191 protein-coding genes, 12 pseudogenes and 2 riboswitches (1 of these 205 running past the window's edge) are annotated in these 230,030 nt (G+C 64.6%); of the genes and pseudogenes, 92 read left to right on the forward strand and 111 right to left on the reverse strand.

All coding sequences use genetic code 11. The features are described from left to right. Positions 1-60, forward strand: partial view of a GlxA family transcriptional regulator gene (locus tag ACZ899_RS05045; protein WP_485627404.1) — the final stretch only. Its footprint begins 942 nt before the window's first position; only the last 60 of its 1,002 coding nucleotides appear in the window; its start codon lies beyond the left edge, outside the window; the stop codon is at positions 58-60. A 38-nt stretch (positions 61-98) separates the two neighbouring features. Here ACZ899_RS05045 and ACZ899_RS05050 read toward each other — a convergent pair. Beyond that, positions 99-957, reverse strand: a pseudogene (locus ACZ899_RS05050) (CAP domain-containing protein). Between the two features lie 262 nt (positions 958-1,219). On the opposite strand from ACZ899_RS05050, the gene ACZ899_RS05055 reads away from it, so the two are divergent. Beyond that, positions 1,220-3,388, forward strand: coding sequence for a TonB-dependent receptor (locus ACZ899_RS05055; protein ID WP_234563048.1), 2,169 nt, complete (start codon positions 1,220-1,222; stop codon positions 3,386-3,388). A 21-nt stretch (positions 3,389-3,409) separates the two neighbouring features. On the opposite strand, the gene ACZ899_RS05060 is transcribed toward ACZ899_RS05055, so the two are convergent. From ACZ899_RS05060 to metH, 4 genes and pseudogenes are all read right to left on the reverse strand, one after another. Beyond that, positions 3,410-4,564 (reverse strand): cysteine desulfurase family protein, encoded by a 1,155-nt coding sequence (locus ACZ899_RS05060; protein ID WP_234563047.1) that lies wholly within the window; start codon positions 4,562-4,564, stop codon positions 3,410-3,412. 164 nt (positions 4,565-4,728) lie between these two features. Next, positions 4,729-5,208 (reverse strand): DUF2269 family protein, encoded by a 480-nt coding sequence (locus ACZ899_RS05065; RefSeq protein ID WP_234563046.1) that lies wholly within the window; start codon positions 5,206-5,208, stop codon positions 4,729-4,731. Between the two features lies 1 nt (position 5,209). After that, positions 5,210-6,322: a saccharopine dehydrogenase family protein gene (locus ACZ899_RS05070; protein WP_234563045.1), complete on the reverse strand. Its 1,113-nt coding sequence runs from the start codon at positions 6,320-6,322 to the stop codon at positions 5,210-5,212. A 235-nt stretch (positions 6,323-6,557) separates the two neighbouring features. Further along, a pseudogene (gene metH, locus ACZ899_RS05075) lies at positions 6,558-10,266 on the reverse strand (methionine synthase). Between the two features lie 173 nt (positions 10,267-10,439). On the opposite strand from metH, the gene ACZ899_RS05080 reads away from it, so the two are divergent. The 5 genes from ACZ899_RS05080 to ACZ899_RS05100 all read left to right on the forward strand — a co-directional run bounded on the left by ACZ899_RS05080 (position 10,440) and on the right by ACZ899_RS05100 (position 15,994). Then, positions 10,440-12,740, forward strand: coding sequence for a fatty acid cis/trans isomerase (locus tag ACZ899_RS05080; RefSeq protein WP_234563043.1), 2,301 nt, complete (start codon positions 10,440-10,442; stop codon positions 12,738-12,740). Between the two features lie 190 nt (positions 12,741-12,930). Continuing rightward, on the forward strand, positions 12,931-13,965 hold the full coding sequence (locus tag ACZ899_RS05085) for an acyltransferase family protein (RefSeq protein ID WP_186712338.1): 1,035 nt from the start codon (positions 12,931-12,933) through the stop codon (positions 13,963-13,965). Between the two features lie 57 nt (positions 13,966-14,022). Further along, the gene (gene nfuA, locus ACZ899_RS05090; RefSeq protein ID WP_023630602.1) at positions 14,023-14,607 is read left to right on the forward strand and encodes a Fe-S biogenesis protein NfuA; all 585 of its coding nucleotides are present in this window, start codon (positions 14,023-14,025) and stop codon (positions 14,605-14,607) included. 295 nt (positions 14,608-14,902) lie between these two features. Next, the gene (locus ACZ899_RS05095; protein ID WP_203646248.1) at positions 14,903-15,511 is read left to right on the forward strand and encodes an SCO family protein; all 609 of its coding nucleotides are present in this window, start codon (positions 14,903-14,905) and stop codon (positions 15,509-15,511) included. Further along, positions 15,512-15,994: a copper chaperone PCu(A)C gene (locus tag ACZ899_RS05100; protein WP_234563032.1), complete on the forward strand. Its 483-nt coding sequence runs from the start codon at positions 15,512-15,514 to the stop codon at positions 15,992-15,994. A gap of 123 nt (positions 15,995-16,117) precedes the next feature. Here ACZ899_RS05100 and ACZ899_RS05105 read toward each other — a convergent pair whose 3' ends face one another. Then, positions 16,118-16,345, reverse strand: a complete 228-nt coding sequence (locus tag ACZ899_RS05105; RefSeq protein ID WP_023630605.1) for a hypothetical protein — start codon at positions 16,343-16,345, stop codon at positions 16,118-16,120. 15 nt (positions 16,346-16,360) lie between these two features. Continuing rightward, a complete protein-coding gene (locus tag ACZ899_RS05110) occupies positions 16,361-17,512 on the reverse strand; it encodes an MFS transporter (protein ID WP_203646250.1) in 1,152 nt (383 codons plus the stop codon). A gap of 108 nt (positions 17,513-17,620) precedes the next feature. Between ACZ899_RS05110 and ACZ899_RS05115 the strand changes: the two genes are divergently transcribed. Then, a complete protein-coding gene (locus tag ACZ899_RS05115; RefSeq protein WP_203646251.1) occupies positions 17,621-18,430 on the forward strand; it encodes an AraC family transcriptional regulator in 810 nt (269 codons plus the stop codon). Here ACZ899_RS05115 and ACZ899_RS05120 read toward each other — a convergent pair. From ACZ899_RS05120 to ACZ899_RS05140, 5 genes are all read right to left on the reverse strand, one after another. Further along, on the reverse strand, positions 18,390-19,223 hold the full coding sequence (locus ACZ899_RS05120; RefSeq protein WP_203646252.1) for an AraC family transcriptional regulator: 834 nt from the start codon (positions 19,221-19,223) through the stop codon (positions 18,390-18,392). The two genes, ACZ899_RS05115 and ACZ899_RS05120, sit on opposite strands and share 41 nt — an antisense overlap. Next, positions 19,220-19,534: an AzlD domain-containing protein gene (locus ACZ899_RS05125; RefSeq protein ID WP_234563033.1), complete on the reverse strand. Its 315-nt coding sequence runs from the start codon at positions 19,532-19,534 to the stop codon at positions 19,220-19,222. Before ACZ899_RS05125 ends, ACZ899_RS05120 begins: the two co-directional genes overlap by 4 nt. Continuing rightward, positions 19,531-20,229 (reverse strand): AzlC family ABC transporter permease, encoded by a 699-nt coding sequence (locus ACZ899_RS05130; RefSeq protein WP_234563034.1) that lies wholly within the window; start codon positions 20,227-20,229, stop codon positions 19,531-19,533. Before ACZ899_RS05130 ends, ACZ899_RS05125 begins: the two co-directional genes overlap by 4 nt. Positions 20,230-20,333: 104 nt before the next feature. After that, a complete protein-coding gene (locus ACZ899_RS05135) occupies positions 20,334-21,155 on the reverse strand; it encodes an aldo/keto reductase (protein WP_234563035.1) in 822 nt (273 codons plus the stop codon). Further along, complete coding sequence (locus ACZ899_RS05140; RefSeq protein ID WP_050705129.1) at positions 21,143-22,048, reverse strand: LysR family transcriptional regulator; 906 nt, start codon at positions 22,046-22,048, stop codon at positions 21,143-21,145. The genes ACZ899_RS05135 and ACZ899_RS05140 overlap by 13 nt, the downstream gene beginning before the upstream one ends. A 118-nt stretch (positions 22,049-22,166) precedes the next feature. Between ACZ899_RS05140 and ACZ899_RS05145 the strand changes: the two genes are divergently transcribed. The 12 genes from ACZ899_RS05145 (at position 22,167) to ACZ899_RS05200 (ending at position 46,025) form a co-directional block, all read left to right on the forward strand. Continuing rightward, entirely contained in the window at positions 22,167-22,865 is a 699-nt protein-coding gene (locus tag ACZ899_RS05145; RefSeq protein WP_050705130.1) for a CoA transferase subunit A, read from the forward strand. Positions 22,866-22,900: 35 nt separating this feature from the next. Continuing rightward, a complete protein-coding gene (locus ACZ899_RS05150; RefSeq protein ID WP_234563036.1) occupies positions 22,901-23,557 on the forward strand; it encodes a CoA transferase subunit B in 657 nt (218 codons plus the stop codon). A 137-nt stretch (positions 23,558-23,694) separates the two neighbouring features. Beyond that, the gene (locus tag ACZ899_RS05155) at positions 23,695-25,113 is read left to right on the forward strand and encodes a short-chain fatty acid transporter (protein ID WP_062360297.1); all 1,419 of its coding nucleotides are present in this window, start codon (positions 23,695-23,697) and stop codon (positions 25,111-25,113) included. Between the two features lie 206 nt (positions 25,114-25,319). Beyond that, positions 25,320-27,029: a ShlB/FhaC/HecB family hemolysin secretion/activation protein gene (locus tag ACZ899_RS05160; protein ID WP_485627414.1), complete on the forward strand. Its 1,710-nt coding sequence runs from the start codon at positions 25,320-25,322 to the stop codon at positions 27,027-27,029. 23 nt (positions 27,030-27,052) lie between these two features. Further along, entirely contained in the window at positions 27,053-41,305 is a 14,253-nt protein-coding gene (locus tag ACZ899_RS05165; protein ID WP_234562920.1) for a two-partner secretion domain-containing protein, read from the forward strand. Further along, positions 41,305-41,583, forward strand: a complete 279-nt coding sequence (locus ACZ899_RS05170; RefSeq protein WP_234562921.1) for a YrhB domain-containing protein — start codon at positions 41,305-41,307, stop codon at positions 41,581-41,583. The genes ACZ899_RS05165 and ACZ899_RS05170 overlap by 1 nt, the downstream gene beginning before the upstream one ends. A gap of 143 nt (positions 41,584-41,726) precedes the next feature. Beyond that, complete coding sequence (locus ACZ899_RS05175; protein WP_234562922.1) at positions 41,727-42,107, forward strand: class I SAM-dependent methyltransferase; 381 nt, start codon at positions 41,727-41,729, stop codon at positions 42,105-42,107. Next, positions 42,104-42,694 (forward strand): hypothetical protein, encoded by a 591-nt coding sequence (locus ACZ899_RS05180; protein WP_186716260.1) that lies wholly within the window; start codon positions 42,104-42,106, stop codon positions 42,692-42,694. The genes ACZ899_RS05175 and ACZ899_RS05180 overlap by 4 nt, the downstream gene beginning before the upstream one ends. A 1,057-nt stretch (positions 42,695-43,751) precedes the next feature. Continuing rightward, positions 43,752-44,072, forward strand: a complete 321-nt coding sequence (locus tag ACZ899_RS05185) for a hypothetical protein (protein WP_234562923.1) — start codon at positions 43,752-43,754, stop codon at positions 44,070-44,072. Positions 44,073-44,721: 649 nt separating this feature from the next. Next, the gene (locus tag ACZ899_RS05190; protein WP_186716257.1) at positions 44,722-45,054 is read left to right on the forward strand and encodes a hypothetical protein; all 333 of its coding nucleotides are present in this window, start codon (positions 44,722-44,724) and stop codon (positions 45,052-45,054) included. Positions 45,055-45,461: 407 nt separating this feature from the next. Further along, complete coding sequence (locus ACZ899_RS05195) at positions 45,462-45,725, forward strand: hypothetical protein (protein ID WP_234562924.1); 264 nt, start codon at positions 45,462-45,464, stop codon at positions 45,723-45,725. 27 nt (positions 45,726-45,752) lie between these two features. Continuing rightward, on the forward strand, positions 45,753-46,025 hold the full coding sequence (locus tag ACZ899_RS05200; protein WP_028691523.1) for a DUF3077 domain-containing protein: 273 nt from the start codon (positions 45,753-45,755) through the stop codon (positions 46,023-46,025). Between the two features lie 163 nt (positions 46,026-46,188). Here the strand turns inward: ACZ899_RS05200 and ACZ899_RS05205 are convergent, their stop codons facing one another. The 4 genes from ACZ899_RS05205 to ACZ899_RS05220 all read right to left on the reverse strand — a co-directional run bounded on the left by ACZ899_RS05205 (position 46,189) and on the right by ACZ899_RS05220 (position 48,412). After that, positions 46,189-47,034, reverse strand: a complete 846-nt coding sequence (locus ACZ899_RS05205) for an IS3 family transposase (RefSeq protein ID WP_324256565.1) — start codon at positions 47,032-47,034, stop codon at positions 46,189-46,191. Next, positions 47,031-47,390: a transposase gene (locus tag ACZ899_RS05210; RefSeq protein WP_075043813.1), complete on the reverse strand. Its 360-nt coding sequence runs from the start codon at positions 47,388-47,390 to the stop codon at positions 47,031-47,033. Before ACZ899_RS05210 ends, ACZ899_RS05205 begins: the two co-directional genes overlap by 4 nt. Positions 47,391-47,432: 42 nt before the next feature. After that, positions 47,433-47,990: an RNA 2'-phosphotransferase gene (locus ACZ899_RS05215; RefSeq protein ID WP_110739565.1), complete on the reverse strand. Its 558-nt coding sequence runs from the start codon at positions 47,988-47,990 to the stop codon at positions 47,433-47,435. 284 nt (positions 47,991-48,274) lie between these two features. Next, positions 48,275-48,412 carry a hypothetical protein gene (locus ACZ899_RS05220; RefSeq protein WP_234561461.1) on the reverse strand — a complete coding sequence of 46 codons (138 nt, stop codon included), beginning with the start codon at positions 48,410-48,412 and terminating at the stop codon, positions 48,275-48,277. A 238-nt stretch (positions 48,413-48,650) separates the two neighbouring features. Between ACZ899_RS05220 and ilvA the strand changes: the two genes are divergently transcribed. Next, positions 48,651-50,213 (forward strand): threonine ammonia-lyase, biosynthetic, encoded by a 1,563-nt coding sequence (gene ilvA / locus ACZ899_RS05225; protein WP_234561462.1) that lies wholly within the window; start codon positions 48,651-48,653, stop codon positions 50,211-50,213. A gap of 345 nt (positions 50,214-50,558) precedes the next feature. Here ilvA and ACZ899_RS05230 read toward each other — a convergent pair whose 3' ends face one another. The 3 genes and pseudogenes from ACZ899_RS05230 to ACZ899_RS05240 all read right to left on the reverse strand — a co-directional run. Continuing rightward, entirely contained in the window at positions 50,559-50,816 is a 258-nt protein-coding gene (locus ACZ899_RS05230; protein WP_050705508.1) for a PAAR domain-containing protein, read from the reverse strand. Further along, positions 50,813-51,208, reverse strand: coding sequence for a hypothetical protein (locus tag ACZ899_RS05235; RefSeq protein WP_234561463.1), 396 nt, complete (start codon positions 51,206-51,208; stop codon positions 50,813-50,815). The genes ACZ899_RS05230 and ACZ899_RS05235 overlap by 4 nt, the downstream gene beginning before the upstream one ends. Continuing rightward, positions 51,205-51,891, reverse strand: a pseudogene (locus tag ACZ899_RS05240) (bacteriophage T4 gp5 trimerisation domain-containing protein); the annotation flags it as partial. The gene ACZ899_RS05235 and the pseudogene ACZ899_RS05240, both read right to left, overlap by 4 nt. Before the next feature lie 447 nt (positions 51,892-52,338). Between ACZ899_RS05240 and yiaY the strand changes: the two are divergent. After that, positions 52,339-53,487 carry an L-threonine dehydrogenase gene (yiaY, locus tag ACZ899_RS05245; protein ID WP_186715001.1) on the forward strand — a complete coding sequence of 383 codons (1,149 nt, stop codon included), beginning with the start codon at positions 52,339-52,341 and terminating at the stop codon, positions 53,485-53,487. Between the two features lie 86 nt (positions 53,488-53,573). Here the strand turns inward: yiaY and ACZ899_RS05250 are convergent, their stop codons facing one another. From ACZ899_RS05250 to ACZ899_RS05265, 4 genes are all read right to left on the reverse strand, one after another. Further along, entirely contained in the window at positions 53,574-54,767 is a 1,194-nt protein-coding gene (locus ACZ899_RS05250) for a DUF1173 domain-containing protein (protein ID WP_234561465.1), read from the reverse strand. An 87-nt stretch (positions 54,768-54,854) separates the two neighbouring features. Next, a complete protein-coding gene (locus ACZ899_RS05255; RefSeq protein ID WP_234561466.1) occupies positions 54,855-55,322 on the reverse strand; it encodes a VOC family protein in 468 nt (155 codons plus the stop codon). A gap of 268 nt (positions 55,323-55,590) precedes the next feature. Further along, the gene (locus ACZ899_RS05260; protein ID WP_234561467.1) at positions 55,591-57,210 is read right to left on the reverse strand and encodes an NADP-dependent glyceraldehyde-3-phosphate dehydrogenase; all 1,620 of its coding nucleotides are present in this window, start codon (positions 57,208-57,210) and stop codon (positions 55,591-55,593) included. Between the two features lie 97 nt (positions 57,211-57,307). Next, positions 57,308-60,430, reverse strand: a complete 3,123-nt coding sequence (locus ACZ899_RS05265) for a dermonecrotic toxin domain-containing protein (protein WP_234561468.1) — start codon at positions 60,428-60,430, stop codon at positions 57,308-57,310. Positions 60,431-60,566: 136 nt separating this feature from the next. Here ACZ899_RS05265 and ACZ899_RS05270 point away from each other — a divergent pair, with 136 nt between their 5' ends. Continuing rightward, positions 60,567-62,810 carry a putative bifunctional diguanylate cyclase/phosphodiesterase gene (locus tag ACZ899_RS05270; RefSeq protein ID WP_442799971.1) on the forward strand — a complete coding sequence of 748 codons (2,244 nt, stop codon included), beginning with the start codon at positions 60,567-60,569 and terminating at the stop codon, positions 62,808-62,810. 115 nt (positions 62,811-62,925) lie between these two features. On the opposite strand, the gene ACZ899_RS05275 is transcribed toward ACZ899_RS05270, so the two are convergent. The 16 genes from ACZ899_RS05275 to ACZ899_RS05350 are packed head-to-tail and all read right to left on the reverse strand — an operon-like array spanning position 62,926 to position 80,887. Next, the gene (locus ACZ899_RS05275) at positions 62,926-63,705 is read right to left on the reverse strand and encodes a ChbG/HpnK family deacetylase (RefSeq protein WP_234561469.1); all 780 of its coding nucleotides are present in this window, start codon (positions 63,703-63,705) and stop codon (positions 62,926-62,928) included. Beyond that, positions 63,677-64,849 carry a GNAT family N-acetyltransferase gene (locus ACZ899_RS05280; protein WP_234561470.1) on the reverse strand — a complete coding sequence of 391 codons (1,173 nt, stop codon included), beginning with the start codon at positions 64,847-64,849 and terminating at the stop codon, positions 63,677-63,679. The genes ACZ899_RS05275 and ACZ899_RS05280 overlap by 29 nt, the downstream gene beginning before the upstream one ends. A 4-nt stretch (positions 64,850-64,853) precedes the next feature. After that, positions 64,854-65,543 (reverse strand): GNAT family N-acetyltransferase, encoded by a 690-nt coding sequence (locus ACZ899_RS05285; protein WP_234561471.1) that lies wholly within the window; start codon positions 65,541-65,543, stop codon positions 64,854-64,856. A gap of 34 nt (positions 65,544-65,577) precedes the next feature. After that, positions 65,578-67,488 (reverse strand): hypothetical protein, encoded by a 1,911-nt coding sequence (locus tag ACZ899_RS05290; RefSeq protein WP_234561472.1) that lies wholly within the window; start codon positions 67,486-67,488, stop codon positions 65,578-65,580. Continuing rightward, positions 67,485-68,789, reverse strand: a complete 1,305-nt coding sequence (locus ACZ899_RS05295; protein ID WP_234561473.1) for a lipopolysaccharide biosynthesis protein — start codon at positions 68,787-68,789, stop codon at positions 67,485-67,487. The genes ACZ899_RS05290 and ACZ899_RS05295 overlap by 4 nt, the downstream gene beginning before the upstream one ends. Then, on the reverse strand, positions 68,789-69,796 hold the full coding sequence (locus ACZ899_RS05300) for a polysaccharide deacetylase family protein (protein ID WP_232856944.1): 1,008 nt from the start codon (positions 69,794-69,796) through the stop codon (positions 68,789-68,791). The genes ACZ899_RS05295 and ACZ899_RS05300 overlap by 1 nt, the downstream gene beginning before the upstream one ends. A gap of 9 nt (positions 69,797-69,805) precedes the next feature. Beyond that, a complete protein-coding gene (locus tag ACZ899_RS05305) occupies positions 69,806-70,942 on the reverse strand; it encodes a glycosyltransferase family 2 protein (RefSeq protein ID WP_234561474.1) in 1,137 nt (378 codons plus the stop codon). Continuing rightward, positions 70,935-71,900, reverse strand: coding sequence for a glycosyltransferase family 2 protein (locus ACZ899_RS05310; protein WP_203646314.1), 966 nt, complete (start codon positions 71,898-71,900; stop codon positions 70,935-70,937). The genes ACZ899_RS05305 and ACZ899_RS05310 overlap by 8 nt, the downstream gene beginning before the upstream one ends. Continuing rightward, positions 71,897-73,267 (reverse strand): O-antigen ligase family protein, encoded by a 1,371-nt coding sequence (locus ACZ899_RS05315; RefSeq protein ID WP_234561475.1) that lies wholly within the window; start codon positions 73,265-73,267, stop codon positions 71,897-71,899. Before ACZ899_RS05315 ends, ACZ899_RS05310 begins: the two co-directional genes overlap by 4 nt. After that, the gene (locus ACZ899_RS05320; RefSeq protein ID WP_234561476.1) at positions 73,264-74,457 is read right to left on the reverse strand and encodes a glycosyltransferase family 4 protein; all 1,194 of its coding nucleotides are present in this window, start codon (positions 74,455-74,457) and stop codon (positions 73,264-73,266) included. The genes ACZ899_RS05315 and ACZ899_RS05320 overlap by 4 nt, the downstream gene beginning before the upstream one ends. Continuing rightward, complete coding sequence (locus ACZ899_RS05325) at positions 74,454-76,028, reverse strand: GumC family protein (RefSeq protein WP_203646318.1); 1,575 nt, start codon at positions 76,026-76,028, stop codon at positions 74,454-74,456. Before ACZ899_RS05325 ends, ACZ899_RS05320 begins: the two co-directional genes overlap by 4 nt. 14 nt (positions 76,029-76,042) lie before the next feature. Then, positions 76,043-77,062 (reverse strand): polysaccharide biosynthesis/export family protein, encoded by a 1,020-nt coding sequence (locus tag ACZ899_RS05330; RefSeq protein ID WP_203646320.1) that lies wholly within the window; start codon positions 77,060-77,062, stop codon positions 76,043-76,045. A gap of 22 nt (positions 77,063-77,084) precedes the next feature. Continuing rightward, positions 77,085-77,732, reverse strand: coding sequence for a CpsD/CapB family tyrosine-protein kinase (locus tag ACZ899_RS05335; protein ID WP_050705462.1), 648 nt, complete (start codon positions 77,730-77,732; stop codon positions 77,085-77,087). 1 nt (position 77,733) lies between these two features. Beyond that, positions 77,734-78,480: a sugar transferase gene (locus tag ACZ899_RS05340; protein ID WP_050705463.1), complete on the reverse strand. Its 747-nt coding sequence runs from the start codon at positions 78,478-78,480 to the stop codon at positions 77,734-77,736. Next, positions 78,477-79,541, reverse strand: a complete 1,065-nt coding sequence (locus ACZ899_RS05345) for an NAD-dependent epimerase (RefSeq protein WP_234561477.1) — start codon at positions 79,539-79,541, stop codon at positions 78,477-78,479. Before ACZ899_RS05345 ends, ACZ899_RS05340 begins: the two co-directional genes overlap by 4 nt. Next, positions 79,538-80,887 (reverse strand): UDP-glucose dehydrogenase family protein, encoded by a 1,350-nt coding sequence (locus tag ACZ899_RS05350; protein ID WP_234561478.1) that lies wholly within the window; start codon positions 80,885-80,887, stop codon positions 79,538-79,540. Before ACZ899_RS05350 ends, ACZ899_RS05345 begins: the two co-directional genes overlap by 4 nt. Before the next feature lie 384 nt (positions 80,888-81,271). Between ACZ899_RS05350 and ACZ899_RS05355 the strand changes: the two genes are divergently transcribed. Continuing rightward, the gene (locus tag ACZ899_RS05355) at positions 81,272-82,981 is read left to right on the forward strand and encodes a sulfatase-like hydrolase/transferase (protein ID WP_234561479.1); all 1,710 of its coding nucleotides are present in this window, start codon (positions 81,272-81,274) and stop codon (positions 82,979-82,981) included. A 2-nt stretch (positions 82,982-82,983) separates the two neighbouring features. Here ACZ899_RS05355 and ACZ899_RS05360 read toward each other — a convergent pair whose 3' ends face one another. Both ACZ899_RS05360 and ACZ899_RS05365 read right to left on the reverse strand, forming a co-directional pair. Next, on the reverse strand, positions 82,984-85,230 hold the full coding sequence (locus tag ACZ899_RS05360; protein ID WP_234561480.1) for a TonB-dependent receptor: 2,247 nt from the start codon (positions 85,228-85,230) through the stop codon (positions 82,984-82,986). 123 nt (positions 85,231-85,353) lie between these two features. Continuing rightward, positions 85,354-87,081: a M24 family metallopeptidase gene (locus ACZ899_RS05365; protein WP_234561481.1), complete on the reverse strand. Its 1,728-nt coding sequence runs from the start codon at positions 87,079-87,081 to the stop codon at positions 85,354-85,356. On the opposite strand from ACZ899_RS05365, the gene pdxR reads away from it, so the two are divergent. After that, on the forward strand, positions 87,082-88,572 hold the full coding sequence (gene pdxR, locus ACZ899_RS05370; RefSeq protein ID WP_234561482.1) for a MocR-like pyridoxine biosynthesis transcription factor PdxR: 1,491 nt from the start codon (positions 87,082-87,084) through the stop codon (positions 88,570-88,572). A 6-nt stretch (positions 88,573-88,578) separates the two neighbouring features. Here the strand turns inward: pdxR and ACZ899_RS05375 are convergent, their stop codons facing one another. Beyond that, positions 88,579-89,367: a formate/nitrite transporter family protein gene (locus tag ACZ899_RS05375; protein ID WP_234561483.1), complete on the reverse strand. Its 789-nt coding sequence runs from the start codon at positions 89,365-89,367 to the stop codon at positions 88,579-88,581. A 297-nt stretch (positions 89,368-89,664) separates the two neighbouring features. On the opposite strand from ACZ899_RS05375, the gene ACZ899_RS05380 reads away from it, so the two are divergent. Together ACZ899_RS05380 and ACZ899_RS05385 are read left to right on the forward strand one after the other, a co-directional pair. Continuing rightward, positions 89,665-90,468, forward strand: coding sequence for a DNA-binding protein (locus ACZ899_RS05380; RefSeq protein ID WP_234561484.1), 804 nt, complete (start codon positions 89,665-89,667; stop codon positions 90,466-90,468). A 256-nt stretch (positions 90,469-90,724) separates the two neighbouring features. Next, positions 90,725-91,618, forward strand: coding sequence for a sterol desaturase family protein (locus ACZ899_RS05385; protein WP_234561485.1), 894 nt, complete (start codon positions 90,725-90,727; stop codon positions 91,616-91,618). On the opposite strand, the gene ACZ899_RS05390 is transcribed toward ACZ899_RS05385, so the two are convergent. Further along, complete coding sequence (locus ACZ899_RS05390; RefSeq protein ID WP_234561486.1) at positions 91,601-92,287, reverse strand: helix-turn-helix domain-containing protein; 687 nt, start codon at positions 92,285-92,287, stop codon at positions 91,601-91,603. The two genes, ACZ899_RS05385 and ACZ899_RS05390, sit on opposite strands and share 18 nt — an antisense overlap. A gap of 203 nt (positions 92,288-92,490) precedes the next feature. Here ACZ899_RS05390 and ACZ899_RS05395 point away from each other — a divergent pair, with 203 nt between their 5' ends. Beyond that, on the forward strand, positions 92,491-94,170 hold the full coding sequence (locus ACZ899_RS05395; protein ID WP_234561487.1) for an MFS transporter: 1,680 nt from the start codon (positions 92,491-92,493) through the stop codon (positions 94,168-94,170). Positions 94,171-94,230: 60 nt separating this feature from the next. Here ACZ899_RS05395 and ACZ899_RS05400 read toward each other — a convergent pair whose 3' ends face one another. Then, complete coding sequence (locus ACZ899_RS05400) at positions 94,231-94,800, reverse strand: hypothetical protein (RefSeq protein WP_234561488.1); 570 nt, start codon at positions 94,798-94,800, stop codon at positions 94,231-94,233. Positions 94,801-94,891: 91 nt separating this feature from the next. Next, a complete protein-coding gene (locus ACZ899_RS05405; protein WP_234561489.1) occupies positions 94,892-95,278 on the reverse strand; it encodes a VOC family protein in 387 nt (128 codons plus the stop codon). A gap of 264 nt (positions 95,279-95,542) precedes the next feature. Here ACZ899_RS05405 and ACZ899_RS05410 point away from each other — a divergent pair. Together ACZ899_RS05410 and ACZ899_RS05415 are read left to right on the forward strand one after the other, a co-directional pair. Then, positions 95,543-96,259 (forward strand): annotated as a pseudogene (locus ACZ899_RS05410) (PAS domain-containing protein); the annotation flags it as partial. A gap of 114 nt (positions 96,260-96,373) precedes the next feature. After that, a pseudogene (locus tag ACZ899_RS05415) lies at positions 96,374-96,796 on the forward strand (methyl-accepting chemotaxis protein); the annotation flags it as partial. On the opposite strand, the gene ACZ899_RS05420 reads toward ACZ899_RS05415, so the two are convergent. From ACZ899_RS05420 to ACZ899_RS05450, 7 genes are all read right to left on the reverse strand, one after another. Continuing rightward, positions 96,771-100,052: a transporter substrate-binding domain-containing protein gene (locus ACZ899_RS05420; RefSeq protein WP_234561490.1), complete on the reverse strand. Its 3,282-nt coding sequence runs from the start codon at positions 100,050-100,052 to the stop codon at positions 96,771-96,773. The pseudogene ACZ899_RS05415 and the gene ACZ899_RS05420 overlap by 26 nt on opposite strands. 3 nt (positions 100,053-100,055) lie before the next feature. Then, a complete protein-coding gene (locus ACZ899_RS05425) occupies positions 100,056-100,670 on the reverse strand; it encodes a response regulator transcription factor (protein ID WP_203646370.1) in 615 nt (204 codons plus the stop codon). Between the two features lie 173 nt (positions 100,671-100,843). Then, the gene (locus tag ACZ899_RS05430) at positions 100,844-101,086 is read right to left on the reverse strand and encodes a DUF1272 domain-containing protein (RefSeq protein ID WP_234561491.1); all 243 of its coding nucleotides are present in this window, start codon (positions 101,084-101,086) and stop codon (positions 100,844-100,846) included. Between the two features lie 65 nt (positions 101,087-101,151). Beyond that, on the reverse strand, positions 101,152-101,904 hold the full coding sequence (gene cobM / locus ACZ899_RS05435) for a precorrin-4 C(11)-methyltransferase (RefSeq protein ID WP_234561492.1): 753 nt from the start codon (positions 101,902-101,904) through the stop codon (positions 101,152-101,154). A gap of 29 nt (positions 101,905-101,933) precedes the next feature. Beyond that, entirely contained in the window at positions 101,934-102,335 is a 402-nt protein-coding gene (locus ACZ899_RS05440) for a cobalamin biosynthesis protein (RefSeq protein WP_232856971.1), read from the reverse strand. Then, a complete protein-coding gene (locus tag ACZ899_RS05445) occupies positions 102,335-103,030 on the reverse strand; it encodes a CbtA family protein (protein WP_203646375.1) in 696 nt (231 codons plus the stop codon). Before ACZ899_RS05445 ends, ACZ899_RS05440 begins: the two co-directional genes overlap by 1 nt. 10 nt (positions 103,031-103,040) lie before the next feature. Beyond that, complete coding sequence (locus tag ACZ899_RS05450) at positions 103,041-103,226, reverse strand: CbtB domain-containing protein (RefSeq protein ID WP_028690797.1); 186 nt, start codon at positions 103,224-103,226, stop codon at positions 103,041-103,043. Between the two features lie 100 nt (positions 103,227-103,326). Further along, positions 103,327-103,549: riboswitch (cobalamin riboswitch) on the reverse strand. A 59-nt stretch (positions 103,550-103,608) separates the two neighbouring features. After that, positions 103,609-103,808: riboswitch (cobalamin riboswitch) on the forward strand. Positions 103,809-103,908: 100 nt separating this feature from the next. Here ACZ899_RS05450 and cobW point away from each other — a divergent pair. Genes cobW through ACZ899_RS05470 form a run of 4 tightly spaced genes read left to right on the forward strand, consistent with a single transcriptional unit; the run spans position 103,909 to position 110,410 of the window. After that, positions 103,909-104,976, forward strand: coding sequence for a cobalamin biosynthesis protein CobW (gene cobW / locus ACZ899_RS05455; protein ID WP_203646376.1), 1,068 nt, complete (start codon positions 103,909-103,911; stop codon positions 104,974-104,976). A 3-nt stretch (positions 104,977-104,979) separates the two neighbouring features. Continuing rightward, positions 104,980-108,741, forward strand: a complete 3,762-nt coding sequence (cobN, locus tag ACZ899_RS05460) for a cobaltochelatase subunit CobN (protein WP_234561493.1) — start codon at positions 104,980-104,982, stop codon at positions 108,739-108,741. A 2-nt stretch (positions 108,742-108,743) separates the two neighbouring features. Beyond that, entirely contained in the window at positions 108,744-109,742 is a 999-nt protein-coding gene (locus tag ACZ899_RS05465; RefSeq protein ID WP_234561494.1) for a magnesium chelatase ATPase subunit I, read from the forward strand. A 53-nt stretch (positions 109,743-109,795) separates the two neighbouring features. Beyond that, positions 109,796-110,410, forward strand: a complete 615-nt coding sequence (locus tag ACZ899_RS05470; protein WP_232856974.1) for a vWA domain-containing protein — start codon at positions 109,796-109,798, stop codon at positions 110,408-110,410. 103 nt (positions 110,411-110,513) lie between these two features. Here ACZ899_RS05470 and ACZ899_RS05475 read toward each other — a convergent pair whose 3' ends face one another. After that, positions 110,514-110,780: a hypothetical protein gene (locus ACZ899_RS05475; RefSeq protein WP_028690802.1), complete on the reverse strand. Its 267-nt coding sequence runs from the start codon at positions 110,778-110,780 to the stop codon at positions 110,514-110,516. A 333-nt stretch (positions 110,781-111,113) separates the two neighbouring features. On the opposite strand from ACZ899_RS05475, the gene ACZ899_RS05480 reads away from it, so the two are divergent. Further along, positions 111,114-112,439, forward strand: a complete 1,326-nt coding sequence (locus tag ACZ899_RS05480; protein WP_110739696.1) for a sigma-54 dependent transcriptional regulator — start codon at positions 111,114-111,116, stop codon at positions 112,437-112,439. 405 nt (positions 112,440-112,844) lie between these two features. Here the strand turns inward: ACZ899_RS05480 and ACZ899_RS05485 are convergent, their stop codons facing one another. The 11 genes and pseudogenes from ACZ899_RS05485 to ACZ899_RS05535 form a co-directional block, all read right to left on the reverse strand. Continuing rightward, entirely contained in the window at positions 112,845-115,040 is a 2,196-nt protein-coding gene (locus tag ACZ899_RS05485; protein WP_234561495.1) for an LTA synthase family protein, read from the reverse strand. Between the two features lie 129 nt (positions 115,041-115,169). Next, complete coding sequence (locus tag ACZ899_RS05490; RefSeq protein ID WP_234561496.1) at positions 115,170-116,450, reverse strand: coiled-coil domain-containing protein; 1,281 nt, start codon at positions 116,448-116,450, stop codon at positions 115,170-115,172. A 46-nt stretch (positions 116,451-116,496) separates the two neighbouring features. Then, complete coding sequence (locus ACZ899_RS05495) at positions 116,497-117,234, reverse strand: hypothetical protein (RefSeq protein ID WP_234561497.1); 738 nt, start codon at positions 117,232-117,234, stop codon at positions 116,497-116,499. A gap of 33 nt (positions 117,235-117,267) precedes the next feature. After that, a complete protein-coding gene (locus ACZ899_RS05500) occupies positions 117,268-117,948 on the reverse strand; it encodes a C39 family peptidase (RefSeq protein ID WP_203646390.1) in 681 nt (226 codons plus the stop codon). A gap of 65 nt (positions 117,949-118,013) precedes the next feature. Further along, positions 118,014-119,324, reverse strand: coding sequence for a heme utilization protein (locus ACZ899_RS05505; protein WP_234561498.1), 1,311 nt, complete (start codon positions 119,322-119,324; stop codon positions 118,014-118,016). A gap of 52 nt (positions 119,325-119,376) precedes the next feature. Beyond that, positions 119,377-119,949 carry an adhesin gene (locus tag ACZ899_RS05510; protein WP_232856977.1) on the reverse strand — a complete coding sequence of 191 codons (573 nt, stop codon included), beginning with the start codon at positions 119,947-119,949 and terminating at the stop codon, positions 119,377-119,379. A gap of 1 nt (position 119,950) precedes the next feature. Then, positions 119,951-120,394 carry a hypothetical protein gene (locus ACZ899_RS05515; RefSeq protein ID WP_234561499.1) on the reverse strand — a complete coding sequence of 148 codons (444 nt, stop codon included), beginning with the start codon at positions 120,392-120,394 and terminating at the stop codon, positions 119,951-119,953. A gap of 298 nt (positions 120,395-120,692) precedes the next feature. Then, positions 120,693-121,244 carry an AAA family ATPase gene (locus ACZ899_RS05520; protein WP_234561500.1) on the reverse strand — a complete coding sequence of 184 codons (552 nt, stop codon included), beginning with the start codon at positions 121,242-121,244 and terminating at the stop codon, positions 120,693-120,695. Next, entirely contained in the window at positions 121,241-121,807 is a 567-nt protein-coding gene (gene pnuC / locus ACZ899_RS05525; protein WP_234561501.1) for a nicotinamide riboside transporter PnuC, read from the reverse strand. The genes ACZ899_RS05520 and pnuC overlap by 4 nt, the downstream gene beginning before the upstream one ends. Before the next feature lie 125 nt (positions 121,808-121,932). After that, positions 121,933-122,667, reverse strand: a complete 735-nt coding sequence (locus tag ACZ899_RS05530) for a methyl-accepting chemotaxis protein (protein WP_442799973.1) — start codon at positions 122,665-122,667, stop codon at positions 121,933-121,935. A 138-nt stretch (positions 122,668-122,805) separates the two neighbouring features. Next, positions 122,806-123,567: pseudogene (locus ACZ899_RS05535) on the reverse strand (cache domain-containing protein); the annotation flags it as partial. Between the two features lie 300 nt (positions 123,568-123,867). Between ACZ899_RS05535 and ACZ899_RS05540 the strand changes: the two are divergent. Both ACZ899_RS05540 and ACZ899_RS05545 read left to right on the forward strand, forming a co-directional pair. After that, the gene (locus ACZ899_RS05540) at positions 123,868-124,698 is read left to right on the forward strand and encodes an undecaprenyl-diphosphate phosphatase (RefSeq protein ID WP_203646402.1); all 831 of its coding nucleotides are present in this window, start codon (positions 123,868-123,870) and stop codon (positions 124,696-124,698) included. A gap of 10 nt (positions 124,699-124,708) precedes the next feature. Continuing rightward, a complete protein-coding gene (locus ACZ899_RS05545) occupies positions 124,709-125,116 on the forward strand; it encodes a DUF1294 domain-containing protein (protein WP_234561504.1) in 408 nt (135 codons plus the stop codon). An 862-nt stretch (positions 125,117-125,978) separates the two neighbouring features. Here the strand turns inward: ACZ899_RS05545 and ACZ899_RS05550 are convergent. Next, on the reverse strand, positions 125,979-126,617 hold the full coding sequence (locus ACZ899_RS05550; RefSeq protein WP_234561136.1) for a helix-turn-helix transcriptional regulator: 639 nt from the start codon (positions 126,615-126,617) through the stop codon (positions 125,979-125,981). A 229-nt stretch (positions 126,618-126,846) separates the two neighbouring features. Between ACZ899_RS05550 and hisN the strand changes: the two genes are divergently transcribed. From hisN to ACZ899_RS05565, 3 genes are all read left to right on the forward strand, one after another. Beyond that, the gene (hisN, locus tag ACZ899_RS05555) at positions 126,847-127,638 is read left to right on the forward strand and encodes a histidinol-phosphatase (RefSeq protein ID WP_234561137.1); all 792 of its coding nucleotides are present in this window, start codon (positions 126,847-126,849) and stop codon (positions 127,636-127,638) included. Between the two features lie 111 nt (positions 127,639-127,749). Then, positions 127,750-128,484, forward strand: a complete 735-nt coding sequence (locus ACZ899_RS05560) for a hypothetical protein (RefSeq protein ID WP_203646410.1) — start codon at positions 127,750-127,752, stop codon at positions 128,482-128,484. Between the two features lie 239 nt (positions 128,485-128,723). Beyond that, a complete protein-coding gene (locus ACZ899_RS05565) occupies positions 128,724-129,680 on the forward strand; it encodes an AraC family transcriptional regulator (RefSeq protein ID WP_203646413.1) in 957 nt (318 codons plus the stop codon). A 49-nt stretch (positions 129,681-129,729) separates the two neighbouring features. Here ACZ899_RS05565 and ACZ899_RS05570 read toward each other — a convergent pair whose 3' ends face one another. Next, a complete protein-coding gene (locus ACZ899_RS05570) occupies positions 129,730-130,428 on the reverse strand; it encodes a pirin family protein (protein ID WP_203646415.1) in 699 nt (232 codons plus the stop codon). 187 nt (positions 130,429-130,615) lie between these two features. On the opposite strand from ACZ899_RS05570, the gene ACZ899_RS05575 reads away from it, so the two are divergent. Continuing rightward, positions 130,616-133,120 (forward strand): UvrD-helicase domain-containing protein, encoded by a 2,505-nt coding sequence (locus ACZ899_RS05575; RefSeq protein WP_232856981.1) that lies wholly within the window; start codon positions 130,616-130,618, stop codon positions 133,118-133,120. 2 nt (positions 133,121-133,122) lie between these two features. Here ACZ899_RS05575 and ACZ899_RS05580 read toward each other — a convergent pair whose 3' ends face one another. Then, the gene (locus ACZ899_RS05580; RefSeq protein ID WP_234561138.1) at positions 133,123-138,123 is read right to left on the reverse strand and encodes a dermonecrotic toxin domain-containing protein; all 5,001 of its coding nucleotides are present in this window, start codon (positions 138,121-138,123) and stop codon (positions 133,123-133,125) included. A gap of 222 nt (positions 138,124-138,345) precedes the next feature. Here ACZ899_RS05580 and ACZ899_RS05585 point away from each other — a divergent pair, with 222 nt between their 5' ends. Beyond that, positions 138,346-138,768: a VOC family protein gene (locus tag ACZ899_RS05585; RefSeq protein WP_234561139.1), complete on the forward strand. Its 423-nt coding sequence runs from the start codon at positions 138,346-138,348 to the stop codon at positions 138,766-138,768. Between the two features lie 372 nt (positions 138,769-139,140). On the opposite strand, the gene ACZ899_RS05590 is transcribed toward ACZ899_RS05585, so the two are convergent. Continuing rightward, complete coding sequence (locus ACZ899_RS05590; RefSeq protein ID WP_232857676.1) at positions 139,141-139,518, reverse strand: MmcQ/YjbR family DNA-binding protein; 378 nt, start codon at positions 139,516-139,518, stop codon at positions 139,141-139,143. Next, entirely contained in the window at positions 139,511-140,413 is a 903-nt protein-coding gene (locus ACZ899_RS05595) for a LysR substrate-binding domain-containing protein (protein WP_198743936.1), read from the reverse strand. The genes ACZ899_RS05590 and ACZ899_RS05595 overlap by 8 nt, the downstream gene beginning before the upstream one ends. A gap of 133 nt (positions 140,414-140,546) precedes the next feature. Here ACZ899_RS05595 and ACZ899_RS05600 point away from each other — a divergent pair, with 133 nt between their 5' ends. Together ACZ899_RS05600 and ACZ899_RS05605 are read left to right on the forward strand one after the other, a co-directional pair. Further along, complete coding sequence (locus ACZ899_RS05600; RefSeq protein WP_234561140.1) at positions 140,547-141,158, forward strand: FMN-dependent NADH-azoreductase; 612 nt, start codon at positions 140,547-140,549, stop codon at positions 141,156-141,158. Positions 141,159-141,306: 148 nt separating this feature from the next. Then, positions 141,307-142,356: an alpha/beta hydrolase family protein gene (locus ACZ899_RS05605; protein WP_234561141.1), complete on the forward strand. Its 1,050-nt coding sequence runs from the start codon at positions 141,307-141,309 to the stop codon at positions 142,354-142,356. Here the strand turns inward: ACZ899_RS05605 and ACZ899_RS05610 are convergent. From ACZ899_RS05610 to ACZ899_RS05620, 3 genes and pseudogenes are all read right to left on the reverse strand, one after another. Next, positions 142,315-143,481 carry an MFS transporter gene (locus ACZ899_RS05610; RefSeq protein WP_203646628.1) on the reverse strand — a complete coding sequence of 389 codons (1,167 nt, stop codon included), beginning with the start codon at positions 143,479-143,481 and terminating at the stop codon, positions 142,315-142,317. The genes ACZ899_RS05605 and ACZ899_RS05610 overlap by 42 nt on opposite strands. Positions 143,482-143,654: 173 nt before the next feature. Next, positions 143,655-145,241: an ABC-F family ATPase gene (locus ACZ899_RS05615; protein ID WP_110738874.1), complete on the reverse strand. Its 1,587-nt coding sequence runs from the start codon at positions 145,239-145,241 to the stop codon at positions 143,655-143,657. Between the two features lie 20 nt (positions 145,242-145,261). Beyond that, positions 145,262-145,469 (reverse strand): annotated as a pseudogene (locus tag ACZ899_RS05620) (site-specific integrase); the annotation flags it as partial. A 111-nt stretch (positions 145,470-145,580) separates the two neighbouring features. Between ACZ899_RS05620 and ACZ899_RS05625 the strand changes: the two are divergent. Together ACZ899_RS05625 and ACZ899_RS05630 are read left to right on the forward strand one after the other, a co-directional pair. Continuing rightward, on the forward strand, positions 145,581-145,820 hold the full coding sequence (locus ACZ899_RS05625; RefSeq protein WP_234561142.1) for a YceK/YidQ family lipoprotein: 240 nt from the start codon (positions 145,581-145,583) through the stop codon (positions 145,818-145,820). Between the two features lie 184 nt (positions 145,821-146,004). Further along, complete coding sequence (locus tag ACZ899_RS05630; protein ID WP_234561143.1) at positions 146,005-146,361, forward strand: VOC family protein; 357 nt, start codon at positions 146,005-146,007, stop codon at positions 146,359-146,361. A gap of 24 nt (positions 146,362-146,385) precedes the next feature. On the opposite strand, the gene ACZ899_RS05635 is transcribed toward ACZ899_RS05630, so the two are convergent. After that, on the reverse strand, positions 146,386-147,051 hold the full coding sequence (locus ACZ899_RS05635) for an SOS response-associated peptidase (protein ID WP_234561144.1): 666 nt from the start codon (positions 147,049-147,051) through the stop codon (positions 146,386-146,388). A 713-nt stretch (positions 147,052-147,764) separates the two neighbouring features. Here ACZ899_RS05635 and ACZ899_RS05640 point away from each other — a divergent pair. From ACZ899_RS05640 to fos, 5 genes are all read left to right on the forward strand, one after another. Beyond that, a complete protein-coding gene (locus ACZ899_RS05640) occupies positions 147,765-147,962 on the forward strand; it encodes a hypothetical protein (RefSeq protein WP_234561145.1) in 198 nt (65 codons plus the stop codon). Between the two features lie 274 nt (positions 147,963-148,236). Beyond that, on the forward strand, positions 148,237-148,617 hold the full coding sequence (locus tag ACZ899_RS05645) for a hypothetical protein (RefSeq protein WP_234561146.1): 381 nt from the start codon (positions 148,237-148,239) through the stop codon (positions 148,615-148,617). 166 nt (positions 148,618-148,783) lie between these two features. Next, positions 148,784-149,323, forward strand: coding sequence for a GNAT family N-acetyltransferase (locus ACZ899_RS05650; RefSeq protein ID WP_234561147.1), 540 nt, complete (start codon positions 148,784-148,786; stop codon positions 149,321-149,323). A 137-nt stretch (positions 149,324-149,460) separates the two neighbouring features. After that, the gene (locus ACZ899_RS05655) at positions 149,461-149,808 is read left to right on the forward strand and encodes a hypothetical protein (RefSeq protein WP_234561148.1); all 348 of its coding nucleotides are present in this window, start codon (positions 149,461-149,463) and stop codon (positions 149,806-149,808) included. 78 nt (positions 149,809-149,886) lie between these two features. Beyond that, complete coding sequence (gene fos, locus ACZ899_RS05660; RefSeq protein WP_234561149.1) at positions 149,887-150,297, forward strand: fosfomycin resistance glutathione transferase; 411 nt, start codon at positions 149,887-149,889, stop codon at positions 150,295-150,297. Here the strand turns inward: fos and ACZ899_RS05665 are convergent. After that, positions 150,288-150,797, reverse strand: coding sequence for a GNAT family N-acetyltransferase (locus tag ACZ899_RS05665; RefSeq protein ID WP_234561150.1), 510 nt, complete (start codon positions 150,795-150,797; stop codon positions 150,288-150,290). The two genes, fos and ACZ899_RS05665, sit on opposite strands and share 10 nt — an antisense overlap. A gap of 150 nt (positions 150,798-150,947) precedes the next feature. Between ACZ899_RS05665 and ACZ899_RS05670 the strand changes: the two genes are divergently transcribed. Next, positions 150,948-151,448, forward strand: coding sequence for a methylated-DNA--[protein]-cysteine S-methyltransferase (locus tag ACZ899_RS05670; protein ID WP_203646608.1), 501 nt, complete (start codon positions 150,948-150,950; stop codon positions 151,446-151,448). Positions 151,449-151,451: 3 nt separating this feature from the next. Here ACZ899_RS05670 and ACZ899_RS05675 read toward each other — a convergent pair whose 3' ends face one another. After that, positions 151,452-151,694, reverse strand: a complete 243-nt coding sequence (locus tag ACZ899_RS05675; protein WP_232857649.1) for a hypothetical protein — start codon at positions 151,692-151,694, stop codon at positions 151,452-151,454. Between the two features lie 141 nt (positions 151,695-151,835). Between ACZ899_RS05675 and ACZ899_RS05680 the strand changes: the two genes are divergently transcribed. Continuing rightward, positions 151,836-152,360 (forward strand): DUF2867 domain-containing protein, encoded by a 525-nt coding sequence (locus ACZ899_RS05680; protein WP_234561151.1) that lies wholly within the window; start codon positions 151,836-151,838, stop codon positions 152,358-152,360. Between the two features lie 3 nt (positions 152,361-152,363). Here the strand turns inward: ACZ899_RS05680 and ACZ899_RS05685 are convergent, their stop codons facing one another. Then, a complete protein-coding gene (locus ACZ899_RS05685) occupies positions 152,364-152,870 on the reverse strand; it encodes a DUF3016 domain-containing protein (RefSeq protein WP_234561152.1) in 507 nt (168 codons plus the stop codon). A gap of 74 nt (positions 152,871-152,944) precedes the next feature. Between ACZ899_RS05685 and ACZ899_RS05690 the strand changes: the two genes are divergently transcribed. After that, positions 152,945-153,640, forward strand: coding sequence for a metallophosphoesterase (locus ACZ899_RS05690; protein WP_234561153.1), 696 nt, complete (start codon positions 152,945-152,947; stop codon positions 153,638-153,640). Here the strand turns inward: ACZ899_RS05690 and ACZ899_RS05695 are convergent. Both ACZ899_RS05695 and ACZ899_RS05700 read right to left on the reverse strand, forming a co-directional pair. Further along, a complete protein-coding gene (locus tag ACZ899_RS05695) occupies positions 153,618-154,238 on the reverse strand; it encodes a LysE family translocator (protein ID WP_234561154.1) in 621 nt (206 codons plus the stop codon). The genes ACZ899_RS05690 and ACZ899_RS05695 overlap by 23 nt on opposite strands. A gap of 63 nt (positions 154,239-154,301) precedes the next feature. Further along, the gene (locus ACZ899_RS05700) at positions 154,302-155,117 is read right to left on the reverse strand and encodes an AraC family transcriptional regulator (RefSeq protein WP_234561155.1); all 816 of its coding nucleotides are present in this window, start codon (positions 155,115-155,117) and stop codon (positions 154,302-154,304) included. A gap of 136 nt (positions 155,118-155,253) precedes the next feature. Here ACZ899_RS05700 and ACZ899_RS05705 point away from each other — a divergent pair, with 136 nt between their 5' ends. Further along, the gene (locus tag ACZ899_RS05705; RefSeq protein WP_234561156.1) at positions 155,254-155,877 is read left to right on the forward strand and encodes a LysE family translocator; all 624 of its coding nucleotides are present in this window, start codon (positions 155,254-155,256) and stop codon (positions 155,875-155,877) included. Here ACZ899_RS05705 and ACZ899_RS05710 read toward each other — a convergent pair. From ACZ899_RS05710 to ACZ899_RS05765, 12 genes and pseudogenes are all read right to left on the reverse strand, one after another. Beyond that, complete coding sequence (locus ACZ899_RS05710; RefSeq protein WP_234561157.1) at positions 155,874-158,303, reverse strand: autotransporter family protein; 2,430 nt, start codon at positions 158,301-158,303, stop codon at positions 155,874-155,876. The two genes, ACZ899_RS05705 and ACZ899_RS05710, sit on opposite strands and share 4 nt — an antisense overlap. A gap of 120 nt (positions 158,304-158,423) precedes the next feature. Then, positions 158,424-158,699: a peptidylprolyl isomerase gene (locus tag ACZ899_RS05715; RefSeq protein ID WP_008095636.1), complete on the reverse strand. Its 276-nt coding sequence runs from the start codon at positions 158,697-158,699 to the stop codon at positions 158,424-158,426. A gap of 163 nt (positions 158,700-158,862) precedes the next feature. Further along, positions 158,863-160,813: pseudogene (locus ACZ899_RS05720) on the reverse strand (acetoacetate--CoA ligase). 237 nt (positions 160,814-161,050) lie between these two features. After that, positions 161,051-161,821, reverse strand: coding sequence for a 3-hydroxybutyrate dehydrogenase (gene hbdH, locus ACZ899_RS05725; RefSeq protein WP_234561159.1), 771 nt, complete (start codon positions 161,819-161,821; stop codon positions 161,051-161,053). An 11-nt stretch (positions 161,822-161,832) separates the two neighbouring features. Continuing rightward, positions 161,833-163,224 carry a GntP family permease gene (locus ACZ899_RS05730; protein WP_203646518.1) on the reverse strand — a complete coding sequence of 464 codons (1,392 nt, stop codon included), beginning with the start codon at positions 163,222-163,224 and terminating at the stop codon, positions 161,833-161,835. Positions 163,225-163,476: 252 nt separating this feature from the next. Then, positions 163,477-164,862, reverse strand: coding sequence for a sigma-54 interaction domain-containing protein (locus tag ACZ899_RS05735; RefSeq protein WP_234561160.1), 1,386 nt, complete (start codon positions 164,860-164,862; stop codon positions 163,477-163,479). Between the two features lie 169 nt (positions 164,863-165,031). Continuing rightward, positions 165,032-166,048 carry an ABC transporter permease gene (locus ACZ899_RS05740; protein ID WP_234561161.1) on the reverse strand — a complete coding sequence of 339 codons (1,017 nt, stop codon included), beginning with the start codon at positions 166,046-166,048 and terminating at the stop codon, positions 165,032-165,034. Beyond that, positions 166,048-167,106, reverse strand: coding sequence for a microcin C ABC transporter permease YejB (locus ACZ899_RS05745; RefSeq protein WP_234561162.1), 1,059 nt, complete (start codon positions 167,104-167,106; stop codon positions 166,048-166,050). The genes ACZ899_RS05740 and ACZ899_RS05745 overlap by 1 nt, the downstream gene beginning before the upstream one ends. Then, positions 167,103-169,025 (reverse strand): extracellular solute-binding protein, encoded by a 1,923-nt coding sequence (locus ACZ899_RS05750; RefSeq protein WP_442799944.1) that lies wholly within the window; start codon positions 169,023-169,025, stop codon positions 167,103-167,105. Before ACZ899_RS05750 ends, ACZ899_RS05745 begins: the two co-directional genes overlap by 4 nt. Before the next feature lie 16 nt (positions 169,026-169,041). Next, the gene (locus ACZ899_RS05755; protein WP_232857613.1) at positions 169,042-169,323 is read right to left on the reverse strand and encodes a peptidylprolyl isomerase; all 282 of its coding nucleotides are present in this window, start codon (positions 169,321-169,323) and stop codon (positions 169,042-169,044) included. A 79-nt stretch (positions 169,324-169,402) separates the two neighbouring features. Beyond that, positions 169,403-170,464 (reverse strand): 3-deoxy-7-phosphoheptulonate synthase, encoded by a 1,062-nt coding sequence (locus ACZ899_RS05760; RefSeq protein ID WP_234561164.1) that lies wholly within the window; start codon positions 170,462-170,464, stop codon positions 169,403-169,405. 49 nt (positions 170,465-170,513) lie between these two features. Continuing rightward, positions 170,514-170,657 carry a hypothetical protein gene (locus tag ACZ899_RS05765; protein WP_181427902.1) on the reverse strand — a complete coding sequence of 48 codons (144 nt, stop codon included), beginning with the start codon at positions 170,655-170,657 and terminating at the stop codon, positions 170,514-170,516. Positions 170,658-171,347: 690 nt separating this feature from the next. On the opposite strand from ACZ899_RS05765, the gene mnxG reads away from it, so the two are divergent. Next, positions 171,348-177,197 (forward strand): manganese-oxidizing multicopper oxidase MnxG, encoded by a 5,850-nt coding sequence (gene mnxG / locus ACZ899_RS05770; RefSeq protein ID WP_234561165.1) that lies wholly within the window; start codon positions 171,348-171,350, stop codon positions 177,195-177,197. A 115-nt stretch (positions 177,198-177,312) separates the two neighbouring features. Here the strand turns inward: mnxG and ACZ899_RS05775 are convergent, their stop codons facing one another. The 3 genes and pseudogenes from ACZ899_RS05775 to ACZ899_RS05785 form a co-directional block, all read right to left on the reverse strand. Next, a complete protein-coding gene (locus ACZ899_RS05775) occupies positions 177,313-177,558 on the reverse strand; it encodes a hypothetical protein (RefSeq protein ID WP_203646509.1) in 246 nt (81 codons plus the stop codon). A gap of 97 nt (positions 177,559-177,655) precedes the next feature. Beyond that, positions 177,656-178,184: pseudogene (gene gloA / locus ACZ899_RS05780) on the reverse strand (lactoylglutathione lyase). Positions 178,185-178,390: 206 nt separating this feature from the next. Then, positions 178,391-178,747 (reverse strand): histone-like nucleoid-structuring protein, MvaT/MvaU family, encoded by a 357-nt coding sequence (locus tag ACZ899_RS05785; protein WP_186713382.1) that lies wholly within the window; start codon positions 178,745-178,747, stop codon positions 178,391-178,393. Positions 178,748-179,093: 346 nt separating this feature from the next. Here ACZ899_RS05785 and ACZ899_RS05790 point away from each other — a divergent pair, with 346 nt between their 5' ends. Next, on the forward strand, positions 179,094-180,383 hold the full coding sequence (locus ACZ899_RS05790; RefSeq protein ID WP_084942878.1) for an OprD family porin: 1,290 nt from the start codon (positions 179,094-179,096) through the stop codon (positions 180,381-180,383). 64 nt (positions 180,384-180,447) lie between these two features. Beyond that, complete coding sequence (cobF, locus tag ACZ899_RS05795) at positions 180,448-181,200, forward strand: precorrin-6A synthase (deacetylating) (RefSeq protein WP_234561202.1); 753 nt, start codon at positions 180,448-180,450, stop codon at positions 181,198-181,200. 345 nt (positions 181,201-181,545) lie between these two features. Here cobF and ACZ899_RS05800 read toward each other — a convergent pair whose 3' ends face one another. After that, on the reverse strand, positions 181,546-181,860 hold the full coding sequence (locus ACZ899_RS05800; protein WP_232856256.1) for a hypothetical protein: 315 nt from the start codon (positions 181,858-181,860) through the stop codon (positions 181,546-181,548). A gap of 160 nt (positions 181,861-182,020) precedes the next feature. Here ACZ899_RS05800 and ACZ899_RS05805 point away from each other — a divergent pair, with 160 nt between their 5' ends. The 3 genes from ACZ899_RS05805 to ACZ899_RS05815 are packed head-to-tail and all read left to right on the forward strand — an operon-like array spanning position 182,021 to position 184,136. Next, positions 182,021-182,665 (forward strand): STN domain-containing protein, encoded by a 645-nt coding sequence (locus ACZ899_RS05805; RefSeq protein WP_234561166.1) that lies wholly within the window; start codon positions 182,021-182,023, stop codon positions 182,663-182,665. Further along, a complete protein-coding gene (locus ACZ899_RS05810) occupies positions 182,662-183,204 on the forward strand; it encodes an RNA polymerase sigma factor (RefSeq protein ID WP_028692228.1) in 543 nt (180 codons plus the stop codon). Before ACZ899_RS05805 ends, ACZ899_RS05810 begins: the two co-directional genes overlap by 4 nt. Before the next feature lie 29 nt (positions 183,205-183,233). Then, entirely contained in the window at positions 183,234-184,136 is a 903-nt protein-coding gene (locus ACZ899_RS05815) for a FecR family protein (protein ID WP_234561167.1), read from the forward strand. Here the strand turns inward: ACZ899_RS05815 and ACZ899_RS05820 are convergent. Further along, positions 184,129-184,722, reverse strand: coding sequence for a type II secretion system protein GspJ (locus ACZ899_RS05820; protein WP_234561168.1), 594 nt, complete (start codon positions 184,720-184,722; stop codon positions 184,129-184,131). The two genes, ACZ899_RS05815 and ACZ899_RS05820, sit on opposite strands and share 8 nt — an antisense overlap. Beyond that, positions 184,719-185,153, reverse strand: a complete 435-nt coding sequence (gene gspH / locus ACZ899_RS05825) for a type II secretion system minor pseudopilin GspH (protein WP_234561169.1) — start codon at positions 185,151-185,153, stop codon at positions 184,719-184,721. The genes ACZ899_RS05820 and gspH overlap by 4 nt, the downstream gene beginning before the upstream one ends. Positions 185,154-185,268: 115 nt before the next feature. Here gspH and ACZ899_RS05830 point away from each other — a divergent pair, with 115 nt between their 5' ends. From ACZ899_RS05830 to ACZ899_RS05850, 5 genes are all read left to right on the forward strand, one after another. Further along, a complete protein-coding gene (locus tag ACZ899_RS05830) occupies positions 185,269-185,703 on the forward strand; it encodes a general secretion pathway protein GspC (RefSeq protein WP_234561170.1) in 435 nt (144 codons plus the stop codon). A gap of 445 nt (positions 185,704-186,148) precedes the next feature. Further along, the gene (locus ACZ899_RS05835; protein WP_186732858.1) at positions 186,149-186,769 is read left to right on the forward strand and encodes a LysE family translocator; all 621 of its coding nucleotides are present in this window, start codon (positions 186,149-186,151) and stop codon (positions 186,767-186,769) included. An 18-nt stretch (positions 186,770-186,787) separates the two neighbouring features. Beyond that, complete coding sequence (locus tag ACZ899_RS05840) at positions 186,788-187,660, forward strand: alpha/beta fold hydrolase (protein ID WP_234561171.1); 873 nt, start codon at positions 186,788-186,790, stop codon at positions 187,658-187,660. Positions 187,661-187,932: 272 nt separating this feature from the next. Beyond that, positions 187,933-189,069: an HlyD family secretion protein gene (locus tag ACZ899_RS05845; protein WP_234561172.1), complete on the forward strand. Its 1,137-nt coding sequence runs from the start codon at positions 187,933-187,935 to the stop codon at positions 189,067-189,069. Beyond that, the gene (locus ACZ899_RS05850) at positions 189,059-190,567 is read left to right on the forward strand and encodes an MDR family MFS transporter (RefSeq protein ID WP_234561173.1); all 1,509 of its coding nucleotides are present in this window, start codon (positions 189,059-189,061) and stop codon (positions 190,565-190,567) included. Before ACZ899_RS05845 ends, ACZ899_RS05850 begins: the two co-directional genes overlap by 11 nt. A gap of 3 nt (positions 190,568-190,570) precedes the next feature. On the opposite strand, the gene ACZ899_RS05855 is transcribed toward ACZ899_RS05850, so the two are convergent. Beyond that, complete coding sequence (locus tag ACZ899_RS05855) at positions 190,571-191,176, reverse strand: START domain-containing protein (RefSeq protein ID WP_234561174.1); 606 nt, start codon at positions 191,174-191,176, stop codon at positions 190,571-190,573. 169 nt (positions 191,177-191,345) lie between these two features. Next, complete coding sequence (locus ACZ899_RS05860) at positions 191,346-192,182, reverse strand: bifunctional allantoicase/(S)-ureidoglycine aminohydrolase (protein ID WP_232856247.1); 837 nt, start codon at positions 192,180-192,182, stop codon at positions 191,346-191,348. Positions 192,183-192,437: 255 nt separating this feature from the next. On the opposite strand from ACZ899_RS05860, the gene ACZ899_RS05865 reads away from it, so the two are divergent. From ACZ899_RS05865 to ACZ899_RS05875, 3 genes are all read left to right on the forward strand, one after another. Continuing rightward, on the forward strand, positions 192,438-193,346 hold the full coding sequence (locus ACZ899_RS05865; RefSeq protein ID WP_234561175.1) for an NHL repeat-containing protein: 909 nt from the start codon (positions 192,438-192,440) through the stop codon (positions 193,344-193,346). A 64-nt stretch (positions 193,347-193,410) separates the two neighbouring features. Next, a complete protein-coding gene (locus ACZ899_RS05870; protein WP_203646489.1) occupies positions 193,411-193,833 on the forward strand; it encodes a PA0061/PA0062 family lipoprotein in 423 nt (140 codons plus the stop codon). Positions 193,834-193,875: 42 nt separating this feature from the next. Continuing rightward, positions 193,876-194,493, forward strand: a complete 618-nt coding sequence (locus ACZ899_RS05875) for a dTMP kinase (RefSeq protein ID WP_234561176.1) — start codon at positions 193,876-193,878, stop codon at positions 194,491-194,493. Here ACZ899_RS05875 and ACZ899_RS05880 read toward each other — a convergent pair. Continuing rightward, positions 194,494-195,385 (reverse strand): annotated as a pseudogene (locus ACZ899_RS05880) (LysR family transcriptional regulator). It lies immediately after the preceding gene. Positions 195,386-195,491: 106 nt separating this feature from the next. Between ACZ899_RS05880 and ACZ899_RS05885 the strand changes: the two are divergent. From ACZ899_RS05885 to ACZ899_RS05900, 4 genes are all read left to right on the forward strand, one after another. After that, complete coding sequence (locus ACZ899_RS05885; protein ID WP_234561177.1) at positions 195,492-196,499, forward strand: zinc-binding alcohol dehydrogenase family protein; 1,008 nt, start codon at positions 195,492-195,494, stop codon at positions 196,497-196,499. A gap of 408 nt (positions 196,500-196,907) precedes the next feature. Beyond that, positions 196,908-197,234: a putative quinol monooxygenase gene (locus ACZ899_RS05890; RefSeq protein ID WP_234561178.1), complete on the forward strand. Its 327-nt coding sequence runs from the start codon at positions 196,908-196,910 to the stop codon at positions 197,232-197,234. Positions 197,235-197,349: 115 nt separating this feature from the next. Then, on the forward strand, positions 197,350-197,892 hold the full coding sequence (locus tag ACZ899_RS05895) for a chalcone isomerase family protein (RefSeq protein ID WP_234561179.1): 543 nt from the start codon (positions 197,350-197,352) through the stop codon (positions 197,890-197,892). A gap of 2 nt (positions 197,893-197,894) precedes the next feature. Next, entirely contained in the window at positions 197,895-198,431 is a 537-nt protein-coding gene (locus ACZ899_RS05900) for a DUF3833 domain-containing protein (RefSeq protein ID WP_234561180.1), read from the forward strand. Between the two features lie 21 nt (positions 198,432-198,452). On the opposite strand, the gene ACZ899_RS05905 is transcribed toward ACZ899_RS05900, so the two are convergent. Beyond that, entirely contained in the window at positions 198,453-198,671 is a 219-nt protein-coding gene (locus tag ACZ899_RS05905; RefSeq protein ID WP_050705559.1) for a hypothetical protein, read from the reverse strand. A 297-nt stretch (positions 198,672-198,968) separates the two neighbouring features. Here ACZ899_RS05905 and ACZ899_RS05910 point away from each other — a divergent pair, with 297 nt between their 5' ends. The 3 genes from ACZ899_RS05910 to ACZ899_RS05920 all read left to right on the forward strand — a co-directional run bounded on the left by ACZ899_RS05910 (position 198,969) and on the right by ACZ899_RS05920 (position 201,854). Next, entirely contained in the window at positions 198,969-199,829 is an 861-nt protein-coding gene (locus ACZ899_RS05910; protein WP_234561181.1) for an RNA ligase family protein, read from the forward strand. 14 nt (positions 199,830-199,843) lie between these two features. Then, a complete protein-coding gene (locus ACZ899_RS05915) occupies positions 199,844-200,989 on the forward strand; it encodes an AAA family ATPase (protein WP_234561182.1) in 1,146 nt (381 codons plus the stop codon). 115 nt (positions 200,990-201,104) lie between these two features. Continuing rightward, positions 201,105-201,854: a hypothetical protein gene (locus tag ACZ899_RS05920; protein WP_234561183.1), complete on the forward strand. Its 750-nt coding sequence runs from the start codon at positions 201,105-201,107 to the stop codon at positions 201,852-201,854. A 155-nt stretch (positions 201,855-202,009) separates the two neighbouring features. On the opposite strand, the gene ACZ899_RS05925 is transcribed toward ACZ899_RS05920, so the two are convergent. Beyond that, the gene (locus ACZ899_RS05925) at positions 202,010-202,945 is read right to left on the reverse strand and encodes a cyclase family protein (protein ID WP_234561184.1); all 936 of its coding nucleotides are present in this window, start codon (positions 202,943-202,945) and stop codon (positions 202,010-202,012) included. A gap of 277 nt (positions 202,946-203,222) precedes the next feature. Here ACZ899_RS05925 and ACZ899_RS05930 point away from each other — a divergent pair, with 277 nt between their 5' ends. Both ACZ899_RS05930 and ACZ899_RS05935 read left to right on the forward strand, forming a co-directional pair. Beyond that, a complete protein-coding gene (locus ACZ899_RS05930; RefSeq protein ID WP_234561203.1) occupies positions 203,223-204,356 on the forward strand; it encodes a pyridoxal-phosphate-dependent aminotransferase family protein in 1,134 nt (377 codons plus the stop codon). A gap of 22 nt (positions 204,357-204,378) precedes the next feature. Next, positions 204,379-204,930, forward strand: coding sequence for a YdeI/OmpD-associated family protein (locus ACZ899_RS05935; RefSeq protein ID WP_234561185.1), 552 nt, complete (start codon positions 204,379-204,381; stop codon positions 204,928-204,930). A 250-nt stretch (positions 204,931-205,180) separates the two neighbouring features. Here the strand turns inward: ACZ899_RS05935 and tnpC are convergent, their stop codons facing one another. From tnpC to ACZ899_RS05950, 3 genes are all read right to left on the reverse strand, one after another. Further along, the gene (gene tnpC, locus ACZ899_RS05940) at positions 205,181-206,713 is read right to left on the reverse strand and encodes an IS66 family transposase (RefSeq protein ID WP_234561186.1); all 1,533 of its coding nucleotides are present in this window, start codon (positions 206,711-206,713) and stop codon (positions 205,181-205,183) included. Between the two features lie 18 nt (positions 206,714-206,731). Further along, entirely contained in the window at positions 206,732-207,091 is a 360-nt protein-coding gene (gene tnpB / locus ACZ899_RS05945; protein ID WP_234561187.1) for an IS66 family insertion sequence element accessory protein TnpB, read from the reverse strand. 81 nt (positions 207,092-207,172) lie between these two features. Next, complete coding sequence (locus ACZ899_RS05950) at positions 207,173-208,168, reverse strand: hypothetical protein (protein WP_234561188.1); 996 nt, start codon at positions 208,166-208,168, stop codon at positions 207,173-207,175. Between the two features lie 533 nt (positions 208,169-208,701). Here ACZ899_RS05950 and ACZ899_RS05955 point away from each other — a divergent pair. Beyond that, a complete protein-coding gene (locus ACZ899_RS05955; RefSeq protein ID WP_234561189.1) occupies positions 208,702-209,394 on the forward strand; it encodes a hypothetical protein in 693 nt (230 codons plus the stop codon). Positions 209,395-209,463: 69 nt separating this feature from the next. Continuing rightward, a complete protein-coding gene (locus tag ACZ899_RS05960) occupies positions 209,464-210,336 on the forward strand; it encodes a DUF6602 domain-containing protein (RefSeq protein WP_234561190.1) in 873 nt (290 codons plus the stop codon). Between the two features lie 109 nt (positions 210,337-210,445). Here the strand turns inward: ACZ899_RS05960 and ACZ899_RS05965 are convergent. The 4 genes and pseudogenes from ACZ899_RS05965 to ACZ899_RS05980 all read right to left on the reverse strand — a co-directional run. Then, positions 210,446-210,952: pseudogene (locus ACZ899_RS05965) on the reverse strand (tyrosine-type recombinase/integrase); the annotation flags it as partial. Positions 210,953-211,116: 164 nt separating this feature from the next. After that, on the reverse strand, positions 211,117-212,553 hold the full coding sequence (locus tag ACZ899_RS05970) for an alanine/glycine:cation symporter family protein (protein ID WP_234561191.1): 1,437 nt from the start codon (positions 212,551-212,553) through the stop codon (positions 211,117-211,119). An 83-nt stretch (positions 212,554-212,636) separates the two neighbouring features. Next, complete coding sequence (locus ACZ899_RS05975; RefSeq protein WP_234561192.1) at positions 212,637-213,446, reverse strand: alpha/beta fold hydrolase; 810 nt, start codon at positions 213,444-213,446, stop codon at positions 212,637-212,639. 90 nt (positions 213,447-213,536) lie between these two features. Continuing rightward, entirely contained in the window at positions 213,537-214,436 is a 900-nt protein-coding gene (locus ACZ899_RS05980) for a LysR family transcriptional regulator (protein ID WP_234561193.1), read from the reverse strand. A 107-nt stretch (positions 214,437-214,543) separates the two neighbouring features. Between ACZ899_RS05980 and ACZ899_RS05985 the strand changes: the two genes are divergently transcribed. The 6 genes and pseudogenes from ACZ899_RS05985 to ACZ899_RS06010 all read left to right on the forward strand — a co-directional run bounded on the left by ACZ899_RS05985 (position 214,544) and on the right by ACZ899_RS06010 (position 220,024). Beyond that, positions 214,544-215,206 carry an RraA family protein gene (locus ACZ899_RS05985; RefSeq protein ID WP_234561194.1) on the forward strand — a complete coding sequence of 221 codons (663 nt, stop codon included), beginning with the start codon at positions 214,544-214,546 and terminating at the stop codon, positions 215,204-215,206. Position 215,207: 1 nt separating this feature from the next. Further along, complete coding sequence (locus ACZ899_RS05990; protein ID WP_234561195.1) at positions 215,208-215,873, forward strand: RraA family protein; 666 nt, start codon at positions 215,208-215,210, stop codon at positions 215,871-215,873. Continuing rightward, positions 215,870-216,499, forward strand: coding sequence for an RraA family protein (locus tag ACZ899_RS05995; protein ID WP_234561196.1), 630 nt, complete (start codon positions 215,870-215,872; stop codon positions 216,497-216,499). Before ACZ899_RS05990 ends, ACZ899_RS05995 begins: the two co-directional genes overlap by 4 nt. After that, positions 216,496-217,704: a pyridoxal phosphate-dependent aminotransferase gene (locus ACZ899_RS06000; RefSeq protein WP_234561197.1), complete on the forward strand. Its 1,209-nt coding sequence runs from the start codon at positions 216,496-216,498 to the stop codon at positions 217,702-217,704. The genes ACZ899_RS05995 and ACZ899_RS06000 overlap by 4 nt, the downstream gene beginning before the upstream one ends. A 93-nt stretch (positions 217,705-217,797) precedes the next feature. Next, positions 217,798-219,704, forward strand: a pseudogene (locus ACZ899_RS06005) (efflux RND transporter permease subunit); the annotation flags it as partial. Between the two features lie 155 nt (positions 219,705-219,859). After that, positions 219,860-220,024 (forward strand): DUF2790 domain-containing protein, encoded by a 165-nt coding sequence (locus ACZ899_RS06010; RefSeq protein ID WP_442799947.1) that lies wholly within the window; start codon positions 219,860-219,862, stop codon positions 220,022-220,024. A 245-nt stretch (positions 220,025-220,269) separates the two neighbouring features. Here ACZ899_RS06010 and ACZ899_RS06015 read toward each other — a convergent pair whose 3' ends face one another. Both ACZ899_RS06015 and ACZ899_RS06020 read right to left on the reverse strand, forming a co-directional pair. Then, on the reverse strand, positions 220,270-220,935 hold the full coding sequence (locus ACZ899_RS06015) for an RraA family protein (RefSeq protein ID WP_234561198.1): 666 nt from the start codon (positions 220,933-220,935) through the stop codon (positions 220,270-220,272). 102 nt (positions 220,936-221,037) lie between these two features. Beyond that, entirely contained in the window at positions 221,038-221,937 is a 900-nt protein-coding gene (locus ACZ899_RS06020) for a LysR family transcriptional regulator (protein WP_234561199.1), read from the reverse strand. A 150-nt stretch (positions 221,938-222,087) separates the two neighbouring features. Here ACZ899_RS06020 and ACZ899_RS06025 point away from each other — a divergent pair, with 150 nt between their 5' ends. The 6 genes from ACZ899_RS06025 (at position 222,088) to ACZ899_RS06050 (ending at position 229,036) form a co-directional block, all read left to right on the forward strand. Then, positions 222,088-223,440 (forward strand): MFS transporter, encoded by a 1,353-nt coding sequence (locus tag ACZ899_RS06025; RefSeq protein ID WP_234561200.1) that lies wholly within the window; start codon positions 222,088-222,090, stop codon positions 223,438-223,440. A 50-nt stretch (positions 223,441-223,490) separates the two neighbouring features. Then, positions 223,491-224,153: an RraA family protein gene (locus ACZ899_RS06030; protein ID WP_234561201.1), complete on the forward strand. Its 663-nt coding sequence runs from the start codon at positions 223,491-223,493 to the stop codon at positions 224,151-224,153. A 327-nt stretch (positions 224,154-224,480) separates the two neighbouring features. Further along, positions 224,481-225,815: an MFS transporter gene (locus ACZ899_RS06035; protein WP_485628010.1), complete on the forward strand. Its 1,335-nt coding sequence runs from the start codon at positions 224,481-224,483 to the stop codon at positions 225,813-225,815. Between the two features lie 26 nt (positions 225,816-225,841). After that, positions 225,842-226,498, forward strand: a complete 657-nt coding sequence (locus tag ACZ899_RS06040) for an alpha/beta hydrolase (protein ID WP_234561680.1) — start codon at positions 225,842-225,844, stop codon at positions 226,496-226,498. Between the two features lie 126 nt (positions 226,499-226,624). Further along, a complete protein-coding gene (locus ACZ899_RS06045) occupies positions 226,625-227,980 on the forward strand; it encodes an MFS family transporter (RefSeq protein WP_234561679.1) in 1,356 nt (451 codons plus the stop codon). Positions 227,981-228,016: 36 nt separating this feature from the next. Beyond that, entirely contained in the window at positions 228,017-229,036 is a 1,020-nt protein-coding gene (locus ACZ899_RS06050) for a hydroxyacid dehydrogenase (protein ID WP_326491852.1), read from the forward strand. Positions 229,037-229,290: 254 nt separating this feature from the next. On the opposite strand, the gene ACZ899_RS06055 is transcribed toward ACZ899_RS06050, so the two are convergent. Next, positions 229,291-229,869: a TetR/AcrR family transcriptional regulator gene (locus ACZ899_RS06055; protein ID WP_234561677.1), complete on the reverse strand. Its 579-nt coding sequence runs from the start codon at positions 229,867-229,869 to the stop codon at positions 229,291-229,293. Positions 229,870-230,030: the final 161 nt, after the last annotated feature.

The raw sequence follows: 230,030 nt of genomic DNA on the forward strand, positions 1-230,030 counted from the left end.
CTGGCGTTGCGCAAGTCCGAGCTGGACTCATCGCGGGGCAAGCCCGCTCCCACGCCTTGACCCGCGGCGTGGGAGCGGGCTTGCCCCGCGATGCGGGTTTACTGCGGTGTACCGAACAACCCCGTCCAGTAGATTCCCGGCATCGCTCTTCGGGTCCACCGCATACGCCGCCCCCAGCTCGCGGAAGTCCGGGTTCATCAGCGTGGCGCAGTGCCCTGGGCTGGCCAGCCAGCCGTCGACAACCTTGCGCGCGGTGTCGCGCCCGGCGGCGATGTTCTCGCCGATCTGCCGGTACAGGTAGCCGGCCAGCTCCGCCCGGTCGCCCGGGGTGCGGCCATCGCGGTCGATGTGGTCGAAGAAGTTCTGGTTGGCCATGGCCCGGGTGTGGTTGGCGGCGACTCCCGCCAGGGTCGTGCTCCAGGCCAGCGCCGGGGCGGCGGCGAAGGGCTGGCCGCCGCACTGGCGGGGCAGCTTGCGCGCGGCGTTGATCTCCTGTAGCAGCTTCTGCCCTTCGGCCTGCCAGTCGCCCAGGCGGGCGCTGAGCAGCGGCCGGGCCAGGACGATGCGCCAGTCGCGGCCCTCCTGGCTGACGCCGATGTCGACGAACTGCGGGTCGAGCACCACCTGGCAGAAGCTCTCCTCGATGGCCTTCATCGCTGCCTGGGCGTCCCGTGGGCCGGACAGGCTGATGGCCTGGACGTTGACCATCGGGTAGGCGGCGCGGGTCATGGCCTGCTGCAGGTCGCGGGTGCCTTCGGGCGACAGCGCCAGGCGGGTGTCGCTGTTGAGCGGCGGCAATTCCAGCGAGGCTTCGCCACCACAGCGCTGGGCCTGGCTGCGGTAGACGTTGATCGTATCGATCAGTTGCGCCTCTTCACCGGTAAAGGCCTGGGCGCTGGTCGCGGCGAGCAGGCCCAGCGTCAGGCCGAGGAGGCAGGCAACGGATGGGACGCGCATGTGGATCTCCCTGTAACTGGCAGCGTCTGGATCTGCGCTGCCCATCCTACACAAGCGCAAGGCTTTTGGCCCGGCCATGTGCAGTGTGAAAAAAACCAGCCTTGGCAATCGATTGCGGTTGGCAAAAGAGGGGGTAGACCGCTGGTCGGCGAAAAAGTGCGACGGCTTGGTAATAATTCGCACTATCGGCTAGAAACACTACTCAGTGACCTTTTGTTTCTCATCCGCCAGGAAGGCCTTTACCCTTGTCCGGGAGCCCTCCATGGCACGTACCTGTCCGTATCAATCGACCCTGCTGGCCCTGTGCTGTTCCGTCGCCGTCGGCACCCATGCCGCCGACGGCGCCATCGAGCTGGATGCCACCGCCATCAACGCCGAGGCGCTCAAGGCCCCCGCCGGCGAACTGCCCGAGCCCTACGCCGGGGGCCAGGTGGCCCGGGGCGGGCAGATGGGCGTGCTGGGCAACCAGGACATGATGGACGTGCCGTTCACCATGACCAGCTACACCGCGCAGCTGATCGAGGAGCAGCAGGCCGAGGATGTCGGCGACGTGCTGCTCAACGATCCGTCGGTGCGCCAGTCGTTCGGCTTCGGCAACCAGTCCCAGGTCTTCGTCATCCGTGGCCTGCCGCTCAACGGCGACGATGTGGCGTTCAATGGCCTGTACGGCGTGCTGCCACGGCAGATGATCTCCACCGATGCGGTGGAGCGGGTCGAGGTGTTCAAGGGTCCCAATGCCTTTCTCAATGGCGCCAGCCCCACCGGCACGGGCCTGGGTGGCAACGTCAACCTGCAGCCCAAGCGTGCCGGCGACACCCCGACCCGCCGCTACACCCAGGACATCAGCAGCGACGGGCGTATCGGCGAGCACCTGGACCTCGGCCAGCGTTTCGGCACGGACAATCGCTTCGGCGTGCGCCTGAACCTCTCTCAGCGCGAGGGCGAGACCGCGGTCGACGACCAGGACCAGCGCAGCAAGCTGTTCGTCGCCGGCCTCGACTATCGCGGTGACAATTTGCGCCTGTCCGGCGACTTCGGCTACCAGAAGCAACGAGTCAACCATATGCGCAACTCGGTGCGCCTGGGCGCGGGACTGACCGACATCCCCCGCGCGCCGGACGCCGACCACAACTACGGCCAGGACTGGGCCTGGACCGAGACCGAGGACACCTTCGGCATGGTGCGCGGCGACTACGACTTCAACGACAACTGGAGCGGCTACCTGGCCGGTGGCGTCAAGCACACCCACGAGAACGGCTTCTACGGCACGCCGATCCTTACCGACGCAGCCACCGGCGGTGCCACCATCGGCGGTTCGAAGATCCCCCACAACGAGGACAACACTACCTTCATGGGCGGTATCAATGGCCGCTTCCAGACCGGACCGGTCAGCCACCAGCTGAATATCGGCGCGGCGAGCATCTGGACCCAGCAGGAGAACGCCTTCGTCTTCTACAACTCCCAGGCCACCAATATCTACCGCACCGACCCGTTGCCCAAGCCGACCACACCGACCTTCGTCGGCGGCAAGCTGGACGATCCCGGCGTGACCGGCAAGACCCGCAACCGCAGCATCGCGGTGTCCGATACCGTGGGCCTGTTCGACGACACGCTGCTGCTGACGGTGGGCGTTCGCCGCCAGCAACTGCGGGTCGAAGGCTACGCCTACGACGGCCCCGGCCCGGACCTGGGACGCAACGCCTTCTATGACGAGGCGGTCACCACGCCGGTATACGGCATCGTCTACAAGCTCAACCCAGCGGTCTCGCTGTACGCCAACCGCATCGAGGGCCTGGCCCAGGGGGCCACGGCGTCCGGGCAGGTGGTCAACGTCGGCGAGGTGTTCCCGCCGGCCAAGACCAAGCAGGTGGAGGCGGGGGTGAAGCTCGACTACCAGCGCTTCGGCGCCAACCTGGCGGTGTTCCGCATCGAGCGGCCCACCGATGGCTTCGTCGACGGCAACGTGTTCGTCCAGGATGGCGAGCAGGTCAACAAGGGGCTCGAACTCAGCGTGTTCGGCGAGCCACTGCCGGGGCTGCGGTTGATGGCCGGTGGCACGCGCATGGACACCGAGCTGAAGAACACCCAGGGCGGCACGGCCGATGGCAACCATGCCGTCGGCGTGCCGACCTTCCAGCTCAACGCCAGTGTCGACTGGGACGTGCCGGGCCTGGAGGGGGTGGCGCTCAATGCGCGCATGCTGCGCACCGGCGGGCAGTACGCCAACCCGGCCAACACCCTGAGCCTGCCGACCTGGAACCGCTTCGACGTCGGCGCGCGCTACCGCTTCAAGGTGCAGGAGAAGGCCGTGACCCTGCGGGTCAACGTGGAGAACCTGACCGACAAGAACTACTGGGCCTCGGCCAATGGCGGGTACCTGACCCAGGGCGACCCGAGGCTGGTGAAGTTCTCGGGGACCCTGGATTTCTGACGTCTGTGTTGGCGGCGTGACCTACCAGAGCGCCACCGCCGCCGCCCCGAGCACCCGGCCGAATACCGCCAGCGCCGTGTCCACGTCCGCTTCGCTGGTGTAGCGCCCGAGGCTCAGTCGCACGCTGTTGCGCGCCTGGCGCTCGTCGAGGCCGAGGGCCAGCAGCACGTGGGACGCGGCGTTGCTCGCAGAATTGCAGGCCGAGGTGGTGGACAGCGCCAGCTCGCCGGCAAGCGCCAGGCTGTTGAACCCCTTGGCGTCGATGCACAGATTGAGGGTGTGGGGAATGCGCTGTACCGGGCAGCCGTTGAGGGTGACCCCGGGCAGGGCCAGCAGGCCGTCGCGCAGGCGCCGGGCGAGCTGTTCCAGGCGCTGGTACTCCGTCTCGCCGGGCTGGCCGGCCAGGTCGAAGGCGCGGCCCATGCCGACGATCTGGTGGGTGGCCAGGGTGCCGGAACGCAGGCCGCGTTCATGGCCGCCACCGTGCATCTGCGCACGCATGACCGGGCGAGCGCGAGGGCCGACGTAGAGGGCGCCGATGCCCTTGGGGCCGTAGACCTTGTGCGCCGAGAACGACATCAGGTCGACGGCCTGGTGCGCCAGGTCGATGCGGACCTTGCCCACGGCCTGGGCCGCGTCCACATGCAGCAGCGCGCCATGCTCGCGGACCAGCTGGCCGATACGGGCGAAGTCAGTCACCGTGCCCAGTTCATTGTTCACCGCCATCAGCGACACCAGGCGCGTGTCCGGGCGCAAGGCGGCCTGCACGGCTTCGGCCTGGATCAGGCCATGGGCGTCCGGCGCCAGGCGGGTCACCGTCCAGCCCTGGCGCTCCAGTTCGGCGGCGGTGTCGAGGATGGCCTTGTGTTCGAGCTGGCTGGTCAGCAGGTGGCCTGGCTGGGCGAAGCCCTGGGCGATGCCCTTGAGCGCCAGGTTGTTGGATTCGGTGGCGCCGGAGGTCCAGACCAGATCGTCCGGCTGGGCGCCGACCTGCTCGGCCACCTGGCGGCGGGCCTGCTCGACGGCCTCGCGGGCGGCCTGGCCATGGAAGTGGCCGCTGGAAGCGGGGTTGCCGAAGTTGGTTTCGCGGCCCAGGCAGGTGAGCATGGCGGCAATGACCCGGTCATCGACCGGAGTGGTGGCGGCGTAATCGAAGTAGAGCGGGGAGCTGGGCATGATCGCGAGCGGGTCCGTGCGTGGACGCCGCCTGTCGGCATCCATGGACATCATCCTAGGCAATTGCCGATATGAATGTTTTTCCTTTTCCCCGTTCTAGGGCGATTTTCGGAAAAAATTCTATTCTTTTTTGCTATGTATTTAGAATTTTTTTCTTGCCTAGATCAGAGCCATTGCCACGGTGCCTGCTTGGTGATCATCACCAGCACGATCAGGAACATACCGGCAAACCCCGCGACCCCCATCCACAGCCAGGGACGGTACAGCCGCTGATAGTCCTCACCCAACGCGGTGCCATGCTTGACGGCCTGGGCGGCGAGGCGCTGCATGCGTGTCTGCAACAGCAGCACCGGCAGCCACAGGGCGCCCACCATGAAGAAGATCAGCAGCGCGCCCTGCAGCCAGTCCGTGGACCACGGCATGCCGGTCATGCTGACCATGGCGTAGCCGGTCAGCAACTGCAGGACCCCAGCGGGCGTGGTGATCCAGGCATCGAAGCGCACCACCATCCTGGCCACGGCGGCGATCACCCGTGGGTCGCGGCTGCGGTTCGCGGCGATCAGGTACAGGTACGAGCCCATGCCGAAACCGAACAGGAACACGGCGGCGATCACATGCAGGTACTTGAGCAGCAGATAGCTCATCTCAGCCTCGCCCGTGCTGGAAGCTGACGCTGTAGCGCACCTTGTCCGGCTCGCCGATGGCCGCCAGGTACTGCTCGACACTGATCTCGCCGACGCAGGGACGGGCACCCGGGGCCGGGGTGTAGCCTTCGATCACCCTGGTCATCAGCGCCACCGCCGCGCAGCTGGGGATCTCCGGGCCCTTGTCGTCACTGGCGCTGACCTGGGCCTGCAGACGCAGTGGCTGGCCCTGCATGTCCAGGCCGCGGACATCCAGGTACATCGCACTCATGCCATCGCCAAAGCGCTCGAAATGGCCGCCCAGGCGATGCAGGCGCCGCGCCCAGGGCAGCGGGTCGCGCACCAGGCCGCACTTGACCAGCAACGCCAGCGCGGCATTGGCCAGGCCGCCGGCCATGAGCCCGGAGCCGGCCTTGAACGCCAGGTCCCGGGCGCCGTAGCGCTCGGCGAAAATGTCCATGTCCGGCACATCGACGTTGTTCAGCAGGCGCCAGCCCAGGCCAGGCAGGTGGCGCAGCTGCAGGCCGAGCCAGCCGTCGACGGTGTGCGGGCGTCCGTCGCGCCACTGGCGGATCGGCCGGCCGGCGTAGGCCAGCACGCCCTCGATGGTGGACAGGCCGGGCATCTTCGCCGAGGAGGAAATGCCGTGCTCGATACGGTCTATGCGGCTGAAGTGATGGCGCTGCTCATCGAGGATCGCCGACGACAGGCTGGGCACCGAGCTGCAGCCGCTGAGCAGCGCGACATTGGCCTGGCGGGCGCGGGCGTCCAGGCGCTCGATGCCGTTGACGAACACCCGGCAGTCGGAGAGGTCGCAATAGCTGGCGCCGGCCTCGATGCAGGCTTCGGCCACGCTGTAGGGCTGGCCCTGGAAGGGGCCGCCGGTATGGATCACCCAGTCGATGCGCAGCGTGCGCAGTGCGTCGGCGAAGCCGGGGGCCATGGCGTCGCCGCACCAGCTTTCGCTGCCGCTCAGCTGGGTGGCCAGTTGGGCGAGGCTGTTGGCGTTACGGCCGGCGATCACCAGTTGCACGGCGGGCATCTGCTGCAGGTGGCGGCAGATGATCCGGCCGAAGTTGCCGTAGGCGCCGATCACCAGGATTCTCGGGGACATGCGGGGGTCCTTGTGCATGTGTCGGGAGGTTTACGCGTTTCCTGTATGAAATCGCCAGCCCTTCGGGCTGCGCTGCCGCGCAGGGCTTGAAGTTGCGAGCATCATCAGCGTGGGAGCGGGCTTGCCCCGCGATCACCGGCGAAGCCGGTGGCAAACACCGCATCGCGGGGCAAGCCCGCTCCCACGCTGTACCAGTTAAATCAGTTACATACGTATTTTTCCATGAGGGCTGGATTCAGCCCTCGTAGCCCAGGTTCGGCGCCAACCAGCGTTCGCTGACGCTGACATCCTGGCCTTTGCGCGCGCTGTATCGCTCGATCTGGTCCTTGTCCACCTTGCCCACGGCGAAGTACTGCGCCTGCGGGTGGGCGAAGTACCAGCCGCTGACTGCCGCCGCCGGGAACATGGCGAAGTGTTCGGTGAGGAACACGCCGCTCGGGCCGGTCTCGCCGATGGCGGTGCCATCGAGCAGGCGGAACAGGGTTTCCTTCTCGGTGTGGTCCGGGCAGGCCGGGTAGCCGGGGGCCGGGCGGATACCGCTGTACTGCTCCTTGATCAGCGCCTCGTTGTCCAGGTGCTCGTCCTTGGCGTAACCCCAGTGCTCCTTGCGCACCTGCTCGTGCAGCCACTCGGCGCAGGCCTCGGCCAGGCGGTCGGCCAGGGCCTTGACCATGATCGAGCTGTAGTCGTCGCCCTTGTCCTGGTAGGCCTTGGCCACTTCCTCGGCGCCGATGCCGGCGGTGGTGATGAAACCGCCGACATAGTCGGTCACGCCGCTGTCCTTCGGCGCGACGAAGTCGGCCAGCGACCAGTTTCGGCTTGCCGTCGGGCTTGATGGTCTGCTGGCGCAGGTGATGCAGGGTGGCCAGGGTTTCACCGTTGTCGCCGTACACTTCGATGTCGTCGTGTTCGACCTGGTTGGCCGGCCAGAAGCCGAACACCGCACGGGCGCTGATCAGCTTTTCGTCGATCAGCTTGTCGAGCATCTCGCGGGCATCCTGGTACAGCGCCGTGGCGGCCTCGCCGACCACTTCGTCGGTGAGGATGCGCGGGAACTTGCCGGCCAGGTCCCAGGAGATGAAGAACGGCGTCCAGTCGATGTACTCGGCCAGGGTGCGCAGGTCGATGTCCTCCAGCACCTTGACGCCGGTGAAGGCGGGCACCGCGGCCTGGTAGGCGGCCCAGTCGTACTGTGGCTTGGCGGCGATGGCCTGGGCGTAACTCAGGCGCTCGGTGCGGGCGCTGCGGTTGGCGGTGCGCTCGCGCACCTCGACGTATTCCTGGCGGGTCTTCTCGACAAAGCCGCTCTTGAGTTCCTTGGACAGCAGCTGGGTGGCCACGCCCACCGCGCGCGAGGCGTCGGTGACATAAACCACGGCGTCGTTGGAGTACTTCGGCTCGATCTTCACCGCCGTGTGCGCCTTGGAGGTGGTGGCGCCACCGATCATCAGCGGCAGGTGGAAGTCCTGGCGCTGCATCTCGCGGGCGACGTGGACCATTTCGTCCAGCGACGGGGTGATCAGGCCGGACAGGCCGATGATGTCGCACTTCTGCTCGCGGGCGGTCTGCAGGATCTTCTCGGCCGGGACCATCACGCCCATGTCGACGATGTCATAGCCGTTGCAACCGAGCACCACGCCGACGATGTTCTTGCCGATGTCGTGCACGTCGCCCTTGACCGTGGCCATGAGGATCTTGCCCTTGGCCTCGGGCTTGTCGCCTTTCTCTTCCTCGATGAACGGAATGAGGTGAGCCACGGCCTGTTTCATCACGCGGGCGGATTTCACCACCTGGGGCAGGAACATCTTGCCGGCGCCGAACAGGTCGCCGACCACGTTCATGCCGCTCATCAGCGGGCCTTCGATGACTTCGATCGGGCGCGCCGACTGTTGGCGGCACTCTTCGGTGTCTTCGACGATGTAGGCGGTGATGCCCTTGACCAGCGCATGCTCGAGGCGCTTGTCCACCGGCATCGAGCGCCATTCTTCGTTCTCGACTTCCTTGGTGGCGCCGCCGCCCTTGTAGTCTTCGGCAATCGCCAGCAGGGCGTCGGTGCCGTGCGGGGTGCGGTTGAGCACCACGTCCTCGACCTTCTCGCGCAGGGCAGCGGGGATCTCGTCATAGATCTCCAGCTGGCCGGCGTTGACGATACCCATGGTCAGGCCGTTCTGGATCGCGTGGTAGAGGAATACCGAGTGGATCGCCTCGCGCACCGGGTTGTTGCCGCGGAACGAGAACGACACGTTGGACACGCCGCCCGAGCTCAGGGCGTAGGGCAGGTGGTCACGGATGTAGGCGCAGGCTTCGATGAAGTCGACGGCGTAGTTGTTGTGCTCCTCGATGCCGGTGGCGACGGCGAAGATGTTCGGGTCGAAAATGATGTCTTCCGGCGGGAAGCCCACCTCGTTGACCAGGATGTCGTAGCTGCGCTGGCAGATCTCGCGCTTGCGCGCGGCGGTGTCGGCCTGGCCGACCTCGTCGAAGGCCATCACCACCACGGCGGCGCCGTAGCGCTTGCACAGGCGGGCGTGGTGCTTGAACTGCTCGACGCCTTCCTTCATCGAGATCGAGTTGACGATGCCCTTGCCCTGGATGCACTTGAGGCCGGCCTCGATCACCTCCCACTTGGAGGAGTCGATCATGATCGGCACCCGGGAGATGTCCGGCTCGCCGGCGATCAGATTGAGGAAGCGGACCATGGCGGCCTGGGAGTCGAGCATCCCTTCGTCCATGTTGATGTCGATCACCTGGGCGCCGGCCTCGACCTGCTGCAGGGCCACCTCGAGCGCCTCGGTGTAGTTCTCTTCGCGAATCAGCCGGGCGAACTTGGCGGAACCGGTGATGTTGGTGCGCTCGCCGACGTTGACGAACAGCGACTGGCGATCGATGGTGAACGGCTCCAGGCCCGACAGGCGGCAGGCCTTGGGGATGTCCGGAATCGCCCGCGGCTTGTACTTGGCGACCGCCTCGGCGATGGCCTGGATGTGCGGCGGGGTGGTGCCGCAGCAACCGCCGATGATGTTGAGGAAGCCGCTGGCGGCGAACTCCTCGACCACCGCGGCCATTTCCGCCGGGGTCTCGTCGTACTCGCCGAAGGCGTTGGGCAGGCCGGCGTTGGGGTGGGCGGACACATGGGTGTCGGCCTTGGTCGCCAGCTCTTCCAGATACGGACGCAGGTCCTTGGCGCCCAGGGCGCAGTTCAGGCCGACGGAGATCGGCTTGGCGTGGCGCACCGAGTTCCAGAAGGCTTCGGTGGTCTGGCCCGACAGGGTGCGGCCGGAGGCGTCGGTGATGGTGCCGGAGATCATGATCGGCAGTTCGACGTCGTCCTCCTCGAACACCTGCTGCACGGCGAAAATCGCCGCCTTGGCATTGAGGGTGTCAAAGATGGTCTCGATCAGGATCAGGTCGGCGCCGCCCTCGATCAGGCCACGGGTGGCCTCGATGTAGTTCTCCACCAGTTCATCGAAGGTGACGTTGCGATAGCCTGGGTCGTTGACGTCGGGGGAGATCGAGCAGGTGCGGCTGGTCGGGCCGAGCACGCCGGCGACGAAGCGCGGCTTGTCCGGGGTCTCGAGGGTCTTGGCGTCGGCCACCTGACGGGCAACGCGCGCGCCCTCGACGTTGAGCTCGTACACCAGCGCTTCCATGCCGTAGTCGGCCTGGGAAATCTGCGTGGCGTTGAAGGTGTTGGTCTCGAGGATATCGGCGCCGGCGTCCAGGTAGGCTTTCTCGATCGCGGCGATGACATCCGGGCGGCTGAGCAGCAGCAGATCATTGTTGCCTTTGACATCGCTTGGCCAATCGGCGAAGCGCGTGCCACGATAGTCGTGTTCCTCGAGGCGGTAACTCTGGATCATAGTACCCATGCCGCCGTCGAGGATCAGGATGCGCTCTTTGAGTGCTTTCTGGAGTGCTTGGTAACGAGCGCTGCGGTCGGACATAGGAACTACCTGGTCGGGCGAATATCAGAAGGTGCCGAATAATAACAAAGCTGCACGGATTTTAGGCGTACCGCCGATTTGCATGAATTTACTTCATGTTGGTGCGGCGCCCCAACACCTCAGGACCCGCCAGGCACATCGTGATGGCTTCAAGTAACCAGGACTTTCGGCACATGCTGCATCGCATATTTGCCAGCGCCTTCGCCTTGCTCATCAGTGGCGCGGCGTTCGGGCAGGCCCCCCAAGCGAGCCCGACGATTTCATACACCCGGGATATCCAACCGATCTTCACCGAGAAGTGCGTGGCCTGCCACGCCTGCAACGACGCTGCCTGCCAGCTCAACCTGGGCAGCGCCGAGGGCGCCGAGCGGGGTGCTTCCAAGGTGCCGGTCTACCAGGGCGAGCGCAGCCAGGCGGTGCCCACCACGCGGTTGTTCTACGATGCCCGTGACGAAGCCGGCTGGCGCAAGCAGGGCTTCTACTCGGTGCTGGACAAGCAGGGCAGCCAGGCCGCGCTGATGGCGCGCATGCTCGAGCTGGGCCACAAGACCCCGCTCACGCCCAATGCCAAGCTGCCCGAGGAGATCGTCCTGGGGCTCAACCGCAACAACATGTGCCCGTTGCCCCACGAGTTCGACGCCTACGCCGGCGCCCACCCCAAGGAGGGCATGCCGCTGGCGGTCACCGGCCTGACCGACCAGGAGTACCAGACCCTGCAGCGCTGGCTGGCGGCTGGCGCTCCGGTCGAGAAGACGCCGATCCAGCCCAGCGCGGTCGAGGCAAAGCAGATCGCCGACTGGGAAGAGCTGCTCAACCGCCCCGGTTCGACCGAGGCACTGGTCGGCCGCTGGCTGTACGAGCACCTGTTCCTCGCCCACATCCACTTCGTCGGCGGCGAGCCGGGCCACTTCTTCCAGTGGGTGCGTTCGCGCACGCCGAGCGGCCAGCCGGCAGACCTGATCGCCACCCGTCGCCCCAACGACCCGCCAGGCACCGATTTCTACTACCGGCTGATCCCGGTGCAGGGGGTGATCGTCCACAAGACCCACATCACCTACCCGATGGGGCCGCAGAAGCTCAAGCGGGTCAAGCAGCTGTTCTACAGCGGCGACTGGCATGCCTCGTCGCTGCCCGGCTACGGCCCGCGCCACCGCGCCAACCCGTTCGAGACCTTCGAGGCGATCCCGGCGGTGGCCCGCTACCAGTTCATGCTGGACAACGCCGAGTACTTCGTCCGCACCTTCATTCGCGGCCCGGTATGCCGTGGCCAGATCGCCACCGACGTGATCCGCGACAACTTCTGGGCGCTGTTCCAGGAGCCGGCCCACGACCTGTACATCACCGATGCCGAGTACCGGGGCGAGGCCACGCCGCTGCTGGCCATGCCCGGGCAGATCGACGACGTCGGCAGCGTGCTGAGCCTGTGGCACGCCTACCGCGACAAGCGCAACGAGTACGAGGCATTGCGCCGCGAGGCCTATGCCGAGCAGCCAGCGCCGAGCTGGTCGACCCTGTGGGCCGGCAACGACAACGCGCTGCTGAGCATCTTCCGCCACTTCGACAGCGCCTCGGTGACCAAGGGCCTGATCGGTGACGTGCCGCTGACGATGTGGCTGTTCGACTACCCGCTGTTCGAGCGCACCTACTACCAGCTGGCGGTGAACTTCGACGTGTTCGGCAACGTCTCGCACCAGCTGCAGACGCGCCTGTACTTCGACCTGATCCGCAATGGCGCCGAGGTCAACTTCCTGCGCCTGATGCCGGCCGGCAAGCGTAGCGAGATCCTTGGCAACTGGTACCAGAACAGTGGCAAGGTGAAGATGTGGATGGACTACGAGGACATCGACACCAGCACCCCGAGCGCGCTGAAGCTGGACAAGCACGATCCCAAGCGTGACTTCGGCCTGCAGTTGCTGCAGCGCACCGGCAGCTTGAACGTGGCGCCCGACCCGATCAACCGCTGCCAGGGCGCCTATTGCTCGCGACCCGGCCTGTCCCAGGAGTTCCGCGACGTCGAGCAGTCGCTGAGCCGCCTGGTGTCGCGCCCGGCCGCAGGGCTGAAGGTGATCGGCCAACTGCCTGAGGCGACCATGCTGCGCATCGAGGGGCAGGGCGGCCAGCGCCAGGTCTACAGCCTGCTGCGCAACCGCGCCCACAGCAACGTGGCGTTCCTGCTCGGCGAGGCCTACCGCTATCAGCCGGGGCTGGACACCCTGACCCTGGTCCCGGGCGTGCTCAGCAGCTACCCCAACTTCATCTTCAACATCCCGGCGGCCGATGTGCCGGAGTTCGTCGAGGACATGGAGGCGGCGCGGGACGACACGGCGAAGTTCGAGCGCATCGTCATGCGCTGGGGCGTGCGTCGCAGCCATCCCGAGTTCTGGCGCTACTTCCATGACCTGAACAGCTACATCAAGCAGACCGAGCCGGTGGAGGCGGGGGTGCTGGACATGAACCGCTACGAGAACCTCTGATCGGTTGGCCTGACCTTTCCGGCGCTATTGCGGTCGGAATCGATGGGTAGGCCCTGGGGCTGCTTTGCAGCCCATCGCCGGCAAGCCGGCTCCCACAGACGTACGCGAACCCTGTGGGAGCCGGCTTGCCGGCGAAACGAGCGCAAAGCGCTCGCCGGGCCTCAATGCATCGACGATCGCAGGGTTTTTCATGCTGTATTCGCTTCAGGCTCTCCGGGCATTCGCCGCCTGGGTGGTGGTCTGCCACCATTTCATGCAGATCTTCTTCGACTTCAATGCCACCGGCCCTATCGGCCAACTGCTCGCCGACCGTGGTGCGGTAGGGGTGGACATCTTCTTCGTCATCAGTGGCCTGGTGATCTACCTCTCGACCCGCGACAAGGACATCGCGCCCGCTCAGTTCCTGCTCAACCGCGCCCTGCGCATCGTGCCCGCCTACTGGTTCTACACCCTGCTGATGGCCGCGCTGATGCTGGTCGCCAGCCGTTGGATGCCGCACCAGGTGTTCGAATGGCAGCACCTGCTGCTGTCGCTGTTGTTCATACCAGCGGAAAACCCGGGCGGCTACGGCCTGTACCCGACCCTCAACGTCGGCTGGACGCTGAACTTCGAGATGTTCTTCTACCTGCTGTTCGGCCTGGCGTTCCTGGTGCGCCAGCGCCATCACCTGCTGCTGGTGACGGCGGCGTTGCTGCTGGTCAGCGAGGTGCTGGGCCGCCTCGGCGTGCTCAGCCGCTTCTACAGCAACGACATCGTCTATGAGTTCCTGCTGGGCATCGGCCTGGGCGTGCTGTATCGCCGCGGGCTGATTCGCCAGGGCCTGTGGCTGCCGCTGGGGCTGCTTGGCGTGGCAGGGTATGCGCTGTATCACCTGGACGCTTCGCAGCGTCTGCTGCACTGGGGCCTGCCCAGCGCCCTGGTGGTGCTGGCGTTCATCGCCCTGGAGCCTTGCTTCAAGGGCAATCGGGTGCTCAAGGCGCTGGGCGATTGTTCCTATTCGGTCTACCTGGTGCATGTCCTGGTACTGTACGGCGGCCTGTTCGCCAGCGAACGCCTGCGGCTGAACCCGTACCTGGTATTCGCCTTGTGCGTGCCGTCAATCGGACTAATGTCGTGGCTCAGCTACCACTGGCTGGAGCGTGGCCTGTACGGGCGGCTCAAGGCCGGACTCACGGGGCGTGGCGCCCAGGAGCCCGCGCTGGCGCTATCCCGAGTCAAATGCTAGGACTTTGTTCGAGGGCCGGGTTGGCGTACACTGCCGGCAAGTCTGTGAGGAACTTCCATGAGCGCTATAACCATTACCGACGCCGCCCATGATTACCTGGCCGATCTGCTCTCCAAGCAGAACACGCCTGGCATCGGCATCCGTATCTTCATCACCCAGCCGGGTACCACCTACGCCGAGACCTGCATCGCCTACTGCAAGCCTGGCGAGGAGAAACCCGACGACCAGCCGGTGGGCCTGAAGAGCTTCACCGCCTACCTCGACGCAGTCAGCGTGCCGTTCCTCGAGGACGCGCTGGTCGACTACGCCACCGACCGCATGGGCGGCCAGCTGACCATCAAGGCGCCGAACGCCAAGGTACCGATGGTCAACGAAGACAGCCCAATCAACGAGCGTATCAACTACTACCTGCAGACCGAGATCAACCCGGGCCTGGCCAGCCACGGCGGCGCCGTGAGCCTGGTGGACGTGGTCGACGACGGCATCGCCGTGCTGCAGTTCGGCGGCGGCTGCCAGGGCTGCGGCCAGGCCGACGTGACGCTGAAGGAAGGCATCGAGCGCACCCTGCTCGAACGCATTCCGGAGCTCAAGGGCGTGCGTGACGTGACCGACCACAGCCAGAAGGAAAACGCGTACTACTGATCGCCAGTGGTGACGCCATCGCGGGGCAAGCCCGCTCCCACGCCTGGGCCATGCCTGGATCAATGCGTGGGAGCGGGCTTGCCCCGCGATGTTTTCAGGTGTTGTGCATTGATCCCTAGCAACAAAGTGTTACGGATTCAACCCCTGCGACAACCGGTCGCGCCCCGTAAACAAAGGGCTGCAGCCTGGTCGGCCGGATATCGGGTGGATGGTGCAGGGGTGGCGTGACAGAATGCCCCGGTTTTCTGGCCGGCCCATCCCAGGGGTCGGCACCTTCCCTGTAAAGGATGGTTCCATGAATGATCTGTTGACCCGGCGCGCGGTTGTCGCCGGGATGGGCGTACTGGGGCTTGGCCTGCTGGCGGGTTGCAACCCGGCCCGGGGCCTGGACTTCAAGTACGGCAAGAACATGAGCAACGAGATCCTCGGGCGCAAGTTCAAGCTCAAGGACACTCAAGGCAACGAGCGCACCCTGTCGAGCTTCTACGGCTCGATGCCGATGATCTTCTTCGGCTTCACCCAGTGCCCGGCCGTCTGCCCGACCGCCATGGCGCGCGTGGCGCAGATCCGCAAGATCCTGCGCGGCCGTGACCGTGACCTGTTCCAGCCGGTGTTCATCACCCTGGATCCGGAGCGTGACAGCCCCGAGATACTCGATGCCTACGTCAAGGCCTTCGACCCGTCGATCGTCGCCCTGACCGGTACCCCCGAGGAAATCGCCGAGGTGGCCCGGGAATTCAAGGTGTTCTACGAAAAGGTCCCGGCCGGCGACACCTACACTGTCTCTCACTCGTCCACCAGCTACGTCTACGACACACGTGGCACCCTGCGCCTGAGCCTGGGCCATTCCCTGAACGCCAAGGAATGTGCCGAGGACCTGGTCACCCTGATGGAGATCTGCTGAATGTCGATGCAACCGATCAAACGCGGTCTGGCCGCCCTGGCCCTGCTGGGCATGACCCTGCCGGCGTTCGCCCAGACCACCGTGAGCGACGCCTGGGTGCGCGCCAGCGTACCGCACCAGCAATCGACCGGCGCCTTCATGACCCTGACTGCCAGCAGCGACAGCAAGCTGGTGAGCGTCGCCTCACCCGTGGCCAAGGACGTGCAGGTGCATGAGATGGTCATGAACGGCGATGTGATGAAGATGGGGCCGGTCGATGCCATCGCGCTGCCGGCGGGCAAGCCCGTCAAGCTGGACCCCAATGGCTACCACGTGATGTTGATGGGCCTGAACCAGCAGGTGAAGGAAGGCGAGCAGGTACCGCTGACCCTGACCATCATCGATGCCAAGGGCGCGAAGGAAACCTTGCAGGTGCAGGCGCCGGTGCGCGCGCTCAACGCCGAGGCCGGCGGTGGGCATGACCATATGCATATGAACCACTGATCGTGGATCGGGGGCGCTTTGCGCCCGTTCGCGGCACAAGGCCGCTCCTACAGAGAAAATCGCAGTCCCCTGTAGGAGCGGCCTTGTGCCGCGAACGGGCTGCAAAGCAGCCCCAGCGGCCCGTCAGCTACGAAAACGTGGCAACGGCCGTTCGATGTTCAGCGAGGTCAGGGTCTTGCGCACCTGCGCATCCTCGGCCTCCAGCGCCTTGAGGCTGGCGCGGATCTTCCCGGCGGCGGGCACGTCGCCCTGGCGGTCGATCCAGTCGGCGATCTCCTTGCAGGCGCTGCTCAGGCAGGCCTGGCGCTGGCTCATCAGCGACAGGAGCGTGGTGATTTCTCGTTCGGACATGACGCGATCCTCCATTCAGCCCCTTGAGTGTAGCAGCGCCCGGCCAGGCTGCTCGTAGCCGATGGCCAGTGCCCAGCCCGCCAGCGCACAGACAAACAGCGTCGCCCCCATAGCCTGGCAGGCACCCGCCAGCAGCAGTCCCGCGCCAATCTGCAGGTAGTAGAACAAGCCGAACAACGCGCCCGCCGTGCCACGGCAGTCGGCGTAGTCGACCAGCGCCGAGCCCAGCACCAGCGGAATCGCCATGGCGAAGGCGAACATCACCAGGGCCATGGCCAGCACCGTCCACAGGCTGTCGCCCAGCCCCAGCAGTGCCAGCGCCGCCAGCAGGTCGAGCAGGCACGCCAGGCGCAGCAGGCGCGCCGTGGCCACCCCGCGCTGCAACAGTCGTGCATTGAGTCGCGCGCCCAGCAGCGAGCCGAGCGCCAGCGCCGCGCCGGAGTAGCCCATCCACGGGCTGGCGCCGAGGCGCTCGAAAACAAACGGCGCCAGGCTGTACCAGCTGAACACGCTGATGTTGAACACTGCCACCAGGGCGCTGGCCAGCAGCACGCGACGGTCGCGCAGCAGGCGTCGCAGCACCTGGCCGAGCGCGGGCGTCGCCTGCGCGGCGGGGCGCGTCTCGGGCAGGCCGCGCCAGGTCCAGGCGAGCAGCAGCGCGGCCATCAGCAACTGGCCGGCGAGTACACCGTGATAGCCGAACAGCCGGTCCAGCCAGGCGCCGCTGATCAGCCCGAGCGCCGGGCTGAGCGCCAGGCATACGCCGATCAACGAGAACACCCGGGCCAGTTCAGGGCCGGCGTGGCGATCGCGCAGGATGGTCTGGGTGACCACGGAGCCCACCGCCGCCGCGAAGGCCGCCACGATCCGCGCCAGCAGCAGTTGGCTGAAGTCGACCGCCAGCAGCGCCGCCAGTGCTGCGGTGGTATAGAGCGACAGGCCGGCAAGCATGGCCGGGCGCCGCCCCCACAGGTCGCAGGCACGCCCCCAGGCCAGCACGCCGACGGCAAACGCGACGAAGTACAGCGACAGGGTCAGCGAAGCCTGGGCAGCGCTGACGGCGAATGCTTCGGCCAAGGAGACCAGGGCAGGGCTGTAGAGGGTTTCGGCGACTTGCGGAAACATCAGCAGGGCGGTGGCCAGGGCCAGCCAGGAACGGGAAAGCATGGGAGTGAACGCCTTGCAGCACAAACGGGCGCTCATGGTAGGGACGTTGTGCCGTGAGCTATTATCGCGATTCCGTTGCTCTATCGTTGAAATCGGACAATTGCAGCCATGGCCTGGTTAGCCCCCGACACCCACTTCGACCCCGATGCTTTCGACGCGCCGGTACTGGGCATCTGCTCGGCTCTGGGCGACCACGACTCGGGGCGCCACCGCCATGGCCGCGGCCAGGTGCTGTTCACCCGCCAGGGCTGCGTGCGCATCCAGACGCCCGGACGCCTGTGCCTGCTGCCACCGACCCAGGCTGCGTGGATTCCGGCGGGGCTGGAGCATCGGGCGCGCATGCGCGAAACGGTAGACTACCGCTCGCTGTATTTCAGCGCCGTGCTCAACGTGGAGCTGCCCGACGACGTGACGATCATCAGCGTCAACCCGTTGCTGCGCGAACTGCTCGAACGCATTGCCCAGGCGCCGTTCGACACGGCCTGGGACCGAGGTGACCAGGTGCACCTGCTGGCGCTGTGTCTGGGCGAATTGCGCCTGGCGCCGCGCCAGCCGATGTTCCTGCCACTGCCAGGCGATCGCCGCCTGGTTGGGCTGGTCGAGCGGCTCGAGCGCCTGCCGCCAGCGCTGGGTGAACTGGCGCGGCAGGTTGGCGCCAGCGAGAAGACCATCAGCCGCCTGCTGCGCCGGGATACCGGCATGTCCTATCAGCAATGGCGCCAGCAGTGGCGGTTGTTGCGGGCAATGGAACAGCTGGCGTTGCAGCGGCCGCTGGGCGCCATCGCCGACGACCTGGGCTTCGCCAGCGACAGTGCCTTCATTGCGTTCTTTCGCGGCATGACCGGCATCACGCCAGGCGCCTGGAACCGGGGCGCAGCTACAGGCCCAGACAGGCCTGGCGATAGGCCCCCGGCGTAACCCCATAGGCCTGCTTGAACTGGCGGCTGAGGTGGCTCTGGTCGGCGAAGCCCAGGGTGACGGCGACCTCCAGTGCCGGCAGGCCGCTGCGTAACAGCTCGCGGGCGCGGGCCAGGCGGCGCTGCTTGAGCCAGGCGTGGGGCGGCAGGCCGGTGGCCTGGCGGAACACCCGGGCGAAGTGGAACGGCGACAGGTTCACCGCCGCCGCCAGGGTTTCCAGCGAGGGCGGCTCGACCAGCCGGCTCTCCAGCAGCTCGCGGGCACGGGCCACGGCCAGCGGCTCGTTGCCGGGGGCGGCGGGCTCGGCGCAGTGGCCGTGGCGCTGCACCAGCGCCAGCACCGCCTGGCGCCAGGCGGTCTGTTGCTCCAGGGCGCTGGCGCAGGACTCGGACAACTGGTGCAGATGGCTGAAAGCGGCGGCCAGGGCCGGGTCCTGGATCACGCTGTCCTTGAACCGGGGCAGGCCGTGGCGGCCCAGCTCCAGTTCGTCGAGCACGCCGGTGACCCGCTCGTGTTCGGGGTAGAAGCCACGGTAGCGCCAGCCGGCCTCGTGGGCGGTGGCACCGGTGTGCAGCTCGTCGGGATTGATCAGCACCATGCTGCCCACCGGCGCCAGGTGCTCGCTGCCGCGGTGCCAGAAGCGCTGGGCGCCGGATTCGATCACGGTGAACACATAGCCTTCGTGCACATGCGGGGCGAAGCGCTGCTGGATGTAGCGGGCGTGCAGCATCTCGACGTCGCCGAGGGCGGGCGCCTGCCACAGGTGGGCCTGTTCGCGCAGGGGCGTGGTCATGCCAGCCAGCTGCGCAGGAGGAAGAAGATCAGCATGCTCGCCAGCATGCTCAGCAACACGCTGCGGGTCAACAGCACCAGGGCGATCGCCACCAGCGAGCCGAGCAGGTAAGGGTTCAGCAGGCTCAGCTCGAGCTGGTGGCCGGGCAGGAAGATGATCGGCCCGCAGATCGCGGTGAGCATGCCGGGCACGGCGAAGCCGAGGAACTGCCGCGCATTGGAGCTCAGGCGCAGCGGCAGGCGCGGTTCAAGGAAGGCGTAGCGGTTGAGGAACACCACCGCGCCCATGGCGACGATCAGCAGCCAGATCATGAGCGGCCTCCGGAGAATTTCTGGCAGATAAAGCCAGCGGCCATGCCCAGCAAGCCTGCCACCACCAGGGCAGTTTCCCAGTGCCAGTAGCTGAACAGCACCGAGCAGAACAGCGACACCGCCACGCACACCACGGTCGGCAGGTTGCGCACCAGCGGCGCGATCAGCGCGACGAAGGTGGCGACGATGGAGAAGTCCAGGCCCAGCTGGTCCAGGTGCGGGATGTTCTGGCCGAGGACGATGCCGGCCAGGGTGAACAGGTTCCAGGCCACATAGAAAGTCAGGCCGACGCCCAGGGCGTACCAGCGGTTGAACTGCTGCTGGTCGTGGTGGCTGGTCAGGGCGAAGAACTCGTCGGTGAGCAGAAAGCCCAGGCCCAGGCGCCAGCGGGTCGGCAAGCCGGACATCACCTGGCGCATGGACAACCCGTAGAGCAGGTGCTGCGAGGTCAGCAGCAGGGTGGTGAGCAGGATCGACAGCAGGTTGGCGCCGCCCTTGAGCATGCCGATGGCCACCAGCTGCGCGGCGCCGGCGAAGACGATGGCCGACAGGCCCTGGCCTTGCCAGGCGCTGAGGTTGGCCTCGATGGCCATGGAGCCTGCCAGCAGGCCCCAGGGCGCGACGGCCAGGGACAGCGGCAGGATGGCGATGGCACCGTGAAGGAAGGCATTGCGGGCGAGCGGTGGGCTGGACATGGGAACGACAACGAATCGACAGGGCAGGCCAGCATGACAGAGCGGCGCGGGGGCGGCTTGAACGATCTTGCTTTGTTGTCGATCATGCCGGCCCCTGTAGGGGTTCAGACCATTGCCAGGCGTTGCTTGCAGGTCGGCGCGGGGAAGGCCTGGTCGATGGCCCGCAGGTCTGCTTCGCTCAATATCAGCCCTGCCGCCGCCGCGTTCAGGCGCACATGCTCCGGGTCGGTGGCCTTGGGAATGGCGATCACGCCCTCCTGGCGCGTGACCCAGGCCAGGCTCACCTGGGCCGGCGTGGCGCCATGGCGTGCGGCGATATCGCCCAGCACGGGATGTCGCAGCAGGCGCCCGGCCTGGGCCAGCGGGCAGTAGGCCATGGTCGGCAGGCCCTGCTGCTGGCTCCAGGGCAGCAGGTCGAACTCGATGCCGCGCTCGGCCGGGTTGTACAGCACCTGGTTGGTGGCGCAGGCGGGGTTGTCGAGCTCGCGCAGGTCGTCGAGGTCGAAGTTGGACACGCCCCAGCGGCGGATCTTGCCCTGCTCGATGAGGCGCTCGAAGGCCTCGACGGTCTCCTCCAGCGGATACTGGCCGCGCCAGTGCAGCAGGAACAGGTCGATGCAGTCGGTGCCCAGGCGCTCGAGGCTGCGTTCGCAGGCGGCCGGCACACCGCGCCGGCTGGCATTGTGCGGATAGACCTTGCTGACCAAAAACACCTGGTCGCGGCGCCCGGCGATGGCCTGGCCGACCACGCGCTCGGCACCGCCCTCGGCGTACATCTCGGCGGTGTCGATCAGACCCAGGCCCAGTTCGATACCCTGTTGCAGCGCCGCCACCTCGGCGGCCCTGCGGCCTGGGTCCTCGCCCATGTACCAGGTGCCCTGGCCGATGGCCGGAACGCGGGAACCCGCCAGATTCACGTAACGCATGTCACCTCCTGTGGATGGGTATGGGTCAGCAATACATCGAGCAGCGCCTCGGCGGCCTTGGACAGCTTGTGATCGCTCAGGGCGATCACGCCGATGCGCCGCTCCACGGTCGGTTCGACCAACGGCACGCAGCGGGCGCCGAGCTCCTGCATCTGGCCGATGCACAGCGCCGGCACCGCGCTGACCCCCAGGCCGCTGGCGACCATGCGGCCGATGGTCGACAGCTGGTGGCTCTCGAAGGCCACCGCCAGCTTGCCATGGTTGGCGGCCAGGTGCTGCTCCAGCAGCAGGCGCACCGCGGAAGGCCGTTGCAGGGCGATGAAGTCCTCGGCCAGCAGCTGCGGCCAGCGCACCTGGGGCTGGCGGGCGAGGGGCGAGTCGGCGGGCACCACCGCGACGAAGCGGTCCAGGTACAGCGGGTGGAAGCGCAGCGCCTCGCTGCTCTCGGGCTCGAAGCCGATGCCCAGTTCGACGCGACGGTGGCGTACCAGTTCCAGCACCTGCTCGTTGATCACATCGTGCACGGTGACGTTGACCTTGGGGTAGCGCTGGCGAAACACCTTGAGCGACTGCGGCAGCAGGTTGCCGGCGAAGGCCGGCATGGCCGCCACCGAGACCCGCCCCAGTTGCAGGGTAAAACGCTGGCGCAGCATCTCCTCGGTGTCGTCCCAGTCGGCCAGCAGGCGTCGGGCAAGCGGCAACAGCACCTCGCCCTCGGGGGTCAGGCTGACGCTGCGGGTAGTGCGGGTGAGCAGGGCGCCGCCGAGGTTGTCCTCCAGCGCCTTGATGGTCAGGCTCAGGGCCGGTTGCGATACATGCAGGTGCTCGCCGGCCTGGGCGAAGCTCTGGTACTTGGCCACGGTGACGAAGGCGCGCAGCTGCTTGACGTTCATGGGACGGGCCCTTTGTTTTGTAAAAGTTATCAATCGATGACGAAAACAAAATTAACAAATCAGTCGACTACAGTGAAGATGACCGTACGGTTCCAACAACTACAAAAGGCGACTGAGCATGGCCGGACTGGACAAGCGTGTAGCAACTTATGAAGAGGCCCTGGCGGGCCTGACCGACGACATGACCGTGCTGGCCGGCGGCTTTGGCCTGTGCGGCATCCCCGAGAACCTCATCGCCGAGATCAAGCGTCGCGGCGTCAAGGGCCTGACCGTGGTGTCCAACAACTGCGGCGTCGACGGCTTCGGCCTGGGCGTGCTGCTCGAGGACCGGCAGATCCGCAAGATGGTCGCCTCGTATGTGGGCGAGAACGCCGAGTTTGAACGCCAGCTGCTCAGCGGCGAACTGGAAGTGGAACTCACCCCGCAAGGCACCCTGGCCGAGAAGATGCGTGCCGGCGGCGCCGGCATCCCGGCCTTCTTCACCGCCACCGGCTACGGCACCCCGGTCGCCGAAGGCAAGGAAGTGCGCGAGTTCAACGGTCGCAAGTACATCCTCGAAGCGTCCATCACCGGCGATTTCGCCATCGTCAAGGGCTGGAAGGCCGACCACTATGGCAACGTGGTGTACCGCAACACCGCGCAGAACTTCAACCCGCTGGCCGCCACCGCCGGCAAGATCACCGTGGTCGAGGTCGAGGAGATCGTCGAGCCCGGCGTGCTGCTGCCCAGCGAGATCCACACCCCGGGCATCTATGTCGACCGGGTCATCGTCGGCACCTTCGAGAAGCGCATCGAGAAGCGCACCGTCAAGGCCTGAGCGCCGTCCTCAAGAACAACAAAGAGATCCTGACCATGGCATTGACCCGCGAACAAATGGCGCAACGCGTCGCCCGTGAACTGAAGGACGGCTACTACGTCAACCTCGGCATCGGCATCCCCACCCTGGTGGCCAACTACGTACCCGAAGGCATGGAAGTGATGCTGCAGTCGGAGAACGGCCTGCTGGGCATGGGCGAGTTCCCCACCGAGGCCACCATCGACGCCGACATGATCAACGCCGGCAAGCAGACCGTCACTGCCCGCCGTGGCGCGTCGATCTTCGATTCGGCGCAATCCTTCGCCATGATCCGTGGCGGCCATGTCGACCTTACCGTGCTCGGCGCCTTCGAGGTGGACGTGCAAGGCAACATCGCCTCGTGGATGATCCCCGGCAAGCTGGTCAAGGGCATGGGCGGCGCCATGGACCTGGTGGCCGGTGCCGACAACATCATCGTCACCATGACCCACGCCTCCAAGGACGGCGAGTCCAAGCTGCTGCCCAAGTGCAGCCTGCCGCTGACCGGCGCCGGCTGCATCCGCAAGGTGCTCACCGACCTGGCCTACCTTGAGATCGAAAACGGTGCCTTCATCCTGCGCGAGACCGCCCCGGGCGTGAGCGTCGAGGAAGTCATCGAGAAGACCGCCGGCAAGCTGATCGTGGCGGACGATGTGAAGGAAATGACCTTCTAAGCAATACCGTTGCAAGCGCCCCATCGCGGGGCAAGCCCGCTCCCACGAAGGACCACACATCCCTCGTGGGAGCGGGCTTGCCCCGCGATGGGGCGACGCCGTTTCAGTCCTATAAAAATCAGAAAAAGGAAAACATCGTGGCCGCTGATATCCAAGACAGCCGCTCCGCCCGCTTTGCCCTGCGCTGCTCCAACTGGGCCGAACGCTGGTTCCCCGACTCCTGGGTGTTCGCCGCCCTGGCGGTGATGCTGGTGTCCCTCGGCGCCCTGGCCATGGGCGGCAAGCCCACCGACACCGCCAAGGCCTTCGGTGACGGCTTCTGGAGCCTTATCCCGTTCACCATGCAGATGGCCTTCGTGGTCATCGGCGGCTATGTGGTGGCCAGCTCGCCGCCCGCCGCCCGGCTGATCGACCGCCTGGCGCGGCTGCCGAAGAACGGCCGCTCGGCGGTGTGCTGGGTGGCGCTGATCTCGATGCTTGCCTCGTTGCTCAACTGGGGCCTGTCGCTGGTGTTCGGCGGCCTGCTGGTGCGCGCCCTGGCCCGGCGCAGCGACCTGAAGATGGACTACCGCGCCGCCGGCGCCGCCGCCTACCTGGGCCTGGGCGCGGTGTGGGCGCTGGGGCTGTCGTCGTCGGCCGCGCAGCTGCAGGCCAACCCGGCCAGCCTGCCGCCGTCGATCCTGTCGATCACCGGGGTGATCCCGTTCACCGAGACCATCTTCCTCTGGCAGTCCGGGGTGATGCTTGCCGCGCTGGTGGTCGTCTCGCTGGTCGTGGCCTATGCCACCGCCCCGGGGCCGAACAGCGCCCGCAGCGCGCAGGACTGCGGCGTCGACCCGAGCTTCAGCGCGCCGCCGTCGCCACAGCGCACCCGCCCGGGCGAGTGGTTGGAATACAGCCCGATCCTGATCCTGCTGCTGGTCGCCCTGGCCGCCGGCTGGCTGTACCAGGAGTTCGCCACCAAGCCTGCGATCACCGCGATCTCTGGCCTGAACACCTACAACCTGCTGTTCATCATGCTCGGTGCCTTGCTGCACTGGCGCCCGCGCAGCTTCCTCGACGCGGTGACCCGTGCCGTGCCGACCACCACCGGGGTGCTGATCCAGTTCCCGCTGTACGGCTCGATCGCCGCCATCCTCACCCAGGTCAAGGGCGCGGACGCCCAGACCCTGGCCCACCATATCTCGGTGTTCTTCACCCAGATCGCCACCCATGACACCTACGCGCTGCTGATGGGCGTGTACTCGGCGGTGCTCGGTTTCTTCATTCCGTCCGGCGGCGGCAAATGGATCATCGAGGCGCCCTACGTGATGCTGGTGGCCAACGACCTGCAGTATCACCTGGGCTGGGCGGTGCAGATCTACAACGCCGCCGAGGCGCTGCCGAACCTGATCAACCCGTTCTACATGCTGCCGCTGCTGGGGGTGCTGGGGCTCAAGGCGCGCGACCTGATCGGCTTCTCGTTCGTGCAGTTGCTGGTGCATGTGCCGCTGGTGCTGGTGCTGCTGTGGGCGCTGGGCACGACCTTGCAGTATGTGCCACCAGTGATGCCGTAAGGCCCAAGTCGTGGAGCTGCACGGCAGCTCCACGTGGTTCACGGCGACAGGGCGAAATTTTTTCTCTGTAGCGCAACAGCTCTATCTCAATGCTTTCATTCAATACGCAGAGCTGTGTTACAAAAAACTCAATGATGGCAAATTGACGCTAATATGATGTCAAAATAGTATGCCCGCCACTTTGCACTGTTCACCAGGGATTGGTCATGGCGGGACGTCTAGTTTCAGGGCGCAAAACGGCCCTCTGTGCGCTTGTCGGCCTGCTGTGCTGCCCTGCGGCCTGGGCCGTTTCACCCGGCGACCAGGACCTGATCCGCGACCGCCAGGACCGTCTGCTCGAAGAGCAGCAGCGCCGCCTCGAAGAGCTGCGCAACCTGCCCGGCAAGGCCGCCGAACCCGGTGAGTCGCAACCGGCGTCCGACAGCCGCTGCTTCACCATCCACACCATCGAGCTCAAGGGCGCCGACAGCCTGTCCGCCGCCGACCGCGACCGCCTGCTCAAGCCCTTTATCGACCAGTGCCTGGGTGTCACCCAGCTCAATGCCTTGCTCAAGGCCATCACCGACCATTACCTGGGTCGCGGCCTGGTCACCAGCCGCGCCTACCTGCCGCAGCAGGACCTGTCCTCGGGCCATCTGCAGGTACTGGTGGTGGAAGGGCGCCTGGAAGGGTTGCGCCCGGACCCGGCCAGCGGCCTGAGCGACCGTGAGCTGGCCATGGCCTTCCCCGGCGATATCGACCAGCGCCTGAACCTGCACGAGATCGAGCAGATGGTCGACCAGCTCAACCGCCTGCCGTCGAACAAGGCGCAGATGGAGCTGACCCCGGGCAAGGCCGTCGGCGGCAGCGAAGTGCTGGTGCGCAACACCCAGCAGAAACCCTGGCGCGCCTCGCTGTCGCGCAACAACGAAGGCCAGCGCAGCACCGGCGAGCAGATGCTCAACCTCGGTCTGGAATGGGACAGCCCGCTGGGCCTGGCCGACCAGCTGATGCTGCGCGGCGGCCACGACGTGGTCAGCGACCACACCCAGGGCTCGAAGAATGGCGTGCTGTTCTACAACCTGCCGTGGGGCTGGTGGAACTTCACCTACAGCTACAGCGAGAGCGAATACCGCTCCCTGGCCCAGGCCAACGGCTTTGCCTTCAAGCAGACCGGCGACAGCCAGAACCACCAGCTGCGCGCCGAGCGCGTGGTGCACCGCGACGCCACCAGCAAGACCTCGCTCAATGCCGGCATGGCCCACCTGCGCACCAACAACTACATCGAGGACAGCCGCCTGGCCGGCAGCAGCAACCGCCTGAGCGAGGCGCAGTTCGGCATCAACCATGGCCGGCGCCTGGGCAATGCCTTCGTCAACCTCGACCTGGGCACCCAGGAGGGCATCGGCGCCTTCGATGCCCAGGACAATGGCCATCCACGCCCGGGCCAGCCGGTGGCGCGCTACCGCAAGTACAGCGCCACGCTCAGCTACGTGCAGGGTTTCCAGCTCTTCGGCGAGCGCCTGAGCTTCAGCAGCCTGGCCACCGGCCAGCGCAGCGAGGACGTGCTGTTCAGCCCGCAGCGCATCAGCCTTGGCGGGCTGTCGTCGGTGCGCGGGCTGAAGGACCAGTCGTTGTCCGGCGACAGCGGTGGCTACTGGCGCAACGACCTGCGCTGGACCCGCCCGGTGAACTGGCCGCTGCTGCAGCCGCTGGTGGCCGAGTACGGTCTGGGCCTGGGCTACGACCTCGGTGTGATCCGCAACGATCGCTACAACGGCGAGTACCACGGCCGTGCCAGCAGCCATTCGCTGGAGTTGTTCGCCCGTGGCCAGCACATGGCCGCCAGCGTGACCTTCGCCCACAGCCTGGAACGCCCCGACGTGCTGACCGACAAGGAACGCCCGGTGTATTTCCGCCTGGATTTCTTCATCTGACCGCCTGATTCACGAGACCTGACATGGACGTTCGCCTGTTTGCCTTCCTGGCCCGCCAACGCTCGGCCGAAATTCAGCCCCGTGAGCGCTTTTGCGGGCTGCCCAAGCGTGGCCTGGCCTTCCTGCTGGCCAACGCCATGTTCTGGCAGCCGCTGTGGGCGCAGGCAGCCGAAGGCGTGGTGGTCAGCGGACCAGGCACCAGCCTCGGCCAGGCGGGCAACGGCGTGCCGATCATCAACATCGCCGCGCCCAACGGCAGCGGGCTGTCGCACAACCAGTTCAGTGACTACAACGTCGGCCAGCAGGGGCTGATCCTCAACAACGCCACCGAGCGCACCCAGGCCACCCAGCTGGGCGGGATCATCGTCGGCAACCCGAACCTGCAAGGGGCGGCGGCCAATGTCATCCTCAACGAAGTCAACGGCGCCAACGCCAGCCAGCTGCGCGGCTATACCGAAGTGGCCGGGCATGCGGCCAAGGTCATCGTCGCCAACCCCCACGGCATCACCTGCGATGGCTGCGGCTTCATCAACACGCCGCAAGTGACCCTGAGCACCGGCAAGCCGGTGCTCGATGGCCGTGGCGCGCTCAGCGGCTACCAAGTCGATGGCGGCAGCGTGGCCCTGGAGGGCGCGGGGCTCAATGCCGACAACGTCGAACGCTTCGACATCATCACCCGCTCGGCACGCCTGAACGCGCAGTTGCGCGCCCGTGAACTGAACGTCATCACCGGGCGCAACGATGTCGACGCCCAGACCCTGGCCACGACACCGCGCGCTGGCAACGCGGCCGATGCGCCGGCCCTGGCCATCGACTCCAGCGCCCTGGGTGGCATGTACGCCGGCGCCATTCGCCTGGTAGGTACCGAGGCGGGCGTCGGTGTGCGCCTGGCCGGGGACGTGGCGGCCAGTGGCGGCGATATCCGCCTGGACGCCAATGGTCAGCTGAGCCTGGCCCAGGCCAGCGCCAGTGGCGCTGTCAGGCTGCAGGCCGCCGGCGTCGACCTGCAAGGGCCGGTGCATGGCGCCAGCCAGGTCGAGGTGCGCAGCAGTGCCGACCTGACCTCTCGCCAGGCGATCACTGCCGGCAACCGAATCAGCGTCCAGGCCACAGGTACACTGGCCAACCAGGGCGTGATCGAGGCCGGCGTAAATGCCGATGGCAGCCGCAACGCCCAGGGTGACGTGAGCATCGCCAGCGGGCAGTTGCTCAACAGTGGCAAGAGCATTGTCGCCAGCCGCGACCTGGACCTAGCGGTACAAGGGCAGCTGGACAACCGCAGCGGTACCCTCAGTTCCGGGCAGGACAGCCGGATCACCAGCGCCGCCCTGGACAACAGCGCCCAGGGCAGGGTGCTGGCCGGACGCGACCAGACCGTGCAGGCGACACAGACCCTGGGCAACCAGAACGGCCTGATCAGCGCCGGCCAGGCCCAACGCATCACTGCGCAGACCCTGGACAACCGCGGCGGCGAGCTGTCGGCGCAGCAGCGCAACACGCTGGGCGCCAACCAGCTGGACAACCAAGGCGGCCGGCTGAGCGCCGGGCGGGCGCTGGACATCACCGTCGCCGGGCGCCTGGACAACCGCGCCGGCGCCCTGGCTGCCGGGCAGGACCTGCAACTGCAGGCCGCCAGCGTCGACAACCGCAATGCCGGGCGCATCGCCAGCGATGGCCAGGCCACGGCGCGCCTGGGCCAGCTCGACCAGCGCGGCGGGGGCCAGTTGCACGGCGCCAAGGCGCTGACCCTGGACATGGCGGACGGCCATCTGGACAACAGCGAGGGCGGCCTGCTCACCACCCCAGGCCAACTGACCCTGCAACGCCTGGGGACCGTCGACAACCGCGGCGGCGAGATCTCCGCCGGCCAGGCCTATGCGCTGGTGGCGCGGCAACTGGACAATACCTCCGGCAAGCTGCTCGGCGGCAATGACCTGCGGGTGCAGATTGCCGGGCAACTGGCCAACACCGCCGGCCTGATCGCCGGCCACCAGCTGACCCTGAGCGCCGCGACCCTGCTCAGCCAGGACGGCACCGTGCAGGCGCGCGGCGGCCTGCAAATGACAGTCGCCGGCCAGCTGGACAACAGCCGTGGCCGATTGCTGGCCGAGCAGGCCTTCGTGCTGCAGGCTGGCAGCCTGGTCAACCTGGAGGAGCAGATCGCCGGCAACGGCAGCCTGCTGCTGACCAGCACCGGGCTGGACAATCGCCAGGGGCGCATCAGTGCCGCCCAGGGCCTGACCCTGGATCTCTCTCGTGGCCACTGGAACAACGAGGGCGGCACGCTGCAGAGTCCGGGTGCCTTGCTGCTGCGCAACCTGGCCACCGTCGGCAACCGCCGGGGTGAGATCTCCAGCCAGCAGGGCTTCAGCCTGACTGCAGACAGCCTCGACAACCAGGACGGCAAGCTGCTTTCCGAGCAGGCGCTGACCTTGCGTGTCGTCCAGCTGCTGGACAACACCCGTGGCTTGGTCTCGGCCCAGGGCCTGGACCTGCAGGCGGGCAATCTGCTCAATACCGACGGCAAGCTGAAGGCGCGCGAGGCGTCCCGGCTGCGCCTGGACGGCGCGCTGGACAACCAGCGTGGCGAGATCAGCGCCGCCGACCTGACGTTGAGCGCGGGCAGCGTCGACAACCGTGCCGGGCGCCTGCAGGGTGACCGCCAGCTGACGGTTGCCAGCGTAGGGGCCATGGACAACCGCAGTGGTACCGTGGTGGCCGCCGAGCAGTTGCAACTGGACAGCGGTTCGCTGGCCAACGACCAAGGCCAGATCAGCAGCCAGGGCCAGGCAAAGGTCGGCACCGCGGGCCTGGTCAACGCCGGCGGGCAGATATACGCGGCACAGGGGCTCGAGTTGAGCGCCGGCCAGGTGGACAACACCGACGCCGGGCGTATCCACGCCGGCCAGTCGCTGGTCGCCCGTATCAAAGGCCTGCGCCAGGCCAACGGCGGTCAGCTGTTCAGCGGCGCGGACCTGCTCCTTGACCTGAACCACGGTCTGCTTGACAACCAGGGCGGCCTGATCAATGCGCCGGGCCAGCTCTTGTTGCAGCAATTGGTACGGGTCGATAACCGCGCCGGCGAGATATCCAGCGATCTGACCTACACGTTTGCCGCCGAGGCACTCGACAACCAGGATGGCAAGCTGCTCTCGAAGCAGTCGCTGACCCTGCGCATCGCCCAGGCGCTGGACAACGCCAAGGGGCGCATCTCCGGGCAGGTACTCGACTTCCAGGCGGCGAGCCTGGGTAACCAAGGCGGTGTCATCGAGGCCCGTGAGAGCTTGGCGCTGACGCTCGGCGGCAATCTGGACAATCGCCTGGGCCGTCTGGCCGCCCAGGGCGACATCGCCCTGCAAGCCCGTCAGCTGGACAATCGCGCCGGCGTGGTCAACGGCGGCCAGGCCGTCACCTTCACCGGCCAGCGCCTGGACAACAGCGACAAGGGCCTGCTCACCAGCAAGGGCCCGATACGCCTGACGGCCGACACCTTGGTCAACCGCCAGAAGGGCGTCGTGACCAGTGGCGACACGCTGACCCTCAAGGCCGGCGAGCTGGACAACAGCGAGCATGGCCGCATCGGCGCCCACGGCGCCTCGCTGGTCGACGTCGGGCGTCTCGACCAGCAGGGCGGCGGTAAGCTGACCAGCGACGGCGACCTGACCCTGGACCTTGCCGGCGGCCACCTGGACAGCCAGGGCGGACTGATCCGCAGCACCGGGCAGTTGCTGCTCAAACGCTTGAGCAGCGTTGACAACCGGGGTGGCGAAATCTCCAGTAGCCAGGCCTTCGAGCTGGCGGCGACCAGCCTGGACAACGGTGATGGCAGCGTGCGCAGTGACCAGGCACTGGTGGTGCGGGTCGCCGAGGTGCTGCGCAACGTCAATGGCCTGGTCAGCGGTAGTCGGGTCGAAGTCAGTGCGGCCAGCCTGGATAACCATGACGCCACGGTCAGTGGCGAGCATGGCCTGAGCGTAAAAGTGAGCGGCGCGCTGGCCACCGTCGGCGGTGAGCTGTCCAGTGGCGCGGTCACCCGTATCGAGGCCGGCAGCCTGGACAACCGTGACGGCGGCATCATCGGCGACCAGGCGGCCCTGCTCACCGTGCAGGGAGCGCTGGACAACCGCAACGGCACGCTGCTGTCACAGAAGGACCTGCAGGTGACCGCCGCCAGCCTGGACAACCGCGGCGGTGGCAGCCTGGCCAGCGATGGCCGGATCAAGGCGCAGGTCGGCGGCCTGCTCGACAACCAGGGCGGTGAACTGCGCGCCCTGGGCCTGATCGAACTGCTGCTCGGTCGCCTGGACAACCGCAGCGGGGTGGTGTCCGGCAAGGACTTGCTGACCCTGCGTAGCGCCAGCACCGACAACCACAAAGGCGTGTTGCACGCCGATCGCCAACTGCAACTGTTCGTCGATGCCCTGGACAACCGCAACGGTGTGCTGCGCAGCAGCGCCACCCTGGTGTTCAAAGGCCGGCACCTGGACAACCGCGAAGGCCTGCTCAGCGCCACTGCGGCGGTGGACCTGAAGGCCGACGAAGTGGACAACGGCAAGGGGCGCATCGCCAGCCGCGCCAACCTTGACGCTCGCATCGGCACCCTGCGCCAGCAGGGCGGCGAACTGGTCGCCGAGGGCAGCCTGAGCCTGCGCGGCACCGCCCTCGACAACCGCGTCGGTGGCGTGGTGGTTGGCAATGCCGGTGTCGACCTGCAGGTGGGCGACATCGATAACAAAGGCGGCCGGGTGGCCAGCCAGGCGCAGGTGCTGGTGCAGGCCGAGCAACTGGACAACAGCGAAGGCGGCCGGCTGATCGCCGACAACCGCCTGGCCCTGACCGTGGCGCGGCTGGTCAACCAGAACAAGGGCCTGGTCTCCGGTCGCGACGTCGAGCTGCGTGGCGCGCGCCTGGACAACCAAGGTGGCAGCCTGGGCGCCGGGCGCTCGCTGCTGGTTGTCCTGGAGGACCGTGGCCAGCCGCTGCGCGATGCCGTGATCGACAACCACAAAGGCCTGATCGACAGCAGTGGCAGCCTGACCTTCGAGGGCGTCACGCTGCTCAACCAGGGCGGCAAGGTCAGCAGCAAGGGCGACCTGAGCGTGACCAGCGCCACGGCGCTGGACAATCAGGGCGGTACCCTGGAGACCGACGGCCAACTGCAACTGAGCGCCGCCAGCCTGGACAACCGCAACAAGGGCCGTATCACCGCCGAAGGCAACAGCACGGTGCGCACCGGCGCCCTGGAGAACGGCCAGGGTGGCCTGCTCAGCAGCGGCCAGCGCCTGGACCTCGTCGCGACCACGGTGGGCAACCAGGCCGCCGGCAGCATCGCCGGGCGCCAGGTGCTGGCCAGCGTTTCCCGCCTCGACCAACAGGGCGGCGAACTGTTCAGCCTCGAGGATCTGAGCCTCGACCTCAACCATGGCCGGCTGGACAACAGCAATGGCCTGATCCGTGGCCCAGGCCAGTTGCTGCTGCGTAACCTCGGCGAAGTCATCAACCGTGGCGGCCAGATCAACAGCAACCAGGGCTACGAACTGGTTGCCGACAGCCTCGACAACAGCAGCGCCGGCAAGCTGCTTGGCAGCCAGGGCCTGACCCTGCGCATCGCCAGACAGCTGGACAACGTCGCCGGCATGATCAGCGCGCGCCACCTGCTGGTGCGCGCCAATGCCCTGAACAATGCCGAGGGCACGCTCAACAGCCTGAGCGATATCGACCTGAAAGTGCAGGGTCGCCTCGATAACCAGGCGGGCATTGTCTCGGCCGAGGCCCGCTTGCTGCTCGAGGCGGCCAATGTGCTCAACGGCAAGGGCAAGCTGTCGGCCAGGACCGACCTGCGCGCGCAACTGGGTGAACTGGACAACCAGGCCGGCACAGTTGAGGCCAGCGGCGTGCTGGACCTGACCGCCGATAAAGTCGACAACCGCGCCAAGGGCCTGCTGGCCGCCACCGGCCTGCTCGACGTCAAGGCCGCCAGCCTGGACAACCGCAACGGCGAAATCTCCGGCCAGGGCGCCGTTCATCTCGCAGGCCAGACCCTGGACAACGGCGACGGTGGCCTGGTCAAGTCCAAGGGGGCACTGACGGTCGAGCACCAGACGCTGCTCAACCGCCTTGGCCTGATTGCCAGCGAAGACCGGCTCGCCCTGCGTGGGGTGCGCCTGGACAACGCCCAGGGCGAGATACGCGCCGAGAAAGGTATCGATGCTCAACTGAGCGCCGCGCTGAACAACGACAAGGGCACGATTGCCAGCGAGGGCGCGCTGTCGATGGCGGCTGCCAGCATCAGCAATGCCGGTGGCGAAGTGTCCAGCGCCGGCGATCTCGTCGTGTCCAGCCAGGGCGCGTTGAGCAACTTGGGCGGCAAGCTGCTGGGCGATGGCAAGATCACCTTGAGCGGCACGCACCTGGACAACGGCCAGGCGGGCCTGGTCAGTGCCAAGGGCGACCTGCGCATCACCAGTGACAGCCTCGACAGCAAGGACGGCGCGCGGCTGACCAGCGCCGGTTTGCTGCGAATCGACACCGGCCTGCTGGACAACAGCGGCGGACGCATCACCGCCCGGCAGGCGCTGGTCGCCAACGTCAACGGCCTGCGCCAGCACGGCGGTACCCTGTACTCCGACGCGGGTGTGGAGCTGGACCTGAACCATGGTCAGCTCGACAACCAGGGCGGCCTGATCAATACCCCCGGCCAGTTGCTGCTCAAGCGCCTTGCCGAGGTCGACAACCGCGGCGGCGAGATCTCCAGCGCCAAGGCCTTCGCCCTGGCCGCCACGACCCTGGACAACAGCAACGGCAAGCTGCTCGGCCAGCAAGGCCTGACCCTGGTGGTCGAACGCGCCCTGACCAGCGTCAAGGGCCAGATCGCCGCCGCCAGCCTGTCGGTCCAGGCGCAGCGCCTGGACAACAGCGGCGGGGCAGTGACCAGCCGTGGCGACCTGACCCTGGATATCGACGGTCAGTTGATCAACCGCGAGGGCGGGCAGATCAGCGCCAGCCGGCAGTTGAACGTTACCAGCAAAGGCCTGGACAACCAGGGCGGCAAGCTGCTCGCCGCCTCGCACCTGGCGCTGACCAGCGCCGGGACGCTGGACAATGGCGGCAACGGGCTGATCAACAGCCTCGACAGCCTGACCTTGGGCGCGGCTGCCTTGCGCAATGCCGGCGGTGAAATCTCCGCCAAGGGCGCCGCGCTGGTGAGCGCGGACAGCTTGAGCCAACAGGGCGGTCGTCTGCTCGGTGAGCGCAGCCTGGCGCTGCTGCTGGGCATCGCCGGCGGCGACGTGGACAACCGCGCTGGCCTGATCCACACCAAGGGCCAGCTGACCCTGAGCAACCTACGCGACCTCGACAACCGTCAGGGCGAGATCTCCAGTCCGTTGGGCTTCAGCCTCGCCGCGCGCACGCTGGACAACAGCAATGGCCGGCTGATCAGCAGCCAACAGTTGACCCTGGGCGCCACTTCCTTGATCAACCAGGGCGGCCTGGTCTCCGGCTGGCAGGGCCTGGCCGTCAATGCCGCGAGCCTGGACAACCGCAACAACGGCACGTTGTCCAGCCGCGACGGCGACCTGGGTATCACCCTGGCCGGAGCGCTGGACAACAGTGCCGGGGGGGCACTGGTCAGCCTGGGCCAGCTACGCATCAAGGCTGCTGGCCTGGACAACCGTGGCGGTTACCTCGCCAGCACCGGCGCCCAGCAGCTCGACCTGCGCGGCGGCAGCCTGGACAACAGCCAGGGCGGGCGCGTGGACGCCGGTGCCGCGTTCAGCCTGCAAGCCAATGCGCTGAACAACCGCGGCGGCACCCTGGTCGGCTTGAACACGCTGACCCTCGACCTTGCCAGCCAGCTCGACAATGCCCAGGGCACGCTGCTGGCCAGCAGCGGCCTGCAGATTCGCGGCAGCGCGGCCATCACCAACCAGGGCGGCAGCCTGGTCAGCCGGACCTACCTCGACCTCAACGGCGCCAGCCTCGACAACAGCGACAAAGGTACCCTGGCCGCCAACCAGGCGCTGGGCCTGAACCTGACCGGCGCACTGCACAACGACCGCGACGGCCTGCTCTACAGCCAGGCCGGCGCCATCAACCTGAAAGCCGCCAGCCTGAGCAACCAGGCGGGCATCGTGCAGGCCAAGGGCGCCATCGACGTCACCAGCGGCGCTGTCGACAACCAGGGCGGCAAGCTGATCGCCCAGGACGGCAACCTGCTGCTCAAGGCGGCCAGCGTCGACAACCGTGGCGGCATCATCGCCAGCCTGCAGGGGCTGCTCGATGCCCAGGTCGGTGGGCTGCTGCGCAACGGCCAGGGCGGCACGCTGCAGGCGCGCCAGCTCAAGCTGATCGCCTTGGGCGGCCTGGACAACAGCGGCGGCCGCCTGGCCGCGCAAGCCGGCACGCTGCAAATCCATACCGGCAACCTGAACAACCGCGGTGGCGGCCTGTACGCCCTGGGCCAGGTCAACATCGACGCCGCCGACCTGGACAACGGCGCCGGTGGTCAACTGGCCGGCCAGGCGCTGGACTTCATCCTGCGTGGCGCCTTCGACAACGTCGGCGGCATCGTCGAGAGCGATACCCGCATTGGCCTCAGCGCCGTCAGCCTGAACAACCAGGGCGGCCAGTTGCGCAGCCTGGGCAGCGCCGGCACCACCACGCTGCAACTGGCTGGCGTGCTGGACAACCGCAATGGCGTGCTGGAAGTCGCCAGCCAGGACTTCACCCTTCAGGCCGCCAGTTTCCTCAACGGTAGCGGCCGCCTGCTGCATGGCGGGGCAGGGGAGTTGCAGATCGGCATGGCCAACCTGGGCAATGCCGGCGGCGACATCGTCACCCTGGGCGGCCTGACCCTGAACGCCGCCAGCTGGACCAACAGCAGCGCGGTCCAGGCCGGGCGCCTGACCGTCAACGTGGGTGAACTGAACTTGACCGGCAGCGGCCAGTTGCTGGCCAGCACCAGCCTGGTGGGCCGCGGCGGCAACTGGACCAACAACGGCCTGATTGCCAGCAACGGCACGCTCGACCTGGCCCTGAGCGGCCAGTACGCCGGCAGCGGGCAGGCCACCAGCTTGGGCAACCTCAACCTCAGCGCCGCCGGCGTGCAGGTACTGGGCGGCGGGCGCATTGCCGGTGCCGGCGATGTACAGGTCAGCAGTGGCGGCGCCTTCATCAACCAGGGGCGGATCACCTCGGGTCGCGACATGACCCTGAATGCCGGCAGTTTCGGCAACAGCGGCACCGTGGGCAGCGCCGGCAAGCTCGACCTGGTCAGCCAGGTACTGCGCAACGAAGGCAGCGCCGCTGGCCAGAGCCTGATTTCCAGCGGCGGCGACATGCGTCTGCTGACCGGCAGCTTCACCAACCGCTTCGCCACCGTATACAGCCTCGGCGGCCTGATGGTGGCTGCCAATGCCGCGCAGGGGCGGGCCAGCCTGATCGAGAACGTTTCCGCCACGCTGCAGAGTGACGGGGCGATGGGATTGTATGCCGATACCTTCAGCAACAAGCGTGACAACTTCGCGGTCAACGAGCGGCTGATCTCCGGGACCATCAAGTACCAGTGTCTGAACTGCAAGGGTCGATACTACGACCTCTACTATTACGTGAGCGAGGAGATCGAGCGCATTACCACAGGCGATTCGCCTGCGGCATCGATCAGTACCGGCGGCGCGCTGAGCGTGCAGGCCGGGGCATTCGAGAACAAGCACAGTTCGATCAGCGCGGCAACGTCGATCAACATCGCTGCGGATACGTTCAACAACGAGGGCGCCTCGACCGAGAGTCTGATCCGTACACGCCAGTTCCGTAACCCGAACGACAGTGAGCGAAGCGGGGTCTGGAGGGGGTTGGTTGGTACCGGTGGAGCGGTCGCCGAATACGCCAAGTACAACTCCAAGACCAAGTTCGAATACATCTACAAGCGTCGTGGCCGGGAGGATGTCGCTAAAGAGACCCTCGGCATGGGGGAGCAGGATACAGGCCAGGCCAACCCCTACTACCGGCCCAATTCCGGTTACGCCTTGCCTGCGCAGCTGCTGGCCTATGAAGAGGTATCGAAGACTGAAACCCAGATCAACACCGGCGTTGCCGCCGGTGCGGTGATCCAGGCGGGAGGTCTGGTGTCGATTACGGCCACCAAGACCCTGAACAATGGCGTGACTCGCAGCAACACCGGTTATTCCAGCCTGGCACTCAATGGCGTCGACACCCAGGCCGCCAGCCAGGTCAGGAACAATGTCGTCAAGATCAACGCACAGTTGCCGCCTGATCTTGCCCAGCGCCAGGTCAACCCGCTGACCTTGCCCGGCTTCACTCTGCCCACCGGTGGTACCGGCCTGTTCCGCCTGAGCGCCGATGCCGCCAGCCAGGCCGGTGCCAGCACCGCCGCGCCGGCGCCGAGCAACTGGACCCTGGGCGGCGCCAGCATCGACCTGGCCCAGCGCCAGCAACTGTTGCCGGTGGTCCAGGGGCGCACGGTGGACATCGCCGCGATCACCGCCATCCAGGGCACCGAGCGCCAGCTCGCGGCCAACCAGCGCCAGGGCCTTGGCCTGGACAACCGGGCCGATGTGGCCAGTGTCGCGGCGGTGGGCCAGGCCCAGGGCCCGGACAACCTGCCGAGCCGCACCCAGATCGGCGCCGGCACCCCGCTGGAGCAGACCCAGGTCAGCGGCCCCGGCCTGGCCGCGCTGGACATCAGCCGCCCCAGCGGCGGCAGCTCCGCCGTTCCGCTCGAACGCAACACCGCCACCCCGATCGTCCAGCCAGGCACCGCGCCGGCGCCGCAGGACGTGCGCATGGCTGCGGCGCAGACGGTGTCCAGCGCCGCCACGGCGGTCAGTCCGCAGACCATCGCCCGGGTCCAGGGCCTGCCAGCCAACAGCCGCGCGCCGCAGCCGCACAAGTACCTGGTCGAGACTGACCCGGTGCTCACCGATCTCAAGCAGTTCATGAGTTCGGACTACCTGCTCGGCAACCTCGGCTACGACCCGGACCAGAGCTGGAAACGCCTGGGCGATGGGTATTACGAGCAGCAACTGATCCAGCAGGCGGTGACCGCCCGCACCGGCAAGCGTTTCATCGATGGCCAGACCTCCGACGAGGCACTGTATCGCCACCTGATGGACAACGCCGTGGCCAGCCGCGAGCAGTTGGGTCTGTCGCTGGGCGTCACCCTGACCTCCGCCCAGGTGGCGGCGCTCACCAAGGACATCGTCTGGCTCGAAAAGCATGAAGTGAAGGGCGAGCAGGTACTGGTGCCGGTGCTCTACCTGGCCCATGCCAATGATCGACTGGCGCCGACCGGGGCGCTGATCGAAGGCAAGGACATCAACCTAGTCGCCGGCGAAAGCCTGAGGAACAGCGGTACCCTGCGCGCCAGCAACAACCTGTCGGCGATCGCCGGCAAGGATCTGGTCAATACCGGCTTGATCCAGGCCGGTGGCCGGGTCGACTTGCTGGCAGGCGACACCTTGTTCAACGGTGCTGGCGGCATCATCAGCGGGCGCGATGTTGCCCTCAACACGATGTTTGGCGACCTGATCAACGAGCGCACCCAGACGATGTTGGGTGGCATGTTCGTTACCGAAGGGCGTCTCGACAACGCCGCGCGGATCGAGGCCGGCAATGACCTGTCACTGGGCATCGGCCGCGATTTCCTGAACGTGGGTGGAGTGCTCCAGGCCGGCCGCGACGTGGACGTGCGCACCGGTCGCGACCTGCTGATCGGCTCGGCCGAGCAGACCTACAGCTACCAGAACGGCCATAACAACCGCAGCAGCTCGGTGCAGCAGTTCGGCTCGCAGATCAGTGCCGGGCGCGATATCGGCATGAAGGCCGGGAATGACTTCGCTGCCATCGGCAGCGAGCTGGATGCCAAGCGCAACATCGCCATCAGCGCCGTCAACGACATGACCCTGTCCTCGGCGGCCAATGAGGAACACTTCTACTCCAAGACCAAGAAAGTCACCCGCCAGGAGGACCATGTCCGCCAGGTCGGCACCCGCGTCAATGCCGCAGGCGACATTTCGCTGAGCGCTGGCGAGGACCTCAAGCTGATCTCCAGTCGCGTCAGCGCCGGCGACGAGGCCTACCTCTATGCCGGCGACCAGCTGGAACTGCTGGCCGAGACCGACAGCGACTACTCGCTGTACGACAAGAAGAGCAAGGGCAGCTGGGGCAAGAAGAAGACCCGCCGCGATGAAGTCACCGACGTGCGCCATGTCGGCAGCGAGATCAGCACCGGTGGTGACCTCACCCTGGAAAGTGGCGGCGACCAGCGTTACCAGGTGGCCAAGCTCACCAGCGGCGACGACCTGACCCTGGACAGCGGGGGTGACATCACCTTCGAAGGGGTCAAGGACCTGCACGACGAGAGCCACGAGAAGAGCAAGTCCAACGCCGGCTGGTTCAGTATGAAGGGCAAGGGACGTACCGACGAAACCTTGCGTCAGAGCGAACTGGTGGCCACAGGCGATGTGATGATCAAGGCCGTGGGCAATATCCGCGCCGATGTTCGCCAGGTCAATCAACAGACGGTGCACGAGTCCATCGATGCAATGGTCAAGGCCGATCCCAAGCTGGCCTGGCTAAAGGACCTGGAAGCGCAAGGCGGCGTTGACTGGCGTCAGGTCCAGGAGGTGCACACCAGCTTCAAGTACGCCAACTCCGGATTGGGTCCAGCGGCGCAATTGGCAATTGCGATCCTGATGGCTGCGGTCATGGGGCCGGTCGGATTCGGTCTGACGGGCGCCCCCTTGGCAGGAGCCACCAGCCTGGCCACGACCGGCGCGGTCAGCACCATCAACAACAAAGGTGATCTGGGCGCGGCGCTCAAGGAAACCTTGAGCAAGGAGAGCCTGAAGAGCGCGGCGACGGCCATGGCGGTCGCAGGGGCGCTGCAGTACGCCGATCAAAACTGGTTCAAGGCCAGTGATGCAGCCAACAAAGGTGCTGTCAGCATCGAGGGTGGCAAGGCGTTGCCAGCGACTTCCACAACCGACAATGTCCTGACGTGGAGCAATGCATCCGATGTCGCGCTCCGCGCCGGTGGCCGGGCGGTAATCAGTAGCAGCATTTCCACGGCCATCAATGGCGGCAGCCTCAAGGACAACCTGCTCGCTTCACTTGCCGGCGAGGCCAGCACGGTGGCCATGGCCACTGGCTTCAAGTGGGTGGGCGACCAGACGCTCAGCTTCGAGAGCGGTAGTTTGCCTAAGGTCATCTCCCACGCCATCGTGGGCGGTCTGATTGCCGAAGCAACTGGCGGCGACTTCAAGACCGGAGCGGCCGCCGCGGGGCTCAACGAGGCGATGGTCAATGCGCTGTCGTCGGCTGCGCAGGGCAATGAACCCTTGCATTTGATGTTGTCGCAACTGACCGGCCTGGTGGCGGCGGCGGCGGTGAACGGCGAGCTGGACAAAGGCGTGCAGATCGCGCAGTCGGCCACCCAGTACAACCATGACTTGCATCGCAAGAATGGTGAGGCCTATGCCAAGGGCATCCTGAACGCATGCGCTCAGGTGCCTACCGCTTGCCCTGAGGGTAGCGGCAAGGTGAGTCAGCAGGAGCTTGTGGATGCCCTCGAATCGATGGCACAACACGGCAAGGGGGTGGATAAGCTCAACCCACTGGCCGTGGAATTGGTCGATACCTTCATAGAAAGGTTCCCGGACAAGGATTCGTTGTTCACGCCAACGGCATCGGAAGCTGAGCGGCTGGATACGCTCGAGAAGGCTGAGCTGGCTGGCCTGGTGCTTTCGGGTGCAGGGCTTGTGCGTGGGGTGGCGCGGAGTGGTAGAGGGTTTGTCGAGTCTATAAAATCCTGGTTTGGCGCGAGCGGTGCAAAAGGAACGGGTGGCGCGGTCGAAGAAACGGCTGGCTCGATTAAGAATGTCAATCCAGGCTTTCCTGAAGCTGGTCGAACTCATAACTGCGTGAATTGTTCAATTGCGACTGATGCAACTCTGGCTGGAAATCCAGCTTCGGCGCTTCCGATAAAATCAACAGATGGCGTTTCAATTACAGTGCTGGAAAAGCAGTTTGGTACAAGATTTGTATCGGTCTCATCTGCGGATAATATTTCTCAGAAAATGATTGGTATTGGCTCAGGTGCGCGAGGTATTGTGTATGGGTCGTATGGACCTGGTCAGCCTGGACATGTGTTCAATGTCGTAAACCAGAATGGTACTATCAGATTCTTAGATGGGCAGACAGGCAAGGTTGCTGATCTCAGTAAGTTCACATCGTTTAAGTTTTTGAGGACCAACTAGTGATAAGTTTTGAAGAGTCCCTGGATATGGTTGTTAATCATTTGAGTAAGTCTCCAATGCCGCTGGTTATAACATATTCTGAAGGGTTTCCTGATGGGTGGCTATTTTGCTTCAACTCTAAACAGTATGTTGAGACAGGTGATTTTTCATTTCAACTGGTTGGGAATGGGCCGATTTTTGTTGATAAAGATACCGGCGAACTGCATTTTTTTGGTACGGCATTGCCGCCAAAGGAGTATGTGGAAGAGTACTCTCTGAGGAAGCGTGATAAGAAATAATATAGGTAATTGCTGCAAAAGGGGGCTGAGCGGAAAAGGCGGAAAAGGAGGCGGAAAAGGGGGTAAAAGAAGCAGGTGGGGTAACGAAGCCCACGATTGAACTGTTTGGAGGGAAGAATGCTCAAACGCCAGGAGCAATTAATATGGATATAAGCGCTGGTATTCAGTCCGGTGTGCGTGCCGATGCAAGAAATTTACCTCTCAAAGACAACTCGGTTGGCGAAATTGTCGCCAGCAATCCATTCATACCGAAAAGTGAAGGCGGTACCTTCTCTATGATGGTTTATTTGCCTGAGGCGACGAGGGTAGTTCAACCGGGTGGCAGGATTTTTATAAATTCAAATGCTGCGAACCCCTATGGAAAGCTGCCCAGTGTGGCTGATCTTCAGTCTTTAGGATTGCGAGTCGTCCAAGAGGGTGCTCTAGATGCTCGGTTTGAAGGGCAAACATTCTTGCGAACAGATGGCAGTGTCATTACAAATCTAGATAGCATGAAAACTATCGTTTTAGAGAAAATGAAATGATAATTTCAGTTGAATTCAATTCTCTGGTTACATTTGATTGCACGTATGGAGAATGCGTGGTCAATGGAGGGGAAGTTCGAATTTTTGTCGAGAAAGGACTGGTTCTTAAAAAGTCAAAGCTGATAAAGGATGCATTAGGTGCCAAGGTCGTTGAGTGCGAAGGTGACGATTGCTCTAAGGTTGAGCGTGCTTTTCCAGTCCACTATATATATGACCCCGTTAGAGATGTTGAGTACATTGAATGGAAGCTCGAGGGGGAGTTGTTGAGTGCTCGTGCGAGGGATGGGGAGTGGCTCAAGTATAAAAGTAAAAGTGAAAGCTTATATGCGATGCACGAGTACGTGGGAGGATGCTGGTTCGTGTTTTCGGGTGTTAGTTTTTCTAGGCAAGTAGTGTATGAGTATGCTTCGGACAAAAAAACATCTACTGGCAATGAGTTTGTGCAAGAGTTTAGATGCAAGGCCATGGCCGATAAACCGATGGGTGAGTACCTTCTTGAGGGGGTGATTGTCGCTTTGCCTGGACCTGGATGGATGTCTTTGGAGGTTCATGCTAATGAATTTCACATAGAGATTCCTGATAGTTGATCCTCCTTCAGCTGGTGTATGGTCAAGGCGACGTCTTGTGCTTAAGGCTTTGGCGAGGACGTCGAACGCTGGACGCGACACGCGTTGAAATTTAAGCATGGGGTATTATGCTGTCCGCTTTTTAGGTCGAGTGTTGTAGGCAAGGTTGCGATGGCAGATTTTGCGAGTATCTAATATATTTCAAAGGCATTGAGGTGCTGGGTTTATGTCTTCCGATCTCCTTTCTGACAGGTATGCGGCTCGTTTCGGCTTGCCAAATATGAGTTGTGTCGAGCTTGAGGGTTTTGTTCAGGTTCTTGAGCGGGTGGCAGTGAAGAATAAAGGGTTCTTTATATTTAAGGTGGACGGTGAGCGAGGGGGTAATATTTATACTTTTGTTTTAAATGTGTCGACGACCAAGGGTGTTGTAATAAGAAAGGATGCATGCAGTATACGGGAGGGTATGGTTTTTTTGTTTTGCGAGCTTGAGCGGGCTGGCATATATCCATAGTCTGAGCGCAGGGTTTAAGGTGTGATTTTTAAGTAGGGTGGAAAAGGATTTCCCATGATACGCGGCATACTGTTTTTGTTGGCCTGCTTAATCGCTGGCTGCTCCGGCTTCGATTCTGTCCCCTGTCTTGAACCGACTCTGCCTGCCGACATGGCGTCGGTACGTGTAACCACCAATACCGATGTGTATGGCGACTCCCCCGCAGGTTCGTGGGTGCCCAAGGTAAGGCACCTGATGGCCATGGCGGGCCGTGGGTTCGATGGAGCAGAAAAGTGAGAAAAGGGGACGAGAAAAGGGGACAGATTTATTTTTTCTACTCTAATTTCTGCCTTTGCATGGCCAAGAAGGCGACGAAGCTTGATGCTGAAGATATTAGTGAGGACGTCTAGCGCTGGAAGCGGGGCAAGTCGAAATTTAGAGTGTGAAAAATAAATCTGCCCCCTTTTTCATTGGTCTAAAGGATTTGTCGAGTAAGCTTAGCGCCCAGGCTGGGCGTGAAGTTAATTTCATGATTTATGACTCTGCGGCAGCGGCCTTGAGTCGTGCGCCGAGTGTGAGCTTGCCAAAATGACTGTTGCGTATGATCTATATGGTGCGAAAGACCTAGGTCTTCTCTCGGCAAAAGTTAATGTAGAACGAACCTTGGGGGAAGCTTTAGAGGAAAGAGATAGCTCTTATCAGGGGGGTGTTTATTATATGTTGGGTGGGGGTGATGCAGAGAATTTTGTTCTAAAGCTGAATATTGATCCTTTTGATGGTGATGCGGTAGAGCAAAATTATCCGGATTATACGGTCCTGCTTTATATTAATGCTACGGATCGCTCATTTGCTTTGGAGAGAATCATGAGGCAGGCGGGGTTTAAGCTGCTTAGGCATGAAGTGTTTTGAGGTGCTAATTCTTAGTCGGTGAAAGATAACTGGGGTAGTCCTGTGGTTTTAAATGTTGAAACAGTGGTTGGGGCGATTCATGCCGCTTTCTGGAAATAACGATTTATTGTCGAGAATTCTTGATGGGGTGCTGCCAAGCTTTGTGCTAAACAGGGTGCTAGAGGAAAATCCAAGCTTGGATAAATATGATTTGGCTGGTATTTTTCTTGAGGGGTGTGATCGCCTGGATAGTAAAGTTCTTCCGATTTTCTGGAATTGGAAGAGTGTCAGGTCAATGAGGGGTGTGTCTGATGAGATGTTTGATGAGATGTTGCTTTCGCACATGAGACTTGCGGGGTATAGGGTATAAAGAGAAAAGAAGAGAAAAGGGGCGGAGAAAAGGGGGCGGATTTATTTTTACTAATCTAATTTCTGCCTTTGCATGGCCAAGACGGCGACGAAGCTTGATGCTGAAGATATTAGTAAGGACGTCTAGCGCTGGAAGCGGGGCAAGTCGAAATTTAGAGTGTGAAAAATAAATCTGTCCCCTTTTTACATGTCCCCTTTTTAAATTAAGGCCGGATGCATTGGAGGTGGCCTACACCATCAACGGGCGCAAGATGACGCGCATGTTTGACAATGAACCCAATACGCCACCGGTGAATAAGCGATGATTGCTGAAGATCTATCCATTGTTAAAGAGCTTTTCTCGATTCTCGATCAAGGCATTGTCGACGGCTATGACGCGTTTCAGTATGAGGTCAAAGTGGGAGAGGGCTGGGTCGAAACACAGCTCACTGCAGAGAACCAGGGTGTGGACGTCATGGACGTGAAAACTGCCTTCAACAACGCCGAGATCTTCAAGTTGGTGAAGCAACTGCGGCAAAGCGGCGCCCAGCGAGGGGACCACTGGACGGCGTTCACCTTGTCCTATCGACGTGGGGGACAGGTCAGGACCATTTTCAGCTATGGCACGAGCGAGTTGCTCGACTCGGAGGTGTGATCAGGGAGCCGCGCAGTGGGCGGATCGATACGTGTGTCTTGCACGCGGACCTGCAAAAACTGTCATCTTTTCCGGGTTTCGATAGCCAGTATTGGCCTCAGTGAGTCGGAATTTCCTTATTCCTTGTAGTCCATTTCCGAAGCATACTTTTACCGCCTTTCAGCCCTTGCTCCAGGCCAACTCGCCTTCTAGTCTCGGCCTGCCGCTGCCAATTCAGCGGCCGGTTTTGACAGACCGTCGATTGTTGTCCACGTGTGCATACGCTCAATGGCGGCTGTACGTGCGGGCACCTTGTGTGCGCCGAGTGCCAACGATCTCGGTCTGTCAACCCGCGTACAGCTGCCACCCGACTGTTTGACAGCAGTTCAGCTGACAGCTCAACCCTCAACCATTGTTGGAGTACGAGCATGCTGAAGATTCTCCCCGATCCACCTTCCTCCCAGGATCACGCCCACTTCCTCGAAGACACCCTGGTACGCGCCATCGAGTACGCCTTCTGCGCCCTCACGGTGGCCAACCAGGCCGTCCAGCTCAAGCCCTGGTCGCCCGGCGCGATCCTAATGCTGGCCGCCGCCCGCGAGATGGAGGCGGTGCGCACGTTGCTCGAATCCGCCCTGACCCAGGTGCAGCACTCGGTCCGAGTGCCGGGCGAGCCCCGCACGCTGCACTAGCCGACGACGTTTTCAGGGAAATCGAACATGACCACAGACGATGGCAAGACCCAGGTCACGCCGGGCAAAACCCGTTTTTATCAGGGCGAGGGCAAGGATGCCCAGCCGCTGTTCTGCATCGAGCCCGGCATTCCCTGCCAGCACGCTCGCGAACAGGCGTCGGAGCTGATGGACTATGTGCGCCACCTGACCTTGGTCGGGGTGATGGATGAAGACCCGCGGATGGTCTGGGCGGCGCATTACCTCAGTGCCTTGGCCAAGGCGCTGATGGATGATGCGGAGCTGGGGATGGCGCATTAGTCCCAGGCTTGCACATTCCCCTGTAGGAGCGGCCTTGTGCCGCGAAAGGGGTGCGAAGCAGCCCCAGGATTTCAGCATTGATGCAAAGATCGCCGGGGCCGCTTTGCGGCCCTTTCGCGACACAAGGTGAACTGGTCAAGTAATTTTGGACACCGGTTAAGGTTCATGCCGCTGCCTTGAGCTTTTCCTCCATGGCTACTGGCGTTTCATAGCCGTTGTAGCTGTGGAGGCGCTTGAGGTTGTAGCGCATCAGATAAGCCTGGATATCCACTCGTGCCTGCGCTTCGGTCTCGTAACCCTCTGCCGGCACCCATTCTGATTTCAATGCTCCGAAGAATCGCTCCATGGCAGCGTTATCCCAGCATTGGCCTCGATGGCTCATGCTCTGGTTCAAGTTGTACTCATCGAGCGCGGCTCTGAATTTATGGCTGGTGTACTGACAGCCCTGGTCTGAATGAAACATTACGCCCGCCGGCCTACCCCGCGATTCAGCGGCCATGCGCAGGGCGTTACAAGCTAAGTTGGCATCTGCAATCATCGAGAATGCCCAACCCACTACGCGACGGGCATAGAGGTCAATCACGGCGGCTAGGTACAGCCAGCGCCTGCCAACCTGGATATAGGTCACATCGCCACACCAAACCTCATTGATCGCCGAAACCTTGAAATTGCGCTTCAGCTGATTCTCGGCGATCAACGCTTCTGCCCCTGATGACCGATAGCGGTGCGGCCTGCGCTGTTTGCACTTCAGGCCAGCTTCACGCATTAGCGCACGCACCTTGTATCGTCCTATTTCATGGCCTTCGTGCCGCAATTCCTGCGCCAGGGTTCGCGAGCCAGAAGCACTTCGCGATGCGTTGAAGTGCTTGATTACCAGCAGGCGTAGCGCATCTCTTGCCGGGTTTTCACGTCCTTGCCGTTTGCGCCACGCATAGAAACTGCTGCGCTTAACCCCAAGCACGCGGCAGCAGTCGACAACAGGGTATTGCTCACTCAGCTCGTTGATCAGCGAGAACGATCTTTGGAGTCCCGAAGCAGGAGAGCACTGGCCTTTTTTAGGATTTCGATATCCCGATCCTTTTGCCGAACCAGCGCTTCGAGTTCTTCAATTCGTTGCTGCTCGGGTGTGATCGCTTTGGCTCCAGCAGGAACCTTACCGGCTCTCTCTTCACGCACCTGATCAACCCAGCGGCGAAGCGCGGTAGGGCCCAGCCCAAGGGCTGCACAGACCTCAGGAACTGACTGCCCACCATCCAGCACCATTTCGGCAGCTTGGACTTTGTATTCTCTTGAATAAGATTTACGCACTGATTTTGCCTCCAATTGGGCGCCATCATAGCGCCCGATGAAGGTGTCCAAAATCATTAGGCCAGTTCAAGGCCGCTCCTACAGGGGGACGGGTTGGGTTTATTTCTCTGCTTGGCGTGACAGATGGGCCGGGGGCACCTGGTCTACCAGCCAGACACCGTTGTCGGCTTGATAGAACACCGTTCCTGCTGCGCACATGGCCTGGGTATCGACCCTAAGCAGCACTGGCTGACCATATCGCTTGCCCACCGCCAGCGCGGTCTGCGGGTCCTCGCTCAGGTGCACATGGTGGCGGCTGCCAGGGATCAGACCCTGGGCTTCGATGGAGGCCAGGAAGCGGCTGGCGGTGCCGTGATAGAGCAGGGCAGGTGGCGTCTTGGCGACATGGCGCACTTCGACCTGGGCGCTGCTGTGGCCCTGGGCGGCGCGGATGCGGCGGCCATCGTCGGAGAGGGTGAAACGGCGCTTGTCATTGGTCTCGACCACTTCGCGCAGGGCGTGCAGGTCGAAGGCATGGCCTTGCCGGCCGGCGCCGTGGATCAGCGCGTCGACATCGGCCCAACCGTCGCGGTCCAGGGACAGGTCGATGGATTCGGGGGCGTGGCGCAGTACGTAGCTGAGGAACTTGCTGAGGGCGTCGCGTTGTTTCTGGTTCACTGGAAAGGTCCTTTTCCATGGCTTCTGGTCGTTTGGGTCGGTACATTCTCCGGGTTCGGGGTTGAGTTCTCAAGCGTGCAGATGGCCTGTGGGAGCGAACGCCCACAGGCACATCGCTGATGCTAGTGTCCTGTCTCGGGAATACGTTCTCTTTTGGCGAGTGGCTTGGGTGTCCGGCCAAGGCGCCGCGACGAGTCATAGCAGGGCTATGGCGAGGAGTGGCAACGCCGGCCGGGCATCCAAGACGCCGCCAAAAGTGAACAGCTTATTTCCGAGACAGGACACTAGCCCTGACGCAAGGCGTCGAGCAGCGTCTTCATCTGGTCGCGGCCTTGGGTATCCAGCCCGAACACCCGCCGCCGTGGCTCGCCCACCGGCAGCCCGGCCATCTCCAGGCCCGCCTTGATGATCACCCTCGCCAATAAATGCGCATACAAACACTCAAACCAACACGCTTGAGCCAAAGCTGAAGTCCTTGACTTGCGCCTGTCCCCACGCTAGCTTCCCACCCCATGAACCTATTCCCGCAGCGTCGCGCCCTCAGCATTATTACCGCCATTATCAGCTTGGCGGGCTAGCGCACACATGCACTGAACCCGCCCTGGAGGCGGGTTTCTTCTCTCTGACTCCTGGGCACTACAAAAAAACCAGGAGTCATCGATGACCAGCCTCAGCGCCACCCTGCGTACCCCGGCAACGCCCCTGCAACTGCTGTCCGAGCAAGTGCGCAGGATTCTCTCGGCCCCGGTGTACGACCTGGCCATCGAAACCCCCTTGCAAGCGGCGCCGGCCCTGTCGGCCAGCCTGGGCAACCAGGTCCTGCTCAAGCGCGAAGACCTGCAACCGACGTTCTCCTTCAAGATCCGTGGCGCCTACACCCGGCTGTCGCGCCTGACCCCCGCCCAGCGCGAACGCGGCGTCATCACCGCGTCGGCCGGCAACCACGCCCAGGGCGTGGCCCTGGCCGGCTCGCACCTGGGCATCAAGACCACCATCGTCATGCCCACCACCACCCCCTCGCTCAAGGTCGAAGGCGTGCGTTCACGGGGTGGCCATGTGGTGCTGCACGGCGAAAGCTTCCCCCACGCCCTGGCCCATGCCCTGCAACTGGCCGATCGCGACGGCGCGACCTTCGTGCCGCCGTTCGACGACCCCGACGTCATCGCCGGGCAGGGCACCGTGGCCATGGAGATCCTGCGCCAGCACCCCGGCCCGCTGCATGCGATCTTCGTCCCGGTCGGCGGCGGCGGCCTGATCGCCGGCATCGCCGCCTACGTCAAGTACCTGCGCCCCGAGGTCAAGGTGATCGGCGTCGAGCCGGAGGACTCCAACTGCCTGCAGGCCGCCATGGCCGCCGGCGAGCGGGTGATCCTGCCGCAGGTCGGCACCTTCGCCGACGGCGTGGCGGTGGCGCAGATCGGCGCGCACTGCTTCGAGCTGTGCCGCCACTTCGTCGACGAGGTGGTGACGGTCAGCAGTGACGAGCTGTGCGCGGCGATCAAGGACATCTACGACGACACCCGCTCGATCACCGAGCCCTCCGGCGCCCTGGCCGTGGCCGGCATCAAACGCTACGTGGCCCGCGAGGGCCTGCAGGGCCAGGCCCTGGTGGCCATCGACTCCGGTGCCAACGTCAACTTCGACCGCCTGCGCCATGTGGCCGAGCGCGCCGAGCTGGGCGAGCAGCGCGAGGCGATCATCGCCGTGACCATCCCCGAGCGCCCTGGCAGCTTCCGCGCCTTCTGCCTGGCCCTGGGCAAGCGCCAGATCACCGAGTTCAACTACCGCTACTACCCGGGCAAGGAGGCGCGCCTGTTCGTCGGCGTGCAGACCCACCCCCAGCACGACCCACGGGAGCAACTGCTAACCAGCCTGCACGAGCAGGGCTACCAGGTGCTCGACCTGACCGACAACGAACTGGCCAAGCTGCACGTGCGCCACACCGTCGGCGGCCACGCGGCGCCGGGGGCCGGCGAGCGGGTGCTGCGCTTCGAGTTCCCCGAGCGTCCTGGGGCGCTGCTGGGCTTCCTCGAGCGCCTGGGCAAGCGCTGGAACATCAGCCTGTTCCACTACCGCAACCACGGCGCGGCACAAGCGCGGGTGTTCGCCGGGCTGGAGGTGCCGGTCGACGAACTGGCCGGGTTGCCACAGGCGCTGGACGAGATGGGCTATCAGTACTGGGACGAGACGGAGAATCCGGCGTACCGGCTGTTCATGGGGTAAACATGCCGCCACTGGCGGTGCTGACGCTCTACAGCTCCCAGCGCTGCACACACCAGCGTGGGAGCGGGCTTGCCCCGCGATGGCGTCGGCGCTGCCAGCCAACCTCCCCAGGCTGGCTTACGCTCTGGCATTGCCCGGCCTGCAGGAAGACAAAACGCTGCAGCCATACGCCAGCTGTGCAGGTTCGAACACCAAGGGGATATCTCGGCGAGCCAGGCATCGTCGTAGGTGCTACCGGCCTGCTCCAGGACCTGTTGCAGAAAGGTGTCGCGGTGGTTGCGAGTCTTGTCGCGGATCCACGGGTTGTCGCGAAACCTCCAGTGAAACAGGCGCTGACTGGTCCCTTTAGTCGAGAAACCACCCAGAGTCCCCCTCGACAAGCGTGCCGCCATGACTGGTGCGATCGCCCTGGCGTGCAACGCGCTTGCCATCGATGAGAAAGTGCGCGGCCCCTGTCTCGATCAGCGCCCCACAGCTGATACGGTCTCCGACCCGGGCAACGGGTTTGCCATTGAAGTGATAGGTTTCACTGCCGGTTTCCACCACGCCCGCGCCATGCAGCGGGCACTCGTGCAGGTGGCCTACAAGGACGACTGGTTTCATATGGGTTCTCCTGCTGTAGGGCCAGTACGGGATTCACGGTCTATCGCTTCCGGGGCCGCGGCAGGCGTGTCACTGAATAGCCAGCCACAGACCAGACGCCCAGGTCGCTGAACATCCCGCAGGCTTGCCCGTGCCGTCAGGGTCACCAGGGATTCCGGCAGGGGTTCTCCTGGAGACGCCAGGCAGGCCAGGACCGGATGGGCGTCGGGGGCGTGGGCGAGGTCGGCCCTGTAGATTGGCGTCAGCGCTTTCGCCCCCAGCCCTTGGCGCAAACCTTTGAGCACGGCGTGGTCACTTCGGCTGGACACCGCAGTGGGGTCGATCAGCACGTGGCAGTACTGGTCCGAGGTGTGGTGATCCATGACGAACTGGGTCAAGTCAGTGGTGTTCATCGGCCCTTTTCCTCACAGGCACTGCCGTTGTTCGCAGTGAGCTCCAGTGCCGTAACATTTCCGGCGCCTTCGGCCCCTGCTTGGGTAGGGCCATGAAAGTTGAGCGTCAACCCGTTGAGCGTAAGGCCCTGCTGGTCGAGCACGAGGCTTGCACCTGGGCTTATGAGCTCGATACGTTCGCTGGCGGTGAGTCGAAAGACCGTTGTCTGCTGCTCCAGGCCCTGGCCAATGGCAATGCGCTGATGACCGTCCACCCGCAGTTCGCTGTTGCCACCGACGAGGGTGTGTTGATTCACCCCTATGGTTTCGCTGTGATCATTGCTTACCTGTACGGACAGGTCCTGGCCGACCTTCAGACGACAGTCCCGGCCTACGGCATGGGTGTGGTCATTGCCGGTTTCCTGGCGAAGGTCGTTGCCGATGCTGATTTGCTCATCGTTGCCCACTTGTTCGATGCGGTTGCGGCCAACGCAGGTCGTTTCGTCATGGCCTACCCGATTGTTCTGATCCCGCTGCGCATGGATGAACACTTCTTCCTGCCCCAACTCATCCTCGAAGCGCAGCTCGTTGAAACCTTGCCCCTTGTGGGTCTTGCTCTTGATGGTCATGCGTGTGTGGTGCTTGGGCAGTTCGTAGGGCGGCCGCTGGTTGCCGCAGTAGGTGCGCCCGGTGATCATCGGCTGAGGGCTTCGTCGAGGGTGAACGAGACCACCTCGAACGGGTCCTGGCTGGCCAGGGGCTCGAAGCGGTAGCTCAGGTTGGATTGGTGGGTCATGGCACTCCAGTGTTTATATGTAACTAGTTGTTATCTGGAATTGTCAGGGCTGCAGAAGAGTCCGTAGGACCCTGTAAATGGCGAGCAAGAAAATGCCCCTGGCAAAGACGAAGGCCTAGGCTAGAACGATGTTTAAAATAATTAAATAAACTTTGCGTTCTTATTTTGGTGGGTTTGTAGGATGTTTCTTAGTTGGTGTTTTATTAATTGTTACTACTTGGTGAAAGAGTCCGGCCGGATACAACTAGATTCGTTTTTCGAACCCCGGCCCGCATCAGTCTTGCCCTGGATCAACGCCTCCACGCCCATTCCGGCGGATGCTGAAAACCTACCGTCAGCTTGAGAGGATCCGGCCATGAGCAGCACGTTCTTCATCCCCGCCGTGAACATCATGGGCATCGACTGCCTGGACGAGGCGATGACCGCGATCGCCGGCTATGGCCTGCGCAAGGCATTGATCGTCACTGATGCCGGGTTGGCCAAGGCCGGCGTCGCCGAGCGCATCGCCGGGATGCTGGCCATGCGCGACATCGATTCGCGGGTGTTCGACGGCGCCAAGCCCAACCCGAGCATCGCCAACGTCGAGGCGGGCCTGGCGATGCTGCGTCGCGAGGGCTGCGACTGCGTGGTCTCGCTGGGGGGCGGCTCACCCCATGACTGCGCCAAGGGCATCGCCCTGTGCGCCACCAACGGTGGGCATATCAGCGACTACGAAGGCGTGGATCGCTCGGCCAGGCCGCAGCTGCCGCTGATCGCGATCAATACCACGGCGGGCACGGCCAGCGAGATGACCCGCTTCTGCATCATCACCGACGAGGCGCGCCACGTGAAAATGGCCATCGTCGATCGCAACGTCACGCCGATCCTGTCGGTCAACGACCCCGCGCTGATGGTCGGCATGCCCAAGGGCCTCACCGCTGCCACCGGCATGGACGCACTGACCCATGCCATCGAGGCGTATGTCTCCACCGCCGCCACGCCGATCACCGACGCCTGCGCGCTCAAGGCCGTCAGCCTGATCAGCGACAACCTGCGCCAGGCCGTCGCCGACGGCGGCGACCTGGTGGCGCGGGAGAACATGGCCTATGCCCAGTTCCTGGCGGGCATGGCGTTCAACAATGCCTCGCTGGGCTATGTGCACGCCATGGCGCACCAGCTGGGTGGCTTCTACGACCTGCCCCATGGTGTATGCAACGCGGTGCTGCTGCCCCATGTGCAGCGCTTCAACGCCAAGGTCAGCGCCTCGCGCCTGCGCGACGTGGCCAAGGCCATGGGGGTGAAGGTCTGCGGGCTGGACGCGGAGCAGGGCGCCGGGGCGGCGATCTCGGCCATCGAGCACCTGGCGGCGGCCATCGGCATCCCGGCCGGGCTGGCGGAGCTGGGGGCCAAGGTCGAGGATGTGCCGGTGCTGGCGGCCAATGCCTTGAAGGATGCCTGTGGGTTGACCAATCCGCGGGTGGCCAGCCAGGTGGAGATCGAGGCTATCTTCAAGGCGGCGTTCTAGCCTGGTCGAGTCATCGCGGGGCAAGCCCGCTCCCACACAAGCCAGCTCTCACAAGGGCCGTGAAAATCGGCCCTTGTGGGGCTTGCTCAGCGTTCGCGCATGAAGAACCCAGCCACGTACTTGCGGAAGGTCTCCAGGCTCTTGAAGTCGGCGTAGCGCTTGAAGTTCTCGGCATCCGGCTCCGGCCCGATCGGCTGCTCCAGCAACGACACCGACAGCACCCGGTCCTGGTCCGAGGTCAGCACCAGTTCGTCCATCACCTGGCCGCCGATCACCGGGCGGCGCATCAACACCTTCACGCCCTTGCTCGCCATCCAGTCGATCAGCGACACCAGCGCCTTGAGCGGTTCGCGCTCTTCGTCGCGGTACACCGGGAACAGGTGCCCACGTGACAGCACCGGCACGCTGGCGACATGGATCAGTTCGTAGAAATGGCTGCCGGCGGTGGCCGGCGAGTACAGCGCCAGGGCCAGCAAGGGGCCTGAAGCGCGGTTGCCGCCCCAGTAGTGGTGATGGCCCTGGAAGTCGAAGCCGTCCTCGCTGCGGTTGTTGAACAGCTTGCGGCCCTTGATCTGGTCGACGCAGTCGAGCAGCAGGCCATGCCGGCGATGGTTGCCGAACACCGTGGCCTCGCGCAGGCGCGCCTTGAGCATCATCATGTGCTTCATGTCCAGGCGCGTTTCCAGGTAGTTGCTGGCCGGCACTCGTTCCAGCAACGGGTAGCGCCCGGCGACGCCGCGCAGCTCGGCGAACTGGGCGGTGAGGTCCTTCTTCAGGTGGGTGGCGTAGACGTTCAGGCCGCTGGCCTCGATCCAGGTCAGCAGCAGCGACAGCAGGCGTTGCTGCTCGCGGCGCTCGCCGGGGTCGCGTGGTCCGGCGGCCGCTTCGCCATCACTGGCACGGCGGTAGTCGCCGAGCAGCCGCAACGGCGCATCCGGCGCCAGCCAGGCCGCGGGAGGCGTGTTGTCCTCGGCGCTTGCGCCGGTCTCGCGCTCATCCTTGCTGAACGGGCAGCCCGGGGTGTGTTCGGGGGTGTCGGGATTGTTGCGCAGGAACAGGGTGCCGGTGTTGCCGTTCAGCGACACGTTGAGCACCGGCAGGGCGTCCTGGCGGCAATCGCAGGCCAACCATTGGTTGGCGCTGCGCACTTTCATCAGCCACTGGTTGGCCTGCAGCAGGCGGGGGCCGGCCAGGGTGCCGGTGGCGAAGCTGGCCAGCAGTTCCTCTTCGGCCAGGGTCAGGCTGCGCACCTGCGCGCCGGATTTTTCGATGATACGCATTGAGAGGCAGCTCCAAGCTACAAGCCTCAAGCTTCCAGCAAAGCGCGGCGGCTTTCAACTTGAAGCTTGCGGCCTGGAGCCTGCCGCTCATTGGCCGCCGAACAGCTTGGCGGCGCGGGCGCGGATTTCCTCGGGGGTGAGGTCTTCCTTGTGGGTGGAGACGAACCACAGGTTGTTGAACGGATCCATCAGGGTGCCGCTGCGGTCGCCGTAGAACTGGTCCTGCACTTCGCGCACTTGTGTCGCGCCAGCACGCAGGGCCTGGGCATAGACTTTGTCGCAGTCCTCGACATACAGGTGCAGGCCGACCCCCGGGGCCTTGATATCCTCGCTGGGCTTGAGGCCGCCCTCCATGTCACAGGGTGAGCCGAGCATCAGCGACGAGTCACCGATTTTCAGTTCGGCATGGCCGACGCTGCCGTCAGGGCCTTCGAGGCGGAACATCTCGATGGCGCCGAAGGCCTGCTTGTAGAATTCGATGGCCTTGGCGGCCTCCCTGATGCCGAGGTAGGGGGTGATGCTGCGCTGGCCTTCGGGGATAGGTTTGACTGCCATTTTCGTAAACTCCTTTCACGTGGGTTGTTGTTTGCAACAGCCTGGTGATTAGAGTCGTCTAGGCGGATGGAAAATCGACAATCGCGTTATATCGATTGTCTATAAAAAAAATGTTTTGTGACTGATGCGGTCGGTGTAGGAGCGGCCTTGTGTCGCGAAAGGGCTGCGCAGCAGCCCCGGCAATTGACGCGTCAACGCTGAAAACCTGGGGCCGCTGCGCGCCCCTTTCGCGACACAAGGCCGCTCCTACAGGGGGAGTGTGTGGTGATCAGAAGATGTAATCGGTCGTCAGGAAGCTCGACTGCCGGTTACGGATGATCTCGCTGATCAGCTCCTTGTTCGCCTCCTGGAACTTGGTCGCCACCAAAGTACGGATGGAGAACACCCGCAATGCATCATGCACCGACAAGGTCCCCTCGGCGCTGTTCTTGCGGCCGTTGAACGGGTAGGTGTCCGGCCCGCGCTGGCACTGGGCGTTAAGGTTGATCCGGCCGACCTGGTTGGCGAAGGTGTCGACCAGCGCGCCGACGGTCTCGGGGTCGTTGCCGAACAGGCTCAGCTGCTGGCCGTAGTCGGAGTCGAGCACGTAGTCGATCACCGTCTGCAGGTCGCGGTAGGGCACCACCGGCACCAGTGGGCCGAACTGTTCCTCGTGGTAGACACGCATGTCCTGGCTGACCGGATAGAGCAGGGCGGGGTAGAAGAACGAGCCGCGGCTGTGCCCACCGCCTTCGTTGAGTACCCGCGCACCCTTGGCGGTGGCGTCGGCCACCAGGCCGCCGAGGTAGTCGACCTTACCCGGCTCCGGCAGCGGCGTCAGCGCAACGCCCGGCTCCCAGGGCATGCCCGGCTTGAGCGCGGCGAGCTTGCGCTGGAACTTGTCGAGGAACGCATCGACCACGTCTTCGTGCACGAACAGGATCTTCAACGCCGTGCAACGCTGGCCGTTGAACGACAGGGCGCCGGTAACGGCCTCTTCGACGGCGTTGTCCAGGTCGACCTGGGGCAGGACGATGCCGGGGTTCTTGGCATCCAGGCCCAGGGCCGCGCGCAGGCGGTGCGGACGCGGGTGGAGTTTCTTCAGGTCGCTGGCGGCCTTGTGGGTACCGATGAAGGCGAACACATCGACCTTGCCGCTGGCCATCAGCGCGCTGACGGTCTCGCGGCCACGCCCGTAGATGACGTTGATCACCCCCGGCGGGAAGCTGTCGCGGAAGGCCTCGAGCAGCGGGCGGATCAGCAGCACGCCGAACTTGGCCGGCTTGAATACCACGGTGTTGCCCATGATCAGCGCCGGGATGAGCGTGGTGAAGGTTTCGTTGAGCGGGTAGTTGTACGGGCCCATGCACAGCGCCACGCCCAACGGCGCCCGGCGGATCTGGCCGAGGGTGCCCTGTTCGAGCTCGAAGCGGCTGGAGCGGCGGTCGAGGTCCTTGAGCGCGTCGATGGTGTCGACGATGTAGTCGCAGGTGCGGTCGAACTCTTTTTCCGAGTCCTTGAGGTTCTTGCCGATCTCCCACATCAGCAGCTTGACCACCGCCGTGCGCTGCTCGCGCATGCGCGCCAGGAAAGCCTCGACATGCTGGATGCGCTCGGCCACGCGCATGTTCGGCCAGGCACCGCGGCCCTTGTCGTAGGCGGCCACGGCCGCGTCGAGGGCGGTCAGCGCGGTGTCGGCGTCCAGCAGCGGCGCGCTGCCGAGGATCACCTGGCGTTCGCTGTCGCCTTCCTTGAGCCACACCGGGCTGTGCACGGTGGCCAGCGGCCCGTCCCAGCGGCGCAGCTCGCCGCCGACCAGGTAGTCGCGTTGCTCCAGCGGCGCACCCAGGCGCCAGGCTTCGGGGATGTCCTCGGGGGCGGGAAACAGCGAATCGAGCAGACGGTCCATGGGTACTGCACCTCTCAAATCCGGATGATGAAACGCTTCAGCTTGCGAGCATGCGCCGACCGGCTGAAAATTGCCACCCCGGCGCAGCCGCTCGCGGTCATTCCTCGAAGGGCGGCGGGAACACCTCGGCGTCCATCAGCCGCATCGCGCCGATCGACAGGCCATAGTCCATGGCCCGTGGGTCGGCGAACGTGCGCAGGCGCTGCCACAGCTGCGCGTGAGTGTAGTCCGGCAGGTCCTGCAGCCCGCGCAGGTCGCGGCGATATTGCAGCGGCAGGGTGTTCCAGATGCTCCAGTCGTCGACATTGGTGTCCTCCAGCATGTCTTCGTACTCCGCGTCGGCCACCAGCAGGTCGACGCCATCGCGCTCGTAGTAGGCCTGGATCTGCTGGCTGACGCGCTCGCTGAGTTCGGCGCTCTCCAGCCACAGGGCCTGGCCCGCCACCCGCGACAAACGCAGGTCGTCCGGCAAATGAGTGAACCGGTTATCGCGCAGATCGAAAATGATGGGTCGCCAGTCGGCATCGTTGCGGATGCCGGCTGGCCAGTCCGCCAGTTCGCAGGTGTTGAGGTTGAGCATGTCCAGCGCGGCCAGGCGGCTCAGGTCAGGGCTGCGGGCCAGCGGGTTGTGCGACAGGTCGAGCAGGCGAAGATTGTCGAGGCGATCCAGGGCAACCTGGTTGGCGTCGTTCCAGAGGATGCTGTTGCCTTGCATATCCAGCCATTCCAGTGAGTGCGGCACGGCGACCGCTGGTATTTGCTCGAAGCCGCAGTTCATCAGGTGCAGGCGTTGCAAGTGGGGAAACCGTTCGAGGAACTCCGCGGGCAGTTCGCTCAGGGCGGGGTTGGCGGTCAGGTCGATGCGCTGGATATGGGTGAAGCGATCAGGTAGCGCCAGCGAGGCCAGGTCCTGGTGGGTCAGGGCCAGGTCGGCGAGGCTGATCAGGTGGATGACCCGGCCTTCTTCCTCTGAGTACTCCGAGATCCGTTGCCAGTTGCTCACCAGTCGGCGTGCGGCGGCCTGGCGCAATGGGTTTTCGCCTGCCCAGGCACGCACCTGGTCGCGGAACGTAAGCAGTTGCCGCTCCAGTTCGGCGAGCTGCTGCGCCGGATCCAGGCCGGCTTCGAACCATTGGGTCAGTTGTTCGTTGACCTGGAAATCGACGGACTCGGGGTAGAGCGCCCGGTAGCGGCGCAAGAGCGCGCCGACGTCGATGCGTTGCGCGGCAAGGGCAGGCGCGCCCAGGCCGCCGCGCAGTAGGCCTTGACTGCTCCAGCCCGGCGCCGGGTTCTCCAGCAGGCGACTGGCCATGTCACGGCTCGACAGGGCCAGATCGTGGATCCGCTGGCGCAGCTCACCGACGCTGGTGGTCTTCAGTCCAAGGGCCGCACGGTCATCGGCAGGCAGTGCCTGCATGACAGCGCGGCAGAGGTCGTGGTCCTGGTGAAGCGGGGCCGGTCGCTCTCCGAGGTAGGCTTCATAGCCGTCGGCTGACTTGAGCACGGTGCAGGCGCGGCTGCTGTCCCTGGCGCCGGAGGCCAGCAGCAGCGGACCCTGGGGCGAAGCCGCCCGCAGCTCGAGACGCAGATGCTCCGGCCAGCCGGGCAGTCGCGGCATCGCATTGATGATCAGTCGCTCGCTCAGCAGGCTGGCTTGCTCGGGAAGATACAGCCCCTTCAGGGCGTTCTTCAGGACGCTCTCGTCACGCTGATCGGCGCGCCGCAGGCGCTGGCTGCCGTCTTCGAGGGTGACGGGTTCGAGGCTCTCCATCAACGGGCTGCTGGCCAGGCGTGACACGGCCTTGCCTGCCAGGTGCAATCCGCCGATCAACGCCAGGTTGAGGCCCACCGACTTGAGGTGGGCCATGGCTTGCTCGCGGTCACCGACCTGCCAGGATTCATAGCCTTCGTAGGCTTCATCCAGCAGTTGGTAGGCAATCACCGCGGTCATGACCGTGCCCAAGGCGGGGACGAACAGGCCGGCGATCATCAGCATGTCGAGGCCGGCACTTTCCCAGAGGGCTTTGCGCGCCTTGAGCGCCTGTTCGTCGGCTTGCGCAGTGGGCACGGCCAGGTGTCGGGCTTCGTGCTTCAGGCGTGCCAGGTGGTCGTCGTGGAAAAATATGTACAGGTCTGCGGCGATGGGCAGGGTGCGCAAGCGCAGGTCGCCACCGGCATTCTGGCGCAGGCGGCTGGCGAGCTGGCCCTGCTGCTCGCTTGGTACATAAGCCATGAAACCTTGGCGAAACGGCTCTTGCTGCAAGTCGCTGCGCAACTGGCGATGCAGCGCTTCGAGGTTGTCGAAGGCGCGCAGGCTGTCTGTCTGTCCCGGCAGGTACAACACGATAGCTGAAGTGCCGGTATCGATCAGGGTCGCCTCGTGCAGGGTGATGCCGAACAGGCTCAGTTGGCTGCAGGGCAATGCTTTGCCATTCTCCAGCAAGGTCTGCAGCGCATCCCATCCCGCACCACTGAGCTGGTTGCGCGCGCGGGCCAGGTCAGCCGCCAGACGCAGGCTGTCCTGGTGAACGCGCAGCGCCGCCGGGCGCACGCCAGGTGCGGCGAAGGTGGTATCGAGGTGATCCTGGTAAGCCTGGCCGAGGTCCAGTTCGCGACAGGTCCTGGCGAAAACCTCGGGTGACAGCGCCAGGGGCTTGATCCGGATCTGCTCCGAGGACAGGTCGATGTCGACTTCGGTTTCGCTGTCGCCCAGGGTCGTCTTGCCGGTGACCATGGTCTGGTTGACCTGCCAGTCGCTGTCCAGGGCGAGGGCGCTGTCGCGGTTGAAGGTCACGGCGTCGCTGAAGTTGCGCAGGGCCGCTTCGAGCAGGCTGCGGTGTTCGTGCTGGGTGAGGTAGACCTGAAAACTGTAGAGATGCTTCACCCAGACCAGCGATGTGCTGCGCAACGGTGCACTGAATTTGTGCTGCGTGCGCAGGCGCTCGGCAAGCAGGGGCTCGGCGAATTCGTTGATGTTCTTCAGGCCACGCAGGTGCTTTGCCAATGCGCGCTGCGCATGCATCAGGCGCGCCTGGCTGGCCTCGACCGCCTCGCGCAGGTGGGGCGCGGCATTGGCGAACCAGGCCGCCACGGCCCCGGGCAGGCCCTGTACCGGCAGGATGGCGTCGCTGAGTCGTTGCCAGTGTTCGGCACCGGCCTCCCGTGCCCAGGCGGGCAGTCGGCGTTGCAGAAGGGTGTGGTGTGGATTGGGGGCTGTCATCTGTGGCTCCTTGCAAAGCGCACATCAGAGCAGCCGTGTCGGGGCTGGCGGTGGTACATGCTTGTACCGGTAAAACTGGCCTCAATATTGGCCGCGCAGCGCCGATAACTGCGTAATTGCCTGCCATCGCCTGCCTATGATCACTCCCCAGCCCCCACAAGACCCCACGCCAGCCCCAGCCGGGACCTTGCGCCAATCGCTCAATCGCCTGCTGCCGGTCGGTCTCGCCCTGGTAGGTATCGGCCTGTCGATCGCCCTGGGGCACCTGGATGCGCAGCGCGAGCGCACTGAGCAACTGGGCAATCTCGCGGCCCGCCTGGCGGGGATGCGCGGCGCGCTGGAAGCCCAGTTGGGCGCGGCGTTCGGCGAGGCCGAGGGCATCGCCCAGCTGATCAGCGCCGATGGCGAAATCAGTTCGGCGCATTTTCACGGCATGGCCCGCGATGCCTTGCAGTCGGTCCCCTACATGCGCCATATCGCACTGGCGCCGGGGGATGTGATCGGCGATGTCTACCCGATGGCGGGCAACGAGCGGCTGATCGGGCTGGACTATCGCCAGCTGCCGGATCAGTTCCCGCTGGTGCGATCGGCCCGCGACCAGGCCCAGCCGGTGCTGGCCGGTCCCCTGCAGCTGTACCAGGGTGGCCGGGCGCTGATCTACCGGCGTCCGGTGTTCGTCACTGGCAAGCGCGGTGTGCGCTTCTATTGGGGCAATGTGTCGATCGTCGCCGATATCGACCGCTTGCTGCTGACGGCGGGATTGCGCCCGGATACCGAGTTCGAGGTTGCCGTGCGGGGCGGCGACGGCAAGGGCGCCGAGGGTGCGTTGATCTGGGGCGATCCAACGCTGTTTGACACGTCGCAGGTGAAGATGACCGTGGAAGTGCCGGGCGGCGTCTGGCAACTGGTGGCGGCGCCACGGGGCGGCTGGTCGGGGCTGGACCTGTTCGGCTCGCCATTGTTCCTGTTCGCCCTGAGCTGCACGGGGCTGTTCAGCCTGTTCGTCGCCCAGCTCAACCGCAAGCAGCGCCTGCTCGAACAGCGCAACCGCGAGCTGCAGCGCTACCAGGCCCAGCTCGAACGCCTGGCCCACTACGACACCATCACCGGGCTGCCCAACCGGATCCTGTTCCAGCAGCAGCTGGGCGCGGCGATCCTGCAAGGGCATGGCCTGGCGGTGCTGATGCTCGATATCGACGGATTCAAGCAGGTCAACGACAGCCTCGGGCATCCGATGGGCGATCTGTTGCTGCAGCAGGCGACCGCGCGCTTCTTGCAGGAACTGGACAGCCAGGACCGCTTGTGCCGCCTGGGTGGCGACGAATTCGTGTTCATGCTGCAAGGCGCCCAGGGCCAGGTGAACCACCAGATCCGTGCCTTGCTGCGCTGCCTGCAGCGGCCGTTCGACCTCAATGGCAACGCCGCCCTGGTCACCGGCAGCATCGGCCTGGCCTGGTGCCCGCAGCATGGCGAGGACGCCGACAGCCTGCTGCGCCACGCCGACACCGCCATGTACGCGGCCAAGGAAGCCGGGCGCGATGCCTGGCGGCCCTACCACGCGGACATGACCGAGCGTCTGCAGCAGCGCCTGGAGCTGGAGCGTAACCTGCGCCGGGCGCTTGAGCACAACGAATTCGAGCTGTGGTACCAGCCCAAGGTCGATCTGTTCAGCGGGCAGCTGGAAGGCGTCGAGGCCCTGCTGCGCTGGCGTGACCCCGAACATGGCCTGGTCTCGCCGGGGGAATTCATTCCCTTGGCCGAGCGCACCGGGCTGATCATCCCGCTCGGCGAACGGGTGCTGGAGCTGGCTTGCGCGCAACTGGCCGAGTGGCGCGCCGGCGACGGCTTGCCCGGGCCGCTGGCGATCAACGTCGCGGCCCTGCAGATCGAGCGCAGCGACTACGTCACCAGCCTGGCCTCGGCACTGGAGCGCCATGGCCTGCCGGCCAACCTGCTGGAAGTGGAGATCACCGAGAGCCTGCTGATGGAAAGCCAGCAGCAGGCGTGTGCGGTGTTGGCGCAGTTGCAGGCCATGGGCGTGGCCACGGCGGTGGACGACTTCGGCACTGGCTATTCGTCGCTGGCCTACCTGCGCGCGTTGCCGATCGATCACCTGAAGATCGATCGCGCCTTCATCAAGGACCTGCCCGGGGACGATGACGCGGTGGCCATCGCCAGGGCGATCATCGACCTTGGCCACGCCCTGGGTTTTCGCATCACCGCCGAGGGCATCGAGACCCAGGAACAGTACGATTTCCTGCGCCATGCCGGCTGCGACCAGGGCCAGGGCTTTTTGCTCGGGCGGCCGATGCCGGCTGAGGCTTTGCGCCGCTGGCTGGACGACAACCATGAACGGCGGCATCGGCCGCCGGGGCGTTAGTGGCAGGGGGGCGAGTGTCCGCCGATACAGGTTTGGCGCCTATCAGATCGAGCGCCGCCCGCGCGGCGCTCAATCTGATAGGCAATACACCTCCAATGTCGAACACCCGGCACCATCAACTCATCTCCTCCTGCATACCCAAGCTCGCATACCCCACCCGCGGCACCTGCCCCAGGCGCTGCTCGACCAGCGCCAGCAGCGATTCGCCGCTGGCCAGGTAGGCGTCGCCGAAATCATGCCCACCCAGCGCGCTGGGATGGGCCACCAGCTCCAGCACGCCATGCTCGGGGGCCAGGCCGGCCTTGAGGTCGGCCGGGGTGCAGACGAAGTCGGCGGTGCTCCCGGCGAGCTGGCGCAGGCGCCAGTTGAGCAGGGTCTTGAACGCGCGCTTGGCCGGCCCGATGTTGTGCCCCAGGTTGCGCGCCAGGCGCACCGGCACGCCCTGGTCGCGGGCGAAGCGGGCGACGACGGTGCCCACCGGCCAGATGTTGTGCACGTGCTGGTGCGAGTCCAGGTGGCTGGGCATCAGGCCATGATCCAGGCAGTGTTTCCATTGGGCCTCGAGCTCCGCTTCCACGGCGGCTCGCTCGCGGCGTGACAGGCGCAGGGTGCGTTGCTTCAGGCGCAGGTCGAACTCGCCGTGGGGCGTGCAGAAGCGTGGCTCGGCCAGGATTGCCTGGCTCAGCGGACGGCCGTAGGTGAGGTTGAAGTGCAGCCCGATGCGTCCCTTGAGCGCCGGTTGCTGGGCCAGCGCGCAGGCGGTGGCGAAGGCCGGCATGTTGGCCATGGCCGTGGCCGAGCTGATCAGCCCGGCCTGGAAGGCGTGCAGGATGACCGCGTTGGTGTGGGCACTGAGGCCGAAATCGTCAGCGTTGACTATGACCTGGGATGGCATCTGGGCGCTCCTGTGACGGGGTGGGGGCGACAACATCGGCTTCGTTGCGCGGCGAGCGCCTGCGCAGGCGTGGTTTGAGCCAGTGCCAGCAGCGCTGCGCCAGGCCCAGCAGCACGCCGTCGGGACGCCAGCTGTAGCTGCTCAGGCGCCACTGTTCGAGCTGGCCGGTCATGCGTTCGTGCAGTTGGTGGCTGGAGTTGTCCAGGCTGACTCGCGAGGCGTCGATCCATTTCCAGTCCGCATCCAGGCCCCAGTGGATCCACTCCTCCAGGAGCACGCGGCCGCTGCCCAAGTCACGGTGTTCGGGCACGAAGGCGAGGTTGTAGTCGTAGACCCGGCCGCGCTCCACCAGGCCCAGGCGGTAGCTGATGCAGCGCCCGTCCAGCTCCAGCAGCACCAGGCACACCAGGCCTTCGCCGGCCAGCGCGGTGAAGGCCTGGTCCATCCACTGGCGGCGCAGGGGGACGGAGAAAATGCCGACCTCGTCGTCGCCTTTCCAGCTCACGGCCTCGACGGCGCTGATGGCGTCGAGCAGTTCACCCATGTTCTCGGCCGTGGCCATGACGCGGCGCACGCTGGCGCCGCAGGCGTTGATCCGTTTGCGCGCGCGGCGCAGCTTGTAGCGCGGATCGCCGCTGACCTCCTGGCGATCCTGTTCGTTGATGCGGTGCACCGGCACGCGGCAGGTCAGGCGCTGCTGCCAGGTGGAGCTGGCGCCGGCCCACTGGCGCAGCCAGCCTTCGTGCTCGGCGTTGTCCGGCACCTCGTTCAGTTGCAGCAGGGCATGGGGCAGGTGTTTGCGGATGGCCTGCAGGACCTGGTCGGCGTACAGCGCCGGCAGGTCGATGAGCAGCGCGATGCGGTCGCTCAGCGGATAGCCCAGGTGGCGCACCACCGGCGCGAACAGTGGGCCGAAGGGCTCCCGGGCGCGGACCAGAGGCAGGCACAGGCACAGGCGTTCGTCCTGGTAGCCGAGCAGCACACCGAGCCGCTGGCCGGGCAGCAGGGCGGCCTCGGCGGCGCGCAGCCAGCCGAGGTGGTTGAACGGCGTGCTGCCGGGCAGGCGCCGGCGCAGCGCCTCGTAGTCGGCGGCGGGGAAGTCGTCGCTGCGCAGCGAGGCGCACCATCTGAGCTGCAGGGCCATGGCTTCAGCACGCCGTGGCCGAGGAGGCCGGGGCCTCCGGTTTGCGCAGTGGCTCCAGGCGCGAGGTCGTGTAGCGACTCTCGCGGTAGAACCTCCAGCGGCCGAACAGGCAGTACACGTTCATGATCCGTCCTTGCTCCTGATAGCCCATGCGCAGGTGCAGCTTGAGCGCCGGGATGTTGTGCTGCTCGCACACGTCCACCACCTTGGTGCAGCCCTGGGCGGCCATGGCCTTCCACAACGCCAGCTGCAGGTCCACCGACAGCTCGGTGCCCCAGTACTTGCGGATCAGCTCGCCGCCGAACTCGAAGAACTCGCCCGGTCCGACCGGGAACCAGCAGCCGTAGTAGTGGCGGTCGTGATAGTGGCGGCTGCTGCCCCAGATGAAGGCCACGGCGTCGTTGTCGTCGTCGAGGAACATCAGCCCGGTGTGGCCTTCGGCGGCCAGCTCGCGCATGGTCTCGACCCGGTCGCCGAAGTGGCGGGCGAAGGCCTGCACGTTATGCACGGTGATGCCCTCGACGCGCAGGCTGCCGTAAGGCTTGAGCCGGTGCGGCGGCACCGGGCTGACCAGGTCGCGCTCCATCCACAGCAGCTCCCAATGATAGAAGACGTAGTGCCGCAAGGCGCTACCGAGGGTGTCACGCAGTCCCTTGCGCTTGATGCGATCCTGGATCTTGGCAAATGCAGTCATGGTGCCTCCTGGGCATGGCTGATCGAGGTGCGTCTCATGACGCGCTCCAGGTCAGGGCGAATACGGTCTGCCCTGGCAGTTGAAAACGGACCTGGCCATCGGCGCAGCTGAAGCTGGCGCGGCGGCTCTGGTTGTCGGGGCCGAACAGTTCGAGCTGGCCGGCCGGGCAGTCGCCCAGGACCAGCGCCACCTGTTGCAGGCGCTCGGCCTTGTTCACCCCCAGCAGGCTACGTTGGTGCTGGCGGGCCATGGCCAGGGCGTCGACCTCGAAGGCGTCGTTGTCCAGGGTCAGTACCTGGTCCAGCCAGTGGCGCTGGATGAACTGCTGGGCCAGGCCCACCGGCTTGAGCTCGTAGCGCTGGTCGCCGGCATCGCGCAGCATGCCCTTGGGCCATTCTGGCTCGTCGGCGACATGGAACCAGTTGAGCATCTCGAGCAGGCCGTCGCCGGCGGCGTTGATCACCACCGAGGTCCACCACAGCCCGGCGTAATGGGTGTTCTGCTCGTAGGGGCTGAGGCTTGAGCCGCTGGACAGGTTGGTCTGGTCCAGTAGCAACGCCTTGCGCGGCCGGCCCTGGTTGTCCAGACCCACCAACTCGGCGGCCTGGCGCACGCTGTCGCGGTAGCTGCGGGTGGCGAGCAGGTCGCGGACCATCCATTCGTGCCAGGCCAGGGCGTCGATCTGCGCACCCTGTTCGGCGAGCAGGCGCCGCGCCCAGTCGATGCCGCGGCGTTGCTTGCCGTCGTCGGTGAAGGGCCCGCCGAGCAGGCGCGAGGAGGCCGGCATGGCAATGCGCACACCGGCCTCGCGGGCGCCCGGATACTCGCGCACGCGCTTGGCCATGGCCTGGAAGAAGTCACGATAGCTGGCGTAGTCGCGGTAGTTGAGATTGGGCTCGTCAGCGAAGGCCAGGTAGTGGATGCCTTTGCCGCCCAGGGCCTTGGTCGCTTCGAGCCAGGCGCCGAGCCCATCGCTGCTGGTGCGGTCGCTGCGCAGGTCGGCGACCCGGGCGCTGCCGGCCAGCAGGGTGATGTCCTGGAGGATGCCGAAGCGTTCCTGGTAGAGCTTGCGCCAGGCATTCTCGAAGTCGGGTTGGCGTTGCAGCACGTCGACGAAGCTGTAGAAACCGGCGGCCTGGGGGCGCAGGGCGTCGAGGGCGGCAAAGCTCGAGGCCGGCGGCAGCACATAGGGCAGGGCCACCCCTAGCCTCGGCGTGGGGCCGAGTAGCTTGGTGCCGAGGGTCAGGCGTACCTGGCCCTGCTGTTGGGGCAGGTCACCGAGGTCGTCGGCGCGCTGGGCGAACAGGTTGGCGCTGCCGTCGAGCCAGAACGCCGCCTTGCCGCTGCCTTGCAGGCCCAGGCGCCAGGTCTCGTCGCGGCCGCTGACGGGCAGTGCTAGCTGGTCGAAGCGCCAGTAGGCGCGGTAGGGCTTGAGTGGCAACTGCACGCGCCGGCCATCGCTGAGACGTTCGGCGAACAGCCCGTGGACGCCGCCGTGGTGCTTGCCGGCCAACACCGCCCGTTCGCCGGCCTTGACCCGAAAGTACAGCTCGACACCCGGCCCGACCTCGGCGCTGAAGTGCACTTTGGCCGGTGCGAACAGCGCACGGGTACTGGCATCGTGCTGGATGCGGTAGTCGCGGAAGCTGTAGCCGGGCACTTCCAGGCGATAGGTACCGCCACCGGCTGCCAGGGGCCAGCGCTGCTCGCCGCGCACCTGCGCGGCCTCGATGCGCCGTTCGCCGGTCAGGCGGCCCTGGCCGTCCAGCAGGTACAGGCGCTCCGGGTTGGCGTCGGCCTGCCAGGCCGGGCGCCACTGGATGCGCAGCTCGTCGGCGCGGGCCGGGAGCAGGTACAGGCTGCCATCGCGGATCTCGCCCCATTGCACGGGCGCGGCGAGCGCCGACTGTGCCAGCAGCGCGGTGCACAGCAGCAGGGCTCTCATGCCGCCCTCCGTTGCAGCATCTGGCGCAGCGGCGCCAGGTCGGCGGGCAGGATGATCAGGGTCTGGCCCAGCGGCACGCCGCTGAGGCGGCAATACAGCACCAGCATGGCCACGGTGACCGCCAGGTAGGCGATGGACGAGGCCGCCGCGGCGCCGACGATGCCCCAGGTCGGGATCAGCAATACGTTGAGCACCAGGTTCAGCGCGGCGCCCGCGCCCATCAGCAGCGACACCGTGCCGGGGCGGTTCTTGCCCAGCAGGTCCAGGCGCAGGATGCTGGCGTAGCACAGGCCGAGCAGGCCCGGCAGCAAGGCCAGCAGCGCCGGATAGGCCGGCGCGTAGTCGGAGCCGAACAGGGTGACGATCAGCCACTGGCCGATCAGCGCCATGCTCAGGCAGGCGCCGAGCATCACCGTGGCGGTCAGGCGCAGGGCCAGGGGCGTCAGGCGTTCCATACCGGCGTCCTGTTGCAGCAGGCGTTTCATCAGCGGCGTGGTCACCGCCTCGGGGACGATCAGCAGCAGTTCGGCGGCGGCGCTGGCCATGGCGTAGTGGCCCAGGGCGGTGCTGCCGAGCATGGCGCCGATGAACAGGTAGTCCGAGCGCAGGATCACCTGCTGGAACAATAGGTCAGGGTGACTCTTGGCGCTGTAGCTCAGCAGTTCGCGCTGGCCGCCGCGATCCCAGCGCAGGGCCAGCGGGTGCTGGCGGCGCAGCCACCACAGGCCCAGCACCAGCACCAGGGCGATGCCGCACAGCCAGCTGATCAGCGCGGCCTCCAGGGCCTCGTCGCGCCACATCCAGAACAGCCCGAGAAACAGCAGCAGCGGCGCCAGCGACTCGGTCAGGCGCAGGGCGTTGAAGGCGCCAACGCCGCCGCTGGCATTGTGCAGGGTCAGCAGGCCGCTCTTGAGCACGGTCATCGGCACCGCCAGCAACAACAGCCAGGCCAGCAGGCCCAGCTGCACGGTAATTTCCAGGTCGCTGCCGAACTCGCGCACCAGCAACACGCAGACCAGCGTCAGCAGCCCGGCCAGCAGGCAGCCGTAGACCAGCACCTGGGTCAGCAGCAGGCCCATGTCGCGCTGCTTGGCCGCCTGGTAGCCGACCGCGCTGTTCAGGCCGCCGCTGGTGGCGGCGCTGAGCAGGTCGGGCAGGGTGCTGAGCAGGGCGAACAGGCCGCGCTCGCTGGGGCCGAGGATGCGCGCCAGCAGTACGTTGCGCAGCAGGCGCAGGGCGATCATCGCAAGCTTGGTGCCCATGCTCAGCGCCAGGTGGCGCAGGTAGCTGTTGCGGTTCATCAGCGTTCTCCGCGGCTGATGCGCCAGGCCAGCAACGAAGGCCGGCTGGCATTGCGCTGGCTGACGCCGATGCGCGGCAGCGCCAGCGGGTCGTCGTGGCCCTGGCAGATCCCCGGGCGGGTGCTCAGGGCGTAGGGGTAGCGGTGCGCGGCGACACGGGCGCGCACGCGCTCGTCGTGATCGCCGTTGGGGTAGCAGTACACCGGCAGCGGTTCGCGGCAGCCTTCGTTGAGCGCGGCGTGGCTGCGTTGCAGCTCTTCGTTGAGGCGGTGGTCATCCAGGTACGGCAGCAGGGCATGGCTGGCGCCATGGGGGCCGAAGCGCACCAGGCCGGAATCCTCCAGGGCGCGCACCTGCTGCCAGTCCATGGCCTGGGGCAGCGACTCCGGCGGGCAGGCGTCGGTCAGCACATGCAGGGCCTGGGGGCTGAGGCTCTTGAGGGTCTGCAGGTAGCGCGCCAGCACCAGGCTGCGGGCCTTGCTGTGGTCGTGCATGAAGTAGGCCGCAGGCAGTGGCCGGCCAAGCTTGCGCAGGCGCTCGATCAGTTGCCGACGGGCCTCCTCGCCATGGGTGCCCCACAGGGTTTCGCCGACGCTTTCCCACCAGAAGCGCTGGCGGCTGCCGATGTAGTCGGTGGACAGGAAGATGCTCGCCGGCACCTGGTGGCGTTGCAGCAGCGGGAAGGCGTTGACGGCATTGTCGCGCCAGCCGTCGTCGAAGGTCAGGGCCACCTTGGGGCGGGTATCGCCGCGGGGCTCCTCGTGGCTCTTGAGCAGGTCCATGAGGCTGACGCAGTCGAAATGCCGGGGCAGCCAGCGCAGCAGCCCTTCGAAGGCCCGGGGGCCGACGCACAGCTCGTTGCGATGGGGCAGGGCGGCGCTGGCGTCATCGGCCAGCACCCGGTGCAGCATGAGGATCACCCCGGCGCCGCGCAGTTCGGCGCGGCCACGCGGCGACTTGAAATAGAACCAGCCACTGGCCTGCTTGATGTGGGTCTTGATCGGCATGTCCGTCGCTCATCGATTCTGGTCGGGGTTCCATTGGCTGTAGCTGTGCCCGCGCAGGAACTGCCACAGGCCCACGCTCATGCCGGCGAAGGTGACCAGCATGAAGGCGGCCAGGCGGAACGGGCGCGGCAGGCGGCGGCGGGCGTCGAGCAAGCCGGCGATGGCGGCGGCGTAGCCGAGCAGCTGCAGGGCCAGGGTCAGGCGGTAGAACCCGGGCTCGATGGCCAGCCACAGGTTGGCCAGCAGCAACGGCAGCAGCAGCACCGGGGCCAGGCGGCGGATCAGCTTGTGGCTGATCAGGGCGATGGCGTACAGGCCGTGACGCGCCGGGTTGAGCAGCTCGCGGCGGGCGGCCAGGCTCAGCAGGCCACCGACGGTGACCCGCTGGCGGCGGCGGAACTGCTTGTCGGCCTCGTCCACGCCCTGGTCCAGCACCACCGCCTCGGGCACGTAGACGATACGCAGCCCTGCAGCCGGGGCGCAGGTGCTGATGAAGAAGTCGTCGTTGACCTGCTTGGGAATCGGTTGGTACAGCGCCCGGCGCAGGGCCAGCAGGGCACCGTCGGCCGAGACCATGCAGCCAGTGCGGTTCTCCACCTTGCGCACCCAGGCTTCGTAGTGCCGGTACAGGCTGTCGCCGATGCTCAGGCCCTTGCCCGGGTCGGGGATGATCATGTGCCCGGCGGTGCCGCCAACCTGCGCGTCTGCGAACGGGGCCAGCAGCAGCCCGAGGGTGTCGGCCGACCACTGGTTGTCGGCGTCGGTGAACACCAGCAGGTCGCCCGTGCACACCTGCACGGCACTGTTCAGCGCCCCGGCCTTGCCCAGGCGCGGCAGGTCGAGCACCTGCACCCGCGGGTCACCCAGGGCGCGGGCCAGCGCCACGGTGCGGTCGCTGGAGCCGTCGCTGGCCACCACCACCTGCAGCTCGGCGGCGGGGTAGTTCTGGCCGAGCACGCTGGCGAGCTTGGCTTCGATATGTCGCTCTTCGTTATGCGCGGCGATCACCACGCTCACCCGCTGCGCCGGCAGCGGCGAATGCGTGCGACGGGCAAAGAACGGCGCGGCCAGGGTCAGCAGCAGGGGATAGCCGACCCAGGCGTACAACGGCAGCAACAGGCATAGCCAGAAGATGAACTCAGCCACGGGCGGGCCTCCTTGCGGTGCGGTTAAACAGGCTGAGGATGAACGCCGCGCCGGCCAGGTGCAGGCGCAGCCAGTGCAGGCCCCAGAGTTGCAGGGTGAGCAGCGGGTCTCGGTGGCGGCGGCTCTGGCGCAGGCTCAGGAACAGCGCGGGCAGGGCGCTGACCAGCAGGAAGAACAGCGCCACATGGGGAAAACCGTCGAGCAGGGCCGACAGGGCCATGGCGTCCAGCACCCACGCCCCCACTGATAGTAGCGGGAAGCGCAGCAGGCGCAGGCTCACGCCATGGCTGCGCAGCAGCTGCAGGTGGCTGCCTTGGCGCCACATCTCCTTGCCCAGCCATTCGCGCCAGTTGGCCTCATAGCCCCAGTGCAGGACTGCGGGCTGACGCAGCACGCGCAGGCGGGCGCCGGACTCATGCAGGCGCAAGGTGAAGTCCTTGTCCTCGCCGGTGCGCAGGCGCTCGTCGAAACCGCCGACCTGCTCGAACCAGCTGCGGCGCATCAGCAGGTTGGGGGTGGGCAGCCAGGTGCAGTCCTGCACCGTCTGCCCGGTACGCAAGGTGCGCCGTTGCCAGGCCTGGGCGAACCACGGGGCGTGGCGCGGGGTGTCGCAGTCGAGGGCGAAGACATCGCCTTCGCCGCGGCGCTGCAGGTCCAGCAGCAGGTCCAGCCAGTGCTCGGGCACCTCGATGTCGGCGTCGAGGAAGGCCAGCCATTCGCCGTGGCTGGCGGCCACGCCGGCGTTGCGCAGGGCGCCGATGGCCACCCCGGGCAGGGTCAGCACCTGGGCGCCGTGCTCGCGGGCGATCCGCGGGCCGTCGTCGCTGGAGCCGTTGTCGACCACGATCAGCTCGCAGGCCAGGCCCGCCGCGCTGGCCGAGCGCCGGGCGGCGTCCAGGGTGCGGCCGATATGGCGGGCCTCGTTGAACATCGGGATGACGATGCTCACCCGGCTCATCGGGCCACCTCCACGGTTTGTTGTTCACGGGCCTGGCCCAGCAGCACGCTGGACAGCGCCAGCATCAGCCACAGGTACTTGTGGCTGGGGGCGCTGAGGAACATCAGGAACAGGCCGATGGCCAGCATGCTCATGGTCAGGTGGGTCATCAGGTCGGCGCGGTCCGCATCGCCGGCCGCGCGGTAGGCGGCGCGGGCCTGCCAGAAGTTGCGCAGGGCGAGAAAGATCATGCCGACGAACAGCAGGCCCGCCGGCAGGCCGACCTCACTGAACAGCTCCAGGTAGGTGTTGTGGGCGCGGCGGTAGAGGTCGGTGGTCTTGCTGTTGACCGGGGCGAAGGCCTTGGAGAAGCCGGTGTCGGCATAGTGCAGCGGGAAGGTGCCGGGCCCGGTGCCGAGCAGCGGGCTGTGGCTGATCATTTCCTTGCCCACCACCAGGTAGGAGGCGCGGCGGCCCAGCGATTCGTCCTGGTGCGCGTTGACCCCGGACTTGAGCAGCATCAGCGACTGGATGCGCTCGGCGTAGCCCGCCGGCATCAGGGCCACGCCCAGGGGCAGGACAATGGCCAGGCCGAGCATGGCGAAGCCCAGGTGGCGCGGGCGGATACGGGTCAGTTGTTCGCGGTAGTTGTACAGCACGATGCCCAGGCTGATCAGCAGCACCACCAGCCCCGAGCGCGATTCGGTCTTGGTCATGCCGACCAGCAGCAACAGGCAGCTGCCGGCCCAGAACAGCTTGACCGGGATCTGCCGGGCCTTGATCGCCAGCCACAGCCCCAGCGGCATGGCGATGGTGATCAGCAGGGCGAAGGCGTTGGGGTCGAGCATGGCCGAGGCGCGGCCCTGTTCCTGGTACTTGGTGGAGAAGATCGCGAACAGGCAGGTGACACACACGCTGACGGTGATCAGTCGGGCCAGCATCGGCAGGTTGAGGTCGCGGCCGACCAGCAGGGTGATGACGAACACCACCAGGCCCACCAGCAACTCGCGCAGGTGACCGCCCGACAGCGCCAGGTCGTCGCTGGCCCACAGGCTCAGCAGGTACAGGGCCATGAACGGCAGCAGCAGGCGCCATTGGTTGCTGCGCAGGCGCTCGCCGGGCAACTGGCGCACTGCCAGCTGCAGGCTGAGGATCAGCACCAGGCCGATGCCCACTAGCTTGGCGCCGGACACCAGGCCGTCCTTGAGCAATCCCTCCAACGGCACCAGGGTGGCGATCGCCAGCAGGCCCCAGGCTGGCTTGCGGTACAGCACTAGTACGCCGGCCAGGCCGATCACGCCGCCGGGGGCCAGGAATGGGTAGGGGCTGGCCAGCAGCCCCAGGCTCAGCAGGGCCACCAGGGCCACCAGCGACAGGGGAATGATCATGCGACAACCTCCTCGGCCGTGCCCCGGTACACCAGGGCCCAACGTTGTGCCAGGGTCGGCAGGTGGTAGCGTTCGCGTTGCGTGCGGCGGGCGCCGGCGACCAGCTCGGCGGCCTGCGCGGGATCCAGAAGCAGGGCCTCGAGGTGCGCGCCCAGCTCGGCGCTGGCCAGGGGCGCGGCCAACAGACCGTTGCGCCCGTGCTCGATGACGTCGGGAATGCCGCCGACGCCGAAGGCCACCACTGGCACGCCGTCCTGCATGGCCTCGAGCAGGATCATCGGCGTGCCTTCGGTGCGCGAGCTGATGACCAGAGCGTCCAGGCGTTTCATCCAGGCGCGCATGTCGCGCTGGAAGCCCGGCAGGGTGATGCGCGCGGTGAGACCGGCGGCGTCGATGCGGGCCTGCAGGGTGTCGCGCTCGGGGCCTTCGCCGAGCATCACGGCGTGGACCTGTGGGTGGCGCTGGCACACCGGGATCAGGGTGTCGAGGAACAGGTCGGGGCCTTTTTCGCTGGACAGGCGGCCGACGTAGGCGGCGAGCCAGGGGTTTTTATCGCAGTGGTGAGGTCCTGGCGTGGGAGCGGGCTTGCCCCGCGATGGCGATGTCAAATCTGACAGCGTATCGCGGGGCAAGCCCGCTCCCACGAAACCCGCTCCTACGCCACCTGGCAGGTCATCCTTGGTGTGCTCGGGCAACCCGTTGGGAATCACCCGCAACTTGGCCTCGGGCACGCCGGCATCGCGGTGGATGCGGGCGATGCTCTCGGCCACGCACACCACCGTGTCCACCGTCGGCGTGCGGCACAGTTGCAGGCTCAGCCAGGTGTAGAAGCGCTGCTTGCGGCTGCGCGGGGTGAAACCATGCTGGGTGCTGACCATCGGCAGGCGCCACAGGGTGGCGCCGATCCAGCCGAACAGCTGGCCCTTGAAGTTGTGGCTATTGACCAGCGGACGTTGGCCGCGCTGCGCACCGAGTACCTTGAGCACCGCCCCCAGCCCCCGGCAGGTGTCGCATTCGACCCCGGCCTCGCGAAAGCGCGCCACCAGCTCCGCCGGGGCATCGAGAAACAGCACCCGATGCTGGCCGGGGGTCGCCTGGCAGTGGTCCAGGAGCATGCGCTCGGCGCCGTAGAATCCGCCACTGCCGAGCAGGTGCAGGATCGGCCGGCCGGCGTGCAGCGCGGCGTTCAATTGCGCACCCAGTGCCACAGGCGTGGCAGCGACCAGCTCTTGTGCGGGTTGGGCAGCGCCGGGGCCTGATCGTTGATCACCAGCAGCACCGGCAGGCCCAGCTCGTGGCTGATCTGCGCCGGATGCTTGAAGCGATGGTCGAAGAACTCCCTGACGTAGACCACGGCGATCGCCAGCAGCAGGCCGGTGACCAGGCCGAACGGAATGATCAGGCCAGGTTTCGGGAAGCTCGCCGCAGTGGGCTCGTAGGGGGCGCTGAGGATCCGCGCGTTGGACTGGCTGCCGTCGAGCAGGCCCTGGCCGCGGCTTTCCTCGTAACGCTGGGCGTAGGTGGAGAAGGCCTTGTGCAGGGCATCAATCTCGGTGTCCAGCTGGCGGGTCTTGCTCTGGGTCTCGCGCAGCTGGAGGATGCGCTTGCTGTAGTCGGCGATGCGCTGGGTCTTCTGCTCGATCACCTGCTGGGTCACGGCCAGGTCCTGCTGGCGCTCGCGGATGCGGTTCTCGACGATCTTGAGGAACTGCGCGCGCAACTGGGCGATTTGCTGGCGGGCCATGACCATCTGGTCGGAGCCTGGCTGGAACACCGTGGCGTCGCCGTTGTAGCGGGCCAGCTGGGTGGTCAGCTGTTCGCCGAGCTGCTTGATCTCGCGGTCCTCGAAGGCGACGTTGTCGACCGTGGTGGTGAAGGTGTAGGGGAACGCGTAGTCGGCCATCCTCGCCTTGCTGGCCGCGGCCAGGCTGCTCTGCAGGTAGTCGAGCCACTTCTGGTTCTGCAACTGGCGGTCACGTTGCAGGTTGAGCGCCTGCTCCTCGGTGTTGATGGCGTTCAGCCGGAAGGTGATCTCTTCCTTGGGGTCCGACGAGCCGATGGCGGTCAGCAGGCCCAGGCGCTGGCTTTCCAGGTCGCCCAGGCGGGCCTGGTAGTGCAGCTTCTTCTGCTCGTAGAACGCTTCGGGCAGCTCGTTGGACTGCAGGTCCTGGCGGTTGGCCAGGAAGTTCTCCAGCAGGCGACTGACGAACAGCGTGCCCAGCTTCGGATCGTCGGCGCTGTAGGTGATGGAGATCACGTTGGAGCCGGGCAGGGTCTCGACCTTGAGGTCCTTGACCGCCTGGTCGGTAAGGGTGTCGAGCTGGGTGTCGCGGTCATCGGCCACGCTGTTGCCGAACAGCCGGTGCAGCGGGTCGAATACCGCGTGGCGCACCGGGTCGAGCACGGTACGGCGCAGCAGGCCGGGCTCGTCCGGATAGTGGCCTTCCTTGCGCAGCTCGCCGATGGTCTGACGGATCAGGGTCGGCGAGCGAAGGATGTTGCTCTCGGTCTCCATGTCGGCCAGCGACGGCGGGATGAACTGGTCGGCCTGCTGGCTGAGCGCCGAGGTGGTGTCGCTCTGCGAGAGCTTCTTGGACTGCACGATGACTTCGGCGGTGATGTCGAAGCTCTGCTTGAGCACCAGCGGTAAAATCACCGCGATCACCGCGAACACCAGGAACACCCGTTTCACCAGCTGGCGGTTGGCGAAGAAGATGCGGAAGAACTCATGTACGTAGTTTTCTTTGGGTTGCGTGGTCATGGTTCGTCCCCCGGTCAGTCGTCGCTTTCTTTGTTGTCGACGCGGTAGCTGAAGCTGAAGCCGAAGCCCTGGAACAGCACCACGTCGGCCAGTTGCCGGGACAGCTCGGCGGCGCTGGCCAGCTTGGTCTTGGGCACGTAGAGCATGTCTTCGGGCTGCAGGTAGGCGAGCTTCTGGGTACCACCGGACAGCGCCTGGTCGACGTCGTAGTTGACCGCGTGCACGGTGTTGCCTTCACGGCGCATGATCACCACCGAGCCGAGCTTGGCCTTGAGGGTCGGGCCGCGGGCCAGGGTCAGCGCTTCGAGCACCGATATTGGGCGGCGGATCTGGAAGGCGCCGGGCTGGCCGACTTCGCCGAGCACATAGATCTCGTTGGCGGCGGTGGACTTGAGCAGCACGTCCACGCTCATGCGTCCGGGCAGGGTGGCGTAGCGCTCGTTGAGGTAGTCGCGCAGCTGGTTGACGGTCATGCCCTGCAGCGGCACCGAACCGATTTCCGGGAAGGTGGCGCGGCCGTCGTTGCCCACGGTGATGTCGCGGCTCATGCCGGTGCCGGGGTGGTTGAGGGCGTTCTTCAGGTTGACCTCGTCGGTCATTGGGCTGATCACCCGCACGGTGACCTGGTCACGGTTGGGCTTGAACACCCGCTTGTCCTGGTAGGCCTGGCGGATGGCGCTCTCGGCCTCGCCGGGGGTCATGCCCTCGACGCGCACCGCGGCGTTGGTGCTGGGCAGGGTGATGCTGCCGTCGGGCTGCACCAGCTGGTTGCCGTTCAGGCCGCTGGCGGCCATGAAGTTCAGGTCCAGGGTGTCGCCGGACTGGATGCGGTAGACCCCGGCCGAACGGTTGCTGACGTGGAAGATCACCTCCAGCACGTCCTGCGGGCGCAGCACCTGCTCGCGGCGGGCGACTTCGGTGGCCTGGCTCTCGGCCGGTGGCGCGGTAAGGATCTGCACCGGCATCTGGCGGTCTTCCTGGCTGGCGCAGCCGGCCAGGGCCAGCACGCACAGGGCAATCGATGGGTATCTCATGGCGTTCATCCTGTGCGGCCTCTCAGAGATTTTCGTACAGCCACTTGGGCATGTAGTACTTGCGCTTGTTGAACACGCTGCCGATCAGTCGCGCGCCGGCCTGGGTCAGGCGTTGACTGGCGGCCTGGGCGACTTCCCAACGGGTCTCCTCGGCGCACACCACCAGGATCACGCCGTCGACCAGGGTGCCGATCACCAGGCTGTCGGCGCTGGCGTAGATGGCTTCGCCATCGATCACCACGAAGCGGTACTGGTTACTCAGCTGGTGCAGCAGCACGCGCAACTGCTCGTGGTCGAGGCGGTCGCGGCCGCGTTTCCAGGTGCCCACCGGCAGCACGTCGAACGGCTGGTCGGACAGGCGCACGATGCAGTCCTGGGCCAGCGGCGGGGTGTCCTGGTTGAACAGCAGGTCGCTGTAGCCGCGCAGCTTGCCCAGGCCCAGTTGCTGGCTGAGGCCGCCGGGGCTGAGGCTGGCGTCGATCAGCAGCACGTTGCCCGCGCTCATCAATGCCAGCTGGCTGGCAAAGGCCAGGGCGCTGGTACTGGTGCCGCTGCCGGTGTTGGCCGCGGTCAGCAGCAGGGTGCGCTGGTCGAGGTCGAGCACGGTGGAGGTCAGGTTGGTCTCGCTTGGGGTAGCGATGGTCAGACTTCTTGAGGATGAACCGTCCATCTCAGCTTGCTCCGTGGCCAGTGAACACTTTGAACGGGGTCTTGAGCAGGATCTTCAGGTCCAGCATCAGGCTCTGTTCGTTGATGTAGCTCAGGTCCAGCTCTACGCGTTGGTCGAAGTCGATATTGCTGCGCCCGGAGATCTGCCACAGGCCGGTCATGCCCGGGTAGATCGACAGCCGCGCCAGGTGGTTGTCGTGGTAGCGGTAGGCGTTGAACGAGGTGGGGCGCGGGCCGACCAGGCGCATGTCGCCGGTAACCACGTTGATCAGGTTGGGCAGCTCGTCCAGGCTGCTGCGGCGCAGCCAGCCGCCTATCGAGGTGATGCGCGGGTCCTTGTCGATCTTGAAGTCGATGGATTCGGCGCCGTGCTTGTTCAGGTGGCGCAGCGAGTCCTTGAGCGCCTCGGCGTTGGCCACCATGGTGCGGAACTTGTACATGCCGAAGGCGCGGCCCCGGTAGCCGGTGCGCTTCTGCACGAAGAACACCGGGCCCTTGCTCGACAGCTTGATCAGCAGCGCCAGCACCAGGAACACCGGCGACAGCAGCAGCAGCAGGGTCAGCGCGGCCAGGCACGACAGCACGCGGTTGGTCCGCGACAGCGTCCACGGGCGGCCCCCGGCACGGCCGGTCATCCAACCGCGGCCCTGCATGTGGATGGCGGCATCGATGCGCTGCCGGTGCGCCGGGTCCATGCGTTTGTCCTGGTACAGCGCCTGCAGTTGCGCGCTCTTGGGTTGTCCTGTCATACCGCCCTCCGCTGATCTGGCTGCTCGCCCGTGGACGCCGCTTCGCTGGCGGCGGGCGAGTGGTAGCTCTTGAACCAGGCGACGAAGCGCCCGAGCCCTTCATCAAGGCCTATCTGTGGGGTGAAACCGGTGACCCTGGCCAGGGCGCTGGCGTCGGCGCAGGTGGCCAGCACATCGCCCGGTTGCAGCGGCAGCAGTTCGATCACCGCGTTGCGCTGCAGGTGTTTTTCCAGCAGGGCCAGGTAGTCGAGCAGCTCCACCGGGCGCTGCCCACCGATGTTGTACAGGCGCCAGGGCGCGTGGCTACTCGCCGGGTCCGGGTTGAGCGCGTTCCACTGCGGGTCGGCGACCGGGGGCAGGGGGATCAGCCGCACCAGGCTTTCGACGATGTCGTCGATGTAGGTGAAGTCGCGCTGGTGACGGCCATGGTTGAACAACTGGATCGGCCGGCCTTCGCTGATCGCCTTGGCGAACTGCATCGGCGACATGTCCGGGCGGCCCCAGGGGCCGTACACGGTAAAGAAACGCAGGCCGCTGCAGGGGATGCCATAAAGGTGGCTGTAGCTGTGGGCCATGGCCTCGTTGGCCTTCTTGGTGGCGGCATACAGCGACAGCGGGTGGTCCACCGGATCCTGCACCCGATAGGGCGTCTGCTGATTGGCGCCATACACCGAGCTGGACGAGGCGTACAGCAGGTGCTTGACCGGATGGCGGCGGCAACCTTCGAGAATGTTGAGAAAACCGGCCAGGTTGCTGTCCAGGTAGGCCTGCGGGTTTTGCAGCGAGTAGCGCACGCCGGCCTGGGCCGCCAGGTGCACCACCACCTCCGGACGCTCGCTGGCGAACAGCCGGGCCATGCCGTCGCGATCGCCCAGGTCCAGGCAGTGCAGCGGGAAGTCACCGACTGTCTGCCGTACCCAGTGCACACGGGCATGCTTGAGCGCCGGTTCGTAGTAGTCGTTGAAGTTGTCCAGCCCCACCACCTGGTGCCCCTCGAGCAACAGCTGGCGGCAGGTGTGGGCGCCGATGAAACCGGCCGCGCCGGTGACCAGCACCTTCATGGCGCATCCACCTGTGGGGCGACCTGGCGCAGGCCGATGCCGCTGTAGTGCAGGCCATGGGCGGCAACCTGCTCGGGGTTGTACAGGTTGCGCCCGTCGACGATCACCCGCTCGCGCAGCTTGCTGGCCAGCATCGAGAAGTCGACCACGCGAAAGTTCTTCCACTCGGTGCAGATCACCAGGGCATCGGCGTCCTGCAGGGTGTCGTCGCGGGTGGCGCACAGGTGCAGGTCGTCACGGTAGCCGTACAGGCGCCGGCACTCGTCCATGGCTTCAGGATCGTAGGCGCGCACGGTGGCGCCTTCAGCCCACAGGGCCTCCATCAGGTAGCGGCTGGGGGCCTCGCGCATGTCGTCGGTATTGGGCTTGAAGGCCAGGCCCCACAGGGCGATGGACTTGCCGGCCAGGCCCGCCAGGCGCTGCTTGAGCTTGGCGAAGAGGATGCGCCGCTGCTGATCGTTGACCTCGTTGACACTCTGCAGCAGGCGCAGCGGCATGCCGCTGTGGGCGGCGGTGTGCAGCAGGGCCTTGATGTCCTTGGGGAAGCACGAACCGCCGAAACCGCAGCCTGGATAGATGAAGTGGTAGCCGATGCGCGGGTCGGAGCCGATGCCGCGGCGCACTGCCTCGATATCGGCGCCCAGGTGCTCGCTGAGGTTGGCCAGCTCGTTCATGAAGCTGATGCGGGTGGCGAGCATGGCGTTGGCGGCGTACTTGGTCAGCTCGGCGCTGCGGTTGTCCATGAACATCAGCTTTTCGTGGTTGCGGCAGAACGGCGCGTACAGTTCTGCCAGCTGGTCATGGGCGACTTCGTCGAGGGTGCCGACGATGATCCGGTCCGGGCGCATGCAGTCGGCCAGGGCGCTGCCTTCCTTGAGAAATTCGGGGTTGGACACCACGCGCACCTGCAACTGGCCCTTGCCCAGGCGCTGCAGTTCGTCGCGGGCCAGGGCCATGACCTGGTCGGCAGTGCCCACCGGCACGGTGGACTTGATGATCAGGGTATGGTCGGTCTCCATCAGCGCGGCGATCTGCCGGGTGACGTTGAGCACATGGGTCAGGTCCGCGGAGCCGTCTTCGTCGGGCGGCGTGCCGACAGCGATGAAGATCAGCTCTGCGTGGCTGACCGCATCGCTGGCCTGGGTGCTGAACAGCAGGCGGCCTTCCTTGATGTTGTCCTCGAGCAGGTCCGACAGGCCCGGCTCGCTGATCGGCGGCACACCCTGGCGCAACTGGTTGATCTTGTGGGTATCGACATCCACGCACAGGACCCTGTGACCGACGTCCGCCAGGGCTGCTGCCTGTACCAGTCCGACATAACCGGTGCCAAAAACGCTCACGTCCATGCGCGGTGCCTCGTATGGATGAGTAAGGGAGATGAAACAGTGGTGTGAATTGGGTATAGCTCAGCCCGGTGGATTTGCGTCAAAGCAATGGCATGTTTCGTCGAATTTACAGACCCTGACGAAACGGGCGTTCTGCCACCAACCCGTTTCCAATCCGTGTGTTAGCGCGCATAGCTAGTGGCAATTGGCCGTTCGACGAACCGATGAACGGTTGGACGCACCGAAATAAGCGGGTTGCAGACGATAGGGAGAATCAACAACAACTTGCGGCAGGTGCCAGATTCTGGTGTCGGTATGTCGTCGGAATTTTGACTTTTTTGCGTTGTAGTTTGTTTCACAGCTGCTACGGTTTGAAGAGATTCCCATGACCGGAGTGGCCGAAACATGCGCGGATGGATCAAGCTTTTGCTGTTGCTCGTCTATCTGGCCAGCTTTCATGCCTATTACCGCGAGCGCATAGAAGCACTGGGTATTGGCCTGCCACTGGTGCTGTACCTGGGGATGTTCGCTGTATTGGCTCTGGCCCTGCTGCTGGCCGCGTTCAGCCGCCCCGGCTGGCTGCGCTGGTCGCTGGCGCTGGCGTTCACGGTCAGCGCGATCTTCCTCGACGCTTATAACCGCATCACCGACTCCTACCTGACCTATAGCGCATTCGTGTCCATGGTCTATGCCGGCGGTTTCGTCCAGGAGGCCCTGCAGCAATATCACTACGCTATTACCCTGGCCGCGGCACGGGCGCTGTTGCTGCTGTTTGGTCTTGGCTTGCGCCCGGGGCCGACCCCTCGGCTACCGTGGCTGTTGCCACCCGTGGCGCCGGTGCTGGGTCTGCTGGCGCTGATCGCCATCCTGTTCGTGCGCGCCGGCGAGGGCGCCCGCGGGCTGCCGGTGATGTACACGCCGCTGGCCTACCTCAGCCTGTTCGGCTACGAGACCCTGCACGATCATGTCGGGCCGCGCCAGCCAGTGACCCTGGCCCAGGCGGGGCCGGCGATGGCGCGGGATATCGTGCTGCTGATCGACGAGAGCATCTCGGGCAACTACCTGGACCTGAACACCCCGGCCGGGGTCACCAGCCACCTGGGCCAGGCCCAGCCTGGCGTGTCCATCGTCAACTTCGGCTATGCCGCGTCCATCGCCAACTGCAGTGCCGACACCAACGTCACCCTGCGCTATGGCGGAACCCGCACCGATTACCTGCGCATCAACTCGACCCAGCCGTCGATCTGGCAGTACGCCAAACGCGCGGGCCTGGGAACGGTGTATATCGATGGCCAGCGCACCGGCGGCAACCTGCAGAACCTGATGACCGAGACCGAAAAGCGTGATATCGACCAGTTCATCCAGTTCGACGACACCCCCGTGGTGCAGCGCGACATGGCGGCGCTGGAGCGCCTGGTGGCGCTGCTCAAGGATGGCAGGCCGCAGCTGATCGTGGTGAACAAGGTCGGCGCCCACTTCCCGGTGCATGACAAGTATCCGGATGACTTCCTCAAGTACCAGCCCGCCTTGCCTCGGGGGCGTTACGTCGATATCGCCGACACCGGCACCCGCGATGGATTCGATGGCCGTCCGCAGGACTGGGTGTTGTATCGCAACGCCTACCAGAACACCGTGCTGTGGAATGTCGGCGAATTCTTTCGCCGGCTGTTCGCCGAGGGTGATCTCAGCCAGGCCGTGGTGCTCTATACCTCCGACCATGGCCAGGACCTGCATGAGCGCGGCAATCCTGGCCTGAACACCCATTGCGACAGCGATCCTGTGCCGGAAGAGGGCCTGGTGCCATTGGTGGTGATCCAGGGCGAGGGCCTGCGCACGCTGGACTGGCAGGCCCATCTGCAGGCCAACCGCAACGCCTCCAGCCACTACAACCTGTTCCCTACGCTGCTTAAGCTGATGGGCTATGACGGCACGGCCGTGAGCGCGCTCTATGGCCGTTCGCTGGACATGCCGACCGACGACCCATTCACCTTCAACGTGCGCTTCAATGCGCGGCTGGGGGCCAAGCCGGACTTCCGCCATATCGACCTGGGGCAGGTGGTCACGCCCGCCAGTGTCCTGGCGGGGCAACCGATGCCGGTAGGCAAGGCGGACTGACGTCAGAAGTCGATACTGGCGGACACCTGCACGGTACGCGGCGCACCCAGCCCCAGGCTGGTAAGCAGCGGCATGCCCCAGTAGGCCTTGTTGGTCACGTTCTCCACCGTGCCGCGCAAGGTCACCGGGTGGTCGGCCACCTGCAGCCGGTAGCGGGCGCCGACATCGTAGATGGTGTAGCCGGGAATCGACTGGCTGTTGTCGCTGCTGATGTACTGCTTCGACACGGCGTTGGCGTTGGCGGTCAGGGTCAGGCCATCGAGCAGCGGGGTATCCCATTCCACGCCCAGCTTGCCCTGCAGTTTCGGCTGGCCGGTGGCGGTCTTGCCTTCATCCGAGCCGCTGGCGGCCTTGGTCACCTTGGGGTCCAGGCGAGCCACGCCGCCCATCAGGCGCACGTCGGTCAGCGGTGTGCCGAAGAAGCTCCACTCGAGCCCGCGGTTGCGCTGTTCGCCGCCGAAGGAGAACACTCTGGTTACCGGGTCGGTGAAGCTGCTGGGGCGTTCGATCTGGTACAGGCTCAGGGTGTGGGCGAAGTCGCCAAGGTCGAGCTTGACGCCGACTTCTTTCTGCTTGGACTTGTAGGGGGCGAAGACTTCGCCGCGATTGGCCGTGTTGAACGGCGCGATGGCGCCCTTGCTCAGGCCCTCGATGTAGTTGGCGTACAGCGACACCTTGTCGGTGACCTTGACCAGCACTGCCGCCGCCGGGGTCGTGGCGCTCTCGTTGTAGCGCGTGGTATGCGCGCCGTTGCTGACGTCGAAACTGTCGGTCAGCACCTGCTGGCGACGCACGCCCAAGGTGAGTTGAAGACGCTCGTCGAGGAACGACAGGGTGTCGGCCAGGCCGTAGCTGCTCAGGCGCGACTCGGTATGGGAGATCGGCGGGTAGCTCCTGGCGGCCTCCGGTCCCCAGACAGGGTGGTAGATGTTGTTGATCCACTCGGCCCCCGGGACGTTGCGTCGGCCATAATCGTGCTGCTTGTCCGAGTAGTGCGTGGCGTTGAGCGACCATTGGTGACCGACACCGAACGTGTCGAAATGGCCGCGCAGGCCGGCCTCGCCCGAGGTCTTCTTGAGGTCGATCTTCAACTGGCCCATGTTCGTCTCCATGTCTCCAGCGGTGTTGAACACCTCGGCGAGCATGGTGCCACTGTAGGCATAGTCGGTCTTGCTGGTACCGGCCGCGGCATAGGCCATGAGGTTGTCGTTGAGGTCGTACTCGCCGCGCACGATCACGCCCTTGTCGCGGGTCTGGACGAAGCCCCAGTCCGGGTTGAGCAAGGTCTCGGACTTCGGCGGCCGGGGCACTGGCACGCCTGCGGCCAGGCCGATGCCGCGGTTCTGGCCCCTGACCCGGTCCTCGCTTTCGTACAGGTCGGCGGACAGGCGCGCCCGCTCGCCGCGCCAGTCGAGGCCCAGGGCGTTGAGCTCGGCCTTCATGCGCTGATGGTCGGTCGCGGTGTCGCCGTCGCGATAGACACTGTTGAAGCGCACGCCGAACTGCTGCTGCTCGCCGAAGCGGCGGCCGACGTCGAGGTGCCCGCCGAACTGCGCGTCGGACATGTAGGTGGTGGTGATCCGGGTCAGCGGTTCGGCGCCGGCGCGCTTGGGCACCAGGTTGATGCTGCCGGCCACCGAGCCGCCCGGCGGCATGCCGTTGAGCAGGGCGGACGGGCCTTTGAGCACCTCGATGCGCTCGTACATCTCCGGCGAGATCCGGTAGTAGGGCGCCATGCCGTACAGGCCGCCGATGCTCACATCGTTGATGTTGGAGTTGAATCCGCGGATCGAGTAGTTCTCGCTGTAGGTGCCCTTCAGGCCGTTGCTGAAGACTGCGGGGTCGGTCGCGGCGATCACGTCGGTGACGGTCTGGGCCTGGGTGTCCTGGATGTACTGGTCGGTGTAGCTGATGGTGCTGAACGGCGTCTCCATGAAATCCTTGTTGCCCAGCAGGCCGACCCGGCCACCCGAGGCCACCTGGCCGCCGGCGTAGGCGGGAGGCAGTGCGCTCGGGGCGTCGAGGTCGCCTTCGACCCGGGTCTCGGTCAGCTCGAGGCTGCCGCTGGCCTGGTCTTGGCGGGATTTTTCCACTTCCTCGGCCCGTTCCACGGTCTGCGCCGCGGTCACGCTCATGGAGGCACCGCCCAGGCCGAGCAACAAGGCCATGTGCACGGCGGCGAAGGTGCGATTGAGGTCGAAGTGGGGCACAGCCGGCTGCTGCGCCGGGCTGACACGCTGTTGCGACATGCTGGATTCCTTTCGATTCGCAAGTGAGTGAAGGCATTCACTAGGCTTTCCGACCCAGTACGGTAAAACCTCAATGCAAATCATTAACATCCAGCGGCGCAGCTGACGATCAGCCGGGCAGGGTCAACTGGCGATGAGGATATCCTCGAAGAACGCCCCGACCGGTTCGCTGGGATGGCACAGCTGGATTTCCAGCACCCAGACCATCTCCCCCGGCACGATCTGCAGGTCGGCCAGCTTCTCCTGCCCGTACAGGACATGGGGGAAGTCGGCGATGCGATGCCCGGCCAGGTTGCGCTCCAGACACCAGCCCTTGGCCTGGGCACTGCGCTCGGCGACGTTGTACAGCTCGCGCCCGGTCAGTCCGCGGCGCCAGGCCAGGCGCGTCTCGTCGAACACGGCATGCAGCGCTTCGACGCAGGCGTGGTGCAGGGGGCGGTCGCCGAACACGAAGGTATCCCCATAATCGCCCTCGTAGCCGTCCCATACCGGGCCGAGATCGACCACGGCGATATCGCTGGCGCGCAGCCTGCGCTGCGGGTCGATGCCCTGGCGTGGCGTGCGCACGGTGTCGTCGCCGAAGCGGATGTAGGTCGGGTGCCAGGTGTGCGAGGCGCCCATGGCCCGCAAGGTGCGCTCGGCCATGGCCAAGGCCTGGGCGGTGGTCATGCCGACTTCCAGCTGGCTGGCGATGGCGGCCAGGGCCCGTACCGTCTGTTCGCGGGCGGCGAGCATGCCGTCCAGCGAGTAGCGCGGGCCGACTTTCTCCAGTTGCGGGTCCAGTGCCGTCGACGGCAGCGCTGCGCCGCTGGGCACGAAGGCCTCGGCGATGAAGCGATGGGCCTGCACGCCTGCGCCAAGGCATTGCTCGCGGACCTGCTGGATCATCGTGCCGTTGCCACAGGCGTAGACCTGGGTATAGGCCCAGCGATGCGCCTGGGCCAGCGCCACCTGCTGCACGCGGGCCTGGGTGGCCAGGACCGGATGCCAGCGAAACCGAGGGTGCGCCTGGCTGCACTGGTCGAGGAACGCACGGTCGTAGAAATCGGCCGGCGAGGCACCGCCCCAGTACAGCGTGACATCGGCATCGCGTGCCAGGGCCGTCAGCAGCAGAGGCTTGATGCCGGCATAGCCGGTTCCGGTGGCGAACAGTACAACGGGGCGTTCATCTTCATGTTGCCAGGTGCAGGCCCCCACCGGGCCTTCGAGGTTCAGCACGTCGCCTATGCCGAGTGATGGCAGCAGGTGCTCGGAAAACAGGCCGCCAGCGACCTTGCGGATATGAAACAGCATCCGTCCCTGGTCCTGCGCCGGCAGGTTGGCGATGGAGAAACAGCGGCTGTCACCGTTGTCGAGGCGGAACCTGAGGTACTGGCCGGCACGTACCTCGACGGGCTGTTCGGGTTGCAGCACCAGCTCGGTGATATCGACGCTCAGGGAGCGCTTGTCCAGTACCCGCGCGCTGAAGGCCAGCGTCGGCGTGTCCAGTGACCAGCCGGGAATCGCCAGGCGCATGTCGCCGCAAGCGTGGCTCTGGCACAGCAGCAGTTCGTCGGCGGCCAGGGGATAGGAGGGCGCGGGCGTATCCGCGTCGCGCAGCCTGTCGCGATACTGGCCGGCGACCACCTTGACCTTGCACGAGCCGCAGGCGCCGCGACGGCACGAGAAGGGCACGGCAAGGCCACTGGCGAGCATGGCGTCGAGCAGCAGCTCGTCGCCGGCCTCGAAGGTTCTGCCCGAGGGCGACAATTCAATGACATGGTGGTTGGGCATGGCGATCTCGCGGCAGTGGGAGCGGTGATTGTTGCGGTAGACTTGGACCAGGAAAACCTCCAGTTTTGGATAATTCACATGGTCCAGTTACGCAAATGGCGGCCGTTGCTCAACCTGGACGGGGGCGAGCCGCAGGCCTCCTATCGAAAGATCGTCGAAGGACTGGTCAGCGCGATCAGCGATGGCCGCCTGCTTCCCGGAACCCCCTTGCCGGGTACCCGGGACATGGCGCAACTGCTCGACGTCAATCGCAAGACGGTGATCCTTGCCTACGAGGAAGCGGCGACCAAGGGCTGGCTGTACAGCGTGCCGCGCCGGGGAACCTTCGTCAGCCAGCAGCTCGCCGCGCAGGCGACGCCGGCGCGCCAGGTGGCGCAGCCATTCGCTCCGAAATTGCGCGATGCGCCTGCCACTGAGTATTTCGCGGCGAGCGAGCAGGCAACGGCGTGGCACCAGCGCCCCGGGGCGCTGTTCTTCGACAATGGCGCCTGTGACCATCGCCTGTTGCCCCAGGCGGTCCTGCACCGTTACTACCGCAAGGCCCTGCGTCACAGCTTCGCCACCAATACCGTGCGCCATGGCAGCGACGGCAGCGGCCATCACCTGCGCCGGGTGCTGGCGGACATGCTGCGCCAGGAGCGCGGGCTGAACGTGGGGGCCGAGCACATCTGCCTCACCCAGGGCACGCAGATGTCGCTGTACCTGGCCGCCAGCGTGTTGCTCAGGCCCGGTGACGTGGTGCTGGTGGAGCGGCTGAGCTATCCGCCGGCCTGGGAGATCTTCCGCCAGCTGGGTGCCCGGCTGGAGACCGTGGACCTGGACGAGGAGGGTTGTCGCGTCGAGCAGATCGAGGCGCTGTGCCGGCTGCATCCGGTGCGCTTTCTGTATGTCACGCCCCACCACCAGTTTCCCACCACCGTCAGTTTGCGCGCCGGTCGCCGGCGGCAGTTGCTGGAACTGGCGCGGCGCCATGACTTCTGCGTGATCGAGGAGGACTACGACCACGAGTACCACTTTGCCGGGCGGCCCTACCTGCCGCTGGCCAGTGATCCCCTGCAGCGCCATGTGATCTATGTCGGCTCGTTGTCCAAGTCGCTGGGCAGCACCTTCCGTTGCAGCTTCATCGTCGCACCGCCGGCGGTGACCGAGACGCTGAGCCGCACTGCGGCGCTGAGCCTGGGGCAGGGTGATGCGGTGATGCAGCGGATGCTCGCCGACCTGATCGAGGCTGGTGAGCTGAGGAAACACCTGCGGCGAGTGTCCAGGGAATACCGGCGCCGCCGGGATATGCTGCTGGGCTGTCTGCGCGAAGCCTTTGGCGAGCGCATTGCGGTGCAGGTGCCGGAGGGCGGGTTGGCGCTGTGGGTGAGGTTTGCCCCGTCGATCAATGTGGATCGGCTGGTGGTCGAGGCGCTGCGACTGGACCTGGTGGTGCGTGCCGGCCGGCAGTTTTCACCCGCCGGCCAACCCGAGAATGCCCTGCGCCTGGGGTTCGCCTCGCTGGATCCGGACGAGATCCGCCAGGCCGTGCAGCGTCTGGCCCAGGCCGCGAAGGCGGTGGCTGACTGAAGCCTGCTACTGCAGCGCGCCCTGTTCCTGAGCCGGTGCGCCGAACGAGACGTAGTAGGCCAGGCCGACGAAGATCGCCCCGCCCACGGCATTGCCCAGGAACACCGCCGCCAGGTTTTCCAGCAACTGCCACCAGCTCAGGTAGCCGGCAAAGATCGCCGCCGGGATCAGGAACATGTTGGCCACCACGTGCTGGAAGCCGATGGCGACGAAGGCCATGATCGGGAACCAGATGCCGAGGATCTTGCCGCTCATCTCACGGCTGGCGTACGACAGCCACACCGCCAGGCACACCAGCCAGTTGCAGCCGATGCCGGAGACGAAGGCATGCAGGAAATCGGCGCTGACCTTGCTGGTGGCGCCCGCCAGGGTCTTGCCCAGGTACGGCCCCTCGGTCAGTCCGAGCAGATGGCCGAAGCAGTAGGCGACGAACAGCGCGCCCAGCAGGTTGGCCAGGGTCACCAGGGCCCAGTTGCGCGCCACCGCCCACAGGCGGATACGCCCGGCGAACATCGCCAGGGGCAGGCTCATCATGTTGCCGGTAAGCAGTTCGCCCCCGGCCAGGATCACCAGGATCAGGCCGATGGGAAACACCGCTGCGCCCAGCAGGGTGCCGAACGAGGCCCATGGTGTGGGGATCATGGTGCTGACGTGGATCGCCAACAGGAAACCCAGGGAGATGAACGCCCCGGCCAGGAAACCGAGGATCAGGGTGGCGCGGGTGGGTAGATGGGCTTTACGGGTGCCGGCTTCTATGACCAGCTCGGTGATCCGGGAGGGGGTATTCACAGACATTTCAACAACTCGAACGCAAGGACGACGGCTCAGGCCGTGGATCGGGGTTTGGCAGCAGCGGGGAAGGCTTCGAAGCGGGCGGCACGTTAGCTGAGGCAATTTGACGCGGTCAAATCGATAGGCTGGATGAGGTGATAGATATCATCTATGAAGGGCGGGTGTTCAAGCGGGCTGTACTATATCAAAGCGAGCGTAATGGACGACCTGCAACCGACGCGCTTGAAAAGGCGGCGCGGGACGTGCAGTATTCAGCAAATTACATGGTACATGCCATGGTATGTAATGGTGGAGTGAGCAATGGCCCGCATAGGCATCGACAAGGCAGCTGTTCAGCAGGCGCGGCAGGCGCTGATGGCCCGGGGTGAGAATCCGAGTATCGATGCGATACGTATCGAATTGGGCAACACCGGGTCGAAGACCACCATCCACCGCTACCTGAAGGAACTCGATCGCCAGCCTGTGTCGCTGCTGGGCAACAGTACGACGCTGAGCGAACCGCTGGGGCGGATGGTCGAGCGACTGGCCGCGCAATTGCAGGAGGAAGGGCAGGCACGCATCGATGCCGCCGAGGCTGCCGCACAGGCCCATTGCGCGGCGATGCAGGCTGAGCTGCAACGGGTCCAGCGCGAACTGGCCGGCGCACTGCGCCAGGTCGAGACCCTGAGTGGCGCGCTGCACGTCGAGTCCGAACGCCTGGCCGCCAGCCAGGCCAGCCTGCAGGCCGAACAGTTGCGCAGTGCCGGTCTAAGCCAGTCCCAGGGCGAACTGCAGGCGCGCCTGGCTGACAAGGACGAGCAACTGCGCGTCAGCCTCGAACAGCGCCAGCAAGAGCAGCGCCGGAGCGAGACCCAGGTGCGCCAGTTGCAGGGCCAGTTGCAGACCCTGCAGCAGGGCGCCATCGCCCGCCAGGATGAGCTGACCCGCCTGCACCGCGACAATGAGCGCCTGCTGGCCGAGCAGCGCCAGGCGACGGCACAGAGCAGGTTGCTGGACGAGCAATTGCAGCAGCGTGACGCCCAGGTGCAAGGGTTGCGGGCGATACTGGCCCAGGCCCAGGGCGCCAATGACGAGATGCGTCGTCAGTTGGCGGCACGAAACTAGAGTGTTCCCATGGAACAAAACATACTTCTCTGATTTAACCGGGGCAGCGTGGGAGCGGGCTTGTCGGAACGCCGCACCGCCCGGATCACCGGCAGAGCCGGTGCCATACAGCGCACTACATCGCGGGGCAAGCCCGCTCCCACGCTGGAATGCTCAGGTCTGAAATACCCGTTGATGGACGCTTGCGCCGTTCGTTCAAGCGTCACGTTCAGGCACCAGGCAACACTCGCGGCTCCATCCATGACCGGAGCCTTCCATGCGCATCCTCTATGCCCCATGCTTCTTCCTCGGTTTCATCGGCACAGCCGTCTACCTGATCAACCTCGGCGCCGACATTCTCTGGCTGCTGCCCCTGCTCGGCGTGGCCATCCTGCTGTCGTTCACCTGCGAAGCGCTGTATCCGTACAAGCCTGCCTGGAGCGAGGCTGACGGGGAGGTCGGGCGCGATGGCTTGCACGCGCTGGTCAACGAAACCCTGAATGTCGCCAGCATCGCCACGATTCCACTGTTCGCCGGCTGGCTGCCGGCCAGCGGGCTGTGGCCCAGCCACTGGCCGGTGCTGTGGCAATTGCTGCTTGCCATACCCCTGGCCGACCTGGGCATCACCCTGGTGCACTACGCCAGCCACCGCAGCGCGCTGCTCTGGCGCCTGCACGCGGTGCATCACAGCGTGACCCGGCTGTACGGCTTCAACGGCCTGATGAAGCACCCGCTGCACCAACTGGCCGAGGCCCTCGGCGGTGTGCTGCCGTTGCTGTTGCTGGGCTTGCCGCAGGATATCGCGGCGCTGCTGGCCTTCAGCATCTCGGTGCAGTTGCTGCTGCAGCACAGCAATGTCGACATGCGCATCGGCGGCCTGCGCCATCTGTTCGCCTGGGCACCCGTGCACCGGCTGCACCATCTGAAGTACGGCACGCTGGGTGACGTCAATTTCGCCCTGTTCTTCCCGCTGTGGGATCGCCTGCTGGGGACCGCGCTGCATCTGCCTGGTTATGGGCTGGCCGATGACGACATTGGCATTGGTGATCGCCCGGACTACCCGCAAGCATACCTGGCACAGCTGCGTGAGCCGTTTCGCCCGGCAGCCACGGCGCAGCCGCCGGCACCACTGCCACGCGGCCTGCGCCAGGCCCTAGACCAGCGAATCTGAGCGCAGGTGGCGCAGGGCCTCGCTGGCGCGGATACCGAACTGCTGACGCAGGCTGCGTGAAAGGTGCGCCGAGTCGGCAAAGCCCGCGGCCATGGCTGCTTCGGTCAGGGAGGCGCCGGTCAGGGCTTGGCGCAGGGCTTGGCGCAGACGCTGCCACAGCACCAGGCGTCGTACCGACAGGCCGAGGCTGTCGCTGAACAAGCGTTCCAGCTGGCTGATCGACAGCGCGGCCTCCTGCGCCAGCGCCGTGGCAGGCAGACGCTGGTCGTCCAGCGCACGGATCCGCGTCAGTGCCCGGTTCAGGCGAGGGTCCAGCGAACGGCGCGGTGTCAGACGCAGTGCTTGGGCCAGACCGGGGATGCTACGGGGTGCCTGTTGGCAGACGTCGAGCAAGGTCTCCAGGGAAAACGCCAGAGGTTCGGCGAACAGAGTGATGCAAGGCGGCTGATGAGCGAGGATGGCGTGGGGCTGCAGCGACCCGATGGCCAGCAACCTGCCGCTGCGCTGCTCGCCCGCGATCTCAATGCACACCTTGCCCTCGAGGGGCAGCAGCACCTGGTGGGCATAGTGGGCGTGTGCACTGGTACGGCCCGGCGTGCCGAACAGCAGGCAATGGTCATCGGCCAGCCAGAGTCGACCTCGCCAAGCGCCGTCCTGTCGTTCGTTCATCCCTGCTTCCTATCCAAATTGGCCCATAAACACTCATGCGAGTGGATATCGTTCAAAGGCCGATTATGCTTGAGGTGACTTGCCGCGATCCGAGGCCGATGCCTCGTCGTGCTTCGCGCAGCCTGCAATGCCCTTGGGCCTGGGTGCGTGCTTTGGGATCTGCTGGAGCACTCCGGTCTACCACAACCAGACGGAGGCGACCCATGGCGGTCCTAGACAGCGCATCCACGGGCAGTAGCGCGCCCCAACGTGGCATCACCCGGGAGGAGCGCAAAGTCATCTTCGCCTCGTCCTTGGGCACCGTGTTCGAATGGTACGACTTCTACCTCTACGGATCACTGGCGGCGATCATCGCCAAGCACTTCTTCGCCGGGGTCAACGAGACCACCTCGTTCATCTTCGCCTTGCTCGCCTTCGCCGCCGGCTTTGCCGTGCGGCCATTCGGCGCCATCGTGTTCGGGCGCCTGGGCGACATGATCGGGCGCAAGTACACCTTCCTCATCACCATCGTGATCATGGGTATATCCACGGCGATGGTGGGGCTGCTGCCCAGCTACGCGACCATCGGCGTGGCCGCGCCGGTGATCCTCATCAGCCTGCGCCTGCTGCAGGGGCTGGCGCTGGGCGGCGAGTACGGCGGCGCCGCCACCTATGTGGCGGAACATGCGCCCAAGGGCAAGCGCGGCTTCTTCACCGCATGGATCCAGACCACCGCCACCCTTGGCCTGTTCCTCTCGCTGCTGGTGATCCTGGCCTGTCGTACCGCCATGGGTACCGAGGCGTTCGAGGCCTGGGGCTGGCGCATACCATTCCTGCTGTCGATCCTGTTGCTGGCGATCTCGGTGTACATCCGCCTGCAGCTCAACGAGTCGCCGGTATTCATGAAGATGAAGGCCGAAGGCAAGGCGTCGAAGGCGCCGCTGACCGAGTCGTTCGCCCGCTGGGACAACCTCAAGGTGGTGATCATGGCGCTGCTCGGCGGCACCGCCGGGCAGGCGGTGGTGTGGTACACCGGGCAGTTCTATGCGTTGTTCTTCCTGCTGCAGACGCTGAAGATCGACCCGCAGACCGCCAACCTGCTGATTGCCGGTTCGCTGCTGATCGGCACGCCGTTCTTCATCGTCTTCGGCAGCCTGTCCGACCGCATCGGGCGCAAGAAGATCATCATGGCCGGCTGCATCATCGCCGCGCTGACCTACTTCCCGATCTTCAAGGCACTGACCGAGTACGGCAACCCGGACGTGTTCGTCGCCCAGGAGCAGAACCCGGTGGTAGTGGTGGCCGACCCCGGGCAGTGCGCGTTCCAGTTCGATCCGGTGGGCAAGGCCCGGTTCACCAGCTCCTGCGACATCGCCAAGAGCCTGCTGGCCAAACGGGCCATTCCCTACGAGAACGAGAAAGCCGAGCCTGGCAGCGTGGCGCAGATCCGCATCGGTGAGCGGGTGATCCCGAGCTTCGAGGGCAGCAGCCTGGCCGCGGCGGACCTGAAGACCCAGGGCGATGCCTTCACCGCCACCTTGACGGCGGCTCTCAAGGAAGCCGGCTACCCCGAGAAGGCCGACCCGGCGAAGATCCACTACCCGATGGTGTTGTTGCTGCTGAGCATCCTGGTGATCTACGTGACCATGGTCTACGGCCCGATCGCTGCCTGGCTGGTGGAGCTGTTCCCGGCGCGGATCCGCTATACCTCCATGTCGCTGCCATACCACATCGGCAACGGCTGGTTCGGCGGCTTCCTGCCGACGGTGGCCTTCGCCATGGTCGCGGCGACCGGGGACATCTACTACGGGCTGTGGTACCCGATCGTGATCGCGGTGATGACTGCGGTGCTGGGGATCTTCTTCCTGCCGGAAACCAAGGATCGCGACATCAACCACACCTGACCGCCCGCAAGCCCGCTCCACACGCTCGTGGGAGCGGGCTTGGCCCGCGATGACGGTTGATCAGTCGAAGTACCCACGCAAGGTAAATCGGTACCCGACATCCACCGCCGCCATCTGCGGTTTGGCATAGGTTCTCTTCAGCACGAACTCGATCGCCGGCTCGTACAGCCCGTCGCGCACCACGGCGCCCGCCAGCACCTCCACCGTGTACCAGCCGTTGTCCAGCTCGATGATCGGCCGGCCCGGCTCCTGGTAGCGCGCCAGCAGGTCGCCCAGGGTCTTGTTGGTGAAGTGCTGCAGGACGCGCCAGGTGAACAGCATCAGCGTACGGTTCTCGACCCGCAGCACATACCCCGCGCGACGATGCTTGAGACGGCTGCCGGGCTCCAGCAGTGCCGGCGTGCGCTCGTCGAGGGTGAACAGGATGCGATAAGGCAGGTTATCGATTCCGGCCAGGGGCAGGATCACCCCTTGCGCCACCGCCAGGTCGCCGCTGTCGGTGCTGGTGAAGGCGCGGGCGAGGTCGTCGGGCAGGTCGTGGTCTTCCTTGAACTGTTCGAGCAGTTGAACATCGCCAAGCAGGAAATAGTCGATCAGATCGTTGAGCACTTCACTGAATTCGTAGCGCATGGGTTGTCCTTGTTCTGGCTGCGCCGGGGGAAGCCAGCAATGTAGCAGCCTGCGGGGAATGCCACGCAGGTTTCAGGCGGACACTTGGCCGCTAATGCCGCTGGGCGATCTGGATCAGGTTACCGCAGGTGTCGTCGAACACGGCCACGGTGACAGGGCCCATGGCGGTGGGCGGCTGGGTGAACTTCACGCCGGCCTTGCACAGCCGCTCATACTCGGCCTGGATGTCGCGCACGCCGAACGAGGTGGCGGGAATGCCGTCCTGCTTGAGCGCGGCCTTGTAGGTCTTCGCCGCAGGGTGGGCGTCGGGCTCGAGCAGCAGTTCGACGCCGTTGGGGTCGTTGGGGGAGGTGAGGGTGAGCCAGCGGTGCTTGCCCATGGGGATGTCGTGCTTGGGTTCGAAACCCAGGACATGGTGGTAAAAGGCCTGGGCTTTGGCCTGATCGTCGACGAGGATGCTGGTGACCACGATCTTCATGCGTACCTCTCCGGTAATGCGCCGTTGCCTGAGTATAGAGAGTGTTTGCGCGGCCTCGGGTTGGGGCTTGTTGGCATCGCCAAGCTGCGAACGGACAGACGGTACAAATGCCTAATCCAAAAGTGATATCAGATCGCTTGCATGGCGCTTGGGCCGATCTATGCTCAGGGCATCCCGTGGATACAGGAGCCCCGGCCCATGTTCGAATACCATCGCAAGTCCGATCTGGTCGAAATCCAGCGCGCCCGGCAGGCCCTGGCGGGCATGGAGGCGAAGCTGGCCGCGATCAGCCGTTCCATGGCGATGATCGAGTTCGCGCCGGATGGCACGATCCTCGAGGCGAACGAGCATTTCTGCAAGACCATGGGCTACAGCGCCGACGAGATCCGCGGCAAGCACCACCGGATCTTCTGCGACCCGACCTACGCCAAGAGCGCCGAGTACCAGCAGCTCTGGCGCGAGCTGGGCGAGGGCAAGGCCATCAGCGGCACCTTCGAACGCCTGGACAAGGCCGGTCGCGAGGTGTGGCTGGAGGCCAGCTACATGCCGGTGATCGACGAGCGCCAGCAGGTCACCAGCGTGATCAAGGTGGCCTCCGACATCACCCGCCACGTGATCGAGGAGCATGAGAGCGAAAGCCTGCTCAAGGCCATTGGCCGCTCCATGGCGGTGATCGAGTTCACACCGGCCGGGCGGGTGATCAAGGCCAACCAGAACTTCCTCGACACCATGGGCTATCGCCTGGAGGAGGTGGTCGGGCGCCACCATGGGCTGTTCTGCCTGCCCCATGAGCGCGAGTCGGCCGAGTACCGCGACTTCTGGGCCTCGCTCAACCGCGGCGAGTACCATTCGCACCGCTTCGAACGCGTCAACAAGCAAGGCCAGACCGTGTACCTGGAGGCGTCCTACAACCCGATCTTCGACAACAAGGGCCGGTTGTACAAGGTGGTGAAGTTCGCCAGTGACATCACCCGTCAGATCAGCACCCAGCAGACCGCTGCCGATGCCGCCCACGCCAGCTCGATGCAGACCGACGCCTGCGCGCGCAAGGGCACCCAGGTGGTGCAGCAGGCGGTGGAGGTGATCGAGCAGATTTCATCCGAGCTGAACGACGCTGCCCGCACCATTGATGCAGTAAGCAAGCAGTCCGAGGTGATCGGCCAGATCGTCCTGACCATTCGCGGCATCGCCGACCAGACCAACCTGCTGGCACTCAACGCCGCCATCGAGGCGGCCCGGGCCGGCGAGCATGGCCGGGGTTTCGCCGTGGTCGCCGACGAGGTGCGCAACCTGGCGGCGCGTACCAGCAAGGCGACCCTGGAGATCGTCGAGGTGGTGCGACAGAATCATGACCTGTCACTGACCGCAGTGGCCAGCATGCAATCAAGCCTGACCCGTACGGGGCTCGGCGTGGAGCTGGCCAACGAGGCTGGCACGGTGATCATGGAGATACAGCAGGGTTCGCGGCACGTGGTGGACGCCATCAGCCAGATCAGTTCGACCCTTCAATTGCACTGAGGCTCTGGCGCAGTTCCAGCTCCAGGCTGCGCAGGCTGGCCTGGAGCCGGGCGAGCAGCCGGTTCACCGGTTCGCCTTGGGCGATGGCCTGCTCCAGGGCCTCGCAGTCCTGTTTCACGCCCCTGACCTTGAGCATCTTGGCGCCCCCCTTGACCCGGTGGACCACGGGCACCAGGGCCTCGGGTAACGGATTGGCGCCGAGCGCCTGCAGTGCTTGCAGGTCTTCGGCGCTGCTTCGTGCCAGTTGCTCCAGCAGGCGCCTGATCAGCTGGTTGTCGTCCTGGGTGAGGTGACGCAGCTCGGCCAGGTCGAAGCCGCTGGAGCGCGGCGCTTCCCCAGCCGGGTCAGGCTGGGGCGCGGCAGCCAGTGGCAGGCAGGCCTTGAGCGCCTGCAGGCCGATCGGCTTGAACAGGCATTCATCCATGCCGTTGTCCAGGCAGCGTTGACGCTCTTCGGCCTGGGCGTTGGCGGTGACGCCGATGATGCGACAGGCCGATGAGCCAGTCTCGCGCTCCTGCGCCCGAATGGCGCGGGCCAGCTCATGGCCATCCATGACCGGCATGCTGCAGTCGGTGATCACCACGTCGAAATGATCCGCCTGCCAGAGTGCCAGCGCCGCCTTGCCCTGGTCGGCGAGGCTCACCTGGTGGCCCAGCAAGCGCAGCTGTTTGTCCAGCAGCAGCAGGTTGGCCGGGTAGTCGTCCACCACCAGGACCTTTAGCGGCCCGCTGAGGGCTACGACCACCGCGTTGTCGGGCATCGCGTCGGCGCTGGGCTCGGCGCCGGGCAGGGTGAGGCGGACATCGACCTGGGTCCCCAGGCCCTCGATACTGTGCAGGGTCAGTTCGCCCCCCATGAGTTCGCACAGCTCGCGGCTGATCACCAGCCCCAGGCCGGCACCCTGGCGCGCCTGTCGACCATCGACCTGGGAGAAGGTGGTGAACAGCCGCGCCTGGTCGCTGGCACCGATGCCTACGCCGCTGTCCTTGATCTGCAAGCTGGCCTGCTGCAGGCCGCCATCGAGCGAGGTCATCAGCAACGATACGTCGACCTGACCGTGGTCGGTGAACTTGATGGCATTGCTCAGCAGGTTCGACAGCACCTGCTTGAGGCGCAGCGGGTCGGCCAGCACCCAGGCCGGGGCGACAGGCAGCACCGCACGCAGTGCCAGCCCCTTGAGGCGGGCGCTGCCCTCGAAGATCCGCAGGGTGGAGCGAATCAGCTCGACCAGGTCGATGGCCACCGGTTGCAGGGGCATGTGGCCGGACTCGATGCGTGAGATGTCCAGCACATCGCCGATCAGCTCGAGCAGGCCGATCGCCGAGTCGTGGGCCGCCTCCAGGGCCTGGCGATCGCTATGACCGTGCCGGCTGTCCTCCAGGGCCATTTCCAGCAGGCCGATGACGGCGTTCATGGGCGTACGGATCTCATGGCTCATGACCGCCAGGAAGGTGCTCTTCGCCCGGCTGGCCTGTTCGGCATCGTCCTTGGCCTGGCGCAATTGTTCGAGCAGGCCGCGGCTGAGCGCCAGCTGCTCCTGCAGCGCGCGCTGGGCCTCGCTGCGCTGGTGGATCAACTTGCGCAGGTAGGTGTTCCAGAACACCACGCCAGTCAGCAGCAGGGCGGCCAGTACCAGGACCTGCAGGGCCAGGGTGCGGTAGTTGCGCCAGGGACTGTCGCTGACCACGGTGTTGGTGCGCCAGCGATTGACCAGTTGCTCCAACTCGTCGGGTGGAATGCTCAGCAACGCCTTGTCGAGGATCGCCTGCAACTGGTGTTCCGTCGGGCTTACCGCGAAGGTCGCCAGCGCCGGTTCGTCGCCCAGCAACCCGGCAATCCTGAGCCGGCCGTTGAACACCTGGTTGATGAAGTAGGTGGCATTGATCTGCGAGCTGAGGGCGACATCGGCGTCACCGTTGGCCACGGCCTCCATCAGTTGCAGGGGGTTTTCCCGTTCGACGGTGCGCAGGCCTGGGTACTGGCGTTCGAGCCCTTCGAGCGAAGGCGAGCCGCGCAGCAACGCCACCCGTTGGCCTTGCAGAGGTTGCACGGCGTCCAGCGCTGGCGCGTCCTGGCGGGTGACCAGGACCCGTGGGCTGATCATGTAGGGGCGGCTGTAGCGCATGCGCTGGGCGCGAAGCACACCGTAACCGATGGCAGCGATCATGTCGGCCTTGCCCTGGGCAACCTGCTCGACCATGTCCTCGAACGATTCCGACTCGACGACCTGGAAGCGCAGGCCGGTGCGCAGGCCAATACGCTCCAGCAAGTCCAGGGCGATGCCCCGTGGTTGCTGTTGGGCATCGGTAAAGCTCAGCGGCGCGAGAGAGGTGTTGATCATCACCTTGATCTGCCTGTGTCGGGCGATCCAGTCGCGCTCCTCGGCCGTCAGGGCGTCCAGGCGACGGTCGAGCAGGACACTGGTGCTGCCTCCGGTCCAGCGTCGCAGGATGTTCAGTCGCTCACTGTCGGCGATGCGTCCCAGGGCGAGGTCGACCAGTTGCAGCAGGCGTTGGTTGTCGCGCGCCAGGGCAAAGGCGAAAGTGCTGGTTGGCGCCTTGACGAAGTGATCGACCTTGACCCGTTCCTGGAAACCCTTGGCAATCGCGTAGTCGGCGCTGATCGCATCGCCCAGGTAGACATCGGCCTGCCCCAGTGCCACCGCGGCGACACCGGCGAGGGTGGAGCGGTAGAGGTTCAACTGCGCGCGTGGGTAGAGCTGCTGCACCGTGTGGATGGGCAGGTAATGGTCGACCATGGCCAGGCGCAGGCCTTCCAGGTCGTCACCCTCGGGCAGGCTCTGGTTCTGTCGCGACACGATCACCGGCAGGTCGTCGGCATAGGGCGTGCTCAGTACCAGGTCGGCATCACTGGCTTCGAAGGCATTGGAGCTGCCCAGCAGGTCGATTTCGCCCGCACGCAGCGCGTCGAGGGCCTGGGCGCGGCTGGTATAACGGCGCACCTCGATCGGCACACCCAGTTGTTCGGCGATCAGACCGGCGTAGTCGGCGCTCAGGCCCTCGTAGTCGGCCTGGCTGATGTTGATGTCGAAGGGCGGGTAGTCCGGGTGCGAGCTGCCCAGTACCAGGCGCCTGCGTTCATTGAGCCACTGCCGGTCGGAAGCAGCCACCGCCAGCGGCGGCGCCACGCTCAGGGCGCGGGCCAGCAGGTGGCGGGGCTCGCTGTGCACTTGCGCCTGGGTGGGCAGCGACAGCAGCGCGACCAGCAGCAGGCAAAGCGATGTCCCCTGGTGCATGGCTCAGGCCACGTTGTTGCGTTTGGCCAGGTCGACCATTTCCACCAGCGACTCGACCTTGAGTTTCTCCATGATCCGGCCGCGGTAGGTGCTGATGGTCTTGGCGCTGAGGTTCATCTGCTCGCCGATCAGTTTGTTGCTCTGGCCGGCGCTGAGCCGGCGCAGCACTTCCACTTCCCGGTTGGACAGTAGCCTCAGGCGCTCGGTCTCGCTTTCCAGGGTGTTGCTGTTGACCGCCATCTGCGGGAAGGTCGAGTAACCCTTGACCAGGGCCTTGAGGGCGAAGACCAGGGCGTCGAGGTCTTCGTCCTTGTTGACGAAGGCCGAGATGCCGGCGTCCATGCAGCGGCGCACGTAAAGGTCGGCGGGTTGGCCGGTCAGGGCCATGATCCGCGGCGGCGGGTCGATCAGCTTGAGGCGCTTGATCACCTCCATGCCGTCGAGGTCCGGCAGGCCGATATCGAGGATGACCACATCCGCCTTGGTCTGCTCGGCCAAACGGGCGGCTTCCTTGCCTTTACCGGTTTCCCCCACGACGGTGAAGCGTTCACGTTCGAGCAGCATGCGTACGGCAAGTCGAACAATGTGATGGTCATCGACCAACAGCACGGATGTCATTCAGGTAACTCCTGTCAAAGTGCAGCGCGCTTCCAGCCTACGATTACAGGCGCTGGGCAGCGGACTTGCTGGGCAGCGCGCACCTTACGGATATTCAGGAGCCTTGGTAATAGGCGAGTATAGGTGTGTTGAAATACCTGCACCAACCTGTAGAAAAGTCCTACAAGGAAGGTTCAGGCGCAGGGTGCGTGCGGCTTGTGCACACGTTGTGTCGAGGCGGGATTGTTGTCCAGTGCCGTGCCGACACGGGTGGGGCGGATCACCAGCTGGCCGCCGCAGTTCGGGCAGCGGTTGTGGAAGTGCTGGTCGTTGCAGGCACGGCAGAAGGTGCATTCGAACGAGCAGATCAGTGCATCCGGGCTATTGGCGGGCAGGTTGGTGTCACAGCATTCGCAGTTGGGGCGCAGTTCGAGCATGGGCTTGGTTTCCGTCCAGTTGGAAAATCCAGTGTGCTACGCCGCGCCCCCGGTCGGCAATCGTTTCACGAGCCTGGGCGATAGAGGTGGGCATGACCGGCGCGGTACAGGGCCGAGTCGGCGAACGGCGCGTCGCCCAGCACATGGCCGACCAGGATCAGCGCGGTGCGTCGGAAGCCTTTGGCGGCCACGCGTTCGCCGATGTCCGCCAGGGTGCCCTTGACCCAGTCCTGGTCCGGCCAGGTGGCACGATGGACCACCGCGATCGGGCAGTCGACGCCATAGTGTGGCAGCAGCTGATCGACGATGCGGGCCAGGTGGCGCACGCCCAAGTGGATGGCCAGGGTACTGCCGTGGCGGGCCAGGTCGGCCAATTGTTCACCGGCCGGCATCGGCGAACTGTCGCCAAAGCGGGTGAGAATCACGGTCTGTGCCACATCGGGCAAGGTCAGCTCGCAACCGAGCAGCGCGGCACTGGCGGCGGTGGCGGTGACGCCGGGGACGATCTGGTAGCCGATGCCCAGTTCGCGCAAGTGGCGGATCTGTTCGCCGATGGCGCCGTACAGGCTGGGGTCGCCGCTGTGCACGCGGGCCACATCCTCGCCATTGGCGTGGGCCTGGCGCATCACCTCGACGATCTGTTCCAGGTGGAGTTCGGCACTGTTGATCACGGTGTGCGCCTGGTGACCTTCCAGTACGGCGGCGGGGACCAGGGAGCCTGCGTAGATGATCACCGGGCACTGGCGGATCAGGCGCTGGCCCTTGACCGTGATCAGCTCCGGATCGCCGGGGCCGGCACCGATGAAATAAACCGTCATGGGGGTTCCTTGCAGAAATATGGCGCGGATTATCCGCCGATCGCCAAGGCGAGGGTAGCGCCGCCGAGTACCTGCCTGGGCACGTGCAGGCGGCCGTTTTCGCCAGCCAGGGCGAGGGCGGTGCTTTCGGCGACGCCCCAGCAGCCGGTCTGGGCGTACACCGTGGCCGAACGATGGCTGAGCAGCGGCTCGAAGACCGTCAGGTGCGTGGCGTCGAAGCAGATGTAAGGCAGCCCGAGGCGCTCGGCCAATGCCAGCAGGCCGGGTTCGCGAGCCTTGGGCTCGATGCTGGCAATGGCGCGCAGGGCGGAGAGGGGCAGGGCGTGGCGGGTGAGCGTCTGGCGCAGCAGCACCGCCAGTGTCTCGACCGGGCAACCACGGCGGCAACCAAAGCCGGCGAACATCGCCGGCTGCACGGGCAGATCGCGCATCAAGCCTGGCTGGAACGACGGTAAAGCCACGCGCTGAGCAGGCCCAGGGCCAGCCAGAACGCGGCGTTGGTCAGCCAGGAAGCGATCTTGAACTGGGTCTCGAGGGCTTCCGGCGCCAGGCTTTCATGCACTGCGGGTTGCGGCGCGCCGATCAGGTGCGGGATCACCAGCAGGGCCACACCAAGCACCTTGAACAACCAGTGCCGGGCGAACACCAGCAGCGCCAGGCCGGCGGCGGTGGCTGCGGCGGTGCCGATCCACCAGGTCTGGCGCTGGCCAAGGTCGGCGGCGGCGGTGCCGGGCAGTTCCGGTGGCAGGCCCAGGGTCGGTGCCAGGCAGAACACGGCGAAGCCGGCCAGGCCCCACAGTGCGCCGGTGGCCACGCGGTTCGGTTCGCGCAGGCTGTAGAGGGCGACCAGGATCAGGGCAAAACCGACGGCGACCACCAGGTTGCCGCCAGTAGTGGACAGCACGCGCTGCCAGCCGTCCTCCGGCGCCCAGGCCTCGGCACTGTGTTCATGCTCATGGGGCGCTGCGGCGTCGCCGTGCTCATGCTGTTCGGCGACCGGGGCAGTGGATTCGTAGGTTTCCGCCTGGAGAATCAGTGGGGCGACCCAGAAGCTTTGCAGCAGGGTCAGCAACAGGGCCGCGAGCAGGCCGCTGAAACCCGCGGTACGGGCGATGCGCGTAATCATGCGGATTTACTCAGTGGCAAGGGAAGGCGGCACTGTGGCGGGTGTCGTGGGCGGCATTGTGCACCGCCTCGATGTGCGAGAAACCGGCGAAGTACACCAGGCACAGCCCCAGCAGGCTGGCGCCGACCGCGACGATCAGTCGCTGGCTGAGGCTGACGGGGGTGGCGATACTGTGTTTGGCGCTGGTGATGGGCATGACGCGTTCCTCTGCTGCTTTTGTTGTGGCAACGGGCATGCGCGACGACCCCGGGCACGGCTGGCCCGAGTGATACGACGACGCCCGCCCACCGCGGGGTGTACTGTGAGCACGTCAGGCCGGTCTCCGGGCTCGCGAGGTGGAGCAAGGCTCCTTCCATGGCGTCACCTTCCCATGCCTTGAGGCTGGCACAGTGGTCCGGACGCTTCTCTCGCTTACCGTTGCGGGGGCAGCACCGGCCTTGTCGGCTCCTGGAACGGAGACGCGACGCACCGGTTTCCCGTTTCACCCCCGTGGGGGCACCTGAACGCAATGCGCTAGCAAATCACGGGGCCGGGCCCGCGTCAATCGCCGCGGCGGTTGACCGCCAGGCAGGCACTGCGTAGCCTTGCCGCTGCGAGGTTCTCGGGCGTTGGCCCGAGCTAAGACGGGAACGCGGTACAAGCCGCGGCTGCCCCCGCAACTGTAAGCACTGAAGGGTTCGGCACAGCCACTGCGCAGGCGCGCGGGAAGGCGCCGGCCCACCGGCCAGCGAGCCGCAGCGGTGCAAGCCAGGAGACCTGCCTCGTGACGTTTTCGACTTTCAACCGGGCGGGGTGATCCGGTGGCGAACGCGCCAGGCCGGCATGGCCGTGGCTGTCGTCCTGCATGCCCGCGCCATTGCTGCCAAGGGCATCGCGACATGAAAACACTGGCCAAGCTTCCCGTCACCATCGTCACCGGCTTCCTCGGCTCAGGCAAGACCACCTTGCTGCGCCATATGCTCGACAACGCCCAGGGCCGCCGCATCGCGGTGATCGTCAACGAATTCGGCGAGCTGGGCATCGACGGCGAGATCCTCAAGCAGTGCAGCATCGGTTGCACAGAGGAAGAGGCCAATGGCCGCGTCTACGAACTGGCCAACGGTTGCCTGTGCTGCACCGTGCAGGAAGAATTCTTCCCGGTGATGCGCGAGTTGGTGGCCCGGCGCGGCGACCTCGACCACATCCTTATCGAAACCAGTGGCCTGGCCTTGCCCAAACCGCTGGTACAGGCCTTCCAGTGGCCGGAAATCCGCAACGCTTGCACCGTCGACGCGGTGATCACCGTGGTCGACAGCCCGGCCGTGGCCGCCGGCACCTTCGCTGCCTACCCGGACCAGGTCGACGCCCAGCGCAAGCTCGACCCGAACCTCGACCATGAGTCGCCGCTCCATGAATTGTTCGCCGACCAGCTGGCCAGCGCCGATCTGGTGGTGCTGAACAAAGCCGACCTGATCGACGCCGAGGGCCTGGCCAAGGTCCGTGCCGAGGTGGCCGAGGAACTGCCGCCGGCGGTCAAGGTGATCGAGGCCAGCAGCGGCCGCCTGCCGCTGGAAGTGTTGCTGGGCGTGGGCGCCGAATCCGAGGCGCATATCGACGGTCGCCGTACCCATCACGACTCGCATCACGACGGCGATGACCATGACGACCATGACCACGACGCCTTCGACTCGATCTCCATCGACCTGCCCGAGGCCGACGAGAGCCTGCTGCTCGATGCCCTGACCCAGCTGGTCACCGAGTTCGGCATCCTGCGCGCCAAGGGCTTCGCCGCCATCCCCGGCAAGCCGATGCGCCTGCTGATCCAGGGTGTGGGCACCCGCTTCGACAAGCATTTCGACCGTGCCTGGCGCAGCGACGAGCCCCGGATCACCCGCCTGGTGCTGATCGGCCAGGATCTCGACGCGGCGCAGCTGGAAGCGCGCCTGCGCCAGGCCCTGGGCGCCTGATCCATGCACCTGCTGCGGACCCAGCCCGGCGGCTTCGTGCCGGACGACAGCATCGCCGATCTCGGCCAGACCCCCGCCGACCTGGTGATCCTCTGCAGCGGCGATTCACACCTGGCGCTGCTCGCCGAAACCGCCGAGCAGTTGCCGGCGGATTTCCCCAGCGTGCGCCTGGCCAACCCGATGCAGGTGCAGAACCACGCCTCGGTCGACTTGTATATCGACCAGGTGCTGCGCCATGCCAAGGTGATCCTGATATCACTGCATGGCGGTGTCGGTTACTGGCGCTATGGTGTCGAGCAACTGGTCGAACTGGCGGGGCGAGGGGTACAGCTGATCCTGGTGCCCGGCGACGACCGCCCCGACCCTGAGCTCACCGACCTGGGCACGGTTCGCGGCGAACAGGCCGAACGCCTCTGGCACTTCCTGCGCCAGGGCGGCAAGGCCAACGCGGTGAACCTGTTCAACTGCCTGGCCAGCCAGTGGCTGGGGCGCGATTACCCGTGGGACGAGCCACAGCCCTTGCCGCGCACGGCGGTCTATCATCCAGCCAAGGGCACGGCTTGTCCCGAGGACTGGTACGCCGAGTGGAACCCCGAGCATCCGGTGGCGCCGTTGCTGTTCTACCGTTCGCACCTGCAGGCGGCCAACACCGCGTTCATCGATGTGTTCTGCCAGCGCCTGCAGGCCTGCGGTCTGAACCCATTGCCCATCGCCGTGGCCAGCCTGAAGGAGCGCGCCTGCCTGGACCAGGTCGAGGCCTGGCTCGATGAGGTGCAGGCCGAGGTGGTGATCAACACCACCGGTTTCGCCCTGTCCAGCCCCGAGCAACCCAACCTGCGCCCGCTGCGCCGCGATGTACCGGTGCTGCAGGCCATCTGCGCCCAGGACAACCAGCCTGGCTGGGAGCAGAGCGAACAGGGCCTGGGCGCTCGCGACCTGGCGATGCACATCGCCCTGCCGGAACTTGACGGGCGCATCATCACCCGGCCGGTGAGTTTCAAGGACCTGGCCTGGCGCAGCGAGCGCAGCCAGGCCGATGTGGTCTGCTACCGGGCCCATCCCGAGCGCATGGACTTCGTCGCCGAACTGGCACGGCGCTGGGTGACCCTGGCGCGTCTGGACAACCAGGAAAAGCGCGTGGCCCTGGTGCTGGCCAACTACCCGACCCGCGACGGGCGCATCGGCAATGGCGTCGGCCTGGACACGCCGGGCGCGGCGCTCAATATCCTCAGGGCCCTGCAAGCGCAGGATTACCCGGTGGCCGGGCTGCCCGACAGCGGCACCGAGCTGATTCACCAACTGCTCGGCGGGGTTACCAACGACCTTGACCACCTCGACCAGCGCCCCTGCGCCCAGAGCCTGGCCCTGGCCGACTACCAGCGCGCCTTTGCCGCCTTGCCCGAGGCCAACCAACGCGCCGTGCTGGAGCGCTGGGGGCCGCCCGAGCAGGATCCGATGTTCCGCAGTGGGCGCATGATGGTCGCCGGCCTGCGCTACGGCCTGACCTTCGTCGGCATACAGCCGGCGCGGGGCTATCAGGTGGACCACAGCGCGGTGTACCACGACCCGGACCTGGTGCCACCGCATGGCTACCTGGCGTTCCACTTCTGGCTGCGCAACGGCTATGCCGCCGACGCGGTGATCCATGTGGGCAAGCACGGCAACCTGGAATGGCTGCCGGGCAAGGGCGTGGGCCTGTCCGCCGAGTGCTGGCCGGATGCCTTGCTCGGCCCGTTGCCCAACATCTACCCGTTCATCGTCAACGACCCGGGCGAGGGCGCCCAGGCCAAGCGCCGCACCCAGGCGGTGATTATCGACCACCTGATGCCGCCGCTGACCCGTGCCGAGACCTACGGCCCGCTGCGCCACCTGGAGCAATTGGCCGACGAATACTACGAGGCGCAGTTGCTCGATCCGCGCCGCGCCCGCGAGCTGCAGCGGGACATCCTTGAACTGGTCAAGACCCACCATATCGACCGCGAGCTGCAGCTCGAAGGGCAGATGGAGGACGCGGCGGTGTGGCTGCCGAGGCTGGACACCTACTTGTGCGACCTGAAGGAATCGCAGATCCGCGACGGCCTGCACGTGTTCGGCCAGTCGCCGCAGGGGCGTTTGCGCAGCGATACACTGCTGGCGTTGCTGCGGGTGGCGCGGGGCGATGGCAAGGGCGGTAACGCCAGCCTGATCCGTGTGGTGGCCAAGGCGTTGGCGCTGGGTTTCGACCCGCTGGACTGTGATCTGGGGCAGGCATGGGATGGGCCACGCCCGGACCTGCTGGCACAACTCGACGCCAGCCTCTGGCGAACCTGCGGCGATACCCGCGAGCGCCTGGAGTTGCTGGCGTTGTCACTGACCGAGCAGGCCCTGCAGGGCGCTGTCGCGCTGCCGGACGAAGCAGGGTGGGATGCGGTGCGCGCGGTACTGCGCACGCTGGTCGAGCAGGTCGCCCCCGACCTGGATGCCTGCGGCGCTGCCGAGATCGATGGCCTGCTGGCGGCCCTGGCCGGGCGCTTCGTCCCCGCCGGACCCAGCGGCGCGCCCAGCCGCGGGCGGCTGGACGTGCTGCCCACCGGGCGCAACTTCTATACCGTCGATGTGCGCAACCTGCCCACGGCCACGGCCTGGCGCCTGGGCTTCGCCTCGGCCAACCTGATCCTCGAACGCCATTTGCAGGACCATGGCGATCACCTGCGCCAGCTCGGCCTGTCGGTGTGGGGCACGGCGACCATGCGCACCGGCGGCGACGATATCGCCCAGGCCATGGCGTTGATGGGCGTGCGCCCGGTGTGGGCCACCGGCAGCCAGCGGGTCGATGACTTCGAGATCCTGCCGCTGAGCCTGCTCGACCGGCCACGGGTGGACGTGACGCTGCGGGTGTCGGGCTTCTTCCGCGACGCCTTCGGCAACCTGATCCGCCTGTTCGACGCTGCCGTGCAGGCGGTGGCGGCGCTGGATGAGCCAGGCGACCTGAACCCCCTGGCCGCACGGGTGCGCGCCGAGCGTGAAGCGCTGCTCGGCGCTGGCATCGAGCCCGAACAGGCGGCGCGACAGGCCGGTTGGCGGGTGTTCGGCGCCAAGCCCGGCGCCTACGGAGCCGGTGTGCAGAACGCCATCGACGGGCGCCTTTGGCACAGCCGCGACGACCTGGCCGAGGTCTACCTCAACCATGGTGGCTACGCCTATGGCGCCGCCGACGAAGGCACCCCGGCCCGCGCCGCGTTCGCCCAGCGCCTGGCGCAGGTACAGGCGGTGCTGCAGAACCAGGACAACCACGAGCACGACCTGCTCGACTCCAACGACTACTACCAGTTCCAGGGCGGCATGCTGGCGGCCGCCGAAACCCTGGCCGGCACCTTGCGGGCCAGTTATCACGGCGACCATAGCCAGGCCGACCGGCCGCGGGTGCGCACCCTCAAGGAAGAACTCAACCGGGTGATCCGTGCCCGGGCGCTCAACCCCAAGTGGATCGACGGCGCCAAGCGCCATGGCTATAAAGGTGCGTTCGAGCTGGCGGCCACGGTCGACAACCTGTTCGCCTTCGACGCCACCACCCACCTGATCGACGATCATCATTACCGAGGGCTGGCCGATGCCTATGTGCTCGACCCGGCCACCCGTGATTTCATGCGCGAGCACAACCCCGAAGCCCTGCGTGACCTCACCGAGCGCCTGCTGGAAGCCCAGCAGCGCGGGTTGTGGCAGGAGCCGGGCGACTATCGTGAAAGCCTCGAGCAGCAGTTGCTCGCCGGCGAGGAAGACAGCTGAACATGAGCGAACCTGTGCAATTCCCCCTGGCCGCCGTGGTTGGCGCCGACGACCTCAAGCTGGCCCTGTGCCTGACAGCCATCGACCCGAAGATCGGCGGCGTGCTGATCGAAGGCCCACGTGGCATGGCCAAGAGCACCCTGGCCCGGGGCTTGGCCGATCTGCTTGGCGACGGCCCGTTCGTGACCCTGCCGCTGGGGGCCACCGAGGAACGCCTGGTCGGCACCCTCGACCTGGATGTCGCGCTCGGCCAGGGCCAAGTGCGGTTCTCACCGGGCGTCCTGGCCCATGCCGACGGAGGCGTGCTGTACGTCGATGAGGTCAACCTGTTGCCCGACCCCTTGGTGGACCTGCTGCTGGACGTGGCCGCCAGCGGCACCAACCGCATCGAGCGCGACGGCATTTCCCACCGGCACGCGGCCCGTTTCGTGCTGATCGGCACCATGAACCCGGAGGAGGGCGAACTGCGCCCGCAACTGCTCGACCGCTTTGGCCTCAACGTGGCCCTGGAAGGTTTACCGGCGCCGGAGGCGCGTCAGCAGATCATTCGTCGCCGGCTGGCTTTCGACAGCGATCCAATGGCGTTCTGCGAACAATGGGCCGAGCAGCAGGCGGCGTTGCGCGAACGCTGCCGGTCGGCCCGTGAGCGCCTGGTATCTATCGCCTTGGACGACCAGGCCCTGGCGTGGATCACCGAGCGCTGCTTCGCCGCCGGCGTGGACGGTTTGCGTGCCGACCTGGTCTGGCTGCGCGCGGCGCGGGCCCACGCCGCCTGGCGGGGTAATTCGGTGATCGAGGAGGTGGATGTACAGGCGGTTGCCGAGTTTGCCTTGCGCCACCGGCGCCGTGCTGAGGAGCCGCCACCCCAGGCCACTTCGGCGGGCGGGCAGGCGAGTGCGCAGGAGGCACCGGGCGGTCAGGGCGACTGGGGGGCATTGCCTGCCCAGCCAGTGGCCACGGGAGCTCGGCGCGAGGTGCCGAACTGGGCAAAAAAGCCCTGAGCATCCGTTCGCCCCATGATCGGGTGGCGGATGCCAGGCCTCGCGTCGGTCATTTGACGGGGACTTCCCGGGGCCGCCCGCGCACCAGCGATAGCGGGCGCATCGCCTGGCTGGCAACCTTGCTCAAAGGGCGGCCACGCCAGCGCCGCGACTTGTGTTGGCAGCAGCGCCAGGCACAGGCGCCGGAACTGTGGCTGGTGATCGTCGATGCGTCGGCTTCGACCCGGCGCAATCAGGCGCTGGCCCAGGCCAAGGGCCTGTTGGCCGGGTTGTTCGATGAGGCCTACCGTCAGCGCGCACGCCTGGCCTTGCTGACAGCCAGTGGCAACCGTCCGCAATGGCAACGCCACGGCCTGAAAGCCTCGGCGGCCTTGCAGCCCTGGTTGCAGGCGCTGGGGGCGGGCGGCGGTACACCGTTGCCGGCGGCACTGGAAGAGGCGCGTCAGTGGTTGCTGGCCCGGAGCAAGCGCCTTCCCCATGAAACCCAGCGCTGCCTGGTGTTGACCGATGGTCGCCTGCAACAGGGCCCTGTGTTGCAACCACTACCTTGCGTGACGTTGCTGGTGGATATGGAAACAGCGGCGGTGCGCGTGGGCCGGGCACGTCAACTTGCCGAACAACTGCAGGCCGACTATCGGCATATCGAGCAGTTCGCGGTGGTCAAATAAGGATGTAACTGCGACAGGATGTCGCAATAGAAAAAGTTATCCCCGAAAGTGGGGAAACTTGCACAAGTGCGTGGCAACCACGCACTGGCGGCACAGTGCTCTTTTACTTCGGCATTGACCAGGGTTGCAGGTCGTAACCTTTGCCGGATAGTTCGGCGCGCACTTCCTCGATCAGGCTGGCCCATTGCGCCGGGTCGGAATAGACGCGCGAGGACACTTGTTTGCTGCCGATACGGGTGCTGGTCCGGTCGATCACTGCCAGGCTCAGTTCACCAGTACCGTTGGGTGCATCCCAGGCTACGCACTGGAAGGGTTCGAAGGCGTGGTCGGCGATCAGCAGTGCTTCGTTGACACGGAGCGGGGCGTTCATGGTTCGGTCTCTCTCATGGTCCCAAACAGCGAAATAAGGTGCCGCGGTGTTATTCCACAAAAGTGTACAGCGCGGGGTTATTTGTACTGATGCTCCAGATCAGGGTTCAAGTCACATGGCCGTTGAAATTTTTTTATATCGATGATGTTTTCCTGCCTGCCCAGCGCACCTAAGACGGCAATTGAGTTGGAAAATTCCCGGAGGCGTATGCGTGGATCAAGGCGGGCTGACCAACGGTAGTGGGGGGCGTCAAGTTCATTGCTACTGTTAATTCGGGCGTCGCAACTGTCTGTTTATAGTTAAAAAACCTAAATCTGGCGCCAAGGAAAGGTCATGCTCGATACCGCATCCCTACGCCGCTTGCTGATTGTCGACCCCTGCGATGATTGCCACCGCCTTTTACCGGGCCTGCGCAGTGTCGGCTGGGATGTGCGAAGTAGCACGCTCGAGGCGGCAATGGAGCAGCCCTGCGACGTCGGCCTGGTACGCCTGCAGGCCTCGCACCTGCTGCACCCCGAAGCGCTCAAGGACCTGATCAAGCGCAGCAATACCGAATGGATCGCCGTGCTCAGCGCCGAAGAGCTGCGCCTGCAGAATGTCGGCGATTTCGTCTGCGAGTGGTTTTTCGACTTCCACACCCTGCCGTTCGATGTCTCGCGAGTGCAGGTTACCCTGGGCCGCGCCTTCGGCATGGCGCGGCTGCGCGGCAAGGGCGCGGTACGGGTGGATGAGCCCGAGCATGAACTGCTGGGTGAGAGCCGGCCAATCCGCGAGTTGCGCAAGCTGCTGGGCAAGCTGGCGCCAACCGAATCGCCGGTGCTGATCCGTGGCGAAAGCGGCACGGGCAAAGAGTTGGTGGCGCGTACCCTGCATCGGCAATCGCAACGGCGCGACAAGCCGTTCATCGCCATCAACTGCGGCGCCATCCCCGAGCACCTGATCCAGTCCGAGCTGTTCGGCCATGAAAAAGGCGCGTTCACCGGTGCGCACCAGCGCAAGGTGGGGCGTATCGAGGCGGCCAATGGCGGCACCCTGTTTCTCGACGAGATCGGTGACCTGCCGCTGGAGCTGCAGGCCAACCTGCTGCGCTTTCTCCAGGAGAAGCATATCGAGCGGGTAGGGGGGAATCAGCCTATCGCGGTGGACGTCAGGGTTCTGGCGGCTACCCATGTGGACCTGGAGAAGGCCATCGCGCTGGCGCGCTTTCGTGAAGACCTGTACTACCGGCTCAATGTCCTGCAGGTGGTGACCGCGCCGCTACGCGATCGGCATGGCGACCTGTCGATGCTGGCCAGTCACTTTTCCCAGTTCTACAGCGCCGAAACGGGCCGGCGGCCGCGCTCGTTCAGCGACGGTGCCCTGGCGGCCATGGGGCGGCACGAATGGCCGGGCAATGTTCGTGAGCTGGCCAACCGGGTGCGACGCGGTCTGGTGCTGGCCGAGGGGCGGCAGATTGAAGCGCAGGACCTGGGCTTGCAGGAGCTGCAGGAGCAGGACCAGCCATTGGGCACGCTGGAGGACTACAAGCACCGGGCCGAGCGTCAGGCGCTGTGCGATGTGCTGAACCGGCACAGCGACAACCTGAGCATCGCGGCCAAGGTGCTGGGGGTCTCGCGGCCAACGTTTTATCGGTTGTTGCACAAGCATCAGATTCGCTGATCGGCTCCACGGCCGTTACAGCCAGGGCCTTCAAGGTCTTTGGGTGCCAGACTTTTGACCGAGTGAAGGCCATCAAGTGTCCGCCGTAACCCTTGCAGCGCCTATCAGATCGAGCGCCGCCCGCGCGGCGCATCGCGACGCAAGGCCGCTCCTACATCTGTTTCGGGCCAGTCAATTCTGTGTCTTTACCTGGTCCGCCTTGTTGGTACGACGCGGTTTCAGTATGGGCACCACTGGCGCCTCACCTGTCTCAAGACATGCACCAAGGCGGGCAACCATGGCCTGACAGGTTCGGCACGTTGCAACAAATGTAGGAGCGGCCTTGCGTCGCGATGCGCCGCGCGGGCGGCGCTCGATCTGATAGGCGCTGCAACACTAACGGCGAACACCTTGAACAGCCAACCCTCAACTCGACTGCGCAAGATGCCCATCCGCCAGTTCCTCCACCGTCTCCGGCTCATCCGGCAGTGCAGTGATCACGCTGAAGTCACTGACCTCCACCTCGCCACCGCCATACCCCAGCAGGTGGAAGGAAAACGCCTTGCGGACGGTAGGGTTGTCGAAGTCGAACTCCATTTCCAGCGGTTCGTCGGCCGTCACCCGCATCTCTTCAGGCAGCCCGAGCTGCACGTCCTGCTCCAGTTCCTTGGCCTTGAGGCGGATGTACGCCGCATGCCGGGGATCCAGCGCCCGTACCTTCAAGCGTACGCGGGTGCGGGAGCCCTCAGGCATTTCCAGGTACTGCGCGCCGATCAGGTTGTCCGCCCAGTCATCCTTGATCCGCTCGGCCAGGGCGATGGGTGATGGCCCGCCGAACTGGTAGCGCAGGTTGAGCGGGGTCTGCAGCAGCGACTGATCAAGGCTCGCTGCCAGCAGATTGAGCTGCGGACCGAGGCTGTCGTCGCCACGGCCGAGGAACCTGGCCTGGTCGGCAATGAACCCGCTGCTGGCATAGCGTCGGCAGCGTTGCTGGAAGTCGCATTCGTTGAGGGTGCCCTGGCCGTCATGGTAGCGCAGCATGCCATTGGTGAAGGAGATCATCTCGCGGCCACTGTCGTAGTCGCGGTACAGCGAGCGTCCGCCCAGGGCTGCCGGGATCGGCAGGGCGAAGTAGTCGAGCAGGGAGGTGCTCAGGTCGATATGGCCGTAGGTGCCCTGCTTGAGCCTGGGCAGTTGGGCCTGTTCCGGCGCCAACGTAAGGTTGAAGCCCCAGGCCGAGGCCAGGCGCACGCCATCGATGCCATGGGATTCGTCCGAGGTGACGATCACCAGGGTATCTTCCAGCACGCCCTGTTTCTCGAGGCTGTCGAGGAAGCCGCCCAAGGCATCGTCGAGGTAGGCCACCGCGGCCTGCTTTGGCGTATCGAAGCGTTGCAGGTAGGCGTCAGGCGCCGAATAGGGCTGGTGGGTGCCAACCGTGAGCAGGGTGAGCATCCACGGCTGGGGTTGCTTGCGCAGCTCACTGACGTAGTCGAGCGCGCCTTCGAAGAAGGCGCGGTCGTCCTTGCCCCAGGGGAACTCCAGGTAGTTGTCGTTGGCGAACCACTCCAGGCCATGCACCGCGTCGAAACCGATGTGCGGCATGATCCGGTCCTTGGCCATGAAGCGCAGGCCGGCGCCCTGCAGATAATGGGTGGCGAAACCGGCCTCGCGCAACTGGGCCGGCAGGCAGGCCTGGTTGCGTTGCTGCTGGGTCAGCAGCTCGACGCCCTTGGGCGTGCCGTTGGCCAGCTTGTCATAGTCGCCGCAGAGCATCGCGTAGAGACCGCGAATGGTCTGGTGGGTGTGCAGCACATAGTCAGGGGTGTTCATGCCGCGCTCGGCCCACTGGCTGAGCCGCGGCATCAGGTCCTGCTCGAAGCGACTGCCCAGTGCCTCGCGGTTGGGGCGCAGGTAGGCGCCGGGGATGCCCTCGACGGTGATGATCAGCAGGTTGCGCGCCTTGCCTGGCGCATCCAGCAGTTTGACGCCATTGAGGTCGGACTGGGTCAGGCCGGCGCTGGACAGCGCCGTAACCGTTGGCGCCTGGCCCATGCCACTCAGGGCCTGGTGCTGGAGTTTGCCCACCGCCGCCGACAGCGCCTGGTGGGTGAGACCGTACTGGCGCCATTGGTCGGCATCGGAGGGGGCCAGCTGCTGGCCGCCCCAGTGCAGGCCGAACAGCACCACGGGCACGCCCCAGAGGCGCCGTGGCAATGGCGCGCCGACAGGTGAGCGCCATACGCTCGCCAGCCAGCCGCCAAGGCCGGCGGCCAACAGGGCGGGCAGCCAGGGATGGGCCAGGGCGCCGGCGGTGGAGTTCTCCATGAACTGCGGGTCGACCAGATAGGTCAGGTCGTCGACCGTGGGCAGCCGGCCGACGGCACTGACCAGCTCGGCGGAGGCCACCCACAGGCCGCCCCAGGCCAGCAGCAGCGGCAGGGCCAGCCACCAGGCGCGACGCTGCCCGAGCAGCAACAGCAGGCTGCCGATGGCCAGGTCGGACAGGTAGCCGAAGGGGTTGGACCAGCCCAGCAGGGCACGCGCGGTCAGCGGAATCACCAGCACCAGGATTGCCAGCGTGGCAAGGCGGGCGCGAGGGTGACCGAGCAGGTTGTTCACGAAACTTTCCTTAATGCCATTAAATCGTCACAAAACTGTGCGCGATGATAACAGGCCGATGCCGGGAAAGTCGGTCGCTACAAAACCGGTAACCAAATCCCGGGCCCTGGATCGGGCCCGGCTGGAGGGTCAGAAGTAGTACGGGAATTTCAGGCTGAACGAGAAGTCCGGCGAGTCTTCGGTAAGGCCGATGGACAGGTTGGGGACTATGGTCAGGTTGTCGGTGGCGGCGAAGGTCAGGCCGATGTTGAAGTTGGCGGCGTTGTAGTCGCTGTTGGTGATCGACTGCCAGTCGCCGCCGTCCGGCTTGATCTTGCTCTTGCTGGCGAACTGGTCGGTGACCGAAAACGACATGCTCATGCGTTCGTTGAGGGCAAAGGCGATACCGCCGCCGATCTGCCAGGAATCGCCCAGTTTCACGTCACCCTTGACCTTGCTGTTGACCTGGGGGCTGATGTCGCTGAACGAGTCTTGCATGTTGTAGGTGTAGGACAGGCTGGCGAACAGCACGGCAGGGTCGAAGGTCTTGACCAGCGAGATGCCCGGCGTGATCGCCCAGACCCCGTTGCCGGTCGGCAGGCTCTCGGGCACCGACAGGTTGTTGTTGGTCGGGTCCTCGACCAGCTTGATGCCATAGGGGTCCTTGCCGGTAGGCGCTTTGACCCGCAGGGTGAGCACCGCGTCGGGCCAGTTCTCCGATTCGTCGAGGAACTTGTAGGCCACCCCGACGTTGACGTCGCCGATGGTCGGATCGCGGGTGACCGACGCATCGGAGGTGACCGGCCCGGCACCACCGGCGCCACCGGAGGAATAGGTCGATTCGCGATAAACGATGGGTACGTTTATATCGAACTGCCAGCGTTGATCCATGTTGTAGCGGGCGGTCAGGTCCAGGGTCCAGTTGTCCGCCTTGATCCGGTCGAGGTTGATGTTGCCGAGGAAGATCGAGTCGAGGGCGAGGAAACCATTGAGCGTCAGGGCGCGGGTATCGTAGTGCGTGTAGGTGATGCCGGTCTCGACGCTGAACTTGCCGCCGCCGAAGAAGCCGCTGGCCTCGTCATACAGGTTGGAAACGCTTTGCGCGGGCTCCGAATCGTCCTTGAGCGACTGGCCGTAGGAGCTGCCAGTGCTGCCCGGGGCGCCGGATGCCACGGTCTGTGCGCCTTTGGCCGGTGTCGAGGGGGACTTGGTCAGGCGCTTGGGCGGTGGCGCCGCCGGGGCTTCCTCGACCTGGCGCACACGTTGTTCAAGCACCATCAGGGCGTTCTGCTGGGCTTCGTAGCGTTGCTTCAGTTCGCGCAACTCTTGCTTCAGTGCTTCGACCTGGGGGTCCGGAGCTGCATAAAGCATGGTCGCAGGGGCCAATGTACTCAAACAGACTACAGCTCTGAACGTCAACGATCGTTGCATGGGTTAGCCGTCCCTTCTGACTACATACGATGAGACTGAGCGTAGATCAGTATCCGAGGGCGCGAAGACCTTTGAGCTGGTCAAGATTGCCGTTCAGCGCGGCGGCGGGCACGTTGTCGCGCAGCACGACGTTGAGCGAGGTCAGGTTGCTGACCTGGTTGCCGCTGCCGAGCAGCGTCGCGTTCTGCATCAGCCCGCCCTGGGCGATCTGCTGCAGGGTACTGCCCTGGTTGTTGCTCGCCACGACGTTCATTTGCACGCCGGTACCGCTCGCGGAGACGCTCAGGGACCCTGCGGCGTTGCTGCCGACCAGTGTCGAGCCCGCAGCCAGCACCTGGCCTTGCTGCGGCGTCTCGGGGGCCTGGTTGGCCTTGGTGACGTTGATGTCGACGTTGTTGTTGGCCAGGTTGTTGTCACCGGCCGCGCGCACCACCTGGGTGACGCCGACGGTGGTGTCCAGGCCACCGCCACCGGTGACGGTGCCGGTGCCCTTGGAACTGGACGAACCACTGCCTTTCTCGTCGATCATGGACACGTAGAACTGCGGCTTGATGGTCGACTGCTGCACCTGCATCGAGGTCTTCGCGCCGATGACATCGCCATTGGCGTTCTGCCAGGTGCTGCTCATGACCACGCCGAAGCTGACGATCCGCCCCGGCAGCACATAGCGACCGCGCAGGTTGGCCAACTCCTGATCCTTCAGTTCAATGGGTTTGAACGTCTCTGCCTGGATGGGCAGGGCGGTGGCCAGGCAGATCAGGGTAAGCCAGGCTGGAGTCTTCATGGGATGCTCCCGACGCGTCGCGCTCGATTATCATTAGAAGAAGTCGCTGCGGATGAAGCCGAAGTCCATCAGTTCGGCATCCTTGACCGGGGTGAAGGAATTGATGCGGTCCTTGGCGCTCAGCGGCAGGGGCGGGTCGAGCAAGGCGTTGGTCTTGTCGTAGCCCTGGCCGATCACGGCGAAGATGATGCCGTTCCAGCCCTTGAGGAAATCTTCGACCTTGTAGCGTTTGTGGCCGAGCACCGGGTCGCCGATGTAGACCCAGCCTTTGTCGACCCGTTGCAGGACCACGAAGTGCTTGTAGCCACGGATGTCCATCAGCACCACCACGGGAATGCGCACGCTGGTCAGGGTGTCGGCGGCGACCCGGTAGCCGCGGGCACGCATGCCGAGGCTTTCCACATAGCGCTTCATGTCGAGCATCGAGAAGCCCTGGACCTTGACCAGGTCCTGGTCGGCGTGGGCCAGCATGCCCTCGATGATCGTGTGTTCGTCCACGTCCAGCCAGTAGGCCTGGCGCAGGATGGTTGCCAGCGCTGCGGCGCCGCAACTGAAATCGGTCTTCTGTTGCACCAGGTCGGCGAATTTGCGCTCGCGGATGCTCTGGATGGGCTTGTAGATCACCGCGCCCCCCGGCAAAACCGAAAGCGGCATCTGCGCCGCTTCGCTGTAACTGGCCATGCACAGCAAAAACGCCAAGGCGATCATACGCATGGTCTTGCCTCCCCCAGATCCTGTCGAGGAAAGGCCCCCCGAAGGGGGCCTCAAGGTCACAGCTGTCAGAACGAAGTGTTGGAGATGGCCAGCGAGTTGCTCTGCTGGTTGCCCACACCGGCTGCCACGTTGACGCCGAGGTTGCCGCTGCCGCCATTCACCGAGCCACTCAGGGTGGCGGTGTTGGTCACAGCGTTAGCCCAGCCGGTAGGAGTCAGCACCTGGAACGACACGGTGTTGCTCAGGTCGAACGAGCTGGATTCCTCGAAGCTGCTCGAACCGGACTTCGAGGACTCGGAGGCTTTGCTGCCCGATTTTTCGTACGAAGAGTCGTAGGCCTTCTCGAACGAAGAGTCGTAGGCTTTCTCGTACGAGGAGCTGGAAGACTTCTCGCGCGATTTTTCATACGACGCGTCAAGCGAGGCGGTCAGCGACGCATCGAACGAGTCGGTGCGGCTGCGTTCGAAGCGGCCAAAGTCGGTGGACTGGGTCACGCTGCCGTTTGCCGAGGCATCCAGCGAAGCGTTCAGAGAACCACTTGCCGAGGAGGCCGACTCGTGGCTACGCGAACCGCTGGCGTCGGAGCTCTTCGAGCCACTGGCATTCCAGCTCTTGGCGCCGGCTGCTTCCCAGCTCGACGACGAGCTGCGATCCTTGCTGTAGCTGGAGTCCCTGTTGTACGAGGCGCTGCCGCTGGTGCTGGTGGTCAGGGTGATGGTGTCGACGCGGTACTCGCGGTCACCGTTGTTGTTCACCACCAGGCCAGGACCATTCTGGTCGGCGGAGGCGGTGGCGGTGGCATTACCCAGTGGCGCATTGGAGTTGGCAATGGCCATGGTGTTTTTCTGCTGGTTCAGGTCGCCACCGGCAATGTTGATGCCCATGTTGCCGCTGCCGTTGTTGCCCGAGCCGCTCATGATGCCGGAGTTGGTGGTGCCGTAGTTGTTGACCTTGTTGTTGTTGCTGTACTGACGCACATCGGCGGTGGCCGAGGCGGAGCCGAACACGAAGGTGTTATCCAGGCTCGAGTCGGCACCGGCGTTGGCGATGGCGGCGGCGTTGTCTTGCTGGTTGCCGGCGCCGGCGGCCACGTTGACACCGACGTTGCCGCTGGTGCCGGAAGCCGAGCTGCTCATTTCGGCTTCGTTCACGGTGCCTTCATTGCTGATGCGGTTGTTGGTGCTGCTTTGCTTGTCCCAGGCATTGGCGGTTGCATACACCGGGATCTTGGTAGGAGGAGGGGTGTGATGACCGTTGTTGTGATGACCATTGTGATGGTCGTTGCCACGCCGATCATTCTGCCCAGCTTGTACAGCCACAGCCATGATCGCAGCAATTGCGAAAACCAGAGGCTTGAGTGCCATCGAGGGTTTCATGGTGGTTCTCCGTACTTTATTTTAGGTTAAGTGTTGTTGTTACCTGTTTGGGTCAATCCGCGACCCGGATGCTCAGGGTGTTGGCCGTTCGGTTTCCCACCCCGGCACTCTGATTCAACTGCACCACGCCACGGCTACCGGTGAATGCCTGGTCGCTGGTGCTGACCTGGCGATGGCCGGGTGTCTGGGCAGTTGGATCCGAGCTGTTGACCAGCGCCACGTTCTGTTGCAGAAGGACGCTGTCGTCGATGCTTTGCGGTTGGGCACTGACGCTGATGCGCAGTGCGTTGGCTTGCTGGTTGCTGGCGCCGGCGCTCTGGTTGACCCCGAGGATGCCGTTGCCATGACTGAAGGCCGTGCCCTGGATGCTGGCCTGGGCGTCCAGCGCAGGGTCGACATGGGTGCGCAGGCGCTGGCGGATCTGGGTGCTGGCGTTGGCGTCGTGGCCGATGGCGATGGCTCGGGCGTTGACCTGTTGCTGTTGGTCGCCGGCCGCCTGGTTGACGCCCAGGTTGCCTTGATACTGCGCGCCGGAACTGTCGATGGTGGCATTGTTGATCACGGGGGATTGGGCGAAGGCCGAGGCACTGCACAGCGTGGCCAGGATCAGCAGCGAATGCCTCATGTCATTGGCCTCCGCCGAGCACTTTCAACGCGCCCAGGCCTTGCTGGACGTTGGAGTTGACCATGTTGGCGATGCCGCTGCCGCCCGAGCCCGAGCCACGTCCGCCGGCGATGTTGGGCAACTGGGTCTGGTTGCCGATGTTGCTGCCGATGGTGTTGGTCTGCTGGGTGATCAGCGAGTTGATCCCGGCGCCGCTGGTGATGCCGGCGAAGTCGCCGTCGCTCAGCTCACTGGTCTGCCTGAGGATGTGCGCAGACGGGTTGGTGTTGACAGTGACCGGATTGGGGTCGGGCATCATGGGGGCGCGTATCGCGCTGCGCGTCTGCACTTCGCGGGTGATGACGACGATGCCGTTGTCTGCCTGGGCGGGCAGGCTGAAGCTGGATCCCAAAGCGCAACCAAGCAGCAGGAGGTGACAGATCTTGCCTTTTTCTGGTTTCCCCACGATGGCAATTCCTTCTTCGGCGTTTGGGCCAGGGGCCGCGTTGCCAGAAGGAGAGCAGAAGCTGTGCCGGTTTTTGTTATTGCTTGGGAATCAGGAGCTTGTGTGGGAAGCGCTCGTGCGTCAGAGAGTTGGTGTATCAGTGCTGAGACACATCCCCGGCAAGGAAGGGGGCGAAGCCCGTAATATCGGGCTTCGAAGGGGGGGCGACGGCGGTGTATCAGCGATGTGACACTGCCCCCGAATCTGCGGCAATACGCGCAAGTCCGGGGACTAAAGCCAGTCGATGTGTATCAGCGGTTTAACATTCAGTGGGGAAGGCCGGGCATTTTCCGTCAAGCAAGCGTTGCACCGCGCCCAGTACTGTGACGCTGCGCTGTGGCCAGTCTCCGTCGATGACCTGCACGTTCTGCTGATGGCGTTGCAACCAGGCCAGGCTGTCGTCGAAGAACGCCTGGCGCTCCTCAAGGCGGGGCTGGCAGCGTTGCCCGTCACCGACCCATTCGACGCCCTCTGGGCGCAGCAGCAGGTGCAGGTCGTAATGGCGCGCCGTCAGCGCTTCTTCGATCCAGGCGGGGCAGTCACCGAACAGTGCCCGGCTCCAGAGGATGTTGCTGAGCAGGTGGGTATCGAGAATCAGCAGTGCCGGTGCTTGCTCTCGGCCTTGATCTTCCCAGGCCAGCTGGCCGCGGGCTATGGTGGGGATGTCGGCATAGCAGGTGTCGCGTTGTTCGCGCTCCATGAAATGGCGGACGTACTCGCCGACCAGCACGCCACCGAAATGCGCCTGGATTTCGCCGCTCAACCAGCTCTTGCCGCTGGACTCCGGGCCACACAGCACCAGGACTTTCATACCGTTGCCAGCGCCGGGTCGCGGCGCCACTCCAGCCAGCCGCGCACGGCGATCAGGGTGAACAGGGCGTAGAGCGCGGCGGTGAGGTACAGACCCTTGTACAGGAACAGGCCGACGAAGATCACGTCCACGACTACCCACAACGCCCAGCATTGCAGGCGCTTCTGCGCCATCCACAGCTGCGCCACCAGGCTGAAGCCGGTGAGGGCGGCGTCCAGCCAGGGCTGGGCGGCGTCGGTCCAGTGCGCCATGCCCGCGCCCAGCAGCAAGCTGGCCAGCAGGCCGGCCGCCAGGCCCTTGAGCATCGGCGCAGGGGCCAGGCGGGTCACCTGGCGGGCATCCTCGATATGGTCAGGTCGGGTCCACTGCCACCAGCCGTACAGCTGCAGCACCGCGTAGACCAACTGCAGGAGCATGTCCGAGTACAGCTTCACCTCGTAGAAGATCCAGCTGTACAGCACCACCATCACCAAACCGATCGGCCAGCACCAGGGGTTCTGCTTGACGGTGAGCCAGACGGCGATGACGCCGAGCGCGGCGGCGAAGAGTTCGAGGCCGGACATCGGCGATCCTTGAGCGGGGAAAGGGCGGGATGCTACAAGTTTCGAGCGGCAAGCAGCAAGCTGCAGTGGCGGGGACACTGCTGGGGCGCTCTTTCTTGCCGCTTGCAGCTTGTCGCTTGCCGCCACTAAACCCTGAACTGGCGCAGCAGTTGCTCCAGGTCCTCGCTCAGCCGCGCCAGGGCTACTCCGGCGTCGCTGGACTGGCGCGCGGCCTCGGCGGTCTGTTGCGACAGGTCGGCGGTTTCGGTGACGTTGCGGTTGATCTCCTCGACCACGTGGGACTGCTGCAGGGTGGCGCTGGCGATCGAGGCATTGAGCGCACCGAGGTTGCCCAGCGCCTGGCTGATGGCATCGAGGCTGCTACCGGCCTCGCGAGCCTGCTCGACCGTCTGGCGCGAGGCTTCGCTGCTGGTGTCGATGGCCCGCACTGCGGCCTCGGACTGACCCTGCAGGTGCTCGATCATTGTCTGGATCTCGGCGGTCGACTGAGCGGTGCGCTGCGCCAGCAGACGCACCTCGTCGGCGACCACGGCGAAGCCGCGGCCCTGCTCGCCGGCGCGGGCGGCCTCGATGGCGGCGTTGAGGGCGAGCAGGTTGGTCTGCTCGGCGATCGAGCGGATTACCTCGAGCACGCCACCGATCTTGGTGCTGTGACTGGCCAGTTCACGGATCACCTGCACCGCTTGCTCGATGGTTGCCGAAAGCCGGTCGATCTGCTGCAGGCTGCCGTGGATCGCCTGCTGGCCATGGCCGACCTGGGTCTGGGCGTTGCGCATCTCGCTGGAGGCCTGTTCGGCGTGCTTGGCCACGTCATGCACGGCGTAGGAAACCTCGTTGATCGCGGTGGCCACCTGGTCCATCTGCAGCGATTGCTGAGTACTGCGGGCCTGGGTGGCGCCTGCGTTGTCGCCGACATGGCCGGCCGATTCGGCCAGGTGATGGGCAGCGCCCTGCAACTGGCCGACCACCCCCTGCAGCTTGCCGTTGAAACGGTTGAAGTGTTCGCCCAGAAGGGTGATTTCATCACGGCCATGGGTGTCCAGGCGCCGGGTCAGGTCGCTTTCGCCACTGGCGATGGTGCCCATGGCTTGTACCGCCTCCTGCAGCGGGCGGGCGATGCTGCGGGCGATCAGCATCACCAGCAGGGCCATCAGCAGGGCGATGCTCAGGCCGACCAGCGAGGCGTCGCGCAGTTGGCGGGCGAACTCGGCCTGCACGTCGTCGACGTAAACGCCCGAGCCGATGATCCACCCCCAGGGTTTGAACAGCTGGATGTAGGAGGTTTTCTCCACCGGGTCGCTGGCGCCGGGCTTGGGCCAGCGATAGTCGACCGGCCCCGCACCCTGGCTGCGGGCCAGGGCGACCATCTCGTTGAACACGGCAAAGCCATCCGGGTCGCGGATGGCCGAGAGGTCCTGGCCATCGAGCTTGGGGTTGGCCGGGTGCATGACCATCTTCGGTTGCAGGTCGTTGATCCAGAAGTAGTCGTTCTGGTCGTAGCGCAGCCCGCGCACCACTTGCAGGGCTTGCTGCTGCGCGGCTTCGCGGGTGAGCGTGCCGGCGGCCTCCAGGCCCTGGTAATACGTCAGGATGCCGGCGGCGGTCTGCACCACGTGGCGGGTCTTTTCGGCCTTGGCCTGGTACAGGTCGCCGTGGAGCTGGCGCAGCATCAGCAGGCCCAACACCAGCAGCATGGCCACGGCCACCAGCAGGATCAGCCACAGACGGCGGCTGATCGACATCGACCTCAGGGTCTTCATGATGCGTTACTCCAGTCTTTGTTCTTTTTATCCAGGGCATCCAAGCATGCTTTGCCGCCGGCCCCCACTCGACCAACGGCTAATGAGTCTTTCTTGACATCCTGTGTAGCAGGTAACGCAAGCCTTGAAACACAGGCTCTGCTAGGATTTCGGCCGCGCCAGATGAAACCTTTAGGCTGCTGGGCTTTTCAGCTGGCCTTGGGAGCCACTGTCGCTGTAAAAAGCACGCGCCGCGTGCGGCATCATTGAGTCAATCAAAACAAGCGGCCTGCCACGCGCAGCGTCGCACTTGGGGGAAAGATGGATTTTTGGAGTGCCTTGCAGGCAATCATCTTGGGCGTGGTCGAGGGGCTGACGGAGTTCCTGCCCATTTCGAGTACCGGGCACCAGATCATCGTCGCCGACCTGATCAACTTCGGCGGCGAACGTGCCATGGCGTTCAACATCATCATCCAGCTGGGCGCGATCCTGGCGGTGGTGTGGGAGTTTCGACGCAAGATCTTCGACGTGGTGCTGGGCCTGCCCACGCAGGTGCCGGCACGGCGTTTTACCGCCAACCTGCTGATCGCCTTCTTCCCGGCGGTGGTCCTTGGCGTGCTGTTCGCCGACCTGATCCACGAGTATCTGTTCAACCCCATTACCGTGGCCGCCGCACTAGTGGTGGGCGGGGTGATCATGCTGTGGGCCGAGCGTCGCCAGCATCGGGTGGAAGTCGATCATGTCGACGACATGCGCTGGAGCCATGCGCTGAAGATCGGTTTCGTCCAGTGCCTGGCGATGATTCCGGGCACCTCGCGCTCTGGTTCGACCATTATTGGCGGCCTGCTGTTCGGCCTGTCGCGCAAGGCGGCCACCGAGTTCTCGTTCTTCCTGGCCATGCCGACCATGGTCGGCGCGGCGGTGTATTCGGGGTACAAGTACCGTGAGTTGTTCCAGCCGGGCGACCTGCCGGTGTTCGCCCTCGGTTTCGTGGTGTCGTTCATCTTCGCGATGATCGCCGTGCGCGGATTGCTCAAGTTCATTGCCAACCACAGCTATGCGGTGTTTGCCTGGTACCGGATTGCCTTTGGCCTGCTGATCCTGGCGACCTGGGAGTTCGGTTGGGTCGACTGGTCGACGGCGCACGGTTGACATGGCCCGTATGCAGCGTGCGCCTCGGGGCGAGGAGGGCGTGCGCCATGCACGCCTGAAATGGCTGGTACTGGTGGTGCTTTGCCTGTTGCCGGTGGTGGGTGGCCTGCGAATGGGGTTGAGTGATGGGACCTGGCTGCCGCTGGCGATGTATCCGCTGGTGAGCCTGGTCAGCTTGATGTTGTACTGGCAGGACAAGCAGCAGGCGCGGAACCAGGCTTGGCGCACGCCGGAGAAGGTGCTGCATGCCAGCGAGCTGCTGGGGGGATGGCCGGGGGCGTTGCTGGCGCAGCAGGTGTTTCGGCACAAGACGCGGAAGGTTGCCTATCAGGTGGTGTTCTGGGGGATTGTTTTTGTGCATCAGGTGTTTTGGGTTGATTATCTGTTCTTGGCGGGGCGTTGGGGGTTCGTGATCTGAGGGTTGTTGTTGTTGTGTGTTGTTGTTGTTGTTGTTGTTGTTGTTTGATGGTTTTTAAAGTTGTATGCGCATTCATTTATGATGTCGACGCTTATTCACCTTTCCGCCCTTACGGCGGGTTACTTTGGTCTTGGCCAAAGTAACCAAAGCCGCCTCGCTCCATTCATCCGGCCCTCCGCTTCGCTCCGGGTTCCCTCACTCCGGCCTTGCTCCCGGGAGGACCGCGCTGCAGGGCCCATCCTGGGCCCCAGCGCTTGACGGGCATCCATGCCCGTCACCTCCCTCCGCAAGACCTCCGTTCGGCCTCCTGAAGTCGCGAAGTTACGGGCGGCGCCTGGACTGGCGCAGCTGTCGCTAGTTTGAATTTAACTAATCTCTCGATCGCATCGCGGGGCAAGCCCGCTCCCACGCAATAGTCGCCGTTATATAAAACCCTGTAGGAGCGGGCTTGCCCCGCGAAAGGGCCGGAACAGTCAATGCATAACTAATGGTCAAACAACTAACTTCGCATTTCTTGCTCTTGCTCTTGCTCTTGCTTCTAAGCGCGCGATAGTTCAGGCAACACCAATTGCGACTTCAGGAGGCCGAGCGGAGTTCTTGCGGAGGGAGGTGACGGCCATGGATGGCCGTCAAGCGCTGCGCCCCAGGATGGGGCGTTCAGCGCGGTCCTCCCGGGAGCAAGAACGGAGCGAGGGGACCCCGGAGCGCAGCGTAGGGGCCGGATGAACGGAGCGGAACGGTTTTGCCTACTTTTCCCTAGAGAAAAGTAGGTCGCCGTAAAGGCGAAAAGGTGACTAACTGTCGACATCACCTACGAATGTGCATGCAAAAACCAAAACAATCACCAAAGAACCAGAGCCCCCTAACCATACATCCACCTCATCAACGAATGCCGCCCACTGATCCCCAACTTGATCGCCGCCCTGCGCAGGTAGCTCTCCACCGTATTGACCTTGAGCCGCAAGTGCTCGGCCTGCTGCGGCGCCGTAAGCCCGGCCAGCAACCCCTCGCACACCTGCATCTCCCGCTGCGACAGCCGGATCCCCGTCTGTCGCAGCCGTTCCAAAAACCGCTGCTCGACACTGTCGAGGTCCACAGGTCCTGGCGCGGCCGGCTGCAAGGCATTGATGTGCTTCTCCAGCATCGGCAGCAGCAACGGCGAAATGTCTTCGAGCCGGCTGCGTTCGGTCGCCGAAAAGCCAACCCGCGGGTCAGCCCGCAAAACCGTGATCTCGTAGCGGTAACCATCCTTGCGCCGCGCCAGGTGCAGACGGGCAGGGTCGTCGAAGTCTTCGCCCGAATCACCGGCACTGAACACCGTCTCGCTGATCAGCGTCGCGTCCGGGCGGGTGGCGCAAACCGGGTCGCGCAACTGGCGAATGTGTGTGGCATCAATAGTCAGGTGGGTCTGGATCAGGTCGTGCAGATACCGCGGAAAATGGCGGCTGCCGGTACTGGCTATGACTTTGCCGATCTGCGGGAAGAGCAGGTGCGAATTCATCGTGTCATCCATGATAGGCGTTGGAACAAAGGGCCCGCGCACGCCAGTGACCAGCGTCCTTGACTGCCGGCGGGGCCGTTGGAGCTGCTTGCTATCCTAGTACAACGATTGAGTGACGGTTAAATGAAGCAGGAATAATGGCATAACAATATCATCGATCCCGCCGGGCATCCGCCTTATCGTGCAGTCGGGTATGATGCCGATCCTTTCCCATCACGAGGCCCGCCCCATGTCCCTGAGCGCTGACCAGATCGTCGAATTCCGCCATTTCGCCGAACAGCTGGCCGAGGCCGCCGCCACCGCGATCCAGCCGTACTTTCGCGCCAGCCTGGATGTCGAGGACAAGGGCGGACGCCTGTACGACCCGGTGACGGTCGCCGACAAGGCCGCTGAAGAGGCCATGCGCCAGCTGATCCAGGTTCATTATCCAACGCATGGCATCCTTGGCGAGGAGCAGGGCGCCGCACAGGGTAGCAGCCCGTTGACCTGGGTGCTCGACCCAATCGACGGTACCCGAGCCTTCATCACCGGCCTGCCGCTGTGGGGCACCCTGATCGCTCTCAACGATGGCGAGCGCCCGGTGGTCGGCGTGATGAACCAGCCGTTCACCGGCGAGCGCTTCATCGGCACCCCGCAAGGCGCATGGCGCGGCGAAACGAAGCTCAAGACCCGCGCCTGCGTCGACCTGGCCTCGGCCACGCTGATGTGCACCACCCCTGACATGTTCGACACCCCGGCACGCAAGGCGGCCTTCGAGGCGGTCGCCGGCAAGGCGCGGCTGATGCGCTACGGCGGCGACTGCTACGCCTACTGCATGCTGGCTTCGGGGTTCGTCGATGTGATCGTCGAGGCGAGCCTGCAGCCGTACGACGTGCAGGCGCTGATGCCGATCATCGAAGGGGCGGGCGGTGTCATCACCGCCTGGGATGGCAGCTCGGCCCAGGACGGTGGCTGCGTGGTGGCCTGCGGCAATCCGGCGCTGCACGCGCAGGTGGTGGAGATGCTGCGTCACGCCATGTAAGGCTGTGCGCCCGCAATCGGCCTCGCCATCGCACTTTTTCGCATTTGTGCGTTCTATGCATGGCCAGGCCCCGCCGATCCCCGGCTGGGCCGACGACTTCCACCGGTGCCGATGGCCGTACGACGACATGCTCAGTTTCCCCGCCGCCTGCTGCTGGCCGGTACCCTGGTGTGCCTGGCCGCCTGCACCCAGCAACAGGGGCGCGACATGCTCACCCAGTTCGGCAACGGCAAGCCGGACGAGCTGTTCCAGACCAGTGTCGACCGCATGGCGACCCTGGCCATGCGCGACAACCTGCAAAGCCTCTACTTGCTGATGAACAAGCTGTACCTGCGTAACCCCAGCCAGTGGAAACAGTCCGGGTACCTCGACGCCACCACGGCGGCGCGGCAGATCCGCATCGCCATCGAGCAGCGCCAACCCTTGCCGCAACTGGGCGAGCGCCGTGACCTGGCGGCCCTGAGCTACGCCCTGAGCCCTGAATTTCGCGGTGATCGGGTCGGCGCGTTCATCTACGCCATCGGCAGCATGCTGGTTACCGCCCATGGCGGGCGCACCGAGTTCTACATGACCGACACCCTTGACCCGTTGTTCATCAACAACGCCGCCCGCAACATCGAGAAGGCCACCTGGATGCTCAGCCAGCGCCAGGATGCCAACGGCGTGCTGCTGCTGTTCTCCAACGAGATCTCCGAGCAGGGCAGCAACCTGAGCTTCGCCGTGGAGTTCGGCAAGGTCGTCGCCCGCCTGGACCTGCTGGCGCAGATGCTCGATGAGCGCTACCGACGGATCGGCCTGAACTATGCGCAGAGCCTGCTGCTGATGAATTTCCTGCCGGTGCAATGATCCATGTCCGCTGATCGCACAAGCTGACCCGGTCACTGTCCGCTGTCCGCCCGGCGTTTGTCGCCTGCGCATTGCCCAGACCCCGGGTTTTTGCTTAGTGTGGGCCTTGCCAGCCGACCGTCACCTGCCCCGACACACCCCGCGCGGCTGGATAGAATGACCGTGAACGACCACCTGCGCACCCTCCCGGGTAGCAGCGGGTGGCGCCCATAACAATAACGATGGCGAGTGCCTTGTCCATGGAAAGCCGCCTGCTGAGCGAGCAAAGCTGCGTGTTCCACCACGCCGACCCTTATGCCGTGTCCGACTATGTGAACCGGCATGTGGGCCAGCACCATATCGGCCTGTCCCGCACCACCCACCCCCAGGCCAGCCTCAGCCACCGCAAGTTCGCCGAGCTGGACCTGTGCCGCATCAGCTACGGCGGCAGCGTTCGCGTTACCTCGCCGGCACTGGAAACCATCTACCACCTGCAGGTGCTGCTCAACGGCAATTGCCTGTGGCGCGGGCACCAGCGCGAGCACCACCTGGTGCCGGGCGAGCTGCTGCTGATCAACCCGGACGACCCGGTGGACCTGACCTATTCCGAGGATTGCGAGAAGTTCATCCTCAAGCTGCCGGTGCACCTGCTCGACAGTATCTGCGCCGAACAACGCTGGCAGCGCCCCAGTGGCGGTGTGCGCTTCCTGCGCAACCACTACCGGCTGGAGGAACTGGGCGGTTTCCTCAATCTCTTGGGCATGATCTGCAACGAAGCCGAAGTGAGCGGCTCACTGCCGCGGGTGCAGGGGCACTACAGCCAGATCGTCGCCAGCAAGTTGCTGACGCTGATGACCACCAATGTGCGCATGGAGACGCTGGGCGGGGCGGGCATGGGTCTGGAGCGGATTCTGGACTATGTGGAGCGCAACCTGAAACTGGAGGTGAGCGCCGAAGCGCTGGCCGAGCAGGCGAACATGAGCGTGCGCTCGCTGTATGCGCTGTTCGATCGCCACCTGAGCACCACGCCCCGGCAGTACATCCGCCAACGCAAGCTGGAGCGCGTGCAGGCCTGCCTGAGCGATCCCAGCTGCGCGGTGCGCAGCGTCACCGAACTGGCGCTGGACTACGGCTTCCTGCACCTGGGGCGGTTTTCCGAGAGCTATCGCCAGCGTTTCGGTGAGTTGCCGTCGGAAACGCTCAAGCGGCGAGGCTAGCCAAAGCGCGGGACAAACCCAAGTGGGCTTGCCCCGTGTTCGAGGTGGATCAGGCCACATCCACCAGCACGATCTCGCTGTCCTGCAGCGCGGTCACCTTCAGCACCGTCTCCTGCTCGATCGCCACGCCGTCGCGCGCCTTGGCCTGCAGCCCGTTCACTTCGACCAGCCCCTTGGCCGGTACCAGGTAAGCACGGCGCCCTTCATCGAGACGGTACTCGGCGCTTTCCCCGGCGCGCAGGGTAGCGGCCACCAGACGTGCATCGGTGCGGATGCGCAGGCTCTGCTCATCGCCCTCGCGACCGCTGGCCAGGGTCACGAAACCCTCGCCACGCTCGCCTTTGGGGAACGGCCGGGTACCCCAGGACGGCGCATCGCCGACCTTCTCGGGGATGATCCAGATCTGGAAGATCCGCGTGTCGACCTTCTCCAGGTTGTACTCGCTGTGGACGATGCCGCTGCCGGCACTCATCACCTGCACGTCGCCGGCCTCGGTACGGCCCTTGTTGCCCAGGCTGTCCTGGTGGGTGATGGCACCTTCGCGAACGTAGGTGATGATCTCCATGTCACGGTGCGGGTGAGGCGGGAAGCCTGCGCCGGCGGCGATCAGGTCGTCGTTCCAGACCCGCAGGTTGCCCCAGTGCACACGCGCCGGGTCATGGTACTCGGCGAACGAGAAGTGATGGTGGGCGTCCAGCCAGCCGTGGTTGGCGTGGCCAAGGCTCTCGAAGGGTCGCAGTTGCAGCATGGTGATGCTCCTCTGATTCGGTGGAATGGGGCCATGATGCGGCTTTAATAGATCGATAAAAAGCGTAAATATCGGCTTTATATGATCTGATAATTCGATAATATTTGGTGTGAATCAGCATGCGTTTCATCGCCTAATGCCCTGATCCATAAGCATTCGCTGGCACTTTTGCGTGGATGAGGCGAACATGCCCGTTGTTTCGACTTTCAATGGAGTGACCGTGCCTCACGAGCATCCCCAGGCCCCGGCCGACCTGACCCCGCCCGCCCAGTTGCCCTGGCTGCGCCGCCTGGCGGCCCGCCTGCTAGGGCGTGGCCTGTCGCGCCTGCAGGCGCAGCACCGTGACTCCTGGTTCCTGGGCCACGCCACGGGGCAGCGCAACGGCCATTCTGACGGCCTGCGCGAAGGCTATGAGCGGGGCCGGGTGGATGGCTATGAGGCCGGGCGCCAGGTCCTGGTAATCCGCGATACACGCCCCGAGCATGTCGCCGTGCCGGGCCAGGACGACAACCTGTTTGACGACTGGCGCCTGCCGCTGACCACCGAGCTGAAGAAGCGCTTCAAGGCCGATGTCGCCCAGCGCCTGCCTGCCGAGGCGCAACCGAGCGCGGCGCAGTGGAAGCTGATCTTCAGCGACACGCCGTCCACTTGCGTGGTGGCCGGTGCCGGGGCGGGCAAGTCGACCTCGCTGGTGCTGCGCATCCTGTTGCTGCGCCACTACCTGGGCTTCGAACTCGATGCCCTGACCGTGGTGACCTTCACCCGCGAGTCGCGCAAGGACTTCATCCAGCGCCTGCTGCAGGTGTTCGCCCTGTGGCAGGTTGAGCTGTCACCGGCCCAGGGGCGCGAGCTGGTGCGCACCTTCCACTCGCGCATCCTGCCACTGGTGCGCAGCCTGCCGGGTTTCGCCCAGGTACGGGCGTTCGAGACCCTGGGCAGCGAGATGCCCGTTGGCAGCGAGGCCAGCGCCGACAGCAATCCGTTCGACCTGCGCCTGAACGACGCCCAGCGCCAGCAACTCAACCTGTGCTACCGCGACCTGATGGGCCAGAGCCCGCGTTTTGCCCAGTTGATCGGGGCGCTGCGCCAGGAAGCCCTGCTGCTCAAACCGCTGGATCCGGATCACCCGGACGTGCAGAAACGCGCCCAGGTGACCCAGTTGGCGGCCCAGCGCGACGAGGAGTTGTGCGATGTGATCGAGGACCTGTGGTTCGCCGCCGGCGCCTGGCCGATCAAGGGCATCGAGCCGTGCCGGGACACGGTGCAGATCCGTGGCAGCCGCTTCCATGTGCACGGTCGCCTGGAAGGGCTGGATGCCTGGGTGGTACTGGGCTTCGACCCAGCCGAGAGCGGCCAGTACCAGCGCCCTGGCGCCAAGCTGGCGGTGCGTGCGGAATGGGCGGTTAAACGCACCCTGTTTCAAGCTTTCTGTGATAAGCCATTGATATGGCTTGATAACTACTCATCGGCAAAGCGCTTGGCGGCATCCTTGGCGGGTGATGCCGTGGCGGGTCCTGGCTTCGAGTACAAGGTCAAGGGCGAGCTGGCCCCGGCGCCGCTGCTCGACGCCTTCGTCACCGCGGCAAGCTTTATCGAGAACCTGGGCCTGGACGTCAATGCCGCAGTGGCGGCCATGAGTTTCCCGTCCGGCGACACCGATGCGGTCTTCTTCGAAGCCCTGGCCTTGTACTGGAAGGCGCTGGAGGCTCATCTGCTGGCCCAGTCGCCGCCGGTTATGACCTACAACCGCATGTTCGCCCTGTTCGGCGAGAACAACCCGGAGAACCTCGGGCTGTTGCCCGACCCGCTGCTGCGCCCCCTGGCGCACCTGATGATCGACGAGTTCCAGGATGTCTCGCCGCAGATCGTCAGCTGGCTGCGTGCGAGCCTGACCGAGATTCGCCGCCGTGGGCCGACCCTGCATGCCGGACGGGTGGCGCAGCATTCGTCGCTGATGTGCGTGGGCGATGACTGGCAGTCGATCTACGGCTGGCGCGGCAGCTCGCCGAAGTACTTCATGGAGTTCACCAAGGCGTTTCTGTCCCCCGCCAACACGCGGGTGATGCTGGTGGAAAACTACCGCAGTCAGCAGCACATCATCGATGCCGCCGAGCACCTGGTCAAAGGCGCGCCGGCCATCACCGGGAAGAAGGCCAGGGCCGCGGGGCCTGCGGCCGAGCTAGCGCTGACGCCGGTTCGGGTCTTCGACCGCGACGAGGCGGCACTGGCCGAAACCGTGATCGAACACTATCAGCGTGGCGAAACGGTCATGATGCTGTTTCGAAAAACAAGCGATAAGTTATTGATTGAACAGCATTTATCGGCAGTTATTAAGGCTGATTCTAGCTTGCCGCCTGGCCAGCGCCGCCTGCGCCAGCTGACCTATCACAGTGCCAAGGGCCTGCAGGCCGATGCGGTGTTCATGCTGGGCGATTGCCAGTACCTGACCAGCTCGCCGTACAAGAACCAGGTCTACCGCCTGGCCGGCCTGGGCAAGCCAGGTGATGCCCAGGCGTTCGACACGGCGCAGAAGGAAGAGGTGCAGCGCCTGGCCTATGTGGCAGTCACCCGGGCGGTCCGCCATTGCTACTGGCATGTGGAGAAGGCCAGCGGCGAGGCTGCCGGGCAGCCGCGCGCATCAAGCCAGGTGCAGGGCCGGCAGGTCTTCTTCGAGGACCTGCGCGGCCAGTAGCTTCAGTCGTTGGGATCGCGGCGGGTGGTCAGGCGCAGGTAGAGGCCGTCTTCGTCCTCCTCCAGGCCCAGGGCCATGCGTTTCATGCCCGCGATGTAAGGCTCGTTGGTGATGGCCTGGCGCAGGGGCTGGCCATCTTCGCCAAGGGGGCTGCGGCCCAGTGCCTGGGTCAGGGCCTCGATTACCGGGGGTTCCAGCGTGTCGTCCAGTTCATTGCCTTCCAGGTAATCCAAGCCGACGTCCCAGCGGCGCCTGAGCGCATCGAAGCGGTTACTGTACTCCCGGCGCAGTAGACGGCGCCAGGTTGGGTGACGGGAGATCCATTGGCGACGCAAGTCTGCGCTGGCGTCTTGTATCTCGACCTCGTCATGTACCGCGTCTTCGGTCCACGTAGAGACCTCGGCGGTTTGCCGGTAAAGCATCTCCTGCTGCGGTTCGGGGAAATCGAGACGCCTCGACAAGCGGGTGCGCAGGGCCAGGCGGATCTCGATCAGATCCAGACCTTCGCCCAGGCCGTTGTGCAACACGTCGTCCGACAGCGTATCGAAGCGATGCAGGTCCGGCAGCGCAGGCCTGGCGCCACGCTCGCCCAGTGGCCGGGCTTGCCAGGCGTCCAAGACTCGCAGTGCATCGCGCCGCGCCAGTCGCGCGTTATAGAGGTCCTGTGCCAGGGCGTTCACCTGATCACGCCGGAACAGGCGCCGGAAGAATTGGAACAGAGGTGGTGTGGCAATCTCCATGCCTGCGGTTTCATCGTAGGCCATGACTTCGATTTGCAGCGTACCGAACCCATCGGCACCGGCATCACCGCAACTGACCGGGAATGCGGCGGCCACCTCATTCAGCCGCCTGCGCAGGCGGCTACTGGCAGCTGCCCGGTCAAGCAGCGTCCAGACCTGGCGGGCAAAGACCTCGGGTTGACGCAGCGCACTGGCCGACATGCCGACCTGTTCGACCACATCACGCAGGCAGGCATTGCGGTCGCCTTCAAATAGTGCGTTCCAGGTGGCTTGCTGGGCATTGCTGGCGTTGTTCAGCCAGGTTGTTCGCTGCGCTGAAGCTGGAAGAGGTTCCGCGACTGCTTCTTCCTCGACGGAGGCGCCGATTACCCTGAGACTTTCTCGGGTCCGTTCATCCAATGGGTTGTAATTGGAGCGCCAGCGATAATTGGCGCGCCTTGCCAGCAGATGGTCGAAATAGGCAGAGTTCAGGAGGGTGTCGAAATCGGGAACCTGCCCGATGCGATTCATGCTCAGGTCCACTTCGCGCAGCATGCAGGGGGTGCGTTGCATCAAGGTGCTGAGCCCGGTGGGCCACTGCTGAAGTTGGCCGCTGTCCAGGCGCAGGGTGGCCAGATTTTCCAGGCCGCTCAGGTCTGGACTGAGGCCCAGCGGATTCAGGGTCAGGTGCAAGTGCCGCAATTCGCGCATTGAACGGAACGCGCCCGCCATGTCCGCATCCAGCGCAATGCGGTTGGCCCGCAAGTCCAGGTTCTCCAGGCGCAGGCCTGTGATCATCTGCAGGTCCGCCAGGGTGAGGGTCAGACGGTTGCGGGGCAGTTCCAGGCTGCGCAGATTGTTCAGGGTCGGCAATACTTCGTGGGCGGTGACCGGCAGCTCACCCAGGCGCGCACTGCTCAAGCGCAGTTCTCGAAGTTGCGGGGCATTGCGCAGCGCTCGCAGGACCGATGTGGCGCTGAGTTGCGGGCTGCTGCGTACATCGACTCGGCGCAATGACGGGAAGGCCTGCAAAAAATCGGCGGGCATCTCGATCACATTGAGGTTCTCCAGCGTCAGCGTGGTGATGTGATCGAAACGTGTCGATAGCGGCGGCAGCGCATCGAGGGCGACATTGGACAGGCTGAGCATCTCGCCGTCCAGGCGTTGCCAGGCCCGGATCAGCCGGTCGGTGGTGGTGGTGTAAAACGCGCCGACTTCCTCGCCCCAGTCGTTGGCGCCTGCGCTGGCCCAGGTGCCGAGTTGTTCGCGCAGCACTGCCAGTTGAGCGCGCAACACCTGAATCTGCTCGGTCGCGCCACCTCTGGCGCGCAGGGTGCCCAGCAGTTGTCGAACCTCGCGCCCCGTGAGCCCGGGGTACAAGGCATGCAGCTCGCGCTCGGCTCTAGAGGCGAATATGCCGGGGCTCAGAGGGTAGCCATACCTACCATCACTTAGACGCAGTGGCGAGCGAAAGCCGGTGGGCATGGGTTGCTGGCCAATCAGCCGGGCGGCGGCGCAGCGGTCGGCGAGTGCCGCGTGATAGCGCTGTTGCGCGGACCATTGCGGGTGACGGGCCAGCAGGTTGTCGCTGATGAGCTGGCTATCGGTGTTGGCCAAACTGTTGCGGTACAGGCCCAGAATTGCACGGTCCAGTCGCACGCGGGCTTGCAGCAGCCGTGCTTCCTCGGCGATACGCAGCGGCACCCGGCCTGCAAGCAGGCTGTCCCGTTCGGCACTGTTGGCCTGGCCGGCCAGTTCGTCGAGTGCCCGCCGGGGCAGGCTGGGAAACTGCCGAGCTATGGCCAGGGTCGCGGGGGAAGCTGCCTTGGGCTGGCTGCTGTACAGACTGTCGAACAGCGATGCCCGCCTTGCGCTCAGCCGATCGGCCATCAGCGTCTGCAAGGCCTGTTGATGTTGATCGCCTGGAGTTCCTTCAGGCAGCAGTGCCGCCACCGTTTCTTCGTCCAGGTTTTCCAGGACGATCCTGGCCAGGTATCCATTCTCAAGGTCGCTGCGGGTCACCTGTATCACCTGGTCGCCGAGCCGGTTGCGGCCATAGCGGGTGGCGCTGCCCATGGGCTCGGCACCGTCGAACACCTCCAGCGCCACATCCTCGGGCCAGCCGGGCAGTTCGCCGAGTACGCTGATGGCGAATTGTTTGTAGGCGGCCAGCGGACGGCCCTGGCGGGTTCGGGCGATGATGGTGTCGGCGGTGCTGTCGGCGTTCAACCGTCGCAGGGCGTCCTCGAGCAATGGCGGAGGGCGTCTGCCTTCGGCGTGGGCCTGTTCCAGCACGCCACGCTCCAGGCCGCTGCTGTCGAGTGCGGCCAGCAGGTCCTCATCGGTCAGCCCCTTGCAGAGTGGGCCGAAACGACGCATCAGCTTGACCCGAGGCCACGCCTGAGGCCGTTCGTGCGCCATGCGCCAAGCGCCGTTGCCATTGCCATGCAGGCGTGGCTGGTAGGCCTGTGGATCGTCCGGGTGGAGGATTCGCCAGTCTCCCCCGGCATCTTTGCGGACCTCGTGGAGGGCATCGTCCAGTTCCAGGAAATGCCGATCGTCATACTGCAGGATGCCTTCATCGTCCGGCTGCAGGTCCACCGGCAGTTCGACCGGGCTGCGATAGGGCGCGAGCTGAGGATGCCACAGCCGTTCCTGGTCATCGAGCCGGAGGCTTTCCATCCAGTCGACGAAGCCCGAGGCCTTGGCCAGCCTGTCGACACCGGCGATGGCGACCACACTGCCGAGGTTGACGAGCAACGACTCGACCTGGCTCACGGCCTGGGCGTTGTCACCTTCGGACCAGGCCTCGAAACCGTGGAAGATGCTGCTCATCACCTGGCCGGCGCCTACGGCCAGCATGGCGACGTCCAGGCCCGGAACGAACATGGCCGCCACCCCCAGCAGGGTCAGGCCGCGTTCGCCCCACAGCATCAGGCGTTCCTCCCGGGCCTTGGTGTCGATATCCGCCGTCGGTACCGCTACCCTGCGAGCGTCGTCCAGCAGCCGCTGCACATGGTCGTTGAACAGCTTGGGCCACACCGGGAAGGCAATGGGCGTTTCATGTACCGCCAGCGCGGGGAAGCGGACGGGACGCGGTGCTGACTGATCATCTGATTCGCTGGCAATCTCCCTTCCTTGCCAGGGATGTGTGGCGGGCTCGGTCTCGGCAAAGGCCGGGGAAGGTGTCTCGAGAGGGGGCACTTCGGCCAGTGGGCCTTCGAACAACCTGGCCTTGAGTTTTCTTGCCAGCTCCGGGCGATCCTTCAGGGCGACATGTTCCAGAAAACGTTCGCGATAGTCGGGCTCCAGCAAGCGGCGACGCAGGTACCTGCCGAAGGCCAGCAGGTTGATGAATTCCTGTACAGGCCGATCGTCGTCGAAGGGCAGGTAGGCGATATAGACGGGATCGGACTGTCCGTCTGCCGCCAACAGCCACAGGTCGTGCAGTTGCGTGCCCAGCATGCTCAAGGTCCGCACAGAGGCTGTTGCCGCTCCGTAACCTGGCGCCTGGTCGCTGGTGCAGAGCTGGAGCAAAGCCTGGAGACCAACATCGGTCAGGTGCCCACGCATATGGGCGATCAGCGCCTGCGCGGTGAGTTCGTCGCGCCGCGCCTGGCGCCACAGCGGTTGCAGCACGTTTTTTCGCCTACCGCCATAGAAGCTTCGCAGGTGCTGCTGATAGCGCTTGCCCAGGTCGAGCGCACGGCAGTGGCCGACAAAAGCGCTGGTACTCAGACCTGGGACCGGGGTGGTGTCGTCGACGCTGAGCTGCAAGGTGCTGAAGGGGCCGACTTCGGCCATGCCTTCGAAGTTGTGCAGGGCGGCTTCGAGCAGGCTGGTGAGGGTGGCGGCGCCGGACGGCTGTTCGCTCGGGATCGCCGGGCGAGGCCTGTCATGGGAGGCATCCGGATCGGGGAACTCGCCCTCCAGACCCTGGGTGAATGGTTGACGGCTGAACTGCGCTTGCGTGAGGGAAACCTGAACGCCCAACCGCGCCTTCAGCAAAGGTTCGCAGAACTCGGTAATGCCCTGCAGGCCCTGCAAGGCCTTGGCCAGTGCCTTGCTGCTGGCCGTACGCTGCTTGATGGCTTGGCGCAATTCGGCTTGTCGGGCAGGGGACGCCAGGACGAACCAGTCCGCGAGCTGCCCGTCCGGTTGGACGTGCTCCCGGTGGGCGCGGCGCAACAACCTTTGAGCGTGGGCTGGCTGCAGCTGTCTGGTCCAGCCTGGCAGGCTGCGCAGGATCTGTTGCCGGTGGTAGGGCGGGTCGATGCTATGCATGGTCGCATTCCAATGAAGGGGAGCGGCCATTCAAGTGCAGGTGGCAAGGTCTCGGGCGGTACATAATTGAGCCGCCGCCAGGGTGATGGCTGACACGCCCCAGACCGTTTGGCCCACAGCATCTGCGGCGGACTCACCGTCGGCCATTGACGGCGACGGCCTAGGGTCAGTCGGCGGGGACGCTGCTATGGTCTAGGCAAAGCCTGAACGTGGAGCACTGCCATGCCAGCTTTCACCATCCTGCATATCGACCACCTGGTCCTGCGCGTCGGCGATCTGCAGCGCAGCCTGGCCTTCTACCATGAACTGCTTGGCTGTCCGGTGCGCAAACGCCGGGATTCGCTGGGCATGATCCACCTGGGGGCCGGCGACGGCCTGATCGACCTGGTGGCGATCGACGGCCCGCTGGGGCGCCAGGGCGGCGCGCAGCCCGGCCCGACCGGGCACAATGTCGATCATTTCTGCCTGCGCATCGAGCCGTTCGACGAACCGTCGCTGAGCGCACTGCTGCGCGAGGCCGGGGTACGGGTCGAGGCCGCGCAGAAACGCTACGGGGCTGAAGGCGAGGGTGTCTCGCTGTATTGCTATGACCCTGATGGCAATCGGGTCGAACTCAAGGGGCCGCCGTTGGGTAGGGAGTTTTAGAACCAGGCCTTTCAAGTTTTTTGGGCGCTAGGGCTGTTGATCGAGTGAGGGCTACCAGATGTCCGCCGCAACCCTTGCAGCGCCTATCAGATCGAGCGCCGCCCGCGCGGCGCATCGCGACGCAAGGCCGCTCCCACATCTGTTTCGGGCCAGTCAGTCCTGTGCCATTACCGGGTCCGCCTTGTTGGTCCGACGCGGTTTCAGCTTGGTCACCACTGCCGCTCCACCTGTCTCAAGACATGCGCCAAGGCGGGCAACCATGGCCTGACAGGTTCGGCACGTTGCAACAAATGTGGGAGCGGCCTTGCGTCGCGATGCGCCGCGCGGGCGGCGCTCGATTTGACAGGCGCTGCAACTACAACGCCGATCACCCTAAGGAACCTCGTCCGCCCCAAGCAACAACCCAACCTGCTGACCCTTGGGCAACCGCCCCACCACCAATTGGTGCGACCGGCGCAGCAGGTCGCTCAGCTCGTCGCGGCCCATGGGGTAGGGCGGCAGCATGCTGATCCATTTCGCCCGCGCCAGGTAGGGCGCCGGGCGAATGCCGGGGCGGTCGCAGTAGCCGAGGAACAGCTCGTCGGCCACCTTGAACGACAAGCCGGCGCCGCCCAGGTCCTGCACGGCGAACATCTTGTTGCCGGCCACCGAGAACACCCGGATGCCGCCCCATTTATAGTCTTCCCGCGCCCCGGGCAGGGCCAGGCACAGCGCCGCCACCTGATCCTCGGACATCCTTTTCTCAGACATAACGCTCTCCACAGGCCTCGAACGAGACCGCCAGGTGATCGATCCACGCGCGTACCGCCGGCAGCAGGCCGCGGCGGTGCGGGTAGACCGCCTGCAGGTAGCCGCCGGGCAGCGACCAGTCTGGCAGCAGGCGCACCAGTTCGCCACGGGCCAGTTCCTCCTCGCAGAACATCGACGGCAGGGCGGTGAAGCCCAGCCCGGCGCGTACCGCGGCGTTGCGCACGACGAAGTCGTCGATGGCCAGCCGCGGCTCCAGGGCAACGTCCTCCTGGCGCCCGTGCGGCCCATGCAAACGGAAGTGCACCAGGCGGTCGGCCTCGGCCGCGCCTAGCACTGGCAGGCTGGCCAGCTCGGCGGGTTCGCGGATATGGTCGGCGAAGCCAGGCGCTGCCACCAGCTGCATCTGCGCCTGGCGCAGGCGGCGGGTGACCAGCGCCGGGTCCTCGTCACCCAGGTCGCGTACCCGCAGGGCCACGTCGATGCCTTCGGAGATCAGGTCGACCCGGCGGTTGAGCAGCACCATGTCCAGCTGCACCAGGGGGTACTGGGCAAGAAAGCGGCTAACCACATCCGGCAGGAAGGCGTGGGCCAGGGCCACCGGGCAGGACACCCGCAGGCGGCCGCGGGGCTCGCTGGACATGCTGGCCACCACCTCGTCGGCCATTTCCGCCTCCAGCAGCATGGCCTGGCAATGGTTCAGGTAGCGTTCGCCCACGGCGGTGAGCTTGAGCTGGCGGGTGGTGCGCTGCAGCAGGCGGGTGCCCAGGCGTTCCTCCAGCTCGGCGATGCGCCGCGACAGGCGTGACTTGGGGATGCCCAGCTGGCGCCCGGCGGCGGCGAAACCACCGGCTTCGACCACCCGGGCGAAGTAGAAGAGGTCGTTGAGGTCTTGCATTTGGCTGTCTCATTGTTCCATCAGTGGAACAAACTAACGCGTTTTTACCGACTTATCAGCTATTCGATGTGCCTATAGGATTGCTCCCATCGTGATCGCCCACCGCCGCGGTCTTCATTCACAGGAGAGTCCCATGAAACTGTTGCATATCGATTCGAGCATCCTGGGCGACAATTCCGCCTCCCGTCAGCTGAGCCGCGAAGTGGTCGAGGCCTGGAAAGCTGCTGACCCGAGCCTCGAAGTGGTTTACCGTGACCTGGCCGCCGACGCCATCAGCCACTTCTCCGCCGCCACCCTGGTAGCCGCCGGCACCCCGGAAGAGATGCGCGACGCTGCCCAGGCCCACGAGGCCAAGTTGAGCGCCGAGACCCTGGAAGAATTCCTCGCCGCCGACGCCGTGGTGATCGGCGCGCCGATGTACAACTTCACCGTGCCGACCCAGCTCAAGGCCTGGATCGACCGCGTGGCGGTGGCCGGCAAGACCTTCCGCTACACCGAGGCCGGCCCTGAAGGCCTGTGCGGCGACAAGAAGGTGATCCTGGTGTCCACCGCTGGCGGCCTGCATCAGGGCCAGCCTACCGGCGTCGGCCATGAAGACTTCCTCAAGGTGTTCCTCGGCTTCATCGGCATCACCGACCTGGAAATCGTCCGCGCCCACGGCCTGGCCTACGGCCCGGAACACCGTGCCAAGGCCATCGACGCCGCCCAGGCGCAGATCGCAGGTGAGCTGTTCGCTGTCGCCTGATCGCCATTGCGCACCTAAAGCCGACTGCCGCCCAGCGCGCCAGTCGGCTTTTTTCATCCAGTTTTCATGTGCCGCCGGCGCGCCGGGTTCTATGCTGGGACCCATACCTGAGCACCGCGCAGTGCCTTGCGACGAGGAGCGCCCTGCGATGAAGCGAGCCCGCATGCTGATGGCGCTGTTGCTGCTGGGCGGCCTGCTGGCCCGCGCCGACGCGGCGCCGTGGGCAGCCGGCTTGCACCGCCTGACCTTCAGCGACCCGGTGGACGCCCGGCCCATGCAGGCGTTGGTGTTCTACCCCTCCAGTGGCGAGGCGCATCCGGTGCGCATCGAGGGCTACCAGACCCGTGTCGCCGAAGAGGCGCCGGTAGCCATGGGCCAGTTCCCGCTGCTGGTGATCTCCCACGGCAATACCGGCAGCCCGATGGCCTTGCACGACCTGGCCAATGGCCTGGCCCGCCAGGGTTTCGTGGTGGTGGCGGTGGTTCATCCCGGCGATAACAACCGCGACCACAGTCGTTTGGGTACCCTCAGCAACCTCTATGGCCGCCCCCTGCAGATCAGCGCCGCGATCACCGCAGCGAGAAACGACAAGCTGCTCGCGCCGTACCTGAACGATGGCAAGGTCGGGGTGATCGGCTATTCCGCCGGCGGCGAGACCGCGCTGATCCTGTCCGGCGCACGTCCCGACCTCGAGCGCCTGCGCCGCTATTGCGAGCAACGCCCTGGTGATGCTGATGCCTGCAAGACCCATGGCGTGCTGATCGCCGACCACAGCGAGCTGGCGCCTCGCGCCGATCCCCGGGTGGGCGCGGTGATGCTGATGGCGCCGTTGAGCCTGATGTTCGGCCGCCACGCCCTGGCCGGCGTGCAGGTGCCGGCGCTGATCTACAGCGGTGACAACGACCAGCTCCTGGCCCTGGAGCACAATGCCGATGCCCTGGCGCGCAAGCTGCCGGTCACGCCTGACTACCGCCTGCTGACCGGCGCCGGCCACTTCGTGTTCATGGCCCCCTGCGACGACGAGCAGCACCAGCGCATGCCGGTGCTGTGCAAGGACGCCGAGGGCGTCGACCGTCGGCATATCCATCGCTCGCTGCGCAGCGAGACCAGCGCTTTCTTCAGCCAGGCACTGGGCGCGCCGGAGCCCGCCGAGCGTTCAGCCGCGGCGGGCCAGCAGCAGGGTCAGGCCCACCCCTGACAGGGCGAGCAGGGCGGCGACGCAGAAGATCGAGGCATACCCCAGGTGCACCGCCACCGCGCCCATCACCGGGCCGGCGATGGCCAGCGCCAGGTCGAAGAACACCGCGTAGGCGCCCAGCCCGGCGCCACGGCTGCTGCTGGGCACCTGGCGGATCGCCTCGACGCCCAGGGCCGGGTATACCAGCGACAGGCCGAAGCCGGTCAGCCCGGCACCGACCATCGCCCACAACGGCGACGGCGCCAGCCATAGCAAGGTCAGCCCGAGCACCTCGGTGGCCATGCAGACGATGGCCACGTTGTAGCCGCCGAAGCGGTTGACCGCATTGACGAACAGAAGCCGCGACAGGATGAAGCACAGGCCGAAGGCGCTCAGGCACCAGGCGGCGCCAACCCAGCCACGCTCGAGGTAGTACAGGGTGACGAAGGTGGTCAGGGTGCCGTAGCCGATCGACGCCAGGGTCAGTCCCACGCCACAGGGCGCGACGCGGCCGAACGCCGACCAGAACGGCAACCGTTCGCCGCGCACCACCACCACGTCCGGCCGGGTACGCAGCACCAACAGGGCCAGCAGCGCCAGGCCCAACAGTGCCGGACCGAGCACGGCGAAGCTCAGGCCACCCACCAGCAGCACGCCGGCGGGCGCGCCGATGGCGATGGCGCCATAGGAGGCGATGCCGTTCCAGGAAATGACCTGGGCAGTATGTTCCGGCCCAACCTGGCCGATCCCCCAGCTCAGCGTCGCGACGCCGATCAACCCCTGGGCGATGCCCAGCAACAGCCGGCCGCCCAGCAGCAGTGCCAGGCTCAGCCAGGGCAGGGTCAAGGTCCAGGCCGACAGCAGGGTCAGCACGCCACAGCCGGCGATGCCGTACAGGCCGTAGCGGATCGCGCGCTTGCCGCCGAGGGTGTCCGCCACCCGTCCGGCGAAGGGCCGGCTGAGCAGGGTGGCCAGATACTGCAGGCCGATGGTCAGGCCGGCGATCACCGCGCCGAAGCCCAGCTGGTCGTGCACATGGCCAGGCAGCACCGCGATCGGCAGGCCGATGCAGAGGAAGGCGATGAAAGTGTAGAAGACGATCGAGAGGATCTGCAGGGTGACGCTGGAGGCGTGTGGCGCGGTCATGGGGCTCGTTCGCGGGCGGGCGGTGGGGCTGTGCCCATCATGGCCGCTGCGAAGTGGAAAAGGAAGCAGGCTAACTAATTAAACGCATCGCGGGGCAAGCCCGCTCCCACAAGGGTATTTGAGACACTTGTGGGAGCGGGCTTGCCCCGCGATGAAGATTGCTCAGCGTTGGATCAGACCACCACGCCCTGACTGCGCAGGTAGTCGTCATAGGTGCCGCTGAAGTCCACCACGCCATCGGCTGTCAGCTCGATGATGCGGGTGGCCAGCGACGACACGAACTCACGGTCGTGGCTGACGAACAGCAGGGTGCCCGGATAGTTCTCCAGCGCCAGGTTCAGCGCCTCGATCGATTCCATGTCCAGGTGGTTGGTCGGTTCGTCCATCACCAGCACGTTGGGTTTCTGCAGGATCAGCTTGCCGAACAGCATGCGGCCCTGCTCACCGCCGGAGATCACCTTCACCGACTTGAGGATCTCGTCGTTGGAGAACAGCATGCGCCCCAGGGTGCCGCGGATCACCTGCTCGCCGCTGGTCCACTGGCCCATCCAGTCGAACAGAGTGACGTCGTCTTCGAAGTCGTGGGCGTGGTCCTGGGCGTAGTAGCCCACTTCGGCGCTGTCGGTCCACTTCACTTCGCCCTTGTCCGGGGTCATCTCACCGACCAGGGTGCGCAGCAGGGTGGTCTTGCCAATACCGTTGGGGCCGATGATGGCCACGCGCTCGCCGGCTTCGATGGTGAAGCTGAAGTCCTTGAACAGCACCTTGTCGTCAAAGGCCTTGGCCATCTTGTCGACGATCACTGCCTGGCGGTGCAGTTTCTTGGTCTGCTCGAAGCGGATGAACGGGCTGACCCGGCTCGATGGCTTGACCTCGGCCAGCTGGATCTTGTCGATCTGCTTGGCGCGCGAGGTGGCCTGCTTGGCTTTCGAGGCGTTGGCCGAGAAGCGGCTGACGAAGGTCTGCAGTTCGGCGATCTGGGCTTTCTTCTTGGCGTTGTCCGACAGCAGCTGCTCGCGGGACTGGGTCGCGGCCGTCATGTACTCGTCGTAGTTGCCCGGGAACAGACGCAGCTCACCGTAGTCCAGGTCGGCCATGTGGGTGCAGACGCTGTTGAGGAAGTGACGGTCGTGGGAAATGATGATCATGGTGCTGTTACGCGCCGTGAGGATCGTTTCCAGCCAGCGGATGGTGTTGATGTCCAGGTGGTTGGTCGGCTCGTCGAGCAGCAGCACGTCCGGATCGGAGAACAGCGCCTGGGCCAGCAGCACGCGCAGTTTCCAGCCCGGGGCGACTTCGCTCATCGGGCCGAAGTGCTGTTCCAGTGGAATACCCAGGCCCAGCAGCAGCTCGCCGGCGCGGGATTCGGCGGTGTAGCCGTCCATCTCGGCGAATTCGGTTTCCAGCTCGGCGACGGCCATGCCGTCTTCCTCGCTCATCTCCGGCAGCGAGTAGATGCGATCGCGCTCGGCCTTGACCTTCCACAGCTGCTCGTGGCCCATGATCACCGTGTCGATCACGGTGAATTCTTCATAGGCGAACTGATCCTGGCGCAGCTTGCCCAGGCGGGTGTTGGGCTCGAGCATCACCTGGCCGCCGGACGGCTCAAGGTCGCCACCGAGGATCTTCATGAAGGTCGACTTGCCACAACCGTTGGCGCCGATCAGGCCGTAGCGGTTGCCGTTGTTGAATTTGACCGAGACGTTTTCGAACAGGGGCTTGGAGCCGAACTGCATGGTGATATTGGCGGTGGAGATCAAAGCGCTTACCTATCAGTAGCTTACGTGGCTGGATTTTCAGCTGATACCGATCTGATACCAATCCTGAGCGTGTCCAGCTCGCTCCAGTCGGAGCTTGAGTTGAGCCAACGCGCATGCGTCGACAGCAGCATGCGCACGCTGTGACCCAGCTGTTGGGTGATAAATGCGGGAGTTGAGGCCAGACATTGCGGCTATTGTCGCATAGGTGTGACGACAGTTGTATGGGGGCTCTCCTGATCCCCAGTTCACTCAGCCTCTTGACCATCGGCGCCAGTGGGTGACCCACGCCACGCAACGGCGTCTATAGGGGTCTGTGCAAGGACGCAAAAAGGACGTTACGTGATTTGCAAGGCGATTTTACTGGTGCTGATTGCCAGCTTGAACGGATGCATGGCCACCGCCATGCGCATGGATTATGACAAGCACCGTTGTCCTTACATCGGCCTCAGGTTCGATTGGTGGCTGGTAGGCACATCCAAAGGAAAGCTGATCCCTTTTCTACTGCTAGACGCGCCGTTTTCTCTGGTGGTCGACACCGTCTTCTTTCCCTTCGAGTATCAATACACCTGCAATCTTTAACGTAGCGGACTCGTCCAAATCGAGGTGTGATCCAGCCTGGCTTTTTCATCCGCCCAGCGCCAGCATGACTGGCAAAAGTTGTAGCAGGTCTTGCCCAGGCGATTCTGTATCTGGGTCTACGCGGGTATTGAAGGCGGCCGTAGCCGGGCTATGGTAGATTCCTGCCTTCAACAGGGAGGTGCCAATGAGCAATCGAGGGAGGGATCGTCAGATCGACAACATCGAGTTCAACGTCAGAGACATCAAGCGCAGCAAGGATTTTTACGGCGCGGTGTTCGGTTGGACCTTCATGGATTACGGTCCGACATACACCGAGTTCAGTGATGGTCGGCTTACCGGCGGCTTGACCACGGGCGAGCCGGTCAGGCCAGGAGGGCCTTTGGTCATCCTGTACGCAGACGATCTTGCCAAGGCCGAGAACACTGTCGTGGCGGCGGGCGGCAAGATCAGCCGGGAAGTGTTTTCGTTCCCAGGTGGAAAGCGATTCCATTTCATCGACCTAGATGGCTATGAGCTGGCTGTATGGACAGCTGCAGATTGAGATGGAACGAGCCATCTGTATCCTTCACTGAACCGGCTTGATCAGCTCCTGCCCTTGGTTGCGTGCGTTACCCACTGCAGCGCCCACCCGGTGCCACTTGAACGTCTCTGCCGGCTCGCCCAGGTTGAGCAGCAACTGCTCGGCGTGATCGCTGGATAAAGGGGCGGACATCCATTCGATCGCCAGGCCAGATGACAGCACCACCGGTCGCCGGTCGTGCACGTCGACCAGGCCGCCCTGGGCATCGGCGGTGATGATCACGAACCCGTCATGATCGTTGCCGGCGAACTGGCCGATGGCGGCGCACAGGGCAGGGCGACCGTCGCGCCGGTGGATGTAGTAGGGCTGCTTCTTCGACCCGCCTTCATCCACCCATTCATACCAGCCGTCCACCGGGGTGATGGCCCGGTATGGCCATATCGCCCGGAAGAAGGCGCCGTGCGCTACCTTTTCAATGCGGGCATTGATCGGCGTGGCCCGGTCGGTCGCCCAATGTGGACGCCATCCCCATCTCACCAGGTCCGCGCGCGGACCTGCGTCGTCTACCCTAAGCACCGCGACCTGCGTGGTCGGCGCAACGTTGTAGTTGCCGAGCGGCTGCTCACCGATATTGTTCCGCCAGGCCTGCGGCATGCTCAGGGTCTCAACGAAGTCATGGAGCCCGCGATACTGGCTTAGTCTTCCGCACATTTCCCAGCCCTCCTGCTTGAGCTCAAAGGGTAGGTCGTCGAGTGATCATCAGTTGCGAGATGACTGCGCCAGGAACTCTGTCGGCCCTCACAGGGCCTTGCCGAACTACTGGTTTGGGGCTTGTTCAGTCAGTGGTCGATCCCTCAAGCGCGGCTCTTCTCATTCCTGCCTGGCGAACCTCTCGCGGCGGCAGCGGTGTCGCCGCGCCGGGCCCATCGCCACACTGCATTCCCTTCAAGTCGCTGGGCGGAATGTGGACATGCAGCTGCCGACGGCGCTGCTGGATGATCTTCTGGATGCATCTCATGGGGGCACACCTTGATGGGCATCCTTGCGAGAGCCGGAGGGCATGACCATCAGTAAACGCCTGTTTGCCCAAAACACCCGTCTCGCCTGACCAATGGCGCTGGCGGGCTGGAATGGGAGTTGCTTGAACCCAGGAAACCGATTATGCGGGGAGAGCAAATATGTTCCAGGATGACTTCTATTTCATGAGCTTCGTAGTGGCTGCCGTGCTGGCTGTGGATGTGGTGGCGATCTTCATGTTCCTGCAAGCCAGTGCCTGATCCCAATCCTGGGGAACAGCCCCCTGAATCGGGGCCAGGCGCACGGCGGTCGTTCGGTTCAGGGTTGATTGATTGTCGCTCACCTCGAGGTGGTAGCGCGTGGCCAGGGTGATATGCTGCGCCGCTTACCTGATCGGGAGTCTGTGGATGGCGTGGATGGACCGTGTAAAAGCCACGAGTGAGCGATTCACCGCTCGGCAACGCTGCATTGTCGGTGCGGTCCTGTTGGTCGCCTGGCTTGCAGGAACGGCCGCGCTCCCCGGCGTTGATCTTGTGTTTCTGTATGTCGGTTCGATGCTCATGTTCTTCGGCGCCGTGACAGTCCGGATCAACAAACGACCCTGAGTGACCTTCGTGGTGCCATGCACTGCATCGCGGGGCAAGCCCGCTCCCACGCTGGTGATGCCTGTAGCTTTGCTGCCTGCAACCTTCTTGTTTGGCATGGGGTTTATACCGGCCTTTGAACATTCACGGCAGGCCCTTTATCTATCTGGGCGTTTGTTGATTCGAATAAGTATTCGTTTGAGTGTTCCGCTTGTCTGCTGGACAAGCCGACCCACTGGACGCTAGTACACTCACCCGTGCGGTAAGCAAGTCCCACTCATAAGGAGCATGAGTCATGGCACAGCAACAAAAGGCTTTTGATGAAGAACTGGCCGCCGATGTTCAGGTACCTCCAGGGTATACCTACCTGAGCAGCGGTCGTTGCGATGTGAAGGGCAAGGAAGGAGAGCGGGCCGGCGCGAACTTCGTCGAAGCGCAGATCCAGCAGTACAAATCCTTCATTCTCAGGACCACCGCCGGCGCGGGCACGTTCATGGTGCGCCTGGACTACTCTGGCGGCAGCGACAAGAACCTGCAGTACATCAGTATCGATGCGAACTACTCCGCCCAGGAGACCTTCAACATTCGCAGCGTTTCGATGAGCAATCTGCGTGGTTTGTTCGCCGCCGGCAAGAGTTCGGCCAACCTGAGTTTCTACGTGTTCGGAAAACCTTGATCGGGTTCGCTTGACCTGCATGGACTCCGGTCGATCGATGACCGGAGTCTTGCGCCTTTAATCCTGTGACTGTGCTAGATTCCTTCGCCTTACAGGCATCGAGCGGGTAGGTTTTTGCCCGGGGCGATGCGAGGAGTGCCTGGTGGAAGGGAGTTTCAGCCTACCCATGTTCATCGAAACACCGCGTCTTGTCCTGCGTCCCTGGGCCGAGCGGGACATCGAAACCTTTGCTCTCGTCAATGCCGACCCCGAAGTCAGGCGCTACTACTATCCCGCGATACTGTCTCCTGATGAAACCCGGTCGATGCTCGCGGACTGCGATCACCATCTGCAGGTCCATGGTTTCGGTTTCGTCGCCGTCGAACGCAAGGTCGATGGCGCGCTGGTCGGCGGGCTTGGACTGTCCCTGACCGGGGATGAGATACCGGGCGGCCCGCAGGTCGAAATCGGCTGGATTCTCGGGCGCAGCCACTGGCGGCAGGGGTACGCCTTCGAGGCGGCCAGCGCGTGTCTGGAGCACGCGTGGTCAACGCTTGGGCTAAGGCAGGTCATCGGCTACACCTCCAGCATCAACACCCCGTCGCGGGCTTTGATGGAGCGGTTGGGTATGCGTTCGGATCCGGCGGAGGACTTCCCCGACCCGACGGTGCCTGAAGGCAATGCATTGCGGCCGCACGTGCTCTACCGAATCGACAGGCCGGCCTGAAAGCGATGCGATATAGCGAACCGGCCTACCGCGCCCATCACCCGGAGCTAGTCTTGTAGATCGTAAGCAGACTATTAAAAAGGGTGGTAGGTGTCTGACCCTGTCCGGGGCTTCCTGCTGGGGTGGTTGGAGTCTGTATGAGCCGTTTGATGATGGCAGTGGCCGCCAGCCTGTTGCTGGTGGGCTGCGCACACGATCCCGATATCCGTGCGGGCCGCGACAACACCTTCGGCATGACCGCGAAAAGCCCGCCGGAGTACCTGAACTGCGTCAAGGCCGAGCTTCCCGATACGGTCACGACCTATGTCGTGCAGAACCAGGACGCCCTGGAGCTATTTGTCGCCAGCACTGACCCGAACAAGGCCGAGGGGCTGGTCAAGGTTCAAGGCTCCGCCGGGCGGCAGCAGTTCTCGGCGTATCAGCGGGATGCCTGGTATGACAAGGGGCGCCTGCTCGATGCCGCGCTGATGTGTTCGCGGGTATGATCGCAGCTTAGCGGGGCGCGCCAGTTTCCATCGCGCCTCGTGAAGCGATCCCGCCCCACTTCACCTCAGGTGCCCCTCATGTTGAACGGACTCAACCATCTCACCCTGGCTGTTTCGAACCTGCCGGACAGCATCGTGTTCTATCAGCAGATCTTGGGCTTCAAGCTCGATGCACGTTGGGACCGTGGTGCCTACCTGAGTCTGGGCGACCTTTGGTTGTGCCTGTCGGTCGACCAGATCGAGGCAGGCGACTTGCAGCGCAACTACACCCACTACGCATTTTCCATCCGCCAGACCGATTTCGCGGCATTTGCCCAGCGTTTGCATGAGCATGCTGTGAGCCTGTGGAAACAGGACAGCAGCGAGGGCGACTCACTGTACTTCCTCGACCCGGACGGCCACCAGCTCGAAGCCCATGTCGGCGATCTGCAGTCGCGGCTGGCGGCCTGTCGGGTCAAACCCTACGCGGGCATGGCGTTCTACGACTGACGCATCCGCGCCATGCACAGCGCATCGACGTACCCCCCGTCACGCACGCCGTAATCGCGCAGCCGGCCTTCGGTCTCGAAGCCGAACTTGCGATACAGCGCCAGCGCCGGTTCATTGTCGGCGTAGACGGTGAGCTGGACCCGGCGCAGGTTCATCCAGTTGTCGGCAATGTCGAGGATGGCCGTCATCAGCCGCGAGCCGACGCCCTTGCCTTGCCAGGCCTGGGCAACGCCCATGAGCAGCTCGCCCAGGTGCGCCTGGCGGATGCGTGTGCTCTGGTCGAGGCCGATATTGCCGATCACCTGGCCCTGGTGCACCGCCACCAGGCGGACCTGGCGTTCGTGGTAGGCGGCCAGGCGTTCGCGCCAGACCTCGACGGACTGGTAGGGCATCTGCAGCACCTGGCGGCACACGGCCGGCTCATTGTAGAGCGCGGCGATGCCCTGCAAGTGCCGCTCGGCAAACCGTTCGATGACGATGTCGGGCGATGCGTCGGTCACTGTGTTTCCATCCTTTGAAAAACGAGTGGCGCCCCAGTGTACGGGGCGCAGGTCCAGGCTGGCCAGTGGCGATGACCTGGCAAGAAAGCGGATGCGCCGGCGCGCCACGATGGGTACAGTGCAGTGATCGTCGTCCTGCCGGAGCCTGTCATGTCCTGTGCCTTCACCCTCATGCAATCGCCTGTCGGCACCCTGACCCTGGTGGCGCGGGGCGAGCGGCTGGCCGCCGTGCTGTGGGAGCACGAGCGGGAAAACCGGGTGCGCCTGGGCGACCTGCACCGCGACGACCAGCACGGCGTGCTGCGCGAGACTGCCCGCCAGTTGGGCGAGTACTTTGCCGGGCAACGCCAGCGCTTCGAGCTGCAACTGGATTTCGCCGGCACCGAGTTCCAGCGTGAGGTCTGGGCCGCGTTGTTGACCATTCCCTTCGGCCAGACCCGCAGCTACGGTGAGATCGCGAGGCAGATCGGCAAGCCTGATGCGGTCCGAGCGGTGGGCGCGGCCAACGGGCGCAACCCGATCTCGATCATCGCGCCATGCCACCGGGTGATTGGTGCCTCGGGTAGCCTCACCGGTTTCGCCGGCGGCCTGCCGGCCAAGCAGTTCCTGCTGGCACTGGAAGGGCGGCAGAGCCTGGCGCTAGATTTCTAGGCGTCAGCCGAGCCAGAGGCAGAGCAGCGCCAACACGAGGGCCAACATGCTGCCGGCAATCAGGCTGTAGTGGCGGTGGGCGCGGCGGGCGTGGGCTTCGACCTCTCGCAGGTACTGGCCTGGAGGTGGGGCGTCCGGGCGATGGCGAAGGCCTTCGGCGATATCGGCCAGGCGCCCGCGAATCAGGGTGCCCACCAGGTACCAGACGCTGGCATAGCTGGCCAGGATCACCAGCACGTATTTCATATGGCCGATAACCCGGCAGTGCCCGTCTGTGGCGCCGATCGCAGTGTGCAGGTCCTCATGGTGCATCCGTCCTTGGCATGTCGTCGATTGACGAGGATACAATCGACGGGCGCAGACTCCCAGCGCCGATGTGTCGATTTCATGGACGAGACCACAATGACCCATGCCGCAGCCATCCCCGCCGACTCGCTGATCGCCCACCATGCCGCGCAGGCGGGCTTTCGTCATTGCCGGGCAATCGACCTGGCGGACGATGGGCAGCCAGCCATGGCGCACTTCCTGCGCCTGATGGCGAGCATGCCTGGCTGGATCGACGACATGATGGTGTTGCGCAACCGCCTGGTCGGGCTGTTCGGGCTGAAGAACCTGGGGCGGTTGACTGCCTTCGACCCGGCCCGCACCCCGGACAGCTACCAAACCGGAGAGCGGGTGGGCATCTTCACGTTGCTCAGCAACAGCGTGAATGAGGTGCTGCTGGTCGACTGCGATCATCACCTGGACGTGCATATTGCCCTGATGCGCCGCCCCACGGCCCCAGGACGGTGCGAGGTGCTGGTCAGCACCGTGGTGCGCACGCACAACTGGCTGGGTCGCCTGTATATGCTGCCGGTGGCGCCGTTCCATCGGCTGATCGCGCCCATCGCCCTGCGCCGGCTGGCGTTGTGACGATCAGGACGGCGGCGCGAAGCGTTGACGGAACCAATCACCAAGCATGGCCTTTTCCGCATACAGCCGGTCGTTGCTGCCCAGACGTCCCGGGCGGCTGAGGTACATCTTGTCGCTCAGGTGTTCCTGGGCTTTGAGCGCGGGTTGCCCGGGCTGCTGGAGTGTGTAGTCGAGGTCGATGCTGGGCCAGGTGACCTCACGCATGAAGCGCACATCGTAGGCCTGGCTGTGCCACGGCTCGAAACGCCCGGCCAGGTCGATGTCGCGGATGTCGATGACCAGTTGCTGGCCAGGCTGCAGGTAGCGCTGGCCGAGCTTCTGCAGGTGCTGGGTGATGGCCTTCATCACCTGCGGGTCGGCGCCCTGGGGGTAGCCGCGGTTGTCGAGGCTGGCATCGCGGAATTTTTCCGGGTGGTCGAAACGCACCTCGACCTGCGCGGTCGGGGTGCCCTGTGCCATGCTGTCGAATGCCAGCACCAGCAACAGGGCGCTGGCCAGGGTGGTACGCATGATGCACCTCCGGGGTGGGGCGGCTTGCCGGCCTATTTTACGCCGGTACGGGGCATAAGCAGAGGACTGATGCAATGAGCGCTTTTCGGCGGATAACCGCCAATACCCGCGGGCGTGACCTGGCCGTGGGCGATATTCACGGGCACTTCGAGCGCTTGCAAGTATGCCTCGAAGCTGTCGAATTCGATCCAGCGGTCGACCGCCTGTTCAGCGTCGGCGATCTGGTCGACCGCGGGCCGGCCAGCCCGCAGGCGCTGGAATGGCTGGCCAAGCCCTGGTTCCACGCGGTGCAGGGCAACCACGAGTCGCTGGCGGTCAATCACCTGCGCGGTGGTCGGGTCGACCTGGACATGTACCGGGCGGCCGGCGGCGGCTGGTTCCTCGACCTGCCGAAAACTGAGCAAGCGCGATTCGTCGAGGTGTTCGAGCGGTTGCCGATCGCGTTGCAGGTCGACACACCCGACGGTCCGGTTGGGCTGCTGCACGCCGACAGCCCGTTCGACGACTGGGAGCGTTTGTGCATGAACCTGCAGGCCGGGGATGACCCCGAGGTGCGCGAGGTGTGCCAGTGGTCGCGACGGCGCCTGAAGGAGGGCGACAGCCGGCCGGTGAAGGGCCTGCGGGCCTTGCTGGTCGGGCATACGCCGGTGCTGGAGGTGAAGGTGCTGGGCAATGTCTGGCACCTGGACACCGGCGGCTGGAGCCGTGGCCATTTCAGCCTGCTCGAACTGCGGGGGCTGACGTTGCTCAGCCCAGGGCCAGGTGCATGAGCACGCCGCTGGCGAGCAGGATCAGCATCACCCCCGAGGCGCGTTCCAGCCAGGGCAGGGCGCGGGTGAAGCGGCGCAGCACCCGCTGATTGCCGATGGCCACGGCCACCAGCAGGTCCCAGGCCAGGACGATGGCGAACATCCAGGTGCCGTAGGCCAGCTTGGCCAAGGTGCTGCTGCTGGCGATCATGCTCGCCAGGCTGGCGTAGAACAGCGCGTTCTTCGGGTTGAGGATGCCCGAGGCGAAGCCCATGCCCAGGCTGTTCAGCCAGCCTCTGGCGCGCGATGAAGCGTTGGCGCAAGCCCCCGTCAGGCCGCTCTTTCCAGCATGGCGCAGGAACAGTTGCCCGATGTACAGCAGGTAGCCGCAGCCGGCCAGTTGCAAGGCGACGAACAGCGGGCTGCCGTCGCGCAGAAACGACACCCCGGCGAACGCCGCGCCAATGAACACGCCATTGGCCAGGGCGATGCCTGCGCAGGCGCCACTGGCCACCCGCCAACCGGCGCTGGCCGAGGTCCGGGCCACCAGGAAGAAGTCCGGACCCGGGGAGAGCAGGGCGAGGAAGTGGGCGGTGGCGATGAGCAGGAACAGTTGCATGGGCGGGCTTCCAGAACGAGGAAACCGTAGTCTGTGACCGGGCAATAGGGCGGGTATTGAAGATTATTGCAAGGCTGCGCGGTAGGCCCCCGGCGTTACCCCCGCATGCGCCTTGAACACCCGCTGGAAGTGACTCTGGTCGGCAAAGCCCAGGCGATACGCGACTTCAGCCAGCGGCCGGCCCTGGCGCAACAGTTGCCGGGCCTTGTTTATCCGGGCGTTGAGCAGGTAGGCATGGGGTGTCATGCCGGTGGCGATGTTGAAGGAGCGGATCAATTGATAGCGCCCCATGCCCGCCAGCCGTGCCAGGCTGTCGAGGCTCAGTTCGGCCAGTGCCTGTTCCTCGGCGTGGGCCAGCAGGTCGCGCAGTGTCGAAGGCGGCATGGGTGGCGCAGGTGGCAGGTCCGGATGGATGGAGAAGTCGTTGTCGCCAAGAAAAGCCACCAGTGCCGCCTCTTTCTCGAACGCCGTCGCCCTGGAAAACAGCAGGGTGTTCAGCGCGCAGAACTGCCGGTACAGCGCTGCCGAGCGGCTGATCCGGGCCGCTGCGCCGGGCTGGTCGGCGGCGATCCCCGACTCCAGGCACAGGCAGCGCAGCCAGTCGGCGTCCAGGTGCAGCATCTGGTAGCTCCAGGCCTGCCCAGGTTCGGGATTGCAGGCGTGCACCCGCTGGGCCGGCACGAACACCAGGGTGCCAGGCGTCAGGCGCACCTGTCCGTCGCCAGCCCCGGTGAAGCGGCTCTGGCCGGCATCCACCGCGCCGATGGAAAAGCTTGGGTGGCTGTGGGCCTTGTAGCAGGCGCGGCTGTGGCAGGCGCGTCGGCTCTCGACATAGGGCAAGGCCGGATCGTGCCAGATTTCGCTGCTCGGAAGGGGCATGTCGAGGGAGCCTGGAAATGGACGCAGGGCGCCAGTCTAGCGTCTACCTACTGTTCCGGCCATTTGCCGCGCCGCTGTGCTTGACGCGCACGCCCGCCAGACGCGACGCTGCGACGGTCCCCGCTGGAGAAGAATAATGGACCTGTCGAGCCTGCTGCTGTTCATCCCCGCCTGTTTCGCCCTGAACATGGCGCCGGGCCCCAACAACCTGCTGTCCCTGCACAACGCCAGCCGCTATGGCCTGCGCACCGCCTGCATGGCCGGCGGCGGGCGCCTGCTCGCCTTCAGCGGCATGATCGCCCTGGCGGCCATGGGCCTGGCCGTGGTGCTGCACACCAGCGAGTACCTGTTCCTGGCGATCAAGGTGCTGGGCGCGGGCTATCTGTTCTATATCGCCTGGCAGCTGTGGCGGGCGCCGGTCGGCGAGACGGCGGTGGCTGGCGAGCAGCCGCGCGGCACCTGGAAACTGGCGCGCCAGGAGTTCTGGGTGGCGGCGGGCAACCCCAAGGCCATTCTGATCTTCACCGCCTTCCTGCCGCAGTTCGTCTCGATGGGCAGCGCCACGCCGGTGAGCGAACAGTTCCTGCAACTGGGCGTGCTGTTCCTGCTGCTGGAGTGGGCGGCCATCGCCATCTACGCGGGGCTTGGCGCCTACCTGCAGCGCTGGTTCGAGCGGCCCGGGCCACGGCGGCTGTTCAATCGGATCAGCGCGTCGCTGCTCGGCTGCGCCGGTATCGGCCTGCTCGCCGCACGGCGCTAGAACTGCCAGCGTACGCCCAGGTTCACGCCGCTGGCTTCCTGCTGGCGGCTATCCAGGTTGCTGGTGTATTGCATGCCGCCGTGCAGGCTCAAGGCCCGGTTGACCTGGGCCACCAGGCCGCCTTCGAGTTGCGCCGAGGTGTAACGGTAGTCGGTCTTGATCCTGTCCACGCCATCGAAGGTCAAGGTGTCGCGACCGCCGTCGCCATGCCACAGGTTTAGTTGTGCGTAAGGTTGTAGCAGGCGATCGCCGCTGGCCTTGAAAGTGCCTTCCAGGCGCACGCCAAGGCGACCGGTCAGTTCCACCTGGGCGTCATGGCTGATGCGTGAGACGCCGTCGCTGGCGCTGTCCAGCGAGGTCTTCTGGGCGATCAGCTGCGCTTGCGGCTCCAGGGTCCAGCGCTCGGACAAGGCAATCGGCAAGCCGGACTCAACCGACGCGCTCCAGGCATGGCCGTCGAGCTCCAGCTTGCCGCCGCGGTCCGAGCGCGCCCGGCCATCGAGGTCGGTGTACTGGACGACCGTGTCGAGGTACCCGCCTTGCGGCGCGACCAGCGTCCAGTAGACGCCGACACTCTTGCCATCGAGCACCAGGTCGCCGACGCGGCGGTCTTCCACGGCCAGGGCAAAGCCTTTGACGTCAGCGTCCAGCCGGCTGTGGCCGACGTACACGCCCATCTGCTGGCGATAGCCATTGTCACTGACCGTGGCATAGAGGTCCTGGCCCACCTTGAAGCCCTGCAGGTCGCCATCCAGGCTCGGGCTGACGGTACCGCTCCAGCGCTGGCGCAATGCGCCGCCATAGGCCTGGCCCCAACTGGCCGGCAATGCGCCCTGGCCAGCCAGCAACCGCTGGTCGCCCTGGCGCTGGTGGAAGGTGCCCAGGGCCTGGCGGGCGATGATCGCGGCGCCTCGAGGGGCCGCGGCATACACGGGCACTTCCGGGCGGTACAGCGGCACGCTCTCGCCGGCCACCGGGTCGGGAAGATCGGGTTGACCGGGCGCCGGCGCCGGCACGGGCGGTGTAACGGGCGGCTCACCCGGCGCGGGCGCAGGTGGCGCGACCAGTGTCGAGCGCAGGTACCAGCTGTTCTCGCTGCCCGCAGTCACGCCGCCCTTGAACAGGCGGTAGTCGTAGGCGCCGGCCGAGAGTGTCTGGGTCTGCACGAAGGCGTTGGCGCTGCTGGAGGCACCGTCGCGGGCCTCGACCACCTGGATGCCGTTCTGGGTGGTGGCGGCGCCGGTGCCACCGAGGTTGTTGACGAGCAACCGGGTGCTGCCGGTGATGGCGCCCTGGCTGACCACCAGACGGTCCGACGCAGCATCGTCCCCAGCCAGCTGGCTGTTAAGGCGCAGGGTGCCGTTGGCGCCTTCGTAGTTGCCCTGGATCGTCAAGTGCCCGAGTCCATCCTGGCCGGTGCCGAGGTCGAGGGTGCCGGCATTGCTCACGGTCGCCGGCTGGCCTGCGGCAAACCCAGAGATGACGCCTTGCCGGGAAACCAGGGTGCTGCCGCTATCGATGCTCAACGTGCCGCGACTGGTATCGGCATCGCCGAGGCGCAAGGTGTTGGTCAGCTCCAGGCGGCTGCCCTCGCTCAGCGCAATCCGCTCCCAGTTCAGGTACTGGCTGCCCCCGCTGGCCTGGCTGGCGCTGAAGGTCAACGCATCGTCGCCTGCGCCGCCGTCGAGGGGGATGGACAGTGCATCCTGGTCCAGGCGCTTGAGCAGGGCCTGATCATCACCAGGCCCAAGGTCAACGCGACCGGCAATACGTCCACCGTCCCAGGTGAACGCGTCATTGCCCGTGCTGAGCAACACATCACCGCCTATCCGGCCGCCATGCACCAGCACCCGGTCGTCGCCGCCACTGACGCTGATATTGCCACCCACAGTGCCGTCGATGATCTCCACATAGTCCTTGTCGAAGGCCGTGATGATGTTCCGGTCGATCACGCCGCCGCGCATGATGAAGGTGTTTTCGTCCAGGCGCATGTTGACGTTGCCGATTTGCCCGGCATCCATTTTGGCATCGTCGCCGCTGTCGAAGGTGCCTTTGATCCAGCCACCGGTCATGTGGAAGGTATCCAGGCCATCGCCCTGGTTGAGGCTGCCTTCGATTACGCCACCGCTGATCTTGAAGTCGTCGATGCCCGAACCCTGGTCGACGTTGCCGCCGATGCTGCCGGAGGCCATGTCGATAGGGTCCGTACCGGCGCCGAAGGTCACATCGCCACTGATGAGGCCTGTCCCACCGACTGGCATGCTCAGGCTGTTGTTGCCATTGGTGTCAATCAACGTGGCTGCTGTGCCGCTGTCGCAGATGTACGTATCGTCACCTGCTCCGGCGGTGAAGCTGCAGGCCGCCTGGGCGGTGGGCACGTTCAGCAGGGGCAGGGTGGCGAGAGTCAGCAGCAGGCGCATTCGCATGGGTAGACCTCCATGGTTCCGGGAAGGCCCGCAGCGCATGCAGGCTCAACCCGGTTGTATAGAGGTCTGGGAGAGGGGCACAACTGGCAGAAATGTCAGGTGGCCAGTGGCCGCCGCCTGTCAGTCGCGGTAGAACGTCTGCACCAGGTGATAACCAAACTTGCTCTTGATCGGCCCGTGCACCACGCGCAGGGGCTTCTTGAAGATCACCTGGTCGATGGCGCCGACCAGCTGGCCAGGGCGCACTTCGCCCAGGTCGCCGCCGCGCTTGCCGGACGGGCAGGTGGAGAATTTCTTCGCCAGCACGTCGAAGGCCTCGCCGTTGGCGATGCGCTGCTTGAGCTTTTCGGCTTCGTCAGCGGTCTTGACCAGGATATGGCGGGCTTGGGCTTTCATTGGGGTACCTGTGCTTCAGGGCAAAAAGCCGACATTATGCCTGATGTCGGAGAACCTGGGGCAGCGCGGCTGTCGCGGGGGCGTGGGAGCGGGCTTGCCCCGCGAACACCGACGAAGTCGGTGCCAAATCGCGGGGCAAGCCCGCTCCCACGAGGTTCTCCAGTTACCTTAATTCCGCACGGTCGCGGAACTGCTCCAGCGCCTCGGGGTTGGCCAGGGCATCGGTGTTCTTCACCGGCAGGCCATGCACCACATTGCGGATCGCCAGTTCCACCAGCTTGCCGCTGAGGGTGCGCGGGATGTCGTCGACCTGGGCGATTACCGCCGGCACATGGCGCGGCGTGGTGTACTGGCGGATCACCTGGCGGATACGCTGGCGCAGGGCATCGTCCAGTTGCAGGCCGTCGCGCAGGCGCACGAACAGCACCACGCGCACGTCGCCGTGCCAGTCCTGGCCGATGGCCACGCTCTCCAGCACCTCCTCGACCTTTTCCACCTGGCGATAGATCTCCGCGGTGCCGATGCGCACGCCGCCGGGGTTGAGCACGGCGTCGGAACGGCCGTGGATCACCAGGCCACCGCCGGGTATCTGCTCGGCATAGTCGCCCTGGCACCAGATGCCCTCGAACTGGCTGAAATACGCCTCATGGTAGCGGCTGCCATCGTCGTCGCCCCAGAAGCCAAGCGGCATCGAAGGGAAGGGCTGGGTACAGACCAGCTCGCCTTTCTCGCCGCTGATCGACTGTCGCTGTTCGTTCCAAACATCCACCGCCATGCCCAGGCCCTTGCCGGCGATTTCCCCACGGTGCACCGGCAGCAGCGGGTTGCCTAGCACGAAGCAGGCGACGATATCGGTGCCACCGGACATGGACGCCAGGCACACGTCGGGCTTCACCTTGGCATAGACATAGTCGTAGCTGTGCGGTGACAGGGGGCGAGCCAGTGGAGAGAATCAGCCGCAGGCTGTCGAGGCGGTGGGACTTGGCCGGTTCGACACCGGCCTGTTCCAGGGCGGCAAGGTATTTGGCGCTGGTGCCGAAGGCGTGGATCCCTTCGGCGTCGATCAGGTCGAGCAGGCGCGCGGGGCCTGGGTGGAACGGCGAGCCGTCGTACAGCAGCAGGGTGGCGCCGACCGCCAGGCCGCTGGCCAGCCAGTTCCACATCATCCAGCCGCAAGTGGTGTAGTAGAACAGCACGTCGTCGGCCTTGAGGTCGTTGTGCAGGCCATGTTCCTTGAGGTGTTGCAGCAGCACGCCGCCGGCACGGTGGACGATGCACTTGGGCACGCCGGTGGTGCCGCTGGAGTACAGGATATAGAGCGGATGATCGAAGGGTAGCGCGGTGAAGATCGGCGTCCCGCCGGGCGTGAAGTAATCGGCCCACAGGCTCGTCGGCGCGCCGATGAACTCATCGGCGCGGGTCTGCGGTCGGGTATGCGGCACCACCAGCAACTGCTTGACGCTTGGTAGCTGGGCCACGACCTGGTTGATTTTCTCCACCTGGTCGATGACCTTCCCGGCATATTGATAACCGGCGCAGGCCACCAGCAGCCTGGGCGCGATCTGGCCGAAACGGTCGATGATGCCGTGGGTGCCGAACTCCGGTGAACAGCTGGACCAGACCGCGCCGAGGCTGGTGGCGGCGAGCATGGCCACCAGGGTTTCCCAGGTATTGGGCATTACCGCGGCGATACGGTCGCCGGGCTGGATACCAGCCTGCCTGAAGGCCTGTTGCAGTCCGGCGACCTGGCCGGCCAGCTGGTTGTGGGTGAGGCGGTGGCGAGTGCCGTCCTCGCGCACGGCCACCACGGCGGGACGGTCGTCGCGGCGTTGCAGCAGATGCTCAGCGACGTTCAGGGTGGCGCCGCGGAACCAGCGAGCGTCGGCCATGTGCTCGCCTTCCTCGAGGATGCTCGTCGGTGGCGTGTGCCAGCGCACATGGAAGTACTCGGCCAGGGCCTGCCAGAACTGCGGGCGCTGCTCGATGCTCCAGCGGTGCAGGGCGGCGTAGCTGTCGAGCTGGAGATTGAAGCGCCGGTTGACCCGGCGGCGGAAGGCTTCCATCCGGCTCGCTTCGATGCGGGAGGTGGAGGGGCGCCAGAGTACGTCGTTCATGCCGGGACCCTCGGTTATAGTCGATAGTGGGTACTACGCGCCTCTTCAGGCCAACGCAATCCCTGTAGGAGCGGCCTTGCGTCGCGAAAGGGCTGCGAAGCAGCCCCAGGATCTCAGCACTTGGGCAGACATTGTCGGGGCCGTGTTGCGGCCCTTTCGCGACGCAAGGCCGCTCCCACAGAAAAGCGCGTAACCACGATCATCATGCAAGAAGCGTCCTTACACCACTTTAGCCGCTTACTGAGCAAGCCAGCCGCCATCGACGTTCCAGGCGGCGCCACGCACCTGGCTGCCGGCCTCGCTGCACAGGAACAACACCAGCTCGCCGAGATGCCGGGGCGTGACGAAGGCCAGCGAAGGCTGCTTCTCGGCCAGCAGGTCGTGCTGCGCCTGCTGCGCGTCGCCACCGTTGGCGGCACGGTCGTCTATCTGCTTCTGCACCAGCGGGGTCAGCACCCAGCCCGGGCAGATGGCGTTGCAGGTGACGTTGCTGGTGGCGGTCTCCAGGCCGATGACCTTGGTCAGGCCGACCACGCCATGCTTGGCGGCGACGTAGGCGGCCTTGCCGGTGGAGCCCACCAGGCCGTGCACCGAGGCAATGTTGACAATCCGCCCCCAGCCCCGCGCGCGCATGCCTGGCAGCACCAGACGGCTGCCGTGGAACACCGCCGACAGGTTCAGCGCGATGATCTTGTCCCAGGCCTCCACCGGAAACTGTTCGACCGGTGCCACATGCTGGATGCCGGCGTTGTTGACCAGGATATCGACCGCGCCGAACTCGCGCCCGGCCATGGCGAACATCTGTTCGATCTGCGCGACGTCGGACAGGTCGGCGGGGTGGTGGGCCACCTTGACCCCGTGCTGCCTGATCTCGGCAATGGCGGCCGCCGGGTCGCCAAAGCCGTTGAGCAGGATGTTGGCGCCGGCCTCGGCCAGCACCTGGGCTACTCCCAAGCCGATGCCGCTGGTGGAACCGGTGACCAGTGCGGTCTTGCCTTTGAGTGTCATGCCGTTCTCCTTCATACGATGCCGGTGGCGTAGAACGTGGCGATGACCACGAACACGGCCAGGGTCTTGATCAGGGTAATACCGAAGATGTCCTTGTAGGCCTCGCGGTGGGTCAGCCCGGTAACTGCCAGCAGGGTGATCACCGCGCCGTTGTGCGGCAGGGTGTCCATGCCGCCGCTGGCCATGGCGGCGACCCGGTGCAGCACCTCCAGCGGGATGTTCGCCGCGTTGGCGGCGGCGATGAAACTGTCGCTCATGGCCGCCAGGGCGATGCTCATGCCGCCGGAGGCGGAGCCGGTGATGCCGGCCAGCAGGGTGACGGTGATGGCTTCGTTGACCAGCGGATTGGGGATGCCGCGCAGGGCGTCGGCCAGGACCAGGAAGCCCGGCAGCGAGGCGATCACCGCGCCGAAACCGTATTCCGAGGCGGTGTTCATCGCCGCCAGCAGGGCGCCGCTCACCGCGCTCTTGGTGCCTTCGGCCAGGCGCTGGCGAATGGTGCCGAAGGCGCACACCAGCACCATCAGGATGCCCACCAGCAGGGCCGCCTGCACCGCCCAGATCGCCGTGAGCTTGGCCACGTCGCTGTGCACCGGCGTGGCCATGCCCGGCAACTGCAGGGTGTGACTGGTCCCGTACCACTGCGGGATCCAGTGGGTGAACAGCAGGTTCATCACCCCCACCAGCAGCAGTGGCGCCAGGGCCAGCCAGGGGTTGGGCAGGGCGATATCGTCGGCGGTTTCTGGCTCGTTGCGCAGGTTGCTGCCGTAGCCTTCGCCTTTGCGCTGGGCCTTGTTGCGCTGGCGTTGCAGGTAGAGCATGCCGGCGCAGAACACGAACAGCGTGCCGATCAGCCCCAGCCAGGGCGCGGCCCAGGCGGTGGTGTTGAAGAAGGTGCTGGGAATGATGTTCTGGATCTGCGGGGTTCCGGGCAGGGCGTCCATGGTGAAGGAGAACGCGCCCAGGGCGATGGTCGCCGGGATCAGCCGTTTGGGGATGTTGCTCTGGCGGAACATCTCGGCGGCGAACGGGTACACCGCGAACACCACCACGAACAGCGACACGCCGCCGTAGGTGAGCAGGGCGCAGACCAGCACGATCACCAGCATGGCCTGGCGGGTGCCAAGCAGGCGGATGGCGGCAGCGACGATCGAGCGCGAGAAGCCCGACAGTTCGATCAGCTTGCCGAACACGGCGCCGAGCAGGAACACCGGGAAGTACAGCTTGATGAACCCGACCATTTTCTCCATGAACACCCCGGTAAAGGCCGGGGCCACGGCGGCAGGGTCGGTGAGCAGCACGGCGCCGAGGGCGGCGATGGGGGCGAAGAGGATTACGCTGTAGCCGCGGTAGGCGGCGAGCATCAGCAGGGCCAGGGCAGCGAGGGCGATGAGCACGGTCATCGAGGGGGATCTCCAACTGTTGTTTTTATGGTTGGAAATGCAGATAGCGGGAATCGTGCCAGTTTGTTAAGTCATTGATATAAAAGAATAAAATTAAAGTTGTGAAATGAATAGTCTCTATCTTGAGACACGGTTGCGTGGGAGCGGGCTTGCCCCGCGATGGCCTTAACAGGAAATTTCCGATTCTATGCGGCTGACGCCATCGCGGGGCAAGCCCGCTCCCACGATCCCCGTTTTGAGATCTAAGTCTCTTTATTGAGACTCTATCCCCAACGCCGCCATCTTCTTGTACAGCGTCGACCGCCCCAGGCCCAACGCCTGCGCTGCCTCCGGCACATTCCAGGCACTGCGCGCCAAGGCATCGACAATCAAACCGCGCTCGAACTGTGCGCAGGCCTGGCGATAGTCCAGCGTCGGCGCGGCCGAGACCACCGGGCTCAACGGCCCCAATGCACTGACCAAGTCCGACACATTCAAGCGCGGCTGATCCGCCAGTAAGGTCGCCCGTTCCAGCACATTACGCAGTTCTCGGATATTCCCGGGCCAGGCATGCCGCCCCAACAATGCCTGGGCCTCGGCCTCCAGCTCATATTGGCTGCCCAACTCGGCAAGGATCGCCTCGCACAGCGCCGGCAGGTCTTCCAGGCGTTCGCGCAGCGGTGGCACCTGCACCGGCAGCACGTTCAGCCGGTAGTACAGGTCGGCACGAAACGCCCCCCGGGCCATCGCCGCCTGCAGGTCGATGGAGGTGGCGGCAATGATCCGCACGTCGCTGCGCAGCATCTGGTTGCTGCCCACCGGCTCGTATTCCTTCTCCTGCAGCACACGCAACAATTTGCTCTGCAGGGCCAGGGGCATGTCGCCGATCTCGTCGAGGAACAAGGTGCCGCCTTCGGCCAGTTGCAGCTTGCCGCTGCGGCCCTTGCGGTCGGCGCCGGTGAAGGCGCCGGGGGCGGTGCCGAAGAACTCGGCCTCCAGCAACGCTTCGGGGATCGCCGCGCTGTTGATGCTGACAAACGCCTTGTGCGCCCGCGCCGAGGCGGCATGGATGGCGTGGGCCAGCAGCTCCTTGCCGGTGCCGGTCTCGCCGAGCAGCAGCACCGGCGAGTCGCTGGTCGCGCCGCGGCGGGCGCGGCGCTTGGCCTCAAGGCAGGCAGGGCTGCTGCCGACGAACTGGGCGAAGCTGTAGCGGGCCTGGCGCGCGCGCAGCTGCGAGCGGGTCGAGGCCAGTTCCTGCTGCATGCTGGCGTAGCGCTTGAGCAGCGGCGACAGGCTGCGCAGCTCGTCGAACAGGGCGAAACCGATGGCGCCGATCAGCGCGCCCTGGTCGTCGTGGATCGGCAGGCGCATCACCACCAGCGGCTCGTTCGGCGTGTCGAGCATGTCCAGCAGGATCGGCTTGCCGTTGCTCACCACCTCGCGCATCAGGCTGCCGGGGATCACCGCCTCGCAGGGCTGGCCGATGGCGCTGGCGGCATCCTGCAGGCCGAAACGGCGGGCATAGCGCTCGTTCATCCAGACGATGCGCGCCTGGCGGTCGACGATCACCGTACCTTCGCTGGATTGCTCGATGATCTCGAACAGCGAGCGGATGGCCAGTTGGCGGACCTGGGGGTAGTCCTTGAGGTTGTCGTGCATGGAAGACGTATCCGTTGAGCCAAGTGTGATGCGCCCCTGTAGGAGCGGCCTTGTGTCGCGATAGGGCCGCAGAGCGGCCCCGGGGTTTCAGTGGCGACGCAAAGATCGCTGGGGCCGCTTTGCGGCCCTATCGCGACACAAGGCCGCTCCTACAGTGACCGAGGTAAGGCTATGTGCGAGGATCAAACGCCTCGCGCAGCGCATCGCCGATGAATACCAGCAACGACAGGATCAACGCCAGGGCAAAGAATGCGGTAAAGCCCAGCCAAGGCGCCTCGAGGTGCTGTTTGCCCTGGGTCACCAGCTCGCCCAGCGAGGCGCTCCCGGCGGGCATGCCGAAACCGAGAAAATCCAGCGCGGTCAGGGTGGTGATCGCCCCGGTGAGCATGAACGGCACATAGGTCAGGGTCGCGTTCAGGGCATTGGGCAGGATATGCCGCAGCATCACCTGGGTGTCTGAAAGCCCCAGCGCCCGTGCCGCCTTGACGTACTCCAGATTGCGCCCGCGGAGGAACTCGGCGCGCACCACATCGACCAGGGCCAGCCAGGAGAACAGCGCCATGATCCCCAGCAACCACCAGAAATCCGGTTCGACGAACCCCGACAGGATGATCAGCAGGTACAGCACCGGCAACCCCGACCACACCTCCAGCAGGCGCTGGCCGAGCAAGTCCACCCAGCCGCCGTGGTAGCCCTGCAAGGCACCAGCCGTCACGCCGATCAACACACTGAGCAGGGTCAGGGCGAAGGCGAACAGCAGCGACACCCGCGTGCCATACAGCACCCGTGCCAGCACATCGCGGCCCTGGTCGTCAGTGCCCAGCCAGTTGCTCGCGCTGGGCGGGCTGGGGGTGGGGACCTGCAGGTCGTAGTTGGGGGTGTCGGCGCTGAACGGGATCGGCGCGAACAGCATCCAGCCGCCCTGGCCTTCAATCAACTGGCGCACGTACTGGCTGCGGTAGTCAGGCTGGAACGGCAACTGCCCGCCGAACTGCTGTTCGGTGTAGCGCTTGAGCGCCGGGGTGTACAGCTCGCCCTGGTAGCCCAGCAACAAGGGCTTGTCATTGGCCACCAGTTCCGCGCCCAGGCTTAGCAGCAACAGCCCGGCAAACAGCCACAGCGAGATCCAGCCGCGGCGGTTGTCGCGAAAACGCCGCAGGCGGCGCCGGGCGATGGGCGAGAACATCAGCGGCCCCTCGCGTCGAAGTCGATGCGCGGGTCGAGCACCGTGTAGCACAAGTCGCCCAGCAGGCGGATCAACAGCCCGGCCAGGGTAAAGATGAACAACGTGCCAAACACCACCGGGTAGTCCCGCGACACCGCCGCCTCGTAGCTCATGCGCCCGAGGCCGTCGAGGGAGAAGATCACCTCGATCAGCAGGGAACCGGCGAAGAACACCGTGATCAGCGCCTGGGGCAGGCCGGCCACCACCAGCAGCATGGCGTTGCGCAGCACATGGCCGTACAGCACCCGTCGCTCGCTCAGGCCCTTGGCCCGGGCGGTGACCACGTACTGGCGTGCGATCTCGTCGAGGAAGGCGTTCTTGGTCAGCAGCGTGAGGGTGGCGAAGCCGCCGATCACCAGCGCGCCGACCGGCAGTACCAGGTGCCAGAAGTAGTCGGCGACCTTGCCCAGCAGGCTGAGCTGGTCGAAGTCTTCCGAGACCAGGCCGCGCACCGGGAACCAGTTGAGCGAGGTGCCGCCGGCGAACAGCACGATCAGCAGCAGGGCGAACAGGAACGAGGGCAGGGCGTAGCCGATCACGATCAGCGCGCTGCTCCAGGCGTCGAAGCGGCTGCCATGGCGCACCGCCTTGCGGATGCCCAGCGGGATCGACACCAGGTAGGTGATCAGCGTGGCCCAGAAGCCCAGCGACAGGGTCACCGGCAGCTTCTGCACGATCAGCTCGGTGACCGTGGCGCCGCGGAAGAAGCTCTGGCCGAAATCCAGCCGTGCGTACTGGCCGAGCATCAGCCACAGCCGTTCGGGCGCGGACTTGTCGAAACCGTACTGGCGCTTGATCTCCTCGATCAGCTTCGGGTCCAGGCCGCGGGTCGCGCGCGACTCGCCCTGTACCGCCTCGACGCGGGCGCCCGGCGCGCCGCCGCCGATGCCCTGCAGACGCGCCACGGCCTGTTCCACCGGCCCGCCGGGCGCGGCCTGGACGATGGCGAAGTTCACCAGCAGGATCGCCAGCAAGGTGGGGATGATCAGCAGCAGGCGGCGCAGGATGTAGGCAGTCATGGCGCACTCCGCAGCCGTTCGGCCATCTGCGGGTTGGTCAGTGCCCGGGGGCTGACTTCCCACCAGGTGTCCAGGCCCTCGTCATAGGCCGGCTGTACCTTGGGCAGGCCGAAGCGGTTCCACCACACCGTCGAGCTGCCCGGCGGGTAGTAGTTGGGAATCCAGTAGTAGTTCCATTGCAGCACCCGGTCCAGGGCGCGGGCGTGGTGCAGCATGTCGGCCTGGCTGGTGGCGCGCACCAGGCCGTCGAGCAGGCGGTCCACCGCCGGATCCTTGAGCACCATCAGGTTGTTCGAGCCCGGGTCGTTGGCCGCGGCGGAGCCGAAGTAGTTGTACTGTTCGCTGCCCGGCGACAGGGTCACCGGGTAGCCGGTGACGATCATGTCGTAGTCGCGGGCCATCACCCGATTGACGTACTGGGCGGAGTCGACGTTGCGGATGTTCAGTTCGACGCCGATCTGCGCCAGGTTGCGTTTCCACGGCAGCAGCAGGCGTTCCAGGCCGGACTGGCCATTGAGGAAGGTGAAACTCAGCGGCTGGCCCTGGGCATTCACCAGCCGATCACCCTGGGGATGCCAGCCGGCGCCCTGCAGCAAGGCCAGGGCCTGCAGTTGCTGCTGGCGGATGATGCCGGAGCCGTCGGTGACCGGCGCGCTGAACGCCCGGCTGAACACTTCGTCCGGCACTTGGCTGCGCAGTGGCTCGAGCAGCTTGAGCTCCTCGGCGTCGGGCAGGGCGCGGGCGGCCAGAGGCGTATTGGAGTAGAGGCTCTGCTGGCGGATGTACATGTTGCGCATCATCTGCCGGTTGCTCCACTCGAAGTCCCAGAGCATGCCAAGGGCCTGGCGCACGCGGCGGTCCTTGAATTGCGGCTTGTCCAGGTTGAACACGAAGCCCTGGGCGATCTGCGGCTTGGCCGGGGCGAGGTGGGCCCGTTGTAGGCGCCCGTCATCCAGAGGCGCACCCTTGTAGCCGAGGGTGTAGGCGGTAGCGGAGTACTCGCGGTTGTAGTCGTAGCCCCCGCCCTTAAGTACCTGGCGGGCCACTTCGGTGTCGCCGAAGAATTCGACGCCGATACGCGCGAAGTTGTACAGCCCGCGGGTGACCGGCAGGTCCCGGGCCCACCAGCTCGCATCGCGCTCGAAGGTGATGCTGCGGCCGTTATCGATCCTGCCGATGCGGTACGGACCGCTACCCACTGGCTTGTCGAAACCGGCACCGTTGGCGAAGTCGCGTTGCTGCCAGTCGTGCTCGGGCAGCACCGGCAGGCCGGCCAGTTCCAGGGCCAGGGTACGACCATGGGGCTGCTTGAAGTCGAAGCGCACCTGGCGCGGGCCTTCGACCGCCACCGCGGCGACATCGGCGAACTGGGTGCGAAACTTGAGGCTGCCCTGGTTCATCAGCAATTCGTAACTGAAGCGTACGTCCTCGGCCCGTACCGGCTTGCCGTCGGCGAAGGTGGCGCGGGGGTCGAGGTAGAAGCGCAGCCAGGCATCATCGGGGCCGCGCTCCATGCGCTGGGCGATCAGACCGTAGACGGTGTAGGGCTCGTCCAGCGAGCGCACGGCCAGCGGCGCGTACAGCCAGCCATCGACCTGGCTGACGCCGATGCCTTTGTCGATGTAGGGCAGGATATGGTCGAAATTGCCGATCTCGATGGCCGAGCGGCGCAGGCTGCCGCCCTTGGGGGCGTCGGGGTTGACGTAGTCGAAATGGCGGAAGTTCGCAGGGTAGCGCGGGGCTTCGGCGTAGACGGTGAGGGCGTGGGTGGGGGCGGCGTGGGCTAACGAGAGCGAGCACCACAGGATCATGCAACACAGCACCTGTGGGAGCGGGTTTACCCGCGAATGCGTCAGCTCAGGCAACGATGTTGCATGTACGGGCGCATTCGCGGGTAAACCCGCTCCCACAGGGGACATCATCGCCTGCGATGACTTAGTCCTGACGGCTGGTCACTTCCAGCAGGTGGTAGCCGAACTGGGTCTTCACCGGACCCTGGACGACATTCAGCGGCGCGCTGAAGACCACGGTGTCGAATTCCTTGACCATCTGGCCCGGGCCGAACGAGCCCAGGTCGCCGCCTTGGCGGCTGGACGGGCAGGTGGAGTTGGCCTTGGCGACTTCGGCGAAGTCGGCGCCGGCTTCGATCTGCGCTTTGAGTTCGTTGCACTTCTCTTCGCTGGCAACCAGGATGTGGCGGGCGGTGGCTCGGGCCATGGGTACTGCTCCTTGGGATCAAAAAGGCAAGCCTAGCGCACTTGTTCGTGCCGTGTCTCGCAAGGCTTGCCATGCAGGCTTACAGGCGTGCGGCAGCCTCGCGCAGCAGGGCCTCGGTCGCCTCCCAGCCCAGGCAGCCGTCGGTGATCGACACGCCGTACTTCAGCGCGCCTTTGCCCAGGGCCTGGCAACCATCGAACAGGTGACCTTCGAGCATCACCCCGACCAGCGAACGGTCGCCGGCCAGGCGCTGGGCCAGCACATCTTCGAACACCGCCGGCTGGCGCGCCGGGTCCTTGCCGCTGTTGGCGTGGCTGCAGTCGACCATGATCCGTGGCGCCAGACCTGCCTTGGCCAGCCCCTGGCGGGCCAGGGCGATGCTCTGGGCGTCGTAGTTCGGACCCTTGTGCCCGCCGCGCAGCACCAGGTGGGTATCGGGGTTGCCCAACGTCTCGATGATCGCCGGGTGGCCCTGGGCGTCCATGCCGAAGTGGCGGTGCGGGTGGGCGGCGCTGCGCATGGCGTCGCAGGCGATGCCGATACCGCCGTCGGTGCCGTTCTTGAAGCCGACCGGCAGCTCCAGGCCGCTGACCATCTCGCGGTGGATCTGCGATTCGGTGGTGCGTGCGCCGATGGCGGCCCAGCCCAGCAGGTCGTCGAAGTAGCCGGCGGCCATCGGCTGCAGCAACTCGGTGGCGATCGGCAGGCCGCGTTCGAGCATGCCCAGCATCAGGCCGCGGGACAGGGCGATGCCGGCGTGCATGTCGTCGCTGCCGTCAAGGTGCGGATCGTAGGCCAGGCCTTTCCAGCCCACGGTGGTGCGCGGCTTCTCTACGTAGGCGCGCATCACCAGCAGCAGCTTGTCGTCGACTTCGCGGCTGAGCGCGGCCAGGCGGTCGGCGTATTCGAGGGCCGAGCGCGGGTCATGGATCGAGCAGGGGCCGACCACCACCAGCAGACGTTCGTCGCGGCCTTCGAGGATGGCCCGGATCGCCTGGCGGTGCGCGTGGACTTGCTGGGTGAGTTCGCTGGACAGCGGCATCTGCTGCTTGAGCAGGTGCGGGCTGGGCAGGCGCTGGCTGACGGTGGTGTTGGCAGCGTGCGGCTGGGTCAGGGGCAGGGCGAGGTTCGAGGCTTGCATGGCGTTTTTTCCCTGGGCGGACGGCGGGTTCTGGCCCGCGTCGTCGGCCCTATCGAGGTGTTCGACTGATCGTCAAATGGGGTGTCTGTGCGGCATTGCCACCGGAAATCGACCGAACGGAGGCGGCAGGCTGGCCCGAACGGAACTGGCTAAATCGCCATGCATAGGTGCGGTAGTAGGTGGTGTAGTTCATGACGCTGTCCTCAAGGTAATCGGTGTGTTTCGTGGGCCCGGAAAAGCAAAACCCCCGGTCGGGGAGCCGACCGGGGGTTTGAGTATTCTCATGTTCGGCGGCCCCTCGAAGGTGGGCGCCGGATGGGTCATCGGCGCCTAGTGGCTAAACCAATACCCAAAATAAAAGCTGGCAACGGCGTTACGACCGGCAACGGCCAGCACGCGGTGCGCGGAGCGACCGGTGTGGTTGGCGTGGTTGCGGGTTTGTTTCGACATGTTGCTCTCCAGTGATTGGGTCCGAGCTTACTGCACCTTTGCGCGGGTGTTCAATCACTAAATGCTATCGATTCGATTGCGTGGGAGCGGCGCACCGCCGCTCCACACAGGCACCACGCCAACCTGTAGGAGCGGCCTTGTGTCGTGAAAGGGCCGCAAAGCGGCCCCGGCGTTCTTTGCAACAACGCTGAAATCCCGGGGCTGCTGCGCAGCCCTTTCGCGACACAAGGCCGCTCCTACAGAAATCACGCCCGTTGAGAATTTTCAGCAAGACAGTTGCTCCCACGCTGTTCCAGCAAAGCCCCCAATTAAGGGTGAAAGCGCCCAGTTCATTCTTTCTAAACTTCACAACTGACTGATTTATAACAATTAAATTCATGGCACAAGCCTTGCTCACCTCCCCGCAGTATCCCTGTGTCCCCGGAGGTGCCCCATGTCGACCCCTCGCAAAGGCCCGGTCCTGTCCACCTTCCTGCTGGCCCTGCTGGGCTGGCAGGTCTCCAGCGAAGCCGCGGTGCAGTGCCAGCGCACGCTGGTGGCCAACGTGGTGGCGCTGGATCAGCCACTGATGTTCAACCGCCTCGGTGCGCAGAACGCCAACGGCATGATGTACGCCCTGCGCCACGATGTGGTGGACGAGCACCGGGTGCCTTTGAGCAAGGGCGGCGCGGCGGTACCGGGCAAGGTCACCCTGCGCCCGGACAAGCGCCCGCGGCCGATCGTGCTGCGGGTCGCCGCCGGTGACTGCCTGACGGTCAACCTGACCAACCTGCTGGCCTACCAGGCTAACCCCAACAAGCACGGCATCGACCACGACGAAACCGAAGTCGAAGGCGAGGAAGAAGAGGGCGCCGAGGTCGAGAACGAGGGTGACGAACACTTCGTTGCCGACGAGCAGGTCACCGACCGCCATGTCGGTTTCCAGGTCAACGGCCTGCAGGCGGTCAACAGCATCGGCGACATCGCCGCCAACACCGGGCGCAACGGCAACTTCCTGGTCGCTCCGGGCGGCACCCGCAGCTACACCCTGTACGCCGAGCGCGAAGGCGCGTTCGCCGTCACCAGCCAGGGCGCCACCTTCGGCGGCCAGGGCGGCGCCGGCAACGTCGCCAACGGCCTGTTCGGCCAGGTGGTGGTGGTGCCCAAGGCCGGGCGTACCTACCGCAACACCTTGACCGAGGAAGAGATGCGCCTGGCCACCACGGGGCGCACGGCCACCGGCCAGCCGGTGATCGACTACCAGGCCCGCTACCCCAACGCCGAGCCGTGGATCGCCGAGGGCAAGGCCGGCAAGCCGATCATCGCCATGCTCGATGGTAATGAGATCCTCAGCAGCGAGACCGACGCCATCGTCATGGGCCCCAACCCCGACGGCAGCTTCCCGGCCAGCACCTACCCATTGGAAAGCGTTGGCAAGCGCAACCCGGCGCTGCCCAATCGGTTGGAGGCCTTCCGCGACTTCGCCTCGCAATTCGCCGACGAGGTGGCCGCGACCCAGGCGTTCCCCGCCTACTGGGCGGACCCGGTCATGGGCCATGTGCTCGAGCCGACCCGCGATTCGTTCATGATCAACTACGGCTCCGGTGGCATGGGCGCCGAGGTGGTGGCCAACCGTCTGGGCGTGGGGCCGATGCACGACTGCCTGTCGTGCGCCTACGAGGAGTTCTTCCTCAGTGCCCACACCGTGGGCGATATCGGCACCCTGGTGGATATCCCGGCCAACGTCGGGCTGGAGAACATCCGCCCTGGCCAGACGCCGCCGGCCAGCGCTACCGGGGTCAAGGCGACCATGGCCCTGTACCCGGCCGAGCCCGCCAACGTGCACCACAGCTACATCGGCGACTTCACCAAGTTCCGCAACACCCACAACGGCCACGAGCAGCACATCTTCCACCTGCACGGGCACCAGTGGCTGTTCAACCCCAACGACGACAACTCCGACTACATCGACGCCCAGGGCATCGGCCCGGGGGTGGGCTACACCTACGAGATCGCCAACGGTGGCTCGGGCAACCGCAATCGGGTGGCGGGCGACGCCATCTATCACTGCCACTTCTACCCGCACTTCGCCCAGGGCATGTGGGCCATGTGGCGGGTGCACGATGTGTTCGAGCCGGGTACCCGCCTGGAAGTCAGCGGCGAGGGCGCCAACGGCTTCCACAGCACGCCATTCGCCCTGCGCAATGGCAAGCCGGCCCAGGGCGCCCGGGCGCTGCCGGACGGCGAGATCATTGCCGGCACGCCGATCCCGGCCATCGTGCCGCTGCCGGGCAAGGCCATGGCGCCTATGCCGGGCAAGGTCACCGTGGTGCCCAAGCTGTCCGAGACCCTGGTCGCCGGGCATGCAGATGACGACGAAGAGGAGGAGGGCGACGACCATCCGCACGTGCCAGCCACCCCGCGCGCGGTCGGCTCCCTGGCCCTGGTCGACCGCAGCGAGACCAACCGCAACGCCGACGGCAGCCTGAAGAACCCTGGTTACCCGTTCTGGATCGGCGGCATGGAAATCAGCGTCGGCCAGCGCCCACCAACCCCGCCGCTGGACATGCTCGACCCGGCCCTGGCTCGCCAGCTCAAGGACAGTGGCAAGGCCCTGTGGGCCAACCTCGACCCCAACCAGGTCGACGGCTGGGACGGTGGCCTCGGTCGTCACGCGCTGGACGGCGTATCGGCCGGCGGTGAGGCGGTGACCACCACCACCAAGCTGGATTTCTCCAAGGTGGTGCACAAGGCCAAGCCGATCTACCTGCCCGAGGAGGGCACCGAGGTCGAGCAGGCCGCCATGCAGTTCCACGCCAAGGCCGAGCACCCGAGCTTTGCCCTGATCCCCGGCAGCGCGCCGGTGGCCAAGGCCTTCCGCACCAACGGCGCGCTGCCCACGGCAGGGGCGCCGTTCTACGAGCCGTGCATGGATGACCGTGGCAAGCGCCTGACCCAGTCCTCGGGCATCGGCGAGTTCTTCAGCGGTGAGAACCTCAGCGGCATGAGTTTCCGCGGTTCGTCCACCTTCACCGCCGACCGCCCGCGTATCTACAAGGCCGCCAACATCCAGTTCGACGCGGTGTACAACAAGGTCGGCTACCACTTCCCGCAGGCGCGCATCCTCGCCCTGTGGGAGGACGCCTGGCCGGTGATCACCAAGCAGCGTCCGCCGGAGCCGCTGGTGATGCGCATGAACACCTTCGACTGCACCCAGTACGTGCACACCAACCTGATTCCGTCGTTCTACGAGATGGACGACTACCAGGTGCGCACGCCGACCGACGTGATCGGCCAGCATATCCACCTGCCCAAGTGGGACCTGACCGCCGCCGACGGTTCGGCCAATGGCTGGAACTACGAGGACGGCATCCTCTCGCCCGGTAGCGTGGTCGAGCGTGTGCATGCCATCCGCAGCTTCAACAACTGCACCGAGGGCGATACCCGCGACGGCAGCGCCGCGTGCCCGAAAGCCAAACAGCATCCGTACTTCGGGCGCTTCGGCCGGGCCGACTGGCTCGGCGCGCGCAGCGCCATGCAACGCTGGTTCGCCGACCCGCTGGTGAACGTGCACAACGTCGACCGTGGCCTGGGCACCATCTTCACCCATGACCACCTCGGCCCATCGACCCACCAGCAACTGGGGCTGTACGCGACCGTGCTGGCCGAGCCCGCCGGTTCCACCTGGTACCACGCCGAGACCGGCGAGCAGCTGTACAACCCGGCCACCCGTCAGGACGGTGGCCCGACCTCGTGGCAGGCGGTGATCCAGACCGGCGACCATGACGGCGACGGCAAAAACGACAGCTACCGCGAGTTCTTCCTTGAGTACAGCGACTTCCAGCACGCCTACGAGGCTGGTGTGTATGTGGGGGCCGGCCCCAACGGCATACCGGATGGCCAGGCTTACCCGGCCACCGCCGACAGCTTCCGCTACGCGATCAACCCGCCGGTGCGGCAGAAAGCCTCGACGCTGCTCGAATCGGTGGTCGAGTCCCGTGGCGGGCTGAGCCCGGGCTGCCCGACGCGGCCGTGCCCGCAGGCGATCTCTGTGGATGACCCGGGCATGTTCGTCGTCAACTACCGCAACGAGCCGTTGGCCCTGCGCGTGTTCGACCCGAACAAGGTCGGCCCGGACGGCAAGCGCGGCATGCAGGCCGACGGCCTGGGCGGCGACCTGGCCTACGCCATGCAGAGCCGCACCGACCGCGCCATCCCGGCGATGAACCTGGCGCCTTCGGCGATCACCCAGGCCACCGGCCCCACCGGCGGCACCACGCTGTTCCCGCCGCACGTGAACAAGGGCAGCGAGCCGGGTGACCCGTTCACGCCGTTGCTGCGCACCTACTCCGGCGACAACGTGCGCCTGCGCATGCACGCCGGTGGCCACGAGGAGGAGCACAACGTCACCCTGCACGGCGTGAAGTGGCTGCAGAACGGTTCAGGCTTCGGCAACAGCTCCAACTCGGGGTGGAAGTCGTCGCAGATGGTGGGCATCTCCGAGCAGCTCGGGTTCATGGCGCCGGTGTCGATGATCTCGAGCTCCGCCGCCACCAATGGCGACTACCTGTACTCGCTGGACGCCGCGCTGGAAGGCTACTGGAACGGCATCTGGGGCATCATGCGCAACTACACCGCCCAGCGCGCCGACCTGTTCGCCCTGCCCAACAACCCGCAGCCGGTGGCCATGCGCAACACCGTCAACTTCGACGGCATCTGCCCGAAAACCACGGCCAACGCCAATGGCATCGGCACCCGGCCTACGGTCAAGCGCAGCTACGAGATCGTCGCGGCCCTGGCCAACGACATCCTCGAGAATCGCCACGGGGTCAGCATCAGCGACCCGGCCGGGATCGGCCAGCACGTGGGCGGCGCGCTCAAGGCCAATGGCGGCACCTTGGTGTTCAACAGCCGCAAGGTCGATATCCCCATGGCCACGGTCACCGACGAGGAGGACGGCGCGACCTTCACCGTCGGTGGTCATAGCTCGCCATTGCACGACCCGACCGCGGTGCTCTACGTGCGCAAGGCCGACCTCGATACGAGTACCGGCAAGCTCAAGGCTGGCGTGCCGGTCGAGCCCCTGGTGCTGCGCGCCAATGCCGGCGACTGCATCAGCATCACCCTGGAGAACCGTTTGCCGCTGATGATGCCGGACCTGCCCAGCACCGCGGTGATGCAGAACGTGGTCAAGCGCGACCGGGCCGGCGGCGAGGGCTCCACGGCGTTCAACAACAACCTGATGCGCCCGTCCAGCCACGTCGGCCTGCATGCGCAGCTGCTGGCCTACGACATCACCAAGTCGGACGGCGTCAACGTCGGCCTCAACCCGGTGCAGACCGTGCCACCGCGCGCCGGCGCCAGCGGCGCCTACCCGAGCCGGGTGTACCAGTACTACGCCGGGCACCTGGAGCGTGAAGGCAAGCCTGTGCTGCAGCTGGGCCGAACGGTGGACAACATCAACACCACGGCCATCGAGTTCGGCGGCCTCAACCTGACCCCGGCGGATGTCATCAAGCAGCCGCAAAAGGGTCTGGTGGGCGCCATGAGCGTATTGGCGCAGAGCGCGACCTGGACCGAGGACAACGCCAGCCGCGCCCAGGCCACGGTGAAAGTCAGCGGCCAGCCAGACTACCGCGACTTCGTCACCGTGTGGCAGCGCTCGCTGAACATGCGCTGGGCCGATGGCCGGCCGGTGGAGGGTATCGCCACCGAGGGCAATGGCGTGCCCGGTGATCCGAAGGACAACGGCAACATGGCGATGAACTACAAGACCGAGCCGCTGTGGCTGCGCTTCGGCCTGGCGCCAGACGCGCCGTTCGGCCATGCCGATGGCTTCGGCTTCGCCGACGTGCCCAACGCCCACATGGCCTACAGCAACGCCCTGGTTGGAGGTGATCCGCAGACCCCGGTGCTCTGGGCCAGGCCGGGCCAGCCTGCGCGTAGCCATGTGCTGATGCCCAGCGGCGGCAGCCGCGGCATCACCTACCAGCTCGACGGGCACCTGTGGCCGCTGCACAACTACCAGGCCGAGAAGAGCGATGTGCACGGCTACCCCATGGGCTTGCCAGGCATCGGCTCGGTGCGTTACGGCTACAACCCGATGGCGATGTACGTGGGTGCGCAGGAGAGCGTGCTGCCGGCGGCGCACTTCAGTTTTATGCTGCCCAGCGCCGGGGGCGCCAACGCGGTGCCGGGGGATTACCTGTTCCGCGACTATGCCGCCTATGGCAATGCCTCGGGGTTGTGGGGGATCCTGCGGGTGACCAACGAAGCGCCGCCGGCCACGGCGCCGGCGCAGTGAATGAACCGGGTGGCCTCTTGGCAACAGGGAGGCCACCCGGTATTTGCCGGTAGGGTTGCAGCGCCAGACGCTGGCGTGACGCAACGCGATTCAAAGGGACGCGGGTGGCCCCAACTCAGAACACTCGCTGGTCAGCCTGGTCCAGTTGCCGGTCAACCAGCGCCCGGCCATGGGCCAGGGACACATGCTGGGCATTGTCCAGGTCGGCGAAGAACTTCATCGGTATCGAGATTCGTCGACTGCTATGGCCTGCGGGATCGGTGATCACGCAGCCGGCCGCGTAGGGCAGGGGCGAGTCGGGGTGGGGCATCACGCTGGCGGTGATGGTGTGGTCGCGGTATTCACAGTGAAGGGTTTGCATCGTCCTTACCTCGCTGTGGCTGGGAACAGACGTTCCTTCTAGATACCACAGCGAGGGGCCGGGAGTTCCCGGCCCGACGAGCGCGACCCGACGAAGGTCAGTCCTTGAGTGCGGTCGGCTGGATGATCTCGACCCAGTAGCCGTCCGGATCCTTGACGAAGGCCAGGTGGTTCATGCGGCCATCCTCCAGGCGTTTTTGGAACGGTACGGCCAGCGCCTCGAAGCGGGCGCAGGCAACACGTACGTCCGGTACCGAAATGCAGATGTGGCCGAAACCACGCGGGTCGGTGTTGCCATTGTGGTAGGCGAACTCGGGATCGTTCTCGGTGCCGTGGTTGTGGGTCAGCTCGAGCACGCCGGGGATGGATTTCATCCACTGGTGGCGCTCGGCGTCGTCGGCCGGAATCTGCGCCGGGTCGACCAGGGCCAGGAAGTAAAGGCTGAAGGCCGCCTCGGGGAAGTCGCGCTTGTCCACCAGGCGGAAGCCGAGGACGCGGGTGTAGAAGTCCAGGGACTTCTCGATGTCCTTGACCCGCAGCATGGTGTGGTTGAACACGAATTGGGCGGTGGCGGTGGTCCGGCTGGGCGGTAACGCCGGGCAGGGTTTGCAGATCGTGCAGGCTCATGGGTACTCCAGAATCGGGGCCTAAAACAGGTGGACCATGATACGGAAGTCAGCCTTCAGCGCAAATGAAAGCGCCCCGCACGAGTGCGGGGCGCCGGAATTAGAGGCCCGCATGTGCGGGCGCGTGATGGGGTCGCTAGTCCTTTAGCTGGTTCGATACTGGGCCTGCGCATGTGAAAAAAGTGTGAAGCGGGTGTCGAGGTTTCATCAGCGCACCCAACTTTCCACCGTCTGCGCACCGTACTGTTCCTTCCAGGCTTTCAGCCCACGGTGGTTGCCGCCCTTGGTTTCGATCCGTTCGCCGGTATGCGGGTTCTGGTAGACCTTCACCACCCGTGGTCGACGCTGCTGCTTGACCTGGGCCGGAGCGCGGCTCACGGCCTTCGGATCGAGGATGGCGATGATGTCGCGCAGGTTCTTGTCATAGCTTTTCATCAGGCCGACTAGTTTCTGCTCGAATTCGATTTCGCGTTTAAGGCCGGCATCCTTTTTCAGCGCTTCCAGTTGTGCCATCTGTTCCTTGAGCGCTTTTTCGGCAGCACGAAACTCTGCAAGTCTGGACACTGTCATCACTCCTGTAAGTCTGTCGTGGCGGGACGTGACGAACATGAAACCAGACTGAACGCCGGCCACGGGGATGGGTGAAGCTGTTCGCTAAGCGAGAGTGTAGTAGTCGCTCGCAAGGGGGTAAACAGCAAACTTTCAATCAATTAGTCGGGAACTTTGCCGGTTTTTTGCGCGCTGTTCGAAAAGACCCTGCCAAACGCCTTAGACCATGGTCCCATGGCGCGGGCTAGAGCCATTGTCGGAAAATTATGGATGATGGTCGAAGTGTATTCGTTCATCGCGTAGTGCCGGCGCAGATGACTGCCCGGATGGTTTTTCGCCTTTCTTTTGGATGTTCCCTCGCATGTTTGCCCCTTTCCCCCTCGCCCCCGGGCGCCGAGTTGCCGGCCTGTTCTTCCTGTGTGCCGGTGTCAACGCCCAGGCCGCCGGTTTTCTTGAAGACAGCAGTGCCAAGGTCGAAGCACGCAATGTCTATTTCAATCGGGACTTCCGTGACGGCCACAGCAGTTCCAAACAGGGCGCGTCGAAACGCGAAGAGTGGGCGCAGGGCTTTATCCTCAATGTCCAGTCCGGTTATACCCAGGGGCCGGTCGGCTTTGGCGTGGATGCCCTGGGCATGGTCGGTTTCAAACTCGACTCCAGCCCCGCCGACAGCAATAGCGGCCTGTTGCCGTCTTCCGGCCACGACCCGCGCCACTCCGCCGACCAGTACGCCAAGATGGGCGTCGCCGGCAAGGTGAAAGTGTCCAACACCGTGCTCAAGTACGGGTCGATGATGCCGGATGTGCCGCTGCTCAAGTACAACGACGGCCGCCTGCTGCCGACCATGTTCCACGGTGCCTGGCTGACCTCCGAGGAAGTGCGCGACCTCAAGTTCACCCTGGCGCGCCTGAACCAGTACACCGCGCGTGATTCCACCGACCGCCAGGACATCCGCGTGCATTGCAAGAACAAGCGCTACGCCTGCGACATCGAGGCCGACCACTTCGACCTGGCCGGCGTCGACTACCGCGTCAACGAGCGGGTCAGCGCCCAGTACCAGGTTTCCAAGCTCGAGAACATCTACCGCCAGCACTTCCTCGGCCTGGTCGCCAGCCAACCCCTGGAGGTCGGCACGCTGTCGGCCGACCTGCGGCTGATCAAGAGCGACGATATCGGCAACGCCCGCGCCGGGCACATCGACCACCGTGCCTTCAGCGGCATGCTCGGCTACAGCCTCGGTGGCCACAAGCTCAGCGCCGGCTGGCAGCGCATGTACGGCGACAGCGCCATGCCGTACCTCGACGGCAGCAACCCGTACCTGGTCAACTACGCCCAGGTCAACGACTTCGCCGCCGCCCAGGAACGCTCCTGGCAGGTGCGCTACGACTACGACTTCAAGGCCCTGGGCGTGCCCGGCCTGACCTTCTTCACCCGCTACATCAACGGCGACAACGTCAAGGTCCCGGGCAGCAATGCCGAAGGCAAGGAATGGGAACGCGACAGCGAGCTGAAGTACCAGGTGCAGTCCGGCACCTTCAAGGACGTCAGCGTGCGCCTGCGCAACTCCACCTACCGCAGCAACTACGAGAAGTGGGCGCGTGACATGGACGAGACCCGGGTCATCGTCAGCTACAACTTCTCGATCTTCTGAGCCGCTTTGCCAAAGGGCCGGTGGTCGGTCGACAATGACCACCGGCAACCAGGCAGGGCAGGCGATGAAACAGCTACTACTGATCGGCATCGGGCCGGGCGATCCGCGCCAGGTCACCTATGAGGCGGTGGAGGCATTGCGCCGCGCCACGGTGTTCTTCGTCCTCGACAAGGGCAGCGACAAGGATGAACTGGTGCGCCTGCGCCGGGCCATCCTCGAGCGCTACCGGCCCGAGGGCGGCTACCGCCTGGTGCAGGTCGAAGACCCGCGCCGGGACGGCCAGGCGCCGGACTATGTCGGCGCGGTGCAGGACTGGCACATCCAGCGCGCCGCGCTGTATGCCCGCTTGATCGAAGATGAACTGGGCGCCGATGACATCGGCGCCTTCCTGCTCTGGGGCGAGCCCGGGCTGTACGACAGCACCCTGCGTATTCTCGACCTGGTGCGCCAACGCGGCGTGGCGCTGGCCTTGCAGGTGATTCCCGGCATCAGCAGCATCCAGGCCCTGGCCGCCCGCCACCAGATCCCCCTCAACCGCATCGGCGAGCCGCTGACCGTGCTGCCGGGCCGACGCCTGGGCGAACAGGCGCGGATCGACAACGTGCTGGTGATGCTCGACGGCCAGTGCGCCTTTGCTGCCCTGGACGACCCGCAACTGGTGATCTATTGGGGCGCCTACCTGGGCACGCCGGACGAGCTGCTGGTCAGCGGGCCGTTGCTGGCGGTGAAGGCGCGCATCGTGCAGTTGCGCGAGGAGGCGCGGCGGCGCAAGGGGTGGATCATGGATACCTATCTGTTGCGCAGGGAGGGGGAGTAGTGGTTGGTTGGTGTTTGACAGGAGAGTTGCAGCGCCTATGAGATCGAGCGCCGCCCGCGCGGCGCATCGCGACGCAAGGCCGCTCCTACATCTGTTTCGGGCCAGTCAATCCTGTGCCATTACCGGGTCCGCCTTGTTTGTACGACGCGGTTTCAGCGTGAGCATTACTGCCGCCCCGCCTGTCTCAAGACATGCACCAAGGCGGGCAACCATGGCCTGACAGGTTCGGCACGTTGCAACAAATGTAGGAGCGGCCTTGCGTCGCGATGCGCCGCGCGGGCGGCGCTCGATCTTGTAGGCGCTACAACTTTATCTCCGGAAACCCACCAGACTCCGCCAACCCCATCAAGGCCGCTGCGGCACCACCGAACTGCCAAAACTATTACCCATGCGCGTCGACGTCGCCGCCGGCGTCGCCAACCCCATCTGGTTCGGCGCCTTGCGCTGCATCTGCCGCGCCGGATCCAGCTGTTCGCGCAGCCCTTTGGCGGCGCGCGGATCAGTGCCTTGCAGCTGCTGGGTCAGGCAGTCATAGGCCAGGGCCCGTGACTGGCCCACCTGCACATCGATGCAACCCTGGCCGCCCTTGGGCGGTTCCGCGTAGGCCGGCAGGGCGCAGGTCAGCAGCAAGGGCAGGGCAGTCAGGGTCAGGCGGGCCATGGCGGGTCTCCGGGCAATCGTTCCTCGGCGCAGTCTAGCCCTCGCAGGCCGCAATCGAGGTGAAGTTTTGGTTGCCGCAGGCTGTCACCACAGCGTCATACACAGGCCCCAGGATGACGTTTCCCCGGCGACGGCGGCCAGCAAGGAGGCCCGGATATCTGTGCGTGCATTGCTCGTGGTCGGCGCGCTGATGCTGGCCTGGTTGCTGGCGGCCCCCGGTCTGCGTGGCCAGCCATTGCTGACCCTGGATATCCCGGCCCAGGCGCTGGACCGGGCGCTGGACAGCTTCGGTCGGCAGAGCGGCCTGGCGGTGCTGGTCGACCAGGCGTTGCTCGCCGGCCAGCGCTCCAGCCAGGTCCTGGGCCGTTACCCGGCACGTGAAGGCCTGCAGCGACTGTTGCAGGGCACCGGCTTGCAGGCGCACTACAGTGGCGGCGGCTTCACCCTGCAACCGCTGCGCCTGCGCGGCACGGCTGGGCGTGGGCGCAACGGCGGCCTGTCATCGGGCAGTTATGCGCTGGCGCTGCAACACGCGGTCGAACGCGCCCTGTGCGCCTCGCCGCTGACCCGGCCGGGCGCTTACCGGGCGGCCTTGCAGGTGTGGATTGATGCCGGCGGCCAACTGGTGCAGAGCCGCCTGCTGGCCTCGACCGGCGACTTCGCCCGCGACGCCGCGCTGGTCGAGCGCCTGCGCACGGTGCGCCTGGAACAGGCGCCGCCGACATCCCTGGCGCAGCCGCTGACCCTGCTGCTGCGTCCGGAACCTATGGATTGCCCACTTTCGCAAGGAGCTGCGGCGGCATGAACAAACCTCGGGACAGTGCGCTGGTCAAGCTGTTTCTGACCTCCTACGACGCCTTCAGGGTACGCCTGAGGCGTCGGCTCGGTTCTGACGACCTGGCCAACGACGTGCTGCAGGAAACCTACCTGCGGGTGGACCGCATGGATGCGACGCACGACCTGCAGCGCCCAGGTGCCTACCTGTACCGCATGGCCCTGAACGTCGCCGCCGACCGCCGCGAGGCCGACGCCCGGCTGCTCACCGGCGCCGAGATCGAAGCGCTGCTACAGGTGGCCGAGGACCAGGACCCGGCGCGCATCGTCGGCGGCCAGCGCGAGATCCAGAACCTGTTGGGCGCCCTTTACGAGCTGCCGGCCCGGCGTCGGCGGATCTTTATCGCCGCCCGCCTGGAGGAGGCCTCGCACCTGGAAATCTCCCAGCGCTTCGGCATCTCCACGCGCACGGTGGAGAAGGAACTCAAGGCGGCGCTGGGGCATTGCGCGATGCGCCTGGACAGAAAAGTGTTTCAGCGGTTCGGTCCCGGCGCGGGAAAACCGTCTTGAACGATAGTCGACCTCTTCATGTGAGCCCCATGTCCCAGATTCCGCCCGATTCCGACTTGCAGCGCCAGGCCCAGGACTGGCTGCTACGGCTGACGTCCGGTCAGGCCACCCAGGCCGATGCCCGGGCCCTGCGCCAGTGGTGCGCGCGCAGCCCGGCGCATGCCGAGGCGTTTGCACAGGCACGCCAGCTTTGGCACCTGCTCGGCCCTGCGGCGCGGCAGGCCAGGCTGGGCGCGCCGTTGCTCGGTCGCCGGGCGTTGCTGGGCGGCGCTTTGGCAGCGTCGGTGGCGCTGGTGGTCTGGCGTGGCGGCCTGCTCGAGCAGGCCCTGGCGCCATCACCAGCGTTTGCCACCGAGGTAGGCGAGCAGCAACGGGTGGAACTGGCGCCCGGGATCGAGCTTGAGCTGAACGTGCGCACCCGGGTCAGCCGCGAGCCCGAGGGGATCGCCCTGCTCGCCGGCGAGATCGAGGTGCTGGCCGGCCAGCCCATGCAGGTGCGAGCGCAGGATGGGGTGATTAGCACCGAGCAGGCCCGGTTCAACGTGCGCGAGGACGATAAGGGGGTCTGCGTCACCTGTCTGGGCGGTGAGTTGCGCGTAGCCGTCCAGGGCCGGGTCGAGGTGCTCCCGGCGGGGCGCCAACTGCGCTATGGCGCGCAAGGTATCGGGATGCCGGAGTCGTTCGACCCGGGCCAGGTGATGGCCTGGCGTGAGCGCATGCTGGTGTTCCGCGACGCGCCGTTGGCCCGGGTGATCGACGAGATCAACCGCTACCGCCCGGGACGCCTGGTGCTGCTCAACCCCACGCTGGGCCGCCGGCGGGTGCAGGCACGGTTCAGTTTCGACCAGCTGCGCCAGGCCGCCGAACTGATCCGCGTCGCCTATGGCGCACGCTGCCTGGAGCTGCCGGGCGGCGTGGTGCTGGTCAGTTGAACGGGCCCAGCACCTGGCGGTAACGCTCCTCGCCCTGGGGGCCGCGCCGGGTCAGGCGCACCTCGAGGCCGGCGGGGTTGTCGTCGGCCTCACTGGCTGGTGAGCGCCAGCCGCCCTTGGCCTGCCAGCTGCGCAGGTCGAAGGCGCTGACGTTGTCCAGCACCGCCACCGCGGCCTTGGGCGCGGGTAGCGGAAAGCGCTCGCGCAGCGGCGCGGCTGCGCGGTAAAGGGTGCCGCCACGCACGTACCAACGCACCCGTTGCAGGCCGCTGCCGGAGACGGCGCCGGTGCGCACCAGCTCGAGACGATCGGCACGGGCGCGTACGGCGGGCAGCAACGGCTTGCCCGACGGTTCGCGGCCGGGCAGGGGTGGTTCGACCAGTTCGACGGTGGCGCGCAGGGCCACGTCGCGCTCCAGCTGCTGGAACACCCGCAGGATCGCCTGTTGGTCTTCGCTGGCCTCACGCACATGCCGGTCGGCGCGGCTGACGCTGTCCAGCCCACGCCAGGCGATCAGGCTGACCACCGCCATCAGCAGGATGGCGATCATCACTTCGATCAGGGTGAAGCCTGTTTGCCGGTTCATGGTTGGCTCACCCGTACCTGGCCGGCAGCGTTGCGCGCCAGTTCCATCCGCAGCGCGCCGCTACTCAGGCGCAGGGTCAGCGGCGTGCCGATCCATTCGCCATCGAGCCACACCGCGCCACGGGGCTCGCTGCGCACCTTGACCGCCTCGGCCTGCCAGCGGCGCGGCTTGAGCGGGCCGTCAACGAGTACCTGGCCATCGGCGCGGACGAAGCGGTAGCCGTCGCGGTCGCGTTGCCAGCGCAGCGGCTGGCCATCGGCCTGGGCCTCGCTCTGCGCCAGTTCCAGCAGGCGCGCCAGGCGCTCGGCGTCGGCGCGCAAGTGCTTGCCCGGGTCGGGGCGGATGTTCAGGCTGATGGCGGCGCTGGCGATACCGACGATCACCAGCACCACCATCAGTTCGATCAGGGTGAAACCACGTTGTCCGTTCACGGGGCGCTCCTTGTCCTGCCAGGCAGCTTGCCCGAGCAAGATGATCACCGTGTGAAACAAAACCGTGAGAATAGGTCGGTATGCTCGGTCGCAGGCACACAAGGAGCGCGTGACCATGCGTATTGCCCTTCCCAACCTTTCCCCCGGCCTGCTGTTGCAGGGGCTGGGGGTGTTGGCCCTTATCGCCGGCCTGGCAACCTGGGCCAGCCTGCTGCTGAAGCCTTCGCCGGGCGGGGCCTTGCAGCAGCCGGCTGAGGCCCAGGTACCGAGTGAAACACCGGCCGGGCGCTGGTTTGCCGACCTGCCGTTGCAGGTGCAGATCCAGGTCAGCGGCGTGATGGCCGGCAGCCAGGGCGCGGTGGCCATCGTCAGTGTCGACGGTGCCCCGGCACGTGCCGTGCGCAGCGGCGAGGAGCTGGCCCGTGGGGTGCGCCTGGTCGCCATCGAAGGCCGCGGCCTGGTGATCGAGCGCGGCGGTCAGCGCAGCCGCGTCGAGGTGCCGGTGCTCACGCAGGCGTCGTTCTGGGGCGAGGCGCCTCGCGATCAATAGAGCTGGTGGTTTGTCGGAAGACTTGCAGCGCCTATGAGATCGAGCGCCGCCCGCGCGGCGCATCGCGGGACAAGCCCGCTCCCACATCTGTTGCAACGTGCCTAACCTGTAAGGCCATGGTTGCCCGCCTTGGTGCATGTCTTGAGATCATGTGGGGCAGCGGTAGCGACCACGCTGAAACCGCGTCGTACTAACAGGGCGGACCAGGTAATGGCACAGGAAAAACTGGCCCGAAACAGATGTGGGAGCGGCCTTGTGCCGCGATGCGCCGCGCGGGCGGCGCTCGATCTCAAGGACGATACAAGCCTGAAGGCATGCACCCGGAGGCCATACAACCAGCTCAGAAATGTGTATCCACTCAATTTCTCCCAACTGTACCGGTCATTCCCCCCAACCCTCCGCTACTGTGGCCTTTCGATAATCAGAAAAGCCGGAAACCGCCGCCATGCTTGCCTCCCTCGATCTGCTCAGTGCGTTCGTCCTGTTCGCCTTCGTTTCTTCCATCACCCCCGGTCCGAACAACACCATGCTGCTGGCCTCGGGGGTCAACTTCGGCGTGCGCCGCACCATTCCCCACGCCCTGGGCATCAGTGTCGGCTTCATGGTGATGGTGCTGGCGGTGGGCCTCGGGCTGGGCGAGGTGTTCAAGGCCTGGCCGCCGCTGTACAGCATCCTGCGCTACGCGGGCGCGGCGTACCTGCTGTACCTGGCCTGGAAGATCGCCACCTCCGGACCGATGTCCGGCGATGCCGCCGGCAGCCGCAAGCCGCTCGGGTTCTGGGGCGCCGCGGCGTTCCAGTGGGTCAACCCGAAGGCCTGGGTGATGGCGATCGGGGCGATCACCACCTATACGCCGGCCCAGGGCTACGTGTTCAACGTGATCGTCATCGCCACCGTGTTCGCCTTGGTGAACCTGCCCAGCGTCGGCATCTGGGTGATGTTCGGCAGCGCCTTGCGCAACCTGCTGCGCAATCCGCGCGCGGTGGTGCTGTTCAATGTCCTGATGGCCGTGCTGCTGGTGATTTCACTGTATCCGCTGCTGTTTGTAGAATCGGCGTTTTCCTAGAGCCGATGAGTGCCGTCGATGGAGTTGATCCCCTGGTCCCATGAATGCGCAGAAGGCTTTACCCTGCGCGGATGGCGAACCCCCGCCAGCGGCAAGCCGCTGCTGCATTTCCTGCATGGCAACGGCTTCTGCAGCCTGGTCTACCAACCGATGCTCATGCGCCTGGGCGAACACTTCGACCTGTGGCTGAGCGATGTGCAAGGCCATGGCGACAGTGACCACGGCGGCGCCTTTTGCGGTTGGAACCGCAGCGCGGCGCTGGCGGTGGAGGCGTTCGAGGCCGGGCGCGGCGAGTATGGCGATGTCCCGCGTTACGCCCTGGGCCACAGTTTCGGCGGCGTGCTCACCGGGCTGATCCTGGCCAGCGAGCCGAAATTGTTCCAGCGCGCCGTGCTGCTGGATCCGGTGCTGTTCAGCCGGCGCATGATCGGGGTAATGGGCGCCGCCGCCATGGTCGGCCTGCACCGGCGCCACGCCCTGGCGCGCAAGGCCGCCACTCGCCGCAGCCACTGGCCCGACCGCGAGGCGGCGCAGGCCTCGCTGCAGGGGCGCGGGATCTTCAAGGGGTGGAGCGATGCGGCCTTGCAGGCTTATGTGGAGCACGCCATCGGCGATTGCGGCGAAGGCGTGGTGCTCAAGTGCCGGCCCAGCCGTGAAGTGGAGATCTTCAGTTCGTTCCCAGAGCGCATGTGGCAGCAGTTGGGCAGTATCCAGACGCCGACGCGGATCCTGTACGGCGAGCAGACCTATCCCTTCGTGCCACATTCGGTACAGCGCCTGGCGGGGCTCAATGCCCAGGTGAGCGCGCAGCAGGTGGCCGGTGGGCACTGTTTCATGCAGGAAGACCCGCCGATGGCCACGGAGCAGGTGCTGGCGTTCCTGCAGTATTGAAAGCCTCCCACAACGGTACGCAACCCCTGTAGGAGCGGCCTTGTGTCGCGAACGGGCCGCAAAGCGGCCCCAGGGCTTCAGCGTTGACGCATCAATCGCTGGGGCTGCTACGCAGCCCTTTCGCGACACAAGGCCGCTCCTACAGGTTCCGCACGCGAGATTAGCGTAGACTGATCTGCTGTCCATTTCGCGACGATTGCTTGCCGATTCGCGAGCGAACGACAATCTCAGATTCCGTACCCTGTCGCTCCCCCCAACGGATGGAGCCCAGCATGAACCAGGCGGTCAGCCCAGATCCCCAGCACACCCTCGAGCAAACCCGCGCCCGGCGCCGCCAGCGCCTGCTGCGCTTCGGCCTGGCCGGGGGACTGGGGCTGCTGGTGGTGGCCTATGGCGGCTACTGGTGGCTTGACGGCCGTTACCTGGAGCAGACCGACGACGCTTACGTGCGCGCCGACTGGGCGCCGATCAGTGCCCGGGTCAGTGGCTATGTGGCCGAGGTGGCGGTGGCGGACAACGCCACGGTCAAGGCCGGCGACCTGTTGGTGCGCCTGGACGAACGAGATTTTCGCGACCGCCTGCGCAAGGCCGAGGCGCAGCTGGCAGTGAGCGAGGCGGCGCTGCAGGTGCAGCGCATGCGCCTGCGCGCCTTCGTCGCCGAGCAGGACGAGCAGGCCCACGCCATCGCCCGCGCCGACGCCGAACGCGGTGGCAGCCGCGGCGAGGCGCAGCGGGCCGAGGCCGACTGGCAGCGTTACCAGCACCTGGCGCAATGGCAGGCGGCCAGTGTGCAGCGCATGGAGCAGGCCCGCGCCACCCGCATCCAGGCCCAGGCCATGCAGCGCGCCGCCGACGCCGAACTGGCCCGCCAGCATGCACGCAAGGCGATGCTGGAACAGCAGGGCAAGCAACTGGAAGCCGAACTGCTGCAACGCCAGGCCGACCTCGACCAGGCCCGCGCCGAGGCCGACCTGGCCCGCAGCGCCCTGGCCGACACCGAGATCCGCGCGCCGTTCGACGGCGTGGTCGGCCAGCGCAAGGTGCGTCAGCAGCAGTACGTCACCCCCGGCCTGCCGCTGCTGGCGGTGGTGCCGGTGGCACAGGCCTACGTGGTGGCCAACTTCAAGGAAACCCAGCTGGCGCAGATGCGCCCCGGCCAGCCGGTGACCCTTGAGGTGGACACCTTCGGCCAGCACTGGCGCGGCACGGTGGACAGCGTCTCCCCTGGCTCCGGCGCGGTGTTCGCGCTGCTGCCGCCGGACAACGCCACCGGCAACTTCACCAAGATCGTCCAGCGCTTTCCGGTACGCATCCACCTCGACCCGGAGGGCGACGACAGCCCACGACTGCTGCCCGGCATGTCGGTGATCGCCACCGTCGACACCCGGCAGGCCCGCCATGAGCGCTGAGGACAAAGTCTCGCTGCGCGCCTGGGTGGCGGTGATCGGTGGCCTGTTCGGTTGCTTCATGGCCGGCATGAACGTGCATGTCACCAGCGCCGCCTTGCCCGAGATCGAAGGCGCGCTGGGGGCCAGCTTCGAGGAGGGTTCGTGGATATCCACCGCCTACCTGGTGGCCGAGATCAGCATGATCCCGCTGACGGCCTGGCTGGTGCAGGTGTTCTCCCTGCGCCGGGTCATGCTGGTGGGCTCGGCGGTGTTCCTGGTCAGCTCGGTGAGCTGCGCCATGGCCGGCAGCCTGGAGGCGATGATCAGCCTGCGGGTGATCCAGGGCGCCTCCGGCGCGGTGCTGATCCCGCTATCGATGCAGCTGATCATCACCGAGCTGCCGGCCAGCCGCCTGGCGCTGGGCATGGCACTGTTCAGCCTGTCCAACAGCGTGGCCCAGGCCGCCGGGCCGTCGATCGGTGGCTGGCTCACCGACATGTACTCCTGGCGCTGGATCTTCCTGCTGCAACTGCCACCGGGCATGGCCCTGCTGGCGGCGGTGGCCTGGTCGATCAAGGGCCAGGCCGGTGATCGCAGCGCCTTGCGCCAGGCGGACTGGCTGGGCATCGTCGCCATGGCGCTGGGGCTGGGGGCGTTGCAGGTGGTGCTGGAGGAGGGCGGGCGCAAGGATTGGTTCGAATCGCGCTTCATCGTCGGCTTCAGCCTCGTCGCGGTGATCGCCCTGGCGCTGTTCATACAGCGCCAACTGTGGGGCGCGCGACCATTCATCAACCTGCGTCTGCTGGGCAGCTACAACTTCGGCGTGTCGAGCCTGGCCATGGCAGTGTTCGGCGCGGCCACCTTCGGCCTGGTGTTCCTGGTGCCCAACTACCTGTCGCTGGTGCAGGGCTACAGCGCCAGCGAGATCGGCAAGAGCCTGATCGCCTACGGCATGGTCCAACTACTGCTGGCGCCGTTGCTGCCACGGCTGATGCGCTGGCTCAATGCCAAGCTGCTGGTGGCCAGCGGCTTCGCCATCATGGCCCTGGGCTGCTGGCTGGGGTCGACGCTGACGGTGGACTCGGGCAGCAACGTGATCATCCCCTCGACGGTGGTGCGCGGCATCGGCCAGCCGTTGATCATGGTGGCGTTGTCGGTGCTGGCGGTGAAGGGCCTGGACAAGGCCCAGGCAGGCTCCGCCTCGGCGCTTATCTCGATGCTGCGCAACCTTGGTGGTGCGCTGGGCACGGCGCTGCTGACGCAACTGGTGTCGCAGCGCGAGCGCTTTCATTCGGTGCGAGTGGGCGAAGGGCTGACGCTGTTCGACGGCGCGCTGCAGCAACGCCTGCCCGGCGGCATGGTCGACCCGCAGTCGCCGCAGGTGATGCAGACGTTGGCATTGATCGACCAGAGCGTGCGCGAGCAGGCCTACCTGATGGCCTATTCGGATGCGTTCTACCTGTCGTGCGTGGCGTTGCTCGGTTGTGCGCTGGCGTCCCTGCTGCTGCGCAGTCGCTAGCGATTACGGCTGACGCTCGGCCACCGCCCGCAGGGTCTTCAGGGTGACCATCGGCGCATCGACGACGAAGCGGTTGGCCAGCCAGCCCGGCACATCGCCGGCCGGGTCGGCGCGCAGCTGATAGGTGACCTCGGTCTCGCGCTCGCCCAGCGGGCGCATGATCCACTCGCCGCTGAGCCGACGCACCCGGATCAGCCCAGGTGTTGCCGGCACCCGCCCGGGTTCGGCGCTCAGGTGGCGGACCAGGGTGTCGTCGTCAAGGCGCTCGGTGCGTACCTTGAGCACCATGTCGCGGGGCTTGGCCGGCCAGGGCAGGGCGGTGGTGAGGTAGACCCAGGTGGTGTCGCCGTCCACCTCCAGCAGGCGCATGTCGGCGCAGGCGTACAGCCATTTGCAGGCCACCCGCAGATTCTCCTGCAGGTCGGTCAGGGTACGGATGCTGGCCTTGATCCGGGTGATGCCGCGGAACTGCTGGTAGGGCGAACCGTCGACGTTGCTCAGGTAGACATCGATGCCGTCTTCCTGGTGGGTGAGTTGCCAGTCGTCCGCCCACGGCAAGGTGCCCGGCAGCAGGAGCAGCAGGACGAACAGAGGGCGCAGGAGGGTCATGGCGGGGATGCCGGAGAGGGGATGTCCGATCAGTATGGATCAAGACCTCCAGGCGGTCGCCCAAGCATCATCAACGTGGGAGCGGGCTTGCCCCGCGATCACCGGCGAAGCCGGTGCCATACTCTGCATCGCGGGGCAAGCCCGCTCCCACCAGATCAAGCCACGACCATCAGCGCTGCGGATTGAGCGTCAGGTGCACGTGACGGTTGACGTCCTTGTACAGCAGGTAGCTGAACGGGCCCGGGCCGCCGGAGTAGCAAGCCTGCGGGCAGAAGGCGCGCAGCCACATGAAGTCGCCGGCTTCGACCTCGACCCAGTCCTGGTTCAGGCGGTACACCGCCTTGCCTTCCAGCACGTACAGGCCGTGTTCCATGACATGGGTCTCGGCGAACGGAATCACCCCGCCCGGCTGGAAGGTCACGATGTTCACGTGCATGTCGTGGCGCATGTCGGCCATGTCGACGAAGCGGGTGGTCTTCCAGGCGCCGTCGGTGCCCGGCATCTCGATGACGGTGGCGTTGTCGCGGTGGGTGACGAACGACTCCGGAACCGGCAGGCCCTCGACCTTCTGGTAGTGCTTGCGCAGCCAGTGGAAGGTGACGTTGGCCTTGCTGTTGTTGCGCAGGCTCCAGTCGGCGCCCGGGGCCAGGAACGCGTAGCCGCCCGGCACCAGGGTGTGGTGCTTGCCTTCGACGGTGATGTCGATCTCGCCCTCGACCACGAACAGCACCGCTTCGGCGTTCGGGTCCAGCTCAGGACGCTCGCTGCCGCCTTCGGGGGCGACTTCGACGATGTACTGGGAGAAGGTTTCGGCGAAACCGGTCAGCGGGCGGGCGATAACCCACATGCGCATCTTGTCCCAGAACGGCAGGTGGCTGGTGACGATGTCACGCATCACGCCCTTGGGGATGACGGCATAGGCTTCGGTGAACATGGCACGGTCAGTCAGCAGCTCGGTCTGAGCCGGGTGCCCACCGTGGGGGGCGAAGTAGGAAGGTTTCGACATGAACGGTCTCGACTTGTTGTTCTCTCCCCATGCCTTGGACCACACCGGCCGGTGCGTGCAGGGGATGCACCGCCAGCATAGGGGCGTGGCTGTTCCATCTACAAATTAAATGTTGGAATACCCGGTATCCAATTGCTGAATGTGATGACGGTATTCTCATGGTGCGGGTGTAGGAAGTTTCCCAGGCTTTATGGCAATGACATTTTTTTCACATCACCTTGCTAGCATCGCCAGCACTTCCACGGAGCTGAATCGATGATGCCTGTCCTGCGCAAACGTGCTGTCCGCCTCGCTCTGGCCGGTACCGGAGGTCTGGTAGCCTGTACCCTGGGTTTCTTCGGCTGGCAGTCCTTCTACCCGGTGCAGGCCGCCGAAGGCTGGGGCGTGCAAGTACTGCACAACTCGGTGACCCGGGCTGCCTCCCTGCTGCCCCAGGCTGATGGCAGCCTGCTGGTCAGCCGCGAACTCAACGGCGGCAAGGGCAGCATCATGCGCATCACCGCCGAGGGCGACCGGGTGGTGTTGCTCGACGGCCTGTCCAAGCCCGACGGCATGGTCGCCGTCGACGGTGGCTGGGCGTTCAGCCAGGAAGTGGGCGGGGCGCCGGTCAGCGTGTCGCGCAACGGCCAGGTCAGCCAGCTGTTCGAAGGCAACAACGTGCAGGGCCTGTACAACGATGGCGAGCATCTCTACGCCATCGAGGACCGCAAGGGCGATGGCCGGCTGATGCGCTACGACTGGCGCAGCGGCGAACTCGATGTGCTGCGTGCGGGCCTGACCGAAACCGAAGGCCTGACCCGCTGCACCGACGGGCGTCTGTTGTACACCGAGAAAGCCACCGGCAAGATCCGCGCGTTCAGCGCCGAGGGGGCCGACCCGGTGGTGGTCGAGGGCCTGCGCAATCCGACGTTCCTGCTGTGCGACCAGCGTGGGTTGTGGATCAGTGAGGACTCGACCCACCGTGCGCGCCTGCTGCGCATCGACGGCGATGGCACCCGTCACACGGTGCTCAACTACCTGAAGGCGCCCCAGGCCATCGTCCCGGACGGCAAGGGCGGCTATCTGCTCGCCGAGGGTGGCCGCGACCGGGTGCTGCACCTGACCCCGCCGGCTGCGCAGAGCACTGCCCAGGCCGAATCCCTGCCACGGGTGCCCGAAGCCTGACAAACCCCTCCATTGCAAAGGCCACGGCGCTATCCTTGATACAGGCCCCAGAGGAGTCTTTGTCATGCGCCGGCTGATGCTGTTGTTGCTGATCACCGTCATCCCGGGTTGCCAGGCGCCAATGCCCGCCGCCAACCCGCAGATGGCCTGGGTCGACCTCTCGCTGCCGTTCCCCAACGACCGCGTCCTGCTGGCCGAACGCCTGGACAAGCAGCGCCTTGTCGAAGGCCGCTTCTTCCAGGTGACTCCCGGCAGCCATGAGCTGGTGGTCAGGTTCGACTACGAAACGAGCGGCGGAGGCGGGCTGAGCATGATGGGCGGCACCACAGTCCGCCAATGCTACCTGACCCTCGACTACGCCGGTTTCCAGGCCGGCCAGCGCTATGTGCTCGAAGCCCGCTCCATGGCCCTGACACCTGAGGCAAGGCTGTACAATGCCGCCCGGGAGATCGTCGCCGAGGTCAGCGAGTTCTACTGCCTGATGTGAGTCGATGTCAGTTGATGAAGGAATCCAATCGTTGTGTGACGCATGAATCATTCGCTGTTCATTTCCCTGGACGGGCCAAAAGGCACCGGCAAGACCACGCTGCTGGAGTCCGTCACCCAAGCACTGAGGGCGGACAACAGGAAAGTGATCCGCATCAGCGAGAAGAAAAGCGATCCCTATCGGGGCGAAACCATGGTTTTGGTCAACCAGTTCGTCAGGCATCCCTGCCGGGAGCTGGAGATGAAGGTCTGTGAGCGCCTTGCGCACAGCCGGGCCTGGATTTCCCGGCATGTGCTGGCCAGACAGCCCAAGGACAGCATCATCCTGATCGATCGCTGGTACCCGTCCGATGCCGCGTTTCGCCGGCTGGTGCCGTTTGCCGAGATTCTACGGTTGAACATCGAATGCGACGTGCGGGTGCCGGACCTGCATGTGGGCGTGATCACCGAGCCTGAAATTTCCTGGGGCAGGGCAGCGGCGCGCTCGCGTGGGCTAGGCAGTACCGTGATGCATGAACTGGATGAACACGAGGCCTGCACGCAAGCATTCGAGCGAGCGGTTGCCGATCAAGGCTGGTTCTTGTGCCGCAATGAAGACACCCTGGAAGCGGCGACGCGGCAGGTGGTATCGGCGATCCAGGGCGTGCTGCCAGCAGGCTGATCAGTAGCGTTCGAGCGCGGCGATACGGCTCGACAGCCAGGCGTGCAGCTGCTTCACGGCAGGCGACAACTGCTTGCGGTGCGGGCACACCAGGCTCAATGGCATGCTCGGCCCTGGGTGATCCTGCAACAGCACGACGAGGCCGCCCCGCCAATACATCGTCGCTCACATCCAGCCAGGACTTGTAGGTGATCCCTTCGCCCGCCACGGCCCATCGCCGGGCAATATCGGCATCGTCGCAGAGCAGGGCGCCACGCACCTGCACGGTCTGCGTCCCCAGTTGCCACTTGTCGTAGACCCGGCCCTGCTGCATGTACAGCAGGCATTGGTGTTCGCGCAGTTCTGCGGGGGCTTGCAGCGGGCCTTGCCGCGCCAGGTACTCGGGCGAGGCCACCAGTACCTTGCGGTTCCACGGTGCCAGTGGCAGGGCGATGTAGTTGGCGTCGGTGTTCAGGCCGTAGCGGATGGCGATATCCACCGGATCGCGGAACAGGTCGGCGATCTGGTCGGAGAGAAACAGGCGCAGGTTCAATTGCGGGTGCTCGCGGCGAAACGCCGTGAGCCAGGGCAGCAGCACGTTGCGCCCCAGGTCGGACGGCGCGGCCACCTGCAGGATCCCGCTCAACTGGGCGCTCTCCTGCTGCAGGTTGTCCCGTCCTTGCCTGAGGGCCTCGAGGGCGGCCAAGGCCGAGGGCAGGTACTGCTCACCCTCGGCCGTCAGGCGCAGGCTGCGCGTGGTACGGGCAAACAGCCGCACGTCCAGTTCACGCTCCAGGCGCTTGACCGCCTCGGCCGCCTGGCCGGGCAGCAGGTCGGCTTCGTGGGCGGCTGCGGTAAAGCTGCCCAACGCGGCGCTGCGAACAAAGATGGCCAGGTCGTCGAGGCGGATCATTTTCACTCCTGCAATGAAAGTGTTCACGGGTACAACCCGTTTTTCCCAACGACCGGACACGCCAGACTGGGTTCACGAATCAAACCATATCCAGCAGCGAGTGCCTATGAAAGCGATCGGTTATACCCAGAACGGCCTGCCCATCGAAGACCCTGCGTCCCTTCAGGACATCGACATGCCCAGGCCGAGTCCAGGGCCCAGGGACATCCTGGTGGAGGTCAAGGCCGTGTCGGTCAACCCCGTCGATACCAAGGTGCGTGCCGGCACTTTCACGCGTGAGCCGAAAATACTCGGCTGGGACGCGGCCGGTATCGTCCGTGAAGTCGGCCCTCAGGTGACCCTGTTCAAGCCCGGCGACCAGGTGTACTACGCCGGCTCCATCGCCAGGCCCGGCAGCTACAGCGAATACCACCTGGTCGACGAACGCATCGTCGGGCACCAACCGCGCAGCCTGGGTGCGGCGCAGGCGGCAGCGCTGCCACTGACGGCCATCACCGCCTGGGAGCTGCTGTTCGACCGCTTAGGCTTGGTCGAAGGCGGCGGCGAGGGCGATGCCCTGCTGATCGTCGGCGCCGCCGGCGGCGTCGGCTCGATGCTGGTGCAACTGGCCCGGCAACTGACCCGTCTGACGGTCATCGGCACCGCCTCCCGCGCCGAGACCGCCGACTGGGTGCGCGAACTGGGCGCCCATCATGTCATCGACCACAGCGCGCCACTGCACGGGCAACTGCAGGCCCTGGGGATCGAGTCGGTGAGCCATGTCGCCAGCCTCACCCATACCGAGCAGCACTTCGCGCAACTGGTCGAGGTGCTGCGGCCACAAGGTCGCCTGGGGGTGATCGACGACCCGCAGACCCTGGATGTCATGCCGCTCAAGCGCAAGTCGCTGTCGCTGCACTGGGAGCTGATGTTCACCCGCTCGCTGTACCAGACCGACGACATGGTGCGCCAGCACGAGCTGCTCGAGCGCGTGGCCGGGCTGATCGACCAGGGCATCCTGCGCACCACCCTGGGCGAGCATTTCGGTGCTATCAATGCCGCCAACATGCGCCGTGCCCATGCGCTGGTCAAGAGCGGCAAGTCGCGCGGCAAGATTGTTTTGGAAGGGTTCTGAAGCCAGTCTTTTCAAGGTGTCCGCCGAAAGCCTTGCAGCGCCTATCAGATCGAGCGCCGCCCGCGCGGCGCATCGCGACGCAAGGCCGCTCCTACATTTGTTGCAACGTGCCAAACCTGTCAGGCCATGGTTGCCCGCCTTGGTGCATGTCTTGAGACAGGTGGAGCGGCAGTGGTGCCCACACTGAAACCGCGTCGTACCCACAAGGCGTACTAGGTAATGGCACAGGACTGACTGGCCCGAAACAGATGTAGGAGCGGCCTTGCGTCGCGATGCGCCGCGCGGGCGGCGCTCGATCTCATAGGCGCTGCAAGAATCGCGGCGGACACCCAACGGCCCACACACGGTCAACAGCCCATCCACAAACAACCGCAGGCCAGTCGATCCGCAACTGACCAGGAGCCAGATATGAACCAACAAGACCATCCCCTCGTTTCCCTTGCCATCCTCAAGGCCAAGCCAGGCCTGGCAGCGTCGTTGAAAGCCGCCTTGCTGGCCTTGATCGAACCAACCCGGGCGGAACCCGGCAACCGCGACTACATGCTCTTCGAGCGCAGCGATGAGCCCGGGACGTTCTACATGCGCGAGGCGTTCGACCACCAGCAGGCCCTGGACACGCACCTGGCCACCGCCCACTTCCAGCGCTTTGCCGAGCAGGCCGACCAGTTGTTGGCGGAGCCGCTGCAACTGATCTTCCTTGATCCGGTATCCACTACCGTTGCGCCTCACCCGTGAGGCACAACGGGCAACCGGCATCGCGCAGTGGTGCACCCGCTGATCTATACATTATTTGATTTTATCTATACAAGATCCTAGCATTGTATAGTTTTTCCCTCCTTGCAGATTCGCCATGGCATTCCTTGCGCGCTGGGCCTGCCTCTGCCTGCTGCTGACGTCGATGCCAGCGGCTATTGCGGACTGGCGTGAAGCCTTGCCAGAAGCCCAACAACTGGGCGGTGGCGACTTCACCTGGTTCGGCTTGCGACTGTACAGCGCACGTTTGTGGACCGAGGGTCCGCGCCATGACTGGAACCAGCCTTTCGCCCTGGAGCTGACCTACCACCGCTCATTGTCCCGGGACACGCTGGTGCAAGCCAGCCTCGAAGAGATGCGTCGCCTCGGCGCCGGCAGCGTGACGCCGCAACAGCTCGAAGCCTGGGCGAAGGTACTGCAGGAGGCATTCGTGGATGTGCGCCCCGGCATGCGCATCACAGGCTTGTACCTGCCGGGGCAGGGCGGCCGCTTCTATGTCGATGAGCAGCCCACCCGCACCCTTGCCGACCCGGCCTTTGCCCGGGCGTTCTTCGCCATCTGGCTGGACCCGCGGGCTCGGGACGCCCAATTGCGCCTGCAACTGCTCGGCCTGGCCGGCAAGCCTCGAGGAGGATCCTGAACATGTACAGAATGCTGTTGCTGGCGGCCTGCCTGGTTCTGGGCAGTTGCGGCAATGTCGACGTCGAGCGCTACGCCGCGGAGCAACCCCGTTTCGACCTGGCGGCCTTTTTTTCGCGCCCGGTGCAGGCCTGGGGCATGTTCCAGAAGCGCTCCGGGGAAGTGGTAAAGCGCTTTCACGTTCGCATCGACAGCCGCCGGGAAGGCGAACGGCTGATCCTCGACGAGCAGTTTCTCTACAGCGACGGCACCCGGCAGCAGCGCACCTGGACGCTGGTGCCGGACGGCCCCGGTCGCTGGCGCGGCACGGCGGGGGATGTGATCGGCGAGGCGCGCGGCGAGGTGGCCGGCAATGCGCTGCGTTGGCGTTACACGCTGGATCTGCCCGTGGACGGGCGGCACTGGCAGGTGGACCTGGACGACTGGATGTACCTGATGGATGACGACACCCTGATCAACCGCTCGCGCATGAGCAAGCTGGGGGTGGAGGTCGGCCAGATCACCCTGTTCTTCCGACGCATGCCGGAAGGCGCGCCATGAGCGCGCGTACCGAGCAGAGCGTCAGTCTTTGCTGGCGTTGAGCTTGCGCAGCTCTTCGTAGGTGGCGGACTGGACGAACCAGAAGCCGGAAACGATGCACCAGCCGAGGCTGCCGGCCACGAACACACCCAGGGCTGGCAGGAATCCGCCGGTGAACAGGGTGATGAGTGCGAAGAGCCAGATAACGGCCAGGGAGATGTAGAGGACGATGTTGTTGACGCTGATGACGAAGTCTTTCACGAAGCATGTTCCTTGCGGGATTTCAAAAGATTGCCCCTCCAGGGGCGCGCGGATGCTATCACATTGATGCCACTGAGGGCTTGACCCGCTACCGGTACCTGCTGTTGAATATGCGCCCTCGAATCCCCGCAACCTTTTGCCAAGTGGTGAAGCCAGTGCCCTGCGCCATCAAACACGCCTGATACCGACGACGGTCCATCGTGCCTGATGGCTGCCCGTGCTTGCGCGCGGCGGCGCTTCATCCTCGTACCTGCCTGATCCTGTCGTCGGTTTTTCCCTATTTCCAAGGAGAAACCCATGAACATGGATTTTCGTGCCGACGCACATTCCCTCGAACTGCTCAAATACCCCCGCACACCCCATCTGCAAGGCTCGCGCCTGCAGGACGGCGACAGCGATGCCGGCCAGGTGGCCTATGGCTCGTTGGCCGGCCAATGGCTGGTGGTGGAAGAGAAACTCGACGGCGCCAACGCCGGCATCAGCTTTACCAACGGTGGCGAGCTACGCCTGCAATCGCGCGGCCACTACCTCAGCGGCGGTGGCCGCGAGCGCCAGTTCAATCTGTTCAAGCAATGGGCCGTGGCCCACGAGCACTGGTTGCTGGAGCGTCTTGAAGACCGCTTCGTGCTGTATGGCGAGTGGCTGCACAAGAAGCACTCGGTGTTCTACGACCACCTGCCGCATTTCTTCTGCGAGTTCGACGTGTGGGACCGCGCCACGGGGCTGTTCCTGTCCACCGCGGCGCGTCGACGCTTGCTCGCCGACGGGCCGGTGCTGTCGGTGCCGGTGCTGTACGAAGGCCCGGCACCACGCCGTTACGCCGAACTGATGGCGTTGCTCGGTGACTCGCTGGCCAAGACCGCGCAATGGCGCGAAGTGTTCGAGCAGGTGGTACGCCGCGAAGGCCTCGACCTGGCCCGTGCCTGGCGCCAGTGCGATCGCTCGAGCCGCATGGAGGGGCTGTACCTGAAGCTCGAAGACGAGCGCCAGACCCTGGGCCGGCTCAAGTGGGTGCGCCAGGACTTCGTCCAGGCCATCCTCGACGCCGACCAGCACCATGCCAACCAACCGTACATACCCAATCAACTGGCCGCCGGCGTCGATCTCTACGCACCGCGCCTGTCCCTGGACTGGCACGGCCAACGCCGCGGCGACTGAAGGAGCTTCCTGAAATGGATATTCGACAACTGCAACAACTGCTGCCCGACCCCGGGCACGACATGGACAGCGCCGCTTGCCTGGCGGCCATCCCGGCCCTGGCACGCCTGGCCGACACCCCACAGGATCCGACCTATCACGCCGAGGGCGATGTGTGGGTCCATACGTGCCTGGTGGTCGAGGCGCTGCTGGCGCAGAGCGCCTACCGCGACGCCAGCGCCGAGCAGCGCTTCGTGCTGTTCTTCGCTGCCCTGCTGCATGACATCGCCAAACCCGACACCACGGTGATCGACCCGCAGACCGGGCGCATCGGCCAACCCGGCCACTCGCGCCGAGGTGCGGTGGATGCGCGCCTGCTGCTGTGGCGCGCCGGCGTGCCGTTCGCGCTGCGTGAACAGATCTGCCGAATCATTACCGTGCATCAACTGCCGTTCTTTGCCCTGCAGGGCGATCGCAGCGGGCGCAGCGCGGAGTTCCTGCTGCACAAGCTGTCCTGGGAGCTGCCGGTGTGGATGCTCTGCGCGGTGGCCGAGGCCGACATGCAGGGCCGCCACTATGCCGGCAAGGCCGATGTGCTGACCGCCATCGAACTGTGGCGCGAGCTGGCGGCAGAGGAGGGATGCTTGTACGGCCCACGGGCGTTTGCCGACGAGTACACGCGTATTCAGTACCTGCGTGGCGCCCGCGTGCACCCGGACTATGCGTTGCATGAACCCCAAGGCTCCCAGGTGGTGATGCTCTCGGGCCTTCCGGCCAGCGGCAAGGACACCTGGACCGCCCGACACCACCCGGACCTGCCGGTGGTGTCGTTCGACGACGCACGCCAGGCCCTGGGCCTGCGCCACGGCCAGAACGAAGGCGCCGCCGCGCACTACGCCATCGACCGGGCCAAGGCGCTGTTGCGCGAGCACAGGCCGTTTGTGTGGAACTCGACGCACCTGTCGGCGCAGATGCGCAGCCGTACCCTGGATTTGCTGTATGGCTACGGAGCGCAGGTGGAGATCGTCTACCTGGAGCGGCCGGAGGAGGAGATCATGCGGCGTAACCAGCGACGCGATACGTCGCTGCGCAATGACGATATACGGCGGATGCTGTTCAAGTGGGAGGTGCCGCTGCCGACTGAGGCGCATCGGGTGAGGTATGAGGTGGTGACGGGGTGAAGCACCAAGGGCACTGTGCCAGTACGGCTGCTAGGCTCTGTAAATGCCTCTCCTGCCTATCGAGGAGGGCAAGGCCGAAGTAGCAGCGGTTCACACATGTTCCACGGAGGGTCACATGCTTATCCGACTCCTGTTCTCAATGCTGTTCCTCGTAGCGGCGGTGCCGGCCAGCCAGGCAGAGGTCAAAAAACTCACGATCTACGACGATGGGGTTTCTTGTCCCGCCAACTGCGACGCACATGTCGTCTTCTCCAAAGCCATGAATGGAACAGCGTTCGCTCACAAGGAAGGTACCAAGTACAGCAAGTGTGTGAAGGGAGAAGAGTGTCGCATCTGCTTCGAGTCCGGTGAGAAGCAGTGCTTGAAGGTCATGTATCGGGGGAGCGGCCCGCACCCTGATACGTTCGACTTCACCCCGGCGTTCTATCAGCAAGCCTGCGCCAGCACACCGGCGCAGCCTGTGCTGGCAAAGGAGTGCGTAAGCTTGAGGGAAAGAGCCAAGGCATTGAGTGGGCGAATCAACTGCCTCGCTACACCTGGGGACCCCAAATGCACCGCAATCATTGCAGAGGCGAAGGCCAAACGCGAACTGGATCTCCCCAAGTACAAGAAATGTCTCCAGCTGGGGGAAGCAGCCTATAACCAACAGGTGCCGAATGCAGAGAAGCGTAAGCATGACTGCACCTACGAGCTCAATGGTACGGGCAGAAACGACGCAGGGACTAAAACCTGGAGAAAGCTGCTGCCCGCAGCGTGCAGGGCGGGGACCTACGTGGGGCGCGACGGCTTGGACTGCTGCAGCGGCAACACTTTTGCAGACGGCCCCTTAGGACGTGAATGCAGAGGCTTCTACCCGGCTCCGTAAACAGTGCGGCCAGCGATTTACTCCGGCCGCAAGCTGTCTCCCACAGGATCGCCCAATTTCTGGAGTTGGCGCTGTACCTGTGGGAGCGGGTTCACCCGCGAAGGGCTGCAAAGCAGCCCCAGGGAGGCGAGGTACAACACCTCAAGGCCTGATGATCAATAGATGGCCACCGGGTTGATATTGACCTGGGTCGAGCCCTTGTACAGCGGCTGGCCCAGCACGAACAGGAACTCGAAGGCCTTGTCGCGTACCAGGGCGCGGGTGTCGATCAGCTCCAGGTTGTAGATGCCACGCTTGGCCAGCATGAACTGGTTGACCGGGAACTCCTCACCGGTAGGGTTCGGGTAGACCTCCGAGGCCCAGGTGTCGCCGCCGAAGGCGACGATGCCCTGGTCGGCCAGCCACTCGGCCGCCGGCAGGTCGATGCCTGGCTCGGTAGCGAGGAACTGCGCGTTGTCCTTGCCGATCAGCTCCAGCCAGCCGGTGTTGAACAGCACCACGTCGCCCTTGCGCAGGGTGATGCCTTGCCGCTTCAGCACCGCCTTGATGTCGTTGACGGTGAACGACGTCCCGCCCGGCACGATGGCCTTGCCGTAGTAGGCGGTCATGTCCAGCACCACGCCACGGGTGACCATCGGCGGCACTTTCTCCACGCCAAGCTTGGTCACGCCTTCGACGGTGACGAAGTCGGCGGCCTTGTTACCGTTGTAGTAGACGTTGTCGATACCGATATGGCCGATGCCGTTAAGCTGGGTGCCGACGCCGGTCCAGCCGTTGACCAGTTCATCGTTGAAGCTGAACTTGTTCTTGCCCAGGGTCTGGCCGGCCTGTTCGCCGGGCTGGATGTTGTAGAGGTGGAAGCTGCGGTGGCGGAAGGCGGGCAGGTCCTTGCTGACGGGGACGGCGAGGGGATAGGTCTTGCCGGTCTTGACCAGGGTGATGGCTTGCTTGACCACCTCGGGGGTGAGGAGGTTGGCGGCGCCGACTTCGTCGTTTGGGCCGTAGGGGGAGGATTGCCAGGTGGCGGCCAGGGTGGATTGGGCGGTGGTGGCCAGGGCTAGGCTTAGTAGTAGGGGTTTGAAATAGCGCAATGCTTGGGCTCCTGAACAGGAAGTGATGTCAGGGGCGGATTTTGGGTGGAGGCGGGGATGGGAAAAAGGGGTGGGTGGGACAAGGAGTTTTGCGTGTGGGGCAAGGAAGTGGACATCTCTGATGTTCATGCAGGGGAAGCTGTTGGGACTGCAACCAGTGGGCGTTTCTCTGATGTAAGTCAGGCAGGGGGCTGCGGTGTGCCTGATGCATCTTGTCATTTACAATAGCTTAGGGCAGGGTCGATGCCATGGACCTCTCTGCCAAAGGAACCGCACCATGTCGAAGATCTATCCCGGTATCGATCCCGAAGGGCTGGTCGAGTATTCGGTGGTCTACACGGACCGCTCGCTCAACCACATGTCCCAGTCGTTCCAAGGTGTGATGAAGAACATTTCAACCACCCTGAAACAGGTCTACAACGCCCAGGCGGTTGCGGTGGTTCCGGGCAGTGGCACATTCGGCATGGAAGCGGTAGCACGGCAGTTTGCCACCGACCAGCAATGCCTGGTGATACGCAACGGCTGGTTCAGTTATCGCTGGAGCCAGATCCTTGAGGTGGGCAACATTCCAGCGGCGACAACGGTGCTGAAAGCCCGGCCGATTGAGTCGGGGCGCCAGGCGGCCTACGCCCCAGCCCCTCTGGATGAAGTGTTGGCGGCTATTGCGTCGCAGAAACCGCAGATTGTCTTCGCCCCCCAAGTTGAAACGTCATCAGGGATCATCCTGCCCGATGAGTACCTGCGGGCCGTGGGCGATGCCGTGCATGCGGTGGGTGGCCTGTTCGTGCTGGACTGCATCGCCTCGGGCGCGATCTGGGTTGATATGCACAAATGCGCGGTCGACCTGCTGATCAGCGCACCGCAGAAAGGCTGGAGCGCCTCACCTTGCTGCGCCCTGGTGATGTTCAGCGCTTTGGCCCTGGAGCGCATCGAATCGACGCAAAGCACCAGCTTCGCCTGCGACTTGAAGAAGTGGCTGCAGATCATGCAGGCCTATGAGCAGGGCGGCCACGCCTACCATGCGACCATGCCCAGCGATGCCCTCGCGCGGTTCAACGAAGTGATGAAAGAGACCCAAGCCTACGGTTTCGACAAGGTCTGCGACGAACAACAGGCCCTGGGTGACCGGGTGCGGGCAATGATGACCCGCAAAGGGATCAAGAGCGTGGCTGCGGCAGGCTTTCAGGCCCCTGGCGTGGTGGTGAGTTACACCGATGATGCCGATATCAAGAATGGTAAGAAGTTTGCCAGCCACGGCCTGCAGATTGCCGCCGGCGTGCCGCTGCAATGCGACGAGCCGGCCGACTTCCAGACCTTCCGCATCGGCCTGTTCGGGCTGGAAAAGCTGCACAATATCGAGCGTACGGTCAGCACACTTGAGCAGGCGCTGGACGAGGTGATGGTTAACTGAGCGTTCGGTTGGAGAACTTGCAATGACAACAGACGATGCGAGGTCCCGATTCGAAGCCAAGCTTCTTCGTCCGTTAAAGCCCGGTGATGACAGGTCGTGGGCGTTTGCAGTTCTTCCAAGGGACGCGAGTGAACGGCTTCCGAGGCGGGGAAGGACGACCGTTGAAGGCACGATCAATGGGCATCCTTTCCGGGCAACCCTTGAGCCAGATGGTCAGCTGAGCCATTGGCTGAGGGTCAGTAGCGATTTGCTCGATGCGGCAGGTGTGGTTGCTGGCGATATTGTTACCCTTGAACTAGTCCCGGTGAAGAAGGAGCCTGAGCCTGATATCCCAGCGGATTTCGAGAAAGCCCTGGCAACCACACCTGAGGCTCAAAAGGTTTGGAATAGTACGACGACCCTTGCGCGGGTGGACTGGATTCACTGGATTACTTCAGCGAAGCAACTCAAGACGCGTGAAAAGCGAATTGGGGATGCCTGCGATATGCTTGCGACCGGCAAGAAGCAGGTTTGCTGTTTCGACTCGTCCGGTTACTACAGCAAAGCATTTCGGGCGCCCGAGGCAGAAAATTAAACTTGGGCTGGCAATGCGCAGCAGGGCACTAATCTGCGACCTCTGAATACTTGCCGGACGTAGTAGGGTAGATGCACTACATCTCAAGCAAGGGCATACTATACCTCTCTTGGCTGCCTGGTACGTCGACGTGCGGTGAAGAGGTCTGCGAATATTTACCACTCTGCGTCGGAAAGTTTGTACCGCTTAGACATGGCAAAACTCTGTAAGCGCTCCATAAACCCCACCTAACCAAAGATGGGCAGCGCACCTAGCTGTGTATTTGAGGTGTGCAGTTCCATGGCAGTAGCGCTTCGTAGTCTTCCACTGAGGACGCCTGCGGCAAGCGTTCCAGTGCGTGGCGCAGCCACGCATAGGGTTCTTGGCCGTTGGCTTTGGCCGTTTCTACCAAGCTGTAAAGTTGTGCGCTGGCAGTGGCACCTTTGGGCGTGTCACTGAACAACCAGTTCTTTCTGCCGATGACAAACGGGCGGATCGCACGCTCGGCCGCGTTGTTGTCCATCGGCAAGTAGCCGTGCTCGACGTAGCGTTCCAACTTGCTCCAGTTGCTGGCCAAGTAACCGATGGCCTTGCCCAAGGCATTCTGCGTCGTGACCTGAGGTTGCGTTTTCTCTACCCAGTTTTTCAGCTGAGTCAGCAATGGCAGGCTGCGTTCCATGCGGGTAGCCTTACGATCTTCGTCGTCGCTGTCCTTCAAATCGCGCTCGACGCCATAGAGCTTATTGATCAGGTTCAATGCGATGTCAGCGCGTCCTGTTTTGCCCTTGGGCTGTACTTTCTGCGCTTCGACGAACTTGCGGCGCGCATGCGCCCAGCAGCCCAACCGCTCCACGCCGTTCTGTGTGGCCAGTGCGTTGTAACCGGCGTAGTCATCGGTCATGACATAACCGCGATAGCCATCCAGCAGGCGCATGGGCACCTCCTGCGCTCGGCTGGTGGCGTAGTCGAAAAGGATCACCGGGCGATCAGGTGGGCCGCCGGTTTGTACCCACATCCAGGATTGGCTGCTGGGCTCACGACCCGGCTCTTTCAACACCTGCACACGTGTTTCGTCACAGTGGATGATCCGACTGTTCAACAGGCTTTCGCGCATCAGATTCAGCAGCGGCTGAAAGTGCTCGCTGCATTGAATCACCCAGCATGCCAGGGTTTGGCGCGGGATATCGATACCGTGACGCCCCAGCACTTTTTCGAAGCGGTGAAGCGGCAAGCCGGCTACGTATTTGGTGGTCAGCAGCATGGCCAGCACACTCGGGCTGGCCATGCTTTTCTCGATCATCTGGGCGGGCTTGTCCGCCGTCACGAGCGCTGACTCGCAGTCGCGGCAGCCGTACACCTTGCGCACATGCTTGATGACGCGAATCTGCATCGGGACGATTTCAAGCTGTTCGCTGACTTCTTCACCGATGGCATGTTTGCGGCAGCCGCAAGCGCAGGTCAGTTCATGCTCGGGCAGTTCGTGGACAACTTCGATACGCGGCAAATCAGCCGGTAGCGGCTTGCGTTTGCCACGGCGCTTGGTCGGCGCAACGACTTCTTCGTCGCCAGCCTCATCCATGGGTTCGGCCAGGCTTTCCGCTTCGTCGAAGAGTGGCAATTGTGGCGTTGCCACATCACCTGTCTGCTCGGTCTTGCGCCCGAACAGGCGCTGACGCAACAGCGCAACTTCCTCTTCGAGATGAACGATCTTGCCCTTGTCGGACGCGCGCTCGTTGATCATCTGCTCAAGCAGTTGCTTGAGCAGAACAGGATCGTCAGGGAGGTTTTCGGGCATGGAAATCATGCCGCGGATTATACCGAATCAGGCCACGAAACGAGGGGTCAAAACCTGATGCGGACGGTTACGCCAGAGGTCGAAGCCGTCGAGTAGCCAGTTCAGTTCTTGGACGGTCAGGACAATGGCTTCGTCAGTGACATCGGGCGAGGTTTTGAAACGTTCGGACTCCAAGCGTTTGAGCCACAGGCAGAAGCCGTTGCGCTCCCAATACAGGATCTTCACGCGGTTGCGCGGCTTGTTGAGGAAGACGAAAAGCACTGGGTCGAACACCGCCACCTTGATATCGAGTTCGACCAGCGCGGCCAGGCCATCGATGGATTTTCGAAAGTCGACGGGCTTGGGGTAGAGGTACACTTTTTCGACTTTGGCGTCGGGTCGCATCATTGTCGGCGAGCTCCAGAAAGAAATCGGGAGCACAGAATCGGGGATCAGGTAAGCGCTTTGAATGTGGGGTTCATGGAGCGCTTACGTAAATTGGAGGTTGACGACCTTGTGGGCTTTTTCAAGGTGTGAAACGAGCGCCGTGCGCTCACTGACGAATCCTTCTGGGAAGGGCGTGGCGACAGGATCGTAAAGATTGACAGCCGATGCGCAGTTGACACTGCTCAGCATCAGCGCAAAGCGGTAGCGGCGTTCCAATACGACCTCTACCTCGTGGGCGCTCATTTCGAACTCGACTCCAACATCTCCCATGCTGAACAGCTGTTGGTGATTAACACGATATTTTTCCAAATGATGATGTCGACCCAGCAGTACCTGCAAGAGGGTGGCGGTCCCTTCACTGAGGCAGATCTCTTTATCCTTGCCGAATTGGAAATACCACTCATCATTGTATCCGCGAAGAAGATCAGTGCATTTTGCTTTGGCCAGATCCGATGTGGCGCACCCCGTTTCTTGTAGCAAACGAAGCATCGCGACATCCCTCACCCAGTGCTCCACACCTCTGCAGGAACCGCAAATCAGTTCCAGGCTGTCGCCCGAGTACAGTTTTGTGTGTGCTGTGAGTTCAGTGGCGTGGACAAAGCGAGTGGCTTGACGGTAGAGCTTCTTCATCTGAGAGCGCAGGAGGTCGAGATTTTTGCCGAAGTGATGTTCCTGCCAGTTCATGGCAGCGGCGATTCTGGACGCGGCCTGGCGATTGCTCAGCCGGCCTAAGCCCTTCAGTTCACGTTGGATGAGCAAGTCATCAATGTAGACTGGTAGGTAGTAATTTCTGGGCTCCGTAGGCTGCGCTGGTCCGGGATATACAGAGATATGTGAAAGATAAAAATGGACATAGGCCTCAAGCGGCAGCGGTCCATCACTGAGTGATTTATATTGAGTGTGGCGCAACCATAGGTCGACATGCTGAAGGTAGCGCGCCACTTTACGTCGTCTACGCGCGGGTACGGTGTGCAGGAGAAAATCGGTGATTTCCTGACCGAGACCGGGGATGAGATAGAGGGTTTGCACTTGTGTCATTGGCTGCTCCGGCGGGCAATCATCACTGGTAAATCGTGCAGGTGTGCTTTCAGTTGCACTGATTCGCCCTTCACGGGCCAAGTGAAGCGTCTTGCAGGAGAGGCTCCTGGAGCCGAGGATTACGGACTGTCATGCCCACCGGGCGACCCCTACGGTGCATAAGTGGTCCTTATACCCTAGCATCTGCTCCCTAGAAACCCCGAGCGGCCAACGAAGCACCAAGTGGTGATCATGAAGTGCGTTGGCACTCATATTAGATTCCTGTGCAGCTCATGACGGAGAGCTGCTTCCAGCCTAGCAAGCGGAGGCAATCGCGCAACGTGCACGCAGCCCGTTGTCGCCTCATCTTCAAGGGATAAGCAACGATGCACCAGTACATGCACCGCCAATGCCTGTTCGTGCTCCCGCTTTACGGGCGGTTGCCGTACGGCTGAGTATCTGAGGTGCCGAAAGAGCCGCGCCGTGTTACTTTCCGTGTTCTGAAAAGCATGCGATTGCCCGGTGCCCGCTGCCGTCCCGGGGGAGAGATCTTGATGTTGAAATGGATTCGCAAGTGGTTCTCTACGGCTTCAGCGAGTAGACCATCGGAAGAAAGCCTCAGTAGTGCTGGCCGCTTTGATCTGTATGTCCAAGGCACTGCACCACTTCCAATCAGTCGTTTTGCATCGTTGAAACAGGCCGAAGTCTTCGCTCAGTGCAGCTTTAAGGACCAACACTACCGTATTGTGGATTCTTACACCGGTGACGCCGCAGCCTTCAACTACAAGGAGATTGCGCTGCTTCCGAAGCCGTTCCTCCAAGGAATTGACATTACAGGTCAGGTAACGCCTTCGCCGACGTTCATCCGGGAGCTACATGCTAGGAAGCCGATGCTAGCTCAGCCCACTTTCTGTTGGCAAAACTGTCTGCTGACCATCCTGAGCCTTCAGGCCTCACATCCGCAGCTTCGTTATGCACTGTCACTCATTCATCACCCGGAGGCGGGGGTCGAGGGGCATGCACTGATCGAGCACGCAGGGCGATTTTACGATCCCACCCTGGAGTATCAGTCGTTACTCCGCCCGCTGGTCACCTACCGGCTCCTGGAGGTACTGGAGCCGGATCATCTGATTGGGCAGATCCACGCGCGATTTGGTGAGGATGGCCTCAAAGAAATGCGCCAAGGACGGCGAGCGTGGTCAAATTTCCGCGTGGATGCTGGCGGTTCGCGGATCTTCGACCTTTGAATATCGCGTAATTTTCACGAGCCGCAGCATCGGCGCCGCTGGATGAGCCGCTGCAGGTGTTCAACTGCAATGCAGCGGCGTCTTGTCGAGATGGCGCGTCATGTCGACAATCCCCAGGGATTGGCCGGCGGCGGCCACCAGCTTTGCGGCTTATCTTCAAAGGGAGAAGGCATGAGTCATTACTTTGATCATGCGAGTCAGGAACTGCACAGCAAGATCGCCCAAGCCAAGGTGTACATCACCCGGCACAACCCGACCACTGGCGCACTGGCCGAAGCGGTGCTTCGCCAGTTCCTCAAAGATCACCTGCCGGGGGCGGTCAGTGTGGAGCAGGGGTTCATCATCGACAGCGCGGGCGGTTTGTCCAGGCAGTGCGACATTCTGATTTACGACTCGCACCGGTATGCCCCGTTCTATCGAGTAGAGGGTGTGGTTGTGGTGCCGGCGGAGTCGGTGCTTGCAATTATCGAAGTAAAGACCTCGATCAACCGCGCCGGATTTCATGAAGTGATTCGCTATTTCCAGAGTTTCCAAAACCTGCAACTGGCGGCGAGGACGTACTTGTTCATGTTCAACGCTCCGACGTTGGGGGCAGTCAGCAGGCACTTTCACTCATTTCGGCACCCAGGCAGCTATCAGGAGTTCGATCATGATACTTTCCATTTCCTCCCGGACGAAATCACCGGCCTAGACCATTCCTACCATTTGCAAAGAGGCATGGTCATCCACGACCGCGATGCCATGGGCTATCTCTCGTATTTCTACGAGGATCACGAAGGTACCGCGATCAACGCGCTGGAGCGGTTCTTCCTGTCTGTGTATGCCTGCGTCGAACGCCACCTGAGCAGTGGCCAGCCTGCAGGTGTGCTGGTGCCGCGATTGTCCTATCACAACAGTTCGCCAAGCAAAACCATTTTCGCCATCGACTTGTTCCCCATGTAACCTTGGGTATGCGCTGCGTGCTGCTCACACCGATCAATGGGGCAACAACTGCAGCTTTGCGCATTCGTCATCTGGCATAGATGGCAATCGTCCCGTTTGAGTCAGCTGTTTACTCCGGTGCGGATTCACTAGCACCCGTTGTCGGTCCGAGGAGCTTACTCGCCCGACTGTCCAGCAGGGCGCCTGCCTGGAAGTAGCCCATCACAGTGCTCACACTGCGGTGCTCGGTCATTGCCATCACCTCACCGAGCGGCACGCCCTGGCGTCTTGCCTCGGTGACGAAGCCCGAGCGCAGGCTGTGTGCTGCCCAGTCCCCGTCAAGGCCTGCCATCGCCGCACGGCGTTTGACTATTCGCGCGACCTGGTCGCCGGACAGGCCGTGTGGTGCGACCCGGCCACCTCTGTACAGGCGGCGAAACAGCGGGCCGCGGCTGGCCGGTGCTGCGTCCAGCCAGCCGCTCAGTGCCCGTGCCGCCGGCCCCTGCAGCGGCTTTTCCCGCCGCACGCTCCTACTATCGGTTTTGGTTGCCCCAAGCGCATATAGCCAAGTGTCAGCTTCCAGACAGCGAAGGTCCTCAATCTGCAGTCCCACGATTTCTGAACGACGCCGCCCACCCCTGAACCGGCAGGTTGAAATTTTTCGCGGTGACGTCGAAGTGCAGATAGTTTCCTCCGGGAAAGCAGACCTGCGGAGTAGGTAGCGGGCTCGCATTCATGTTGAATCTCCTAAGTTACGCAGGCGATGGGGCCTCGTAATGGACCCCATCGCCACAGCCAGATTTATCGGTGGCTAACCACAACTGCTGGGTTATCTACGGGGGCTGGGAGCTGTTCAGCCCAGATACCCTGGTCGATATTCACATCCTGAAAAGCACTGGTGGTCAGGACTGGTTCGGTAACACCCGCTTTACGTTGCTTGTCGTAGTCTGCGAGCAGTCTGAGGCCAACCTTACACAGCAACGTCAGGGCGATCAGGTTTACCAAGGCGGAAAGGGTCATGGTGATGTCGGCAAACGCGAATACTGTTGATAGGTCTTCCATCGAGCCCCAGAGGATGAGTGCTAGCACGACTGCGCGGTAGCCCAGAAGGACCTTGCGGCTTTCGCCAAGGATAAACTTCAGGTTGTTCTCGCCGAGGTAGTAGTTGTAGAGGATCGAAGTAAACACGAACAATGCCAGTGCAGCGCTAATGAAAATGCGCCCCCAGTCGCCCACAACCGCAGCTAGTGAATTTTGGGTCAGAACCAGACCGTCACCGGCAAAGCCGGGGGTGTAGAAGCCGGACAGCAAGATCAGCAGAGCAGTGCAGGTACAAATGACGAACGTGTCGAAGAACACGCTAAACGCCTGTACCACACCTTGAGAAATTGGGTGTCTGACCTCGGCCACTGCCGCCACGTTTGGAGCACTGCCCAGGCCGGCTTCATTGGCGAACACGCCGCGTTTGACCCCCATCACGATAGCGCTGCCAATGAGGCCGCCGAAAGCCTGGTCTAGGCCGAAGGCGCTTTTTATGATGGTCAGCAGCATCATTGGCACGTGATCGAACTGCAAAACAATCACGTAGAGTGTTACCGCCACGTAGGCTAGCGTCTTCACCGGTACCAACAGGTCTGCCACCTTCGCGATACGCTTGATGCCGCCTACAAACACCAGCCCCAGCACGACGGCCAGAACGATGCCCGAATGAGTGGGTTCGATGCCGAAAGCATTTTGCAGGGAGTGGGTTACGGCATGCGATTGCAGTCCGTTGAATGAAAAGCCAAAGGTGACGATGAGCAAAATTGCCATCAGTACCCCGAGCCATCGCTTGTTCAGTCCGTATTCAATGTAAAACGACGGTCCGCCGTAGAATTGGCCGCTGGCATCTTTACGCTTGTACAACTGGGCCAAGCTACATTCCATAAGCGTGGTCGCCATGCCAACCAGAGCTGTGACCCACATCCAGAAAACAGCACCCGGACCACCCATTGTTACAGCAACCCCAACGCCGGCAATGTTGCCTGCACCTACCCGGCCCGCGAGGCTTAACATAAGCGCTTGAAACGAGCTAATTTGCGCTGAACTGCTGGTGAGGCTGTCTTTGAAAACTTTAAACATGTGCAGGAAATAGCGAAGCTGCACAAAGCGTGTCTTGATGGTGAAATAAGTCCCTAGTCCGACGACCAGGACGATGAGCAGCTTTCCCGAAAGAAAACCATTGATGGCTTCGAGCATGGCGCAACCTAATTGTTATTATTACTGGGGGTAGTGCGAGCTTCACGCGGCCGACTTGGCCGCGTGGTAAAGATATGATCCGTTTAGGCGCGGTCTTGCAAAGCCTTGATGTGCTTCCACATCAGGGCGGGATTCGAATACATCGGGAAATGACCGCAATCAGGGATGCACGCCAGTTCCACGCCTTGTGCAGCGATATGGTCGAGGTAGGACAGGTGTGAGTTGGTTATCCCATACATGTATTGGCGCGGGAAAGGTAGTGCGAGGAACTTGTCCATCAACTGAGCATTGTCGGACAAGTCCACCATCGATTCGAAAATGCCACGCACTGCGCCGGTCCGTACTTTATGCGCGAGGCTGGCGGCATAGAGTGCACTTGCAGGATCAGAAGCCAACCGGGTGCGATTGATAAAATCACGGAAGAAGCCCGCGTCGTCCTCACGATCATGATCATGGATCTGCCGACTCAGGAAGCAATCCTCAGGTGCGATGTTGCCTTCGATATCAACGAAGGTTTGAATGCGATCAGGCTCTTCGTGAGCCAATACCAAACCGGTCAGCCCCCCCATGGAATGGCCTACCAGGTGAAACTTGTCGATTCCGAAATGCCTGAGCACGGCCTGCGCGGTTTTCACGAGGAATGGGACGTTGATGCGCGAGAGGTCGGCGCACTCCGTTTCACCGCAGCCTGGTGCATCATAGGCAATGAAGGGGTGTCCTTCGAAAGACGCTTGCAGCGTGATATCGGCGTAGTCTTCTTTGGTGGAACCGAAACCGTGGAGGAACAGGATGGGCGTTTTTGGCCCGGTGCGGTGTATCACCGCCAGATCGAGCTGCACACCATCGATGCTCAGTGGGATTTTCTCGTACGTGAAGCGGGCTGCATGGGACACGGATACAAACTCCTATAACAGAGTCCCCAATGTTGAACGTGCCAAATGATTTGTAAAATACGAAGCCACGAACCCTGTCATACGCCTGGCCTATGACTGCAAATCTTGTCTTGCATGGTCGATCATTGCCTCCACCAATGGGTTTTTGTGCTCGCTATGCCAGGCCATGGCCGTGATCACCACTTTCACTTCGGGATGCAGGGGGCGGATAAGGACGTTCTCCGGCGCGAGTTTACCCATAGACGTCGGTACCAATGCGATGCCCTGTCCGCAACTGACAAAGGCGACTTGTGACGATACGGACCGCACCTGGTGGACGATGCGCGGTGCGAAGCCGCTGGCTTTACACTGCCCAACCAGGTAGTCGAAGTACACAGGACTCACATCCCTTGAAGCCATGACCAGGGTTTCGTCCGCGAGAGATTGTAGAGAGATCGACTCCCTGGCAGCTAACGGATGGTCTTTGGGTAATGCTACAGCCAGCCTATCTTCGGACAGCGGCAAGGATTGAATATGTCGACCGAGATTCCCTTCCAGGCGTGCGAATGCAATGTCGATATCACCCGCCTCCAGTGCGGGTATGGCTTCCGCGCTATCTATCTCCCGAACCGATACCGTAATCAACGGATGGTTCTGTTTGAAGCGCTCGATCAACGGGGGTAGCACGTCGATCATCGCCGATGTAATGGCCCCGATGGTCACCACGCCGGCATGGCCGGCGACGGCTTCGTGAACTGCCAACTCGAGTCGCTCCAGTTGATCAGCGAATTTCCGGACCGCGGGAAGAATCGCGGCGCCGGCGGCAGTCAGCTGCGCTCCGCGGCGAGAACGGGTAAAAAGTTGAACGCGTAGCGACTGTTCGAGCGCCTGGATCTGCTCGGTCAACGGCGGTTGCGACATACCCAGCCGCTTGGCGGCGCGACTGAAATTTTGGTCTTCTGCCACAGCCAGGAACAGCCAAAGGTGGCGTATCAAGCGAAAGTTGATCACGGCGCTTTTCCATAGGTTTAGGCTATAACAAGCTTAGCTTCTTCGTAATATACGTATCAAATATCGGCGCCGATACTCAAGCCTCACCTACAAGAGGCCTGCAACAGATGAGCTTGAAAGCCCCGCTTGAACGCCTGGCTGCGCTCGATACCAACACAGTGTCGGACGCTCTGGACTTCCTCGAACTGCCTGGCGCCACTAACGGCCTGATGCCGCTGTGGAACTGCCCCAAAATTGTCGGCCGAGCCAGCACCGTGCAGTTGGGGCCAAAGCAGGACGTGGCGCCCACCGTTCACCTGATTACCCCGGTCGTGGAGCAGGTCACCACCGATGACCGCGTGCTGGTGATCGCCGGTGGTGTCGACGGTATCTCCAGCTGGGGCGACATCCTCGCCAACGCAGCCCAGCGCAAAGGCATTCGTGGATCGATCATCGATGGCTTCAGCCGCGACATCCGCGGCAGCGCAGATATCGGTTACCCGGTCTTCGGTCGCGGCGTGACCATGATCAGCGCGCGCAACCGACTCATCCAGATTGACGCGGCCGTCAAAGTTCGCATGGCTGGTGTTGAAGTTGACGAGGGCGATTACGTGATCGCCGACGAATGCGGCACCGTTTTCGTTCCGGCCAATGCCATCGAGAAAGTGCTTGATCTGGCCGAGCGTATTGACCGTCGCCAAGCCGGCATGGTCGACGCTGTTCGCGCCGGTCGCTCAGTCGAAGAAGTCATGCATGACACGCAATTCGAAGCCATCAAGGTGGAGCACTGATATGAGCCTTTCTGATAAAGACCTGGTTGCCTTGTTCGAAGGCTTGGATACCCCGGGTGTGTCCGACGCGATGGATAAACTGGGCCTTCCGGGCCAGGCCTTCGGTATCTCGCCATTGGCCAACTACAGCCAGGTCGTGGTCGGCCCTGCCTTCACTGTTCAGTACGTCAGTGCGAGTACACCGCCCGGCACTGTCGGTGACTTCATTGATGAAGTAGCGCCTGGTGATGTGGTGGTCATCGCCAATGACGGCCGTACCGATTGCACGGTGTGGGGCGACATCATGACTCAGTACGCACTGGCCCGGGGTATTGCCGGCACGGTCATTGACGGTGTCTGCCGCGATGTGAACAAAGCGCTGGGCGAAGGCTACCCGCTATTCAGCAAAGGCCGTTTCATGCGTACTGGCAAGGACCGCGTGGAGGTCGTGGCCGTCAACCAGCCAGTGTCGGTTGGTCAGGCACGAGTTTGCGCCCGCGACATCGTCGTAGCTGACGCCAATGGTGTCGTCATTGTTCCGCGTAATCGTGCGCAGGAGGTCGCTGAAACGGCACGTCGTATCGAACACGTAGAAGCGCAGATCCGCGAACAAATCGCCACTGGCAAGAGCCTCAAAGAAACTCGTGCCGCCCTCGGTTACCACACCCTGCAGAGCAAACAGCCATGAGCCTTCCACACGATTTTCAGAACATTGCAAAGGTCCTCGGTAGTTCCACTCTGTACGAGGCTTCTGGGTTGCCGTCTGCAGTCGACCGCGAGATTCGCGCTGTCTGGAAGGGCGCCTTCATTGCCGCGCCCGCGTACCCACTGCAGTGTTCGCCTGGTGACAATCTGGGCCTGCACTTGGCCGTGGCCAAAGCGCCGCGCGGTAGCGTCCTGGTCTGTGATTGCGCCGACTTCATTGCTGGCTACTGGGGTGAAGTGCTCACGGTGGCGGCGGAAGCCGCAGGCATTGTCGGTTTGGTAATCAATGGCGGCGTACGCGACATCGCCGCGCTTGAAGCGCATGGCTTCCCGGTGTTTGCGCGGGGTATATCGGTAAAAGGTACCGTCAAGGCGACTACGCCTTCAGTAGGTAAACCGTTCGACTTCAGCGGTGCACAAGTAAGCGCCGGCGATCTGGTCGTCGCGGACGAAGACGGTGTGATCATCATCCCGGCGGATGCAGTCGAGCGCACGCTACGTGAAGGCCAAAAGCGCGCTGACAAAGAGGCAGCGTTCATGGCCAAGCTGCGCGAGGGTCACACCACCATGGGCCTGATGGGGCTTACTCACCCGGAGGAACACGCGTGAGCCTGCAAACGCTGAACCGTCGCTTGGAGGCTGCCAAACCTTCGGCAACCTACAAGATCATCGACCGCGTGGCTGCGCGACGCGCAGAAGGGGTGAAGATTATTTCGCTTTGCGCGGGTGAGCCTGACTTCGATACGCCGGAGCACATCCGTACCGCAGCCATCAGTGCAATCAACAATGGTCATACTCGTTACACCCAGGTGGCCGGCCTTCGTGTGTTGCGAGAAGCCATCGCGCGCAAATACCAGCGTGAAAATGGTCTCGACGTCAGTTGGCAGGACACGCTGGTTTGCAGCGGCGGCAAGCAAGTCATCTTCAATGCCCTGGCCGCAACCCTCAACGAAGGCGACCAAGTTGTGATCCCCGCGCCGTACTGGGTCAGCTATCCAGAAATGGTTGAGCTATGTGGTGGCGAGTCGCGCATTGTCGCTTGCGGCGCTGAATCGAGCTTTAAGTTGACCCCGCAAGCACTGGCCGAAGCCATCGGCCCGAACACCCGCTGGCTGATCCTGAATTCGCCGTCCAATCCCACGGGCGCCGTGTACGATCGCGACGAACTGCAGGGTCTGGCTGAGGTGTTGCTGGCCCATCCGCAGGTTCTGATTCTCGCTGACGACATTTATGAGCACCTGATTTTCGACAACCGTGACTTCCTCACGCTTGCCCAGGTTGAACCACGTCTGGCTGCACGGACGTTGACCATGAACGGCGTGTCGAAGGCCTATGCCATGACGGGGTGGCGAATCGGGTTTGCTACCGGTCCCCGCTGGCTGCTCCAGGCGATGGAGAAACTTCAGGGGCAGCAGACTTCAGGCGCTTGCTCCATCTCCCAGCACGCAGCAATCGCTGCCCTTGACGGCCCGAAAGACTTCATTGCCCATAGCCGCGAAGTCTTCCAGCGGCGTCGCGACTTTATGGTCGAACTGCTCAACCAAGCGCCGGGCATTAGTTGCGAAGTCCCAGGAGGGGCTTTCTACGCTTTCGCCGACTGTTCTGGGTTGATTGGCAAGCGTTCTCCCGCCGGTTGTGAGTTGGTCAATGATGAGGCGGTGGCCCTGGCGTTGCTAGAGGAGGCCAACGTTGCAGTTGTTCAGGGCAGCGCTTTTGGTCTTTCTGGCTACCTGCGCATTGCTTACGCGCTCGATGACGATTCTCTGCGCGCGGCGTGTCAGGCTATCCACCGCTTCTGCGAGGACGCGCAATAGCTAGATAAACACGCCGAAGCAGAGCAGCGGAAGGCTGCACCTCTCCAATTGCATATGTGCAGTACAGGTGGTGCAGCTTTTTTATTTGGAAGCGTGGTGGTGGAAAACGTCGAGCGGGTCATGGTCGAGGACAGCCTGCCGCCGCTGGAGGCCACCCGCAAGTCCATGGATCAGATTCAGGGCGCACTGGTCGGGATCGGGCTTGTGCTCTCGGCGGTGTTCCTGCCCATGGCGTTCTTCGGCGGTTCGACCGGGGTCATCTACAAGCAGTTTTCCATCACCATCGTCTCGGCCATGGCGCTGTCGGTACTGGTCGCCCTGGTCTTCACCCCGGCACTCTGCGCCACCATGCTCAAACCGCCCGCTGCCGATCACGGCCACAAGCGCGGGTTCTTCGGCTGGTTCAACCGCACCTTCGACAAAGCGATCGGCCAATACGAGCGTGGCGTTGTCGGCGTGCTCAAACGCAAGCTGCCGTACCTGATGATGTACGTGATGATCGTGCTGGCCATGGCCTGGATGTTCACGCGAATCCCCACGGCATTCCTGCCGGAGGAGGATCAGGGGGTGCTCTACGCGCAGATCCAGACGCCGTCCGGCGCAACCGCGGTGCGCACCCAGGCGGTCATCGACGAGGTACGCCGCTATCTGCTCGAAGACGAGGGCGAGACGGTTGCATCGGTCTTCAACGTCAACGGCTTCAACTTTGGTGGCCGCGGGCAGAGTTCGGGTCTGGCCTTCGTCATGCTCAAACCTTGGGAGCAGCGCAGTGAGCCGGGGCAGGGCGTCTTCGAGCTGGTAGAGCGTGCCCATCAGCACTTCGCCACCCTGCGCGACGCCAAGATCAATGCCTTCGCTCCGCCTGCGGTCATGGAGCTGGGCAATGCGACGGGGTTCAACCTGTACCTGCAGGATCGCGCCGGCCTGGGGCATGAGGCGTTGGGGGCGGCCCGCGACCAATTTGTCGAACTGGCGGCCAAGGAACCGGCGCTGGCCAATGTGCGCGCCAACGGCCCGCGTGACGAGCCGCAATACAACCTGGTCATCGACGACGAGCGTGCGCGCGCCCATGGCCTGTCGCTGGCCGACATCAACGAGACCGTGGCGATCGCCTGGGGTGGCAACTACGTCAACGATTTCATCGACCGCGGCCGAGTCAAGAAAGTCTACGTCCAGGGTCAGGCGACCTCGCGCATGAGCCCAGAGGACCTGGGCAAATGGTATGTCCGCAATGCCAGCGGGCAGATGGTGTCGCTAAGTACCTTCGCCCGCGGTGAGTGGAGCTACGGGCCGCCGAAGCTGTCGCGCTATAACGGGGTGCAGGCTCTCGAGCTTCAGGGCGAGCCGGCAGCCGGTTACAGCTCCGGTGACGCCATGGCGGCGATCGAACGGATCGCTGGTCAATTGCCCACCGGCGTGCGCTTCTCGTGGACCGGCCAGTCCTACGAGGAGCGGCTGTCGGGCGATCAGGCGCCGGCGCTGTTCATTCTTTCGCTGCTGGTGGTGTTCCTGTGCCTGGCCGCGCTGTACGAGAGCTGGTCGATACCATTCTCGGTGATGCTGGTGGTGCCGCTGGGGGTTATCGGCGCGCTGCTGTTCACCAGCATGCGCGGCTGTCCAACGATGTGTTCTTCCAGGTTGGTCTGCTCACGACCGTGGGTCTCTCAGCGAAAAACGCGATCCTGATCGTCGAGTTCGCCAATGACCTGCACAAGCAGGGCATGAGCCATTTCAACGCCGCGGTGATGGCCTGCCGCATGCGCCTGCGCCCGATCATCATGACCTCGCTGGCCTTCACCCTGGGCGTAGTGCCGCTGGTGCTGTCGAGCGGGGCAGGGGCCGGCAGCCAGCATGCCATTGGCACAGGCGTGATCGGCGGGGTCATTACCGGAACCTTGCTGGCGATCTTCTGGGTGCCGCTGTTCTACCTGGCCGTCAACTCGCTGTTCCAGCGCTGCCGGCAGGCCGCGACCCCCACTCAATTCTCAACAAAGGAGTAGAGCCAATGACCTGGCTTTGTGTATCACGCCTGGGTAGCTGTGCCCTGGGGCTGTTTCTGTCGAGCGCCGCGTGGGCGGCGCAGGATGCGCGGATCGGACACCAGCGGGCCATGCAGGCCTACGCGCAAAAGACCGGGTAAGCTGCGCCGGTGGTTGTGGAGTACGAGTACGGGAAAAAACTCGACATAGCCAGAATGATCGGGATGACCGAGTCAATCCTGTCATGTAAGCCGGTGCCCATGGCCATGACCTACGAAGACCATTTCGGTACGCTCAATACGGTGTTGTACTCGGCAATGGGCACCTGTCCGAAAAGTTGATCAGGCTGCCGGGAGTGGCACGGCCGCCTGATTGCCACTGGCTGGGGTCCTGGTTCATCTGCTTATCGTCGCGGACATTCTTCCGCTTGGCGGTGAAGCCGTTCGGCGGTCGCAAGCACTCCAGCTGCGGCCCGACAGGGCAGGGGCGCTATGCACAGGAGTTCTTAATAGCGCTGAAGACAGCCAACCTCGGGCTCTGAACGATGCGGTCGGTGGCCGGCCTGGCCCCTGACCGCAAACCGGGCTCAGTTAGCGAGGCCGGCCTTTTCCAGCACCTTGTCCAGCCATGACTGATCTAGCGCACCCGTAGCGATTTCAGCTTTGACCCGCTCTTCATGGGCTTCATGGGCGCGGGCGTGGCCAAGCAACTGCTCGGCGACTTCCTGCGGAAAGGCCACCACGCCATCCTCGTCGCCGACGATGATGTCGCCCGGGTTAACCAGCATGCCGCCGACCGACACCGGAACGTTGATCTCACCAGGGCCGGTCTTGTAAGGGCCGCAATGCACCACGCCACGGGCATAGCAGGGGCTGGAGCGGAATGCGTCCACATCGCGGATCGCCCCGTCGACGATGAACCCCACGCAACCGCGCTGTTCGGCGTACAGCTTGATGAGCTCGCCGATGACCGCATTATTGGTGTCGCCCTGGGCGTCGATCACCAGCACGTGGCCCGGCTCGAGCAAGGTCAGGGCCTTGTAGATATAAAGGTTGTCTCCAGGCCGGGTCTTGATCGTCAGTGCAGTGCCCACCAGCTTGCCCGTAGTGTTGTAGCGTGTCAGGCCGCGGGCGCCGATGTGGCGGCCGAGATTGTCGCTGATGTGCGGGGTGACCACCGAAGCGAAGGCTTCGATGATCGAGGAGGGGGCCAGAGCCGGTGAAGCGAGGATGCGGGACCCGGGTAACGACATGCTTAATCTCCAGGATGAAGGGGTAACCATCGGGGTGTACGCCGATGGTAGGAGAGAACAGTCTTTGCTTTTAGCGATATTTTTTAATCAGAAATCATCGCCTCAGGTGATGATAAGCCGATCAAAGTCACAAGTTTGCTGGGCCAAGCGGGCCACTTCGACGGTCAACCCCTGGTAGCGGTCTGCCCTGTGAACGCAGACGTAGTTAATGGTTGGCAGCGGTTGCTGCGTGTTGATGACCTTCAAGCGCTCCTGGGCGATCAGCGTACCCATGCAGGCCAGCGGCAAGTAGCTGATGCCCACTCCGGAAATGGTCAAGCCCACCTGGGCGACGAGGTAGTTGCTGGTCAGGGTCTTGCCCAGACGGATGTCATGTTCGGCGAGCCAGCGCTCATAGGTCTGGCCAGTGCCCGAACTTCCACCTTGGGTCAGCACGGTAAACGAAGACAGTGTCTGAAGGCTGATGGCCTGACCGCCCGGATACAATGCTGGCGCACACATCCAGGCGTTCTCGACGGCTCTCAAGGGTGTGCTTATGAAGCGCGGGTCGTGAAAGATGTCGGGCACGATGATGAGGTCCAGCTCATCGCTTTCCAGGCGTCGCAGCAGGTCGGTGCTGAGCTCGATGGAAGGCTCCAAGTCGACCCGTGGGTAGCTCTGGTGGATGCGCTCAACAAGTGAGGGCAACCAGGTGAGCGCGGTAAGCTCGGTTACCCCTAGGCGAAACCGCCGGATCAGGGTTTCCTTTGAGCTGATACGTTCGAGCAGGTCGTCCCGCTGCCGCAGCATGTCGACTGCACATCCATGCAGTTCGATGCCCTTTTGCGTCAACCGGGCAGTGCGTCTGGAGCGATCGAATATCGACACCCCGAATGCGTCCTCCAGTTCCTGAACCCGCTTGGAAATCGCCGACTGCGACATATTCAGCTTGGCCGCTGCGGCCTCGAAACTGCCCAGTTCGACAATCCAGTAGATGGCTTCTATCTGCTTCAGGGTGATCATGGTGTTACCTCGGCGTGGCGGCCGATTGCGGCATAAGGGATGGTTATTGTCCACCAAAAGCGATGATTTGGGTTGAGTTTTTGTCGCTTTTTTTCTTGTATTGCCCTGCCTAGATTACCCGCGGATTACAACAACAAAGGTATGCAGATAATGTCGACCGCTGAAATAGCCCATGCCAAAGGGCGCAGCAGTTACCGCTGGATCGTCGCCGGGATGATCTTTTCCATCTACACAATCGCGGCGGCGGACAGGGCCAATCTCGGTGTCGCGCTGCCGTTCATCCGGCAGGAATTTGAGATGAGCAACGCCCAGGCAGGCGGGCTCATGAGCCTGTTCCTGTTGGCCTACGCACTGGCCCAGATTCCGGCCGGGCTGGCGTTCAGCAGGTTCGGCGTCAGCCGTATCCTGCCCGGCGCGATGATCATGACCTCGGTGTTGACCGGCCTAGTCGGCACGGCGGGCTCCCTGTTGGCACTGAAACTCTATCGCCTGGGCCTGGGCGTTGCCGAAGGCCCGTTGCCGATCAGCATGACGACCACCATCAACAACTGGTTCCCCCCCCGGGAAAAGGGCATCGCGTCCGGGATCTTCCTGTCGGCAGTGAAGTTCGGCCCGGTCATCGTGCCGCCACTGTGCGCCGTGATCATCTCGCTCTGGGGTTGGCGTGAAGTGTTCTACTTCTTTGCAGTACCCGGGATCCTGCTGTCGATTGCCTGGTACTTCATGGTTGCCGATCACCCCTCCAAGAGTCGCTTCGTCAATCAGGCAGAGCTGGACTACATCAGTGAACCCGCCGCGGCCGACACGCGTCCGACAAGCGCCGGCAGCACTGCCGGGCAACCTGCGGTGCGTAGCTTCAGCCGGCTGGACGCCTTCATTCGCCGCCGCGAAGTCTCGCAGCTTGAAACCCGGCGGCAGGTGTTCGGCTCGTGGCAGATCTGGGGCAGTGCGCTGAGCTACTGTTTCCAGCTGGGCGTGTCCAGCGTGCTGCTAGCCTGGATCCCGACCTACCTGATGACCGTCAAGGGCTTCTCGGTAATGAACATGGGGCTGGTCTCGGCGGCGCCCTGGGTCGGCGCGGTGCTCGGCAACCTGCTGGGGGGCTACTGTTCGGACCGCTGGCTGGCCGGGCGCCGCAAGCCCGGGATGCTGCTGTCGGCACTGGGCACCTCGGTGATGATGTACCTGTTGATCAATTCGCCCGCCGACCCTCTGGCGTACGGGCTGCTGCTGATGGCCACAGGCGTGGTTCTGAGCCTGGGCTTTTCGTCGTACATGGTCTATCCCATGGCGCTGGCCAGCAAACAGACGTTCCCGATCGCCAATGCGATCGTCAACATGGTTGGCCAGTTGGGCGCCGCTGCCACGCCGTTCCTGACCGGCCTGTTGCTCGACAGCTATGGCTGGAGCTACGTCTTCTCCTATCTGGCGATCGGTTCGTTCGTCAGTTTCGTGTTGCTGTTGACCATCATCGAGCCGGTGCCCAGAGCCGCTACGTCTTGAGGCTTTGCACCGCTCATCCTTTCATTTACTACCGTTCCAAGGAGCTGCTGATGAATACCGAAGACAAAGAACTGGTCGCGCTGTTCGAGGGGCTCGACACCCCCGGCGTGTCGGATGCCATGGACAAGCTGGGCCTGCCGGGACACTGCTTCGACGTCATGCCGCTGGCTGACTACAAGCATGTCGTGGTCGGCCCAGCATTCACCGTACGCTATGTGTCTGCAAGCGTGCCGCCAGGCACCGTGGGAGACTTCATCGAGGAGGTGGGCGAGGGCGATGTGGTGGTGATCGACAATGATGGTCGCACCGACTGCACCGTCTGGGGCGACATCATGACCCAGTACGCCGGATCGCGAAAAATCGCCGCGACGGTGATTGATGGCGTCTGCCGCGATGTCAACAAGGCGCTGGGTGACGGCTACCCGCTGTTCACCAAAGGCCGTTTCATGCGCACCGGCAAGGATCGGGTTGAGGTTGGCGCGGTGAACGAGCCGGTCTCCATCGGCCAGGCCCGGGTCTGCCCGCGGGATATCGTCGTGGCCGATGCCAACGGCGTCGTGGTGGTGCCACGCGGGCGTGCCCGTGATGTCGCCCAGCTTGCCCGCCAGATCGAAGCCGTGGAGGCCGACATCCGCGCTGCCATCAGCCAGGGCAAGACCTTGAGGGAGGCCCGCGAAGATCTCGGCTATCACACCCTGCAGCGCAAAGGGTAAGTGCTCCTGGGCCTGCCGATGGCAGGCTCGTGGACTCGCCAGGTCCGCTAGTGAGGCGAGCTTGCTGTTACGGCTGCGACTGAACGCATGAACACCGGGCCGCCCGGCATACCTGAAATGCCGGGATTGATTAGCAGCCCTTTGCCCATCCCAGTAGACTTGCGCAGCCGCGCGATAAGCTTCACGCCCGGCGGCGCGCCTCCTCGAAACATGTTTGGCGATGGTAACCACCGACGTCGATTTCCTCCCACCCGAAGGCCTTTTGTGAACGCTGTTCTCCGTCTCCCCGGACCCGTCGGCATCTTTTGCCTGGGGGTACTCCAGATCATGGTCTGGGGTGGGTCTTTCTTTCTGCTGGCGGTCATGGGTGAGCCCATCCTGCGCGAGACTGGCTGGGATGGCCATTGGGTCTATGGCGCGCTGTCGCTGGGCTTGATGGTTTCTGCAGTGCTGGCGCCGTTGTCGAGCCGACTAATCGCCCGATACGGTGGGCGAAGGCAGTTGTGTGCCAGCGGCATCGTGGTGGGGGCGGGGCTGTTGATCGTTGCCAATGCCCACAGCCTGGAGGTGTTCCTGCTGGCCTGGGTCATCATTGGCGCCGGCATGGCCACTGGTCTCTACGAAGCCCTGTTTGCCACCCTCGGCGCCTTGTACGCCGAGCGGGCGGGCAGGGCGATCACTGGAATCACATTGATATCTGGTTTTGCCACTACCATCACCTGGCCGCTGGTGGCGTTCGCAATCGAGCAGTTCGGCTGGCGAGTTACCTGTACCGCTTATGCGCTGATGCTGATTGTCGTGGTCTGGGTCATCATTGGCGCCGGCATGGCCACTGGTCTCTACGAAGCCCTGTTTGCCACCCTCGGCGCCTTGTACGCCGAGCGGGCGGGCAGGGCGATCACTGGAATCACATTGATATCTGGTTTTGCCACTACCATCACCTGGCCGCTGGTGGCGTTCGCAATCGAGCAGTTCGGCTGGCGAGTTACCTGTACCGCTTATGCGCTGATGCTGATTGTCGTGGTCGCGCCGCTGTACCTATGGGTACTGCCGGCGGGCGCTCACGGGACCAAGAACAAGCCTGTGGCGGCGGCGAGCGATGTCAGCATCGACCGACGTCTGTACCTGTTGCTCATGTGGATCTTTGCGATCGGCGCGATCATCATGACAGCAATTTCAGTGCAACTGGTGGCAGTACTGCAGGGGTTGGGCCACAGCCTGGCTACGGCAATCGCGCTGAGTGCACTATTGGGGCCCAGCCAAGTTGCTTCGCGCGTGCTGCAGATAGTCGCCCGCAAACGTCACCCGATCTGGACCGCATTGGTGTCTTCAGTGCTAGTGGCCGTGGGCGTGGCACTGGTTGCGCTGGCGCCTGGCGCAACGGCACTGGGGCTGTTGCTTTACGGCTGCGGCAATGGCCTGCGGGCCATCGTCCGGGGTTTGCTGCCCCTTGCGCTGATGCCGCCGGCGCAGTACGTCGCGCTGATGGGCAAGATGTCGCGGCCTTCGCTCATCGGTCAGGCGCTGACGCCGTTGGTCGGCGGCTACCTGCTTCAGCACTTTGGCGCCATGGGGGTGCTGGCAACGCTCGCTGCCTTGGCCGCCGTCAATGTCGTGCTGGTGCTGCTGGTCATGCGGTCACTGCCGGGCCGGCCCGTGTGAGCGCAACCCTCAAGGAGTCAATGGCAATGTCACAATTGGACCGTGAAGAACTGCTAATCGATGGCCCGGTGGGCAAGCTCCACTTGCTGCTCGACCATCCGTCAACCTCACCGAAAGGGGTGGTTATCATCAGCCATCCGCAGCCGTTGTTGGGCGGCAGCCCTCAGCACATCGTGTCAGTGTCCCTTGCCAGGCAGTTGTGTGCCAGCGGCTGGCTGGTGGTACGGCCGAGTTTTCGCGGCGTGGGGTTAAGCGAGGGCAGTCATGACGGCGGCATCGGCGAGACAGCGGACAGCCAGGTGGTGCTCAAGCACATGGCGGGAATCATGCCAGGGCTGCCCATCGCCTTGATCGGTTTCTCCTTTGGCGCCTATGTGTTCGCTAGGCTGGCCAGCGCAGCGGCGGGAGAGTTTGACGCCTTGGCCCTGATGGGACTGCCGGTTGGCGATGTACCAGGGGGCCGCCATTACCCGGCGCCAGACCTGCCCGACGATTGCCTGCTGGTGCACGGCGGGTGTGACCAGATGGCGCCCCTGGTCAGCCTGATGGACTGGGCCGCCGGCGAACACCGCCGCGTATCGATGTACGCCGGCGCCGACCACTTTTTCAAAGGCTGCCTGAGCCGGGTCGGAGAAGAAATCTGCCGCTACCTGCAGGACAAACGGCCCGAACGCCCGGCTTAGACGGCCATGCCTGCCAGGCATAGCTGTTAGACCTGTGGCCCCTCTTCCCCCAAAACGACGCTATGCAAAGCTGTAACCCGAGTTGGCAAAACAATAACAACAAGGGTAGCGATCATGAATGCAAACATGAGCACGGCACGTCCGTTGACGCGCAAAGAGCGTACAACCGCAATTGTTGGTGTGTGTTCCGGCAACTTGGTGGAGTGGTACGACTTCTTCATCTACGCCTACACGTCGATCTACTTCGCATCACTGTTCTTCCCCGCTGGCGACCAGACCAGCCAACTGCTGGCCACGGCCGGTATCTTTGCTGTCGGTTTCTTTATGCGCCCGCTGGGTGGCTGGATTTTCGGCTACATCGCCGATACCCGTGGGCGCAAGATCTCGATGATCATCTCGGTGTTCATGATGTGCGGTGGCTCGTTGATGATCGCGGTCATGCCCACTTATGCCACGGTAGGTGTCGCAGCACCCGTTCTGCTAGTGATAGCCCGGCTGATGCAAGGGTTGTCGGTGGGCGCCGAGTACGGCACCGGCGCCACCTACATCAGCGAGGTATCCCGCGCCGGGCGGCGATCGTTCTACGGCTCGTTCCAATACATGACGATCATTGCCGGGCAACTGTTGGCGCTGCTGACGGTTGCGGTGCTGCAAATGGTGCTATCTGAGCAGGATCTCAAGGCTTGGGGCTGGCGGGTGCCGTTCCTGATTGGCGCGCTGGCTTCGATCGTGGTGGTTATCCTGCGCCGTACCATGCGCGAAACAGCCACTGAAGAAGGAATGAAGAGCAAGGAGTCCGGCTCGCTCCGGGGGCTGATGCAACACCGCCGCGCGGTGCTGCTCACTTTCACCATCACCATTGGCTGCTCGCTTTATTTCTACACCTTTACCGCTTACATGCAGAAGTTCCTGGTAGTGAGTGTCGGCATCCCGGCCCCCACGGTGAGCATCATCATGGCTTGTGCATTGGTGATCTTCATGCTGGCGCAGCCGGTGTTCGGCATGCTTGCTGACAAAATCGGCGTGCGCCGCAACATGATCTTGTTCGGCCTGCTGTCCACCTTCCTGGTAATCCCGTTGCTGTCCGCGATCAAGTCAGTGCAGGACCCGCTCGCAGCCTTTGGGCTGGTGCTCGCAGGGTTGCTGATTGCAGCCTTCTATACACCGGTCACTGGTGTGCTCAAGGCCGACTTCTATCCGCCGACTGTGCGCGCACTGGGCGTGGGCCTACCTTACGCAGTAGGGGCCGCGATGTTCGGCGGTTCGGCCGAGTATGTGGCGCTGTCCTTCCGCTCAGTGGGAATGGAACAGTACTTCTACCTGTACGTGGCCGCGATCGGCGCCATCACCCTGGTGTCGGCCCTACTGATGCCAGATCTTGGCAAACACGGTTACCTCGATGGGGACGGCAAGGTCGAAGAGAACATCGGCGTACGCAAGTTCATGGGGCGTAAATCCCTGCCTACCCACCCCAGCCATTGAGGCAAGGCGAGCATGACTACTGAAAGGAAGAAGATCGTGCGCTTCGACGTCTGGTATCACCCGGTGATGGCTCAGATCCTCGAAGCTTCGCCCGATGTCGTGCTGCAAACCGTTGCCCGTGACCAGCCGCCTGCCGTCATCCTGCAGGCGCTGCGCAACTGCCAAGTGTATCAAGTACCTTCGGCGCGGGACGAGCTCCCGCGGCAGTGGTGTGTCACCGAAGCGCTGCTCCGCCAGTTGCCTGACCTGCTCTGTGTCTCGACCAATGGTGCAGGCTTTGACACAGTGGATGTCGAAGCTTGCACTCACGCGGGTGTCCTGGTCGTCAACCAATCGGGCGCCAACGCCCAGTCGGTGGCCGAGGCCACGGTGGGGTTGATGCTCGATTGTGCGCGGCGGATCAGCGAATCGGACCGGCGCCTGCGCCGGGATCGCGGGTTTTCTCGCGAAGATCTGATGGGTAGCGAGTTGTGCGGCAAAAGCTTGGGTCTCATCGGTATCGGTGAGATTGGTACACGTGTCGCACGCATAGCCCAGGCCCTGGGCATGCAGGTCCTGGCCCATGATCCCCTGCTGAGCGCGGAACAGATCGGCCAGCGGGGCGCTACCAGTTGCACGTTGCAGAGCCTGTTACAGCACAGTGATGTAGTCTCGCTGCATTGCCCACGTCTGGCTTCGACCTTGAACCTCATGAACGCGTCGGCTTTCGCAGCGATGCGCAAAGGGGCTGTATTCATCAATACTGCACGTGGCGGCTTGCATGACGAGGGCGCCCTTTATGACGCGTTGGCCTGCGGCCATCTTGGCGCTGCGGGAATCGACGTTTGGGACCAAGAGCCGCCTGCGTTGGATCATCCTTTGCTTGGCCTTGAAAATGTGGTCGGCCTGTATCACACCGCAGGCGTCACGCGCGAGGCCCGCAAGCGCATGGGCGCGTGGGCGGCAGAGCAGATTCTGCAGTTGCTGCGCGGGGAGCGGGGGCCACGCATGGTCAATCCGCAGGCGTTTGAAGCGTACCGGCAACGACTGCAGGCCAAGAACCATCGCGATACCTGATGCCGCTTGAAGCTGGCTCTGGCGGGCGCTGATCCGCCAGAGCATGTCCTCCCCACCTTGGTGTCCCTCTTCGGGCCTTATCGCGGGCTGTCGCTAGCTTCCACAGGTATCCGGCGAGCCCGGAACTGGCACTTCAATTTGTGGGAGCTAGCGACAGCCCGCGATAAGGCCGCCAGAGAGGTCTCAAGACAATGCGATTCAGGTAGGTAACGCCGCCGGCAAGGTCATGGCGGGCGCACATTCAAGGCAGTTTGTCAGGCGGGGCATTGCTCGGGCTTCAGCAAGGCATTGCACATCCGCAAGATGTGCTGCTCGATCCAACTTTCATCGAAGGCCGTATTGCCAACCCGCAGACTGTTGCCGCTCTCGATGATCGCCAAGATGGCAACGGCAGTTCGGGCAGGGTCGCTCACGCGATACAGGCCGATAGCGCACCCCCCCTCGATAATCTGGCGCAGTGGCTCGGCCAGTTGCCCCATTGCCCGCTCCAGCCAGAGCCGGTGGCGGTCGTTCAGGTGCCTGACTTCGTGACGAAGGACCATCTCCTCCTGGGGAAGGGCCACTTGCCGTGCCAGCGCAAAACGCACATAAGCATGCAGAGATTGAGGTTGGGCGCCGTTTTCCCAGGCCTGCTTGCGGCGTTCGATGATGTCGAGCACCACATTGAGCAGCAGATCCTGTTTGCAATCGATGTGATGGTAAAGGCTGCCGGGAAGAATGCCGACGCGCAGGGCCAGCTTTCTCATGGTCATGGCGGTATAGCCAATCTCGACCATCAGTTCGGTTGCAGCCTGGGTCAGGGAGGAGGGACAGGCACGGGCGGCTTCAAGCATAGGCCGGCAACCTCGAAAGTGCGCGCAGCACCCGGCAGAGCAGGCGTTTGCAGTGGCGCCGGGGCCGGGATGTACCAGTGAGCAGATACATGGGCACCTCTCTGGAAAGGTGCCCCCGGTACCGCTCACCGCTGCGCGTCAGAACAGAGGTGGTGTGCGGT

The sequence above is a fragment of the Pseudomonas sp. TE31087 genome, assembly GCF_057284075.1.

Excerpts from the sequence above, each read along its gene's own strand:
- ACZ899_RS05055 (WP_234563048.1), top strand. The coding sequence starts at position 1,220 with ATGGCACGTACCTGTCCGTATCAATCGACCCTGCTGGCCCTGTGCTGT.
- ACZ899_RS05060 (WP_234563047.1), bottom strand. The coding sequence starts at position 4,564 with ATGCCCAGCTCCCCGCTCTACTTCGATTACGCCGCCACCACTCCGGTC.
- ACZ899_RS05065 (WP_234563046.1), bottom strand. The coding sequence starts at position 5,208 with ATGAGCTATCTGCTGCTCAAGTACCTGCATGTGATCGCCGCCGTGTTC.
- ACZ899_RS05070 (WP_234563045.1), bottom strand. The coding sequence starts at position 6,322 with ATGTCCCCGAGAATCCTGGTGATCGGCGCCTACGGCAACTTCGGCCGG.
- ACZ899_RS05080 (WP_234563043.1), top strand. The coding sequence starts at position 10,440 with ATGCTGCATCGCATATTTGCCAGCGCCTTCGCCTTGCTCATCAGTGGC.
- ACZ899_RS05085 (WP_186712338.1), top strand. The coding sequence starts at position 12,931 with ATGCTGTATTCGCTTCAGGCTCTCCGGGCATTCGCCGCCTGGGTGGTG.
- nfuA (WP_023630602.1), top strand. The coding sequence starts at position 14,023 with ATGAGCGCTATAACCATTACCGACGCCGCCCATGATTACCTGGCCGAT.
- ACZ899_RS05095 (WP_203646248.1), top strand. The coding sequence starts at position 14,903 with ATGAATGATCTGTTGACCCGGCGCGCGGTTGTCGCCGGGATGGGCGTA.
- ACZ899_RS05100 (WP_234563032.1), top strand. The coding sequence starts at position 15,512 with ATGTCGATGCAACCGATCAAACGCGGTCTGGCCGCCCTGGCCCTGCTG.
- ACZ899_RS05105 (WP_023630605.1), bottom strand. The coding sequence starts at position 16,345 with ATGTCCGAACGAGAAATCACCACGCTCCTGTCGCTGATGAGCCAGCGC.
- ACZ899_RS05110 (WP_203646250.1), bottom strand. The coding sequence starts at position 17,512 with ATGCTTTCCCGTTCCTGGCTGGCCCTGGCCACCGCCCTGCTGATGTTT.
- ACZ899_RS05115 (WP_203646251.1), top strand. The coding sequence starts at position 17,621 with ATGGCCTGGTTAGCCCCCGACACCCACTTCGACCCCGATGCTTTCGAC.
- ACZ899_RS05120 (WP_203646252.1), bottom strand. The coding sequence starts at position 19,223 with ATGACCACGCCCCTGCGCGAACAGGCCCACCTGTGGCAGGCGCCCGCC.
- ACZ899_RS05125 (WP_234563033.1), bottom strand. The coding sequence starts at position 19,534 with ATGATCTGGCTGCTGATCGTCGCCATGGGCGCGGTGGTGTTCCTCAAC.
- ACZ899_RS05130 (WP_234563034.1), bottom strand. The coding sequence starts at position 20,229 with ATGTCCAGCCCACCGCTCGCCCGCAATGCCTTCCTTCACGGTGCCATC.
- ACZ899_RS05135 (WP_234563035.1), bottom strand. The coding sequence starts at position 21,155 with ATGCGTTACGTGAATCTGGCGGGTTCCCGCGTTCCGGCCATCGGCCAG.
- ACZ899_RS05140 (WP_050705129.1), bottom strand. The coding sequence starts at position 22,048 with ATGAACGTCAAGCAGCTGCGCGCCTTCGTCACCGTGGCCAAGTACCAG.
- ACZ899_RS05145 (WP_050705130.1), top strand. The coding sequence starts at position 22,167 with ATGGCCGGACTGGACAAGCGTGTAGCAACTTATGAAGAGGCCCTGGCG.
- ACZ899_RS05150 (WP_234563036.1), top strand. The coding sequence starts at position 22,901 with ATGGCATTGACCCGCGAACAAATGGCGCAACGCGTCGCCCGTGAACTG.
- ACZ899_RS05160 (WP_485627414.1), top strand. The coding sequence starts at position 25,320 with ATGGCGGGACGTCTAGTTTCAGGGCGCAAAACGGCCCTCTGTGCGCTT.
- ACZ899_RS05165 (WP_234562920.1), top strand. The coding sequence starts at position 27,053 with ATGGACGTTCGCCTGTTTGCCTTCCTGGCCCGCCAACGCTCGGCCGAA.
- ACZ899_RS05175 (WP_234562922.1), top strand. The coding sequence starts at position 41,727 with ATGGATATAAGCGCTGGTATTCAGTCCGGTGTGCGTGCCGATGCAAGA.
- ACZ899_RS05180 (WP_186716260.1), top strand. The coding sequence starts at position 42,104 with ATGATAATTTCAGTTGAATTCAATTCTCTGGTTACATTTGATTGCACG.
- ACZ899_RS05185 (WP_234562923.1), top strand. The coding sequence starts at position 43,752 with ATGACTGTTGCGTATGATCTATATGGTGCGAAAGACCTAGGTCTTCTC.
- ACZ899_RS05190 (WP_186716257.1), top strand. The coding sequence starts at position 44,722 with ATGATTGCTGAAGATCTATCCATTGTTAAAGAGCTTTTCTCGATTCTC.
- ACZ899_RS05195 (WP_234562924.1), top strand. The coding sequence starts at position 45,462 with ATGCTGAAGATTCTCCCCGATCCACCTTCCTCCCAGGATCACGCCCAC.
- ACZ899_RS05200 (WP_028691523.1), top strand. The coding sequence starts at position 45,753 with ATGACCACAGACGATGGCAAGACCCAGGTCACGCCGGGCAAAACCCGT.
- ACZ899_RS05210 (WP_075043813.1), bottom strand. The coding sequence starts at position 47,390 with ATGATTTTGGACACCTTCATCGGGCGCTATGATGGCGCCCAATTGGAG.
- ilvA (WP_234561462.1), top strand. The coding sequence starts at position 48,651 with ATGACCAGCCTCAGCGCCACCCTGCGTACCCCGGCAACGCCCCTGCAA.
- ACZ899_RS05230 (WP_050705508.1), bottom strand. The coding sequence starts at position 50,816 with ATGAAACCAGTCGTCCTTGTAGGCCACCTGCACGAGTGCCCGCTGCAT.
- ACZ899_RS05235 (WP_234561463.1), bottom strand. The coding sequence starts at position 51,208 with ATGAACACCACTGACTTGACCCAGTTCGTCATGGATCACCACACCTCG.
- yiaY (WP_186715001.1), top strand. The coding sequence starts at position 52,339 with ATGAGCAGCACGTTCTTCATCCCCGCCGTGAACATCATGGGCATCGAC.
- ACZ899_RS05250 (WP_234561465.1), bottom strand. The coding sequence starts at position 54,767 with ATGCGTATCATCGAAAAATCCGGCGCGCAGGTGCGCAGCCTGACCCTG.
- ACZ899_RS05255 (WP_234561466.1), bottom strand. The coding sequence starts at position 55,322 with ATGGCAGTCAAACCTATCCCCGAAGGCCAGCGCAGCATCACCCCCTAC.
- ACZ899_RS05260 (WP_234561467.1), bottom strand. The coding sequence starts at position 57,210 with ATGGACCGTCTGCTCGATTCGCTGTTTCCCGCCCCCGAGGACATCCCC.
- ACZ899_RS05265 (WP_234561468.1), bottom strand. The coding sequence starts at position 60,430 with ATGACAGCCCCCAATCCACACCACACCCTTCTGCAACGCCGACTGCCC.
- ACZ899_RS05270 (WP_442799971.1), top strand. The coding sequence starts at position 60,567 with ATGATCACTCCCCAGCCCCCACAAGACCCCACGCCAGCCCCAGCCGGG.
- ACZ899_RS05275 (WP_234561469.1), bottom strand. The coding sequence starts at position 63,705 with ATGCCATCCCAGGTCATAGTCAACGCTGACGATTTCGGCCTCAGTGCC.
- ACZ899_RS05280 (WP_234561470.1), bottom strand. The coding sequence starts at position 64,849 with ATGGCCCTGCAGCTCAGATGGTGCGCCTCGCTGCGCAGCGACGACTTC.
- ACZ899_RS05285 (WP_234561471.1), bottom strand. The coding sequence starts at position 65,543 with ATGACTGCATTTGCCAAGATCCAGGATCGCATCAAGCGCAAGGGACTG.
- ACZ899_RS05290 (WP_234561472.1), bottom strand. The coding sequence starts at position 67,488 with ATGAGAGCCCTGCTGCTGTGCACCGCGCTGCTGGCACAGTCGGCGCTC.
- ACZ899_RS05295 (WP_234561473.1), bottom strand. The coding sequence starts at position 68,789 with ATGAACCGCAACAGCTACCTGCGCCACCTGGCGCTGAGCATGGGCACC.
- ACZ899_RS05300 (WP_232856944.1), bottom strand. The coding sequence starts at position 69,796 with ATGCCGATCAAGACCCACATCAAGCAGGCCAGTGGCTGGTTCTATTTC.
- ACZ899_RS05310 (WP_203646314.1), bottom strand. The coding sequence starts at position 71,900 with ATGAGCCGGGTGAGCATCGTCATCCCGATGTTCAACGAGGCCCGCCAT.
- ACZ899_RS05315 (WP_234561475.1), bottom strand. The coding sequence starts at position 73,267 with ATGATCATTCCCCTGTCGCTGGTGGCCCTGGTGGCCCTGCTGAGCCTG.
- ACZ899_RS05325 (WP_203646318.1), bottom strand. The coding sequence starts at position 76,028 with ATGACCACGCAACCCAAAGAAAACTACGTACATGAGTTCTTCCGCATC.
- ACZ899_RS05330 (WP_203646320.1), bottom strand. The coding sequence starts at position 77,062 with ATGAGATACCCATCGATTGCCCTGTGCGTGCTGGCCCTGGCCGGCTGC.
- ACZ899_RS05335 (WP_050705462.1), bottom strand. The coding sequence starts at position 77,732 with ATGGACGGTTCATCCTCAAGAAGTCTGACCATCGCTACCCCAAGCGAG.
- ACZ899_RS05340 (WP_050705463.1), bottom strand. The coding sequence starts at position 78,480 with ATGACAGGACAACCCAAGAGCGCGCAACTGCAGGCGCTGTACCAGGAC.
- ACZ899_RS05345 (WP_234561477.1), bottom strand. The coding sequence starts at position 79,541 with ATGAAGGTGCTGGTCACCGGCGCGGCCGGTTTCATCGGCGCCCACACC.
- ACZ899_RS05350 (WP_234561478.1), bottom strand. The coding sequence starts at position 80,887 with ATGGACGTGAGCGTTTTTGGCACCGGTTATGTCGGACTGGTACAGGCA.
- ACZ899_RS05355 (WP_234561479.1), top strand. The coding sequence starts at position 81,272 with ATGCGCGGATGGATCAAGCTTTTGCTGTTGCTCGTCTATCTGGCCAGC.
- ACZ899_RS05360 (WP_234561480.1), bottom strand. The coding sequence starts at position 85,230 with ATGTCGCAACAGCGTGTCAGCCCGGCGCAGCAGCCGGCTGTGCCCCAC.
- pdxR (WP_234561482.1), top strand. The coding sequence starts at position 87,082 with ATGGTCCAGTTACGCAAATGGCGGCCGTTGCTCAACCTGGACGGGGGC.
- ACZ899_RS05375 (WP_234561483.1), bottom strand. The coding sequence starts at position 89,367 with ATGTCTGTGAATACCCCCTCCCGGATCACCGAGCTGGTCATAGAAGCC.
- ACZ899_RS05380 (WP_234561484.1), top strand. The coding sequence starts at position 89,665 with ATGGCCCGCATAGGCATCGACAAGGCAGCTGTTCAGCAGGCGCGGCAG.
- ACZ899_RS05385 (WP_234561485.1), top strand. The coding sequence starts at position 90,725 with ATGCGCATCCTCTATGCCCCATGCTTCTTCCTCGGTTTCATCGGCACA.
- ACZ899_RS05390 (WP_234561486.1), bottom strand. The coding sequence starts at position 92,287 with ATGAACGAACGACAGGACGGCGCTTGGCGAGGTCGACTCTGGCTGGCC.
- ACZ899_RS05395 (WP_234561487.1), top strand. The coding sequence starts at position 92,491 with ATGGCGGTCCTAGACAGCGCATCCACGGGCAGTAGCGCGCCCCAACGT.
- ACZ899_RS05400 (WP_234561488.1), bottom strand. The coding sequence starts at position 94,800 with ATGCGCTACGAATTCAGTGAAGTGCTCAACGATCTGATCGACTATTTC.
- ACZ899_RS05405 (WP_234561489.1), bottom strand. The coding sequence starts at position 95,278 with ATGAAGATCGTGGTCACCAGCATCCTCGTCGACGATCAGGCCAAAGCC.
- ACZ899_RS05420 (WP_234561490.1), bottom strand. The coding sequence starts at position 100,052 with ATGCACCAGGGGACATCGCTTTGCCTGCTGCTGGTCGCGCTGCTGTCG.
- ACZ899_RS05425 (WP_203646370.1), bottom strand. The coding sequence starts at position 100,670 with ATGACATCCGTGCTGTTGGTCGATGACCATCACATTGTTCGACTTGCC.
- ACZ899_RS05430 (WP_234561491.1), bottom strand. The coding sequence starts at position 101,086 with ATGCTCGAACTGCGCCCCAACTGCGAATGCTGTGACACCAACCTGCCC.
- cobM (WP_234561492.1), bottom strand. The coding sequence starts at position 101,904 with ATGACGGTTTATTTCATCGGTGCCGGCCCCGGCGATCCGGAGCTGATC.
- ACZ899_RS05440 (WP_232856971.1), bottom strand. The coding sequence starts at position 102,335 with ATGCGCGATCTGCCCGTGCAGCCGGCGATGTTCGCCGGCTTTGGTTGC.
- ACZ899_RS05445 (WP_203646375.1), bottom strand. The coding sequence starts at position 103,030 with ATGATTACGCGCATCGCCCGTACCGCGGGTTTCAGCGGCCTGCTCGCG.
- ACZ899_RS05450 (WP_028690797.1), bottom strand. The coding sequence starts at position 103,226 with ATGCCCATCACCAGCGCCAAACACAGTATCGCCACCCCCGTCAGCCTC.
- cobW (WP_203646376.1), top strand. The coding sequence starts at position 103,909 with ATGAAAACACTGGCCAAGCTTCCCGTCACCATCGTCACCGGCTTCCTC.
- cobN (WP_234561493.1), top strand. The coding sequence starts at position 104,980 with ATGCACCTGCTGCGGACCCAGCCCGGCGGCTTCGTGCCGGACGACAGC.
- ACZ899_RS05465 (WP_234561494.1), top strand. The coding sequence starts at position 108,744 with ATGAGCGAACCTGTGCAATTCCCCCTGGCCGCCGTGGTTGGCGCCGAC.
- ACZ899_RS05475 (WP_028690802.1), bottom strand. The coding sequence starts at position 110,780 with ATGAACGCCCCGCTCCGTGTCAACGAAGCACTGCTGATCGCCGACCAC.
- ACZ899_RS05480 (WP_110739696.1), top strand. The coding sequence starts at position 111,114 with ATGCTCGATACCGCATCCCTACGCCGCTTGCTGATTGTCGACCCCTGC.
- ACZ899_RS05490 (WP_234561496.1), bottom strand. The coding sequence starts at position 116,450 with ATGCAACGATCGTTGACGTTCAGAGCTGTAGTCTGTTTGAGTACATTG.
- ACZ899_RS05495 (WP_234561497.1), bottom strand. The coding sequence starts at position 117,234 with ATGAAGACTCCAGCCTGGCTTACCCTGATCTGCCTGGCCACCGCCCTG.
- ACZ899_RS05500 (WP_203646390.1), bottom strand. The coding sequence starts at position 117,948 with ATGCGTATGATCGCCTTGGCGTTTTTGCTGTGCATGGCCAGTTACAGC.
- ACZ899_RS05505 (WP_234561498.1), bottom strand. The coding sequence starts at position 119,324 with ATGAAACCCTCGATGGCACTCAAGCCTCTGGTTTTCGCAATTGCTGCG.
- ACZ899_RS05510 (WP_232856977.1), bottom strand. The coding sequence starts at position 119,949 with ATGAGGCATTCGCTGCTGATCCTGGCCACGCTGTGCAGTGCCTCGGCC.
- ACZ899_RS05520 (WP_234561500.1), bottom strand. The coding sequence starts at position 121,244 with ATGAAAGTCCTGGTGCTGTGTGGCCCGGAGTCCAGCGGCAAGAGCTGG.
- pnuC (WP_234561501.1), bottom strand. The coding sequence starts at position 121,807 with ATGTCCGGCCTCGAACTCTTCGCCGCCGCGCTCGGCGTCATCGCCGTC.
- ACZ899_RS05530 (WP_442799973.1), bottom strand. The coding sequence starts at position 122,667 with ATGGACCAGGTGGCCACCGCGATCAACGAGGTTTCCTACGCCGTGCAT.
- ACZ899_RS05540 (WP_203646402.1), top strand. The coding sequence starts at position 123,868 with ATGGATTTTTGGAGTGCCTTGCAGGCAATCATCTTGGGCGTGGTCGAG.
- ACZ899_RS05545 (WP_234561504.1), top strand. The coding sequence starts at position 124,709 with ATGCAGCGTGCGCCTCGGGGCGAGGAGGGCGTGCGCCATGCACGCCTG.
- ACZ899_RS05550 (WP_234561136.1), bottom strand. The coding sequence starts at position 126,617 with ATGAATTCGCACCTGCTCTTCCCGCAGATCGGCAAAGTCATAGCCAGT.
- hisN (WP_234561137.1), top strand. The coding sequence starts at position 126,847 with ATGTCCCTGAGCGCTGACCAGATCGTCGAATTCCGCCATTTCGCCGAA.
- ACZ899_RS05560 (WP_203646410.1), top strand. The coding sequence starts at position 127,750 with ATGGCCGTACGACGACATGCTCAGTTTCCCCGCCGCCTGCTGCTGGCC.
- ACZ899_RS05565 (WP_203646413.1), top strand. The coding sequence starts at position 128,724 with ATGGAAAGCCGCCTGCTGAGCGAGCAAAGCTGCGTGTTCCACCACGCC.
- ACZ899_RS05570 (WP_203646415.1), bottom strand. The coding sequence starts at position 130,428 with ATGCTGCAACTGCGACCCTTCGAGAGCCTTGGCCACGCCAACCACGGC.
- ACZ899_RS05575 (WP_232856981.1), top strand. The coding sequence starts at position 130,616 with ATGCCCGTTGTTTCGACTTTCAATGGAGTGACCGTGCCTCACGAGCAT.
- ACZ899_RS05580 (WP_234561138.1), bottom strand. The coding sequence starts at position 138,123 with ATGCATAGCATCGACCCGCCCTACCACCGGCAACAGATCCTGCGCAGC.
- ACZ899_RS05585 (WP_234561139.1), top strand. The coding sequence starts at position 138,346 with ATGCCAGCTTTCACCATCCTGCATATCGACCACCTGGTCCTGCGCGTC.
- ACZ899_RS05590 (WP_232857676.1), bottom strand. The coding sequence starts at position 139,518 with ATGTCTGAGAAAAGGATGTCCGAGGATCAGGTGGCGGCGCTGTGCCTG.
- ACZ899_RS05595 (WP_198743936.1), bottom strand. The coding sequence starts at position 140,413 with ATGCAAGACCTCAACGACCTCTTCTACTTCGCCCGGGTGGTCGAAGCC.
- ACZ899_RS05600 (WP_234561140.1), top strand. The coding sequence starts at position 140,547 with ATGAAACTGTTGCATATCGATTCGAGCATCCTGGGCGACAATTCCGCC.
- ACZ899_RS05605 (WP_234561141.1), top strand. The coding sequence starts at position 141,307 with ATGAAGCGAGCCCGCATGCTGATGGCGCTGTTGCTGCTGGGCGGCCTG.
- ACZ899_RS05610 (WP_203646628.1), bottom strand. The coding sequence starts at position 143,481 with ATGACCGCGCCACACGCCTCCAGCGTCACCCTGCAGATCCTCTCGATC.
- ACZ899_RS05630 (WP_234561143.1), top strand. The coding sequence starts at position 146,005 with ATGAGCAATCGAGGGAGGGATCGTCAGATCGACAACATCGAGTTCAAC.
- ACZ899_RS05635 (WP_234561144.1), bottom strand. The coding sequence starts at position 147,051 with ATGTGCGGAAGACTAAGCCAGTATCGCGGGCTCCATGACTTCGTTGAG.
- ACZ899_RS05640 (WP_234561145.1), top strand. The coding sequence starts at position 147,765 with ATGGCGTGGATGGACCGTGTAAAAGCCACGAGTGAGCGATTCACCGCT.
- ACZ899_RS05645 (WP_234561146.1), top strand. The coding sequence starts at position 148,237 with ATGGCACAGCAACAAAAGGCTTTTGATGAAGAACTGGCCGCCGATGTT.
- ACZ899_RS05650 (WP_234561147.1), top strand. The coding sequence starts at position 148,784 with ATGTTCATCGAAACACCGCGTCTTGTCCTGCGTCCCTGGGCCGAGCGG.
- ACZ899_RS05655 (WP_234561148.1), top strand. The coding sequence starts at position 149,461 with ATGAGCCGTTTGATGATGGCAGTGGCCGCCAGCCTGTTGCTGGTGGGC.
- fos (WP_234561149.1), top strand. The coding sequence starts at position 149,887 with ATGTTGAACGGACTCAACCATCTCACCCTGGCTGTTTCGAACCTGCCG.
- ACZ899_RS05670 (WP_203646608.1), top strand. The coding sequence starts at position 150,948 with ATGTCCTGTGCCTTCACCCTCATGCAATCGCCTGTCGGCACCCTGACC.
- ACZ899_RS05675 (WP_232857649.1), bottom strand. The coding sequence starts at position 151,694 with ATGAAATACGTGCTGGTGATCCTGGCCAGCTATGCCAGCGTCTGGTAC.
- ACZ899_RS05680 (WP_234561151.1), top strand. The coding sequence starts at position 151,836 with ATGGACGAGACCACAATGACCCATGCCGCAGCCATCCCCGCCGACTCG.
- ACZ899_RS05685 (WP_234561152.1), bottom strand. The coding sequence starts at position 152,870 with ATGCGTACCACCCTGGCCAGCGCCCTGTTGCTGGTGCTGGCATTCGAC.
- ACZ899_RS05690 (WP_234561153.1), top strand. The coding sequence starts at position 152,945 with ATGAGCGCTTTTCGGCGGATAACCGCCAATACCCGCGGGCGTGACCTG.
- ACZ899_RS05695 (WP_234561154.1), bottom strand. The coding sequence starts at position 154,238 with ATGCAACTGTTCCTGCTCATCGCCACCGCCCACTTCCTCGCCCTGCTC.
- ACZ899_RS05700 (WP_234561155.1), bottom strand. The coding sequence starts at position 155,117 with ATGCCCCTTCCGAGCAGCGAAATCTGGCACGATCCGGCCTTGCCCTAT.
- ACZ899_RS05705 (WP_234561156.1), top strand. The coding sequence starts at position 155,254 with ATGGACCTGTCGAGCCTGCTGCTGTTCATCCCCGCCTGTTTCGCCCTG.
- ACZ899_RS05710 (WP_234561157.1), bottom strand. The coding sequence starts at position 158,303 with ATGCGAATGCGCCTGCTGCTGACTCTCGCCACCCTGCCCCTGCTGAAC.
- ACZ899_RS05715 (WP_008095636.1), bottom strand. The coding sequence starts at position 158,699 with ATGAAAGCCCAAGCCCGCCATATCCTGGTCAAGACCGCTGACGAAGCC.
- hbdH (WP_234561159.1), bottom strand. The coding sequence starts at position 161,821 with ATGACACTCAAAGGCAAGACCGCACTGGTCACCGGTTCCACCAGCGGC.
- ACZ899_RS05730 (WP_203646518.1), bottom strand. The coding sequence starts at position 163,224 with ATGACCGTGCTCATCGCCCTCGCTGCCCTGGCCCTGCTGATGCTCGCC.
- ACZ899_RS05735 (WP_234561160.1), bottom strand. The coding sequence starts at position 164,862 with ATGCACGACAACCTCAAGGACTACCCCCAGGTCCGCCAACTGGCCATC.
- ACZ899_RS05740 (WP_234561161.1), bottom strand. The coding sequence starts at position 166,048 with ATGTTCTCGCCCATCGCCCGGCGCCGCCTGCGGCGTTTTCGCGACAAC.
- ACZ899_RS05745 (WP_234561162.1), bottom strand. The coding sequence starts at position 167,106 with ATGACTGCCTACATCCTGCGCCGCCTGCTGCTGATCATCCCCACCTTG.
- ACZ899_RS05750 (WP_442799944.1), bottom strand. The coding sequence starts at position 169,025 with ATGTCCCCTGTGGGAGCGGGTTTACCCGCGAATGCGCCCGTACATGCA.
- ACZ899_RS05755 (WP_232857613.1), bottom strand. The coding sequence starts at position 169,323 with ATGGCCCGAGCCACCGCCCGCCACATCCTGGTTGCCAGCGAAGAGAAG.
- ACZ899_RS05760 (WP_234561164.1), bottom strand. The coding sequence starts at position 170,464 with ATGCAAGCCTCGAACCTCGCCCTGCCCCTGACCCAGCCGCACGCTGCC.
- ACZ899_RS05765 (WP_181427902.1), bottom strand. The coding sequence starts at position 170,657 with ATGAACTACACCACCTACTACCGCACCTATGCATGGCGATTTAGCCAG.
- mnxG (WP_234561165.1), top strand. The coding sequence starts at position 171,348 with ATGTCGACCCCTCGCAAAGGCCCGGTCCTGTCCACCTTCCTGCTGGCC.
- ACZ899_RS05775 (WP_203646509.1), bottom strand. The coding sequence starts at position 177,558 with ATGCAAACCCTTCACTGTGAATACCGCGACCACACCATCACCGCCAGC.
- ACZ899_RS05790 (WP_084942878.1), top strand. The coding sequence starts at position 179,094 with ATGTTTGCCCCTTTCCCCCTCGCCCCCGGGCGCCGAGTTGCCGGCCTG.
- cobF (WP_234561202.1), top strand. The coding sequence starts at position 180,448 with ATGAAACAGCTACTACTGATCGGCATCGGGCCGGGCGATCCGCGCCAG.
- ACZ899_RS05800 (WP_232856256.1), bottom strand. The coding sequence starts at position 181,860 with ATGGCCCGCCTGACCCTGACTGCCCTGCCCTTGCTGCTGACCTGCGCC.
- ACZ899_RS05810 (WP_028692228.1), top strand. The coding sequence starts at position 182,662 with ATGAACAAACCTCGGGACAGTGCGCTGGTCAAGCTGTTTCTGACCTCC.
- ACZ899_RS05815 (WP_234561167.1), top strand. The coding sequence starts at position 183,234 with ATGTCCCAGATTCCGCCCGATTCCGACTTGCAGCGCCAGGCCCAGGAC.
- ACZ899_RS05820 (WP_234561168.1), bottom strand. The coding sequence starts at position 184,722 with ATGAACCGGCAAACAGGCTTCACCCTGATCGAAGTGATGATCGCCATC.
- ACZ899_RS05830 (WP_234561170.1), top strand. The coding sequence starts at position 185,269 with ATGCGTATTGCCCTTCCCAACCTTTCCCCCGGCCTGCTGTTGCAGGGG.
- ACZ899_RS05835 (WP_186732858.1), top strand. The coding sequence starts at position 186,149 with ATGCTTGCCTCCCTCGATCTGCTCAGTGCGTTCGTCCTGTTCGCCTTC.
- ACZ899_RS05840 (WP_234561171.1), top strand. The coding sequence starts at position 186,788 with ATGGAGTTGATCCCCTGGTCCCATGAATGCGCAGAAGGCTTTACCCTG.
- ACZ899_RS05845 (WP_234561172.1), top strand. The coding sequence starts at position 187,933 with ATGAACCAGGCGGTCAGCCCAGATCCCCAGCACACCCTCGAGCAAACC.
- ACZ899_RS05850 (WP_234561173.1), top strand. The coding sequence starts at position 189,059 with ATGAGCGCTGAGGACAAAGTCTCGCTGCGCGCCTGGGTGGCGGTGATC.
- ACZ899_RS05855 (WP_234561174.1), bottom strand. The coding sequence starts at position 191,176 with ATGACCCTCCTGCGCCCTCTGTTCGTCCTGCTGCTCCTGCTGCCGGGC.
- ACZ899_RS05860 (WP_232856247.1), bottom strand. The coding sequence starts at position 192,182 with ATGTCGAAACCTTCCTACTTCGCCCCCCACGGTGGGCACCCGGCTCAG.
- ACZ899_RS05865 (WP_234561175.1), top strand. The coding sequence starts at position 192,438 with ATGATGCCTGTCCTGCGCAAACGTGCTGTCCGCCTCGCTCTGGCCGGT.
- ACZ899_RS05870 (WP_203646489.1), top strand. The coding sequence starts at position 193,411 with ATGCGCCGGCTGATGCTGTTGTTGCTGATCACCGTCATCCCGGGTTGC.
- ACZ899_RS05875 (WP_234561176.1), top strand. The coding sequence starts at position 193,876 with ATGAATCATTCGCTGTTCATTTCCCTGGACGGGCCAAAAGGCACCGGC.
- ACZ899_RS05885 (WP_234561177.1), top strand. The coding sequence starts at position 195,492 with ATGAAAGCGATCGGTTATACCCAGAACGGCCTGCCCATCGAAGACCCT.
- ACZ899_RS05890 (WP_234561178.1), top strand. The coding sequence starts at position 196,908 with ATGAACCAACAAGACCATCCCCTCGTTTCCCTTGCCATCCTCAAGGCC.
- ACZ899_RS05895 (WP_234561179.1), top strand. The coding sequence starts at position 197,350 with ATGGCATTCCTTGCGCGCTGGGCCTGCCTCTGCCTGCTGCTGACGTCG.
- ACZ899_RS05900 (WP_234561180.1), top strand. The coding sequence starts at position 197,895 with ATGTACAGAATGCTGTTGCTGGCGGCCTGCCTGGTTCTGGGCAGTTGC.
- ACZ899_RS05910 (WP_234561181.1), top strand. The coding sequence starts at position 198,969 with ATGAACATGGATTTTCGTGCCGACGCACATTCCCTCGAACTGCTCAAA.
- ACZ899_RS05915 (WP_234561182.1), top strand. The coding sequence starts at position 199,844 with ATGGATATTCGACAACTGCAACAACTGCTGCCCGACCCCGGGCACGAC.
- ACZ899_RS05920 (WP_234561183.1), top strand. The coding sequence starts at position 201,105 with ATGCTTATCCGACTCCTGTTCTCAATGCTGTTCCTCGTAGCGGCGGTG.
- ACZ899_RS05930 (WP_234561203.1), top strand. The coding sequence starts at position 203,223 with ATGTCGAAGATCTATCCCGGTATCGATCCCGAAGGGCTGGTCGAGTAT.
- ACZ899_RS05935 (WP_234561185.1), top strand. The coding sequence starts at position 204,379 with ATGACAACAGACGATGCGAGGTCCCGATTCGAAGCCAAGCTTCTTCGT.
- tnpC (WP_234561186.1), bottom strand. The coding sequence starts at position 206,713 with ATGATTTCCATGCCCGAAAACCTCCCTGACGATCCTGTTCTGCTCAAG.
- tnpB (WP_234561187.1), bottom strand. The coding sequence starts at position 207,091 with ATGATGCGACCCGACGCCAAAGTCGAAAAAGTGTACCTCTACCCCAAG.
- ACZ899_RS05950 (WP_234561188.1), bottom strand. The coding sequence starts at position 208,168 with ATGACACAAGTGCAAACCCTCTATCTCATCCCCGGTCTCGGTCAGGAA.
- ACZ899_RS05955 (WP_234561189.1), top strand. The coding sequence starts at position 208,702 with ATGTTGAAATGGATTCGCAAGTGGTTCTCTACGGCTTCAGCGAGTAGA.
- ACZ899_RS05960 (WP_234561190.1), top strand. The coding sequence starts at position 209,464 with ATGCAGCGGCGTCTTGTCGAGATGGCGCGTCATGTCGACAATCCCCAG.
- ACZ899_RS05970 (WP_234561191.1), bottom strand. The coding sequence starts at position 212,553 with ATGCTCGAAGCCATCAATGGTTTTCTTTCGGGAAAGCTGCTCATCGTC.
- ACZ899_RS05985 (WP_234561194.1), top strand. The coding sequence starts at position 214,544 with ATGAGCTTGAAAGCCCCGCTTGAACGCCTGGCTGCGCTCGATACCAAC.
- ACZ899_RS05990 (WP_234561195.1), top strand. The coding sequence starts at position 215,208 with ATGAGCCTTTCTGATAAAGACCTGGTTGCCTTGTTCGAAGGCTTGGAT.
- ACZ899_RS05995 (WP_234561196.1), top strand. The coding sequence starts at position 215,870 with ATGAGCCTTCCACACGATTTTCAGAACATTGCAAAGGTCCTCGGTAGT.
- ACZ899_RS06015 (WP_234561198.1), bottom strand. The coding sequence starts at position 220,935 with ATGTCGTTACCCGGGTCCCGCATCCTCGCTTCACCGGCTCTGGCCCCC.
- ACZ899_RS06020 (WP_234561199.1), bottom strand. The coding sequence starts at position 221,937 with ATGATCACCCTGAAGCAGATAGAAGCCATCTACTGGATTGTCGAACTG.
- ACZ899_RS06025 (WP_234561200.1), top strand. The coding sequence starts at position 222,088 with ATGTCGACCGCTGAAATAGCCCATGCCAAAGGGCGCAGCAGTTACCGC.
- ACZ899_RS06030 (WP_234561201.1), top strand. The coding sequence starts at position 223,491 with ATGAATACCGAAGACAAAGAACTGGTCGCGCTGTTCGAGGGGCTCGAC.
- ACZ899_RS06035 (WP_485628010.1), top strand. The coding sequence starts at position 224,481 with ATGGTCTGGGGTGGGTCTTTCTTTCTGCTGGCGGTCATGGGTGAGCCC.
- ACZ899_RS06040 (WP_234561680.1), top strand. The coding sequence starts at position 225,842 with ATGTCACAATTGGACCGTGAAGAACTGCTAATCGATGGCCCGGTGGGC.
- ACZ899_RS06045 (WP_234561679.1), top strand. The coding sequence starts at position 226,625 with ATGAGCACGGCACGTCCGTTGACGCGCAAAGAGCGTACAACCGCAATT.
- ACZ899_RS06055 (WP_234561677.1), bottom strand. The coding sequence starts at position 229,869 with ATGCTTGAAGCCGCCCGTGCCTGTCCCTCCTCCCTGACCCAGGCTGCA.